The organism is Flagellimonas sediminis, assembly GCF_010500845.1.
In the GTDB taxonomy this organism is placed as follows: Bacteria; Bacteroidota; Bacteroidia; order Flavobacteriales; family Flavobacteriaceae; genus Flagellimonas; species Flagellimonas sediminis.
The window spans coordinates 230,685-461,370 of sequence record NZ_JAAAMI010000002.1 but is presented as its reverse complement, the minus strand read 5'-3'; the positions used below and the strand labels follow the sequence as shown (position 1 = coordinate 461,370).

Genomic DNA, 230,686 nt, shown 5'->3' with positions numbered 1-230,686 from the left:
CCAACATATTTTTGATTTTTTGGAGAAGGAAATCGGCGTGCCTTATCCGTGGCAGAATTACAAACAAGTCCCTGTTCAGGATTTTTTATATGCGGGTATGGAAAACACTACCTGCACCATTTTTTCCAACCAATACGTGATTGATTCAACAGCCTTTGTGGATAAAAATTACGTGAATGTGAATGCCCATGAACTGGCCCATCAATGGTTTGGAGATCTTGTCACCGAAACCAGCAGCGAGCACCATTGGTTGCACGAAGGGTTTGCCACGTTTTATGCCTATTTGGCGGAAAAGGACATTTTTGGGGATGATTATTTTTATTGGCATTTGCTCGAAACGGCCAGTGCCTTGGAAAATTTATCGGAAGATGACCAAGGCGAGGCCCTAAGGAATTCAGGGGCGGGAAGTCTGACCTTTTATGAGAAAGGCGCTTGGGCCTTGGTGATGCTTCAGGATAAATTGGGAGAGGCCAATTTTAAGAAAGGAATCCAGAATTATCTAAATAAATACGCATATGAAAATGTGACCATTCCCGATTTTATGGCGGAGATGGAGGCTGTTTCCGGCATGGGACTTTCCAATTTTGAATCTATTTGGTTACACGATTCTGATTTTCCGTTTGAAAGTGTGCAAACCTTTTTGATGGAGAAAAATGCTTCTATCAAACAGTATTTTGAGATTAAAAACGAAGTAGAAAACAATCCTACCAAAACGGAAACGATATTGGCAAACGCTTGGGACTCCTTCACCTCATCCCAACTGAAACAAAACCTCATTTTGGATTATGGCAAGAGCCTATCGCCCTTATTTTTGGAAAAGGTATTGAAGGAAGATGATTTAAAAGTGCGGCAAGCTGTCATTTTATCCTTGGACAAAGTGCCAGAAGAATTGCAAAGTTCAGCAGAAGAGCTGTTGACGGATGCCAGTTATACCACGGTGGAATCAGCCTTGTACAAACTTTGGTCTGATTTTCCCGAGGGCAGGGGCCGTTATCTTGATAAAACGCAGTCCGTCATCGGGTTTCCCAATAAAAATATTCGATTGTTATGGTTAACGTTGGCTCTTGTAACCCCCGAATATCGTTCCGACTTAAAACCTGCTTATTTGGAGGAATTGAGTAATTATACCGGTGCGGAATATCATTTTGAAACACGGTTAATGGCTTTTGAATATTTGAAAAGTATCGGCGGGTTCAATGATGAGTCACTCAAAAATTTGATAGAGGCCTGTAGCCATCATGTTTGGCATTTTAAAAAATCGGCACGTAATATTTTGAATGAAATTTTAAAGCAAGAAGGCGGTCTGGCAAGGGTTAAGTCCTTATATCCTTTGCTAAATCAAGAAGAAAAGCAATATTTGGACAAAACTTTGAGTGAATGAGGGCATTGGTCATTTCTGGTGGGGGCAGTAAAGGAGCTTTTGCAGGTGGGGTGGCCCAATTCCTGATCCAGGAAGCCCAACATAAGTATGACCTTTTTGTGGGAACGTCCACAGGGAGTCTTTTGATTTCCCATCTGGCGTTGAACAAATTGGATAAGATCAAAGAAATCTATTCCTCGGTGAACCAAGACAGTATTTTTAACAACTGTCCTTTCATCATCAAGAAAAAACATGGGGTAGAGATTATTGCCATCAACCACTGGAATGTGGTGAAAAACTTTATCCGAGGTAAAAAGACCTTTGGCGAAAGCGAGAACCTCAGAAAATTGATTCGGGATTCCATTACTATAGAGGAATTTGAAGAATTGAAGGAGAGTGACACCGATGTGGTGGTCACGGTTTCCAACCTTTCCCTAAACCAAGTGGAATACAAGTCCATCAATGATTGTACCTATGATGAGTTTTGTGATTGGATTTGGATTTCTTCCAACTATACGCCCTTTATGAGTTTGGTTAAAAAGAATGGCTGCGAGTATGCCGATGGGGGTTTGGGCAGTCTGGTACCCATAGAGGAAGCCCTACAGCGTGGGGCAACCGAGGTGGATGTGGTGGTACTCCATACCGAAGTGAACCACTTGAACCGTATGTCGTCCAAAAACCCGTTCGACCTGATTACCACCATTTTCAGTTTTATGTTGGACAGGATCGAAAACCAAAATGTACGTATTGGCAAATTGGTAGCGAACCAAAAGGACGCCATCATCAATTTCTATTACACACCCACGGTTTTAACAACCAACTCGTTGATTTTCAATAAAGAACGAATGACATTATGGTGGAAACGCGGTTACCTCTATGCCAAGAACAAGAATGAGGAAACCAGTCCGATCAGTCCCGAAATGCAGGAATAGGTCAATCCCAAAGTTCGCTCACTTCTTTTTTTACAAACGCCAAAGCGGTCTGTGAAGGGGATTGCTTTTCCATGGTTTGGTTGAGGATGTCTTCCCTCAACTTGTCCGGGGAATCCGTTTGGCTCATACCAGCACTACGAATGATCTGGATTGTGGCATTTTTAGCCGTTTTGATAATGTTCCAGCATTCATCCGTCATGTAGATCTGTTGGGATAGGTTATGCTCAAACTCCGTTTCTATCTGTTGTATGAGTAGGTTCTCGTAATCGCTTTTACTTTTGGTTTTTGGCGCCACCCTTACCACAAGGCTGTTCAACGCGATTCGTTCCAAGAAAAGGGCCATGCGCTCATAGGCTTGCAAACGGACGGGCAGCGTATCCTTTTGGGAATCTTTATGCAATAGAAAACGGCGTCTGCCATCTTCATTTCGGGTATGCAATCTAAAAAAGTAAAAGGCAACCGCCCCGGTTACAACTGCAGGCATTAAATAGGCAAATAGCTGAAGGATTTGATCTCCACTCATAGGATAGTTTGGTTTTTGATTTTACTTTACCAAGAACGAACCAAAATCCTAAAAAGTATGTGTAGCCAATGGGTTATTGACTCGCTTTGGCACTTTCCTTGGCCTTGGCATAAAATCCTTTGTAGTCAGGCTGCAATTTTATGTTGATGCCTTCTTTAAAATTACCGTCTTTGGCAGTAATGGCAATACGTGTTGCTGGGATTTCCAAGGTTTCCACCAATTCTTTGGCTACAGCAGCAGCTTGGTCATAAGTTGGGCCAAATTCGCCTGTCATGTTCAATCCTTCTACTTCTGCCTTGAAGTTGGGGTTCGCCTTGATCACTTTGGAAACATTGGCCAACCATGCTTTGCCTTCCTCTGTTAATTTGGAAGAAGTGTCAGAACCGAAAAGATTGTTCAAACTGTTCGAAATGGAAATTACACCTTCTCCTACGGCTACATTGGCATTTTCACCCAAGGTTTGTTTTATGCGGGTCAAGGATACAATGGCCGTGGAGTCGTTGGCGGAGATCATGTCGTTTACACCGCTAAGTTGCTTTTCTTTGCGGGCAAGTGCGGCCATGGCTTTGTTCACATTCTCCGAGTTTTGTTTGGATAGTTCAGAGAAATTACTCAAGTTGCCCAATAGGGTGGCATTGGCGTCGCGAAGTCCGGCATTTTCAGTATCCAAGGTTTCCGCTTTGGCATTGGCCGATGAAATTTCGCGCTTGGCTTTGGCCAAATCTTGTTCCACCTCGGAAATTTTGGTCTTCAAACTTTCAATTTCCGCAATAAGGTCGCTTTTCTTTTGGGAAAACGCAGTGGTAGCTATGCTTAGGAACAGTATAAGGGGTAAATGTCTTCTCATAAGTAATGACTTGTTCGTTAAAATATTCAGGGCTAAATTATAATGTTTTTTCCAATGATGGGCGTCCGCCTAAGTGAACACAATCATAAAGTTTTTGCATGGAGGTAAAATCCACCTCTTCTTTTTGGTATTTGAACACGGACCTTAAATTACTGCTAAGGTAGTCATCATCTACATTTACTTGAATGTCTTCCATATGAAATTGGCATGGATGCTCATACCCGGCCGCATGCGTAATCTCCAGTAATTCTTTACGATACGTCTTGAAATATTGGGCCAACCTGTCCGATTTCAGAGGCACGTTGATACCTTTTTGCAGCCATTTGTTCTGTGTTGCCACACCGGAAGGACATCTGTTGGTGTGGCAAACCTGCGCTTGGATACAACCAATGCTCATCATGGCCTCCCTGGCCACATTGATGCAATCCGCGCCCATGGCAAAGGCCATGGCCCCTTTGGCGGGAAATCCCAACTTTCCACTTCCAATAAATACAATACGGTTGGTTAATCCACGGTCCAAAAAGAGTTTGTAAACCGATGAGAAACCATAGGTCCATGGCAGTGAAACGTGGTCCGCAAAGCTAGGAGGTGCTGCTCCAGTTCCGCCCTCGCCACCATCAATGGTGATGAAATCAGGTCCTTTTCCCGATTTGATCATCAGGTCGGCGAGTTCTTCCCATTGGTCCAATTTACCAATGGCTCCTTTAATGCCCACGGGCAATCCGGTTTCATTGGCTATGGACTCAATAAGTTGCATGAGCTCTGAGATATTTTTGAAGGCTTTATGGGTAGGAGGGGAGATGACATCTTTTCCAACCTCAACACCTCGAATCTCGGCCAGCTCATGTGTTATCTTGGAGCCAGGCAGCACGCCACCTTTGCCCGGTTTGGCTCCTTGCGATAATTTGATTTCAATGGCTTTGATGCACGGGTTTTCATCCACCAAAATCTTCATTTTTTCCATGGAGAAATTACCATCCTTGCTACGTACCCCGAAATATCCAGTGCCAAAATGAAATATGACATCACCACCTTTTTTGTGGTAGGGTGAAAGTCCACCTTCACCCGTATTATGGTAGGCATGGCATTTTTCCACGCCTTGGTTGAGCGATTCAATGGCCGCGGCGGATAAAGATCCAAAACTCATCGCTGAAACATTGATGATGGATGCAGGGCGATATGGTTTCTTCCGTTTGTTATAGGCGCCCATGACCTTGGCACAGGGCACAAAATAGGGGTCTTTGATGTTTGGGTGCTGTTCGGGAACCTGATACCCGATCATTGCATTCTTTACAAAAATGTGCTGGTGCTTGTAAATGTCGCGATCGGTCCCAAATCCTTCGTAATTGTTTTCTTTTTTGGCAGAAGCGTAGATCCAGCTTCTTTCAATTCGGTTAAAAGGAAGCTCTTCACGGTTGTTGGCCACAAAATATTGGCGCATTTCCGGTCCGATACTTTCCAGCCAGTAACGCAAATGCCCCACAATGGGAAAATTATGGCTGATGGTATGAGCTTTTTGGAAAAAGATATCGCGGATGGCAACGATTAAAAGAAAGATGAGAATCCAGCCCCACCATGTGATGTCGCCTAAAAAATCAAGAATTGGGTCCATGTTTTAAAATTCAGGTACGTTACAAATATCAAGCCCCAATGTCCAAATTCCAAATAAAGGAAGACATTGGGGCCCGATTTAAATTTTGAGTTAGGTTTTATTTGCTTCTATCCAAATAATCCAAAGCAATTTCCGTCATGGACTTAACACCCAGTAACAACCCACTATCATCGATCTTGAAATCAGGTGTATGGTGTGGGTAATATTCCCCTGGCCCGGCATTTGGATCTTTTCCGCCCAAAATGAAAAAGAAACCTGGAATTTTTTCTTGATAGAAAGAGAAGTCCTCGGCTCCAGTCACCGCTTTGATCAAGTGTACATTTTCTGCACCGGCCATTTGTTGTAGGCTGGGTAGGGACTTTTCGGTGAGATCTACATCATTATAGGTGATTGGAACGCCTTTGGCAATTTCCACGGTCGCTTCAGCGCGATAGGCTTTTGCGATATCCTGTGCCATTTCGATCATACGTTGGTTCAACTGTTTTTGCATATCGTAATCCAAAGTTCGAATGGTTCCTACAAGCTCGGCACTTTCAGGAATGATGTTGTTTCTAACCCCACCACTGATCTTGCCCACGGTGATTACGGCCGCTTCCTTGGTCAATTCCATTTCACGGCTGATGATCGATTGATAACCATCTACAATTTTGGAAGCCACATAAATGGGGTCGATTCCAGCCCACGGAGCCGAACCGTGTGTTTGTTTTCCTTTGATGGTCACCACAAAACGTTGTGCAGCGGCCAAAGCCCCTCCTGGTTTATAGGCAATTTGCCCCACAGGAAGGTAAGAGCCAATGTGTAGTCCGTAAATGGCATCCACCTTTGGGTTATCCAGTACGCCTTCTTTTACCATCAATTCGGCACCACCTTCCTCTCCGGGAGGAGCACCCTCTTCCGCGGGTTGGAAGATGAATTTTATGGTGCCTCGGATTTTATCCGTGTTCTTGGAAAGTACTTCGGCAACACCCATCAAAATAGCGATGTGGGTATCGTGTCCACAAGCGTGCATTACACCAACTTCCTGACCCAAATACTCGGATTTCACATTGGATTTGAAAGGAAGATCGTTTCGTTCAATAACGGGCAGGGCATCAATATCGGCACGAAGTGCAACCACTTTACCTGGTTTCTTTCCCTTTAACAACCCGACCACACCGGTATGGGCAACACCTGTTTGCACTTCAATGCCTAGTGATTTTAGGTGTGCTGCAATTTTTTCTGCTGTTTGGAACTCCCTGTTACTCAATTCAGGATGTTCATGAATGTCGCGTCTCCATTCAATTACCTTGGATTCAACGGCGGCAATGTCTTTTTCCAACCCGTGCTGGGCATAGATGGTTAAGCTTGCACAAAAAAGGGCAAGCGGTAAAATGTTCTTCATCATGTTGGTTTATAATTTAATTGGACGGTATCCTTGGTTTTGCAATTGAATGTTGGCGGTCATGGCGGAAAGGGCAATTTTCACCCCTGGAATCAAATCCTCCTTGGGAAAATTCCTTGCCATGGAAGATTGCCCACAATAAATGATTTCGACCCCGGCATCAAGCAAAGCTTGCACCATACCAGAATTTGGGTTGGCAACCCCAAACCGAGCCTTGTAGGCTTCATCATGGGTGATGTCCTTGGAAGCCGCGTTGTGTACGATCACGGCAACCTTTAATTGGGATACAGGTATGCCGGCTTGAGCGTGAAGGTTCAGGAACCGGGCAGCCGTTTCCAATTTCTGGTTCAGCATAGTATGGGATTCCGGGCTGTCCATAACATCGAACACTACCTTGAATTCTTGTGACATGTCGGTTTTAAAATCGGGGTTTTCAATTTTGAAAACCGGGCCATAATCAGCAATGACAGGGCCAGTACTTTTCTCTTGTGAAATTCCTAAAAAACCAAAAAGAAAAAGGAGGAATAGGGGAAAATGGTGAAAATTCATCAGCAATATAAGTTGAGGCCCTAAATATATTTAAAAATGTATTGATTTTCGATGCCAGTGTTTATAAAAATTGAAAGTATGATTTTAGCATCAGTCCATTATTGGCTAATTTCACCCCTACTTTTTAAAGATTTGACCTGTTGAGTACTTTTTTGGATGAATTGAACGATGCGCAACGTGCCCCTGTACTGCACAAGGATGGACCATTGATGGTAATTGCTGGAGCGGGCTCGGGAAAGACCCGTGTATTGACCTACCGTATAGCCCATTTGATGGAGCAGGGAGTAGACTCCTTTAACATCTTGGCCTTGACCTTTACCAACAAAGCGGCACGTGAAATGAAGAAGCGGATTGCCTCCATTGTGGGGAATTCGGAGGCCAAGAATCTTTGGATGGGGACCTTTCACTCCGTATTTGCCAAATTGTTGCGTTTTGATGGCGATAAATTGGGCTTCCCCAGCAATTTTACCATTTATGACACGCAGGATTCCCAACGGTTGATCGCTTCCATCATCAAGGAAATGGGGCTTGACAAGGATATTTATAAATACAAGCAGATCCAAAACCGCATATCATCCTACAAGAACAGTTTGATCACCGTTAAGGCCTATTTTCAAAACCCGGAGTTGGTAGAGGCGGATGCCATGGCCAAGCGTCCACGAATGGGCGAAATCTATCAAAATTATGTAGATCGTTGTTTTAAGGCCGGTGCTATGGATTTTGATGACTTATTGCTTCGGACAAACGAACTTTTAACACGTTTCCCGGAAGTTTTGATGAAGTACCAGGATAGGTTCCGCTATATTTTGGTGGACGAGTACCAAGATACCAACCATTCCCAATACTTGATCGTAAAGGCGTTGAGCGACCGTTATCAGAACATCTGCGTGGTAGGGGACGATGCCCAGAGTATCTATTCCTTCCGAGGGGCGAACATCAGCAATATCCTCAATTTTCAAAGGGATTATGATGATGTGGCCGTGTACCGCTTGGAGCAGAACTATCGCTCTACCAAGAATATCGTGAATGCGGCCAATTCCATCATCGCCAATAATAAAAACCAGCTTGAAAAAAATGTCTGGACTTCCAATGACGATGGCGGGCTGATCAAGATTCACCGCAGCCCCACCGATGCGGAAGAGGGTAGATATGTGGCGGGTTCCATTTTTGAGAACAAGATGCAACACCAGATGCAGAACGGGGATTTTGCCGTACTGTATCGTACCAACTCGCAATCCAGGGCCATTGAGGATGCTTTGCGCAAGCGTGATATTCCCTATCGTATTTATGGTGGACTTTCCTTCTATCAAAGAAAGGAAATCAAGGATGTGCTGGCCTATCTGCGCATGGTCATCAACCCAAAAGATGAGGAGGCCTTAAAGCGAGTCATCAATTTTCCGGCAAGGGGCATTGGGCAGAGTACCATCGACAAGTTAATCGTGGCCGCCAATCAGTATGGCCGTTCCATTTTTGAGGTGATGGAACATTTGGACAAGCTCAACCTGAGTATCAATGCTGGCACCAAGCGAAAATTGGAAGATTTTGTAACGATGATCAAGAGCTTCCAGATCATGAACGAAAGTTCGAATGCTTTCACCCTAGCGGAGCATGTGGCCAAAAAGACCGGGGTCTTGCTAGAATTTAAAAAAGATGGTACTCCCGAAGGCATTGCCCGTATGGAGAACATTGAGGAACTTTTGAACGGCATAAAGGATTTTGTGGAAGGTCAGAAAGAATTGGCCGATGCCACGGGCAGCCTTACTGAGTTTTTGGAAGATGTGGCCTTGGCCACCGATATGGACAAAGAGGTAGGGGATGACGACCGTGTGGCCCTCATGACCATTCACTTGGCCAAGGGATTGGAATTTCCGTTCGTATATGTGGTGGGCATGGAAGAGGATCTGTTTCCTTCTGCCATGAGCATGAACACACGCAGCGAACTGGAAGAAGAGCGCAGGTTGTTCTATGTAGCTTTGACCCGGGCAGAAAAGCAGGCCTATCTTACGTATACCCAAAATAGATATCGATGGGGCAAACTTATTGATGCTGAACCTAGTAGGTTTTTGGAAGAGATCGATGAAAAGTATGTGGACAATCTAGTGCCCGTCAATGACGGGTATCGATACAAGTCCATGATTAATGCCGATATCTTTGGAGAGGTGGACAAGAGCAAGCTACGCCAAATTAAACCGATTAACGGGACCCCTCCAAGTGTTCAAGGTCCCAATGAGAACCAGCTCAGAAAGTTGAGAAAGTTAAAACCGGATCTTGGCTCCCCCGCGGAGAACACCAATACGGTCGACCCAGGCTTGGCAGTAGGTGTCCTAGTAAACCACACCCGATTTGGTAGGGGAAAGGTGCTCAGCATTGAAGGTGCAGGAAACGATAGAAAGGCGGAAATCCATTTTGATAATGGCGGCATCAAAAAACTGCTTCTTCGTTTCGCCAAATTGGAAGTGCTGGATAACGCATAAAATAAATATCAGGGTATTTCTACGTTTTTCTGTTGATCAACGCTCGGTTGTGTTGTCAATGTCCCAAAATGGTGTTCGTTCCATCAGGGGGTGATAAAAATTGTTTAAATTCAAAGCTACTTTGCATTTGAACCAACTGACCGACCTCATGAAAAAACTGTTCTTTCAGCCTTTGTTCCTCTCCGTGGCACTTGTGGTATTGCTTCTTTTCGGGATATCCGGATATTATTTTGAAATTGGTTTCCCCGGGTGGGCCACCATGTTGTTGGGGCTGCTCATCGGAATATTGCTCTTGTTCCTTTTAAGGATCCTTTTCTCTAAGCTGGTACCTTTGCTGGGCAAGATTCCCACATCGGTCTATGCCACCCTATTAACAGGCTTTACGGCCTTGTATCTCATGAGGATGTATGCCTTTGGATGGCCTGCTCCCCTGTTTTATGTCCTTGTGATTTTCGCTTTGATTTGTTGTGGATTGTTCATATGGGGTATTTGGAAAATCCTTGCGAAGACCAATATCAAGGGTGGTGCCATAATGATAGTCGGGGCCCTGGTTTTGGCGGTAGCCGGTGTATATGGGTTTTCATTCTTGGAAGGAGATCCCTTCAGTAAAGAAGTGGATGGACAAAAATCCGAAATGGCCGTGACCACTTTGAAAGAAAAAGGATTGGATGACCCTTCATCTCCAGGGGCTTTTGAGGTGGAAACCTTCACCTATGGTAGCGGAACGGACCAAAGGCGACCTGAATATGCCGAAGGCGTAAAAATAAAGACCCCTTCTGTGGATGCTTCATTGCTGCTTCCGGATTGGAAGGACAAAAAGAAAAAATGGCGTGAAAAGTTTTGGGGATTTGGTGTGAAAGAATTTCCCTTGAACGGTAGGGTTTACATGCCCAAGGGAGAAGGCCCCTTTCCGTTGGTCTTGGTGGTGCATGGCAATCATAGCATGATCGATTTTTCGGATGCTGGATATGCCTATTTGGGGGAATTGTTGGCAAGTAGGGGTACCATTGTGGTTTCTGTGGATGAAAATTTCATCAATGCGCATTGGTCAGGTGATTTTAGGGGCAAGGAAATGCCGGTACGGGGTTGGTTATTGCTCAAGCATTTGGAACTTTGGAATGGATGGAACGCGAGCGGTAATGCAGATTTGAAGGGCAAGGTGGATATGGACAACATTGTTTTGATCGGTCATTCCCGAGGTGGAGAGGCGGTTTCTATTGCAGCGGCCTTTAATAAATTAAGCCGTTTTCCGGACAATGCGAATGAGAAATTCGATTTTGGTTTTGAAATCAAAGGGGTGGTCACCATTGCCCCAACCGATTACAGATATGAGAGGGAAATGGAGTTGGAAGACATTAACTATTTATCGCTGCAAGGGGCGTGGGATTCTGATGAAACAAGTTTTTGGGGCATGCGACCCTACCAAAGATTAAAATTCTCCAAAGATTTTAATGGCTTTAAAGCGGGCCTGTATATGAACCACGCCAATCATGGACAATTCAATTCCACATGGGGCAGGTCTGATTTTGGGGCTCCTACGGAGTGGTTGTTGAATTTGAAACCTTTGGTTTCTGGCGAAGAGCAAAGGCAAGTGGCCAAGGTGTACGTAAGTGCCTTTGTGGAGGCTGTTTTGAAGGACAACCAATCCTACGTTCCGATTTTTAAAAATGCGACCTTGGCCGGGGACTGGCTTCCCAAAGAAGATTATTTCTCTCAATATGAGGACACTTCTAAAAGGATTTTATTGGATTTTGAGGAAGATATGGACGTGGCCTCATCAAAAGGTGGGATTCAGATAAAGGCCCAAAATTTCAAGATTTGGCGAGAAGAGCAATTAAAGGCGAGGGATGGAGGTAGCCAGCAAAACAATGCTTTGGTATTGGGTTGGAGGTATGGAAAAGGTGCCAATGCCGATTCGTTGCCTCGCTATACCATTATGTTGCCGGATACCTTGAAGCATTTTGAAAGGGCTGACACCTTGGCCATCTCTATGGCGCTTGGCAATCTGTCCGAGTTGAAGATCAAAACCGATAAAAAGGAAAAAGAAAAGCTGCCCAATCAGGGGTTTAACTTTACTGTGGTGCTAACGGATAGTTTGGGTAGAATGGCTTTTGCGGATATCGCAGCTACAAATGCTCTTCCAAAAACCATCAAATCTAAATTTACGAAGTTCAAGTTTATGGATAAGAAAATGATGGGGCAGGAGTCCGAAATTCAATTGAAGAGCTGTTATGTGCCCATTTCCCTGTTCAAACAACAGAATGACAGTATCCAGTTGAACAAGCTAAAATATATCCAATTGTTGTTCGATAAAGATTCCTTGGGTGTCATGGTTTTGGACGATCTAGGCTTTTATATCCGGCCTTAAGAAAGTCTTGGGACTTTTTAGTTCAATTCTTTGTCAAAAACGTATTTCTTTCCGTCAAAGGTGAGGGAATTTTGCGCCAAAGAACTGTCCAATACGTTCTGCAACTGTATTTTAAGTCCTTTTATTCCAATTTTGATACTACAGGGAGGCCCCATTTTGGAAGAGATGGAATATCCATTTGTCACAATGGACGTTTCATTGTTGGGGAATGCAGGGGTTTCCTCCAGATAGCCGTTTTTCAAAAGATAGGCATTCACACGGTTCAACATTTTCTGTTGCATACTATCTTGGCCTTGCAGTAAGTACAAAGTTGTACCATCATACATTTTTAATTGATGGATGCCATTGTAGATGATGGGGGTGCCGTACAATGAGGTGGGTACCATTTTATCATTGGAATGGTAAAGTGCAATGTTCTTGATTCGATTTCCGGAATTTTCCAAACGGGTCGGCCAGGAGAACACGGCTATTTTTTTGTCATCGGATAGGATGAATGAAAAATGATGTTTTTTGGTCTTATATCCGGCATCAATCTCAGCCAATAATTTTTGGGAACCAATATGTTCAATGGTCCGTCTGATTTTTTCGTTGATTTCCACCAAGACCTCTGAATTGGGGTTAGGCATAGAACTCAAAGACTCAAGCTTGGTGAACAAGCTGTCCAAAGAGATATTGATTTCCGTACCATTGGCAAATTCTTGTATATGACCCTTTCGTACACAGGAAGAGGAAAGCAAGGCTAGGCTAAAAATAAATACAATGGGGGATTGGGTAAGTCTCATGTGAATGATGTCTAATTATGGCCTGTTGCAAAATTGTGAGTTTTACAAACACCTGTTGTATAGCAATCTACCAATAGGTCATTTGAGTTGACCAATCGGCTTTTTTAGTACATAGATGCCAAGTCATCAACAAGGTTGCAGCATTAAGAAAAAATTGGGAGTCCAAAAGTGTTTTATAACAGTTTATGTGCTTGTCCGATGAATCTTTAGTAACTTGGTCTGTTGGAAAGTAGGTAATCTTTCCATTGAAAAAGAAATGGCGGAATTGATCAAATTGTATGAAGAAAACCCTAATCCCCGACAGGTGGAGAAGGTGGTGAACATATTGAGAAAGGGCGGATTGGTCATTTATCCCACGGATACCGTTTACGGGTTGGGATGCGATATTACCAACACCAAGGCGTTGGAACGTTTGGCAAGGATAAAGGGCATTAAGTTGGAGAAAGCGAACTGGTCCTTCGTTTGTGCAGACCTGAGTAATTTATCGGATTATGTGCGACAAATAGATTCATCCACTTTCAAAATATTGAAACGGGCACTGCCTGGGCCCTATACCTTTATCCTTCCAGGAAACAATAATCTTCCAAAAGATTTCAAGAAAAAGAAAACGGTGGGTATCCGCGTACCGGACAACAATATTGCCAAGGCGTTGGTGGCAGAATTGGGCAATCCCATTGTTTCCACTTCCATTCGTGATGAAGATGATATTTTGGAATACACTACGGACCCAGAACTCATTTATGAAAAGTGGCAGAACCTGGTCGATGTGGTGGTAGATGGCGGTTATGGCGATAATGTGGCCTCCACGGTCATCGATCTTTCCGAAGGTGAACCTGTTGTGGTTCGGGAAGGTAAGGGAAGCCTTGATATTTTATAAAACAAAAAAAGCGGCCTTTTAAAGGCCGCTTCTTATTTTAAACCGATTTCTTATTTACCGGTACCGCCAATGGCAGGATCTTTCATACCTTCTTCGATCATGTTATAGAACTGATCGATTTTTGGAAGAACCACGATACGTGTTCTTCTGTTTTTGGCCCTATTGGCAGATGTGTCATTGCTTACAAGTGGAATATAGTAGCTACGTCCGGCAGCAGTCATTCTGGCAGGATCTACGCCAAAATCATTTTGAAGGATCCTGACAACTGAAGTGGCACGTTTGGCACTCAAATCCCAGTTGTCCAAAAGCACTCCGCTCTTATAAGGTACATTGTCCGTATGACCTTCTACCATAAATTCAAAGTCAGGCTTGTTGTTCACCACTTTGGCTACTTTGCCCAATACTTCTTTGGCAGCGGCAGTTACGTTGTAGCTTCCGCTTCTGAACAACAATTTATCAGAAATGGAAACGAATACCACACCTTTTTCAACACTTACCTCGATATCCTCGTCATCCAAGTTTCCAAGCACACCTTTCAAGCTCTGTACCAATGAAAGGTTTACAGAGTCCCTACGGGTAACGGCATCTTGAAGTTTCCTTATGGTAAGGTCTTTTTCTTTAAGGCTTTCCAATGATTTTTCAAGGTTTTCAGCACCTTTAGTGGTAAGGGTGGTCAAATTGCCCATGTTGTTGATAAGCTCTTGGTTGTTGGCTTTCAAGAAGGCATTTTGATCTTCGAGGGTTTTTAATTTGGCATCTGCAGTGGCTTTGTCTTCCAAACAATCGTTCAGCTTAACGGTTGCAGAGTTCAATAAATCTTGGGTTTCTTTTTGTTTGGCCTCCAGTTCAGCATATTTCTTCTGCGATACACAAGATGTTAATAGAACTGACATTGCCAATGTTCCTAGAAAAACTTTTTTCATAGTTCAGAGTATAATTAAAGGATTGTTAGATTAATCAATGTTAAAAAACTACACCAAAATTATAGAAAAACCAAGGCTTCGCTATTTCGGCTTCGTTAATCTTTTACTAAAATGTTAAAATTCTTTATATGATGTACGAAGTAGGACCAAACTATGGATGTCACAGGGTAGTACTTTAATAAAAAATTAGCTTTTTCCCGCTTTTTGTACATTTTGCTAAAGTTAGCATAAAAACTTAAATGCGCCTTGAGAATGGCAAAACAGTGATCGAATTTGAGTTGGAATATAAAGCGGGCAGCCGCAATGCCGTCCAACAATAATCGTAGTAACACTATGGGCCATGCTTTTTTGCGTGGTAGGTTTTTGGTGATGGAAAAAAGGGAATTCCTGAAATTCAAGAAGGTTTTCTTGGGATTCATATTGGATAGGGTGGAGCCGCCCAAATGGTAGACATGGCTGTGTCCCACGTAAAATACCTTGTGCCCCGCATTTTTGGCCCTCCAACAAAGATCGATTTCTTCTTGATGGGCAAAATAATCCTCATCAAAACCTTTCAATGATTGAAACACCTCACTTTTGATGAACATGCAGGCCCCTGTTGCCCAAAATACTTCTTTGGTGTCGTCGTATTGTCCTTCGTCCTTTTCAATGGATTGGAAAATCCGCCCCCTGCAAAAAGGGTATCCCAACATATCAATAAAACCACCGGCGGCACCGGCATATTCGAAATGATCTTTTTGCTTAAGATCCAATATTTTGGGTTGGATGATGGCCGCTTCGGGAATATCCTGAAATGCTTTGATGATGGGTCCCAACCAATTTTTGGTCACTTCCACATCGGAGTTCAGCAGGCAGAACAGGTCGGCATCAATCTGCTTTAACCCGTCATTGTAGCCTTTGGCAAAACCACCGTTTACATCATTTTGCACCACACCAATGGTAGGATAGTGCTGTTTTAAAAAGTTTACGGAACCATCGGTACTGGCATTGTCAACCACGTAAATATCGGCCCCCTTGGAATGCTCCATGACCGATGGGAGGAACCGCTCCAAAAGGGCTTCCCCGTTCCAATTGAGTATGACGACGGCGATTTTCAAAACGGAGGCAAATTAAAGGCTAAAATCAGGAATATCCTCCAAAAACCTGTATTTTTCATGCTCGAGGTCCATTTCACAACAATAATGTTCCAAACCGTTGGTCACCAAAAGATAGCTGGCCTTTAATTCGTAGTTATAACGGGCAATTTGGTCAAAGGCGTTTTGGTCTATTTTCACCTCGGGTGCCTTGCATTCCACTAACAAGAATATGGATCCGTCAGGATTGAAAACTACTATGTCGTAGCGCTTCTTCAAGGAATTCACGGTCAATTGTTTCTCCACATTGATCAAGCTTTTGGGGAAATTCTTGGTAAAGATCAAAAAATGCACCAAGTGCTGCCGTACCCATTCCTCTGGCTGCAGCACCACAAATTTTTTACGGATGCCGTCAAAAATGTACTGCCTATTTTGGCTATTTTTGATTCGGAACTCATATTTGGGAAAGTTCAATGGCTGCATTGAGCAAAAATGACGATTTTTTTTGGAATGGAAAGAGTTAAGGAAATTGTAGCGGAAATCAATAGGGGCAATCCTAAACCTATTTATTTTTTAATGGGTGAGGAGCCCTATTATATTGACAAAATATCACAATACATTGCGGACAATGTCCTGACCGAAGAGGAAAAGGGTTTCAACCAAATGGTGCTCTATGGAAAAGACACCACAGTGGAAGATGTAGTGGCCAATGCCAAACGTTTTCCCATGATGGCAGAGTATCAAGTCATCATCGTAAAGGAAGCACAGCACCTTTCCAGGACCATTGAAAACTTGATTTCCTATGTGGAAAATCCCCAACCGACCACCATTCTTGTCATCTGTTTTAAATACAAAAAACTAGATAAGAGGAAGAAGCTATACAAGGCTATTCAGAAGAGCGGGGAACTTTTTGAGAGCAACAAACTGTATGAAAACCAGGTGGCCGATTGGATCCGAAGGACCCTGAGTGGAAAGGGTTATAAAATTTCACCTAAATCCTGCGTGCTTTTGGTGGAGTTTTTGGGAACAGACCTCAGTAAAATCAGCAACGAGTTGGACAAACTTTCTTTGGTAGTACCCCAGGATACAGAAATCACGGCGGAAATTATTGAACGGCATATTGGGATCAGCAAGGATTTCAACAATTTTGAATTGAAGAAGGCCATTGGCGAGCGCGATGTGAAAAAGGCATCCCGGATTATCGATTATTTTGCACAAAACCCAAAGGACAATCCTTTTGTGGTCACCATTACCTTGTTGAACACTTTCTTCACCCAGTTGTTACAATATCATGGGTTGCACGATCACTCACCGGGCAATGTGGCCAAAGCATTGGGTATTAACCCTTACTTTGTGAGCGAGTTTACCGTGGCCGCGAAAAATTACCCTATGAAAAGAGTGAGCGGTATCATCTCAAACCTAAGGGACTTGGATCTTAAGAGCAAAGGTGTTGGGGCCAATAATATGGCGCAAGCGGACTTGCTTAAAGAATTATTGGTTCAAATTGTATAGCTTACTTTTTATCCACGCTGTATTTGCCTGGGCCCAATAGCATGATCACAACAAACACAGTTAGGTAAAGAAGTGCCAGTTCCTTGCTTCCGAAGGGATCGGCACCGTGGATCATAAATCCTGCCACAAACATGGTAATGGCGGTTGGTATGGCAGCCCAACGGGTCTTGAACCCAACGATCATCAAAATTGGGCAGATAAATTCGCCCACAACGGCCAAAAACAAAGTAGGTGCCTGACCAATACCAAAGGGGTTGGCGAATTCGGTATTGCCGTTGATCAAGTTCATAAGTTTGGGGTAGCCATGGGTCATCATGAATGCGGAAGGAACAATCCTCAATAATGCCAACCCAAGGTGTATAAGCGTGTTATTTTTCATTCATGGGGGATTTAATCAGCGTGAAATTATTAATAAAGTTTCAAAAAATACAATATTACTTTATGAAAAGCGTGTTTGAGTTGATACATGGGTTGAAAACTATCTCAGTTTTGGGAACGATTTTGGATCTACTTCGTGCATGATGCCGTAAACTTTCTCAAAAATATCCTCTGCGTTCGGTTTGGAAAAATAGTCGCCATCTGTAGCGTAAGCAGGTCGATGTGCTTTAGATGTCAAGGTTTGCGGTGCACTGTCCAAATATTTGTACCCCCTTTGCTTTTCTACAATTTCTTGCAATAAATAGGCAGAGCATCCTCCCGGAACGTCCTCGTCTATGACCAAAAGTCTATTTGTTTTTTGAAGACTTTTGACCACATCATGACCCAAATCGAAAGGTAAAAGGGTTTGCGCGTCGATAACTTCTGCATCAATACCCACTTCAAGAAGTTCCTGTGCCACTTTTTCAACAATCCTCAAAGTGGAACCATAGGAAAGCAGGGTGATGTCCGAACCTTGTTTTAAAACTTCAACTTTTCCTATTGGGGTACAGAATTCGCCCAAATTGGTTGGCAATTTCTCCTTCAATCGGTAACCGTTGAGACTTTCAATGATCAATGCGGGCTCATCACTCTTCATTAGAGTATTGTAGAACCCGGCAGCTTGCGTCATGTTTCTAGGGGCGAGTATGTACATTCCACGTAGCAGATGGATCAAACCTCCCATTGGGGAGCCCGAATGCCAAATGCCTTCTAGGCGATGCCCGCGTGTACGCACGATCAACGGGGCCTTTTGTTTGCCCACTGTTCTGTACATCAAGGTGGCAAGGTCATCACTTAACGTTTGGATCGCATACAGGATATAGTCCAAATATTGGATCTCCGCTATGGGACGTAACCCACGGAGCGCCATCCCGATGCCTTGACCAATGATACTGGTTTCACGGATACCCGTATCGGCAACCCTTAGTTCCCCAAATTTTTTCTGAAGTCCTTCCAGTCCCTGGTTTACATCACCAATGTTTCCGGTATCCTCGCCAAAAACCAATGCTTCAGGGTATTTTTCGAACAAGGCTTCAAAATTATCCCGAAGAATAATCCTCCCGTCCACTTCTTCGGTGTTGTTGGAGTAAGAGGGGTATACGGCCGGTATATTGGTGGCCCTATTACCCAGTTCACTGTATAAATGGGAACTGTATTTGGGTTCATTGTTCTCCAAAAAGTTGGAAATCCAATGTTGTAGTTGTTTTTTTTCCGGAGTGTTTTCACCTAACAAAAAACGAAGCGCATGTCGGGACTTACTTGCCAAATCCTTTTTCAGTGGCTCTTCAATGGCTATCAGGTCGTTCTTTATTTTGGTTATAAATACCCTGTTCGGACTTTTGCTTGCGGCTTGATCCAATAGTTGAACCAACTGTTTTTTGGCTTCCAAATGGGGCTTTAAGAACTCGGACCAAGCTTCTTTCTTGGCAGTCCTGACCTTATGCTTGATGTCTCGTTCCAGTTTTTTTAGATCCTCTTCCGTGCAGATGCCGTTTTCCAGGATCCATTCCCTGAATTGTTTATTACAGTCGTGTTCCCGTTCCCATTCCAACCTTTCGGCGGATTTGTAACGCTCGTGGGAGCCAGAGGTGGAATGTCCTTGGGGTTGAGTCAATTCGGTAACATGAATCATTACAGGTACGTGCTCTTCCCTTGCAATATCAGAGGCATTTTCAAAAGCATGGATCAAGGCGGTATAATCCCATCCTTTCACTCTAAGGATTTCATACCCTTTGTTTTCTTCGTCGCGCTGCAATCCACTTAAAGCTTCGGAAATATCACCCTTGGTTGTATGGAATTCAGAAGGCACCGAAATGCCATACTCATCATCCCAAATACAGATGACCATGGGAACCTGCATTACCCCGGCCGCGTTGATTACTTCAAAAAAGTGGCCTTCACTGGTACTGGCATTGCCAATGGTTCCCCAAGCCACCTCGTTTCCATTGTTGGAAAAGTTGGTTTGGTCTATCTCCTTTATGTTTCGGTATATTTTAGATGCTTGTGCAAGTCCTAACAGGCGGGGCATTTGACCTGCAGTACACGAAATGTCCGCGCTACTGTTCTTTTGTTTGGTGAGATCCTTCCAGGTACCATCCTCGTTCAGGCTATGGGTCACAAAATGGCCGCCCATTTGCCTGCCGGCACTCATGGGATCTTTGTTGATGTCCGTAGTGGCATAAAGTCCATGAAAGAACTCTTTGGGGCTCAAGTAGTCCAAGGCCATCATAAAAGTCTGATCCCTGTAGTAGCCACTTCTAAAATCCCCATCTTGGAACGCCCTGGCCATGGCAAGTTGGGGTAGTTCCTTTCCATCACCAAAAATGCCAAATTTGGCCTTTCCGGAGAGTACCTCACGACGGCCCAACAAGCTACATTCCCTACTGGTCACGGCAATTTCATAATCCTGAAGGATCTGCGATCGAAAATCTTCGAAGGAAATATCGTTGCTGGTACTCGGGTCAGGTTTCATGGGCTAATGTCGATTTCTGCGAAATTACTAAAATACATACAAATCAGCAATATCAGACCATGTTAATAAAATATCGATTCAACAACATTATTCTGATTTTAAAACAAAAAATTCAAACAATAACCAATTTTAAACTTTCAATTTATCAATATGATAAATCAGAACCATTTTCTTGTAAATAGGCCCACTAGGGTTTTGGGGCTAATGGTGACAATAAAACGGATGCGTTGGCCATAATCGTCTTGGCCAATTTCCCATCCTCGGTTGGAGTAAACAGGGAAGTACAATTCAAAATAATCGGTGACCAAGTTCAAACGGACTCCTGAGTCATAGACAAAACGGGAATCACCCCCTTTGCTTTTTAAGAAACCCAGGTCACCATATGCCTCTACCCATCTCCAAATATTGGTGCTGGCGTTGGTAGTGGCGATCCAATCGTTCGCAAACGGATTTTCTAACTTGGATTTAAACCCTCCTTCGGCAATAATGATCTGTTGACTGTACAACCCAGAACTTTCAGACCTTCCCAGATAGGCTAGGTCGAACATATAATCCGTGGGACGGTCCAACGCAAAGCTGAAGAAATCGGATGCTGTATTGTTCCTTAAAAATTTGCCTGCATAGAACCTCAGGTTAAACTGCCTGTTGCTTTGGAATAGTTTTCGGTATTCCATTTCAAAGGCCAGCTTGGAAAAATCATTGGAATGCTGGGCATCCAAAGACCAGGAAACATAGTTCAGGATATTGTTGTCCACATCTGTGAAACGAACGTTCATCACCCCATAATTGGGGTCGGTGTCAATTTGGTCCGCAAGGGCGGCATCCACACTGCGGAAAACATCCCTATAACGAAACATGAGGTATTGTCTGCGGTTGGATAGCAAATCATTGGGCCTCCACCCCAAGGTTATGGCAGGAGTAAGGGTAGAGAAACGTGAATTTTCCTGAAAGTGGGAGGTGGAACCGGCAAACGAAAAATCGGTTACGTACAATCCCGTTTTTTTATGGTATTTCCGATAACGGAAACCAGCTTTTCCTACCAGAGTGCGTTCCAAAAAGGAATAGGTAGGGGATATGTCATATAAAAACTGTCTTTCCAAAAACGTTTTGTTGTATAGCCTCAAACCAGGAGTAATACCATCATAAATGTTGAAGTTGGCCACAGGAACATAGAAAACTTGGTTGTAGTTTGGGTCTTCCGTATCCTTAAAGAACTGGAACTTGAGTTTCTTGTTGCTGGATAAAAACCCGTTCAGGGTTTTCCAGTTGTCCCGTTGGTTGAATTCTGGGATTTTTTGGTCGTAGTTCAATACCATACGGTCTTCCCCATTTCTAGGAAGGGTCACCGTTTTAGTGGAATCAATTCCTGTGAACCAATAATGGGAGATGACCGAATCTTTCTGAAGTCCAAAAAGCGAAATAGGAACATTGGTGCCCCGCTTGTTTTTTATGGTCAGGGAAATGGAATCATCCGTCTTGGTAATTTTCTTGATCTTAAAATCAATCTTTTTATCGGTGGAGACGTATTCGTCAAAAAACCAATTGATGTCCTTATCAGTATGGGCCTTGATGGTATTTTCAAAATCCAGGGCAGAAACATGTTGTCTCAGCTTGAAATTTTTGTAAAAATCCGTTATACTGCTGTCTATTTTATGCTCCCCCAGATAATTGGAGAGGTAAGACATACCCAACCCTGCCTTATATCCATTCGCGATTTTTTGGTTGAATTTGATCAAGGAGTCATTGCTGGTGGTCAAGGCCTGATCAATATTTTTTCTTACAGAAACCATGCTGAACAAGGCATACTGCTCATTAAAGTCCATTTGGGCAAAATGGAAATTTTTTATGCCCCAAATTTTTGAGAGTTTACCGGCCAATTTCTGATCGGGATAATGATCTTCCACATAATGGATCATAAGGTAATACCCAATGGCATCGTTCACCCATCGCTCTTGGCGAGGATCTAAGAATAGGGTTTCCCTTAAATAACTACGAACGGCGGTTTTTAGGAATTTCATCTCAAACTGGAACTGCTCCTCGTAAGGCCTGATAAAGGAAGGAAGCTGGCCAATCCCGTACAATGGTGATTTATTGTAGTCGTATTCGCTTACCAACAAGTTTTCATGTGGGTACTTGCCAAGGTTCTCTTCCAAGAAATCGGCAACCCTGTTGATGGAAATCCCTTGGGATATTTCATCGTATTTGTTGGACTCAATATCAGTAGTGACCGTTAAAGGCCCAGTAACATGTTTTGTAAACGTTTTTTGGGTAGAAAGAATGATCTCGCAGTTTTTTCTCTTGTCCCCAAAAAGTTGTATGTGCTGTCCGCCAGGAAATTGGGAGACAATGGATTGTCTGTAATTGGAAGCAATGTAAAGCCGCTCCGGAAAGGTCAGGTTGATGGAAGTTTCGGTAACGTCTGTGTAAAGATCGTCCAAGTTCTTGTTGTCATAGAGTCGCCAATACCCATCAAAAACAGCAGGGGAGAGGTACCAATCCTTTAGGTTGTACCCACCGTCATCCAAGGCACCGTAACCCGTAAATTTTGCATTCGGCAATTTGATGGTGTAGGTAAGAAAAAGTTCCACAGATGCCCCAGGGCGGAGAATATCGTTCAAGGTAACGGCAATCAAATCCCGATTACCAACCCTTTCCCAATTCAATCCGGTATAGTTCTGATCCACAATGGACATGATGGTCGTCTGTCCCCTTTCACGGTCTTTTGCCAAATGGAGCCCCCTGTTGAACTCTTCCGCAAAGCGTTTTGCCAATGCGGTGTTCTTGTTGGAATAGGCATGGTTCCAATCATTGAAATAAAGGGAGGAAAGCCCACTGGAGGAATGGTTCACATAAGTGAATTTCTGCCGAATCCTGATCTGGTTACTCGGTCCATCAAGGGTTGCCACAATTTCATTCTTGTGCTGCCCCCAAAGTGAGGAACACAGTAAAAAGAAAAGCAAAGCTGCCTGATATGGAACTCGGAGGTACATCAAAATAAACTCGATTAAAAGTTCGGGCTAAGGGTTCTACCTTTGTAAAAAGCGTCTATTATTTCAACTACCTCGTCCTCGGTATCCACTATTTTGATCAGGTCAAGATCCCTTGGGCTAATATTGCCTGCTTCCAACATGGTATTTTTTACCCAATCGATCAGACCTTGCCAAAAATCGGTTCCTACCAAAATGATTGGGAACGTATGGATCTTATGGGTTTGGATAAGGGTAATGGCCTCAAAAAGTTCGTCCAAGGTGCCAAAACCTCCTGGCATGACCACAAATCCTTGTGAATACTTTACGAACATCACCTTCCTCACAAAAAAATAATCAAAGTCAAGGCTTTTGTCTTCGTCAATATAGGGGTTGTCGTGCTGTTCAAACGGAAGGTCAATGTTGAGGCCCACGGAAGTACCGCCTGCTAGACTGGCACCCCGGTTTCCGGCTTCCATGATGCCCGGACCACCACCCGTGATGATTCCATATCCCGCCTCGGAAATACGTTTGGAAATGTTTACTGCCAGGTCATAGTATTTATTGCCAGGTCTTACCCTTGCAGAACCAAATATGGAAACGCATGGGCCAATGGCACTCATTTTTTCAAACCCGTTTACAAATTCTCCCATGATCTTGAAAATGGCCCAAGAGTCATTGGTCTTAATCTCATTCCATTCTTTGGAATGTTGTTCTTTGCGCATTTGCATAGTCGTATCTATTTAAATTGCCCTCGCAATTTTTTGCTTGGTGTTCTCCAATTCTTTCTTTAAAAATTTGGCCGTATAACTTTTTTTGTCCTTCGCTACTTCTTCAGGAGTACCGGTTGCCACCACCATTCCCCCGCCTCGGCCGCCCTCATATCCTATGTCTATGATATAATCCACCATTTTAATGACATCCAAATTGTGTTCGATCACCAATATGGTGTTGCCTTTGTCCACCAGTTGGTTGAGTACTTCCATGAGCACCCTGATATCTTCAAAATGTAGTCCAGTTGTAGGTTCGTCGAGGATGTAAAATGTGTTTCCGGTATCGCGCTTGGATAATTCGGTTGCCAGTTTTACCCGTTGTGCCTCACCCCCGGAAAGAGTGGTGGATTGTTGCCCCAATGATATATAACCCAAACCCACATCTTTTATTGTTTTGAGCTTTCTATGAATCTTGGGAATGTTCTCAAAGAAATCCACCGCTTCGTTGATGGTCATTTCCAGTACATCCGAAATGGATTTTCCCTTGTAGCGGATTTCCAAGGTTTCCCTGTTGAATCGTTTGCCGTTACAGGTCTCACATTCCACGTACACATCGGGCAAAAAGTTCATTTCGATCACTTTAAGACCGCCTCCCTGGCAGGTTTCACATCGGCCTCCTGCCACATTGAAACTGAAACGACCCGGTTTATATCCGCGGATGGTTGCCTCGGTAGTTTTGGCAAAAAGATTTCTAATTTCGCTAAACACCCCTGTATAAGTTGCAGGATTGGATCGAGGCGTTCTTCCAATAGGGGATTGGTTGATGTCGATAACTTTGTCGATATGCTCCAACCCTTTTATTTTTTTATACGGCATGGGTTTTTTGACCCCATTGAAGTAATGCGCATTCATGATAGGGTATAGGGTCTCGTTCACCAAGGTAGATTTGCCACTTCCCGATACACCAGTGACCCCGATAAGTTTTCCCAAAGGGAATTCCACGGTCACATCCTTCAAATTATTGCCCGTACAGCCTGAAAGCACTATTTTTTTTCCGGTTCCTTTTCTTCTTTCACTTGGAACAGGAATCTCCAGTTCTCCTGTAATGTATTGTGCGGTTAGGGTATGATGGTCCTTTAACTCTTGCGGACTCCCTTCGGAAATGATCTCACCCCCATGTTTTCCGGCCCTTGGGCCTATGTCGATTACATGATCTGCACGTTCGATCATATCTCGGTCGTGTTCTACCACAATCACGGAATTGCCAATATCCCGAAGCGATTCTAATGAATGGATCAAGCGTTCATTGTCCCTTTGGTGCAAGCCGATACTCGGTTCGTCCAAAATATAGAGCACCCCCACCAGTTGTGAGCCTATTTGGGTTGCCAGTCGGATACGTTGCGCTTCACCACCGGATAGGGATTTGGAACTTCTATCCAAGGATAGGTAATCGAGGCCCACATCCAGTAAAAAACCGATCCGTGCTTTGATTTCCTTGATGATTTCCTCGGCAATGATCTTTTGATCTCCTTCCAAAGTATCTTCAAGCTGCTGAAAGAACGTAGCCAACTCGGTGATGTCCATATGGGCCAACTCGGCAATGTTCTTTTCACCGATCTTAAAGTAAAGGGATTCTTGTCTCAACCTTGCTCCATGGCAGGAGGGACATTTCACTTTATCCATGAAATCCTTGGCCCACCTTTGGATGGATGTGGAATCCGCTTGTTCAAATTGTGTCTTTATAAAATTGGCAATACCTTCATATTCAATTTTATATTGACGTTTGACCCCGAGGGATTTGGAGTCGACCTCAAAACTTTCCTTACCGCCGTACAGAATGACCTCCATGGCTTCTTCGGGGATTTTTTCAAGGGCATCCGAAAGGTCAAATTGGTATCGTTGTGCAATGGTCTCCAACTGTTTGAAGGCCCAGGATTTCTTGTACTCGCCCAAAGGCGCCAAACCACCGGCTTTTATGGAGATTTTGGTGTTGGGCATGATTTTTTGAACGTTTACTTCGTACACATGTCCCAATCCACTGCACTCAGGGCACATACCCTTTGGCGAGTTGAACGAAAATGTATTGGGTTCTGGGGTAGGATAGGAGATACCCGTGGAAGGACACATGAGATCCCTGCTGAAATAACGAGGTTCCGCCTCACCTTCTTCCAACACCATCAATACATTTTCCCCACTGTACATGGCGGTATTGATCGTTTCGGTCAGGCGTTTGTGGAAATCCTCGGTATCGGAAACCTTCAAACGATCGATGACAATTTCAATATCGTGGGTCTTGTATCGGTCCACCTTCATGCCCTTGGTAATGTCCGTGATCTCACCATCGACCCTGACCTTTACAAAACCTTGTTTCGCAATTTGTTCGAACAGTTCCCGATAATGACCTTTTCTGGATTTGATTACAGGGGCCAATACGTTGATTTTCTTATCGAGGTAGGAGGTAATGATCAGTTTTTTGATCTGTTCATCACTATAACTGACCATCTTTTCTCCCGTATTGTAACTATAGGCATCCCCGGCACGGGCAAACAGCAGTCGCAGAAAATCGTATACTTCTGTAATGGTGCCTACGGTGGATCTAGGAGATTTGGAGGTGGTTTTTTGCTCTATGGCGATAACTGGGGATAGGCCATCTATCTTGTCCACATCGGGTCGTTCCAAGCCACCCAAGAATTGCCGTGCATAGGCCGAAAAGGTTTCAATGTAACGTCGCTGGCCTTCAGCATAGATAGTATCAAACGCCAAAGAGGATTTTCCACTGCCCGAAAGTCCAGTGATCACTACGAGTTTTTCACGTGGAATGGTGACATCGATATTTTTCAGGTTGTGTACCCGGGCACCCTTGACCTCAATATGTTCTTCGTAGTTGACCATAAATCATAGCAAAGCTTCAAAAGTAGCGATTTGACACGTAAAAAAGAAGGAGGTTTGCTTTTCGTTTTTGTTAATAGAAAGCATCTAAATTGAGGCTTCTTATATCAGATGATCAACCGTACGCCCCCCAGTTCCTGCAAGGGGTAGGGAAACTTGTCGCTAGGACTTCCGATGAACATGAAATTGATGGGAATGTTCCACTCCGCCGACAGTTTTTTGATAAGTTGTGGCGTGAATTTTCCATGCAATTGAATGTATTCTATTTTAATTTCAGGGTATTCCCTGTCCAGCACATCAAGGTCGGACACAAAGCTTTTAGTCGCCTGTTCCCCTTCGGGGAAAACGGACACGATCTTGAGCTTTCGGGTGTGCTCATTGTTTCGGATGTACAAAAGTACCTTGTTCAATAAGGCTACGTCGTCCTTTTTGGTGAAGTATACGAACTCTTGGTCGTTGATCCTGTTGATGGTCTGGTTGATGCCTTTGTAGGACCGAACCAAAAAGCGGTTGATGGGATCCAAGAAATAGCGGATCAATCGCAAAAGCAACTTGAGCAAAGCCGTGCGGTTCAACATTACCATGACCAAGGCAATGGTGGGAATGAAATATTCCATGAACACCGCCAAATAATCTGGGTTAAGAATGATGTTCCCTGCTAAGGCCACAATAACCGCAGCAATAGCGATCAATAAGGATAACCAACCTGAACGTTCAGGTCGCGGTAGGTTTTTTCGCCTCACCTTCAGCAAAATGTTGCCGATTCCGAACAAGGCCATCACGGACAAGAATGCAATGGTGTAGACCCCAGCCAAAGCTTCCAGATTCCCTTCGGTAATCAACAATATGGACACGCAGAGTAAGAAGAAAACAATGGCAATGCGATAGGTGCTTCCCTTTTTGTTTCGCTTTAAGAGAAATGGGGGAAGAATTCGGTCCAAGGTAATCCGCTCCACAAGCCCTGAAACACCCACAAAGGAAGTAAGCACCGCACCACTGAGCACCAATACGGCATCTACAGAAACCAATGTGGACAACCATGGGCCGCCAGCTTGGTTCCCCATGATGGAGAGCAACGCCTCGCGGTTGTGTTCTATCTCAGAAATGGGCAACACCGCCAAGGCCAAGAACGCGATCAATGGGTTGAAAATGGTCACCACGATCCACATATTGCGTAGAGTTTTAGGGAAAACACCTTTTTTCTGTTCTTCCACAAAGTTGGCCGAGCTTTCGAACCCGCTGATTCCCAACATGGCGGCCGAAAAGCCAAAGAACAGGGCCATGGGGAGTGCCCCATGTTTTACGGGCAAGGCATTGTTGTCCGTAAATACTTTTAGCCCGTGTTCAAAAAGGTACATGCCGGCAAATGAGGACAATAAAATCAACGACGACAAGTGGAAGATAAAAATAGCGATGGCTACTTTGGACGATTCCCCGATACCGATGATTACCAATCCCATAAAGATGGCCAATAGTCCAATGGTGGCCAAAATAATGGGGAGTTGGGGCACCAGGGTGCCCAGATAGGCCATAGCCTCATTGGCGGAAATCACCGCGGTGGCCATATAGGACAACAGCGTTAAAGAAGCGGCCAAGGAAGCCATTCCCTTGCTCGTGGTGTTCAAGAGGGCGTTGTAGGCCCCACCGTTCATGGGAAGGGCTCCGACCACTTCCCCGTAAATCTTTCTGAACAAAAACAGGACGACCCCTACGATCAACAGGGAAATCCAAGCGTATTGACCGGCATGCAACACCGCCAACGCGGATACGTACAGGCAAGAAGAACTGATGTCGTTACCACTGATGGATGTAGAGGCCAACTCTCCGAGTTTTACCCTTAATTTTTGTGGTTCCATGTAAGATGGCTTATAAAAGCTAGAACGAATGTAGGGTAAAGTTGTAAAAATTCTAAATTTACGGGCGATAAAAACCAGATTTATGAAACTATTGGGTATCGGCTCCCGTATTGACCACCCCGAATATGGCAAAGGCGTGGTAACGAACGTATCATCAAAACATTATTGGGTCACTTTTTTGGAAAACGGATTGGAGACCATTGACCTGGACTCCGAATTTGAAGTCATCGAAGGAGTAGAGGACGAAATGGATTCCGTGAGCTTTTTTGATATCGAACGTTCACTTGTCCAGATTTTGGAAAAATGGAGCGATACCCACGAAAAAGTGGCCATTGCGGATAAATGGAAAGGCGGCAAACTGATTTTGGACCCGGGGGATGCCACCCAGAACAAGGAAATGCCCATCGAGACCTTTTTTCATAAGATCGTGATGGTGCGCGACCGTATCCGTGTGATGGAACAAAAGATCAACAGCAGCAACAATCTGGACGATCAGGAAAAAATTGACCTACAGCAATACATTACCCGTATTTATGGCAGCTTGACCAGTTTTAATGTACTCTTCAAAAGCAAGAGCGATTATTTTGTGGGGGAGAAGGGGAAGTGACAAATCGAATCATTTCTTTTTTACTTTCTTGAGAAACTTTCTTTCAAAATGTCTTGGAAAAATGCAAGAACTTTTATCTCGCTTGTAAAAAAGCTCCATCCACTGGTAATCTCTATTCAGAAGATTTATGGTCATCGCAATACCTCCATATTTGAATTTGAAAAGCAAAGTTTTATCATCTACTTCCAAATATGACAAGGAGCAGTATATTTTTTTAAGCCTGTATTTGTCGTAATATGTTGGAATACTCTTGAACTTGTCAGTTTCGAAATCCGTAGAAATGAAAGGCCAATCTGTATTATCTTTTTTGGTAATAAACTCTTTGAGTTCATTAAATGAGTGTTTGTCATACAGATTCCTTTGTGATTGATAAATAGCTTCCATTCCCATGCTTAGAAAAAGTTTGGAAGCCGCAACTTCACTTTTGTCAAATGCCGAAACAACCAATTTAAATGATTGAGTATGTGCATCAAAATTCTTTACATTTTCATTGTTTAGACCTTTAATGAAAAGATGACCCTTTCTGAATTTTTCATCTGCTTCAATGATTAGTTCGTTTACCTTTCCTTTTGCGCCTTTCCTTTTTTTTGACGGAACACTAAATCTAGCTCTTTCAAACACAAAAACAGAATCGGTTAAAGCCTTGGATTCAAAGGTTGAAAAGCTATTGTTACAGGAATCGCAAACAACACCTTTTGGAAGAATATAGAAGGTGTTGCCAAAAGATTCAGGAACAATATGTTCCGAAGATTTAGCTTCATTCTCGTTATCGCAAAAAATACATTTCATTAAATAAATTACTATACAATGTTAGTTCATTTAAAAATCAAACCGCCTCCTTTTTCTCACTCAAATACTTCCAATAGCGTTTGGGTACATGTTGCGTATGCAATTTGGGATTGATCCGGGATATGATTCCGGTACTTTTGAAATAGTCGTTCCATAGGGTCTGGTACTCGTATTCCCCATTGACAAAAGCATCGCTTTTATGAATTTTGTTATGGTGGATGTCCTTTAGGTTCAAGGACACCATTTCCACATGGTCCAGATTGTAATAGATACCGTACTTGCGCTTTACATCATAAATCAGCCATTGCTGGTCCGCATAGCGGTCCCGAAAATGCTTGGAAATGAGGGGCAGCACATCAAAATCAGGTTCAATGTTGGCAAAATAGATGTTGTCCTTGGTCAACTGGAACCGCACAAAAGCCTCCATGCGGTGTTTTTCACGCCCCACCTTTCTAGCCAATTGACTGATGTGCAAAACGGTACTATCCGAATAATCCAAATACTTGCCGTTTTGGGTCCGCATCAATTTTTGGATGTAATCAAATAATAACATTTCCACACCTTCGGTTTCGCTCAAAAAAGCAAAATACACGTTTGAAATGGCATTATGACTCTTGTTGCGGATTCCGTTCCAAACGCGTTTGGCCTTTTCCACATGGGTAAAAATGGTCTCCGTTTCAGAAAAAAGTCCATTTTGGCAACGACCATTTTTTTGAATATCTGCCACAGAAATCTTTTCATCAAAAGCAACGAATACGGCTGTGAGAAAACCGTTGAAGCTGCCGTCGTACATTAAGGTTGTTGAAGCATTCATAACGCTTGTGTTTTGGTTTTTATGTCATTTCGAAGGAGTTCGCGACTGAGAAATCTAGATTTCTCACATTCGTTCGAAATGACACAGTTGTTCATTGCTAATTGCTTATTGTTAATTGAACAATGATAATTGTGTACTGTATTGGTTCCGAAACTTGCCGGACGAAGTCTGCAAGATCATCCCCTTGATTTTCGCCGCATCCAGGTCGCGTCGCTCCCAATGACGGGAATCGCACACCATAAAATATTGGGCACGGTTGAGGGCCACCCCGATTTTTTTCAGATGGTCCCAGTTCAATCTTCTAAATTTTCGGGCATCCATGATTTTTTGAACGGACTGCATCCCTATCCCCGGAATACGGGCCAAAAGGCGTTTGTCCGCCGTATTCACATCCACTGGAAAATGGTGTAGGTTGCGCAACGCCCACGAAAGTTTGGGATCTACCTCCATATCGAGGTTGGGATAGTCTTTGTTCAAGATCTCGTTCACGGCAAAACCGTAAAAGCGCAACAACCAATCGGTCTGGTACAATCGGTTTTCCCGTAACATGGGCACCTGAGAGCCAATGGCCGGCAAGCGGGCATCATCCGCAACAGGCACATAACCAGAATAATATACCCGTTTCATTTGGTAGGTTTTGTAATAATAGGTGGCGGAGTACATGATATCCTTGTCCGTTTCCCCGGAAGCCCCCACGATCATTTGAGTGCTTTGTCCGGCTGGGGCATATTTGGGTGTGCTTCTGATGATTTTTCGTTCCGCTTGGTACCGCACGATTTCATTTTTCACCTTCAGCATGGGTTTGGTAAAGTCTTCGTGCTTTTTGTCTGGGGCCAATAGTTTCAGTCCGGATATGGTGGGCACCTCAATGTTCACCGAAAGTCGGTCCGCATATAATCCGGCTTCGTACATGAGTTCATCACTGGCCCCAGGAATGGATTTTAAATGAATATACCCGTTGAAATTTTCCTCTTCCCGGAGTTTCTTCGCCACGGCAACCAAGCGTTCCATGGTGTAATCCGCATTTTTAAAGATACCGGAACTCAAAAACAAACCTTCAATATAATTTCTTCTATAAAAGTTGATGGTCAAATCCACCACCTCCTGAATCTTAAAGGCAGCCCTTTTAATGTCGTTGCTCTTGCGGGTCACGCAATACGCACAATCATAGATGCAGTGATTGGTCAATAGGATTTTCAACAGGGAGATACAGCGTCCATCCTCGGTGTAGCTATGGCAAATACCCATTTTGGAAGCATTGCCCAGACCCTTTGTTTTGTTGGTCCGGTTACTGCCGCTACTGGCACAGGAGACGTCGTATTTGGCGGCATCAGCCAGTATGTTCAATTTTTCTCGTACTCTATCGAAGTCCATAACTTGGAAATATTCCAATCAAAAATATGGAAATATTCCAATAAATGGAAATATTCCATAAAAAGTTTTGGAAATAATCCAAATTGTATATATTTGGGTTGTGGAAAATGAACTGACACTAAAACGCTTTACCGATATCCGACGCGAGTTGGGCTACACCCAAACGGAATTTGCCGATTTGTTGGGCGTGAAGAACACCACGGCCGATATTGAACGTGGTAGGACCAAACTTTCTGGAAAAGTGGTCTCAGAACTTTTAAAACAGTTCAAGATCAACCCATTGTGGTTGTTCGGGGAAAGCGACCAAAAACATTTGGATACCTCCAAGACCAGTGTGATCCCCAAAGTGGTTACGGTGGACAATGCCGATAACGACAACATGGTCCTCGTGAATGCCAAGGCTGCCGCGGGCTATCCCCAAAACATTTCCGATACCAGTTGGTACCGACAACTTCCTGCTTTTGATTTGCCTATTCCAGAATTTCGTAACGCAACGTATCGGGGATTTCAAGTGGAGGGGGATAGTATGTTGCCTAATTTAAGGCCCAATGATTGGGTGTTGGCCCGTGCCATTGAGCATATTGATCACGTAAGTCCCAACAAAATGTATGTGGTGGTCCTCCAAGATTCCGTTATGGTGAAAAAGATTGAAAGGAAACCCAATTCCAACAATATCACCTTAGTGTCCTTGAATGAAATTTATCCACCTTACGAGATCAAGCCCTTCCAAATTCAGGAAATCTGGGAAGTAAGCAGCAAACTCACCTTTAATATTGATGCGACCACCGAAACCGGTTTGTTGAAGCAATTGCAACAATCCATGGAGGAACTGAAACGACAGATTGCCAAATAATTTTCCGATTTCTACTCGAAGAACCGATTTTTAATGGCTTTAGCCAGTGTTTGGGCCGCTTCTGGATTGCGTCGAAACCAAAGTTCGGGTTCAAATATTTCCAGTTCCGCCAAGGCCCAGTTCCCGTCATTGTCCTTGAAAAGATCAACTCGCGCGTACACTGGAAGTTCAGGAGCAGCATTCACCACTTTTTGGGCAAACGAAATTTGTTCTTCCGAAGGTTGGTATTCGTGAACACTGCCACCAAAATCATCCTGCACCCTAAAATCGCCTGGTTTGGCAATTTTCAGTACGGCATGGGTAAACTCCCCATTGAACAGCATCATGGAAATTTCTCCTTCCGAAACAATATTCTCCTGAAATTCCTGGATCATCATGGCTTCTTCGAAAATCAATTTTTGAAAGACTGCTTCGTGATTGGAAATATCTTCCCTTTTGATTTTGTAGGTATGTCGGGCCGCTCCAGACACACAAGGTTTCAGCACTAGAATATCCGCTCTGAACCCAAAATGGTCAATAGCTTCCGTAAAAGCCTCTTTTAAAGTTGTTTGGGTACCTTTTTCCACAAAAAACGTTTTGGGGATGGTCACACCTGCATCGGAAAGGTCTTTCAGGTAGTGTTTGTCAATATTCCAGTCAATGAGCTCTTTGGAATTGACAAATTGGGTCTGTTGACTTGCGGATTGGAACCATTTTGAAAATTCATCAAACCGGTCAAAATAATCCCATGTGGTTCGGAACACGGCCAATTTGGTGCTGGACCAATCAAATCCTGCATCGTCCCATGATTTTCGGATGACTCTTAACCCTTGTTCCTGCAAGGCTTCAAGCACCAATCGGTCTTCCAACAGCACGTTTTCCACGTAGGGCGTACGTTTTTCTGGGGCCACATACCTGTGGTCCGTTAGCACAACAACATCAAACTGCATCTAGGAAAAATTAAAATCCGACCGCTTTGTCATCACCGCGTTTATCGGCGCCGCCTTCCAGTTTTCCATCTGGCAATACGCGAATGGCATCCACTTTTCCAATGATGGGGGTGCGCTCTTCGTTGATGATGTATCCTTTTGATTTCAGTTCGTTGATCAATTCCTCTGAAAAACCTTCGGGCTCAAAGATGACCATGTCGGGCAACCATTGGTGGTGGAACCTTGGTGCATTGACCGCTTCTTGCATGCTCAGATTGAACTCGTACACATTCAGTATGGTCTGGGCCACTGCGGTGATGATGGTAGAACCACCAGGGGTGCCCACGACCATATACAGTTTACCATCTTTTTCCACGATGGTTGGGGTCATACTGCTTAACATCCGTTTTTCGGGAGCGATGCTGTTGGCTTCGGCCCCTACCAATCCGAACATGTTGGGCACTCCTGGTTTTGAGCTAAAATCGTCCATTTCATTGTTCAAAAAGAACCCAAGTTCATCACAGTAGAGCTTGGAGCCATAACCGCCGTTAAGTGTAGTAGTGGCCGAAATGGCATTCCCCTCACTATCCACAATGGAGTAGTGGGTGGTTTCGGAACTCTCGATGATTTCCACTTCACCATGGCTTACATCCGAAGATAAAGTGGCTTTATCAAAAGAGAAATTGGCCATCCGTTCCTTTAAATAATCATCGTTTAACAGTATATCGTAAGGAATGTCGACAAAGTCGGGGTCACCCAAAAAGTAATTCCGATCGGCATAGGCGCGACGGGAGGCTTCCGCGAACAATTGGATGGTCTTGGCGGAATTGTGACCAAACTTGGCCACGTTGTACGGCTCCATCATCTTGAAAATCTGGTTGATGGTGACGCCGCCACTACTGGGAGGACTCATGGAAATTACGTGGATATCCTTGTAGTCAAATTCAATGGGGTCTCTCCATTTGGCCTCATATTTGGCCAAGTCTTCTTCGGTGATGAATCCGCCTTTTTCCTGTACGAAAGCGGCCAATTTTTGGGCCACTTCGCCTTTGTAGAAACCATCACGACCTTTTTCCATGATAATTCCCAAGGTTTTGGCCAGTTCTGGATATTTAATGGTATCACCAGCCTTAAAGGGTTGGGCGAATTTGGAGCTGTCCCCATTGGCCTCAATGAAACGCTCCCGGGTGCCTTCCAATCGTTTGGCCTGTTTTTCCGTAACCACAACGCCACGTTTGGCCAATGCAATAATGGGTTCCATGATTTCTGATAGGGGAAGGGAACCAAATTTTTTGTGCACTTCCATAACCCCGGCCACGGTACCGGGGACTCCCGCAGAAGTGGCACCTGTTGTGCTCATTCCAGGGATTACATTGCCCAAGGAGTCCAAATACATGTCCTTATGGGCGGCCAGTGGGGCTTTTTCACGATAATCGATACCACCTACTTCACCATTGTTTTTACGGTAGACCATGAATCCACCTCCGCCCAAGTTCCCCGCAAAGGGATAGGCAACGGCCAAGGCCAATTCCGTGGCCACCATGGCATCAAAAACATTACCGCCTTTTTCCATGATTTCCACGCCAATTTTGGAGGCTTCTTCTCGGGCAGAAACCACCATCGCCTTTTCGGCGACCAGTCCGGTTGGGGTTGCTGGTTGTTGTTTACAGTTGATGAAAAAGATAAGGGGGAGCAGGAGTATCAGTCTTCGCATAGGGAAATAAATTTTTGTCGGGAAAAGGTAATCAATTCTTCAAAAAAAGCGGTGAATTCGTTTTCAAAATCCGTGTAATGTTCTTCAAGGTCCAAAATGGCGAAATTCATCTTGGATTTGTTTTGGGTACGGCGGTTCATCCCATTGAGTACTCGGTCAATACCCGTTAAATTGGCATAGTTGAGGAGCCAGTTGTCCGCGATCATGTAGGGCATCATCCGTTTGGTAGCCAAGGGAAGTACTTCATAGTTTTCCTCCAAAAGGTTATAAAAGTTTTCCACATAGTCATCCAAGGGAACCTCGGAATAGTCCGTCCAATTTTTCGCCAGGAAGTGGTCGTAGAAAATATCCACGATCACTCGACTGTAATGGCTATAGTTTTTATGGAGTCGTTTGCTGCTTTGTTTGGCAATGGGGTGTGCATCGGTAAAGGTGTCAATTTCACGGTGCAGCAAGATACCCTTCTGAATGTTTTCTGGGAAATGTTTGTACTTGTTGCCTCGGATATGGTCCGCAAAAAAGTTACCCAAGGTAATTTCCTTGTCATCAAAAGACAGATAGATGTGGGCCAAGAAATTCATCGGGGCAAAAAACTTTTATGTCGAAATTTACAAATTCAAAACATGGATTAGGGAATGCCCCTTTATATTTGCACAAACTTTTTTAACAATTATGACACTGATCAAATCAATTTCTGGAATACGAGGTACCATAGGAGGCAAGACCAATGACAACCTGACACCATTGGATGCCGTAAAGTTTGCGGCCGCTTATGGCACATGGTTGAAGGACTATTCCAATAAAGAGAAGTTGATTGTGGTGATTGGAAGGGACGCCCGTTTGTCGGGTGAAATGATCCAAAACTTGGTGGTTTCCACTTTGGTAGGATTGGGTATCGATGTCATAGATTTGGGATTGTCCACCACGCCCACCGTTGAAATTGCGGTTCCTTTGGAAAAAGCGGATGGGGGCATCATTTTAACGGCCAGTCATAACCCCAAACAATGGAATGCCCTTAAATTGTTGAATGAGCGAGGCGAGTTCTTGGATGCTAAACAAGGTGCAAAAATTTTGGAATTGGCTGAAAAAGAGGATTTTGAATTTGCCGAAGTGGATGATTTGGGAGAAATTATCAAGAATGACTCCTATATTGATATTCATATTGATGAAGTGTTGGAGTTACCCTTGGTAGATGCTGAAACCATAAAAAAAGCTGGTTTTAAAGTAGTTGTGGACGGAGTGAATTCTACAGGGGGTATTGCCATCCCGAAATTGCTTCAAGAACTGGGGGTGGAAGTGGTGAAATTGTACTGCGAGCCCAATGGGCATTTTCCACACAATCCCGAGCCGTTAAAGGAGCACTTGGGTGACATCTGTAAAAAAGTGGTAGAAGAGCAAGCTGATTTTGGAATCGTCGTCGATCCCGATGTGGACCGATTGGCTTTTATCAGCAATGATGGGGAAATGTTCGGGGAGGAGTATACTTTGGTGGCCTGCGCCGACTATGTTTTGGGCAAGACCAAGGGGAATACCGTTTCCAATTTATCATCATCAAGGGCCTTGAGGGATATTACCCAAAAACATGGCGGAACGTATGAAGCCGCAGCTGTGGGAGAAGTCAATGTGGTGACCAAAATGAAGGCCAACAATGCCATCATCGGTGGCGAGGGCAATGGTGGTATCATCTATCCTGAAAGTCACTATGGCCGGGATGCCTTGGTGGGCACTGCCTTGTTTTTGATGTTGATGGCAGAAAGGGGAGGAACCGTTGCTGAACTACGGGCTAGTTATCCAAGTTATTTCATGAGCAAAAAGAAGATTGAGCTTACCCCCGAATTGGATGTGGATGCCTTGCTCGAAGCCATGCACGACAAATACAAAGATGAAGAGGTTTCAACGATTGATGGGGTAAAAATCGACTTTCCTGAAAACTGGGTACATCTGAGAAAATCCAATACAGAACCCATTATCAGAATCTATACAGAGGCAAAATCCCAAAAGGAGGCCGATGCCCTTGCGGATAGGATCATTTTGGAAATCAAGGAAGTAGCAGGATTGGCTTAGAGCTTATAAATGATTTCACAATTATTGAAATCATCCTCGGAAATGTCGGTGTGTTTATCGGAATCCATCCAGATTTTCCACGTGCCGTTTTCTTTTCGTAAACCGACATTAAAATATCCATAACCCCGAACGATGAGTGAAGGGTCACCCTCATTTTGGGAACTCAACTGGTAATAACCTGTTTGGATGGCAACATCTTCCGTTTCGTTGATGGCTGTGTTAAGAATGGCAAAGGCAATCCCCAGTTTATTGCCGTGGTCTTTTACGGATGCTAAAAAACCACCGAAATTTTCAAGGTAATTTTCCCCTGTTTCAATCTTATTTTGATCTACCATTTGCCGAACAATGTCCTTGGTGTGAATGGATTTGATTTTTTGGGAATCCAGTTGATCGTATGCCTCCATGAAGGGGATCCAAACATCCTTTTTAATGGATTCTAGAATTTCATCGGAAATGGGCTTGGCAGGACCTTGGGCAAAACAAAGGGAGGTGTATATTAACAATGCACATGAAGCAAAAAATTTCATTTTTTGATGATTGATGATTAAGCCTCAATGTTAAAAAACATTTGCCTGATGCTAAAATCTTTTATGAAAACAATAGGATTATTGCTGGTCCACCAATCGTTCGACTACTTCGCTGTTGAACTCTTTGGGAACCTTGTCCTTATGTTTCCAGCGTTTGTGGGTCCAGAAATAGTATTCAGGTGCCTCGCGAATGGATTTTTCTGTTTCCCTTAAAAAGGCATCGGTGATTTTATAGTCCTCGACCTCGGTGGGGTTTTCGGAAAGAATTTTGAAGGTGCCTTCATAATGCCCCCTTTTCTTTTTACGGATCTTAAGATATACCGGGATAATATTGTTTGCTTTGCAGATTTCTTCACCGCCGACGTGCACAGGAACTGTTATTCCCATAAATTCAGTCCAATATTTGGCCCTCCCCACCATAGGGGATTGATCACTTATGATGCCCACCATTAATAGTTCTTTACTTTCTTTAGCGGCCTTCAGGATTTTTCTGGATTCTCTTGTGGAAATCAATTCTGTATTGAATTTGCCCCTTATTTTTCGTATCAATTTATCAAAATACTTGTTCTGTATCTTTTGATAGATGCCATAACCCTTGGACTTTATCTGAAGGTTCAAGGAGAGTACCCATTCCCAACTGGCATAATGGGGTAGCATGAGCATGGTGTTTATGCCCTGGTCTTCGAGGTTGTTCAGTATTTCGATGTTGGCGACGGTAAACCGTTTCTGGATCTCTTCTTTACTGATGCCCATGGTCTTGATCATCTCCAAAAAGATATCGCACATGTGTCTGAAGAATTTTTTCTCTATCAACAAGCGCTCTTCTTCATTTTTTTCGGGAAATACCAGGGCTAAATTATTGCGCACCACTTTTTTACGATAACCTATCACATAGTAAAGGATTACAAAGATTCCGTCCGATAAAAAATAAATAACCTTGAATGGGAGCCGGGAGACCAGCCAGAGCAAAGGGTAGGCAAGGATATAAACTAGCAACTGCATGGGCTTTTCTTGTGTGCAAATATAGCTATATTTGAAACCAAACCTTTACGCAATGACCAATTTGCATGTAGCTACGATTGCCATTATGGCCGCCAATGTACTGGCATCCCTAAAAGGATTCAGTGATTCCACTTTTTTTGACAGGTATAAGTTCCTGATCAATGCCATTAGGGCAGGACAGCGGGAACGCATGGTCACCTCAGGTTTTTTACATGTGGATATTTCCCATTTGTTCTTCAATATGTTCACCCTTTACTTTTTTGCGGATGTGGTGATAGGATGGCTGGGCCCGGGCAAGTTTTTGATCATGTACTTTGTGAGTTTGTTGGGAGGCAGTCTATTGGCCCTCTTTTTTCATAAAGATGAACCCTACTATAGTGCAGTGGGGGCCAGTGGAGCGGTAACCGGCATCCTGTATGCCGCCATTTTGCTGAACCCGGATATGCAACTGGGCATCATGTTCATTCCCATTCCCTTGCCGGCCTATGTTTTGGGAATCGGTTATCTGCTCTATTCCATTTATGGAATGAAGAGTAGGTTGGGGAATATAGGGCATACGGCCCATTTTGGCGGGGCCATTGGAGGGTATGTTACCACGCTTTTGTTCCGTCCGGAACTTTTGGTAACGGACACCTTGATCGTGGTTTTGTTGGCCATACCCATCATCATTCTTTTTGCACTCGAAAAAATGGGCAAGATATAAATGAAAAAGCTCGGGACATGCCCGAGCTTTTTTGTAAAATATGTTTTCTGTGCTTAGTTGAGCATCTGGGCTACTTTTTCTTCAAGCTCAGGGCCCCTTAGGTCGCGAGCCACGATCACACCGTTTTCATCCAACAAAAAAGCGGCCGGTATGGCATTGATGTTGTACATTCTGGCTATGGGATCGTTGAACCGCTGTAGGTTGGAAATATGGTTCCATGCCAAGCCATCTGATGCAATGGCACCTTTCCATGCATCGGCCTGGGTATCCAAAGAAACACCTATTACATTAAAACCCTTGTCGTGGAATTTGTTATAAACGGCCACGATATTTGGGTTTTCTTCACGACATGGTCTACACCAAGCGGCCCAAAAGTCCACCAAGGTCAACTTGGAATTTCCGGTCACGTCACTTAATGCCAATAGATTTCCATTTGGAGTTGGGGCAGAAAAATCAGGCGCAACATCTCCAACTTCGGTAGATTTCATCTTATCCAATTGCTCCTGAATCTTTTTACCAGGTTCGGTTGCTTTTATTTCCGGAGTAAGATTTTCAAAAATCTCCCTTACTTCGTTTACCGGAATGGCCTTGGTGTTCAAAAGATTGCCCACTATCAATACGGCAATCAGTGCACTGGGATTCTCTTTGGCATAGTTCACGTTGAAGTTTTTTGCCTCTTCCTGAAATTCAATGAACTCCTCGCGAAGCGCCGTCACTGTAGCGGTATCCTGTTTTTGGGCAGCCATGCGCATATCGTTTTGCATGGACAAGGCCCTTTCGGATAGTTTTCTCGACTCCGTTAAAAAATCCATGAACATATCGTTTTGTTCGGTTCCCTTTATTTTGGCGAAGGCGATGCTGTCTTTTTGAAATTCCACTTCAATATCCCCATTTTCAAGAACTACCGGCACGTTACCACGAACCTGATCTACAAAAATGTAGTGTAATTTAGGTTCAGATTGTGCACCGGAAAAGGTGAAGATTCCATTTTCGATAGTCGTTGTATCAATGTCGATCAACTGATTAAGGGAATCCGTGGTTTTCAAGAATATTTTAAGTCCGTTCTCCGGTTCACCGGATATGGTTCCATTGACCGTGTATCCGTCAGATTTTGAACTGCATGATGCCAATACTAAAACGCCAAGTACAATGGCAATTATTTTTTTCATTTCACAAAGTTTAAGGTGCTAAGGTATTGATTCCATATGGCATAAAAAAACCCTTGGCCCACTAAGAACCAAGGGTTGTCATCTTTTGGATTTTTATTTAGAATTGATATCTGATGCCCAGGGCGATATCAAAATCAAAGTCATTATCGAATCCATCATAGCCAACAAGGCCAATTTCGGGTCTGAAATCCAATGAAATTAACAAAGGGATGTCGAAGTTGTACTCGATGCCGATATCTCCGGCTGCAAAAACAAAAAGACCATCGTTATCATCATCAAAATTCGGGTTCGGTTCAAAATCAACGCTGCCCAATCCACCACCAACGCCGTAGTACCAGTTGAAATTACCGTCCAAAGGACGCACCCATTGGTACACACCGGTCAGTTTAAAGGCATCAAATTCACGGCTGTCACGCCATCCAAGATCAAACTCCACCCGATTGGAGCTGCCAACGGATTTTTGGTACGAAATCTCTGCTCCAAATCCGTCGCTGTCACCCAATCGAAGACCAAGGGCATGTTCGGAAATTTCCTGTGCGCTAAGGCTGGCTGTTACAAACAAAAAAAGCGCTGCAAATAATGTGGTAAACTTCATGTGTTTCTCTTTTAAGTTAAAAATTAGAGATAGTTTTGTCATAGATTTACGTTACAAAAACCATTTTGGTTCCCAAAAAGTATTCCAAATTGAATAAAAATTTGTTAAACCAGCTTGCGAACAGTCTTGCAGGAGAACTGTTGATGGATGATCTGAACAGGGCTCTTTATGCCACAGATGCCTCTGTTTATCGCAAATTGCCCTTGGGTGTCTGCTATCCCAAGAACAAGGAAGACATTAAAAAACTGATAGGTTTTGCCAATGAACATAAAATTGGGTTGATTCCGAGAACGGCGGGAACATCGTTGGCAGGGCAATGTGTCGGGGATGGCCTAGTGGTAGATGTAAGTCGGGAATTTACCAAGATTCTAGCGCTTGACAAGGATAAAAAGCAGATTACCGTTCAACCAGGAGTGGTTCGGGATGAGCTTAACCTATATTTAAAACCTTTTGGTCTCTTTTTTGGCCCCAATACCTCTACCTCCAACCGATGTATGATAGGAGGCATGGTGGGGAACAATTCCTCTGGAACAACTTCTATTCAGTATGGGGTGACCCGTGACAAGGTGGTTTCCATGAACTGTATTTTGGCAGATGGGAGCGAGGCCTTTTTCACTTCTATTTCAAAAGAGGAATTTGAAGAGAAGAAACAGGGTAATACCTTGGAAGCCAAAATATACAAAACCCTTTTTGAAGAACTTTCCAATCCAAATACTCAGGAAAACATTCGAAAGGAATTCCCCAAGCCAAGCATCCATAGAAGAAATACAGGATATGCCGTGGACGAGCTCCTCAATAATAATTTGTTCGGGGATTATGAGGCCGATTTTAACCTGTGTAAATTATTATCGGGAAGTGAGGGGACCTTGGCTTTCACCACAGAGATTACTTTGCAATTGAACGACTTGCCACCAGCTTATTCCGCTATGGTGGCCACGCATTACAAAACTTTGGAGGATTGTTTGAAGGATGTTGCACCCGTAATGGGGCACAATCTGCACACCTGCGAGATGATGGACAAAGTAATCCTGGATTGCACCAAAAACAACAGGGCGCAGTTGGTCAATCGTTTTTTTGTTGAAGGAGATCCAGCCGGTATTCTGATGTTGGAAGTTCGATCACATTCCGAAGGGGACTTACAAAAACAACTTTACGGGCTTCTAAAAACCATTGAAAAATCAGGGTTGAGTTATGCCAGTCCGGTATTGTACGGAGACGACATCAACAAAGCGGTAGAACTTCGTAAGGCAGGACTAGGATTGCTGGGCAACATGGTCGGCGATAGAAAGGCCGTGGCCTGTATTGAAGATACGGCTGTTGCTTTGGAAGACCTGAAGGATTTCATCGGTGAGTTTTCCAAGATCATGGAAGAATATGGCCAAGACGCCGTGTATTATGCACATGCAGGTGCAGGTGAGTTGCATTTAAGGCCCATTCTCAACTTAAAAAAATCTGGAGATGTGGTATTGTTCCGTTCCATCACCACAGATGTGGCCAAACTGACCAAAAAATACCACGGCAGTTTTAGCGGGGAGCATGGGGATGGCATCGTAAGGGCCGAATTCATCCCATTGATGATCGGGGAACAGAATTACGAACTGTTGAAGCGGGTAAAATCCCTTTTTGACCCGAACCTGATCTTCAATCCGGGTAAAATAGTGGATGCCTATCCTATGGACGAGTCCCTTCGCTATCAAATTGACAGGGAAGAACCCAAGATAAATACCTTGATGGACTTCACGGATAGTGAAGGCATATTGAGGGCTACGGAAAAATGTAACGGGAGCGGCGATTGCAGGAAGAGCCACCATATGAGCGGAGGCATGTGCCCAAGTTACCAGGCGACTAAAAATGAGAAAGACACCACTCGCGGTAGGGCAAATACCTTGCGGGAGTTTTTGACCCATTCCGAAAAAACCAATCGGTTTGACCATAAAGAGGTTAAACAGGCCTTCGATCTGTGCTTGAGCTGCAAGGCATGCGCTAGTGAATGCCCTAGTAATGTGGACATCGCTACGCTGAAAGCAGAGTTTCTATATCATTATCAAGAAGCGAATGGCTATCCGTTACGAAGCAAACTGTTCGCACACAATACACGACTCAATGCCTTGGGAAGTAAAATCCCAGGGCTTACCAATGCTGTTTACAGGTCAAAATCGTTGGGAGGACTGCTGAAAAAAATCTCGGGGGTGGCTCAGGAACGCCATTTGCCCAACGTGCACCGTTTTAATTTTGATAAACATCTTGAAGAATACCGCTCCAAACGGACAGATCTTTCCAAAAAGCGTGTGGTACTCTATTTGGATGAGTTTGTCAAATATTTGGATATAGAGGTGGGCAAAGACGCCATTGAACTACTTTGTACTTTGGGGTATGATGTACAACTTTTCTATGCGGAAAGCGGCAGGACCTACCTGTCTAAAGGTTTTTTGAAACAGGCGAAGGAATTGGTGGCCAAGAACATGGAAAAGCTACGACCCTTTCTTGATGAAAATGTTATGATTGTGGGATTGGAGCCTTCTGCAATCCTTTCTTTTAGGGATGAATACCAACGGTTACATGAGGATAAAGAGGCATTGGACAAATTAGCAGGCAAATCGTTTTTGATCGAAGAATTCTTGGCTTCCGAGATAGCGGCGGGGTATATTACCTCCGATAGCTTTACGGAAGAGGAACGCACCATCAAAATACATAACCATTGCCATCAGAAGGCATTGAGCAACCAAAAGGTGACCTTTGATGTACTCAACTTACCTAAAAACTATAAGGTTTCGATCATTGCTTCAGGTTGTTGCGGAATGGCAGGTTCTTTCGGGTACGAAAAAGAGCATTACGAGACCAGTATGAAGGTGGGAGGGCTGAAATTGTTCCCTGCAATCAATAAAAGTGACCGGGATGTGATCATTGCTGCCAACGGGACCAGTTGCAGGCATCAGATCAAGGATGGTACTGAAAGAGAAGCGGAACATCCTGTCTCAATCTTGAGAAAAGCTTTGGTCGTCTAGACTTTTGGGTTTCATGTTTTCCTCTTCTTCACCGAAAAAATCCTTGGTGATGTCCTCAATATGCACATCCTTATCGGTAATGGAAGCGATAAGTTCGTTCATGTCCATTTCCTTCAAATCCTCGTCCACAAAGAAAGGGGATAGTTTATCGTGGTTGTAATGATAGATTTTCCAACGTTTGAAGGAATATTCCAAAGCGGTAAGATTTTCTACCCAATCCCCTGAATTGAGGTAGATACAACTACCGTTCTTGTTCTCGTACACCTCTTTTTTGGGTTGATGGATGTGTCCACAGATCACGTAGTCATATTCATTTTCTATGGCCAACTCAGCTGCCGTTTTTTCAAAGTTGTTGATGTACTTAATGGCGCTTTTAACACCGTTCTTAATACGTTTGGACAGGGAATATTTTTCGCGTCCCATTTTTACCAAACACCAATTCACAAAGCTATTGATCAAGATAAGAAGGTCATAACCGTACCCACCTAACTTGGCCAACCATTTGGCGTTCTGGATGGAAACATCGAACACATCGCCATGAAAAATCCAGGCTTTTTTGCCATCAAGGTTCAAAACCAATTTATTCATGATCTTGAAATTTCCCATTGAAGTGTCACTGAACTTACGGAGCATTTCATCGTGATTTCCAGTGATATAGTAAACCTCTGTGCCCTTGGAAGCCATGCCAATGATCTTGCGTAAAACCTTTAAATGGGAGGGAGGAAAATATCGTTTGTTAAATTGCCAAATATCGATAATGTCCCCGTTTAAAATCAGCTTTTTGGGCTGTATGCTATTGAGATAGGCGATCAGTTCATCCGCGTGGCAACCATAGGTTCCCAAATGCACATCCGAAATGACGGCCAGTTCTATCTTCCTTTTTTTCAATCGTATAGGGTTTAAATGCAAAATAAACTGGTAGGCATAAATTGAAAATCAATTTGAAATCATTAATACATGACATTATTGTTAAAAAATCATCATCGCCTAATCCATTATGTTACAATAACATTAAGTGGTTCATGTGTTTTATAGTTTGCGTTATAACGTCTACCTTTGAAGACATCAAAATTTTTATACCGAATGGCAGGAAATTCTTTTGGACAGCTTTTTAGGCTCACCACCTTTGGTGAATCTCATGGAAAGGCTTTGGGAGGTGTGATCGATGGTTGTCCGGCTGGGTTGGAAATTGACCTGGATTTCATTCAACAGGAATTGGATCGCAGAAAACCAGGGCAGTCCGCCATTGTAACCCAAAGAAAGGAACCTGATACAGTTGAATTTTATTCCGGACTTTTTGAAGGAAAGACAACGGGAACGCCGATCGGATTTGCCATTCACAATACCAATCAAAAATCCCATGACTATTCCCATATCAAAGATTCTTACCGGCCGTCGCATGCGGATTATGTATACGATCAAAAATATGGGTTTAGGGATTATCGTGGTGGAGGGCGTAGTTCCGCACGTGAAACGGCAAGTAGGGTAGTGGCGGGTGCCGTTGCCAAACAATTCTTGAAGGACATCAAGATCAACGCGTTTGTTTCCCAGGTTGGCGACCTGAAATTGGATAAACCCTACCAAGAGTTGGATTTCTCTAATATCGAATCCAATGCGGTCCGTTGCCCGGATACCGAAATGGCGCAAAAAATGGAAGATTACATCAAGGCCATTAAAAAAGAAGGGGATACCATTGGTGGAGTGGTGACCTGTGTGATTCAAAATGTACCGATTGGTTTAGGAGAGCCTGTTTTTGATAAGCTCCATGCTCGATTGGGTGAGGCTATGTTGTCCATCAATGCCGTAAAGGGTTTTGAATATGGAAGTGGCTTTGCCGGCGTAGCCATGAAAGGCAGCCAACACAATGACGCCTATAATACTGATGGTACTACCCAAACCAACCGAAGTGGTGGTGTGCAGGGCGGGATCAGCAATGGTATGGACATTTATTTCAACGTGGCCTTTAAACCCGTGGCCACCGTTTTACAGGCTTACGAAACCATCAATAATGAAGGGGAAAAAGTAACAGCCCAAGGCAAGGGTAGGCATGATCCCTGTGTGGTACCTAGGGCCGTCCCCATCGTGGAAGCTATGGCAGCACTGGTCTTGGCGGACTTTACCCTTTTGGCGCGCACCAACAAAATCTAAGTTGGCGTTAGGTGGTTTCCTAGCAAAAAAGTATCTTACTGCCATTAAAACCATCTTATGAAGAAATTGGAATTACACTGGCGTATCCTTATTGGTATGGCCATGGGTGTATTGTTCGCGCTTTTAATGGTACAATTTGAATGGGGCCCTAAACTGGTCGCGGATTGGATCAAGCCTTTTGGTAATATTTTTATCAACTCCTTAAAACTTATTGCGGTTCCTTTGATTTTGGCATCCTTGATCAAAGGGGTTTCCGATCTAAAGGATATTTCCAAACTCTCCAAAATGGGTGGTAGGACCATTGGTATCTACATCCTTACCACGGTAATTGCCGTTTCCATTGGATTGATGGTCGTGAACATTGTAAAACCAGGTAATTCCATTACAGAGGATACCAGAAATGAATTGGTGGAAAATTACAAGGGCGATGCGGATTCCATCAAATCCAAAGCAGATAAGCAAAAAGAAGCAGGGCCATTGCAGGCACTCGAGGATTTGGTTCCAAGTAATATTTTTAAAGCGGCAAGTGACAATGGCAACATGCTCCAGGTCATCTTCTTCGCCATTTTTTTCGGTATAGGTCTTATTTTGATCCCCGAGGAACAGGCCACACCAGTCAAGAAGTTTTTTGACGGGTTCAACGAGGTGATTTTAAAGCTTATTGATATCATCATGCTGGCCGCTCCCTATGGTGTTTTTGCCTTGTTGGCGGCCTTGGTGGTCGAATCGCCAAGTATGGACCTTTTCAAGGCGTTGGCCTGGTACGCCTTCTGTGTGGTACTGGGATTGATCTTGATGATCAATGTCTACTTTTTGATAGTTTGGATATTTACCAAGAAAACCCCGTCTTTCTTTTTAAAAGGAATATCTCCTGCACAGTTGTTGGCCTTTTCCACAAGTTCCAGTGCGGCAACCTTGCCCGTGACCATGGAAAGGGTAGAAGAGCATTTGGGGGTTGAAGAGGAAGTAACCAGCTTTGTGTTACCCATTGGCGCTACCATTAATATGGATGGAACCAGTCTGTATCAAGCCGTGGCAGCTGTTTTCATTGCCCAGGCTTTTGGTATGGATTTGAGTCTTTCCGCACAATTGGGAATCATTGTGACGGCTACATTGGCTTCTATCGGTAGTGCTGCGGTACCCGGTGCCGGAATGGTCATGTTGGTGATCGTTTTGGCGCAAGCGGGCATACCTGAAGCAGGATTGGCACTCATTTTTGCGGTGGATAGGCCGTTGGATATGTGCCGTACCGTTGTCAATGTAACCGGTGATGCCACCGTATCCATGGTTGTGGCCAAATCGGTGGGAAAACTGGGAGAACCCAAAGCAAGGCATTGGGACGATAACTACCACAGGGACGAAACCAGCTAAACAGAAACCACGAATAGCTTTTTAAAAAGACATTCCCAATAATTTCAGGAAAATAGTAGTTTTGGCGACGGAAATCTCAAAGATTCGCTGTGAGTAACGTACCACTATCATATTTTCAGCAATGGTACGCTTGGTTCATAAGCAGTTAAAGGTCGGGATTCCCAAAATGGTACATGCCCACGAAATTGAAAATGTATGATCGGGGAAAAGGAAAAGCACGAATTAGTAAAGGAGTATGCAGAATTGTTCGAGATAGATGCCGATTTGGACCGTCTGGTGAGCAAGATCGAGCTGTTGAGCTACATCAACCCGATAAATATTGAAAAAGAGAAGAATCGATTCTTTGCATCCAAATATACGGTTGAGCCAGATTTTAAATATCCCAAGCTAAAATTTGATTCTTACGAATTGCATCGATTGTTCTTTTCACAACGATTGGAGCGTATTCAGGATGACCGAATCCGTAAGTTGTACCAGGAGGTGATCTATTACTATTCCAACATGGTACAGTGCATCGAAACCATCGGTAAGGGCAAGAACTTTTACTATAATTCCCTTCGGGTGTACGGTACACCAACCGAAAAAGATGTTCAGAATGCTCGCTTCATCCTTCATTTTGCGGATGAACCCACTTCAACGGAAATGGAAAAGGTTTTTTCCGCGGAAGAGGCCAAGCATTATTTTGAAGACTTCGTGAAACAATATGATTTTCCGTTGAACATTAAATTTTCAACCCATATTGCAGCGGAGGCCATGGTAAGCAACAGTACACAATCACTGTTGATCAAGAAAAACAACAAGTTCAGTAAAAACCAATTGCTAACGCTGGCCAATCATGAAATTGGGGTGCATTTGGTAACTACCTATAACGGTTTGCTGCAACCATTGAAGATTTTTTCCAACGGATTGCCCAAAAATGTGGAGACCCAAGAAGGCTTGGCCGTCTTTAGCGAGTACATGGGTGGTGCCCTTACCTTAAAACGATTGAAGGAATTGGCATACCGTGTGTTGGCTACCGACAGTTTGATCAAGGGTTATTCCTTTGCCGATACCTTTGATTTGATCTATGGACAATACAAACTCAATAGGGATGAGGCTTTCACCATTACACTCCGGGCCCACCGAGGTGGTGGTTTTACCAAGGATCGTTTGTATTTGAGCGGTCTACGGAAAATTTACAAACGCTACCAAAGGGAAGAGGGCATGGACAATATGCTCATTGGGAAAGTGTCCTTGGATTATGAGGAAACTATCAAATATCTCAAAAGTTTGGGCTTGGCCCAGCCGATTACCCACCAAAGCTATTCGTTCAACGCCAAATTGAACACGAACAAGACCTTGGATTTCATCCTGAATAACCTTAAATAGAATAGGACCGATTCTCGGTACTATTCTATATTTATCAAAGGGAAATATACCTTCCTTTTGGATATTTAACCTGAAAGGAAAAGCTTTCTTTTTGCGATTGCTTGGCAGGTAATTTCAATTCCCAGGCCAACAATCCCTTTTTATCATCATACTCTGCATGGTTTGTGACAATATCCTCCACCTTGATTTCCTTGTTTTGGGAAATTGGGATTCTGTCCATGAGCTTCAAGTTGATGGCTACATTTTTATTGTTTTTGACCTCCAAAGTGTAGGTACGGTCCAAAATCCTGTTGCTTCCCGCAAAAGATTTACTTTTAAAACCGCGCTCTTGCTGCCTGGTAACGGTCACATTGTTATCAATGCCCAAGGATAGGATCATTTCTTTTTGGGTGGTGTAGGGGTCGATGACCGTTTTCCCTGCATAGGTGCCTTCAAAATAGACGTTTGCTTCCCCTGGCAACAATTGATGTTTCTCCCAATCGGTGAAATGGGCTGTCAAAAATACATTTTCGTTGATGATGGGAGCCGAAAAATACTCATAGGTAGCGGCCATTTTAAAGGTATTGATCTCAATGGCGGTGATGTCTCCATCCGAGGCAATGGTATATGGTTTTTTTATGGCAAATTCCGTTTTGGTGGCCCCTTCTTGTAAATGGCTCTTTTTAGTGGTGATCACTACGACCCCATTTACACCCTTACTACCATAAATGGCTGTAGCATTGGCTCCCTTCACTACTTCTATATCCTGAATCTCGTTTTCGTCCAGATCACCTTCTGAAAAGCCGTCCATTGGGATTCCATCCACAATGTATAAAGGTTCTTGTACTTCGATGGGATTGGAAGTTGATCTCATGGAGTTTGTACCTCTAATTTGAACTCCTGCAGCTTTGCCTTGAAGAATATTTTCAGGAGATATTGAAGTTACGGCAGCAGTTGAGTAGCCAGTAACCACCACTTCTTCTAATAACTTTACATTCTCCTCCATCCGAACATTCATTATGGAAGAATAGATGGGCAGTTCCTGTTGATGCATCCCAATATAGGAATACACCAACTCTTGGCCCTGTGCCACATCGATGGCATAGTTCCCATCAAAATCGGATTGGGTTCCCTTATTGGTACCTTTAATGATGATATTGACACCGGGAAGAGGCTGTCCACTTTCGTCGGTAATGGTACCTACCACCTTTTTGACATTCGGGTTAAAGGCATATCCTTTTTTCTTCACGGAGGGGGCATATCGCTTTTGATAGGAGGATACAAAGTTGAGATACTTGGCCTCCAAGTTGGGCTTGGCAATATTATAATTGGGGTTGCCTGTAGAAAGTACCAAATGTACATTGTTCCAGTCCTGACCTGTTTTTTGGTACACGTTGGCCTTATAGGCCAAATTCAATGGAGCGTTCAATCCGGTAGATTTGATATCGTAATTGGGCACCCATCCCGCATCCCTTACCAAATAAGTGAGCGTGGCGTTCAAGTTGGTGGCAATAGGGGCATCAAAAGTGATGGTGATTTCGCCCTGGGGCTCGTCTGGAGCGTTGTTCACTTCAGCTAGTTGGTGTTGTAGGTCGCTTACTTCCAATTTTAGTTTGTTGATGGTAATGTTGGTCTTGAAAATCTCATTTTTGATGGCCGTGGTACGTTCGCGGTAATAGGCCCCGATCTGTTTCATGCGCTCCAGGTCCAATACTTGTCGGTCCCCATTGACCAATCGGTTGGAGGTGATGACTTTTTCTTCTTCCTCGAGACCGGCAATGGTATTTTTCATCATTGCGATTTCATGTTCCAACCGGATGATTTCGTTTTTCCATTCCTTTACCTTGGGATTTCTTTCCGATTTCTCCAAATAGTTGATGTTGTACACTAGGGAAAGGATGGAAACCGGACCCAATCCTGAAATCTGGATACTGCTTTCGTCAATTTTATGGGATAGTCCGGTAAAAACTACCTCATTGGAGCCCTCTTGGAGCGCGCATGTAGCAGTTCGGGTAATTTGCGCGCCACTGAGATATACGGTTACCTCCTTGATCTTTGAAGGTACTTTGGATACGCTGGCCCATAAAACCACTGGGGCCAAGAACAAAAGAAAGACTGCATTTTTCATAGGGTTGGATTTTAATGTTACTCAAACCTATGGATAGTCAGTCATCCAAAAAATCAGGAATGGTGTGAAAGGTTTTGGCGGGTTAGGGAAGTGGAGGTTTCGGTGAGTCAACCCAAAAACTTGGCCTTTAGCTCGGGGGTTGGGATCATGCACGATTCTTGTTTGCCAAACCATTTGTAGCGGTTACGGGCCACAAAGTCGTAGATAACATCGCGGATGGATTTGGGAATCCATTTAAAAATGGAGGTCACTTTCCACAATCCACCCAATTCCCCGGCAATTTCCAGCGCGGCATCGGATTTGGTAAAATAGGCTACCCCGGGTTCAATCAGGATAATGGAATCCACTTGTCTGGTGTCAATATGCCGTTCAGTGATCAATTGTCGACCTATTTCACTTTGAATTGCCGCATAGCGGAAAATGTCTTTTTTGTCCCGCTTGATCACAAACTGTACGCTACCGTTGCAGAGGTTACAGACCCCATCGAACAGGATAATTTTTTTATTTTCTTTCATGCCGTTATTCCTCCAAAAATGGGAATCTTTTATATCATTGGTGTGTCCGTCATTTCGAGCAAACAATTCCACAAGAAATCCAAATGGGATGTCTCAATTGTCGTTGCCCTACTCATTTCGAAATGACATTTGCTTTACAAAGATAAAGCAGATTGGGATGAAAGCCTAGTATTGGATTTATTGGGTTTTTGCTAAAAGCCGGCCATTTTCCATATTTCATCAGGCGTGCCCTTGCTCAATTCGAGAACACTTTTACCTGAAATGGACATGGCCTTTCGGATGATATAATTTCCGGTTCGGTATCCTACGGATTGTCTTCCGTCAGGATGCTCGAACATCCAATGCTGATAGTTGGCATCTTCCGGAAGCGCCAGGATTTCCTTTGTCCATTGCTCCGCAACCGTGGCTTCTGGCGGACTATCCGCTTTCATGGACTGATGGGTATATTCTTCGGAAAACACCACGGCCAAGCCTTCGTTCACCACGGCAATGGGTATTCCTGGACCATAAACGTTGTCCTGAATGGCCCAACCTCGGGATAAATGGTGGAACTCATGAAAAATAGTATGCTTCAATGCGGTTTGGGATGCTGCGGTAACACCTCCTGGGAATTTCTCCGAGATTTGAATGGCCACCAAGGGTGGGGAATTGGTATCTGTACGTCCAGTGACCCCACCGACCACATCAAGTTCCCAATCCACAATTTCGACGGTTACTGTAATACTATCAGGTAGTTGGGGCAAAAGGGTACGCACTTCATCTTCGGAATTTGAGATGATATTTTGTATCAACTCCTTTTGTTCATTTGAAAATGTTTTATTTTCCTCCATAAAAGTAATGGTGACACCTTTTGGCTGCACTTGACTAGCACAACTGTTGATAAATAGAAGTCCAAGACAAAGAATAACGATTTTGATTGATTTCATTTTATGATATGCTTTCTTTGGAGACTTCCCAAGATTGAAAATGTTACAACGTATTTAAAAAATTGCTCAATTCCGTATCCTTGCCCAATCCCAGTTTCTTTTTTAACCTGAATTCAGATTTTTCAATCTTCACTTCGTTTTTCATTTCGAAATAACCCTTTATAAAAGTAAAAAGGGCCGCTTTTAGCGACCCTTAGTTGATTATAGTTATTGCTTGATTACATTTCCCAACCTTCACGATAGGTGCGGGTCACAAATTGGTTAGCATCCTCAAAGTTGGTGATTTTCATGTTATCCCCATCCCAAAGTAGTTTTCTACGACCGTAAAATTCCATTTGGCCTTCAGGATTTTCCCTTCTCAACATAAAGCTGCGGATGGCCAAGTTACCCATCAGCACGGTTTCTGTCATTGGTCCAGCGTAATCGAATGAGGAGGTAAGGCCCAAATGTTCCTCACTTCCAAATCCTGCTTTACAGGCATCGACCCATTTGCGTTGGTGTCCGTATTCCGGTTCTGGCATATCTTCAACCTCCGGACCAAACTCTGTGGTACCATCGTTCAAATATAATTTGGGGGTCAATGGTGAACTATCATTGATGTTGGTAGAGATTACCCCGTTTTCTCCATGGATCAATACACCGTTAAAACTTCCTGGACCGCCTATATCACTATCTGCAGGGATGATTTCTGGGTGGGAAGGACGGATACCACCATCACTCCAAGTCATTATCAGCGGTGATCCTGTTTTTTCCGTAGCTTCATAGGTTAAGGTGATGAATGATGAAGCAGGACAACCTTCTGGATGGTAATCCGGGGTCCACATTTGGGAGAAAACGGTTCCTACGCTACATTCTGCAGAAGTAGGATATCCCAATTTAAGGGTTCTGTATGGAATGTCAACCAAGTGACAACCTACATCACCAAGTGCACCTGTTCCATAATCCCACCATCCTCTCCAGTTAAAAGGGTGAAGGTTTGGCGTGTAGGGTTTCATGGGTGCTGGACCCAGCCAAAGGTTCCAGTCCAGATCAGCTGGCTTGCTTGCCGGGTCTGGAGCAGGCATGGCATATCCTTGTGGCCAAACCGGTCTATTGGTCCAAATTTCCACTTTGGTAATTTTTCCCAACGCCCCAGAATCTATCCATTTTTGAACCATGCCCAACAAGGGGTTTGATCCACCTTGGTTTCCCATTTGGGTCACAACTTTTTTGTCGCGGGCCATTTGGGTCAATATCCGTGCTTCGCGAATGTTGTGGGTCAAAGGTTTTTGTACATACACATGTTTGCCCAGTCCCATGGCATAGGCCGCAGCCGGTCCGTGCACGTGATCCGGGGTGCTGATGGTAACCGCGTCTATACCTTTCATTTTATCCAGCATTTCGCGGTAATCATTGAACAGTTTGGCTTTTGGAAAACGTTCCACTGTTTGCTTTGCAGAACCGGAAAAATCGACATCGCAAAGCGCCACTACGCGTTCACGGCCATCTACCGAGGCATTGGCAATATCGCTTGCGCCCTTACCGCCCGATCCAATGGCTGCCAAATGCAAGCGGTCGCTAGGGGCCAAATAGCCTGGGCCACCGAGTACATGGCGCGGCACAATAAAAATACTGGAGGCCATTGCGGTGTTTTTAATGAAGTTCCTTCTGGTGGTAGAAGATGGTTTTTCTTTCATTTTTTATGTGATTGTCTTAGAAGTTGGACAACAAGGTAAAAAAATAATAGCTAGAATTTCGTCGATTTTTCAAGGATCATGTGAAAATTCATGAATGATACAATCGGTTGATCTTTGCTGAGTAATAATTGGAAGACAATTTGGCCTTACCAAAACTGGAAATGTCTATCATTTTGTACCTAAGGTTAGGAATCGTGACAATCCTTACAGAGAGATTTCTCAATCGTCACGTTGTTCCTCATTTCGAAATGACAACGGGGATTATTTCTTGGCCTCTACCAACTCCAATTGGTCAACACTCACATTGGTGGTGAAAAGCCCGTAGTTGACCACAGCCTTGCCTTTTTCCAGGATATCGATGCTGCCGACAGCCTTTCCGTCCATCATACGGACGCGGTCCCCAATTTTGAACACGGGTCTAGGTTTGTTCTTTTCGGCCTGGATTTCCTTTTTCTTTTTAACGATTTTCTCTACCCGAACCTGTTTGATCTCCTGCTCCAGTTCTTGGGCTACTTGTTTTTGCTGTTCCTGCTTTTCCTTGGCCTTTTTGGCAGAAGTTTTTTTCCGCTTGCTGTTTTCGGTTTCCACAATACGTAGCAACTCCGAAATAAGGGGTCTTTTTTTGTTGTCGATGAAATAACGCTCGGAAATCGTATTGACCTTATTCCCCAATTGGATCATCCGCTGGTTGTGGTCGTACATTTCCTGATAGCTCTCCAGTTTGTTTTTGATCTTGGAATTGAGTTGTTCCAATCGGTCAGCTTCTTCCCGGGCTTTGGTTTCTTCTTCCTGCAAGCGTGTCCCGGTTTCTACCATTTTGCTGCGTTCCTTTTGCAATTTGGCAATGGTCTCATCGAATCGCACCTTACCGCGCTCTATTTTCTTCTTAGCTTTATTTATCAAGGAGTAGGGGATTCCATTTTTTTGTGCAACTTCAAAGGTGAACGAACTTCCTGCTTCACCCAAAACCAATTGAAAAGTGGGTTCCAAGGTTTTGGAGTTGAACAGCATGTTCGCATTGGTTGCGTATGGCAGTTCGTTGGCAAGGGCCTTCAAATTGGCATAATGGGTGGTGATAACGCCATAGGCTTCCCGTTCGTAGAAAACCTCCAAGAAAGCTTCGGCCAAGGCACCTCCCAATTCGGGGTCACTCCCAGTACCGAACTCATCGATCAAGAATAAGGTTTCGTGATTGCACTTCTTTAAAAAGTAGTTCATGTTCTTGAGTCGATAACTGTATGTACTTAAATGATTTTCAATGGATTGATTGTCTCCAATATCCGTCAGTATTTTATCGAAAAGACATACCGAACTACGCTCGTGCACGGGAATAAGCATGCCGCTTTGCAGCATCACCTGCAACAGGCCAATGGTCTTTAAAGTAATACTTTTTCCGCCGGCATTGGGTCCTGAAATCACAATAATGCGGTTTTCAGGATGCAATTTTATGGTCTGTGGCCAGGTTTTTTGGTGCTTTCGTTTGTTGGAAAGAAAGAGCAGAGGATGATATGCATCTCGAAGGTTGAGCTCCCTGTTTTCGTTTAACTCTGGGAGTACACCGTTCATTTCGTTGGCATATTTTGCTTTGGCCGCCGTTATATCGATATCCGTCAAATACCCTTGATATTCTTTCAGCAAACCGGCAAACGGACGAATTTGGTTCGTCAATTGGTTCAGAATTCGCTGGATTTCTTCCTTCTCTTCAAACTCCAGGTTATTGAGTTCCCTGGCATAGCTTAAGGTGGTTTCGGGAACAATGTATACAATACTTCCTGTTTTGGAGGTTCCCATCACAGTGCCTTTCACCTTTTTTCGGTGCATGGCCTTAACGGCCAATACCCTTCGGTTTTCCACCACTGATTCGCGAATCTCATCCAAAAAGTCCAAGGATTGGTAACGACCTAAAGCCGCCCCGAAACTTTGGTTGATCTTGCCCCGCACTTCATTGATCTGCACCCGAATGCTCCGTAATTCATCAGAAGCCGTGTCCTTGATTTCCCCAAACTTGTCAATGACATGGTCAATGGCTTCCGGAACAATGGAATTGGATTTCAACGCTTCCGATTTTCCGAATAAAAGGGGATAGTAATCCTTGAATTTTTTTAGGAATTTTTGATGGATACCAACGGTTTTGCAAATGCTTCCAATTTTTCTAAAGCCAGCGATTTCCAGAGTGCTGTTCTCGATCTTTAAAAGTCCCAGTTCAGGATTGATTTGATCAAATCCGTGATTGGGTATGCGGTTGTCGTTGGAAAAGGAGGCTAAATATTCGGAGGTCTGGCCCAAACTTTCCAATAATGCCTCGCGGTTTGGAATAGGGGCTATTTCCAAAGCAAGCTCTTTGCCCAAATCTGTATTGCATCGGGCAGAAAGTTGTTGCAATACCGTCGGGAACTCGAGGTCTTGAAGTGTTTTTGGGTGAATATTATGCATCTTTTTTCACTAGCAGCGCAAAGATAGGATTTTGTGTGGAGTGGTCATACAAAACGCTACGCAATGCTTAATTTTGGACTTTTTCCACTTCGCCTTAAAGATAAGCATATGAAGAACGACCATACCTTGATCTATATATTTGCTGGGATTATCTTGTTGCATTTTGTGGCGGGAATTGGATACTTAATCTATAAACTGACCAAAAAGAAGTAAGTTTCTGCTATGGACGTGAACATTGAACCCAGTTGGAAGGCATATTTGAATGCTGAATTCGATAAACCCTATTTTCAACAATTGATCCAATTTGTAAAACAGGAATACCAACAAAATACCTGTTACCCAAAGGGTAAGGATATATTTTCCGCTTTTGATCATTGCCCGTTTCAAGAAACCAAGGTGGTCATTATTGGACAAGATCCGTATCATGGTCCCGGACAGGCCAATGGACTTTGCTTTTCGGTAAAGGAGGGGATTCCGCATCCACCTTCCTTGGTCAATATTTTTAAGGAAATTAAAACGGATGTGGCCAAGCCTTATCCAACGAGTGGTAATTTGGAACGTTGGGCGGACCAAGGCGTGTTATTATTGAATGCCACATTAACGGTAAGGGCCCACCAAGCGGGTAGCCACCAGAACAAAGGCTGGGAAACCTTCACGGATGCCGTGATCAAAACGGTTTCCGCTGAGTTGGACGGGGTTGTTTTTCTTCTGTGGGGCGGGTTTGCCAAAAAGAAATCGGCCTTGATCGATAAATCCAAACATCATATCCTAACTTCAGGACATCCCTCTCCCTTAAGCGCTAATAGGGGATTGTGGTTCGGGAACAATCACTTCAGCAAGACCAATGCACTGTTGCACCGCATGGGGAAACCTGCCATTGATTGGTAGGTGGTTCAGATATTTGGATTGTTGGATTTTTGATTGTTGGATGATTGGATTATAGTTGCTGAGCGGAGACGACATTAAAGGTGATTGAGCGGAGTCGAAGCCACATTATTCCCAAAGGAATTCAGAAACATCCTTAACTTCTTCAATAAGTTTTAAATCGAAGAGTCTTTTCTGCACTTCGTTCAAGGTTTCCTTTGGAAGTGGATCCTGCCCCCATCGGGTTTTGGACAACCAGGATTGGATGTCCTCCAATTTTTGGTCGTATCTATTGGCCAAGGTTCTATCAATACTGGGAATCGATTTGAATTCTTCCGTATACAGATTGATGACATCCAGGACATGTTTCATCAAACCTGCATTATTTTTTAGGAAGGCATCGGTGGCGGCAATAACAAAGCAAGGCCATGGAGTTGGGCAATCCCCAACACGTTTAAAAATACCTTTGTCCACCAACGGTTTTGTGGTAAAATGTTCCCACATAAAATACGCATTGGAACCTCCACTGAGATTTTCCACGGCGCCATCCAAATTGTTGATGATTTCAAATTGAAGATTTTCGGTGTCCCAACCTTGGTTTTGAGCATTGATATACGCCATTAAATGGCTGCCACTGCCCATGCGACTGATGGCCACTTTGTCCTTCTCAACATCTTTGATTGAATTTCTTGTACTCCCTGCTGCAACATGTATGCCCCACAAAAGGGGAGAGGCCACAAAAACCTGGACAATTTTGGAAGGATTGCCCTGCGAAATACTTTTCACCATGCCTTCGGTCAAAATAATGGCCAGATCGGTTTCGCCCTGTTGAAGCATCTGCGACATCTTTCCGGTACCTTCAGGAACATCCGTCCATTCCAAATCTATTCCCCGTTCTTCAAAGGCACCATCTTCCATGGCCAAATGCCAAGGCAGGTTAAAATGTTCGGGTACTCCAATGATTCTGACTTTCTTCATTTGTATGGTTCAACTTAAGGTCTAAAATTAGGATTCCAATTGGTATTTTTTCAAAATGGGGTTTAAAAAAATTATACCAGTGAATTTTGGGCAATGGTATCCAAAGTGTATTTGATCAAGCCATCTATGGACAACCTTCCTTTTTTGGAAAATTCCATGGTTGCCCGGTTAGCCAGGATCACATTTAGAGAAATGGCCCTGTGTCCAAGCATTCTGGCAAGTCCGTACATGGCAGCGGTCTCCATTTCAAGATTGGTGACATGTTGGTTTCGATACGAAAACTCAGCCAATTTTTCATTGAAATCAGGAATTTTAGTCTGTAGGCGTAGCGACCTTCCTTGTGGACCATAAAAACCTGAATTCGTTCCTGTTATACCATATCGTATACGATTTGACCTGAAAATTTCAATCAATTCCGGGTCGCCATCAACCACATAAGGGTGGATATTATGCCTGTCCCAGCCCAAATAATCATTGAGTGCTTTTTCAAAAGATTGGTTTCTTACATGTCCCGATTCATAAAAGTGCAGCAGGCCATCAAATCCAATTCCCGAAGTGCTCATCAAAAAAGAATCCACAGGAATGTCGGCCTGGATGGAACCTGATGTACCGACCCGTATAATATTCAGTCGTGTTTTTTTGTCCTTGATGTGCCGTGTTTGGAAATCGATATTGGCCAAAGCATCCAGTTCGTTGAAAACAATGTCGATATTGTCCGTACCGATGCCTGTTGAAAGGACAGTGATTCGTTTACCGGCATAATAACCGGTGTGGGTTACGAATTCCCTTTTGGTATTTTGGATTTCTATGGAATCAAAGTATTGTGACACCTGCGAAACGCGTCCAGGGTCGCCAACCGTAATGATGATAGGGGAAATATCCTCAGGTAGCAGGTTTAGATGGTAAATACTGCCATCAGGGTTCAGAATAAGCTCTGAGCTGCCCAAACTGGCCATTAACTAGAGTTTAAGGATACGGTTGGTCTCGGTATTATACAAGAAGTTATACTTTAAAGAGCCTCCCAAATACATCTGATTGTCACGTATTTGAGAATAGTAATTGGTTTCCTGTTTCAATACTTCCATTCCTTTCTTTGTCAATTTGACAGGACTGAAAGAATTGAAAAGTGGTTTTAAGGTGGTCACGATACGCTCGTACTGTGAATCTCCAAAACCGTAAAATCCTTGGTTCGTGAGCAATTCATGCATCAACTCCGCTTTTGACTTCGGTTTCATTTCGGCGGCCACTTGCAACACATGGTTTTCCAAATCGTTCAATCCGTTTTTGATGGTAGGGAAACGTTTCAAATGTGTCTTAAGGGCGTCGGAAAGGTATTCGAACTGAAAATCATTGTTGGCAATCTGGTTTTCCAATCGGATGGGGTTGTCACTACAATACAATTGCCAAATGTAGTCAGCATATTCAATATCGTCTTGGGATAGAATAGTTCTATTTTCGTAGAGTTGAAGCAATTTTTCATCGCCAAGGTCATTCAGGGCATAAAGTTTGTCGGTTTCATCCTCTTTGCCACTGCAGACCAAGGAGATCTCGGCGTGCCTTCTGTGGGTTTTCAACCAACTTAGTACGGCCAACATATTAATTTGGCAAAAAAGATCATACTCGAACCATAAAACAATATGGTCCTGTTGTTTGTGGTTGCAGAGGGAACGATATTCTTTCAGCGTTTTTTCTACGAACCAGGACTTGCTGATCTTGTAGTTTTTATTGAGAAATTCAAAGCGGGTCTTCCAGAAAGATTCGCTTCCTACGGAGCAGAGTGTCTTGCCTTCGCAAAGCATTTCCCTCCAAGTAATTATGTCTCCTTTTAGCTGTAAAGACTGCAGCCTAGACGTAAAACTGTCCCCGTTGGTAATGTGCAACAGTGATTTCATTTTCAGCTTAGTTTTCGTTGGTTAGGAAGAATAAAAGTAAGACTTAAACGATGAACACAAAAATTTTTTCACAAAACATTGGTAATCAATATATGTTTTTAACATCGGATTGGAATCTGGAATTTCCTTTTGAAGATTCCTCCTAGCCTCCGACCCTTTTTACGGAAAACCCATTTTCCTTTAGGAACTGCATTATTTTATCGCGGTAATCCCCTTGAATGATAATGGTTTCCTTTTTAAAACTGCCTCCAACGCCCAAATAGGACTTTAAATCCTTGGCCAATTTCTTAAAGTCGCTGTCCGCTCCATTGTAACCTTCCAAAATGGTCACTGGTTTCCCTTTTCGCTTTTCGTATTTGCAGATAATGGGTTCGTCCTGAAGCCAATAGGAAGGTTCTTTGCCTGCTTGATCAGGTTCTTCTTGGGGCACATGCTCAGGGAATAGATTTTTGAGTTGATCCTTCAAGTCCATATCCTTATTTTTTTATCAATCCAAGTTCGATCAATCGTTCGTGCAGGTATTCGCCCGCCGTAATATCCTCAAATCCTTTGGGGTGCTCGGCATCTATGCAATTTTCCAGACAGTTCAATGGCATTTCACTTATGGGGTGCATAAAGAACGGTATGGAATAGCGGGACGTGCCCCACAACTCCCTTGGTGGGTTTATCACCTGATGGATGGTCGATTTCAATTTATTGTTGGACAATCGCGAAAGCATATCGCCCACATTGATCATCAACTGGTCCGGTCTTGCAATGGCATCTACCCATTCCCCTTTATGGTTTTGCACCTGCAACCCTTTTCCATGGGCACCCATAAGCAAGGTGATCAGGTTAATGTCTCCATGTGCTGCAGCGCGAACAGCATTTTTGGGTTCCGTAGTGATGGGCGGATAGTGGATGGGCCTTAAAATGGAATTCCCGTTTTTGATGTACTCGTCAAAATAGGTTTCTTCCAGTCCCAAATGAAGGGCAAGGGCCCTTAACACGTATTTTGCGGTCTTTTCCAACATTTTATAGGTTTCCTTTCCAACCTTGTTGAAATCAGGAAGCTCATCTACCATCACATTGGCCGGATATTCCTTTTCCAACCGTGGATTGTCCTCCACATATTGCCCAAAATGCCAAAACTCTTTTAAGTCACCTTCCTTTTTGCCTTTGGCATGTTCCTTTCCAAATGAGGTATAGCCTCGTTGTCCCCCAATACCTTCAATCTCGTATTTGTCCTTCACTTCTTGGGGCAATTGGAAGAACGCTTTGATCTCTTTATAGAGTTCGTCCACCAATTCGTCGGACAAAAAATGACCACTCAGGGCCACAAATCCGATATCCTCAAAAGCGGCACCGATTTCTTTGACAAATTTTTCCTTTCTGGCTGGGTCCCCTGAGACAAAATCCCCAAGGTTTACACTGGGTATGGCACTCATGTTGTCATTTTTGGAATAATGCCAAAAGTAATGAATAATGCCGAACGTTTTGGAAATTTGCAGGAAGATGGATGCCTTTTTACTACTTTTAACGCGTTGAATTTTTATCTATGAGGTATCATATTGGAGACCTGGACGAACAAAGGCTGCTGGACTTGTACACTGGGATGTTGAAGCCCAGAATGATTGAGGAAAAAATGCTGATCCTGTTACGGCAGGGCAAGATTTCCAAGTGGTTCAGTGGCATTGGACAAGAAGCTATTTCGGTTGGAGTTACCCAGGCCCTGAAGGAGAGTGAATATATTTTGCCCATGCACCGGAATCTGGGCGTCTTCACTTCCCGAAACATCCCCTTGCACCGGCTTTTTGCCCAATGGCAAGGCAAGCAAAGCGGGTTTACCCAAGGTAGGGACAGGAGCTTTCACTTTGGGACCCAGGAATACAAAATTGTAGGGATGATTTCCCATTTAGGACCCCAATTGGGTGTTGCCGATGGTATTGCTTTGGCGGATATGCTTCGAAGAAAAAAAAAGGTGACAGCCGTTTTTACCGGCGAAGGAGCCACCAGTGAGGGCGACTTCCACGAAGCCTTGAATGTGGCTTCGGTTTGGAACCTTCCGGTTTTGTTCTGTATCGAAAACAACGGTTACGGACTTTCCACGCCCACCAATGAGCAGTACAATTGTGAGAACTTGGCCGATAGGGCCAAAGGATATGGGATGGAATCCCGAATCATAGACGGGAACAATATTTTAGAAGTGTACGCCAAGGTAGATGAATTGTGTAAGGCCATTAGAAGAAGACCGAGACCAGTTCTGGTAGAATTCAAAACCTTCCGAATGCGCGGACATGAGGAAGCAAGTGGTACCAAATATGTTCCGGAAAAATTGATGAAGGAATGGGCCAAGAAGGATCCCATCGCCAACTACGAAGATTTTCTTTTGGAGGAAGGAGTGCTGACCCCTGAAAAAATAGAGCAGTTGAAGGCCGACATTTCAGAGGAAATCAATGAAAACCTGGACAAGGCTTTCGAGGAGTCACCGGTTTCATTTGATGAAATCAAAGAATTAAATGATGTTTATCAATCGTTTCAATATCAAGAAGTAAAACCAAATTCAGAAACAAAGAACATCCGCTTTGTGGATGCCATATCCGAAGGATTGGAGCAATCCATGTATCGCCATAACGAACTCATCATCATGGGGCAGGACATTGCCGATTATGGGGGTGTCTTCAAGATTACCGAAGGGTTTGTACCCAAGTTTGGCAAAAGCCGTGTCCGTAATACGCCCATTTGCGAATCTGGTATTGTTTCAGCGGCCATGGGCCTTTCAATCAATGGGATGAAAGCCGTAGTGGAAATGCAGTTTGCCGACTTTGTAAGTTCAGGGTTCAATCCCATTGTGAATTATTTGGCCAAGGTGCATTACCGGTGGAGCGAAAAGGCGGACGTTGTGGTACGCATGCCCTGCGGGGGCGGAGTAGGGGCCGGACCCTTCCATTCCCAGACCAATGAGGCGTGGTTTACCAAAACACCTGGGCTCAGAGTAGTGTACCCATCCTCGCCCTATGATGCCAAAGGATTGTTGAACACCGCGATCAACGACCCTAATCCTGTGCTGTTTTTTGAACACAAAGGATTGTACCGTAGCGTTTATGGGGATGTACCGACCGATTATTACACCCTGCCCTTCGGGAAGGCCAATGTGGTCAAGGAAGGGAAATCCATCAGTATTGTTACCTATGGGGCAGGGGTACATTGGGCGTTGGAAACTTTACAAAAACATCCTGAAATTGATGCCGACTTCATAGATTTACGTACCCTTCAACCTTTGGATATCGAAGCTGTGTTCGCTTCGGTGAAAAAAACAGGCAAGCTCATTATTTTACAGGAAGACACTTTATTTGGTGGTATCGCAAGTGATATTTCTGCCATGGTGATGGAGGAATGTTTCCAATATTTGGACGCCCCGGTAAAGCGGGTGGGAAGTTTGGAGACCCCCATACCCTTTGCCAAGGCCTTGGAAGAAAATTATCTCCCAAAAAAGCGTTTTGAACAAGTTTTGTTGGACCTTTACACCTATTGAAATAGGAGGATCAAATGATTTTTACATTTCTATAACAACTATTATTGCACCCCAATTCGTATCTTTTATTGAACATTAACTTTAATCTTATGATCAAAAAATCAATTCTACTTTTAGCTATGATGGGAATTTTCATCTCATCATGTTCCGTGTCCAAGAGTGCAAGGGATCAAAGAAACTTACTTAGCGGTACCTGGAACCTGGACAACGTTCACTACGAAAACAATTCGGGTAATTTCAAATCCGTTATTTTTAACGATGCAGAGGACATCTGCTTCGAGGACAGTGAGTGGTTCTTCCGCGATAACAACAGCACGGGTCGGTACACCATCCGTCAAGGTACTTTGTGCCAAGGGGGCGATCGCTTTTTCAGATGGTCCGTTGTGGAGCCTTCCCAAAACTACAGCAGCCAATTGCAGTTCAAGTTTATCGACGATAAACGTAAGGACATTTCAGGGGGGTATGGCTACCGTTTGAACATTGTGAGCCTTACACCACAGAACATGACCCTAAAATCCAACGTTTCGGTTAACGGACAACCCGTTACCATTGTTTACGAATTCTCAAAAAAATAGTCACATGAAAAAAATATTATTGAAAGGAACCACAGCTGTTTTGGCCCTGAGCCTTATTCTGAGCTGTGATGCGGTCAAAAATGCAAACAATACCCAAAAAGGTGCCGTTATCGGTGCCGGAAGTGGCGCCGTTATCGGTGGTGTTATCGGTAACAACGTTGGAAAAGGAAACACTGCCCTTGGGGCCATCATCGGTGCCGTGGTGGGTGGTGCTGCCGGTGGTTATATCGGTAACCGTATGGACAGACAGGCCGAGCGTATCGAGGAGGAAATTCCAGGCGCGGAAGTACAACGTGTTGGTGAGGGGATCAACGTTACCTTCAACGAAGATGCAGGGGTGTATTTTGACACCAACAAATCCGATGTAAAAGGTACTTCAGCTACTACTTTGGACAAAATGGCCGGCATCTTCAAGGAATATCCTAAGACCAACATTTTGGTTGAAGGGCATACTGACAGCGCAGGTAGCGATGAGTACAACTGGAAGTTGTCCCAACAAAGAGCGGAATCCGTGACCAATTATTTGATTTCGAAAGGGGTTTCGAGTAGCAGGTTTACCACCAAATGGTATGGGGAGACACAACCTCGTGAAAGTAATGAAACCGCAGAGGGTAAAGCCAAGAACAGACGTGTGGAATTGGCCATCATCGCCAGCGAGGAGTTGAAGCAAGAAGCTTACGAAAAAACCGACAACTAAGAATTCGGTTTCTAAATATTCCAAAAAGGCCCGGTGTGCAAAACATCGGGTCTTTTTTGTTGATAATTGTTGATTAAACCATTAAATGAAAGTTAATTAAGGTGCAACTCTGTAAGATATTCCCTAACTTACTGGTCATAAAGCATCCATCCCCAAAAAACGAATCATCATGGCCCAAATTGTAGAAGACAGCATCCATACCCAACAAGAAATCTTGGTTCGCTTGGAAAGGAACAATACCACCATACAACGGCTTTTTAAAAAACTGGGGTCCTATACCAACGAGCCCAAATGTCCTTCCGACTTTGAAAAATTCAACGCGCTCAAAAACAGTTTCAAGATTTTTTCCAGACATCAGAAAGAAATTATGGATCTTATCAAAAAACAAAATGATGGGATCAGTGAAGCTTTGGAGATGGAAGTACGCGAACAATTGGGCCGATTCCGAAAGCTGGAAAGTGATTTTGCCGCATACCTTTTGAAAATGGGCAAGTCCTTTTAACTTTCCACTACTTTTACACATCACTCCATTTTGTGGTAAAAGATGCTCCCCATCTGTTTTATACTCTTTTAAACATCCGTAATATTGTAGGGCAAACAACTTGTCTTGGAATGGGAAGATCCTCGAACTCCGCACTGGTCATTTTAGCCTTTTTTGCCATTTACTTCATCTGGGGGTCCACCTATCTGTTGAACAAGGTAGCTGTAATGGAACTGGAGCCCTTCATGCTGGCCTCCTTTCGTTTTGTTACGGCGGGACTTTTGATCTTTGTGATCACCAAGTTCATGAAGATTCCCCTGACCATCTCCAAAAAACAATTGCTCAATACCATTTTGGCGGGCATTTTCTTTCTCAGTTTCGGTAATGGGGTGGTGGTATGGGCACTCAAATATGTGGATAGTGGTTTTGCCGCCCTCGAGATTTCTGCCCAACCCCTCATCATTTTATTGTTGATGCGGATGCTGCAAGGTAAAAAGATACAGCCCATGTCCTTGATCGGAGTGGTTTTGGGCATTATCGGGATTTATTTATTGGTAAGCCAAAAACAGATCATCACCAGAGAAGAATCCATCACCGGAATGATCATGATTTTCTTTTGTATGCTCAGTTGGGCGTATGGAAGCCTTTTCGTGGCCCGTGCCGATTTACCCACCAACTATTTTGTGAACACGGGCTATCAAATGTTCACTGCCGGGATAACTCTGGCATTGATGAGTTTGGCCTTTGGGGAAGAATGGTCCTCTCCTTTGGATTGGAGTGGCAAGGTACAGTGGTCAATGGCCCTTTTGGTGGTTTTTGGCAGTATAGTGGCCTTCACCTCCTTCAATTTTTTATTGAAGACCGTTTCACCGGAAAAAGTGGCAACGTCCACTTATGTGAACCCTATCGTGGCCATGCTCTTGGGATGGTATTTTTTGAAAGAACAGATTACGGTACAATCCGTATTGGCGGCCACCATTTTGCTGACAGGGGTTTATTTCATCAACACCAAGAAGACTTTGGCCATTTTTGAACGTTTCAAACGTTAATTGGGCGTTATTTATATGGGATATTACCTTGGGATTTCGTAAATTATAGGGTTAATTTCCTTCGCTATGAAAACCCTATTCCATACCATTTTCACGGTTGCCCTGTTGTTCTTTGTAACAGGTTGTTCCTCTGTCTATCAGGCTACCCCGGAAGAGGTGGCCGCGTTGGATAAAATAGCCCGAGACCAACATTTCGAGATCCAGGCCATGTGGGCCCAGCCCATGGCCAGCCAGAGTCTTAACAGCATTGCCAACGCTGGGCTTTTGCCACCGGGCAGCACGGCTAGCCGAATCGATATTGCGGGTTCCCGAGGGTATTTGCGTATGGTGGGCGATAGTGTCATGGCGGACCTGCCTTATTTTGGGGAACGCCGGATGGGCGGCACTTACAATCCTCAACAAACAGGCATAAAATTCGAGGGGGTTCCCAAGGATTTTTCATTGGAACCCGTAACAAAGGGTAAGGGTTACGTGATCAAATTCAATGTGAACCAAGGAGCGGAAGCCTATCAGGTAGTCGCCCAATTGTTTCCCAACCGTACGGCACGCATTGCCATGTCCAGTAGCCATCGCACCAATATTTGGTATCAGGGCAACCTCGCACCCTATGAGAGAAAAGAGTAGAATTTTCACAAAAGTACCCTCACTTGTATTCTACATTTCCATCATTTTGTTTTAGCTTAGGGGATTAGAAACTAAAACACCTAAAAAGCAACATGAAAATTTATGATTTGACCTTTAGGTCCATAACCCTTTGTGCGCTTTCACTGGCAGTACTTTCCTGTAACGGGAAAAAGGAAGCCGCGACCGAGGAGACCGAAGTGGAACAAACTTATCAAGGCAGTTTGCCTTTGGACCGATTGCATTTGCCCGCGGGCTTTAATATTGATGTATACGCCGAAGGTTTGGACGGGGCGCGTTCCATGGCCATGGGCGATGACGGTACCCTGTTCGTGGGCACCCGCAACGAAGGGGTGGTATATGCCGTAAAGGATACCAATGGGGATTTCAGGGGAGACACCACCTATATCATCGCCAAGGACTTGGAGCAACCCAACGGGGTGGCCTTCAAAAATGGGGCCCTATATGTGGCTGCCGTAAGCCGACTCTTCAAATACCAGAATATTGAGCAGCAGTTGGACAATCCTCAGGAACCGGAGTTGATCTATGACGATTATCCAGGAAATTTTCACCACGGTTGGAAATATATCGCCTTTGGACCTGACGATAAATTGTACGTGCCTGTAGGTGCTCCCTGTAATGTGTGTGATAGTACTTCGGTGGACGAACGTTTTGCGTCCATTACCCGTATGGATGCCGATGGAGGCAACCGCGAGATCATAGCCCAAGGGGTACGAAACACGGTAGGTTTTACTTGGCACCCCCAAACGGGCGAACTGTGGTTTACCGATAACAATAGGGACATGATGGGAGATGATACCCCTCCGGGAGAATTGAACCGATTGACCGAGGTGGGCCAACATTTTGGTTTTCCATTTTGCCATGGCGGTACCGTTCCGGATCCTGATTTTGGATCCCAACGTCCCTGTTCCGATTTTGTACCTCCCGTACAGCCTTTAGGAGCGCACGTGGCGGCCCTGGGCGTAAAGTTCGATACGGGCACCATGTTCCCCGAAAGTTATAAGGGACATGCCTTTTTGGCCGAGCATGGCTCTTGGAACCGTTCCTCCAAAGTAGGGTACAGGATTTCCTTGGTAAAATTGGATGGCAACCAAGCCGTGGGTTATGAACCTTTCATCTATGGCTGGTTGGACGAGGAATCGCAAGAAGCCTTTGGTAGGCCCGTGGACCTGCTGTTCCTCAAAGATGGTTCGCTCTTGATTTCCGACGATGTGGGCGACGCCATTTACCGCGTCACCTACAAAGGCTAGGGGACCCTCATAAAAAATTACCTAAGTACTTGGGCAATGGCATTTCTTCCATTTTCCAGGTACTTTTTTTTTGCTCTTGGTCGGTGACTTCCAAAAAGATAAGGGGAGTGGCCATGGAACCTGGGGGTACGATCTTTTCCAAGGAAAAGCACCAGCCCTTGTGCTTAAAATGGTATTCCGTTTTGTCTTTTTTTGGGGAAATGAAGGAGGATCCACCGATGACGATGAGGCTCGATTCTTCCAAAAGGGTTTTCGGTTTGTGCCAGCAGGCATATTGCAGGGCTCCGTTCCAGAGCTCGCTGATGGCAATAATGTAATGTTGGTTCTGGCAAAGTACCAAAATCCGTCTGATAAGGGGGTCTTGTGTAAAGATGGCTCAAGTAGGTTTAGGTTGTTTTAGGACATCATAAAAAACGTCCTGAACGGTGCCGTATTGTGCTATATCCGGTTTCTTTTTCCCCAGTGGGCACCGTGTAACCATCCTGCAAGGTACAGGATAACGCCCGCGGCAACCAAACAAATTTTCTGTAAGAGGTTTATCGTTTCAAGTGTGGTCATTTTCCTTAATTTTTGACCAAACTAAACCATGCGTAATAATGTTGCATATGTAATTGACGGTTGTAGGGTTTGGGTTGAGGGATCATAGGTTTGCATTGATGTCATTTTGGTACGTAAGATCCTTGATATGACCCTATTTTTTTCATTGGGAGATAATCATCCAAATTGAATGTCGTCATTCTGAACCTGCCTGTCGTCATTCTGAATGCAGTTCAGAATTCCAACCAGTTGACGGGCAAATCTTGATGAAAACCTGAAAAAGTTCAGGTTGACGGAAACCAACATTTTATCCATCTAGGGAAAATTGTCCAAGAACAAGTGACATCTGTCCATTTTATCCCAACCACGGCCACCGCACCTTTGTAACGTCAATAATGACAATCCATTTAAAAACAAAAACTATGACACGTTTACTAGCATTGGATCCCAACGAAGCAACCGGAAGATCCAAAGAACTTTTTGATGGCATCCAAGGCAAATTGGGCATGGTGCCGAACATGATGCGCACCATGGGCAACTCTTCTGCCGTATTGGAAGGCTATTTGAACTTGAGCGATGCCTTGGGCAAAGGAACCTTGGGTGGTCGTTTGGGCGAATTGATCGCTTTGGCCGTGGCCGAGTCCAACGCCTGCAACTATTGTTTGTCCGCCCATTCCTTTATAGGGGAAAAATTGGTAAGCATTGATACCGACACCTTGCACATGGCCCGCGAAGGCCGTAACAAAGATCCCAAGATCGCTGCTGCCCTTACGTTCGCCAAAACTTTGGTGGAAAAAAGAGGTAGGGTATCTGCAGACGATGTGGAAACCGTAAAAAATGCCGGTTTTACCGATGGTGCCGTAGGCGAGATCGTGGCACACGTGGCCTTGAACGTTTTCACCAACTACTTTAACAACACCGCCAATACCGATATCGATTTTCCGGTAGTGGAAGCTGAAACCGTATAGTGTTCATTTTTTCTAATTATAAAATCAATAACAGATGAAATCAATTAAATCCATTTTTCTTTTGGGGGTAGCCTTGTTTGCCATGATTGGTGCACAGGCGCAGATAGACCCTGTTGACAAGAACGGACTTGCCATTGGCGGGTACGATGTAGTGGCCTATTTCTCCGGAGCGGCCCAAAAAGGAAGCAAAAGCTATACGGCCAAGCACAATGGGGCCACCTATTACTTTGCCAGCAAGGCCAACCGCGATGCCTTCACCAAGGCACCCAGCAACTACTTACCTCAATTTGATGGCTATTGCGCTTGGGGTGTGGCTGCAAAGGACACCAAGTTTCCAATTAACCCGGAAACTTTCGATATAGTGGATGGTAAACTGTACCTATTCTACAATGGTCCGTTTGACGGGAAGACTTTGGACACTTCCTTGGATTGGGGCCAACGCACCACAGAGCTTAAAAAGGCGGCGCACGCCAAATGGCCCACGGTAAAAAACAGCAAATAGTTTTAATTCCAAAGGGTAGGGCTTGCCATAGGTCCTGCCCTTTTTCATTTTAAAAAAGACACACCATGATCATTGAAAAAAAATATCCGTTGCCCCCCTTTACCGAAGCAACGGCCGAAGAAAAAGTACAATTGGCAGAAGATGCCTGGAACAGCCAAGACCCCGAAAAGGTAAGCAGGGCCTACACTGTGGACACCGAATGGCGCAACCGCTCCCAGTTTGTGAACGGGAGGGAAGAAGTCGTTGCCTTTTTGACGGACAAATGGCAAAAGGAAAAAAACTATAAACTACGTAAGGAACTCTGGGCCTTTTCCGACAATCGTATTGCAGTGCGTTTTGAATACGAGTACCAAAATGCCCAAGGGCAGTGGTTCCGTGCGTACGGGAACGAGAACTGGGAGTTCAACGCGCACGGGTTAATGCAAAAGCGGTATGCCAGTATCAACGACCTGCCGATTGCGGCCAACGAACGCCGATTGTAATTACTGATTTCAGACGTCAGATGTCAGATGTCAGATTTCAGATTACTGATTTCAGACTTCAGATTTCAGATTTCAGAGTTCAGATTTCAGAGTTCAGAGTTCAGACTTCAGACCTCAGACCTCAGATTTCTGATAACTGCCCACTGACAACTGATAACTGCCCACTGATAACTGACAACTAAAAAAATATGGACCTCTACAACACCAACACGCTAATTGACGAACAAACGGGCAACCTGGCCTTTAAGCTTTCCCATTTTGAGGACAGCTGCCAGTTCTGCGATACCAACCGCCACAACTACTACTCCCTGATCTGGATCAAAAAGGGGAGGGGCACCGCCCAGGTGGATTTTCAGGAACACGCCTTTACGCCCGACACCCTGTTCGCCATGACGCCCTACCAACCCTTTACCCTTACCGAGGACGAACCGTTGGAAGGCGTGGTGTTGCATTTCCATCCCGATTTTTTCTGCATCCACCATCACCACGAACAGGTGGCCTGCAACGGAGTGCTCTTCAACAATATTTACAACCCGCCCATGCTCAGCATAACGGACGATATCCGCAACAAGCTGGATAGGGTACTGCATCAGATGCGCCTAGAAGTGCAAAAGGCCGAAATGGCCCAGTACGAGCTGTTGGTCTCCTACCTCAAGATCTTTTTGATCACTACCTCCCGCGCCAAGGCCAAGCAACAGCCCGAAGTGCTGGAAGGGCTATCCGACGAAAAGGAGCCCTTTATCCTCCAAAAGCTGAAAAACCTGATCGAGACCCACTACCGCACTAAGCACTCCGCCGGGGAGTATGCCGACCTGCTGAACATAAGCCCCAAGGCGCTGGCCAAGATCACCAAGAACCATTTTAACAAGACCATGACCAACCTGATCAGCGAGCGGATCATTATAGAGGCCAAGCGCGAGCTGTACCTCACCAACAAAAGCGTAAAGGAGATCGCCTACGACCTCGGGTACGACGACGAGCACTACTTTAGCCGCTTTTTTAAGAACAACGCCGAAATCTCACCCACAACCTACCGCGAAACCGTGGGCTTTGCCCGTTCCACCGCCTAAACATACCGCTTATGAAAGCCCATGTGGAACACCAACTGCTACCGCTGCCCTTTGGGCAGGTGTACGAAACCCTGAAACAACGGATCACCGACCACGGTTTTTTGCTACTGCACGAGATCGATACCCAGGCCATTGTGGCCAAGCACGGGATCACCATACCGCCCTTGCGGCAATTGCTCTTTTTTGAGCCCAAATACATTGCCCAGATCATGGCGGGCGACCCTTTGGCGATCAACGATATTCCCTTAAAACTGGTACTGCAAGAAGTGGATGCCAACACCACCCAACTGAGCTTTAAAAACCCCGTGGGTAGCCTACAGGGATATGGGTTGGACCCGGCCATGGCCGCCGAGTTGTTAGGTAAGGTCAATAATATTATTATAAGTTGGTGATATAAATTATCTACATTTTAGCTTAAAATAGTGTTGTTAAAGAACAACTTGTAAAAAAATATCTACATTTTTTTCTTTTTTTTATGGAACCAAAGTACTTTTAGTTGGTTTTATAACCAACGGTATGAATTTTGTAGATCTATTTTCTGGAGCTGGAGGGTTGTCTGAGGGCTTTATAAAAGCGGGATTCAATCCGATTGCTCATATAGAAGTTGATAATCATGCTTGTAGCACTCTTGAAACTCGACTTACCTATCACAAGCTTAAAAAAGAGAATAAACTAGATCATTATTATGATTATTTGACTGGAAAGGTTTCTAGAGAAAAATTCATCAATGACTATAGTGATAAGTCATTATCTAATTCTGTTTTGAACATAGGAATTGGAGGTTCAAACAATAAGACCATATTTAATAAGGTAGACCAACTTGCTGGGAACAAAGAAATAGACCTTGTTGTTGGTGGACCTCCATGTCAAGCGTATTCCTTGGTTGGTAGGGCAAGAGATGAAAAAGGAATGAAGGATGACCCCAGAAATTACCTTTATAAAGAATACGCTAAGTTCTTAAAGAATTATAGACCCAAAGTTTTTGTTTTTGAGAACGTCTTAGGACTTATTTCAGCCCAAAATGGGTTGTATTTCAAAAATATGAGAGCTTATTTTAAAAGGGTAGGTTATAATCTTGATTTCAGCATTCAACATTCAGAAGATTTTGGGGTTTTACAAAAAAGAAAACGAATCATATTGATAGGATGGCGTAAAGATTTAGACTTTTCATATCCTAAATTCGCCAAGGTTGATCATGATTTTAAGGTTAAAGATTTGCTCTCCGATTTGAAGAGCCTTAAGCCAGGAGAAAAAAACCCAATCAGTAAATACTCATCTGATTCCACCAGTTACCTTGAACAATTTGAAATTAGAAATGGAGTTGATTTTATAACCCAGCATATCGCAAGGCCACATAACCAAAGAGATTTATCTATTTATGAAATTGCAATTAAAAAGTGGCAAAACAAAGAACGGCTTAAGTATCCTGATTTACCAGAAAAATTAAAAACGCATAAAAATCAAAAATCCTTTTTGGATAGATTTAAGGTTGTAGATGCTGAAGGTTTATCTCATACAATGGTGGCGCATATAGCAAAGGATGGTCACCATTATATTTACCCTGATACGAAACAAGTACGATCATTGTCAGTTAGGGAAGCAGCAAGGATTCAATCATTTCCTGATGATTTTTATTTTGAAGGAGGGCGAAGTGCTGCTTTTAAACAAATTGGCAACGCTGTGCCCCCATTAATGGCCAATAAAATTGCAGATAGCATAAAATCTTTATTTAATGGATAGCAAACCTGAATTGTCTTATAAAATAAGGCCCGCTGCCAGAATAATCCATACCATTGGAAGTGATTTAATTGGTGATTCATATGCTGCTTTAGTTGAGTTGGTAAAAAACTCTTATGATGCAGATTCATCCAAGGTGGACATCAATTTTGAATATAAAAGCATTGATAATGAAGACGCTTTAGTCATATTGATATCTGATGATGGTCATGGAATGAACTTCGATACGGTTATCAATAAATGGCTAGTACCTGCAACGGATGATAAACTTAAAAGGAAAGAAAGTCCAAAGGGCAGAAAATTTCAAGGTAGAAAAGGTATTGGTCGATTCGCGGCCTCTATATTGGGGCAAGAGATGACGTTGTCATCGATTGATGAAAATGGCGAAAAAACTACAGTCGTAATTGATTGGCGCAAATTTAAAACCGACGAATTTCTTGAAAAAATAGAATTGTTGGTCGAAAAAGAAATGACCAATGAAGAGTCGGGTACACAAATCGAAATAATTGCAAAAAATGAAGTAAAGGATAGCAAAATATCCGCTTGGGATAAGAATTCAATTGAAAGCTTAGTAAACGAATTAAGAAAATTGATTTCACCATTCAAGGATTTTGAGAATGATAGATTCACTATAAACCTATCATTTACAAACTGCCCTATTGAGGGATACAATGAGCGTGACTTTGAAATTGAAACTTATCCAATTATTGAATTGTATGATTATAGGATCAGTGGAATTGTTGACTCACAGGGAACCGCAAGCTTACTTTACGAGAATAATGTTACAGACGTTAAGCAATCTGAAAATATCAACACTCATTTTGAGTTACAAAATGGTGGTAAATATTGTGGTGAGCTAACCATAGATTTTCGTGTATTTGATCGAGAGCCAGAAGCAATAGATAATCTGATTAACAAGGGCCTTATAGACCCAGTAACAGAAAAGTTTGCTGGAAAAAATGAAGCAAAAAGGATGTTAAATGAGGTTTATGGGGTTAATATTTACAAAAATCAATTTAGAATTCGACCCTATGGCAATGGAGGTATTGACTGGCTTGATTTAGATAAAGATAGAATTCAGAACTTCACTCTTAAAATAAGTAATAATCAAATAGTTGGATTTATTAATATTCAATCAGAAGAACTGTCAAATCTTGAAGAAAAAAGCGCACGTGATGGACTCAAGGAAAATGAATATTATCAAGGTCTAAAAGAAATTTCACAAAAAGTACTTAAAGAATTAGAACTGAGAAGATTGACATTTAGGGAGAGAAGTCTTAAAAGCCGAAAGGGAAGGACTTCTATCCAAAATTCTATGAATAATCTTTTTAGTTTTTCGGAATTATCTAACAATATTGAATCCAAATTAGAAAAGTTCAATGTATCTAAAGTCAATATTAATGAGATCAAGGACATTTTAAAGAAAGAGGAGGAATCAAAAGCAGAGCTGTTAGAAGATATTCAAAAGACAATTGCAATATATCAAGGTCAAGCAACACTGGGTAAAATTGTAAATTTCATTCTGCATGAAGGTAGGAAGCCGATTCAATTTTTGAACACGGAAATAAAAGTAATCGAGAGGTATATAAGACACTACAAAGCTTCAAAGGATGAAGAGATACTGGATGAGGTGAGTGAAAGTGTTGAGGCTTTCAGGAAAAATAGCAAATTAATTTCTGACTTGTTCAAAAGGGTGAATCCTTTAGCTAGTCAGCGACGTGGAAATAAAAAGGAATTTAAGATTAAACCAATTATCGAAGATTCGTATAAAGTATTTAAGCAGTCTTTAAATGAGTCCAATATAAGATTTTCAATAATCTGTGATGATATTGTTTCACTATACGGTTGGGAGGAAGATTTGTATGTCGCAATGACCAATTTGATAGAGAACAGTATTTATTGGTTGACAAATTCAAAAAAGGATTCAAGAGAGATAGAAGTTACAGTTTCGAAGACTTTGGAATCAATAAAAATTGATTATAAGGACAATGGACCGGGTTTAACAGACGATGAAATCGAATCTGATATAATTTTTGAGCCGGGTTATTCAAAAAAACATAATGGGACGGGGTTAGGTTTGGCTATTGCAGGAGAGGCAGTTGAAAGACTAAATGGTAAATTAAAAGCTCGAAAATCTAATGAGGGGGCATACTTTCAAATAGAAATAGAATTATGAAAGAATTAAATTTATTGATTGTCGAGGATGATAAAGATGCACTAAAAAGTTATAAGAGAGATATAGACTCATATAACTTAGAAAGTACGGTTAAAATAAAACCAATTGAGTCAAGCGACAAGGATGAAGCACTGGAACTATTAAAAGGGAGGAATATATTTGATGCGGCAATTGTAGATTTGGATTTATTAGGTAAAGGTGGTGAAGATTCATCTGGAAATGAGGTTATTAGAGAAATAAAATCTAATTTAAGATTCCCAGTTTTTGTAATAACGGGAACTCCTCAGAATGTAGCTGAAGACTTAAAAGAGGAGTCTGCTTTATTCAAAATTAAAACAAGAGGAGAGCAGGAAGAGGAAGGTTATTTAGAACAGTTTGTGAAAATTTATGATACTGGAATTACTAATATTTTAAATAGCAAGGGAACAATTGAAAATTACTTGAATAATATTTTTTGGAATCATATGTCCAATTCATTGGACTTGTGGATAAATGATTCTTCTCGTGACCCTGAAGAAAAGGAAAAGTCACTCTTAAGGTATACATTGCTACATATGCATGAATATCTAGACCAATCCAGTTCAGGAGATTTAGAAAAATATCATCCAGCTGAATTTTACATAAGCAAACCAGTAAAACCAAATATTTTTACTGGTGATGTTATTCTTTTCAAGGAAGATTCGTCATTTTATCTTGTTCTGTCTCCTGCTTGTGATATTGATTTGAAAAATGGAGTGAGAAAATCTAAAAAAATACTCTTTTTAAAAGTAATCATGCCAGAGGAAATTGACGATGAATTCAAAAACCCAGACATGAGCAAAACCAAAAAAGGGGATTTGAAAAGTTATATCAGGAATTCTAGACCTCAATTTCATTTTATTCCTAAAATTGACTCGATTCCGAATGGATTCATTGATTTTCAAAATAAAGTAACAATCAATGAAAAAGAGGTAGAAGAATCATTAAAAAATGGGGATATGGAAAGGATTGCAACAGTATCAAGTCCGTTTTTGAAGGATATAATATCCAGATACTCTAATTATTATTCTAGACAGGGATCTCCCGATTTTAATGAAGAAGAATTATTAAATAATCTTTTTTAAAATTTATAGATTTTAAACAATTTAATCCCTTCATTCATATTAATCAATATCCCCCCAATCACCTTTAAACTCAACCCCGTTAGTTCTTTAATGGTGGCATCGTCGTAGCCTTTGGCTTTCATTTTCCTGGCAATATCCTTTGCCTTTTCTTTTTCGGCCCGTTTCCGTTCCGTTTCCAATTTAAAGGCATCCAATTCCTGCTTTTCACGGCCCATGATCTCAAACAGGCCACTTTTTTTGAGTTGGTCCATTACCCCTTGGTCGGCAAAACTGGTGTAGTGGGTTTCGGTGATCACCAAATGGTCCAGCACTTCCACTTTGATCAGTTTCCCCACTTTTAGCATGTGGTCGGTAAAGGTAATATCGGCATCGGTAACCTCGTGCGAGCCGCTGGGGTGGTTGTGCACCAAGATCAGCTTGCTGGCCAGTTTGTAGATCGCCATGCGGAATACATCGGGCGGGTCGGCATTTACCCGGTTGCTGGCCCCCAGGCCAATGAGCTCCACAAACAAAACCTTGTTGTTGTGGTTGAGCCCCACCACCCAAAAATGCTCTTGGTTGCGTCGTATCTTGTTTTCGCGCAGCAATACCTGCTGCATGATCGCATATATGTCCGTAGAGTTGAGCACTTTGATCTTCTGTTCTTTGGTAAGCCGTATGTTCATGGTAGGTAAGTTGTGTATTGGGATGGGAAATTTAGGGGAAGCATGCCAATAATGCAAATGGTGGGGCAAAAGAACCAGATCACCACCTTTTTTGGCTTCCCCAATAAAAGTAGTGTACCCAACCCCAAAGTTTTGTACATTTAAAAAAACCACAACTAAATCAACACACGTATGGACACTATAGCTGTAAAGGCCTTTGGCACCCAGTCTGCCGAAGCCAATCTGGAACAAATGCAGATCGACCGAAGAACGGTCCTCGAAAAGGACGTCGAAATAGACATTATGTACTGCGGGGTCTGCCATTCGGACCTCCATTTTGCCCGAAACGATTGGGGCATGACCCAATATCCGGTAGTGCCCGGCCACGAGATTGTGGGCAAGGTCACCCAAGTGGGCTCCGGGGTTACCAAGCACCAAGTGGGCGATATTGTCGCCGTGGGCTGTTTGGTGGATTCGTGCCGTAGCTGCAACAGTTGCCAAAACGATGAAGAGCAATACTGCCCGGAGTGGGTGGGCACCTACGGGGGCTTCGACAAGCATTTGAACAGCCCCACCCATGGCGGATATTCCGAAAAAATAGTGGTGGATGAGGGTTTTGTACTCCGCGTGCCCAAAGGTCTGGATCTGGCGGGCATTGCTCCCGTGCTCTGTGCGGGTATTACCACCTGGTCCCCACTGCGCCACTGGAAGGTGAGCAAGGGCAGCAAAGTGGCCGTGGTGGGCTTGGGCGGCTTGGGCCATATGGCGCTAAAATTGGCTTCGGCCTTGGGCGCCGAAGTGACCTTGTTTTCGCGATCCACCAATAAAATGGACGATGCCAAGGCGTTGGGCGCAGATCATGTGGTCATTTCCACGGATGACGCCCAAATGCAAAAGGCCGCAGGCCAGTTCGACCTGATCATCGATACCGTACCCTACGAACACGACCTAAATCCGTATGTGGCCACGTTGGCCACCAACGGCACCTTGGTGGTGGTGGGCTATTTGGGGCCACTGGACCCCATGTTGGTCACGGTGCCCATGATCATGGGCCGAAAAAGTGTGGCAGGTTCCTTGATCGGGGGTATTGCCGAAACCCAAGAACTGTTGGATTTCTGTGGCAAGCACAACATTACCTCCGATGTGGAAGTGATCAACATCCAAGAGATCAACACCGCCTACGAACGCATGCTCAAAAGTGATGTCAAATATCGTTTTGTGATCGATATGAAGTCGTTGAAGGACTAGTTGGTCCTGTGCAACCAAGTCAACTGGCTGGTGTAGGTATTCTTCCAATAAAAACCGCCCTTCGGTACACGTTCTCGAAGGGCGGTCTGCATTTTAAAAAATAGGTACTTACTTTGTAAGGCCGATCAATTTTTGAACTTCGGCATCAAAGTTTTTGAGGGTGGTGGCCAAGACCCCGATCTGTTCTTGTGCTTCTTTCCATTCTTTCTGCTCGATGGCCTCGCGCACGCCTGGAAGTGTTTTTACCCCATAGCCCGTGTAAAATCCAGGGGCGTAGATCTGGTGCTTGAACCAGTCCCTGCGGGGGAGTCCTTTATCCTGTAACAACACCTGCTCCATACCCATCAACGCTTGGTTCAACTGCGCCTTTTTGGCAGCGGGCAAAGCCATAAGGTCGGCCTTGGTATAGGCATCGATACTCTTTTTCAAATCGGCGATTACGTTTTGCAAAGGGGAGAAATCCAAATACGGAATTTCGGCCTCCATTTTGGCAGGGGCAACCGGTTTTTTGGGATCCATCACCAATTGATAGGCATCCTTTTTTACCAGTTTGTTGTGTTTTTCCACATCGGAGCGCATGCTTTCCAAGGTTTTCATTACCTCGCCCAAATAGCCGTCCACAGTGGAATGCCACTGGGTGAGTTCAAACGGCAATACCTCGGCATTCGCCAAACGCAAGGTGATCAGTCCGGCCGTATTGGCCAAGGCCACCCCATATTGGAATCCGGGATCTTTAAAACGGGTATAGTGGGTATAGGTGTCGTAAATGGTGTGGTATTCCCCGCCGGAGCCTTCCCCGCCAAAGCCGAGGTTCAATGAAGCAATGCCGCTGTGCTGGATGAAGGGGGTGTAATCCGACCCCGAACCCAGGGCGGACAGTTTAAAGGAGCCATCGCCACCCCGAACGGTGCTGGCCGCCATGCGACGTTCCGCTACGGAGACCCCTTTTTGTGGGTCCACAACGGTGTTGGCTACTTGGGTGACCATGGCCTGTAGGGAGTGGGAGCCACCGGCACCGAGGTAACCACGGCTGTTCCCGTCCGTATTGATGTAGGCCACCACTTTTTGCTGTAGTTCGGCTCTATGGTCTTCCACCCATTCGGTGGAACCGATAAGTCCGGGCTCTTCGGCATCCCAAGCGCAGTACACTAGGGTACGCTTTGGCTTTTGGCCTTTTTTGGCGAGGTTTCCGATCACACGGGCCTCTTCCATCAGGGCCACCATGCCACTGATCGGGTCACTGGCACCATGTACCCACGCATCGTGGTGGTTGCCGCGCATTACCCATTGATCGGGAAATTCCGAACCTTTTAGGGTGGCGATCAGGTTGTGGGCAGGTTTCAATTGCCAGTCAAACTCCAGTTTCAAATGTACTTTGGCAGGACCGGGACCGATGTGGTAGGTAATGGGCAGTCCGCCTCTCCAATTTTCAGGGGCTACGGGGCCTTCCAAAGCTTCCAACAAGGGCTGCGCATCTTCATACGAAATCGGCAACACTGGAATCTTGGTAATGGTAGGGGCGTCTTTTCTATCCAAACGCTTGGCGTCCTTGGTGGCGGCATAGCCGGGGGTCAATACATCGCCAGGGTACAGGGGCATGTCCATTACGGAACCACGCTGCACGCCCGTTTTGTTCTTGAACGGTCCTTTGGGGTATACATCTCCCTGATAATACCCATCATCCATCGGGTCGGAGTAGATGATACAGCCAATGGCGCCCTTCTCGGCAGCCAATTTGGGCTTGATGCCCCTCCAGGAACCCTGGTATTTGGCAATCACGATCTTTCCTTTTACATCGATGCCCAATTTTTCGAGCTCCTCATAATCACTGGGGATGCCGTAGTTTACAAAAACAAGTTCGGCCTCCACATCGCCATCGGTGGAAAAGGCATTGTAGCTGGGTAACAATTTATCACCCTGCGCCGTGTAGGGGTCGCCCTCCACAGGAATGGCCTCCAACGAAGCGGTGTACTTGTTGGGGGCGGTGAGTTCCAACAAACGCACTTTAGGGTAGGGGAACAGCACATGGTAGGTATCGATACGGGTATCGTACCCCCAGGATTTGAACTGTTTTTCCATCCATTTCACGTTTTCCTCGCCATAAGCCGTGCCCACCCAATGCGGTTCGGCGGCCATGCGCTTCATCCAGTCGTCCAGATTGGAAGCGGTAAGTTCTTTTTCGAATGCGGCCTCGAGTTTGAGTTCTTCATCGGAGGCTTTTTTGCTGAACCCAAGGACAGTTTCCTGGGCGGATACGGTAAGGGTTCCCATTAACAGCAATAGGGAGAGTAATTTATTTTTCATTGTTTTGAATTAGCTCTTAAATTTAAGGGATCATTTCAGCTTAATGAAGAAAAAGCTGGAGAAGTAATGATGAATCTTCAAAGAATTTACATTTTCTTTGAAAAGAAGAGTCAAAATCGAACAATCACAAATATGAATCCAGCGGTAGACGAATATTTTGAAATAGGCTGCGGAAGATGCTCTTTGGTCGGCACTCCGGATTGCAAAGTACACCAATGGCAGGATGAAATGAAATTGCTCCGCACCCTTTTATTGGAATGCGGGGTTACCGAAGAACGGAAATGGGGCGTGCCCTGTTATACCTACAACGGACGCAATTTTATGATGCTGGCCGCTTTTAAGGAGTATTGCTGGATCAGTTTTTTTAAGGGCGCCTTGTTGCAAGATCCCCATCACATTTTAGAAAAACCGGGAGAGAACACACAGGCCGGCAGGGTGGTGAAGTTCACCCAAGTGGATCAAGTGAAGGAGAAGCTGGATATTTTACGCCAATACATCTTTGAGGCCATGGAAGTGGAAAAAGCAGGGTTGACGGTAAAACGTAAGGATGTTTCGGAATATGATGTGCCGGAAGAGTTCCAAAATCGATTGGACATGGATCCCGAACTGAAGGAAGCTTTTGAAAGCCTGACCCCAGGAAGACAAAAAGGATATCTGCTGCATTTTTCGGGTGCGAAACAATCCAAGACCCGTGAAGACCGCATTGAAAAATGTATCCCTAAGATTTTGCAGGGCATCGGGTTTCATGATCGGTAATCAATGATCGATAAACAATAATCAATGTACAGTTTACAATAATTCAGTACTTTCACCCTAAACCCTAAACCCTAAACCCTAAACCAATAACCACCAAAATATGTCACAACGCAGAAAATTCTTGAAACAAGGGGCCGTGGCCATGATTTCCTTGCCCTTGTTGTCCTTCGACCCAAAAAAAGACTGGTCCATTGATTCCCTAAAACAGGTTGCCAACAAGGACGACGACTATTGGAAAATGGTACGCAAACAATTTCCCCTAAAAGAAGGGCAGACGTATTTCAACAATGGTACCATGGGACCTACTTCGGGGTATGTGCTGGACAAAATGTTCGACCACATGATGCACTGGAACGTGGAGGCCGCTACTGTGGATTACAAGGATGGTTCGGGACCGGAATTGTTGACAGGCTATTTTCCCTATGAAGAGTTGCGCACGAAGTTGGCGAAAATAGTCAACTGTGATTTTAAGGAAATCTCCCTCACCCAAAATGCCACTTTCGGCATGAACTACGTAGGTATGGGCCTGGATTTGAAAAAAGGGGACGAACTCCTAAATACCAACCAGGAACACGGTGGTGGATTTGGGGCTTGGCAATTGCTGGCCAAACGCAAAGGCTGTGTTTACAAACAGGCCACTATGCCCGAACCCGCCAATGACCCCCAAGCCATAGTGGATGCTATTTTTAAGGAGGTGACCCCAAAGACCAAAGTCATTGCCGTACCGCACATCATTTCCGGATTTGGAACGGTGATGCCCGTAAAACAAATCTGTGCCGAGGCCAAAAAACGCGGCATTTTCACCATTTTGGACGGTGCCCAGTGTGTGGGACATGTGAAGGTGGATGTGAAGGATATCGGTTGTGATGCCTATTATTCCAGTTTGCACAAATGGTTATTGGCCCCGGCGGGCAGCGGTCTTTTGTATATCAATAAAGATGTGGTGGGCGGCGTCTGGTCCACTATTGCCAGCTACAACTGGGACAATCAGGACGATCATGGGTTCCGGTTGATGCAGAACGGAACGGGTAATGCAGGGCTCATGGCTGGGTATGATGCCGCCGTGGACTTTTTCAACACCATTGGCCATGATGTTTGGATCGGTAGGATCAAGGAATTGGGCATGCACCTTCGGGATGGCCTGAAGCAAATGAAACACGTGACCATCTATTCGTCCACCAATGAAGAACTGGCAGCCGGAATCACCACATACGGGGTGGAAGGCATGTCAGGACCCGACCTTCAAAAATACATGTGGGAGAAGGAAAGGCTACAACCCCGTTCCGTTGGAGAGAAAATGATAAGGCATTCCGTACACATCTATAATTCAAAGGAAGAAATTGATCGTGCTTTGAACCTCATTTCGGGACTTGCCTAAAATCCAGATATTGATTCACGTAAAATAGCACATAGCCATTGGGCGCATTCATGGACCGTTGATAAACTTTACGCCGTTCTGGGAAGCTTCGACCTGCAGGGTCTGGTGACCAAAATTTTCGACAAGATTAGGTGAGGGAAGAGCCCATGTTTTGACTCGTTTTTTGGTACAACTCTGACCTGTAAATTTTTGATAAGGGAATTTTATAGCGTGTCAAAAATAGCGATACCTTCGGTAAAAAATTTTTGACATTAGAGCAGAAGGTCCGTATGGTTGAGAACCTGTTCGGGCAATTGGAAAAAGAGAGTGCCCAATTTCAGAAAGCATCCGGATTGGGCTGTGTTTCAGGCTGTGGAAAATGTTGTAACTATCCCCATATAGAAGCCTCCCCATTGGAATTTTTACCTTGGGCCTTTCATTTATTTTTGGCCGGTGAGGCGGAAACCACTTTGGATACGTTGAACGGCAATCCTTACCCCAATTGCTTTTTGTTCAAGCCGCTTTCCGCTTTGGATCAAGGCCATTGTGGGAGCTATGTGTACCGGGGTCTCATTTGCCGATTGTTCGGTTTTGGGGCTACCCGAGATAAATATGGCAGTTTGCGCCTGGCCACCTGTAAGATCATCCGCGAAGGACAGGCCGAGCAGTACAAAACGGTTTCCGAAGCCATTACCAAAGGGTTGTACGTTCCCGTGTTCACGGAGTATTACATGCAGCTGAACCAGATTGATTATGCTCTGGGCACCAAAATGGTACCTGTGAACAAGGCGTTGAAAATGGCCTTGGAAGAAGTATTGCAGTACTACACTTACAGACCGGCCCCTGATGCAGGTAAATGGTGTGTTTAACAAAAAGATTGGTGAGATCTTAGTTGGTCCGCTTCCGTTTCAGAGCAGTCAAAGCCATAGTAAAAGCAAGAACAACATAAACAGTAGGCAAATTACAGATTGGATTTTTAATGTATTTAGTGGATGTTTAATTAAAACTCGCTCTAAATTCCAAAGGACTCATCTCCGTCTTGTTCTTAAACAATTTGTTGAACGATTGGGGATGCTCAAAGCCCAACCCGTACGCAATTTCGCTAATGGACAGGTTGGTCGTTGAAAGTTTTTCCTTAGCTTTTTCAATCAGCTTTTCGTGAATATGCTGCTGTGTGCCCTGTCCTGTCAATGCCCTGAGTAAATTTCCCAGATAACTTGGTGAAACATTCAGTGTACTTGAAATATCTTGGACAGAAGGCAGGCCCATTGTTGCCAAGTCATCGCTGTCAAAGTAATCCGAAAGTACTTTTTCAAGACGGGCAAGAATTTGATGGTTGCTTTTCTCGCGGGTGATGAACTGTCGTTTATAAAACCTATCCGAATAGTTGAGCAAGGTCTCAATCTGTGAAATGATTATTTTCTGACTGAACTGGTCTATATTCTCGTTTGATTCCTTTTCAATGTTCTGGATTATCCCGTTCAAGGTCTCCTCCTCCTTATCCGATAAAAATAGGGCTTCGTTAAGGGAGTAATCAAAAAAGCCATATTGTTTTATGCTTTTGGCCAATGGTGTGTTCCATAAAAAATCCGGATGGACAAGCAACATCCATCCAGACCGTTTTTCCTTGGATTCCAACGGTTCTATGCCAAACACCTGATTGGGGGCAATAAAGAACATAACGCCCTCATCAAAATCGTAATGCTGTTGCCCGTATTTCAATTTTGCCCCAATACCCCTTTTTATCGAGATATTGTAGAAGTTGAAGATAACATTTATAGAGTGGATTTCTTCATTACACTCCATGGTACTATAATCAATGATACTGATTAGAGGATGCTTGGGTGGTTGCAGTCCCTTAAATTTATGAAACTCGTTTATAGTCTTGATTCTATGTGGTTTGCTTCCTGGCATTTTACAAATTACGGGTTATTGTTGATAAAATGGACCTATGAATTTTTCATTTCTTCGGAAAATTCAATTCTGTTCCCGAATGGGTCAGTGATAAAGGCTACCCGTTTGCCAATGGCGGGGACATCAAAACACCTATCAATGCCAATATTTCGTTTTGTCAGGGCTTTCATTGTTCTATCCAAATCTTGGACATTGAAGCAGAGGTGATCATAGCCCGGTCCTGTTCCCAATCTGTTCTGATCCACCGTTTTTTGTTCCCCAAGAACTTCAATGATGAAATTATCTTCACCAGGCGGAGCCATAAAGGCCAGTTGCAGATTGCCGGCACTCCATTCACGGATCAGCCTAAAATCAAGATTTTCAGTATACCAGTTTATGAACTCATTATACTGATCTGTACGAATGGCTACATGCCACCCTTTTATATCCTGGAACACACTGGCCTTATTTTTATCCATAAGCGTAAGGGGTGAAATTTCTTCTTTCTTCATGTTGAAATTTTATTGTTTGTTGAATTCCTTGGCAAACCCTATGGCGAAATCCGCAAATTTTATTTTTCCCAAAACGGGTTCGTTTTTATAATAATCTTCATACAGAGAGCCATCACCTTGAGCGGATTGCATATCAATGAATCCTTTGGCTATTTGGTGGTTCATTCCCATTTTCAGCATTCCGTCCAACAATTCTTCACTACTGATGGATACCCATTTTAAATTGGGGTTTCCAATGGCTTTACCTAATTGATGCGCAATCTCTTTGGGCGAAATTTCTTCACTGGCCACATAGCGAATGCTTCTGCCAACAAACGGTCTTTCCATTTCTTCAGAAATTGTGGAAGCAATGTCCAATGGTGAAACCCAAGGTTCTTTTTTGTCTCCACCGTAGTTCATCACGATTGCCCCATTCTCTTTTATGCTTTTCATGAACCGGTATATGTTGGTATAAAAACCGACTGGTCGTATAAACTTGATGGACACATCATTTGGCAATTCGTTCAAGATCTGCTCTGCATAATAGTGCATTGAAAGTACACCATTTCCTTCGGTAGTATGCGCACCAACACTGCTCAGGTGCACTACTTTTTTTACTCCTGATCGAATAATGGCTTGCTTGTAGTTTTTGACGATGTTCGAGTAGGCTTTGATAATGTCAAAGTTTGGATCGAACATCATATTTTGCCCGACAGCTTCCATTAGGTAAACCACATCCGCATCCTTGAAAGTTTCAGTAAGAAAATCGATTTCTTCCATTATGCCAATGGCGGTTTGGGCACCGATTTCCTCTATTGGTCCTTTTCTTTCGGGATTACTACTGATCACGGTTACAGAATGTCCGTTCTGTACCAACTTTTGAACCAATGGTTTTCCAATGTTGCCCAATGAGCCTGTTGTTACTATTTTCATCATGATTTTTTTTGTTGCTACAAAATTCGACAACCATATCACGAAGAATGTATCCAAATCGACTCTTGCATTAGTCAAAAAGGATCAGCTAAGTGCCCACGTGGTCGTAGCATTGTAATTGAATTCCCTTAGTGGTATGTCCATGCTCCTTATCCGTGAAACTTAAGTCCGTCCAAAGCTTTGCCCACCTTTCTTTTATCGCCATATACGATAATCCCGACCAAAGTTTGATTTTCATCCGAGAACCTACCCATTGCAATATGATTTTCATCTTCGTTTTTGGTGACGAATAGGGGATGGGTATATATTCCGATATTCAACTCCCTTTGTTTGGCCCTTGCGAATGCCCTATCAATTTGAAGCTGGACATCAGCTTTGTAAATAAGAATGGGTTGTTTGATAAAAGGAAGATATTGAGATCCCGATGCGTTTACAAATGATTTCCCGTGGGTTTCAGGAAATTGTATCGCTATGGAGCTTGCTAAAAATGATGCGACATTGAGCTTTTGCCAATCCATAAGATCATTCTTTATGACCATTGCTATTTTGTTTTCAACTTCCATTTAGGTTAGTGTAGTTTAAGTTCCATTTGAATGTTACACCGCTCATAAGGTGTAAAGTGCCCGGCCACTTTTTGAAAACCCAACTTCTCATAAAGTGATATGGCCGGTTTTAGAATGGTATTGCTCTCCAGGTATATGTTGGAAGCACCCAAGGATCTGGCTTTTTCCACAATGGCTTTTCCCAATAAGTATCCAACGCCCTTTCCTCTTGCCAAAGGGGATACGGCCATTTTGGCCAGCTCATAGTCATAATGGTTGTCCTGCATTTTAATAAGGGCACAAACGCCCAAAACAGTGCCGTTCTGTAAGGCCACCAATATTTTCCCACCAGTGTCCAATATATGTTCCTTGGGATTTTCCAAAGCTTTTCTATCCGCATCTTCAATTTTAAAATAGGAGGTGATCCATTCTTCATTAAGGTGTTTGAACGCGGGGTAATGCTCTGGCCTATAATCAACAAGGGTTATGTTTGAAGACTCCCTTGCTTTCCTTTGTTCCATGACCCGTTTAAGAAGGGATTTTTCACCCAGCAAGTATTCAAACTCTTGGATGGCCAGCCAAATGTTGTGGTTGGTTTGGTCCAGCATATCCTTTATGGCACTCTGCACATCCAGATATTGCTCCTGTATTTTTATGGAAAGGTCTATTCCTTTTTGGGTCAGGGAGATGTTGTTTTTACGTCCATCCAATTTGTCCTTTTGTTCTACGACCAATCCGGCTTTGGACATCTCCTTGACTATTTTGATCACGGAGGGGTGGGAGTGTCCCACTTCGTTGGCAATGGTTGTGATGGGTGTTCCCGTTGCATTATGGGACAGGAAGTGGAAAACGGGAAACCATTTTGGCTTTAGTTCCACATCATAAAGATCATAGATCCGCCCTGCATCTTCAGTAACCGTTTCGCTCAACGCCCTTAATCTACTACCCAGGGCCATTTCACCAATGGTATCAAAATTCATATATGTTTTTATTTACGTAACCAGTTACTAATATATGAAATTATTGCATGATATCATATTTACTCCATTATTTTCCCATTATTCTAAGACATGGGCAGGGGAGTGAAAAATTGCGCCGAATTGTGGTAAAACCCTCGAAACTAATTGGTTTTTACCCAATGGAAATCCAATAGGAATACCTACATTTAAGGGTTGGACGTGTTTTTATTACTTCCCCCAAACAGTCCAGAGAAAACTCCCCGATATATCAAGACCCCCTGGATAGTTCGAAAAACTTTTCTAAAACAATCGATATGGCCACTTACAACATCACATCCGACTTGCAGGAGCAATTGGATGACATTAACCAGAAACTTGAAAAAGCACAATCCGAAGGGCCCTTGACCCTTGCGGCCCAGACATCCGGGAATGCCTTTTGGGATTACCTAAAGTCTTGCGAACAATATGCGCATTCGGGAAACCTACAAAGCCAGGAGTATGACCATGACATGGAAAATGTATTGGCCTTGTATCACTTGAACCATCTTATTGATGAGAGACATCTTACCCCTTTGTTGAGGACCGCATTTCATTTGCCTCCATCTACCATCACTCCCGAGATGTTGGAAGCAAACGCCAATCTGGCGGGCTGGGTGTCGGGCGATGGCACCTTATATGCAGCCTCGCGATATTGTCAGTTGGATTACCGTTGGATGCTGGTCATGGTCTATTACTTTTACTACAAAATATTTCCGCACAAAAAGCACGGCTTTGTTCCGCCACCGCAAACGGCCCAGCATCCGGAGATACCCTCCAAGGCCACTGTGGCCATCATCGGGGATTGGGGTACCGGGGTTTGGCAAGATGGGGGAAAGGGCAAGTGTCCGGCCCAGTTGGTCATCGATGGAGTGCTTTCACAGAACCCCGATTATATCATTCATTTGGGCGATGTGTACTACGCAGGAACTTCCAAAGAGGAAAGAAAACACCTTTTGGACCTGCTTCCCGATAGTTATAAGGGCAGGGTCTATACCATGAACAGCAACCACGAGATGTATGATGGTGCCAACGGATTATTGGGAACAAGCCTGCAAGACCCCATGTTCCATCAACAACAGGGCAGCAGTTGTTTCCAATTGGCCATTGGGGATTGGATATTTGTGGGGCTGGACTCCGCCTATTATGACGATAGCATGCTGTACATGAAGGGGTCCCTGTGCAATTCGGAAGGAGGGGAAGAGCAGTTGGGCTATTTGGGTTCAGCGTATAGGACCGGTAAAAAAATATTTCTGTTGACCCACCACAATGGAATAGAAGTGGCCAAAGACGGTCCAACTCCCAATGAAACCCTGTGGGACCAAGTGGTGGGGGCCATGGACCAACACTTGCCCGAAGCTTGGTACTGGGGCCATGTGCACAACGGTATCGTGTATAGGGACAATCTATCGTTCTATATCGTTGGGAGCCATACGGCCACCCATAAAATGCGATGTTGCGGACATGCATCCATACCTTTTGGTGATGGGTCCTATCTGAAAAAGGCCAGCCACGGAACAGATCGTACGGTTGATTATTATGCATGTACGCATATGCCCGGCCCAACGGATGAAGTACAAAAGCTAAGGGTACTCAACGGTTTTGCCATGGTCACCATAACCGGGGATACGTTGACGGAAGCTTTTTATGAGGTCTCCAATGACTATGCAAAACCTAAACAGGTATGGCCACATGCCTAATTTGTTGTCGGAGCCTGTCCTGAGCGCAGTAGATGGGAAGTAGGGGAGGTAAAAGTGTATGGAATGGGTAAAACCCCCAGAATTTTTAAGGTTTTTGTGCAAAGGTATTTTCCCTACATTTTTTATATTTAACAACTCCAAGTCGTTGATTTCCTACTAGTTAATCTCCCCTTTTTGCAATTGAAATGGACCCAATCATAGTCATTTTCATATTGCTCTATTTCATATTTAAGTTCAACTAACTAACAATCACAATTATGAAAACACACTTGTTAAGCATTGTTTCATTGTTTTGTCTATTATTTACTTTTCAATCGCGAGGTCAAGAAGTTCAACTTAAAGTTGGCTTTGATACGTCTAAAATTAAAGTTCAAGTAGTGAAGAAAAGATTCTTTATACCTCTTAAGCTAATATTTGAGTCTCAAAATTTATCCAAGGAGGAATTGGGTGCTTACACCTTAAATTTGATGATAAATCAGGATGAAACGGACATGAATAATCAGTTTTACAAATTACATACTGAATCATTCTCTCTTTCTGGGTTAAATGAAGAAAAAACCGTTTTCTTGGAAATAGCGAGTGATTCCTTGCCAGAAAGAAAAAGTAAAGTAGTTATAGATATCAATTTGTTAGGTGAGAATAAATCAATTAATCAAATTAATAAAGCTAAACATCAAAAATTGGAAGTCTTTCTCAGCAGAGGTATTCCCACCGATGGGCCAAATCAGTTCCATATTGACTTTGTTGGTACCGCAAACTTGCAACAAAATATAAGTGAAGCAAGTGATGAGGTACAGGGTTCGGCAGGATTGGGTGTTATCTTCGAACGTTATTTTTTGCGGAGAGAAGATAATGGACATATTAAATCAGAGTATCGAAATAAATTGGTTGAAAGCCTAGATATGGAGGCATATATTAATGTAGCTTCCAGTGTTGATTCATTAAGAGCTGATGTGGATGAAATGGGTGTTGTGACAAATCAGCGAAATTTTGGCACCTATATTCTTAACCCTGTAAGTCCTAAACAATCCATATTCATTAATGCAAATATTTTCTTTAATCCAGAATTGAATTGGAGTAAGGGAAGTTGGATTACAAAGTTGATAAGTGGAGCTAATGTTCGAGTAAATGCATCCAATATCTTGTGGAATTATACTGACGAGACTTCTAATCTCAGTAAATATGGAGGAGCGATAAGTTTTAGATTTGGTTTTTTTCATGAGTTTCTTCCCAACAATAAAATTAGGGACGAAGAAAATAAAAGAAAATACAGTATACGCTTAGGTTTAAATTATAGTTCCAGAAATATAACCGGAGACATTTCCTCTGAGAGTAATGACCCTTTTCGAGAGCAATTTTTAGGCACAACTGATAAGGATTTCAGTGGTTGGGAACCTTCATTTAGCTTTAGGTTGAACAATATTATTGCTGAGTTCACCATGCCAATGATTGGAGGGGCTTCTAGAAGCGATATTGAAGGGCTCACGGATACACAATTTCAATTTTCTATTCGATTTGTCGGCGGTTTTAGTTTAAAGGTCAATGGAAAGGATGAAAATGATGAGGAGGAAGAAAACAAGTGAAAGGAATGATGGATTTAGGCACAAGTATTTTGCTCAACATGGATTTTCAAAACAGCTTCCTTGAGTTCCTGTTGAGGGCAAATTGCTTTGACATAAAATCGTTGTCGTTATGACGCTAAAGCATCAGAACTGATTTTATATCAAATAGCACAGCTATTCGCAATTTGTTGTACGATAGTGTTTGTACTATAATCCACATTATGTAAAATAGAATATTTCAAAACCCCTCCCTATAGTAATGATCTAAAACAAATGTTTGATACGTTTGGCCCATCGCAACGGAATTTTGTACGGTGCGTAGCGAATCGGAACATCCAACCAGGTACCCCGCTTTACAATGGATTTTTTGTGTGAGAATAGCTCAAAACTGAATTTCCCATGGTAACCGCCAATCCCAGAACCGCCCACGCCGCCAAACGGCAATTTTTTATTGCTGATATGGATCACTGTATCGTTGATGGTTCCACCACCAAACGGATATTGCGCCATCATCCGTTTCTGGAAATTCTTGTTGTTACTAAAGACGTAAAATGCCAAGGGTTTTCCATATCGTGCAATAATATCATGCATTTCATTCTCTGTTGCATAAGGAATGATCGGTAAAATGGGCCCAAAAATCTCTCCGGCCATCAAAGCGCTGTCCATATCCGGTTTTTCCACCAAAGTGGGTGCTATATATTGGGTGTCATCGTTCCAATGTCCGCCAAAAAGTATGTTTTGCCCTTCAAGCTTTGCTTTAAGTCCCAAATAGTGCTTTTCCGTGGTAATTCGTGCAAAATCAGGCGATTCCTCAATTTTTTCACCATAAAATTCAGTGATTTTATCCTTCAATGCCTGCACCAAGGCTTCTTTCTTGGATTCGTGCACCAAGATATAGTCCGGGGCGATACAGGTCTGCCCCGCGTTCAGGAATTTCCCCCAGGTAATTCGCTTTGCGGACAGTTTTATTGAAGCTGTTTCGTCCACTACACAGGGATTTTTTCCGCTGAGTTCCAAGGTCACGGGCGTCAAATGTTCTGCGGCACTTTTGTACACGATCTTGCCCACCTGCGTGCTTCCCGTAAAGAAGATGTAGTCCCATTTTTCTGCCAAAAGTTCGGTGGATACCTCCACTCCCCCTTCCACAACGGCCACATATTCGGGCGGGAACACCCTTTTTATGATATCAGCAATGATCTTAGAAGTATTAGGACTCAGTTCCGAAGGCTTTATTACGGCCGTATTGCCAGCGGCCAAAGCCCCTATCAATGGGGAAATGACCAACATGAAAGGATAGTTCCAAGGCGCGATGATCAATACCTTACCAAAAGGCTCGGATTGGATCCATTCCCTAGATGGAAAATTGGTCAAGGACGAGGCTACCCGCTTCGGTTGGCTCCAACGTTCCACGTGTTTGATGGTATATTTCAATTCGGCCAAGGCAAATTGGGTCTCGGTGGCCAGACTTTCAAAGCGGGGTTTTTTAAAATCGGCATAAAGGGCATCGCAAATGGCATCCTCCCTATCCGAAATTTCCTGGTACAGAAGCTTCAGGTATTGCTTTCGGAACGCAACTTCGTAGGTTTTATGTGTCGCAAAAAAATCATTCTGGGCCTGTATCAACCGCTTGATCATAATCCAATTGTTTCCCTAAATATAGCCAAACCTTCTCAAGGAGGTAGCATAAAAAAAGCACCGATAAACTCGGTGCTTTTTTCACATCTTTCCAAAAATGATTATAAGGATATTTCTTCGCTCGCTCCGTTAGGATAGATCAATGTGGCTACATCATCGCACTCCCCGTCGCCAAAATCAATGGTTACGGCCAGTCCGTTTTTGGAAACTACCATCACCCCTGTGGTCAAATAGTCACAGGCGGCACTGCCTTGGAGGTCTTCCAAGGTTTCCACCGCATATACATTGCCATCGGCTTCCACGGTCCAGTGACCGGACAAGCTGAACACGGTGCTCGCAAGGTCTTCACCAAAGGTGATACCGAATGTTTTTTCACCCGCTTCGCTGATCACGCTGCCATCTTCCATTTCGATGGACATGTCGCTGGTCACGGTAAAGGAAACGGTGGACTGCTCCACGCTGGTATTCACTACATAGGTTCGGGTACCGTTTATTTTGATGGTGCCCACATAAAAGTCCACATAAGTAGCGGTGAACGATGCGGTTTCCGTTCCGGCTTCGTAGGTTACGGTCACCGTTCCGTTGATATTGTCGGTGCCATTGAGCACACAATTGTTGAAAGTGGCCACAAAACCGGTTTCGGTGAATTCAGCGGTATAGCAATCACTGATCTTGGCTGTGGGTATCTTTGCGGTGCTTCCGGCATAGATTTCCGCCAAGGCGTTATCGGCAACACCGGCCACCTCATCTGTGGTCAAAATGGTCTGTAGTTCTGCTTGGGACAGTTTTTCGTCTTCGCTTGGCATGCCATCTTCACTACAGGATTGAAAACCCAAAACGGCAATCCCAAGAAAGGCAACCGCATAAAATTTTTGTGTAAGTCTCATCATGTTACTTCAGTTAAGTGTTTGTGGTCATTAAACGGCACACAAGGCAGTTTAGTGTACTTGATTGTCCCTGATCGACAAAATGCCCGGGGCCCTTCCCCCAATTTCATCGAAATAATATTATCTTTCCCATTGATAAAAATGATTTCCCCATGAAAAACCTAAAAAGTATTTTCCTTTTTGTTGTGTCCTTGTTGGTGTTCATTGCTTGCAGCGATGATGATGGTGGCTCAACAACTACGGAAGTGGATATTTATGGAACGTATGATTTGCAGGAAGTGAATGTAAGCACGGCTGTGGATGTGGATGGCGATGGCTCTTCCTCTACCAATTTGATGGACGAAGCGGATTGTATTTCAGGAACGTTGATTATCAGGGAAAATATGACCTGGCAGTTTGAACAGACCAATTTTACGGTGACCAGCATCACCAATAACCAAGTTTATGTAGACTGTTCCGGTAGTAGCCTGGGGACGGGAGCCTGGGCCAGTGACGGAGTACAGATTGCATTCCAAGGGAGTTCTTTATTGGGTACCTTGCAAATAAGTACCAACCGAATCATCAAAGTCGAAGGTGAGGATTTACCTGGTGTGCAGTCCTATGTCTATGTAAAAAGACAATGATCCAATTTAATTGGGGCGTTCCAAGTCTTTCAACAATTGTTTAAAGCCGAGAGCTACTCCGTTGGTCCAGCCAAAACCATCCTGTGTGGGGTACTCCCCTCCTCCCGAAAGCAAGGATAGGTCCTCCACATTGTATTTTTCCATCATTTTTCCAGTATTGGCGTACACCTTTTCGTTTAAGGTGAGCCACCTTATCATGATTTCCTTGGCCTCGTCCACGTAGCCATAGTTCAACAGTCCGTTAACAGCCAACCATTGTAACGGTGCCCAGCCATTTGGAGCGTCCCATTGCTGTCCGGAATGATCCAAAGTGGTGACCAATCCCCCATCCTTTAAAAAGGTGGTCATGATCATATCCTTTACTTTTTCTGCCTGTTCTTGGGAGGCAAGGCCAAAAAACAAAGGAGTGACCCCCGCCAATGTTGGTGCGGTGGTCATTGATCCTTTCTCAAAATTGTAATCGTGGAAATAGCCGTCCTCGGCATTCCAGAAATATGTTTCAATGGCCTTTTTTCTTGTTTCCGCCAATGTTTCAAATCGCTGTTGTGCAGAAGTATCCCCTTTGATGCCGTTGGCCTTGGCCAGTGTTTTTTCCATAAAAAACAGTAGGGAATTCAGATCGACGGGTAAAATGGACAGAATCTCGGTGGAGCCGAGGCCTCCCTTCTCCCCGAACCAACGGGAACTAAAATCCCAACCCGAAGCCGCAGCGGACCTTAGGTTTTTGTAAAGCAATCGTTTCAAAGAATCGTTCGGTAAAGAACTGGCCAATAAAAAATCTTCTTTATAGGATTCTGGTCTTGGGGTATTACCGGCATCCCAATACCGGTTAAGTGTTATGCCGTCACTTAGATTGACCACTCTTTTTTCAGGGTCAAGGCTATCCCCTTTTTGGGCCCCTTCCATCCAATACTGGTATTCCTTGGTCATTTGTGGAAGGTATTTTACAAGTAATTGCTGATCTTTTCTGGCGATGGCATCAACCATTAGAGCAAAATAAGGAGGTTGGGAACGGGTTTTATAGTAATCCCTAGTACCGTTTGGTATAAATCCTATGGAATCGATCAAAAAAGCAAAATTATCCACCATGCTTTGGGCCACTTCCTGCTGTTCGTCCACCAACAGTCCTTCCATGGTGAAGTAGCTGTCCCAATAATAGATTTCCTGAAAACGTCCCCCGGGAACAATGTAGTTATAGGGCAAAGCAATTCGGGTGGAATGGGAGATGACACTGTCCGGATTTCTTTTCAGCTTGTCCCACATATGCGAAATGTGGGTGTACATGTTTTGGGTGGTATCGAGCTCAAATTGAAGTCCTTTCATGGATTTGTCCTCAAAGTTGTCCGATACAAAATTTTTTAAGCTAAATGATTGATTGTCTTTTCTTTGAAGGTACTCTTCTTCAAGTATTGCTATATTCTTTTTAGGGACCAGATCCACAAAGGTTTTGGAATCTTCAAAAATACCTGACATCTGTACGTCCTTAAACAGTTGGGTATTATAAAAACTGACGGGCTCCGTCTCAACAGGTACATCCTGTTTGCATCCAATCAGAAAGACGATAATAAAGGCAGTAAATAACCAATTTTTCATTGTGCAGTGTTTAAACTCGTTTAAATATAGGATAATAAGCGCAATTTCAACCCGTTAAATCGTATACGATTTGTAATTTGCGATCATGGGCAACACAAGGGTTTTACGGGACAAAATTAAGGAACATCTATTATTGCAAATTAGGGAAGGACGCTTGGGAATAGGCAAAACCATTAATTTGGCGGCCTTGTCAAGGGCAACCGGAATAAGCGTTACCCCCATTCGGGAAGCGCTGAGCCAATTGGAACATGCCAGGGTCATAAAGGCGGTACCCAATCGCGGATTTGTGGTTTCCCCATTAAGCAAATCAGAGGCAAAGGATATTATCGGCACCATTGCCCAATTGGAGATCATGGCGTTGGAGGCTTCACATTTAAACAAGGCCGAAGTTGGAGACTTAAAAGATATTTTGATGCGTATGGAAACCTTCGATGATCCTTCGGAAGGGATGCAATTGCATCTGGAGTTCCATAGCAAATTGGTTCAAGCGTGCCAGAACAAAATCCTTCTTCAAGTTTTGGACGACTTACGCCTCCGATTGTTCTTTTATGAACATCAGCTCATTGACAAGGTACATTTTCTGGAAAATATTCTTCGCCAGAACACATCCATTGTTGAGGCCATTGAAGAGGACAACGTTCCCACGGCGACCTTGCTCCTCAAAATGAATTGGATGACCATCCTAAATTTAATGGTTGCCCAAATGGACGTTAAAAAAGGTTAATCTTCTGACTATCAAAATAAAATAAGTGTAATTTCGTTCTTGGTTAAAACACGTATCCATGCAATTCTTGAACAAGGAAATCGAAGCCCTTACGAAACGCAGAAAGTCCCAATCGTTGGTCAAAAAACAGGTTTCTTGTGGAATTTTCCAAGATTTGGAACTTGCTGGTCTGCAATCCAAAAAGATCGCCACCAAAAAATAATCCTACTCCCCATTCGACTGAAGTTTTCGTTTGGCCCATTCGTAATCGGTCGGACTATTGGCATTGAACAAAGCGATGTCCTTATCGGGATGAACCAGTTTGAAATCCGAAACCATTAAAAAATCCCGTGGGGAATGTTTTTGGGTTTTATCAACATAGGCTTTTACGGCCTTCAGTCCAGAGACTTCCCAAATGGCGAACAAAGGTTCGGGAACCTGCCCGTTGTGATGTGCATAAGCGGTGGCCAATTTATCAGTATCCCGCTTCCGCACCAACTTTTGAAGGGAATGATTGTCCACAAAGGGGAGGTCACAGGCCAATACCAACCACGCCACGTTCGGATACTTTTCATGCGCACTTAAAATTCCGTTGAGAGGGCCTTTGTATTGGTCCATATCCTCAATTTGCTGAAAATCCCAATAACCAAACGACTGCCCTTTTCGAGTCCCCACAAAAACTGCATCGCATATTTGTCGAAGGAGTTTCATCAGGTATTCGCGATGCGGACTCTCGTGGTAAACGATTTCCCCTTTATCAGTGCCCATACGGGTGCTCTTGCCCCCATCAAGGACCAAACCATATAATGTTTTATCATCCGGCGCACCCATATTTCCTAAAGATACGCAGAGAAAACGGATCAATCCTGAATTTTACTTCCAGTGTAATTCAGGGGGCGGTATCAGAGCAATCTCATCATAGGAATTGATTATTTCGTGGTCTTTGGCGTAGTTGTGGTTCACGGCCACGGCCAACGATGGCAGATTCTTGAGTCCTGGGTACGTATTGCCCAAAAAGATCTTGAGTTCGCCTACGGTTTTGGGCAATTTCTTTCCGGTTATGCTGGATGTGGGAACGGACAACGTGGGGCTGCCCACAATCTCTTTGGCGGTCCCGTATAAAAGTATCGTCATAATATCAACCTAAATAAAATAAAAGTCTGTCTTTGATTTTGGTTAGCTAGGTTGGTATGTAGTTTGGATAGGGAACACCTCCCATTGGCGGATGAAATTATTAAAAATTGCACAGATGGTTGTCAATTTAACAACCCCATTGTTTTTTTAACTTTTCTTTAAATCAATTTCACCGACCCAAAATACTTTTCGGGCAATTTGTGCGTTTTGCATGCAGAACCTTAACTTTTTTTGAAAATGAAAAATGTATTTCGATATTTCTTCCTAGTTTCTTTGACCCTTGTTATTTTCTCGTGTGGTAATTCGGATGATGACGTTCGTTTTGATATTAACAATAGTGAATTGGGCCTAGGCGAAGAACCGGATGATTGTCTTGGTTTTGGTGAGAATGAGTTATTGCTCTCCATTCAGGATGAGTATACTACCTTACCCGGGAAAGTTTCTATTCTCTTCAAGGTTTCCAATCTTTTGGGGAATCCCATTTCGGGCCTTACCGCAGATGAATTCACCATTTATGAACAGGGACGAAATGACGACTGTTTCAATTTAATATCCCCTTCGGAATCCCAAGCTAGGATTTCCCCCAATTCGCAGGTATTCAACAACAACACCATATTGGTGCTTGATTTGAGTAATAGTGTATTGGCAAGTAGCTTGACGGAATTGAAAGCGGCATCCACTAGTTTTATCAATAACGTAATGCCTTCCCCAGAGACCCCATCTTTTAAAATGGCCATTTATTGGTTTGATGGTGAAGATGAATTGCATTTGCTCAATCCCCTATCTTCTTCGGCAACGGAGCTTACTGCTGCTGTGGACGGCATTACGGCAGACATCAGTAACGACCCCAGCACGGATCTATATGGAGCGGTGATCAAATCCACCAAAATTGCCGAAGATTTATTGAGGGCCAATGCCAATGTGATCGGGGCGTCTTCCGTGGTATTGTTTACCGATGGTACCGATCAGGCCAGCCGTTACAAAGAGGCCGATGCCTTAAAAGCGGTCAATGAAGCCAGTAGGAACATTTCGTATTTCACCATTGGCCTGGGTTCGGAAATTGATACCGAAGTACTTTCCGAAATAGGGAAGACGGCCAGTGTCTTTGCGGCCAATAAGGAAGAATTGGAACTTACTTTCAATGAAATTTCGGAGCGTGTGGCCGAGCAGGCCAATAGTTTTTATCTTTTTGAGTATTGCACCCCAAAACGGGATGGTAGTGGAGTGAGCAATCTGGTTATACGATTGAGCCACGGAGGATTGAAAGGTGCCGTTCAGACAAAATTTGACGCCAAAGGTTTTGAAGGAGGATGCCTGTAAGTTTCTAAAGGAATTTACAGGAATCTTTTTTGGATAAATCCGTATCTTGGATGTCAATAAAACTGAACAAACTATGACATTCCGAAAAAAATCTTTACGCATTCTTTTTCTGTGCTTCATTTTTGGAGCCGCATTTAACACCTATGCCCAGCACATCAGCCCTCTGGAAGGAAGATGGGACCTTGAAATGGACTTTATGGGCAAAAAAGCCCCATCTTGGTTGGAAATCCGACATTCCGGTACGGCAACTTTGTTGGGACGTTTTGTGTTTGCCTTTGGTAGCGCAAGACCTATTTCTGAAGTAAAGGCCTACGGTGACAACAAATTCACTTTTAGTATCCCCAATCAATGGGAAGCCAAGGGAAGCGACATGATTTTTCATGGTGAACTGACCGATGGCAAAATGAAAGGCACCATGATCTTCACCGATGGCACCGTAATGCATTGGACCGGTGTAAAGGCTCCTGAACTTGCCTATACTGAAAATGCAAAGTGGGATAAGCCTATCAATGTTTTCAACGGTAAGGATTTGACAGGTTGGCATGTGGATGGAGAAAAGAACCAATGGGTGATCAAAGATGGTGTGTTGACCAGTCCTGAATCAGGTTCCAACTTACTGACCGATCAAAAATTCAAGGATTTTAAATTGCATGTGGAGTTCCGTTATCCTCAAGGGAGCAACAGTGGTATCTACCTTCGGGGTCGTTATGAGGTGCAGATTGTGGACAGTGAAGGATTGGAGCCTTTGGATATTTACCTAGGTGGGGTTTACGGATTTTTGGAGCCCAACGAGAATGCCTCCAAACCAGCTGGTGAGTGGCAGACATATGATATTACCCTGATTGGGAGAAGGGTAACCGTAACCCTTAATGGTAAAACAGTTATTTGCGATGCAACCATTCCGGGTATTACTGGAGGTGCCATAGATAGCAAAGAAGGTGAACCTGGACCATTCATGATTCAGGGAGATCACGGTCCTATTGAATACAGAAGTTTTGTGGTGACCCCTCGTAAAGAATAGTTTCTGAAACAGACAAGCATAAAAAAAGCCCGATTTAATCGGGCTTTTATTTTTACTGTACTTCCACAGGTTTTACTTTGATGTTGCGCCATTTAACCTTGATGCCGCCGCCATCGTGAATCTGAAGCGCAATGGCTCCAACACCTTCCCCTATTTTTTCGTCGGTAAGGTGAACCATTTCAACTCCGTTCAACCAGGTAACAATATCTGAGCCGTGCACCCTAATTTTCATGGTATTCCACTCCCCCATTTTAAGTGCTTTATCCTTTTCAGGTTCGGGCTGGATCAACCAACCACGGCCATAGGACTCATAGATGCCACCTGTATATTTTCCGGGAGGGGCCACTTCAACTTGCCACCCGCTGACCTTGGTGCCTTCAAAAGTGGAACGAATGAACACCCCACTATTACCATCGGCTTCCTGCTTAAATTCGAGGGTAAGTTCAAAATCCTTGTAAAAATCCTTGGTGGACAAATACCCGTATTCTGCTTTGGGGCCGCTTTCACAAATGAGCTCGCCGTTTTCAACGTACCATTTTTCTTCCCCGTGAACTACCCAACCGTCCAGGTCTTTTCCATTGAACAGATCCTTGGCTTCCTGGGCCGAAACCGTTTTAATCACCAAAACGGATAAAATAGCAAATGCAATAAGTTTCTTCATTGTGTAGTCAATTTGATGAAGAAAGATATACAATTCTCTTCCAAAACTGTCAAAAAAATAGGGTTTTTGGCCCAATAGTTGTTTTACCTATACAAACAACTACTGACATCCTACCAATAACTGAAGTTCAACCTCAAAATGATTCGCTATGGATGTTGTAAAGGAAATTATTCAAAGTAGTGCCATTGGACCACTTTCCTTTGGCTATAAAAGTGCCGTGCTCATTCTCTTCGGACTTATCGTGAGTATTTTATTGATTATGCTGGCCCTTTTGTTGAGTCATGGCGCCAACCTGACCTTTCACTATGGTTATTAACGATAAATGAGTCCGTTTCCGGTTTCTTGATTCTCTAAAGGTTTGTTCAGATCGATCAGGAAACCATTGATTACGGCATGGGTCAATCTGCCCTCTTTTTCCAAAAAGAAAGTAGGGTTCATACCAGGTTGAAGATTAAACCCCTTGAGTTCGAAATCCTCGCCTACCCTATTTATGGGCATTTTAACAGAGGAACCTTCTTGCGGTAGTTTTCCCTTCACATAGGCAATGCCCTGTGACAGTACTTTCAAAGGATTGGTAACAGTTTCCATCGTCGCTACCTTTGGTGGAACGATCTTGTATCCAGTGGCATCAAAGGTTTCATAAGCGTAAAAGGTACTCAAATCGCCTTGGTCACCAATGGAGCTCCGGTAATAAAAATCGTTGTGTCCCTTTTTGTCCACTTCATTTTGCATGATACCAAGATCTAGCACGTAATCCTTGCCCAAAAGCTCGTAAGTGGCGTTTGTAATTTTTAGGTCGAACAGCATGCGGTCGTTCTTCGGAATCTTTTCATAATCTTCCGTTGGAATACTCTCATAACTTTTGGTAGCTATCGTATACAGTGCGGATAGAATGGAAACATAATTCAACTTACGAATTTCCTGCTTTTCCCTGTCTTCCGGATAACCACCGGATTCAATCAATATAAGACTCGTTCCCCATTTGGCAATGTTGTCCCCAAAAGCTCTAGGTTCAAAATCATCGCTATACCGACCCACTTGGCCAGGAGCATAATTTTGGATGATTTTGTCCATAAACACAATGACCTTCATGGCCTTGGCCCGTACATCGTTAATGTCTTTCTCATAGTTATATGCCGTTGCCAAATACGAAATGGTGGCCGGTTTCTCGGTACGTTCCGCATTGTAGTACCTACTTTGGTCGTGCAGGTTGAAACCAAAGGAAGCATCCAGACTATCACGTAGCCTTTTTAAAGTCTGTCCTTCAGGGGATTGCAATCGCAATGCATCTCTGTTGATATCCACTCCCAAGGCATTCCTTCGCTGGAACACCTCTGCCCCATCCGGATTCAACATGGGCAAAAAGTGCAATTTTAATTTGGATAAGATTACTGCTTTCTCCTCTTTGAAATCTGGAGAGTTCAAAAAATGAAAAATATCAAAAATAGCCTGTGTGGCCGTTGGTTCATCCCCGTGCATTTGTGACCACAGGAAAATGTTCTCAGTTCCTTTGCCGATGCTGATCAAGTTCAGGTCACGACCTTCAATGGATTCACCAACCTTTTGTACCTCAAACTTAGGATTGGATCTTAATTGATCGATCAAGGGCTTTAAATCGGTATGCTTGATACGTCTTTTGCCCAAAGAAGGCTCCTTGTACTTTTCATAGGTTTCGTACAACTTGGAGGTCAACGAATTTTGAGCCGTCAGGGAAAGGGACAGCAATGAAATTGCCAAGGGTAACAGTTTTTTGAACATCTTGATTATTTTGTTGGAACAGGTTTAAAATTAAACTTTTTAGTGGCCTTTCGCACTTTTTCCACGAAATCCATCCCGGGGTCCGTTTTGGTGGTCCGGTATCCATCGTCCACCTCTAGCCAAAGGGGATGTCCTTCAAACAAAGTGTATTCTTGATGGCCGATGACGTATTCTATATCATATTTAGATGCCAAGTATTTAACGAGAAAAATATTGGCCTTCAATTGTTTTTTGGTCAAAGGAAGCCCTTCGGTTCCCCCAACATTTTCGATGCCGATCGCACAATGGTTCAGTCCGATGGTATGACGTGCCATGGTGGTTTCCGGCATCAGTCTGTAAATGGTTCCATCTTGATCCACCAAGAATTGGGAAGAAACGTTAAGTCCACTCACATTCACCAAATCGGGTCTCCAATTGGGTAAGGTGGACCGGTTGAATGTGGCAAACGATTTTTGTAAGGATGGAATGGCTGTCCAGTGCAACACAACCATTTTAGGAATGATTTGAGTGGAATCCTTGTCTAAACCGTATCGTTGGGCCATGTACTCCTTGGTGAGTTCTATACGCTGATCATCAAAGATGATGGGGATATCCACAATCTTCTTTTGGGTTGTACAGGCCATAGCTAAATATGCCAGTAACGCAGTTAATCCAAACTTTTTCATTCAATCACGGTTAATGAGGTGTCAATGGGCACTGCATAACAAATCATGATTTTTTTTCTGCCCCATTCCCTTGCTTTTTTAACGTCCTTACCCATATAAATGTCTATTCTATTCCGCCATTTGGAGTGCATTTTGTCCAAAACATAAAAAGTATCAGGAAAAGTATCGATTTTTACCATGGTATTGTGTACCAACCCCTTTTTTACCAAGTCCCGGGATACGGCAATACTTTTCATTCCAGGTTTCAGGGTATCTCCCCAAGCGGCGATGGAAGGGCTGATGCTATCCGTCTGCCAATGTACCGAATTGTAGGCCGAGGCCGTGACCTCATGCCCTATCCAATCATATTCCGTGGCAGGTTTGGCTTCCTGCTTTTTGGAGCAAGATGTTATGACAATAAAAATGAATATCAGATTCTTCAATACGGATATCGATTTAACTTGGACAGTACATATGCATTCCTTTAACCTGGCAAGGGTACATAGGTTTGATCGTTTGTCATCATCGGGAAAGATTTATTGGCCCAGACTTTTTTGGCCCATTCCAGTTTTTCTTGGTCAGATGAAACAAAATTCCAATAAATATAGCGTTCCTCCGGAAATGGCTCACCTCCGAACAACAGTAAATGGGTATTGGGCTGTAAGTTGATGTTGCAGGTATCCTCAACCTTGGAGACCAAAATATTTCCTTTTTCCACCGTTTCCCCACAGGCTTCAATACCGCCTTCCACGATACAGATGCCGATTTCGCCCTTAAGCATTCCATTCACGTTGAGGGCATAGGCCTCTTTATTGATCACCTCAACCATGAACAAATCTGAATGTACAGGTACCGGTGATTTTTTACCGTATCCCTCCCCTGCCACCAGTTTGAACTGGGTATTGCCATCTTCCCATTGAGGAAGATCTTTTCCGTCAATATGGTGAAATTCGGGATCCATATCCTCGAGAGCTTTAGGGAGTGCCACCCAAATCTGATACCCATGGGCCGTGAAAACCTTGCCATTGCGCAAGTCCTTCGGGGTGCGCTCGGTATGGGTAACCCCTTTTCCTGCGGTCATCCAATTGACCGAACCGGGACTGATTCTTTGGCGGGTTCCCAAACTATCTTCATGGATGATTTCACCTTCCAACATAAAGGTCAAGGTAGAAAGTCCCATATGGGGGTGTTGGTCTACATCCATATATTTGGAAGGCCCCAATTGGGTTGGCCCCATATGATCGATAAAAATGAAAGGGCCTATCATTCTTTTTTTTCGGAACGGTATAAGTCTACCTACCAAAAAATCACCGATATCCCTGCTTCGTTCCTCTATGATCAATCCGATGTTGGACATGTTCTAATTGTTTATCTTTAAAAGCAGAAAGTTACAAATACATACTCTAACCATGAAACTACTTAAGCGTGTTTTACTGCTGCTGATCCTTGTTATTGGAGTGGTGGTCTACTTGAATTACCCCAAATTGAACATTATTTCCGGTTATGCCGCTAAAAATGTGGCCTCCGGGGTTTATGTGGCCCACAGGTCCGCGGCTTCCATGAACCAAATTGATAACAATGTCCCTTTGGTGGAGTTGGCGGTCACCGAGGTGGATGAAAGTGAACAATCCGCATCTTCCACCGTGTATGGATTGATGAAAAGGACGGCAGTGTACCGTGATGGTTTAGGTACCGTGCTCATCAATGATGATTATGACCCTTCCAAACTTACCATCCGACCTCAACGCAATCAACCTTCGGATACCATTCCTTATCCTTATGGCCAGGCAGCTCCGTCGGATTCTATTTTTCCAGATGTGGACATGGATCAGATAAACAAAGCCCTTGCCGTAGCGTTCGCCCATCCAGAAACCCAAAAGACCCGTACCTTTTTAGTGCTGTACAAGGGACATGTTTTAGCGGAGAAATATGTGGATGGATTTGACCAGAACACCCCTATATTAGGATGGTCGATGACCAAGAGTGTCCTGGCCACCTGTTTTGGGGTTTTACAGCATCAAGGTAAATTAAATATGGATTGGCCCGCACCTATCGCGGAATGGAAGGATGACGAACGGAAGGACATTACGTTGAACCATTTGTTGCGCATGCAAAGCGGTTTGGCTTGGGATGAAGATTATTCCGGTATTTCGGATGTAACCCGAATGTTGTTCCTCGACAGCGACATGACCCAGGCACAACGGGATAAAAAAGCCATTGCAAAACCCACAGAAATTTGGAAATATTCGTCAGGTACCACCAACTTGCTATCCGGAATTTTACGGCAACAGTTTCGCAGCCATCAAGAATATTTGGACTTTCCCTACTCCGCCCTGATCGACAAGATTGGAATGTATTCCATGGTGTTGGAAGCTGATATTGCCGGTAATTACGTTGGATCTTCGTACGCATGGGCCAGTACCCGCGACTGGGCCCGTTTTGGACAATTGTACCTAAACAAGGGAAACTGGAACGGGGAACAACTCTTTGATCCTGAATGGGTGGATTACATTACTACGCCAACAATACATTCTGATGGTACTTATGGGGCCCATTTTTGGCTCAATGCCGAAGGCAAGTATCCCGATGTGCCCAAAGATCTGTTTTCCTGTAATGGTTATCAAGGACAATATGTGTTCATGATTCCATCCAAAGATTTGGTAGTGGTCCGTACCGGATTGGCCGAAGAACCCGATTTTGATGTGAACAGTATATTGTCGAACATCGTAAAAGCGCTACCGTAAATCGAGTAGATGCCTTAAAATTGGAGGCAAACCACAACAAAGGGACACTTCACAACAATAATTTCATTTGCGGGAACACTGGTGCTACATTTACCATGTAATTAATTAGAAAGTAATTTTTTCATTTTCATATAGTGTTCTCGTAAAAGAGTCTTGACCCCAGTGGCAGGACTCTTTTTGGTTTTATACATTTCCAATGGGCACGCACAATTATCAATTAACGATAAACAATATTCAATTGTCAACTGTTAATTGGTCATTGCTAATTGAATTACGGAATCCATTTGTCCTTTCCAAAGTCGGGTTTACGTTTTTCCAAAAAGGCATTTCTTCCTTCTATGGCTTCGTCCGTCATGTAGGCCAAACGGGTCGCTTCTCCAGCAAATACTTGCTGCCCTACCATACCGTCATCGGTAAGGTTCATGGCGAATTTCAGCATTTTAATGGAAGTTGGAGACTTGGCCAAGATTTCCTGTGCCCATTGATAAGCAGTGTTCTCCAGTTCGTCGTGGGGCACCACGGCATTCACCATACCCATTTCAAAAGCTTCCTGCGCGGAGTAGTTTCGTCCCAAAAAGAAAATTTCACGGGCCTTTTTCTGTCCCACCATCTTGGCGAGGTATGCCGAACCGTACCCCCCATCAAAACTGGTGACATCGGCATCGGTCTGTTTAAAAATGGCATGTTCCTTACTGGCCAACGTCATATCACAAACCACATGCAGGCTATGCCCTCCCCCAACGGCCCAACCGGGCACCACGGCAATCACTACTTTGGGCATAAACCGGATAAGGCGTTGCACCTCTAGAATGTTCAATCGGTGATAACCATCCTCTCCCACATAGCCTTTATGGCCACGGGCTTTTTGGTCCCCTCCACTACAGAAGGCCCATTTGCCATCCTTGGAAGAAGGTCCTTCACCGGAGAGTAGCACCACACCAATGGAAGTGTCTTCCTGCGCATCGTAAAAGGCTTTGTATAGCTCGCTGGTGGTCTTTGGTCTAAAGGCATTGCGCACATCGGGGCGGTTAAAGGCAATGCGGGCCACTCCGTTACATTTTTTATAAGTGATATCTTCAAATTCCATGGCGGTCTGCCAGTTGGGTGATTCCATAGGTATAGTTTTGTTGCACTACAAAATAACGGAAAATATAGATTATGATGGTTTTGGGTTACAGGTAAAAGGTAAAGAGTTGATGCTGCCGTTGATATCCTATATTGGAATAAACGACCTCTAACCCTTTCATTTAAATGGGAAAGATGGAATTGGTTTCTTATTTATGTGTTATCAATACTTTCTTTTATCCTTTGTAAAAATTATGTTGGATCGAAAGATTTCAAAATCAGCTTCTTGAATCGATTGGAATTGAAAAAATAAATCGATCTTAGTAACAACCGGGAATCGGATCGTTAAAAATCTAATATGCTCCTTACTAAGGTGCATTTTAGAAGATATTCCTGACTATTTTGAGAACAAACTAAATTACATATATGAAGACAGTATTACTTCAAATGACTTTGGCATTGGTTTCATGTACTTCAGTTTTAGGACAAGTTGGCCTATCGGATGCAAAAATAAAATTACTCGATAGTATTGTTGGCCAAGACGTACCTGATAATGCACCGGGAATAGCAACGGCGATAATTCAAAATGGCCGCGTAATTTATGAAAAGTATGCTGGTTTCGCCGATTTGGAGGTAAAATCACCGATCAATAACGCTACACGGTTTAATATCGCCTCCAATGGAAAACAATTCACCGCATTGGCCATACTGAGTTTGGTCAATGATAAAAAGTTAAAACTTTCAGATGATTTAAGAATTTATTTTCCAGAGTTGTATTCCGCCTTAAAGGATGAAATTACCATACGGAATTTGTTGAACCATACAAGCGGAATAAGGGATTGTTACGATTTATGGTCGTTACAGGGGTATACTTGGTGGGAGAAATCCTTTAATAATGAAGATGTTTTAAGATTGATTCAGGATCAATCCGAATTGAATTTTAGGCCGGGCACCAAATATTTGTACAGTAACACAAACTATATTCTTTTGGCATTGATCGTTGAGAAAATTACCAACAGGTCTTTTACTGATTATACAAATGAGATGTTCAATAAACTAAATATGCCCAACACCTCATTTGAAAATAATCATACTAAAATTAGAGGTCAAATTGCAAGGGCCTATTTCAATTTTGGAACCTGGTCCACCTACGATTGGATTTGGGAGGTATGTGGTGACGGCAATATTTTTTCATCCCTAAAAGACCAAATTAATTGGGAGCAATTGATACAAGGCATGGGGTCTACTAAAATCGACAGGGACATCATCATACAGGGTCAAAAACCTATTGATCTATCCAATTTCCCCAATTATGGATATGGATTGGAATTTGGGTCATACAAAGGTTTGGATTATAGTTTTCACGAGGGAGCTACTGGTGCCTGGAAGGCCACGGTATTGCGGTTTCCGCAGCAGAATATTTCATTTTTGACTTTGACAAATTCAGGAAAAACAATTCCCTCAAGCCAGACTAGGCAAATGGTGGACTTAATTTTAGACCTTGACCAAGATAAATCCAATTACAATACTACGCCTGTTGGGATTGGGAAATATGTAAGTGAGGATGAAATTTTAGGAACATACCTTACTGAGAACGACTTTTCCTTCACATTTGAAAAAAGGGACAAAAGGGTATTTTTAAAAAGAGTTGGCAGAAATGATGTTGAGTTGGTACGGGAAGCTGATAATATTTTCCGACAAAAATTTGATCCAGCATTTAAACAGGAGTTCACCTTTAATCCGGATGGGAGGTTAATGGTAACAGCTTATTATACGGATCATGCCCCATACTCCCTTATCAAAACAAATAGTATCCAGAAAGGATATGACTTTAAAAAGATCAATGGTCAATATTTTAGTCATGAAACTAAAACGCTTATAACCATATCACATCGTGAAGACAATGTCTATGAGGTCATCTTTAGGCCAGATTATAAAACCAGTGGGTTACTGGTGTCCAAAGATAAAATGTTAGTTGATTTTTACAGTTTGGAATTTATGGATAATGACATTTTCCTCAATGGGGATAGGATAAAGAAAGTAAGATATACAAGGATTTAGTAGAGTGTTTGGATTTCGGATTTCCACTGAGAAGATAAAATGTTGAAATTCATGGATATATTGTTGAAAAGTACTTTTGAAACGGAAATATTAAATTAATGAACCAGCACTTTTTTCGGTGAACTTAGAGATGTGCACAAGTCAAACTACCATAGAGTCCTCAATTAATACAATTCTTATTGACCAACCCTTAAACCATGATCAAACTCTTTAGAAAAATCAGACAAAATCTACTTTTTGAAAACAGGACAGGAAAGTATCTAAAATATGCCATTGGCGAAATTGTACTTGTGGTCATTGGTATTTTGATCGCCCTACAGATCAACAATTGGAACGATATCCAAAAAAGCAAAGTGATCGAACATCAATTATTGATGGCTCTTTTGCAAGAATTTGAGGTTAATCTCGGGATTTTGGACAGTACCCGGTTGGCCAACCAGGGAATTTATGAAACTGCCATTAAAATTGGGGATTTTACCGGACCATCATTGCCAACAGTAAATGAAAAGGAGCTGTCCATGCATATGGTCGGGGCATTCAAATTTGAACCTAGATTTGTCCCCAATCTTGGGACCATGAATGAAATCAACAATTCGGGAAAATTGTCCCTGATCACGGATCAAGATTTGAGGAAGTCCATTTCAGAATGGCTGTCTCAATTGGAGCTCGTTCATAACCAAGAAAAATATGTGGTGGAAAGAAGGGACAACAGTCAGGATTTTTTTATTACATATGCAAATTTCAGGAGGCATTTGGATATCATTGATGATGCCCTACTCGATGCCACCCCGAGTAGATTCCCAAACAATGATTTCAACTTTCTCACCAACCCAGAATTTGAAAGTAACCTTTATCTTTTTATTGTGGCGTCCATCAATCTGAACAAATCTTTCTATGAGCCATTGGAAAAGCATACGGAGCGGATTATATTAAAAATAAAACAACAAATCGACTGATCCGTTAAAACTAAATTTGGTTGACACATCTGCGATTCCTCATTTACCGACCATCCACAAGATCATGTTTACCATCCGTCAATCAACGTTAAGTCCAATAATTTTTTAAGAGTAACTTACCCCAATGTTACACGTCAAAAAAATGTGGGTCTTATTAGGATTTGTCATGTTAATGGGTCTGCTTTCATATCTTGTACTGTCCCGTAAAATCAACCCGGATCGTTATTTGTTGCTCAAAACGGAAAAGATTCCCTTTAGGGAAATTAGGATAAACGTGTCCAAATACGCTATGGATTTTGAACCACAATTCAAGAGAGGGAACTACAAACTGGGACTGGGCAGAAGCATCGATATAAACAACCTTTACTGTGTACTGTACCGTTCGGAGTATGGTTTTCAGGTTAATTCTTACAATCAATTCGTTTTAAGGAACTGGGACACCGATAAGGTTTTTGTTGTCGGGAAAGTTTTGGTTGAGGAAATACTTGAGGAATACCAAACCATTCAATATTGTATTGAAATCCCTCAGGATTATCAGGCATATCATCAAGAAAAAGAGGGATTGTTGCCCTACTATCAATTTCGTTGGTCCATGACGAGCCCTTCTGGGGGAGGTTTTGATTACAGCTGGGAAGCAAATACATTGTTATGTTCAACAAATGGTGAATCACTACAGTTTTATAGGAGCCGAGGGGCCATTATAAAAGATGATAGATCAGGAATCTTTCCTTGATGACACCTATTTCAATTTAAATAGAACTTCTTGGCCAACTATCTTGCATTTATTGGGTTGATCTACGAACTTAGATAGGTGTGATTAAATCAGTACAATGGCAGACCATAAAGAAGATTTGAAGGCCTATTTGGCACCTCATTACATTAACAGGAGCAATTGGTTGAGGGCAGCGGTACTTGGTGCCAATGACGGTATTTTATCAACAGCCAGTTTAGCCATCGGGGTAGCGGCCGCCAGCGATGGCAGGCCTCCCATTATTTTGGCCACTGTGGCCGGATTGGTCGCAGGAGCCCTTTCCATGGCTGCAGGCGAATATGTTTCGGTAAGCTCCCAAACCGATATTGAAAATGCCGACATTGAAAGGGAAAAACAGGAATTGGAGGATATGCCGGATGTGGAACTGGAACGACTGACCCAAATTTATGAAAGCCGGGGTCTGAAAAGGGAAACAGCCCTTTTGGTTGCCAAAGAACTCACCGAAAAAGACGCCTTGGGCGCACATGTTCGGGATGAGTTGGGATTAAGTGAAATCAGTTTTGCCAAACCGATTCAGGCTGCCTTGGCTTCTGGCGCCGCATTTAGTCTTGGAGGTTTTTTACCGTTGATGGTCACCATTTTGGCCCCTTTACCTGTTATGGAATATTCACTGTACGGTTTTGCGCTGCTGTTCTTGATACTATTGGGAATAGTTGCCGCAAAAACAGGTGGTTCCAACATTATGAAAGCCGTTCTGCGCATCAGTTTTTGGGGAACGGTGGCCATGGGTCTCACTGCATTTGTGGGGTATTTGTTCCATGTCAATCTAGCCTGACCCATAGGAGATTGTTCCGCATAACATTTTGATTTTCAATATTTATCCTTATTTTTAAATCCTAAACATCATCAATCATGAATACTGCACTTATTTTTATTGTTGGCTTTTTTCTGGGCTTTTTATTACTAAAACTGATTTTTGGGAAGAAGAAGGCAAAATAGTTTATGTCAATAATTTTTCATCTAAATAGATAAGTAGTGCACTTATTTGCTATCCCTGCCCAATCCTGAAAGGATACCATTGGACCCAAAGAGAACTTTTGGAAGAAGCTTTTTTGCGTCAACATTTTTAGGATTTGAATCAAGCTTCCCCGCTCACCTCTTATAATTTCGTCACAGATATAAACCCTAAATTTTTAACGTGATGAAAAAAAGTATTTTAATTATAGCTATTGTTTTTATTGGAGGGACCAGTTTTGCCCAGAATTCCAATAATGTTCAATTGGGTGTTAGAGGGGGTGCCAACTTTGCCACAGTGGCCGGCGATGACTATGACAGCCCTGACTCCAGGACTTCCATGTATTTGGGTTTGTTGGCAGAAGCGCCGTTATCCGACCACGTATCGTTACAGCCCGAAGTGTATTATTCCGGTCAGGGATTTGATGTTGGTGATGCACAATTTAAGGTAGACTATATTCAGGTACCATTGTTGTTGAAGTTTTACATTGCCGATGGACTGAACCTTCAAGCCGGACCACAGTTTGGTTTTAAGGTAAACGAGGAGTTTGATTTTGACCCGAATGATGATTCGGTAAGTTTCGATACCAATTCAGTGAACGACTTTGATTTTCAAGGAGCGGCAGGCGTTGAGTACAAATTTCCATCCGGAGTCTTCATTCAGGGAAGATATTCCTATGGTTTCTCGGGAATGGTCGAGGATGTGGATGCCCATAATTCCGTATTCTCCGCAGGACTTGGTTTTATGTTCTAAAGAAATCAATTGAGCAGAATTATAAGAGCTCCATCAATTTTAATGATGGAGCTTTTTGTTTTTGTAAAATTAAGATGAGGTTTTTCTCCTCAATTTAGGTATTGTGATAATATTGCCCTAGGTTCATGTTAATGTTTGGGTTCTTTTATCGATATTGGCCGAAAACAGTTGATTTTACTGGTGATGACATAAAGGTGACATCTAAATGTCGTGGTCTTGACAAGGTAGCCACAATACATTTGTCCAAGAATCAAAACAAAAATAATCATGAACAATACATCAATTGGAGAGCGACTTAAATACCAAAGGAAAATCAAAGGATATTCCCAAGAAGAACTTTCAGGAAGGACCAATGTCACCGTACGGACCATTCAACGCATTGAGAACGAAGAGGTGTCCCCCCATCTGAATACCATCAAACTTTTGGCCGCCGCCTTGGAAGTGGAGGTAAGCGATTTACTGCCCTTGGACGACCCCAAGGAAGAGACCCTGAAGAAAAAATGGTTGCTGCTCATGCACGCCACTCCCCTATTGGGGATTTTTCTGCCCCTGTTCAATGTTCTGATCCCCTTGTTCCTTTGGATACATAAGAGAGAGGACAATCCTATATATAATGAGCACGGGATAAAGATCATCAACTTTCAGATCACGGCATTGCTTTGGGCGGTCTTGTCTTTCATCAGCTTGATCACTGTGGATATGTTCGGGTTCATTTTCTTCATATCCATTGTGCCTATTTGTGTCGGTATTGTCATTTTCAATATTATTTATGTACTGCAGAGGGACAAGTGCTATTACCCTTTGTCCATTCCCTTTTTAAAGTTGAAGAAGAAGCCTGTGTCCAAGGCATTGTGCTTTCTTATCGGAATCTCACTTTTGGCAAGCTGTACAGGACAAAAGATAGAAACTATTGAACGGTTGGATGGCTCCCTGATCACCAAGGATTCCCTCAGCCATAAGATAGACCAACTGATGGCCGATGCCAAGATCACAGGTATGGCAGTCTCCATTTTCAACGACAACGAACCCGTTTACCAACATGTTTTTGGGTACAAGGATTTTCCCAAAAAATATCCGTTGACGGATTCCACCAATATTTATGGAGCCTCGTTCAGCAAAGCGGTCTTTGGGGTCTTGGTCATGAAATTGGTAGAGGATGATGTCATTGATTTGGATACGCCCCTAGAGTCCTATCTACCCAAAAAATTATATGAATATGAGCCCCAGACCCGGTGGCACGATGATTTTTCCAGTTTGAAGGAAGATTCCCTCTACCATAAGATTACGGCCCGGATGTGCTTGGATAATACCACGGGATTCAAAAATTATAGATGGTTTGAACCCGATCAGAAACTCAGGGTACACGGCATACCAGGAACAAGATTTGCATATAGTGGGGAAGGGTTTATTTACCTGCAGGTAGTTTTGGAAAAGTTGACCGATAAAGAATTGGATCAATTGGCAAAGGAAATTATTTTTGAACCATTAGGGATGAAAAATTCCGCTTATGAGTGGAAGCCAAGATTTGATAAGGACTATGCGGTAGGCCATAATGAGAAAGGCGAATCGTTGAAAAAGGACAAGGACAATGAACCGCGGGGCGGTGGAACCTTGGAAACCACTTCCGAGGATTACACTAAATTTTTAACTGCGGTACTCCACAGAAAAATCATTAGCGAGGCATCCTATAATGAGATTTTCACCCCCCACATCATGATCCGAACCGAAAAGCAATTTGATGAGGGAGACAATGTTGTTACCGATAAATATGATGCCATCAATTTAGGATATGGTCTAGGTTGGGGGTATTTTGAAACACCCTATGGCAAGGCAGTGTTCAAGGAAGGGCATGGTAGTGGATTTGTGCATCACTCCGTATTGTTTCCGGAAGCGGGAAAAGGCATTATGATCATGACCAACTCAGAAAACGGGAACAGCATTTTTAAGGAACTGCTAGAAGTGGCCATTGCCGACATGTATACCCCTTGGGAATGGGAGAATTACATCCCGTACGACAAAAATGACCCTTTTTGAAAACAATACAATTATCTTTGTATTGTTTTTTGAGAATATTTGATCATTACACATGGGAAAAAATAAATACACCGTTTCGGTACTTCAATTAAACTTGAACAACACCCCCGAGAACAATTTGAAAAAATGTGTGGAGTGGGTTAAAAAAGCTGCAGCCAAAGGCGCGGAGGTCATTTCGTTGCCCGAATTGTACAGTAGTCATTATTTCTGTCAGAGTGAGGATACAGAGAATTTTTCTTTGGCGGAACCTTTGTACAGTACATCGTTTCATGCGTTCAGTGCTTTGGCCAAGGAATTGGGAGTGGTGATCATTGTTCCCTTTTTTGAAAAACGAATGGCCGGGGTGTACCATAACAGTGCCTACATTATAGATTCGGATGGTTCCGAAGCAGGTTTGTACCGCAAAATGCACATTCCGGACGACCCTCATTTTTATGAGAAATTCTACTTCACTCCCGGGGATCTTGGCTTTAAGACCATCCCTACCCAAAAAGGAAAGGTGGGAACCTTGATCTGTTGGGACCAATGGTACCCCGAAGCAGCCCGGTTGACTGCCCTTCAAGGTGCCGAGGTACTCTTCTACCCTACTGCCATTGGTTGGCATCCACAGGAAAAAGCCGAATTTGGTGAAAAACAACACGGTGCCTGGATGAACGTGATGAAAGGGCATGCCGTAGCCAATGGAGTGTACGTTGCCGCCGCTAATCGCATTGGATTGGAAAAATATTTGCCGGATACTGCTGGAATCGAATTTTGGGGTTCTTCATTCATCTGTGGCCCACAGGGTGAAATTTTGGCACAAGCCTCCCACGATCAAGAAGAAATATTATTGGCCGAAGTAAATCTGGACCTTCAGGAAAATGTACGCCAAAACTGGCCATTCCTTCGGGATAGGAGAATTGACATGTACGGACAAATAACCAAAAGGGCGATTGACTGATATGGCAAAGGCTGCATGGCGATTTCCCGCGGAATGGGAAAAACAACAGGGCATTTTACTGTGCTTTCCACATAATGGCAACGATTGGCCCGGCAAATATGGGGCCATTCAATGGGCTTTTGTGGAATTCATCAAAAAGGTGACCTCTTTTGAAGAGGTATTTTTGGTGGTGGCTTCCGAGGAACTCAAAAACAAAGTGCTTGACCTTCTTCAAACGGCCCATGTAAATGTGGACAAGGTTTCCTTCATCATCCATAAGACCAATAGAAGTTGGATGCGCGACTCTGGTCCCATCATCGTCAAAAACGGTAAGGAAAGAAAGGCCCTCAATTTCAATTTCAATGGTTGGGCCAAATATTCCAATTATAAATTGGACAGGCATGTTCCCGAAAAAGTATCCCAATGGCTACAAGTTCCTTTGGAACAGGTAAAGTACAAGGGCAAACCCGTGGTGCTGGAAGGCGGTGCCATTGATGTGAACGGAAAAGGCACCCTGATCACTTCGGAAGAATGCCTGCTGGATCAAAAAATTCAAGTGCGTAACCCTGGATTCACCAAAACCGATTACGAAGCCATTTTTAAGGAATACCTTGGGGTGACCCATACCATTTGGTTAGGTGATGGCATCAAAGGGGACGATACCCACGGACATATTGATGATTTGGCGCGATTTGTCAATGAGAATACGATTGTGACGGTGGTGGAATCCGACAAGAAGGATGCTAATTATGGAGCCCTGCAAGAAAATTTGAAACGTTTGGAAAGTGCAATTTTGGAAGACGGAAGCAAACCAAGGATAGTAACGCTTCCCATGCCAAAACGGATTGATTTTGATGGAGTAGTACTACCTGCCAGTTATGCCAACTTCCTGATTTTGAACAAAGCTGTTCTGGTACCTACCTTCAACGATTCAAGAGACCGGGAGGCTTTGAACATTCTAGCGGATGTGTTCCCTGGTCGGGAGGTTATCGGGATCAGTGCCATCGACCTTATTTGGGGATTTGGCACCTTGCACTGCTTGAGTCAGCAAATACCTGAATAATGGTTGAAAAGCGAATGGTTTTGAAAAGTAAAATCATATTACAAGTCCTGTTATTGCATGTTTTCTTTATTTCATGCAAGAATGAAACAAACGTTTCACAGATAGGATTATGGAAAAGCGAAATACGTAAAACCGAAAAAGCCTTTTCCGATATGGCACAAAAAGAAGGGGTAGCAAGAGCTTTTGAAACCTATTGTGCCAATGATGTGGTCATGATGCGGAACAACAAATTGATAAAAGGGAAAGATGCCTTGAAAGCCTATTTTTCCAATCAAAATTCTTCGGTCAATTTTAAGCTTTCATGGGAACCTGATTTTGTAGATGTTTCCTCGTCCGGGGATTTGGGTTATACATATGGTAGCTACACATTGTCTTATAGGGATTCCACGGGGAAGGAAATCCAAAATACGGGAATCTTTCATACCGTTTGGAAAAGACAGCCGGACCAAACTTGGAAATTTGTTTGGGACTGATCCCATCACCACTGATTTAATCCACGGGATTCCAGGTTAAAACGATTTTTAAATTGTAACAGGCCACTGTTTTTTCTTACCTTTCTTGGGAAACATTTTAAATTGATAATGAGGCTATTGGCGATTCTTATTGTATTGTTGATCCAAACAAGTTTGGTTTTAGGGCAAACCTCTTTAAAGGAAATTGATTTGGAAAACGGAGACTTCCACGTAGGATTTAAACACTACTTGACCACTGACAGCACCAGAACATACAAAAGAATTTATGATTGGAACAACAAAAGTATTCCAAGGCCCATCCCAATAAGTATTTGGTATCCATCCGGTAAAACCTCAGATAACACTGAGCCAATGAACGTATTGGATTATATGGAAATCCTTAAAGAAGAAGAGGAATGGGAATATTTGCCAAATGATCAAATATTGAATTGGTTCTATTATCCGAACAACCTGGCGAACCAAAACCATCTAGGGGAACAAACAACTGCGCAATATGGAATAAGGCCAGCAGAAGGTACGTTTCCCGTGGTCGTTTATGCACCAAGTTATCAAGCGTCGTCCATAGAAAATTTCGCTTTGTGCGAATATCTGGCCAGTCACGGCTATGTGGTAATTTCTAGTCCAAGTAGAGGTGCTGAAAACCGTTTTTTTGAGGGAGGCACCCCAAAAGATTTGGAAACACAGGCCAGGGATATTGAGTTTTTGATTAAAGAAGTCCGAAAATTGCCTTATGTGGAAACGGACCATATCGCCACTATGGGTTTTAGCTTTGGAGGACTGTCCAACGTTCTGTCGCAAATGAGAAATGAGAACATCATGGCCATTGTCAGTTTGGATGGAAGTATAAAATATCAATATGACACGTTGAAAAAATCCCCTTTCTTTAATGTTGATAAAGTGGACGTTCCTTTCATCCATATGGCCCAAAAGAACATTCCAGAGCAGGTTATGGCTGAAGATAAGATAGACCCGGAACTCAACACCAAGTTTGAATTTTATGATAGTCTCACCAATAGCAAGGCCTATCAATTGAAGTTCCGCAACATGACGCATTCCTATTTCAGTACCTTGGGGGTCTTGTTTCAATCAAGGGATGAAAGGCAGGATAAAAGCGATTCCGAGATTATGGAATCCTATAGGTTGGTATCCCAGTATGCGTTGAATTTTTTGGATGCATTTTTGAAGAATGACCCGGCAGCCCTCAAATTTTTAAATAACGATCCTTCCCAAAATGGAATAGCAAAGGATGTACTGGATTATCAAACCAAAGAGCCAAAAGAAAAAGGATTTGGTTTCAATGATTTTAATGAATTGGCAGCAAAACAGGGCTATAACGATCTTTATACACTTTATCAATCGCTTGTTAAAAAGCATCCTGCACTGGAATTATCAGAAGGGAAATTGAACAATCTAGGGTTGCAACTTGTTTTCAACCCAAAAACATCGGTCAGCGGAATCAAAATATTATTACTGGCAACAACCCTTTATCCAAATTCCAGCAATCTATTCGACAGTTTGGCAGAGGCCTATTTGTTCTTGGGAGATACGGACAAGGCCATTTTAAGCTTTCAAAAGTCCTTGGATTTAAATCCACAAAACCAAAATGCCATCGACCGCTTAGGGCATTTGAGGAAATAAAAAGGTGATTTGCTTATCAACAAAAAAGGATTAACTTGGTTATCTCTCACTAAATAACCGAGTTATGAAGACTACCCCAATCCTGTCCCTCCTTTTTGTTATACTGCTTGTTGGTAGTTGCAACCAGCCCCAAAACTTTGATGTACTCATAAAGAATGGCAGTATTGTGGACGGTTCCGGTAAACCCTCTTACGTGGGAGATGTAGGGATCAATGCCGATACCATTGCTGCCATTGGCAATCTTAATAAAGCAAGGGGAAATGTGGAAGTAGATGCTTCCGGTTTGGCTGTTGCCCCCGGGTTCATCAATATGTTGAGTTGGGCCACAGAGTCCCTAATAGAAGATGGCAGGTCCATGGGCGACATTAAACAAGGAGTAACATTGGAAGTTTTTGGAGAAGGTTGGTCCATGGGGCCCCTGACCGAAAAAATAAAGAAAGAGGAACAGGAAAGCCAAGGTGATATCAAATTTGACATGGCTTGGAACACCCTTGGGGAATACCTGGAATATTTAACGAAAAAGGGTATTTCAACCAACGTGGCTTCCTTTGTTGGCGCCACTACCCTTAGGGTAAATACCGTTGGCTACGAAGACCGTGCCCCTACTCCACAGGAATTGGACTCCATGAAATTGATGGTAAGGCAGGCCATGGAAGAAGGCGCCTTGGGCGTGGGATCTTCACTGATCTATGCCCCAGCTTTTTACTCCAGCACGGAGGAACTCATAGCGCTGTGTAAAGTAGCTGCCGAGTATGATGGCATGTACATCAGCCATATGCGAAGCGAGGGATCTAGGTTACTGGAAAGTCTGGATGAATTGATCCGTATTGCCCATGAAGCCGGAATACGGGCAGAGATCTATCATTTGAAGGAAAGCGGCAGGGACAATTGGGACAAATTTGATGCTGTGGTGGCCAAAGTGGACTCCTCGCGTGCCGCCGGATTGCATATTACAGCCGATATGTATAACTATGTGGCCGGAGCCACAGGATTGGATGCCTCTATGCCGCCCTGGGTACAGGAAGGCGGATATGATAAATGGGCTGAGCGTTTGCAAGACCCGGCCATCCGCGAAAAAGTCAAAGAAGAAATGATGACCCCAACGGATAAATGGGAAAGTTTGATGCAAGCGGCAGGGGATCCGAGTAAAATCCTTTTGGTAGGCTTTCGAAACGATTCCCTTAAATATTTGACAGGAAAGACCTTGAGAGAAGTGGCAGAAATTAGGGGAACTTCCCCTGAGGAAACCGCTATGGACCTTGTGGTACAAGATGGCAGCCGGGTGGGTACCATTTATTTTCTGATGTCCGAAGAGAATGTAAAAAAGCAGATTGCCTTGCCCTGGATGAGCTTCGGTTCCGACGCAGGTTCCTTAGCTACTGAGGGGGTTTTCCTTAAATCCAACACGCATCCAAGAGCTTATGGCAATGTGGCCCGACTGTTGGGCAAATATGTGCGTGAAGAAAAGGTGATTTCCTTAGAGGAAGCGGTTCACAAATTGTCCCAATTACCCGCAACCAACTTGAAGATCAAAAGAAGGGGAAGTTTGTCCACTGGCAATTATGCTGATGTGGTAGTTTTTAACCCAGAAACCATCATGGACAAGGCAACTTTTGAAAATCCACACCAATATGCCGAAGGCATGGTGCATGTATTTGTCAACGGTACCCGGGTGCTGAAAGACGGAGAGCATACAGGCGAATTTCCTGGCCGTGTGGTGCGAGGTCCAGGATATAAAAAGGATTGATAGGGAAATGAAAAAATGTATTTTAGGGATAATCTTTTTGTATCCAATGTTATTTTGGGCGCAATCGTATCAAAATCAATTTGTACTTTTTGATGTGGAGTTCACCTATACCAAAAATGACGCGGATACTTCCACCCCCAGCAAATCCCACTATTATGTGACCGGGGACAAGTTGAACCCGAACATTCCGGAAGATTGGACTTACCCTGTGGATTTTAGAAATGGAACGGTACATATCCGAATTGAAGTTCAAGAAAAGCCACTTGGAGGGGAACCGACCAAATGGACACTCTGCTATATCCCCAACCATGGACAGGGAAATGGGTATGGCTGCACCTCCACGGATCTATATTCAGAGGAAGGCATTTATGAAAAGGATGTCCCCATGACAGAGTTTTGGGAGAATGAATCCATCATCTGGTCGGAAGGCATCAAACAGATGGATTTGGTGATCAAAGATGATAGTGGCGGACAGGGGCATGCCCATAAGCGAAGCGATTTCGAAAAATTCTTCCCTACCAAAGTACGGATCACTATGGTTCAGGTTGCCAAGGGAACCACGTATGATCCTTCCTTATTTGTGAAATAGACAAGAACAATTGACAATGAACAATAATCAATTTCCAATCATCTTACTTGTCATTCTGAGCGAAGGGAAGAATCTCTTCTTAATGATGGCGTACAACTCTATATTATGAAACTGGAACAATTATATTGCAAAGAAGCCTTTAGTCCATTTTTTGGCAAGGATTGGGTCCTTATTTGTGACTTGGCAAATCTTGTTGATGCGGATATAGAGCAAAAATGGGGGGAAGATTACTTTGAAGTATTGGAAGGCCATGGGGAATCCGTCTATAAACTAAAGGACTATTTCACCGGTATTCTGGCTGGTCAGGGTGAGTCTATATCCAATGGAGCCCTTGCCGTAATCATGAAATTCATTGCTTGCCTTTTTAAAGAGGCCTATTATGATTATAACGCAGGTATTGGTGATGCTACACCAACTTGTGAATGGTTCGCGAATATAAGAGAAAATATCAGGCCTTATGTAACCCAAGTTGAGTCCTATTTAGGCCATGGCGACTTGGCACTTCGCTTGGCTGCCCACCGGTTGATCGAAGAGTGGAAAAAAGCCGAGCACTTTATTGTGAAAGACAGAAAAGGATTCCCCTCGATTGTCTTTAGCAAATAAAAAAGAGAGATTTTAGTATTCGTATAGATTTAAAATCAGCATTTTAGGTCATGACTGAAAAACTTAAAGAACTCCTTAAGGATAGGGAAACAGACAAAATCCTGAGTTTGATTCAAGAAAGCCCTAAAGTTTTGGAGCTTCAGGACGAAAGAGGAACCTCTGGGCTGTTGCTCATCGCTTATTCCGGTATGCCAAAGGTCTTGGAAACGGCCATAACCCTGAAGAATTCCTTTACCTTCCATGAAGCGGTGGTATGTGGACTGATGGAACAGGTCCAGAGCATGCTGGTCCATGATCCCGAGTTAATCAACCAGTACGCCAACGATGGTTTCACACCTGTGTCTTTGGCAGCCTTTTTTGATCAAACGGAAATGGCCAAATGGTTGCTGGACCATGATGCGGACCCGAACCTACCCGCGACCAATCCTTCCAAGGTAAATGCGTTACATGCGGCTGTGGCCAAAGAAAATGTTGGGCTGTGTCAATTGTTGATTGCAAAAGGTGTGGATGTCAATGCTCCCCAAATGCAAAATGTTACGGCCTTGCACTCCGCAGTACATCGGGGGAACTTGGAACTTGTGAAACTGTTGGTGCAACATGGTGCCGACATTGAGCTGAAAATGGAAAATGGCGATACCGCCCTTAGCATTGCAAAAAGGGATGGACATAAGGAAATTGTCGCCTATTTGGAAGAGAGATAGCCAAGAAAGATCTAGCCTTGGCACCTGTTTTTGGCCTCGATCCATTTGGCCATGTATTTGGTGCTGTTCAAGGTTTGGTGCTGTAGTATTCTCCCCATTAAATTTCGCTCTCTATGTTCAACTAGATTTTTTTTTAGGCCATCGATCAGATCCATAAAGCTTTTCTGAAGTTTTTCTTTATCAAAAAATGCATGTAACAATTGAATGCCATGGGTTTTCGCATTTTCCCATTTCAATTCATCCTGATAAAGTGCCACGGCCGCATTGGCAAAGGTTTCCCAATTGTCGGAAATACTTCCGTTCCATGGTAAATCGCCTTGCATCCCTTCTGCTCCAATGGATGTAGTGACACTTGGCGTACCATTTTTCATGGCTATCAACAACTTTCCTTTGATTCCCGCCCCAAACTGTATGGGAGCCAACAATACCTTTGTGTTTTGCATGGTTTGATCCAAGTTTTCTAACCAGCCATCAATGTAGAACCCTTGTTTGGGTTCGTGCATTTCTTGTACCAATTGTGGTAAATACGCACCATAAACATGCAATTCGGCCTGCGGTAATTTTTCCCTGATTTTGGGCCAAACGACCTGTTTCAAGATTTTGATGGAATCTATATTTGGAGTATGCCTACCATTTCCAACCGTGATAAAATGCTGTCTTTCAATAAATTTGGGCCATTCTTTTATACTTTTAGCCGTGGGTACTTCTAGCATCAAGGGCAAATGAAACAGAAGATTTTCGGGAACATGGAGCAGTTCATCCAAAATATCCATCTCATACGTTGAAACCATCAAGGATACATCGCACCTATAGATACTGGCCACTTCACGCAATGTCATATCGTGTTTTACCCAATCGGATATATGAAATTCTTGATGGGGCTTGTGAGCCTCTTCCCTGGCCTTTCTAAGGGAGTGAAGGTCTTCCGTATTCAATATTCGGATAGCGTTGGGGGCAAATTCGGCCACTCTCCAACCAAATTGCTCCTCTACCATAAAACGGTCAAAAACAACTACATCTGGATTCAGTTGCTTAATAAAGGCATCAAAACTGGGATGGTTCAGTTCAATGGATTCTTCTTTAATGCCGATAGCAAAAAGGTCTTTACTATACACTGTTTTTCCCGCTGATGAGGCAAAGGTCACCACATGACCAAAAGCCAAAAAAGTTTCGAGCAATTGTATCATTCGACATCCGGCCGCAGTGGTATCGGGCTCTGGCCAAACATGGCCTATCACTAATATAGTTTTGGTCATATTTTAATCAACTTGGAAGAACAGGCATAGGATAAAAGAATCAAGCGCAAGAGCCATGAGTGAAAATCTAAAAATCCAATGATCAAAGAATAGATTTCCCACATCCATTCGAAATGACAATTGCTGGTGGTTTTTGCAGTTGGGACTCAAGTGTCAAGCTCATACTTTCTGTTGATCCAATAATCCAATCATCTGGCTTTTCAACTATCCAAGAATCCAATAGTCGAGATTCACTACATCTTCATTGCAAACTTTTTGGAAATACTGGATCGGAGTTTACGTTCATAATCTTCCTCTAACCACTCCTTATAGTTTTTGGTGTTGTTCATGATACAGTAGGAATATTGCTTTACCCTAAAGGCAATTTCCTCTTTGAGTTCCTTTGCCAAAATTCGTGCATCGAACACATCCTCACTGTTTTCCACACAAATCTGGGCATGTTGCTCTATACTGCGTTCCAATACCAGTTTGGATTTTTTCCCTTCGGCGAATATCTTTTTATACTCTTCCTTGACATCAAAGGTAATGTTGTCCGATTTGCTGAACTTGGCTTTGAGTTCTTCGGGCATTTCATACACAAAGTCCCGTTCAATTTCCTCATCATTTTTAATGTTCTCCAAATAAAAATCTGGGAAATGGAATATTTCCTGCCAATCCACGGCGGCATCCCAAGGACCGAAACGGGCAAGGTTGTTCCCTAAATCGATGACGTTGAATTCATCTTTTCCTGGAATGATCCTGGAACCCCTACCGATCATTTGAAAATACAGGGTAAGCGATCTCGTCGCTCGGTTCAGGATGATGGATTTCACCGATGGTTCATCAAAACCCGTGGTCAGGATGCTTACGGATGTCAAAATAGCATCTGGTGTCTCTGCGAACCAGTCCAGGATATCTCGCCGCTCGGTAGCCGTGTTCTTATTGTCCAAATGTCGGATGTTGTACCCAGCCTTCTTAAACGTTTCATAAACATAAAGGGACGTATTGATCCCGTTGTTAAAGATCAAGGTTTTGGTTCCCTTCGCTATTTCCTCATAGGCGGACAACAACTTGCCCAACATGCTGTGGTTACCGTAAAACTCATCCGAAGATTTAACAGTATAGTCACCATGGATTCCCAGCTTTAATGTTTTGAGGCTTACATCATAGTTATAGAGGTTGGCCTTGGCCAAAAACTGTTTCTCGATCAGTGATTTGATGGACTCCCCAATGATCAGGTGTTTGTAATGGTCCTTCATCGGTAGTTTGATGTTGGAACTCAATGGCGTGGCCGTTACCCCAAGAATGGTGGCATGTTCAAAATATTTGAACAGTTTCCTAAAGGAATTGTAGTGGGCCTCATCGATGATTACCAACCCGATGTTCTTGATGCTGACCTTCTCTTCCTGCAAGCGGTTGTTCAAGGTTTCTACCATGGCCACAAAGCACATGTAGTCATCTTGATCGTACAATTCCTTTACCTCACTATTGATGACCTTATTGGGCACCCCAAAGCCATGGAGCATATCCGAGGTCTGTTTGCTCAATTCAATGCGGTGGGTCAACACCATCACCTTTTTTCCTGTTTGGTTGATGAACCTACGCGTAATCTCGGAAAAGACCACAGTCTTCCCCCCTCCTGTTGGCAACTGGTACAAAATATTGGTGCCGGATGGGAGGTCGTCCAAATGCTTGAAAATCTTGCGGAGATCTTCTTGCTGGTAATCGTAAAGGGTTTTCTTGTGATTTTTTCTGTTTACCTCCAAAGGAAAAATGGATTATGGGTTTCAAATTAAAAAACCCTACAAAATTAGGAGTTTTTTGGGCTTATGGGAAGAGGTAATTATGGTTTTCTATTAAGATACTATCAACAATCGGTGTTTAACGGAATTTTTTGAAGGTAATGCAATTTCGCTCATAACATTTTGATAAGAATAACATTTAACACTTGGAATTCTACCCGTAAAAACGTATAATGAAAGCTTGTAACACTATGAAACCATAAATCGAATGAGGCAGTTAAAAATCATTAAGCAAGTAACCAATCGCGAATCCAAATCCTTAGACAAATATCTTCAGGATATTAGTAAGATCGACTTGATCACCGCACAAGAGGAAGTGGAGTTGGCGCAACGGATCAGGGAGGGTGACCAAGTTGCTTTGGAAAAACTGACGAATGCCAATTTGAGATTTGTGGTATCCGTGGCCAAACAATACCAAAACCAAGGACTTACCTTACCTGATTTGATCAACGAAGGTAATGTGGGTTTGGTGAAGGCGGCCAAACGGTTTGACGAGACCCGTGGATTTAAATTCATTTCGTATGCGGTCTGGTGGATCAGGCAGTCCATTCTTCAAGCTTTGGCAGAACAATCCAGGGTGGTACGTTTGCCCTTGAACAAAATCGGATCCATCAACAAAATAAAAAAGACCTTTTCCTATCTGGAACAGGCACATGAACGCCCACCTTCTGCGGAAGAGATTGCCAAGGAACTGGACATGAGCGTGACCGAGGTAAAACAATCCCTACGCAATTCGGGCAGGCATGTTTCTATGGATGCCCCGTTAAAGGAAGGCGAAACCTCCAATTTGTATGACGTTATGCGAGCCGGGGATTCTCCCAAGCCCGATAAAGGACTCATGCACCAATCCTTGTTTACCGAGATAAACCGTGCCTTGGACACATTGTCTCCACGCGAAGCGGATGTGGTAAGGCTGTATTACGGAATCGGGAACCAACCTTCCATGACGTTGGAGGAAATTGGCAGTACTTTTGACCTGACCAGGGAACGTGTACGACAGATACGGGAAAAGGCCATCAGAAAATTACGGCATACCTCCAAAAGCAAAATTTTAAAATCGTATTTGGGTTAATGTCCAAATTAAAAATAGAAAAGGGGATGTTTTGTACATCCCCTTTTCGATGATATTCACTTAAACAGTAACTATGGATGACTCAACAGATTGATATCAAAATCGGTGAGCATTGCATTCAAATCTTGAATGAAATTTAAGTAAGCTGTGTTTTCTTGGTTAAAATTTTTCATCGAAACAAAATTTGGGGTTTTGGTCCACTATAGGTAATCAAGTTCGGCAAGTTCGTTCAAGCTCAGGATTTCGTTCAGTTCCTGAAGAAATGCCAAATATTCTTCTCCGTAGGTGTCGTATAACATGCGTTTTCGGGGTTTTGTTGTTTGGGTATTTCTTATAACGTGAATCTATTCGAAAGATTATATCAATACAATTTTTTGTGGTGAAATTCTCACCATTGGTTGTGAAACGATTCTACTGGTCATTATCCAAAATATCAAGTGCCACTTCAAAGTCCAGATCCGGATCGGCTTTGCTCGGTCTTATGTTGAATTCATCATAGATGAAACAAAGGTTCATGGGCAATCTGCTCCTTTCAGCCGGAGTCATTACGCCCAGTTTGGATTGTAATGCGGTCCTGACCTCAAAGGCTTTGCTGCTGATTTTGGGATTATCATGACCTTCCAATTCTGTTAAAAAGGGAATTTCCTTCTTGTCCCCTATCTCCAACATCTGATCGATCAACATCAACTTGCATTCCAGGTCTTTGGCATGCTGGAACAAAGGATAAAAAACACTCTGAAGATATGCTGGGAGTTCGGTGGTCATGGTTTTGGTTTTTACATGGTTCGAAAGAGTTCCATTTCAAAATCTACCTGCTCTTGTACCACGGGGTATTCTGATACAAATTGTTCGTATAAAAAGGCGAGGTGTTTGGGATCGTTGTCCGTTTTGCTCAACAGGGACATTTGCTGTACGATTTCCAAAAGTTCATAGGTCTTCATCATCCTCAGATTAGGCCCCACTTTTTGGCAGCAAAGTGCCAAGGCCTCAAAATCTTCGTTCAAAAGGTGTATTTTGGAGCTGCCGATGAATTCCAGTACGTTGTGCTTGAACATCCTTACCAGTTCTTCCAAGAGCTCCATGCGGCCCATGCAGTCTTCCAAAACCGGTTTTAGGTTGATCTTGTGTTCCGAGTAGCCCGTTACAAGGCTCTTCTCAATATATTGAATGTGATTTGGCATAGATTCGGGGGTATTTTTATCTATTTTGACCAGTTTCTCGGCAGCTTTTTTCAAGGCTTTCGTCAGTTCCAGTTGTGTCTTGTTCAGTGGAGTATTTTCCAATGCATCCAGCAATTGAAAAATAGGATCTTTGGTTATCGGTTTTTCAAAGGTGGTGGATTTCCTTTCGGGTTCCAAAATCCCCATTCTTTTGTAAAGATCTTCCAGTTGTTTCAGTTCGGATACGCCAAAAACTTTGTCTTCCAAGCCATGTTTAAAAATCTCAAAGGATTTTTTCAGTTCACCGGCTTCCACTACGCCAAGTTCTTCGTAGGAGAAAGAGCTTAGTCCAATTTCCAGTTTTTCAAGATAGTTGAGCAATTCCCGTGTTCCCAATTTTAAGAGGTAATAATTGTTGATACACTAAAAATGTCCAATTAAAAGAGGGATAACAATTTAATGTTCCGTAGGATTCGGTTTTTGTTGTCAAATTGCTTTATTTGTATGTATAAAAACCAACCTAATGAAATATTTATACCTCATTTGTAGTGTTCTCCTTTTTGTTTCCTGCGGGGAGAAAAAACCTGAAAAAACCGAAACCATGGAAGAAATGGCCCATAGGATCCATGATTCCGTAATCACCATCGACACACATGATGATATTAACGTTGCCAATTTTACGGATAGCATCAACTATACCCAAAAACTGAACACCCAAGTAAATCTTCCCAAAATGAAGGAAGGCGGATTGGATGTAGCCTGGTTTATTGTATATACCGGACAAGACACCCTTACCTCTGAAGGATATGCCAAGGCCTCTGAAAATGCCATGGCCAAATTCCTTGCGATACACAAGCTTTGTGAGGAGATTGCCCCTGATCAGATCGGGTTGGCACTGACTTCTGATGATGTTAGAAAAATAGCCGCTTCCGGTAAAAAAGTGGCCATGATCGGGGTAGAGAATGCCTACCCAATTGGTGAGGATCTTTCCAAAATTGAAGAATACCAAAAATTGGGAGCCCGGTACATGTCCTTGGCACATAACGGCCATAGCCAGTTCAGTGATTCCAACACAGGAGAAAGCGATAGCATTTGGTTATACCATGGTTTAAGTGACCTTGGCAAGCAGGCCATTGCGGAGATGAACCGTGTGGGAATCATGGTGGATGTCTCCCACCCTTCCAAAGAGGCTATGGTGCAAATGATAGAACTTTCCAAGGCACCTATAATTGCTTCCCATTCTTCGGCAAGGGCATTGTGCAACCACAGCCGTAACTTGGACGATGAACAACTTCTGATGATGAAAAAGAACGGGGGCGTGGTTCAAACTGTCGCCTTCGGGTCGTATCTCAACACAGAAAAAAATGATGCGCACTCAGCATACATGCAGGAAATCAACAAAAAAGTGGCCGATTCTTTGGGTATTGAATGGTACGAAAGATCCCAGTTCAGGACCTTGACATCAGAACAGCGCGAGACCTTTTTTGCAAACTACCAAAAAGTGTTGGGCATTGCAGAAGATCTTGCAAAAAAGGACCCCAACGCACCACCGGCGGTCAATGTTTCCGATTTTGTGGACCACATTGATTACATGGTGAAATTGATCGGTATAGACCATGTAGGTATCAGCTCCGATTTTGATGGAGGTGGTGGTATTGAAGGCTGGTCAGATGCCTCCGAGACCTTCAATGTAACCTTGGAACTGGTAAAACGTGGCTATACCGAAGAAGAGATCGCCAAATTGTGGGGTGGTAACCTTCTTAGGGTATTGGACGAAGTTCAGGCCATAGCCAAAACGTTGAACTAAACGTTTTCCTCTTTTTCCTTTTTGGCCAATCGGTCTTTAACGTACTCGATCTTGGTTTTGCCATGGGCCTTCGGATTGCCTTTGTCGTCCAGGTTCACCAAAATAATATTGTCCACCGTGACGATACTTTCGTGGGTCATCTTGTTTCGTACCTCGCAATTGAGGGAAATGGAGGTGACCCCGAATTTTATCACGTCGATTCCGATCTCAATAATGTCACCTTCTACGGCGGTGCTCATAAAATTGATCTCGGACATATATTTGGTAACTACCTTTTTGTTCTCAAGTTGTATGATGCTGTACATCACAGCCTCTTCATCGATCCATGAAAGGACCTTTCCGCCAAACAGCGTTCCATTGGCGTTCAAATCTTCTGGTTTTACCCATTTTCGTGTATGAAATCGCATTGTGAAACTTTTTAAAATACAGGGCAAAGGTACTTCAATCCCCGATCGCTTGTTTCATTATTACCCTACTAAATTTGTGTAATTATGAATTTCAAACTATTCATTACCAAGCACTACGGACTCTATAATTTTATTGACGAAGGATTTTTAAATCGATGAAAATTTTGGGTTTAGTCAAAAAGACCCTGTTGTGAAGGGTTTACAGTGGCCGGTATAGTTAGATTACAACCCAGGACGGGATTCAATTGCTTGATCAAATGGGCGGACAACAAAGGCGATTCCAGTTCCAGGTTTTGGTGCACAAAAAAATGGATGTTTTCCAATCCCTGCTCTTTCCAAGTAGATAATCGTTTTACCCAATCTTGAAGTCGAGGATAATCGGATGGATGGTTGGCGCCTACATATCGGATAAAGGCTTCATTATTGGTCAACCGCATATGCATCAGGTCCCTCCTGCCTGCAGTATCTACCAGCACATTGGCAATGTTGTTCTCTTCCAGCAAATGATACAGCTCTTGGGCCACGGTTTCATCGGTGAACCAATCCGTGTGGCGGAACTCCATGGCCAATGGAAATTCCTTGGGCCAGTATTCCACAAAGCGCACTACCCTATCCCAATTTTTGGGGTCGAAGTTGTTATGCATCTGCAAAAAGATGGTCCCCAACTTTTCCTTGAGGAGCGAAGTCACTTCCAAATAACGGTCCACCACAGGGTACACTTGGTCGTTCAATCGGCGGAGATGGCTCACCTCATTGGTCATTTTTGGAAAAAACTTAAAACCTTCAGGGGTCTTGTCGTACCATTTTTCATAAGTATCCGAAGGAAAGATGCGGTAGAATGTGGCATTGAGCTCTATGCAATTGAACTGGGACGCGTAGTATTGCAATTCATCTTTGGTGCCCCTTGGGTAAAAATTCTTAAGGTCTTGACGGTTCCATTTGGCACAGCCCACAAATACATTGAATTTTCCTTTGGACCCATATTTGGAAAGCACCACCGGCGTATCTGGATGGTCCTTCGGGATGGTAAAATCAATACGTTCGGGATGGTCTACTTTGCCAAACTTCATGCTACAGGAATGTTAGAGGGTATTTTAAAAATTGTTCTTTTTCCATTTGTCAATTTTCTCCCTATTTGTCTTCAAGTTATCATACTTTGAGGTGGTAGCAGTATTGAAAAACTGAATTTCCGCATCTATTTCTTCCTCTGTTAGTCCCATAAATGTACAACGTCTGATGAACTCTGCCTTAAAATTTTCGTCAATAGTGTTGTCCCACCCCTTTTTTAGCACATGTTCCTGAATGGATCTATAAAAAACCATGCCAGTGAAAACATCTTGGTATAGAAGACTGTCAACATCCCATCCTACAGGTGTAAGGTCAAATTTTTCTTCTCCAAAAGGGGTGTTCTTTAAGGAAAAACCTATGTCGGTTTTGTCATTCGATTCAAAACAATAATCCCAATAATCATCCTTCACTACCGAATATGTTTTCCAATCGTTGGGATGGGCAAGACCTAAAATACAAACGGAAGCCACCTTGTCACCAAAATAGTTCTTTAGATAGGCCCCAAAATTTCTTCTTGGGTCATTTTTTGAATAATGTGTATCCGTTAAATAAGCGTGTCGTGTGTTCATTAATACCAACGCTTTCTTGTCTCCGTTATGTGCTTGTTGAATGGTTTCATATTGGCGGATGAAATTGTTTGCCATAAGCGAGTCCCTGTGATTGAAGTCGTCACTACCGTCAAAACGGTCATATTCTTCCTCTGTTGCACAGGTGTCCCATTCAAAAGCTAGATCACAAGTATATAGGGACACTTTATTGCGTGAAATGCTGTTCAATTTATAGAGTTCTTTGATCAACCATGGAAAACTGTATCCAAACCAGAGATGGTTATAATCTGCCTGGTGGTATAGATCATTGACTTTTTGATTTATTTCCAACGAATCCAATCCTTGCTCCCCAAAGAATGAGTTTACTTTTGGACCTAGGTTTGTGACACCCACTTCAGTATAGACAGCACCTACCTTTTCTATGAAATAGGGGTCTGAGATTACATCCATGAAGAGTTTGTATTGCGTGAACTCGGCATGGTCCCTTTCCATTAGGATTACAATGTCATATTTTTGATATAACCCGATAATATAATCCTTGGCACTTGTTCGCTGTTTTTTAGCAAAGGCCATGATGTCGTTGTCCTTGTTGGTATGGCAAGATGATAGGATTAGGAGCATTGAAAGAGTAAAGAAATTGATCGTTACTTTCATTGATGGTCAATTAAGATGGCATACATGTTGGGCCAGTCCATGTTTTCCTTTTAAAGAGTGCAATAGTTTAACATTGTTACGCCTCAGAAAGCCGCTCTTTCCTTTGCCCATATTGGGAAGGCACCACTGGTGTGTCCGGATGGTCCTTCAGGATGGTCTACTTTGCCGATTTTTATATACTTTGTTGGCAGATGGACTTTTATCTTATACTACTTATTTACCAATCTTGGATTGTAATTGTTTGGGATATCTATCTCCCAAATTTTTTATCTTTTCCAAAGATTCGTTTATTTGATTTAATTCGGAACCGGCTTTTATTTTTTTACCTTTTTGTAGTTTAACCAACCAGATAAAAAAATATTGCTGAATATAAAACACTTAAACTTCCCTAAAAGAGTAGTGCCTTGATCAAACGGATAAATTGCTATTGCTGCTGAAATGATTCCAAACGAAACAATAAATAAAATAGATTTTTCATTTCAACTTTCCTTTTAATTAATCAATCCAAAAATTAGATACAAAAAAATAACCGCACCAATAATCAATGCAATACCAATCGTGATTAAATTTTTTATCCTGTTAGTTTGATATTTTTTAATGCTTGACGCAGCTATTGTATTTTCCTCAATTTCAACCAAACAACTTTCCAATTCCTTAATTTGATATTCATTTTGTTTTATTTGGGCAAAAGCGCTAACACCATAACTTAAAGCAATTCCTATGGTCAAAACAATAAAATCATCTATTTCAAAAGATGGGATTTGCCCGTATTTGAAGTATAGATAAAAAAGAGAGCCGCCAATAAAAAATAAGGTACTCGACAAGGCACTCACAAATATGGATTTAACAAATTGTCCATTATAGAAGTCGATATAAGCTCTTAGTAATCTTTTTAAGTGTTCATGCCCAATGCTTATTGTATCAACTCTTTTGTAAACTTTTATCTGCCAAATTATTCCAAAGGCGGCTATGAAAATAAAAAATGGAATAGTAAGAGTGGTTATTGATTGATTTTTTAGAAGAAAGATCAATACAATGAATATAATGAATAAGAAACTTTTAAAAACTATATCGAAAAGTATAGACCTTTTGTATTGCCCCCCAATATTTGAAGTAGATTTCATAAAATTGTGAATTTCAATTTCAGAAAGTTTTTCTGCTTGAAATGATTCTTCGTTTTTCCAAGCTAATTGATATTTATTTAAATCCAAATTTTCCATCAGCCCATCTTTTTTATGATTTTGGCGAGCTTCTTTTTGCTTCTCACTAATTTTACGCTTACGTTTTTTTCCGATATCCCAACGATTTCAGCAATCTCACCATATGCCTTTTCTTCAAGCCAAAGCAGAATAACGGCCTTTTCTATTTTGCTCAGTTTTGAAATTGCTTTATAAAGAATTTTAATGTCTTCGGAATAGTCAAGAACTTCAGCAACAGCATATTTATTACTTAGTTGTACCTTGTGATTTTCAAATAAGGCCGCCTTCTTGTTTAATGTAATTGCAGTATTTAGAGCAACCCGATACATCCAAGTTGAAAATTTTGCTTCTTTTCGGAATGATGGGTACGATTTCCATAATTGCAAAACAATTTCTTGATATAGGTCTTCCTTATCTGCATTGCTATTTGAATAGACAAAGCAGATCTTATGCAAAATCCCTTGATGTTTTTGGATTTGTTTTACAAATTCTTTTTCTATTTCTCCTTGATTTTGCAAGCGGTCAAAAAGAATTTTTAAAAATGTAGAATAATATAAAATACAACGAAAGTGATAAAACCAAATAATAAAGAACCGATCATCATTTTAGTTTTCTTAGGAACGACTCGCTCATTTTCTCTTTGAAATTTTTGGTCTAAACCAATACCTGCAAAAATACCAATCGGTAAAGCTGCTGAAATAGCCGCAGCAAAACTGTCAGAGAAGATAAACACTACCATAGCCCCTACAATTGAGATCGCAATTCCTAATAACCAGCCCGCCCCCTTGAAAATTTTTGATTGACTGTGACTTGAATTTTCCATTTGAAATCCTATTTTAAATTAACTGTTTATTCGGTTAGTATTTCAAATTTCAAGTTAACTACACTTCTATCAGCTTTTTTAAACTTGCAAGCCACGCAGTGTTGTTTTTGAAAATTTCCGATTATATCACTTTCGGTTTTTATATTGGTGCCTAACTTATTTATCATATACCATTAATACGGTTGGCTATGCCCAAGTTTTATTCATTAGTTAACGTCTGCTAGTTACATTTTCTTAAAAGTAGGAAACTACGCTCTACCAACAACTGAAGAGATTAAAACCATAAACTTTATAGTAACGGGTACAAAACGTAAATATGGCGGTACCCCAACCTGTTCATAACATCGTTAAAAACTATTACCTCCCCAAAAATTGTACGGTTTTTGAATATGTAACTTTATTAAAACTTACAGCCATGGATTCACGATCCAAGAGTCTTTTGGACATCCGTCCAGACATTCCGCAGACACATTTCAACAGCGCAATGGGTTTTGATGAGCGTTTCCAGAACCAAACCTTGCGACCCGTCATCAAGCTCCAAAACTTTTTATTGGTAGAGGCTTTCAAGAACTACATCGCCAAACACAAGGGAGCTTTTCACGAGCTTTCCTTGGAGCGCAAAATGCAGTTTATTGAAGGGGCCATCCAAAAGGATATCAAATTCAGGAATTCCTTAAAGGGAATGGTCATAGGCCAGTTTACCGTGGAAGAATACCAAGATTACATCACCAATTCTTCCTCTTTGAACAAACGTATGATGAACATGGTGATCGAACGACTGAAAGACCAGGTCCAATTGTTGGATTATCAGGCCCAGTTACAGGATTGATTCGCCGTTCAAATTTGTGGTCAATATGTCGCTCATCAGGTCGAAATAGGGCCGAATGGCTCGATAGGATTTGTCCACTTCGTCCAAAAAGGAATCGGATAGCACTTCTTCATCTGTCAAATTTCGAGTGAAAATAAATTGCTTGAATTTGATCAAATCAATGTCGGGATGGTTTTTGTCAAAACCCTTCGGCATCAATTTAACAGCATCCCCCTTTAATTCCCCCCAAATGGATTTTAAGGATTTCTGCCCGATCACTTTGCGGAATTCGGAGGCATCCATTTCCAATTCCTTTCGTATCCGGAAGAGATCTTCTTTGTTTGGATCCCAAAAACCAGTGGCCAAAAAGGATCCGCCCGGCTTAAGATGAAGGTAATATCCTCCCCTTAAATGGCTGCCTAAACGAGAAAAGGACCCTGCAAAATGGGATTTGTACGGCGTTTTGTCCTTGGAAAAACGTACATCCCGATAAATGCGGAACATTTTCATTTTTTCGATCTCGTCATGGTGGTTCAGGTTGTCCTTCACCGCCTCGTAAAATCCTTTCACTGCAGTTTCATGCTTTTTAAAAATCCTCTTGTTCGCTTCGAACCATTCCTTGTTGTTGTTCTTTTCAAGTTGTGTTAAAAAATCAAATGCATCTTTGGAAATCGTAGTGTGGGCCGCCATATATCGATAATATGTTATTTTTAAACTAAAGTTAGCCTTTTCTGATAGGCTGTGGTAAGGATTTGTCTAATTTTAAGACAATAAGAGTAGTATGGACAAGGAAAAAATCATCGCAGAGCTGAACAGGCACAAAAAGTTGCCCCACTTGGATTACAGGCTTAAGCAAGAAACGGAAGATTTCACGGATACACTTTTTTATACCCTTTTTGATGCTAATACCCCGGTGGCCGTGAACCTGGAACTGTTGGAAAATAAGTTCAACGGGTTGATGGATATGGCATGTTGGGAACTGGAACGACCTAGTAACCAACTTTGGAACAATTACGTATCCGAGTTGCCGGGAATTTTGGAAAAACTGAACCTGGATGCCGAAGCAATCCTAAACTGCGATCCGGCTTCACTTTCTATCCGTGAGATTTATATGGCCTATCCTGGCTTTTATGCCATTGCCATTTACCGATTGGCGCATGAACTTTATGTTCAAGATGTTCCCTTGATCCCTAGGCTGATGACCGAGTATGCGCATAGACAGACCGGTGTGGACATCAACCCTGGAGCCAAAATTGGAAAATCCTTCTTTATCGACCACGCCACTGGTGTGGTCATTGGTGAAACCGCCATCATACACGACAATGTGAAAATTTATCAGGGTGTAACACTTGGAGCGTTATATGTGGCCAAAAACCTGGAAAAGACCAAACGGCATCCCACCATCATGAGTAATGTTACCATTTATGCGAACGCCACCATTTTGGGAGGTAATACCGTTGTTGGTGAAAATTCCATTATCGGTGGTAACGCCTGGGTAACGGCTTCCGTACCGCCAAATTCCACGGTTTTTCATACTCCTGAAATCAAAATAAAGACAGCTCCAAATGTCTAAAAGCATCCTAGACCTTATAGGCAACACCCCTTTGGTGGAGTCGAAAGTATTGAATCCCAATCCGAACGTCAAAGTTCTTTTTAAACTTGAGGGCAATAATCCAGGAGGAAGTGTAAAAGATCGCCCGGCCTATAACATGTTAAAGAGCGGACTTGAAAGAGGCGATTTTTCCAAAGCATCCAAATTGATAGAGGCCACCAGTGGAAATACCGGCATTGGTTTGGCCATGATCGCAAGTCTTTTTGGGTTGGATATAGAATTGGTGATGCCCGAAAACTCTACAAAGGAACGGGTTCAGACCATGCGTGCCTATGGCGCAAAAGTAACCTTGACCCCTGCCGATGTAGGCATTGAGGGCGCACGGGATTATGCGGAATCCAAAGTGAAAAATGAAGGATTCATCATGATTAACCAATTCTCCAATGATGATAATTGGAAGGCCCATTACAAAACCACAGGTCCTGAGATTTGGAGGGATACCGAAGGGCAGATTACCCATTTTGTATCGAGTATGGGAACCACGGGGACCATTATGGGCACCTCTACATTTTTAAAGGAAAAGAACCCCGATATCCAGATAGTAGGGGTGCAACCCACTGATGAGTCCAAAATACCGGGTATACGCAAATGGCCCCAAGAATATTTGCCAAAGATTTTTGATTCAAGAAAGGTGGATACCGTTATGGAAGTCAGTGAAGCGGATGCTACCTTAATGGCCAAGAAACTGGCCAAGGAAGAGGGGATTTTTGCCGGTATGAGCAGTGGTGGTGCAGCAACAGTAGCTTTTAGGTTGGCAGAAATGTTGGATCATGGAACCATCGTATCCATTGTGTGTGATAGAGGTGATCGGTACTTGTCTTCCGACCTGTTTGAATAACTGAAAATCAGCTTTTTACTAGATAAATAAATGGCATTTGTTATCAGATTTTTCTGATTATCTGACATTGCCCGCTGTTTATCGATTAGATTGAATCCTTTCATTTTTATCCCTTTATTTTATATCAAATTAGAATCCCAAATCAAGTTTTGATATGAATACAATTTCGAAAATCATCACCTGGAAAAGAAACATACTGGCATCCTTAGCTGTATTATTGGTCTTGATTATTCTAGACTTTTACGGGGTGTATACCAATAAATTCTACTTCCTTAAGGCTGAAAATTACCTTTTCCCGGTTCTTACCATAGTACATTTGTTGTACTTATATGTGGTTTGGTTCAAAATATCGGAAGGAGAGCTTCCTGACCCAAAAATGCGCAATATCGAATATGCCCTTTATATCATAATGGGTGTGTACGTGTTTAAAATTTATGAAAGTATCACGGTGCTCAATTCCATTAAGGAATATGGGGAGCATGTGATTCCCTCCACCTTTAAACCTGTTGCCACAATTTCCCTGGTGCTCTATAGTATATTGCCCATCTTGACCATCTATACCTTTTGGCTAAGAAAACGATATGTGGGCATCTACAATTTTGAAAACTATAACGACAACCTTAACATTTGGCAATAGACATCAAGATTATAACCCCCGAATATAGCTACCGTACAGGTCTTTGAACTGAAGCCCTTGCTCATAACGGTGTTTGCTCAATTTTTTATGGACTACCAGCCCCCAAAGCAATAGTTCCTTCATAAAATAGGAATCCTCTTTGGAAATTTCAGGTTGGTATTGTTTGATGAGATTGTTGAGCGGGCCAACGGAATCCAGTTTTGATTTATAGGAAGCTTCTCCCTCATCATCCAACAGATCAAATCCTTCGCTATCAAAAAACCAATTGACGAGTTCATCGTATTCGGTTTCTTGTTCCTTGCGCTGTAGTTTATCAATTTTCGGGAAAAAGTTGGGGAACAATGTTTTGATGGCATCCTCAATCAAGGTTTCGGCCACAAAGCCTGCCCCCTCCTGTTCTCCTTCATAGACCAATTCAATTTTTCCGGTGATGGATGGGATTACCCCCATAAAATCACTTAAACGTACAGAAGTTTTGGTTTCTCCGGCCAATATGGCCCTGCGCTCTGCCGTGCTCAACAAATTTTCGAAAGCAGTGATGCTCATACGCGCGCTCACGCCACTCTTGGCATCCACATATTCACTTTTCCGTGCTTCAAAACTGATTTGTTCCAATAGGTCCATTGCAATTTCTGGGACGTAAATGGTGTCTGACTGTCTGCTGTCCAGTTGGGCCTCTTGTTTGGTAATTTTCTTGGCAATTTCCACTGTCTCCGGATAATGCGTCAAAATTTGGGAACCGATTCGGTCCTTTAAAGGGGTCACGATGCTTCCCCTGTTCGTATAATCTTCAGGGTTGGCCGTAAATACAAATTGAATGTCCAAATGAAGCCTCAACTTAAAGCCGCGGATTTGGATATCGCCTTCCTGTAAAATGTTAAACAAAGCCACTTGGATCCTTGCTTGCAGATCAGGCAATTCATTAATCACAAAAATGCAGCGATTGGCCCTGGGGATCATCCCGAAATGGATCACACGGTCATCGGCATATGAAAGCCGAAGATTGGCGGCTTTTATGGGGTCCACATCCCCAATCAGATCGGCGACGGTAACATCGGGGGTTGCCAATTTTTCAAAAAAGCGTTCGTCCCTGTGGACCCACACTAAGGGAGTGTTGTCCCCCTTTTCCTTGATGAGTTCTACGGCATATCGCGAAATGGGGTTCAACGGATCATCATGGATTTCGGAACCTTCCACAACGGGCATCCATTCATCCAACAACTGCACCATCAAACGCGCCAAACGGGTCTTGGCTTGTCCACGAAGTCCAAGCAGGTTGATATTATGTCGGGACAGAATGGCGCGTTCCAACTCTGGGATTACAGAGTTTTCATAGCCCCAAACCCCTTCAAAAACTTCTTCTTTCTTAGAGATTTTGGACAACAGGTTTTCACGCAATTCATCCTTGATGCTTTTGCTCTTGTACCCGGCCGATTTTAATTCTCCTAATGTCTTTATTTTGGTATGATCCAATTTCATATGGTCTTTATCCTTTAATTCTTCGTTTTCTGTTCTGTTCGTAATCTTCAAAAATCATTTCGCCCAAACCTTTCAATCCGGTATAGAAGGCCTTGCCTTTGTTCGCTTTGGTAAATTCTCGGACAAACTGCATCAGGTAGGGGTCTTCAGCAATCATGAAAGTGGTAATGGGGATATGTAGTTTTCGGGCCTGTTGTGCCATGGTATAACATTTCTCTACGATGTACTCGTCCAGCCCCACACTGTTCTTGTAATAGTTTCCATCGGGAAGCCGAATACAGGAAGGTTTCCCATCCGTAATCATAAAAACCTGCTTATTGGTGTTCCTTTTTCTGCGGAGCATGTCCATGGCCAATTGCAATCCTGCCACGGTATTGGTATGGTAGGGCCCCACCCGCAAATAGGGTAGATCTTTTATGGGAATGGGCCAGGCATCGTTTCCAAAAACCAGAATATCCAAAGTGTCCTTTGGATACCGGGTAGTGATCAATTCAGCGAGAGCCATGGCCACTTTTTTGGCGGGAGTGATGCGATCCTCTCCATATAATATCATGCTGTGGCTTATATCGATCATGAGCACGGTACTCATTTGAGCCTTGTGTTGGGTATCCTCCACCACTAAATCCTCCTCACTCATGGAAAAGGTGTCCAATCCGTGGTTCACCTGGGCATTCTTCAAACTTTCGGTCATAGAAATATGTTCCAAGGAATCCCCGAAGCGATATTCCCTAAACTCTCCCGTATGCTCGTCTCCCCTGCCCGATTTCTCCGTGCGATGGTTGCCGGAGCCGCTGCGTTTGATTTTCCCGAAAATTTGGTCCAAGGCCCGTTGGCGCAACATGCGTTCCAATTTGGCCGTCATGGATAAGCCTCCGCCTGCCGGACTTTCATCGCCCTCTTCCCCATCTTCACCGCCCTTTTCACCATCCAAATCAAATTCTTCACGAATGTATCCCTTGGCCTTCAGGTCTTCTATAAAATCGTCGATGGTGTAATCGTCATCGGTAAGCTCATATTCCTTGTCCAACTCACGGAGCCAATCCAGAGCTTCCTCCACATCACCTGAAGTGTGGGTAATCAATTCCTGAAAAATCTCGAAGAGTTTTTCGAACGGGGTTTGGTCCGGAGCTTCGTAAGTGGTAAAACGAAATCCTTTTCTTGTGTTCATAGCCATCACATAAAATTAAGACATTTCTATGTAAAGGCCGTTCCTTTAGAAAAAACTTAACGTAAGGCCAAAAAAAAGCGTCGGGCCCTAGAAACCCGACGCTCTGGCATCAAACCAACCTAAATTATTCTTCCACAAAGGTGTAACTGGCCTTTACCACTTGGGTCAACCTGAAGTATCCATAGGCGTAGTTTTCAGGATGGGTCTCATTGATACAGTTGCCCCTTACGGTTACAGGGGTAGATTCAAAAAGACCTGTGCCGCCCAATTGTTCGACCAAAATTTTGATGTAGTCATAATAGGGGCGTGAAATCCCATACATTTCAATGTGCAATATATCGCCAGGCTGAAAAGGATCGATATGCTCATCTTCATCCTCCTCAATCTCGTACCACCAATCAATTTCATTTCCGTTCAAGAATCTATCTTCGCCCACTTCCAGACCGGGCAGCAGATCGCCTTCCCGCTGAAATCTGAAGAGATAGTTGTTACCTTCCTCTTCGGGATCGGTGAAAACGATGTGGACTTCAAGTTCCTCGTCATTGAATCCTTCCTCCCGGTTTTGAAAAATGTCGGTAATATCGGTCACTGGCGTCATGGTTTCTGTGGCGGTATAGACCTCTCCGTTGTGCTCGATGCGTAAGGTATAGGATTGTGCCAATACAGGTTCAAAGGTCGTGGAAAGATATTCTCCATTGCCTTGGTCTGCAAAGACAAAAACATCACCGCTCGTATCATTGGTCACCACCACGGATGCACCAGTAACTTCTGTGATGGTACCCGTGTTAAAAAAAGGAGTGGATTCGCTCAAACGGATGGTCTGTTGGTTGCCCGCGGTCCCTTTTTCCCAATCCAAGGATGCCTCCACCACCAATCGTGTGGGACCATTTTGGACCTCTACATCCACCACGTCAACGCACGAAGCAAAAGCAATGACGATAATAACCAGTATGATTTTTTTAAATGTTTTCATTGTTTAGAATTTAAAGTTGTAGGTCAATGAGGGTACAATGCCAAAAATAGCTGTCCGGGTAGCTTGGTTGGCGCCCGTCTCCAGATTTTGACCAAAAGAAATCGAGGCTGCATTTTTTCTGTTGTAGAGGTTATAGATGCTAAGCACCCATTCTCCTTTAAAACGCTTGTTCTGATATTTCCTAGGTTTGTAATTCAAGGAAACGTCCATCCGATGATAGGCGGGCAAACGGTCTGAATTTCTTGGTGCATAGGTGGCAATGGACAGGTCTTCGTATACATATTGCCCATTCGGATAGGTTACCGGCCTTCCTGTTTGAAAAACCAAATTGGTCCCAAAACTCCATTGATCATTCAGTTGATAAGCACCAGAAATGGAAATATCGTGGGTCCTGTCAAAAGCAGAATTGTACCAGTCGCCATCATTGATGCCCGGACCACCGGCGGTTCCTCCCAAGGTCCTTTGTTCAGACTTGGAAAGGGTGTAGGCGATCCATCCGGTGAAGTTGCCCTCATTCTTTCGCAACAACAGTTCCAATCCGTAGGCCCTCATTTCGCCGTTCAAAATCTCAGTTTCTATGGTATTCTGGCCAATGAGGTCCGACCCGTCTATATAATCGATTCGGTTGTCCACGGTCTTATAATAGGTCTCAACTTCCAAGGAGTATACCTTATCCAAAAAATTGCGGAAATAGCCCAAAGCATATTGGTTGGACAATTGTGGTTTGATAAAAGGGCCACTGGGCGTCCAAACGTCCAATGGGGTCACCGATGAAGTGTTCGATAACAAGTGGATGTACTGTGCCGTTCGGGAATAACCGGCCTTGATGGACGAATTCTCATTGAGAAGATAGGCCAAGGAAACCCGGGGCTCAAGATTGCCGAAAGTCTCGATGGTCTCACTTTTGGCATAGTCCTCTTCCCCAATGGCCTCACCCCTTTCATAAATGCCCAACAGGGAATTGTATACCACAGGTTGGCCGTTCGCGTATTTGGAAATGGGTTGTCCGCCCAAGCGAGAAAAGGCACTGTACCGCATACCGTACTGTAGGGTCAGGCTGGGGGTCAGTTTATGCTCTGCATTGATATAGATGCCACTTTCCAATGCCCTTTTCTGGTCCAGTTTCAACGGATTTACGGGAGATGTATCCGCTGTTGGGTTCACTTCCCCTGGATCAAAATCGTAATAGATGCCATTCGCCCCAAAATCCAGGTTGAAGGCATCGCTCAAATAATGTTTGAAATCATATTTAAGGTTGTAATTGGTGATGGAAGAGATCCATTCAAATTCATCCTGGGCAAATTCCAGATCGTAGTCATATCGGCTCCAAATTGCAGAAAGGTTGGAGAACAAACGGTCATTGAAGATGTGGTTCCAACGTAGGTTGCCCGAAGCATTACCATAACTACTGTCAAAACTGCTCCCCAATTTAAAGGCATCCCGGCCAAAATAACCGCTCAGAAATAATTTGTTGTTAGGATTGATTGCATAATTGGTCTTGAGATTCAAATCGTAAAAACTGACACTGTTGTCTTCCCCTGCGGCTTTGAGCAATAGGTCTACATAGGAACGGCGACCGGCAATCAAAAAGGAGCCTTTTTCGCGAAAAAGGGGTCCCTCGGCCGTCAGCCTGCTGGAGATGACCCCGATACCACCTGTGAGGGCAAAGTTTTTATTGTTGCCGTCCTTTTGACGGATGTCCAATACTGAGGAGACCCTGCCCCCAAAGCGTGCAGGAATACCTCCTTTGTAAAGTTTAACATCTTTGATGGCATCGGCATTGAACACCGAAAAGAATCCGAACATGTGCGAAGTATTGTAAATGATGGCCTCATCGAGCAATACCAAGTTTTGGTCCTGGGCGCCTCCCCTAACATGAAAACCTCCTGTTCCTTCCCCGTTGTTGGTGACGCCGGGCAACATCTGCAAGGATTTCAGCACATCCACTTCCCCGAGCACTACGGGCATCTGCTTAACCGTGCCCATGTTCATCTTCACCACACTCATTTCGGGTTTGCCCAAAAGGGCACGTTCCGGCTCATCCGCGGTGACGACCACCTCATCCAGTTCGGTGGAGAACTCTGAGACTTCCACATCGTTTTTCAAGTCCCTATCCAGATTGATCTTCATGTTGACCTCATTATAGCCCATGTAAGAAATCCTTAGGATATATTCCCCTGCCGGAGCCGTGATGGAATAAAAACCATATTCATTGGTTATTCCACCGATCGTGGTCCCTCCCAAGAGCACCGAAGCCCCAAAAAGGGTTTCCCCATTGTTTTTGTCGGTAATGGTCCCACTTATGGTGTAACTTTCCTGTGCCATGGCCTGTGCACAGCCCAAAAGGAAAAGCAACAACCAAACGGTGCTTTTGGCCGTCTGGCCCAATTGCGTTCTTCTGTTCATTTTTTGAAGTTTTGATGATTGTATTGTTTTATGTTCACCACCATAGACAGTTCAAGAAATGAAGGGTTGCACACATTTCTTTTTTTTGATCATTTTTAAAGTATTTGATAATTTTTTGCACGCAGGTGCAACCTTTTACTTTTGCATTTGTCTTTAGCTCAAACAAGGCATCAACCTAAGCCATTGGAAACAGACATCCGTTTTACGCATAGATCCATAGTGGAACAGTGCAAAGCAGGAAATTCCAGCTCGCAATATGAGCTGTATTCCCGCTATGTGGATGCCATGTACAATGTGGGGCTTCGGTTTTTGGGAAATACTGAAGATGCCGAGGATATAGTGCAAGATAGTTTTGTAGAAGCCTTTAAGAACCTTGACCACTTTAAGTATGAAAGTAGTTTTGGCGCTTGGCTTAAGCGGATTGTCATCAATAAAAGCATCAACCATCTGAAAACCAAACGTATCTCTGTAGTACCCATGGAAGCGCATGAGTTTCATTTGGCAGATGAGGAACCTGTAGAGGCCGAGGCAGTGGATATTTTGAAAGTGAAAAAGGGCATTGCCCAACTCCCGGATGGTTACCGGGAGATCATCAATCTGTATTTGATTGAAGGATATGACCATGTGGAGATTGGGGAGATCTTGGGTATTTCTACCAGTACTTCCAAATCCCAATACCACAGGGCCAAGAAAAAATTATTGGAAATCATCAATGAACTGTAATGGACAATTTTGAAAGACATATCAGGCACAATGCAGGTCAATTTGACGGGCATAAAGCGGACAAGGACAAAATGTGGGCAAAGATTTCAGAAGGACTACGTCAGGAGAAACCCAAAGTAATCCCTTTATGGAAAAGGCCCCTGTTTCGTGTGGCTGCCTCTGTGCTATTATTGTTGGGTATTGCTTCGTTTTTTGGACTGGCAGTATTTAACAACAGTGCCGACAAAACACAGTATGCTTCCAAAGAATTGATGGAGATAGATATGTATTATAAAGACCTGGTTTCCTACCAAGTGCAATTGGTAAAAAACAACCAGGCCCTTTCCGAAGAAAACAAAGCGGAGTTCCTGTCCTTTATGGATGAACTCGATACGGAATATGAAGTCCTAAAAAAGGAAATGCAAAAAAACCTTGACAATGAGCAAGTGCTGGAAGCCATAGTGGGCAATTATAAAAAGCGCATTGAACTCATTGAAAATTTGTTGCACCAGTTAAACGAATCTAAAAAACCGAACGGAGATGATTATGGATACACGTTATAGAATGATCCTATGGATTGCCTTGCTACTGGTTTCGGTACATTTCGGAATGGCCCAGGAAAAGGTATTCAAAACCATTGAGAAAAGCTTCCCCTTGACAAACTCGGACGAGTTTAGATTAGAGAATAAATATGGTAATGTTACGCTCAAGGGATGGGACCAGAACAAAGTTCTGGTGAACATTTCCATTACTGTTAACCATCGTAAAAAGGAAAGTGCAGAGGACTTGTTGGAGCGTATCAACCCAAATATAAAAACGAGTAACGGTTATATTTCCATTGTTTCGGAAATCACCAATAAAAATACGGGATGGTTTGCCGATCTTCTAAACAGTGCAAATCCCATTGATTTTGACCGGAGCCATGTACAAATAAACTATGAGGTATACCTTCCCCAAAAAGCCGGACTCAAGATTACCAATCGTTTTGGGGATGTGGTCATTGAAAACTGCTCAGGTACCCTAAATACCTTGATCGAGCATGGTGATTTGTGGATCGGGGAAAGTTTAAACAAGGCCGATATTGTTTTGAGATATGGGAAAGTCCGCGCCAAGGATTTGAACTATGCGGATCTGGATTTAAAAATAGGTGAATTGGATATGGAAAATTCAAAAAATCTACGTTTGCGAAGTGATGGTACGGAAATCCATATGAATTCGGTCAATTCGTTGGAGGTATACTCCAACAAGGACAATATCTCCATAAACGAAGTGGGTTCCCTATTTGGAAATTTGGAATTCACAACATTCAAATTGGAACGGTTGGCAGGCGATGCGGACATGAAAATGAAGATTGCGGATTTTCAGGTGTACAACATTATAAACCCATCTGCTGAAATATCCATACAGCAAGAATCTGCTGATATCACACTAACAGTAAGTCATTTCTCTCACCGCTTCACGGCAACCTTGGAGCAAGGTGTGGTGCGCCTGCCCAAATCTTTTGAGAACGTCAGCTCCGAAATGTTGGACAAGGGCCGTAGGCTTCGAAAAATAGATGCCACCTATGGAAAGGAAAGAAAAGGAAGCATTTCCATACAAGGTGAAAAGGGAATAGTGACCATTAACGATTAAAAAAACACTAAAAAATGCAACCCTTTGCCCAATGCATTGTCTTTAGAAAAAAATCAATCAGAAATCCAATAAAAATGAACAATCAAAAAGCGACAATTTTCTTACTTTTCTTACTAATGGGTACCCTGGGGTTCGCTCAGGATGATGATGGCCAATACATTACCTTCAATGACCGAAAGAATGTAGTGCATGGGGTCTACCTAGGGTTATCCACCTACTTTGGTGAAATTGAGGGTGAGGACACTTACATTGGAGGACTAAAAGTGGCCTACGTGGCCAACAGACAGTTTGAAGTAGGTTTCATGGCCAACATACTGTATTCCGAACAGAACATCTTTAATCCGAGAACAAACAACAATGATGATATAGTTGCCGTATATGGGGGACTACATTTAGAACCCATCTTGTTTGGCAAAAATAGGGTAAGCTTATCCTTTCCCATATTGATTGGCGGTGGTGGTATGGGCTATGTTGACCATGACGCTGTGCGAAGGGATGAGAATGTGGACCTTGACGAAGACGACATCGATGCCATATTTGTTCTGGAGCCGGGCATGAACGTTCTGTTCAATGTGTCCAGATATGTCCAATTGGAAGCAGGGGTGCGGTACAGAATGTCCAATAAAATTGACCTCGCACAAAGTCCGGTGGACAGGCTCAATGGTTTTTCTGGGGGTATCGGGGTCAAGTTGGGTGTGTTCAACATGGGCCGTAACCGATATCGAAAACAACTGGACTGATGGGAAATTTAAATCGCTCCCACCATCCGATCAACACATTACGGGTCTATTCAAAAAACGAACAAGTATTCGCACAAAACGGAAACAAGGGCTGGTCGGCCATTCCATTTCAATGGGTCTCCGTCCCATCTATCAATCGATAGTATTTTCAAACATTCATCACATCAATCAAAAAACAATCAAAAATGAAAACACGAATCAGTGCCACACTGCTCATTGTGCTATTGACCCTTTTTTCTTCTTGCGACCATGAAACCATTCATGCGCATGGAGAGGTGACCTCTGTATACCATAATATAGAAGGTTATACTAGGTTGAGGGTTTCCGATGCATTTCAAGTGTATATCAATTTTTCCGAGGTTGAGGAAGAAATCCGCATTGCGGCCAATGACAATCTACATGAAAAAATTGTGGTCGAAAAAGACGGGGACGAATTGGTCATCCGGTTGATAAGCCATACTTCAATAAAAGGCAAGGCCGTTATGAACGCGTATATCACCACCACAGATCTTTCTGCATTCCGTCTTGATGGGGCGTCCCGATTGGTCTTGGAAAATGTATGGGATGTGCAGGACGGTAAAATTGGGGTTTCCGGCGCCTCTGATTTCAAAGGAGAGGTGGTTGCTGACCGATTGGAGGTGGACCTTGATGGCGCTTCGTCCATCGATGTGACCGGAAGCGTTTCATTTTTGGATGCGGAGCTTTCCGGAAGTAGCGATCTATTGGATTTTGGGTTGGACATTTCCAATTTGGACATTGACCTTTCGGGTGCCAGTACCGCATTTCTCTCCGTGGAAGAAACTATTAGAGTGAAAGCTTCCGGTGCCAGTACCCTTAATTACAAGGGAGACGCCACCATATTGAAAAGTGAGCTGTCCGGGTCTTCCCGTGTTATCAAAAAAGATTGAATTGCTGGCGTGGTCAGTGTCGCTGCTCCAGAATATTGACCACGTCACTGAGCTTAAAGTTCTTGGCCTTCAACAAGATCAGATAGTGGAACAATAGATCTGCACTTTCGTTCAGGAAAAGGTCGTCGTTTGTATCTTTGGCCTCAATGACTGTCTCCACAGCTTCCTCACCTACTTTTTGGGCTATTTTGTTGATGCCTTTTCGGAACAATGATGCCACGTAGCTATCTGGATTGTCCTGATCATTTTTTCGGGATTCGATGATGTTTTCCAAGGTAGACAAAAAGCCGTATGCCTGAACATTTTCCTCGGCCCAACAGGTATCGGTTCCTTTGTGACAGGTTGGTCCGACTGGGCTTACACTGACCAAAAGTGTATCGTTGTCGCAATCCACTTTTATATCGACGAGGTTCAGGAAATTTCCACTTTCCTCACCCTTGGTCCAAAGCCGTTGTTTGGAACGACTGAAAAAGGTCACTTTTCCTGTTTTCAGGGTAGTATCGAATGCTTCTTGGTTCATATAGCCCAACATGAGCACATTCTTGGTCTTCGCATCTTGGATGATGGTAGGTACAAGACCTTCAGGGTTTTTGGTAAAGTCAATTTTCATACTATGTTGTTTTTGAATCTATCATATCTCGACAACTCCTTCAACTGCGCTCAGGATGACAGTTTGATATGGCAATCAATTATATTCTAACAGGAATCCCTTCCCTCTTCAATTCGTTCTTCAGATTTTGTATTTCAATCTCCTTGAAATGGAACACACTGGCAGCCAAGGCAGCATCCGCTTTTCCTTCCACAAAGGTATCGGTAAAATGGGAAATGGTTCCGGCACCTCCTGATGCAATGATGGGAATGTTCACCGATTCGGACAATTGCGCCAATGCCTCGTTGGCAAAACCATTTTTGGTGCCATCGTGGTCCATGGAGGTGAACAATATCTCTCCCGCTCCCCGCTCTTCCACTTCTTTGGCCCAATCGAATAGATTGATTTCGGTTGGAACTTTACCGCCCACCAAGTGCACTTTCCAAGTGCCGTCAATCTGTTTGGCATCGATGGCGACCACAATGCATTGGGAGCCGAATTTGGCAACCAATTCGTTGATGAGTTCTGGTCTTTTTACTGCTGAAGAGTTGATGGAAACCTTATCGGCGCCATTCTTCAATAAAATGTCCACGTCTTCCACGGAAGAGATGCCACCACCTACCGTGAACGGAATGTTGATGGTTTCCGCCACATGATAGACCAGTTCTGCCAAGGTCTTACGCTTTTCCTCTGTGGCCGAAATATCCAAAAAGACGAGTTCGTCTGCCCCTTCTTGGGCATAAATGGCAGCTAGTTCCACAGGGTCTCCGGCATCACGAAGGTCCACAAAATTGACGCCTTTCACGGTGCGTCCGTTTTTGATGTCCAAACAAGGAATGATTCGTTTTGTAAGCATGTTTTTTGGAATGGCGTTATTCGTTCTTCACATTCAAATCCACCCCATCATAAAAGCCCAAATCGGTGTTTTCCAACAGTTTGGTCCAAAGGGCAATCTGCCCTGTATGGTAGGACAAGTGTTCTGTGACGTGGATGATGTTCCCAACCCCGGAAAAATTAAATCCCTGTACGGAACGTTTCCGGAGCAATTCCTGTAATGGAGCCTCGTAAAAAGTCCTTTTCGCCTCTTCCACGGTCTCACTGAGTTTTTTGAACAATTCCTCTTTGGTATATCCGGAGGTGGTGAAAAATTCTTCATCCCGCTTGCGGTTGTCCTCTTCATTTTTGATGGAAGCTATCCCGTATTGGGTAATATTGCCACATAAATGCAGTATCAAATTTCCAATGCTGTTGCTGGACTCATTCGGTTTTTGCCAAACTTTGTCCTCGGGCAATTTATCGAGACAGATTTTGATCATGCGAAGGCTTTCGTTCATACGGTATCCCGCATTCCAAGCCAATTCTTCCCGAAGTTGTTGTTCTTTATCCATGTCCAAGAATGTATTGTTCCAATTGTTTCAAGCTGATTCTGTTTTCATAAATGGCCTTACCAATAATGGTGCCCTCACAGCCGATTTCGGCAAGCTTGGGAATTTCATCGTAGGTAGAAATGCCTCCACTGGCTACTAATTTCAATCCCGTTGCGGTTTGGGCCAGAATTTTTCGGTATAGATCGAAAGAAGGTCCTTGCAACATCCCATCTTTGCTGATATCGGTACAAATGACATACTGAATGCCTTCCTTTTGATAAGATTGTATAAAAGGTACTAGATCTTGCTTGGATTCTTCCTGCCAACCTGAAACCGCCACTTTTTCATTGTTGGCATCGGCTCCCAAAATGATTTTATCATGACCATAGGTCTCCAGCCAACCCAAGAAAGTTTCTTTTTCCTTCACTGCAATACTGCCCCCAGTGATTTGGGAAGCCCCACTTTCAAAGGCGATTTTTAAGTCTTCGTCTGATTTTAGACCTCCGCCAAAATCAATTTTGAGGCTGGTTTGGGAGGCAATGCTTTCCAAAACCTTGTGGTTAACGATGTGCTTGGATTTAGCACCATCCAAATCTACCAAATGGAGGTGTTGAATGCCGTGCGCTTCAAATTGTTTGGCAACTTCCACTGGATTTTCATTATAGACTTTTTTAGTGCCGTAATCCCCTTTGGAAAGACGGACACATTTCCCTTCAATAATATCTATGGCAGGAATCAATCTCATTGCTTAATCATATTTGGCGCGGTCAATAGCTAACCACATTTCTGAACTACCCACTCTTTTAAAACCAAAAGCCTCATAAAAACTATGGGCATCCTTCGTTTTCAAGGCTACCGTTTTAACCTGTTGGATATCTGGTCTTTCCAAAATGTGTTTGACCAACATTTTACCCAATCCTTTGCCTTTATAGGGGTCGAAAATTATAACATCCATGATATAAGCGAATATCAAGGAATCTGTCAATAGTCTAGCAAAACCTACTTGTTCATCCTTATCGGAATAAACACCGAAACAGATACATTTGTCAATGGTCATCAAGGTTTGGTCCATGGTCCTGCCACCACCCCAGTAGGTGGATGTAACAGCTTGGTGAATCTTAGGAACATCCAATTTTCCCTTGTCATCAGAAATGTAGAATTCCATTTAAATGAGGGTTAAAAAATTATTCAAAATGGCACTGCCTACATCGCTGCTCTTTTCAGGATGAAACTGTACTCCGTAAAAGTTTTCTTTTTGAAGGGCTGCACTGTATTCCAGTCCGTATTCGGAAGTTGCAATAGTTTCCTTTCCTAGTGGAGCATAAAAACTGTGCACCAAATAGATATAGGACTTATCAGGAATCCCTTTGAACAAGTCCGTTTTTAAATCTGTTATTTGGTTCCAACCGATTTGCGGCACCTTCACTTGGTTGGAAAATTTCATTACGTCTAAGTCAAAAATACCAAGTCCACGTGTATTTCCTTCCTCTGAGGAATGACACATGAGCTGCATGCCCAAGCAAATCCCCAAAACGGGTTGTTCCAATTCTGGAATGAGGGTGTCCAATCCGCTGGATCTCAATTTGGTCATGGCCGAACTGGCCTCTCCCACCCCAGGGAAAATGATCTTGTCCGCCTCTTGGATTTCTTTGACATTATGGGACAATACTGCATCATGGCCCAATCGCTTTATGGCAAAGATGATGCTTTGGATGTTTCCCGCACCATAGTCGATGATTACAATTTTCACTGTACTTCTTTTTTTGTCATTTTGAACGAAGTGAAAAATCTAGATTTCTCAGTTTCGGGTTCCCTTGAAATGACCATTTTTATAACATTCCTTTCGTTGAGGGCAGTACCATTTTCTCCACATCCCGTTTTACTGCCATTTTGATGGATTTGGCAAAAGCTTTGAATATGGCCTCGATCTTATGGTGCTCATTGATGCCTTCTGCCTTGATATTCAAATTAGCCTTGGCCCCATCAGAGAACGATTTGAAGAAATGTAAAAACATCTCAGTGGGCATTTCACCAATCTTTTCCCTTTTGAACTCCGCATCCCAAACCAGCCAATTCCTTCCTCCAAAATCTAAGGCAACTTGGGCCAGACAATCGTCCATGGGCAGACAAAACCCATAGCGTTCAATGCCCAATTTGTTGCCCAGGGCTTTGGAAAACACTTCACCCAAGGCAATAGCGGTATCCTCAATGGTGTGGTGTTCATCTACCTCTAAGTCACCATCAACTTTAATGGTTAGGTCCATTTGTCCGTGTCGGGCCAACTGATCCAACATATGGTCAAAAAAGGCCAATCCGGTATGGATATCGCTTTTTCCGGTTCCATCCAGATTCAATTTGATCTGAATATCCGTTTCGTTGGTTTTTCTATGGATTTCAGCAACGCGATTCTCCAACTTCAAAAACTCATAAATCTTTTCCCAATCGTTGCTTTCCAAGGCGATATATGGGTCCAATTCTTCCCGTTTTACGGTAATCTCCCCGGTTCCCAAATGGGTTTCATCATTGATATAGATGCCTTTCGCGCCAAGGTTTTTGGCGAGTTCCACATCGGTCAAACGATCCCCGATAACGAAGGAATTGGCAAGATCATACTCCTCCGAAAAATAGGCTGTGAGCATTCCCGTCCCGGGTTTTCGGGTCGGGGCATTATCTTTTGCAAAGGTCTTGTCGATAAAAACATTATCGAAAACAACTCCTTCAGCTTCAAATGTGTTGACAATGAAATTATGTACGGGCCAAAACGTGTTCTCGGGAAAAATATCTGTTCCCAATCCATCTTGGTTGGTAATCATGACCAATTCATAATCCAGTTCCTTTGCGATTTTTCCTAAAAACGTGAACGCTTTGGGATAAAAGACCAATTTTTCAAAGGAATCAATTTGTTCATCAATGGTTTCCTTGATAATGGTTCCATCGCGATCAATGAATAATACTTTTTTGCCCATGTTCATAGTTGCTTTAAAATGGCTATCAATGCTTTATTTTCGGCTGGTGTACCAACGGTAAACCGCAGTGTGTTTTCGCACAAAGGCTGGGTACTTCGGTTCCGTACCACGACCTGTTTTTCCAGTAATTGATGATAACGCTTATCGGCATTATCAACCTTGGTTAGTACAAAATTGGCATCGGAGGGATATATTTTCTCCACAAAGTCCAAGTTTTGCAGTGCCTGCTCTAGATTGTAACGTTCTTCCAAAATTTGAACGACTTCCTGCTGCACGGCATCTTCATTCAGGATCCGCTGCAATGCTTTTTGCTGGGTCAATTGGTTGACGTTATAAGGTGGTTTGATCTTATTTAAAATGGAGATGATCTCTTCGGAAGCGTAACATATTCCCAAACGAATCCCAGCTAAGCCGTAGGCTTTTGACAACGTTTGGGTAACGACCAAATTTGGATATTTTTTCAAACTTGACAAAAAACTCTCCTGCTTTGAAAAATCGATATAGGCCTCATCAATGACTACCAATCCATGAAAGGATTCCAAGAGTTTCTCCATACTTTCCCTTTTAAAGGAATTTCCGGTGGGATTATTGGGCGAGCAGATGAAAATGAGCTTGGTTTGTTTGTCCACCTTGTCCAGAATAGCGGGAACATCGGGTTCAAAGTCCGTGGTCAACAAAACTTCCCTGTTTTCCACTGCATTAATACCTGCCAGTACCTTGTACATGCCATACGTAGGTGGCAAAGTGATTACATTGTCCTGATTGGGTTCACAGAAAGCTCTATAAATCAAATCTAATACCTCGTCGCTGCCATTGCCCAAAAGCATGTTTTCTTCAGAAGCACCCTTCTGCTTTGCTAAAAGTGCCTTTAGGCTTCTTTGGTAAGGATCAGGATACCGGTTGACCCCATTATCGAAGGGATTTTCATTGGCATCCAAAAAAATCATGGTGGACCCATCGGAAACATATTCATCCCTTGCCGAAGAGTAGGGTTTTAATGCCGCAACAGATTTTCTGACGATGTTGTTTATGTTGAAGGTTTTAGTCATATCATTGAGGTCTCGACTGCGCTCGACCCGACATTTAGTTTGTTTTTGTACTATTTAAGCGAAGGGTCACTGCATTTTTATGTGCCTGCAAACCTTCTGCTTCCGCCATCAATTCTATGGAAGGGCCAATGACTTCCATTCCCTTCTTGGATATTTTTTGAAAGGTCATGCTCTTCATAAAACTGTCCAAGTTTACACCACTATACTGCTTAGCGTAGCCGTTTGTGGGTAAGGTGTGATTGGTCCCAGATGCATAATCACCCGCACTTTCAGGAGTGTAATTACCTACAAATACTGATCCAGCGTTTTGGATCTTTCGAAGGTAAAAATCCTCATTCCCAACACAAACGATAAAATGTTCAGGGCCATATTCATTGATCAAATTAATAGCCGATTCATCGTCTTTCACTAAGATGAGCTTGCTATTCCCGATTGATTTTTCTGCAATAGCTGCTCTTGGCAGTTGTTTTATTTGAGATTCGATTTCCTTTTCAACAGCATCAATCAATTTTTCGGAAGTGGAAACCAGAATCACTTGGCTATCGGTGCCATGTTCTGCTTGACTCAACAAATCTGAGGCAACAAAAGCGGCATTGGCTGAATCATCCGCGACGACGAGAAGTTCGCTTGGTCCGGCTGGCATGTCGATAGCAACCCCATATTTAGTGGCCAATTGTTTGGCAACGGTAACATATTGGTTACCAGGTCCGAATATTTTGTACACATTGGGAATGGTTTCTGTTCCGAATGTCATTGCCGCAACGGCTTGAATGCCACCCACCTTAAAGATTTTGGTTACCCCACAAAGTTGAGCGGCAAACAAAATGGTTGGGTTTACGTTCCCATTTTTATCCGGAGGCGTACAAAATACAATCTCTGAACAACCAGCCAACTTAGCAGGTATGGCCAACATTAAAATAGTGGAAAACAGCGGTGCCGTACCTCCGGGAATATAAAGCCCCACTTTTTGGATGGGTCTTTTTTCTTGCCAGCACAATACCCCTGGCATGGTTTCCATTTCCATTTTGACCGTTTTTTGGGCAGCATGGAATTTTTCAATATTATTTTTTGCCAAGGAAATGGCCTTTTTCAAATCGTTCGAAACCGAATTGGATGCTATTTGGATTTCATCATCGGTCACCAAAATAGAATCCAATTGCACATGGTCAAACTGGTCTGTATATTTTTTGATGGCCCCATCTCCATTTGTTTGTACCTCCTCAAAAATGGACTCCACGATTTTTTCAATATCAGCCACCGTTTGGGTAGGTCGTTTAAGAATCTTGGACCAATCTTCTTTTTTTGGATGATAAATTTTGTTCATTTCAATATATTTTGATCAAGTGTATGCCCAAGGCCTCGTACCCTTGATTTTCCCAGAATTTTTTGCCTCTTACATTTTTGGCGTAGCAGTTCACTTCGGCGCGTTCACAGCCAATTTCTTTGGCATAATCATTCAGGAAATCTAACATCAGTTCTCCGATACCCTTCCCTTGATATTGGGGAGAAACGATTACATTATCCGACTCCACGTGTTTGCCCGCATAGAGTTTGTTCAATACCCATACCCCGCAAATGCCGATCAGTTCCTCTTGATCGTACACCCCGATACATTTGTATCCCATCGGGATCATTTCATTCAATCTCGCTTGCAACACGTTCATGGGAATGGTTTCCCTGTTCAGGATATAAGCCAGCGGAAGGATGCTGTTGAGCTTTTCCGTTGGAATCCATTTGATGGTGAATTGAGGTTCCATTACTGATTACATCACCATTTTTTCGATCGGACAAACCAAGATTCCCTCTGCCCCGGCTTGTTTCAGGGCATCGATGACTTCCCAAAAGGTATCGCGTTTGATTACGGAGTGCACCGAACTCCAGCCTTCTTCTGCTAAAGGCAAAACTGTGGGGCTACGCATCCCCGGCAAAAGGGAAATGATATGGTCCAGTTTGTCATTGGGGGCATTCAACAAAATATATTTGTTCTGACGTGCCTGCAGTACTGACTGAATCCTAAATTGGATTTTCTTCAAGATTTCCCTTCGTTCTTCCGATATTCTAGGGGAAACGGCCAATACTGCTTCGCTTTGCAGGATGATTTCTACTTCCTTCAAATTGTTTTTGAACAACGTGCTCCCACTGGAAACAATATCACAGATTCCATAGGCCAAACCAATATTTGGGGCGATCTCCACCGATCCATTGATCAAATGTAGATCTGCGGTGACCCCTTTCGATTTGAGATATTCACTGACCGTATTGGGATAAGAAGTGGCAATTTTCTTGCCTTCAAAATCCTTTACCGAATTGTACTTGACCCCTTTGGGTACTGCAAGGGACACCCTGCATTTGGAGAAGTTCAATTTTTCGGCCACGGTGATGTCCTTGCCCTTTTCTACCAGTACATTTTCACCTATAATGGCAATATCCACTACACCATCCCGCAGATATTGGGGAATATCCCCGTTACGCAGGTAAAAGACTTCCAAGGGGAAATTTCTGGCGGTGGCCTTTAACTGGTCCTTTCCATTGTCTATGGAAATACCACAATCCTTGAGGATTTGAAGGGAATCCTCGTTTAAACGACCGCTCTTTTGTACAGCAATCCGAATTTTTGTCATTAGTTCAACGATTATGTTCAAAAAACCAAATGGGCATAAAAACAAAACCCGCTTGATTTCTCAAACGGGTTAGAATATATTTTATATACAACAATACACTTCTATCTCGCTTGAGGGCAAGTATAAAAATGATGGTGATGTACGTTCTTATTTCTCATTATGCTCCAAATTTAGAACATATTTTTTTATCAAAAAAGGGTTATTTAGTTATTTCCCAAAATAAGGGGCAACCCATCATTCCCGGATCCCACTACGACCACCTTGGTATTTGGGGACTGGGCCAACATAAGAGTAGCTTCAATTCCCTTGTCCTGAAGGATTTTATCGGTCAAGGAGGCACTCAAAATCCTGTTGGCATCTGCCTTACCTTGGGCTTCAATCCGAACTTTCTCCGCTTCTTTTTGCGCGGTAACCAGTCTAAATTCGTATTCCAAGGATTCCTGTTCTTGCTTCAGTTTTCTCTCAATGGCCTCTTTTATAGTGTTCGGCAATGTAACATCGCGTACCAAAATCTCGTTTAATTGGATGTACTGCCCATCAACAATGTTTTTTGTTTCTTCAAAAATTTCATTCTGAATGGCATCCCTTTTGCTGGAGTACAGCTGTTCCGGGGTATACCTACCAACCACACTTCTCGCTGCGGAACGGATGGCTGGAAGCAATATCCTATCTTTGTATTGCTCACTTTTTTCCTGATGTAATTTCCCCAAGAACTCATATTTGGGTTGAAACCATGCAGAGGCATCCAATTGAATATCCAATCCGTTGGAAGACAGTACCTTCATTTTTTCAAAAACTTCTTGTTGACGCACCTCATATATGAAAACTTTGTTCCATGGAGCTACCAAATGAAACCCTTCCCCTAAGGGAGGTTCATTGGTAACCACACCATCCCCAAAGGTCCTGTAGAGTACCCCCGCCTCTCCAGAACCTATGGTAATTGCTGATTTAGAAATGATAATGATCAAAAAAATGATGCCTGCAATGGCAGGTAATGCAATCTTGGGTAACTTATCCATGTATATGTTGTTTAGTTTAATCCGTTGTATTTTCTGATGAACCACTCCAAAGCCAAGGTAAAGGCCATCAGTCCAAGTAAAATACGGAAATCTATTAAAGATACAACATTCTGTCTGCTCTTTTGGACGGGCAAGAATTGTTGTGAATTGGCTAAGTCAAGAATTAGGGAGTCGACTTGGTTCAAATAGTATAATGTGCCTTGGTTCTTTTGGGCCAAGCGCCGCAACTTTTCATGGTTTGCCGAGGATAGTTGTTTCTCTGGATTGAAATCTAAAATCTTGAAACTACCGGTACGACTATAATTTTCACCGGAAACGATTACGGTAAAATTATATTCTCCAGCTTCCAAATCGCTTAGATCCACTTCAAAATAAGATCCTTTCAGTAGCAAAGGTGCATCTCTAACCATCTGATTTTCTTTTCCTTCTACCTTGATAGTAATCCGTGCATTGGAATCGAACTGGTAGCTTTCATCAAAAAAGGACGCCCTAATTTTGGCCAGACCTGCATTTTCGAAAACTAGGGAATAATCCAGTTCCAGCCTACTCCTTTGATTGTTGGAACCCAAATAGACCATAAGATTCCCCATAAACGTATCAAACTTATGGAAACTTTGATCATTGCGATAAGCCTGGGCCCGCCACCTCCATATATTTTCCCCAAACAGGGCCGCTTCCCTTTGTTTGCCCTCCGTGATGATGGTGAACAAAGGTTTATCTAGGTCAACCCCTCTAATCTGCTGGAACATGATCGGAGATGATTCCTTTAAAATGGTTATGTCCCCCAGACTTCCGATTAGCGGCGGAAATCCTTCCACCGCAAAATCGCCCAAATTGAAAATGCCAAAGGCATTGTTCAAAACCGGCAGGATATCTTCCGTTTGATTGTTGTTATCCTTGGTAAAACTGCCCTGTGCCAGGTTTAGAAAATTCCAATCCGTTTTGCTTCCTGTTATGGTCAAATAATTGATTCCGGTTTTTTGAAGATGTGTGTATACTTCCCTGAAACTCCTAGAGGGTTGGTACAGGATCAAAATGTCCGCATCTTCCAAATCCCTTTTATCTCCACTTGGTTTTATAACAGAAACGGACCGTTGCTCATTGGCTTCTATGGATTTTTTGAGCGCCCCAATGTCCGGATGCAGGATATCGGAAACAATCACCACATTGGTCTGTTCGTCAATGATCTCAATGGCCGATTCCTTGCTATTGTTTGTGGTGTTTCTTTCATTTTCTATAGGGCCCACCTCAATTTTAATCGTCTTGACGCCCACACTTTCAGCTTCAATAAGGGTACTTATGGTCTGGCTGTTTTTTATTGCATTTAAGTTGATTTGCTCCTGATGAACTCTTTTTCCATTTATGGAAATGGATACCGTGCTGGAAACTGGCCTAGTTCCTCGATAAAGAATGGTGGTTTCTACAGGGAACTTATTTTTTAAGAAGGCATATTTGTTCACATTGATCAAACCAACCGCCAAATCTTCATACTGGGTAGTGTCTCCAACCACAACAGGGTTTATGGTCAGATGGTTCAGATTGAGGTATTCGTAATCACGACCTAATGTCTGATTCCCGTCCGAAAAAAGAACCACGGCATTTGTACCGTTCAGGAAGATTTGATCTACAGTGGAAAGGGCATTCGCAATATCGGTGTTGTTTTGATCAAATCGAATGGAATCCGTTGCCCCCAAATTGGAACCAAAAGCATATTGATGCATGATAAACCGATCGTTCAGTTGTGAATTTGAACGAATCTGGTCCACTACTGCGGCAAGTTTGTCTTTTGAGGCGCCTTCATCCATAGAGGAAGAATCGTCCAGCAACAAAACCAAATTGGTCTTTTCCAAATAATAGTCGTTGTTGGTAAACTCTGGATTGAGCAAAAGCAAAAGGCCACAAAATAAGGTCAGGAACCTCATTGCGGCCAATATGAATTTTAAATTATCCTTGCGGGGATTTTTATAGAAGTATTGATAAAAAACTAGAATGAGCGCGGCAACCGCTGCAAGAACAATAAGGAGTACCATGCTCAATTCCATCCATTCTATGTTAGCATGCCACCATCCACGTTCAACACCTGGCCGGTAACATAATCAGAAAGGTCAGAAGCCAAGAACAAACAGGCGTTTGCCACATCTTCTGGAGATCCACCACGCTTCAACGGAATGGCATCCCTCCAACCTTGTACGGTTTTCTCATCCAATTTATCGGTCATTTCGGTTTCAATGAAACCTGGGGCTATGGCATTACAACGGATGTTCCTTGATCCCAATTCCAGGGCCACTGATTTGGTAAAACCGATCATACCGGCCTTTGAAGCGGCATAGTTGGTCTGTCCGGCATTTCCTTTTACACCAACTACACTACTCATATTGATGATGGAACCTTTGCGCTGCTTCAGCATGGTACGCTGCACTGCTTTGGTCATGTTAAAAACGGATTTCAGGTTGATTTCGATCACTGAATCAAAATCCTCTTCACCCATACGCATTAAAAGATTGTCCTTGGTAATGCCTGCATTGTTGATCAACACATCGATACGACCGTCAAAATCTTCCAGAACCTGGGCCACAAGTGTTTCTGAATCTGCATAACTGGCTGCATTGCTCTTGTAGGCTTTGGCTTTCACACCCATTCCGGTCAGTTCTTTTTCCAGTTCCAAAGCTGGTGCTTCGCTGGAACTATAGGTAAAGGCCACATTGGCCCCGTGTTTTCCAAATACTTCGGCAATCCCTTTTCCGATTCCACGACTTGCTCCTGTAATGATTACATTTTTCCCTTCCAAAAGTTTCATAAGATGATTGTGTTTGAATGGTTATCCACCAAATATAGTTGTTGTTTTAGGTTTAGACGAAAAAAAATCCCGCTAAAAAACGGGATTTAGAATAGATTTAACGGTCGGTTAGCCAACCACTTCTTTTACTTTGGCGCCAATTTCAGCTGGGGAATCCACTACGTGGATACCACATTCGCGCATGATTCTTTTCTTGGCTTGGGCGGTATCGTCGCTACCACCTACAATAGCTCCGGCGTGACCCATGGTACGACCTGCAGGTGCAGTTTCTCCAGCGATGAACCCTACAATCGGCTTTTTACTTCCGCTTGCTTTGTACCATCTGGCTGCTTCGGCTTCCAATTGTCCACCGATTTCCCCGATCATCACCACACATTCTGTTTCTGGATCATTGATCAACAGTTCCACCGCTTTTTTGGTTGTGGTTCCGATGATAGGATCCCCACCGATTCCAATGGCAGTAGTAATTCCCAATCCTTGACGCACAACTTGATCAGCAGCTTCGTAAGTTAGTGTTCCCGATTTGGAAACAATACCTACTTTTCCTTTTTTGAAAACGAAACCTGGCATGATACCAACTTTAGCTTCTCCCGGGGTAATGACACCTGGGCAGTTGGGGCCGATCAAAGTACAGTCCTTATCTTGAATGTAATCGTAAGCTTTTACCATATCCGCCACTGGGATACCTTCAGTGATGGTAATAATCACCTTGATACCTGCACTGGCAGCTTCCATAATGGCATCTGCGGCAAACGCAGGCGGAACAAAAATAATCGTGGTGTCGGCACCAACGGCTTTCACGGCATCCTCCACAGTGTCGAAAACTGGTTTGCCCAAGTGCTTTTGACCACCTTTTCCGGGAGTTACGCCACCCACCACATTGGTTCCGTATTCAATCATTTGCTCGGCGTGGAAGGTTCCTTCACTACCGGTAAATCCTTGTACAATTATTTTTGAATCTTTGTTTACTAAGACGCTCATAGGTTTAACTTAATATAGGTGCAAAAATATGGTTTACTAAAGTTTTTATCTATTGATTTTTTAATTCTTTTTCAGTTTTTGCAGGATTACAGGAATCTGCTTGACCGATGCCATTTGTTTGAGCTTTTCACGGGATTCTTCAGCGGGACTTCCAAAATAGGTTTTTCCACCTTCAAGGGATTTTGAAATTCCTGATTGGGCCAAAACAATAGCTTTTTTACCAATTGTTATGCCACTGGTTATCCCTACCTGTCCCCAAAGGGTGACTTCATCCTCAATTATCACACAACCGGCAATACCGGTATGGGAAGCAATCAAACATTTTTTGCCAATAATTGTATCGTGTCCCACTTGGATTTGGTTGTCCAGTTTGGAACCTTCCTTGATGGTGGTAGCTGCCGTTACACCTCGGTCAATTGTACAAGAAGCTCCAATATCCACATTGTTTTCAATGATCACCGTTCCTCCTGATACCAATTTATCAAAACCTGTAGGCCTATTTTTATAGTAAAAGGCATCGGCTCCCAATACGGTGTTGGCGTGAATGGTTACATTATCGCCGATGATACAACCGTCATAAATAGTGACATTGGGATGTATGACGCAATTCTTGCCAATCCTCACGTGGTTACCCACAAAGGTACCTGGCTGAATAATGGTCCCCTCTCCTATTTCAGCTGTACTGGAAATTGCACTCTTGGCACTAACGAAAGGATTGAAATGACGGGTCAATTTATTGAAATCCCGAAACGGATCGTCAGAAATAAGCAATGCCTTGCCCTCGGGACATTCCACTTCTTTGTTGATCAAGACAATGGTAGCCTTGGACTGCAAAGCTTTATCGTAATATTTGGGGTGATCCACAAACACGATATCACCTGCTTCCACCACATGGATCTCATTCAAGCCATACACGGGAAACGTTTCCTCTCCAACAAAGGTGGAACCGATTAGTTCCGCAATTTCCTTTAAAGTGTGGACTTTCGGAAATTTCATCCCCTACTCTTTAGCTCTTTCCAGATAAGCGCCTTTTTCGGTGTCTATCTTGATCTTGTCCCCTTCATTGATGAAAAGTGGTACGTTGATACGCGCTCCTGTTTCAACAGTAGCAGGCTTAGTGGCGTTGGTAGCGGTGTTCCCCTTAACCCCTGGTTCAGTATGGGTCACTTCCAAAATAACACTGGCAGGCATCTCTACTGACAAAGGACTATTGTCCTCTGCGTTGAAGATGATGGTCACAACCTCTCCTTCTTTCAACAACTCTGGTGCATCTAGGGAATCCTTTGGTAAAGAGATTTGGTTGTAGTCCTCCGTGTTCATAAAATGGAAGGTTTCGCCTTCCGGATATAAGTATTGATAGGTGCGTGTTTCCACACGTACGTCCTCTATTTTGTGTCCCGCGGAAAAAGTGTTGTCCAGTACCTTGCCGGTTGTTACACTTTTCAATTTGGTGCGGACAAAGGCCGGGCCTTTACCAGGTTTTACATGAAGAAATTCTACAATTTTGTAGATATCATGGTTGTAACGGATGCACAACCCCTTTCTAATATCAGAAGTATTTGCCATAAAATTAATTTGAACTAAAATAGCCTTTCATGATGCCCCTTTGCGAATCCCTGATGAATTGAAGAATCTCATCGCGCTCGGGGGTAGCCTCCATTTCTGCTTCAATAATGGACGCCGCTTGTGTATTGTTATAGTTTTTTTGATACAGGATGCGGTAAATGTTTTGTATTTCACGAATCTTCTCCGCGTCAAATCCTCTTCGTCTTAATCCGATGGAGTTGATGCCCACATAGGAAAGTGGCTCCCTTGCTGCCTTTACAAAAGGAGGGACATCTTTCCTTACCAAGGAACCACCTGTTACAAAGGCATGGTTGCCAATGGATACAAATTGATGTACTGCAACCATTCCTGCCAACACCACATTGGAACCAATGGTAACATGACCTGCCAAAGTGGAATTATTGCTAAAGATACAACCGTCTCCCACCACACAATCGTGGGCCACATGGCAATAAGCCATGATCAAACAGTTATTGCCTATGACGGTTTTCATTCGGTCCGAGGTGCCCTTGTTTATGGTGGCACATTCTCTAATGGTTGTATTATCACCAATTTGAACAGTTGTTTCCTCTCCTTGATATTTTAGATCCTGGGGCATTGCTGAAATTACCGCTCCCGGGAAAATATTACAGTTTTTGCCAATCCTAGCACCTTCCATGATGGTGACATTGGAGCCGATCCATGTTCCCTCACCAATGGTGACGTTGTTATGGATGGTTGCGAAAGGCTCTATGACCACATTTTTGGCAATTTTGGCCCCGGGGTGAACATATGCTAAGGGTTGGTTCATCTAAGAATCTGTGTTTTTTGTTTTAACGATCTGTGCCATCAGTTCCGCTTCGGATACCAATCTTCCATTCGCGTAGGCATAGGCTTGCATGTGGCAGATTCCCCTTCGGATCGGAGAGATCAAATCACATTTAAAAATCAGGGTGTCCCCAGGAACTACCTGTTGCTTGAACTTTACATTGTCGATCTTCATAAAGAAGGTCAGATAATTTTCAGGATCAGGCACTGTGCTCAGCACTAAGATACCCCCGGTTTGTGCCATGGCTTCCACCTGAAGTACCCCTGGCATTACGGGAGCCCCAGGAAAGTGCCCAACAAAAAAAGGCTCGTTCATGGTCACGTTCTTTACCCCAACTACGTGGGAATCCGAAAGCTCCAATATTTTATCCACTAACAAAAAAGGCGGCCTGTGAGGCAACATTTTCATGATTTGGGTCACATCCATCAAGGGTGTTTGGTTCAAATCATAGGTTGGGACTTTGTTCCTTTTATCTATTTTGACAATTTTGGACAGTTTTTTGGCAAATTGGGTGTTAACGAAATGACCCGGTTTGTTGGCAATCACTTTCCCTCTGATTCGGGTTCCTGCAAGGGCCAAATCCCCCACCACATCCAATAATTTGTGACGTGCGGCCTCATTGGGATAATGTAGGGTAAGGTTATCCAGGATGCCGTTTGGTTTTACGGAGAGTTTTTTCTTGTTGAAGGCCTTTTCCAATTTTTTCATGGTAGAATCGGAAATTTCCTTGTCCACATATACAATGGCATTGTTCAGGTCACCTCCTTTAATCAGTCCATGCTCCAATAACATTTCCAGTTCATGAAGAAAACTGAAGGTACGCGCATCTGCAATTTCTTCCTTAAAGTCTGACATTTTTTCCAAAGTGGCGTTTTGGGTCCCCAATACTTTGGTGCCAAAATCTACCATCGTGGTCACTTGGTAGTGATCGGCCGGAATTACTGTAATTTCACTGCCGGTGGTTTCATCTTTATAGGAAATAACATCTTTCACAACGTATTCTTCACGCTCTTGTTCCTGTTCCACGATACCAGCTTCTTCCAAAGCTTTTACAAAATACTTGGAGGAACCATCCATGATCGGGGGTTCGGGAGCATCCAATTCAATCAAAACGTTGTCAATCTCAAGTCCTACCAAGGCAGCCAAGACATGCTCGGAGGTATGGATCTTAACACCGTTTTTTTCAAGATTGGTGCCTCGTTGGGTGTTCACCACATAATTGGCATCGGCCTCAATGATGGGTTCACCTTCCAAATCTATCCTTTTAAACGCAAACCCGTGATTTTCCTTCGCTGGCAAAAAGCTCATGGTTACGTTTTCGCCTGTGTGCAACCCTACTCCTTGTAGTGTCACTTTCTTTTCAATGGTGCGTTGCTTATTGCTCATTTTGTTCACCTTCAACCTTTTTTTGTATGGTGGAGATTTGATTTACCAGTTTGGGTAAATTTTTAAAATGTACGTACGATTTGTTGAAGTCCCCATAATTTAGGGCCGGAGAACCCTGGAGTACTTCATCACTTTTAATGTTTCTACCGATACCGGATTGCGCCTGGATCCTGACCCTATCCCCAATGGTGATATGGCCTACGATTCCTACTTGACCTCCGATAAGGCAATTTTTTCCAATCTTGGTGGAACCCGCAATTCCTGTTTGCGCCGCAATGGCCGTATGTTCTCCGATTTCCACATTGTGGGCTATCTGGATCTGGTTGTCCAACTTAACTCCTTTTCTTAATATGGTAGAGCCTAAAGTGGCGCGGTCAATGGTAGTACCCGCCCCAACATCCACATTATCTTCCAATATCACGTTTCCAGTTTGGGGTACTTTGCTGTATTCTCCATTGGCATTGGGAGTGAATCCAAACCCGTCAGCACCAATAATGGCCCCGCCATGGATCACGCAATTGTTCCCGATAACCGTTTCCGAATAAATTTTGGCCCCGGCAAAAACAATGACATCATTTCCAATCCTGACATTGTCACCAATGAAAACATTGGGATATATCTTCACATTGTCACCAATCTTCACATTTTCTCCCAAATAAGAAAAAGCCCCCAAATAAAACCCTTCGCCGTAACTGGCACTTCCAGATATATAGGAGGGATTCTCAATACCTATCTTATTGTTTTTCACTTGGTTGTAATAGGCCAATAATTTGGAAAATGACTTGTAGGCATCTTCTACTTTGATCAAAGTGGTACTCAAGGTCTGTTCGGGAACAAAGTCCTTGTTTACAATGGTAATGGAAGCTTTGGTGGAGTAAATGTATGCGGTGTATTTTGGGTTGGCCAAAAAGGTCAAAGAACCTTTTTCGCCTTCTTCAATTTTAGACAATTTATGGACAGCAATTTGAGGATTTCCCTCAATTTCCCCCTCTAATATTCCGGCAATTTGGGTAGCTGTGAATTTCATTTGTGCAAAAGTAACAAAATTTGTTAAACAGCTTCCTTTGGATAGCAGCTGTAATATTTGGTAACCGTTTTGGAAAGTGCCTTCAGGCTAAGTTGATCTGATTCCTTGAGCACATCCGTTATTCTACCATTCTTTTTAAGAATGTAAATGGCCTGCTGTTTTTGGTTATAGGCCTTGTTAGAGATCTCCCCCTCAAACACAAAGTTAGCGGCTTCTTCTTCTGAAAGATCGTACTTTTGGACGATCTCAAATAATTTTTGATTCAATTTTTGAGGCATTGTGGGTTGGTCCTTTATCTTCACATGCAATAGCCTCCGGTCCAAAAGCATTCCGCACATTTTGGATAACACAAAATCTTCATGGTTGCGCCAGCTTTTCAATGCGCTCAAGATATCTACATCGTCCAACTCAGAAAAAGCTTTGAGAATTTGTTGATCAAAGGTCAAAGCGCCATTTTGGTTCAAGAAAAACAGCAACGGTTTGCTTGCCGATAATTCAACGCCTTGATCCAATAACAATCGGGCACGCTGCATGATCCTTACCAACAATTGCTCTGCCACCAATCCTGTTTTGTGCAGGTATACTTGCCAATACATAAACCTTCGGGCCATTAGGAATTTTTCTACGGCATAGATTCCTTTCTCTTCTACCACCAAATTGCCACCCACTACATTCAGCATGGAAATTAACCGTTCGGAGTTGATATTGCCTTCCGTAACGCCAGAATAAAAACTGTCCCGTTTCAGGTAATCCAATCGGTCCATGTCCAATTGACTTGACACCAACTGGTTCAAAAAAGGTTTGGGATAATCTCCCTTAAATATGGAAATGGCAGTTTCCAACTGTCCACCGAACTCCTCGTTCAACTCCTTCATAAATAGAAGGGAGATTTTTTCATGGCTCAAATCCTTCACCACAAAACCTTCCAAAGCGTGTGAAAAAGGGCCGTGACCAATATCATGAAGTAAAATGGCGCAAAGCAGCCCGTTTTCTTCTTCTGGCGTAATTTCCACTTCCTTTACCCTTAAAACCTGAATGGCCTTGGTCATCAAATGCATGCTTCCCAATGCGTGGTGGAACCTGGTATGGTGAGCCCCTGGGTACACCATGTAAGACATACCCATTTGTGATATCCTCCGCAATCTTTGGAAATATGGATGGGATATCAGCCTAAAAATTAGTTCGTTTGGAGTTCCAATAAAACCGTAAATTGGATCGTTAAAAACGTTAAGCTTATTGGTTATTACCAAGGATTTTTGTTTTAATGCCACAAAGATAACTACTATATGAACAAGATTACAATTCTTTGGGTCGATGATGAAATAGACCTATTAAAACCTCACATTATTTTTCTTGAAAACAAAAATTACAAAGTAGTTACCAGTCAAAGTGGACAAGATGCACTAGAGGAAATTAGGGAAAATTTTTTCGACATTGTTTTTTTGGATGAAAACATGCCGGGACTTTCCGGTCTGGAAACCCTGAACGAGATAAAAAAATACGAGCCCTCCATTCCCGTAGTGATGATTACCAAAAGTGAAGAGGAATATATTATGGATGAGGCCATCGGTTCCAAGATTGCCGATTACCTTATAAAACCGGTGAACCCAAACCAGATATTGTTATCGCTCAAAAAGAGCTTGGACAATTCTCGGTTAATATCCGAAAAAACCACCGCCAACTATCAGCAAGAATTCAGGAAAATTGCCATGGACCTTTCCATGGTCAACAGCCATGAAGAATGGGCTGAACTGTATAAAAAGTTGATTTATTGGGAGCTACAATTGGAACAGATTGAAGATTCGGGCATGTTCGAGATCTTGGAATCCCAAAAAGTAGAAGCCAATAACCAGTTCAGCAAGTTTGTGGACAAGAACTACAAAAGCTGGTTCAAAGATGGGGATGCCCCGATCATGTCACACACCCTTTTCCGGAACAAAGTGCAACCTGAATTGGAGGGCAGCAAGACTCTGATGGTGGTCATTGACAACCTAAGGTATGATCAATGGTTGGCTTTTGAAGAAACTCTTTCCGTACATTATAAAAAAAAACAGGAGTCTTCCTATTACAGCATTTTGCCCACGGCCACCCAGTACGCCCGGAATGCCCTTTTTGCAGGCCTAATGCCGTTGGAAATGGAAAAACGCTATCCCAATTGGTGGAAAAACGATACCGATGAAGGCGGTAAGAACCTTTATGAGGCCGAGTTTTTAGGCGAGCAATTAAAGCGATTGGGACTCAACCTTAAGTGGGAGTACCATAAAATCAACAACTTAAAACAAGGCAAACAACTGGCCCAGAATTTCAGATCGCAAAAGGAAAACGATTTAACTGTGGTCGTGTACAATTTTGTGGATATGTTATCGCATTCCAAAACTGAAATGGACGTAGTAAAGGAGCTGGCTTCCAATGACAAAGCCTATCGGTCGTTGACCTTGAGTTGGTTCAAGAATTCCCCTTTATTGGAGATCATTCAACAAGCCCAAAGTTTGGGGATGAAACTGATCTTGACCACGGACCATGGTACAATCAACGTAAAGCAACCATCCAAGGTAATCGGGGATAGGGAAACCAGTCTCAATCTTCGGTACAAAACTGGAAGGAGCCTAACGTATGAGGACAAGGAAGTGTTGGCCACCAAAAATCCGCAAGAGATCCATTTGCCCAACATCAATTTGAGCAGCAGTTTCATCTTTGCGAAAAATGACCTGTTCTTTGCCTACCCTAACAATTACAACCATTATGTAAGTTATTATAGGAATACGTACCAACATGGTGGGGTTTCTTTGGAAGAAATGATCGTTCCTTTTGTAGTTTTGGAACCAAAATAAATTCTCTTGAAAACAACCTTTCAATTATCGGGCATCGGTGCAGTGGCCAAAACCTTGTTGGCTGCCGCTCCCAACAAGAACATTTGTTTGTATGGCGAAATGGGTGCAGGTAAAACTACCCTCGTAAAACAGCTGATCAGGGAACTGGGTGCAGTAGATGTAGCCAATAGCCCTACCTTTGGATTGGTGAACGAATACGATGATGCCTCTGGCCGTCCCTTGGCCTATCATTTCGATTTTTACAGGTTGAACGATGAAATGGAAGCTTTGGATATCGGGTTTGAAGATTACCTGAACTCGGGCAAATGGTTGTTCATTGAATGGCCCGAAAAAATTCAGTCATTGTTACCTGACGATGCTGTAAGTGTTTTTCTGCATTTTATCGATGAAAATACGCGTTCAATCGAGTTAAATGTTTGTTAAAGCAAGATCCCTTTATCTTCAACACATTCTTTTGCGGAACAAGTCCAATTCGATAAACCGTTCGGTTTTTACGTTAAAAAACCAAATTTATCGATGAAGTGTAGGTGGAGTTGAGATATTTTCCTACATTTGTTCAGTGAATGAATTCATTTATTAACCAAAAACTCTTTTACGATGAACACTAAAAAAGTTTTTTTTGGACTACTAGCTGTTGCTTTTTTGGCAATGACCGCTGTTTCTACTGCAACGATTGACAAAAACCAAAAAGTTAGTATTGATAAGGATAAGATTATCAAAATCTAAGCTTATCATCCAGTAAATTTTAAATCCCTTTTTTCGAAAAGGGATTTTTTTTTACAATAATTCTAGACTTTTTCAGTTAACAATATAATGAGCAAAAAGTCTACAATAAAGAAACGTTTTATTATAGAAGGGGCCATAGCATTATTTATTGCTATATCCCCATTGGTGTTCTATAGCTACAAGTACCTCCCTCCTGATGCTACCTCATGGACCTTTTTGGGCATTGAGTTTAAGGAGAACGACTTTGGACTGATTAGTACCGCATTTTATTACTATTTCAGTAAGTTGGTGCCCTTCCTTTTATTGGTTATTTGGTTTGTCACCTCCAAGAACTGGTGGTACCATGCTATCCTTATTCCAATAGCCATGTATAGCTTTCAGCTTTATAGTGTTTTGAATTATTCTTCCAAAAAGGTTGATGAAAACGAAATCCTATATGTTATTGCAGTTACCATGGTGGTGGTACCCATTGTATATTTCATCAGGTTGAAACTGGTGGATAAACACGTACACGGAATTGACCTGGATGCCATGGATACCGAACTTCAGATTTTAAAGGAAAAAGAGGAACTGAGAAAGGAAAGGGAGAAATTGGAAGAACGCCAAAAAACCCTTTTGAAAAAAATGTAAATTTGTTCCTTACCAGTTTGGTAAGTTGAACACTTTTACCGCATATGAACCAACCGTCCTCCCCATTTAGCAAACAACAATTGTTGCCCCAGGAAGAAACCTTGGAGGTCATCAAACAAAAAGGGGAACTCTTTATCGGTATTCCCAAGGAAAACCAATACCAAGAGAAACGAATCTGTTTAACCCCGGATGCTGTCAATGCCATAACCGCCCATGGTCATCGGGTATTGATCGAGTCAGGTGCTGGGGATGCCGCCAATTTTTCGGACATTGACTATACCAATGCAGGGGCCGAGATTACTAGGGATACCAAAAAGGTATTTTCCTGCCCCATCATTTTAAAGGTGGAACCCCCTACCCTCACCGAAATAGATTTCATCAACCCCCAAACCATTGTGATTTCTGCCTTGCAGATCAAAACACAGCGGAAGGAATATATTGAGGCCTTGGCCAAAAAACGATTAACGGCCATTGCTTTTGAATTCATAAAGGATGAGGACGGGAATTATCCTGCCGTTCGTTCCTTGAGCGAGATTGCCGGGATTTCTTCCATTTTGATCGCTTCGGAACTGATGGCGAACACCAACAAGGGAAATGGTCTAATGTTCGGTAATATTAGTGGTGTGCCGCCTGTGGAAGTAGTCATCATTGGGGCAGGAACCGTAGGCGAGTTTGCAGCACGTTCCGCGTTGGGACTAGGTGCCAATGTAAAGGTTTTTGACAATTCCATCAGTAAATTGCGAAGTTTACAGACCAATTTGAACCGGACGCTGTATACTTCTACCATTCAGCCTAAGAACCTTATCAAGTCCCTGAAACGTTGTGATGTTGCCATTGGGGCCACACGCGGTAAGGACCGTTCGCCCGTGGTGGTCTCCAGCACTATGGTGGAACATATGAAAAAAGGGGCCGTGATCATTGACGTAAGTATAGATATGGGTGGGTGTTTTGAAACCTCTGAAGTCACCACGCATACAAAGCCTACCTATGAAAAATATGGGGTCACCCATTACTGTGTCCCCAATATTCCGTCCCGATACCCTAGAACATCCTCGGTGTCCATCAGTAACATTTTTACACCATACTTGTTAAAAATAGGTGAAGAAGGCGGACTGGAACATTCCCTTCGATTTGATAAAGGACTCCGCAACGGTCTCTACATGTACCATGGTATTTTGACAAATAAATCGGTGGGCGATTGGTTTGGTATGAGCTATAACGATATTAATTTTCTTATTTTTTAAGATAGATGGGGTTTTTAAAGCGGTTGGGATGGTACTTGGTAGGACTTTCCATTGGATTGGTATTCTTGGTTTTCTTTTTAAAGAAAAAGTCCGGCGAAGAAGGTCTGGATTTTTGTTATCTGCCCAATTGTCGGGTACTCAAAGATATGAGGTCCAAACCTTTGACGTTTGGGGAATCCTTACCCGAACAGTATAGGGACACTACACTTATCCTACAATTCTTGACCGATGGCGATGTAGATTTCGGCAAAAGCGATACCAAAGCGGAGCCTTGTAAACTGTATTACATTGAAAAAGAATCGGTTTATTTAAAAATAAAGAATTGCCCCGATAAAATTCTTGTTGAGGATATTAGAAAAGACTAAGGTCAATTTTCTTCCATTTATCAATTCATTTTGGCATTATATCCATTTGCATGTAATACAAATATTCTTTTGCTTTATATTTCTTACTTTTTGAACAGATAAATTCTAAGTATTAGCATCAAAAAGCATGGTTTATAAAATCCAAAGACTCCTTTTTCTTTTGGCTGTATTGCCTAGCTTAGCCCAAACCAACAGTTTAAATAATGAAGATCTTTCAAGGCTATCCTATGATGAACTTTACCAAATCATGGTTTCGGAATCAGATTCAGTTTTGTTAAATAGCACCTTTAAGATATATGTCAAAAAGGCCATAAATAAAAACGATACACTGCAATTGGCTCAAGCATATCGCCTTAGATCATATAATCTGGCTTATCCTGAGGGCATCAAAAGTGTTGATTCTTCCATGACCATAGCAAAAACAATCAATCATATCGATAAAAAGGATTTCGATGAATTCATGGCATTGGCACACTATACAAAGGGTGCCTTGTTTTATACAAATGACATGAACTATCCTGCTGTGGAAGAGTGTATTAAAAGCTATCAATATGCAAGAAAAACAGATAACAAAAAATTAGTGGTTAATATTTTGATTTTTATCGCTGATATCAAAGCTGTTTATGGCCAAGAAGATGAAGCTATCTTACTTCAACGACAGACCCTAAACTTTCTTGAAGCGAATAAGACTACTATTGAAGAGTATGAAAACTACTATTATTATTGGACAGAACAGATGTCAAGATGTTTTCTCTTTTCAAAAGAACTTGATTCAGCAGCAAAATATATTGATATTGGAATCTTGTTGGCTAAAAAAACAAACGATGAAAAGCAACTACGGTCTTTCAAAATACAACAATCAAAGTTGAACTTCTATTTGGGAAATTTTGAAGCCTCCAAGGATAGTTTGAATAAATATATTGAGGAGCAAAATGGACAATCAATGTATTTGGAAGAACGGAATGAACTATCCATCGCTGATGATCTTTTCTATTTGGGCATGATAGAAGGAGAGTACGGAAATACATCTAAAAAAAAGCAATACTTTTTGAAAATAGATAGTATAATAAAATCTAAAAACTATCCGTTACGTGATAATTTTAATGAGGTGTATCAATTTCTGTTGAAAGAAGCCATCAGTGAAAATGATAATTTAAAGACCAACGAATACTTACATCGTCTCGTATATTATGACAGTCTTTTGCTCACAACTCAAAAACAACTAAGGGAAATTACATTGAAGAAATTTGACCTTCCCATGCAGGAAGAGGAAAAACAGATGCTGGGAGATATCATTTCCACAAAATCCAAATGGTTGACATGGTTCTATGTCTTAAGCGGAATCATGTTGATTGGGTTATCTGCTTATTACACCAAATATTCCCGGATCAAAAAAAGACTCGCCTATGCACTGTCCCATAGGATAGACTTGGATATTCCTACTCTCTTGCCAGAAAGGCAAGAAGCAGATGACAATAAGCTGGATGAAGAAATAGTTGCAAAGGTTTTAAGAAACCTGAAAGACTGGGAAGAACAAAAAGGATTTTTGGACAGCAACCTTACCCAACAAACTTTGGCCAAAGAACTCAACACCAACAGTGCCTACCTTTCGCAAGTAATCAATGTACACAAAAAGCAAAATTTTGCGAGTTACCTCAAAGATCTTAGGATTACATATGCTATAAACGATTTAAAGAGTAATCCGGGAATTGTACAGACTAAATCCATGGTCCAAATAGCGGAAATGTATGGCTTTAACACTGTAGGGGTATTTTCAAAGGCATTTAAGGACAAGATTGGAGTGACGCCAGGGGTGTTTTTTAAGCGGATTATAGAGCATAGTCAAAGAAAAATATCATGACATTCTTTTGCTCCTATAGTTGAAGAATTATACTAAATATAGACTTTTGAATCTTTTCTGCTTCGATAATTGAAAAATATATAACAGAGAAAGATTAACAGTATTTGGAAAATTATAGCTAGTAAAGACCCTTCAAACCCAAAGTCCCCTCCATTAAAAATGGTTTTTTTGGGAGTTTCGAAGACAATCAACGAATACGAATCCACCCCACTAACGTTAAAGCCAAAAAGGGATTGAAAGAAATTCCAACTAAAATGTAGCGCAATGGGGAACATTAGGTTTTTGGTGTAGATATAAGGCAGTCCCAATAAAATGCCTGCAAGAAAAAGATTGATGTTCCCGACAAGGGATAAATTTGGGTTTGCCGCATGCAGCAAAGCAAATAATATGGCCGATACCAATAATGCCGCAAACTTATTCATGGACTCCATTAGACAACGTAGTACATATCCCCTAAATAGAATCTCTTCTGTTAAAGAAACAATAAGGAACAAAAGCATGGTTAAAAAGATCTCGTTTCCATTATATTGGAATTGTAAAAATTGTAATTGTCCAGCCGAATCAAGAACCAAATACCCTAGTGTCATTACAATCAACCCTGCTAAAAGTCCAATTACAAACCCTTTTACGTGATTTTTTGGGTAAAGTCCTATGCTGATAAAAGGCATCTTATCCACCCATTTCATAAATAGTATCACCACCATTAAAGTACCTAAAAAACCAGAGAATGAAATGATGAGGTGTTCGTGGGTGGTTTCGTTTTCCAGACCGTAAATAATGTCGTGTCCCGTAAAATAGGCTCCGGTAATTTGGAACAGGCCAACAATAAAAAAATAGGGTATTATGATCAGGAGAACTCGTGCCCAGCCTTTTGTTATAGTATTTTCATTCATCTAGCGCCATCTATGAAAAAAAAATGGTCGTTTTTTAAAAACGACCATTTAAACTTCTTTTATCATTACGATTTCTAGAAAAGATAAAATGAGTCTTTACCAAGTTCATAAAAGAAATAAACCAACCAAACAATTATTGACAACGTCCAGAAAGTAATTTCCAGCATGTTAAATTTTGAGGAAGAAAACGTTTTTTTATTTTCCATAATTTTTAGATTAAACTTTCAGGGTGGATTTGATAAGAATCTTTCCCTAAATTATATGCCATATAAGTTGCTCCTGCTACTAAATTCAAGAGTCCTAAAATCCATCCGCCATCAAGGTTCCGGGCTTCCTTTAACTTAATTTCACATACCCCTAATTTACTTAAATTTTCCATATTTCCCTGTTTTTAAAGATAAAAATCGAAAAAGTCACCTCCATTTTTCATGTATTCAACCCTTCTTCCTAAAAGGAATCCACCGATTAGAAAGTTGATTACACCGCCTTCGGTTTGTTTTGAATTTGATAAATCCAATTCTTCAACATGATAGTTTTTTAAATTTTTCATGAGATAAAATTTTAATTAAATAATTTATTTCGCAACCAAAGCCAGGAATTCTTTTGCGCGCAGCTTTATGTTTACCTTCCAAATATGGGGATTGGCACTCTCAAATTTTGAGAGTGGACTACAGAAAACTGTTAAAATGCTAATACTTTTAACGCATTTTTATAACAGTAACCCCCAGAGAGATTCCTTTCTGTTGTTGTATCCAGTTCTTCCACATAAAATCCGCACTTAAAACGGGTTGTTTCCGTGTATATATAACTTTGCCGTGTCAAGTCATAGCAAATGGGGGCATTCATATCTTTCATGGTCTCTATCATCCTGAATACAGTAGCCTCTGATATTTCCAAACGTTTTGCCAATTGTTTTGGCCTGCCAGTGGCCTTTAAACGTATCAATTGGTCTATTCGCTCCAATATTTCAATTTGTTTCGTCAGTTTTGCCATGATAGGTTAGGTTTAATTAACAGGTTTAAGTATTGATAAAAATGAAGGCACTTGTTGCTGCCACAGTTTAAAGTAAGCTCCTTTGCTGTCATACAATTGAAAGTGGGACCCTTGCTCCAATACTTGTCCTTTATCCAAAACAACAATCTTATCCGCATTGACCACCGTACTCAATCTATGCGCGATGATAATCACAGTTTTACCTTCTGAACGTAAATTTTCAATGGTCCTTTGCACATAGTTTTCAGAGCTACTGTCCAAGGAGGAAGTGGCCTCATCCAGTACCAAAATTTCCGGGTCTTTGTACAACGCCCTCGCGATTGCTATACGCTGTTTTTGTCCTCCGGACAATGTGGCGCCATTTTCACCCAAATAGGTATTAAAGTCGTTGGGCAGACTTTCAATAAATTCTAAAATTCCTATGCTCTTGCATATCCTGTAAATTTTGTCAAAATCGGGTTGAAATTCACCAACAGCTATATTTTCAATGACATTACCTGCAAAAAGGTCGATTTTTTGGGGAACCACACTCACCAAATTCCTGAGACTTTGGTTTTCAATATGCTTCAGGTCTATTTCCCCAATCCTGATTTTTCCCTTATTTAAAGGATAAATGTTCTGTAGAAGGGATACAAGGGTCGACTTTCCTGAGCCACTTTCCCCCACAAAAGCAGTTATGCTGCCTTTTTGAATGGTCAGGTTCAAATCATTGAATACCTCGACCCTAGTCCCATACTGAAAGGTTACATTGGAAAAGGTAATGTCTTCAATTTTATTCCTGGTTAAGACGATATTTTTATCTTTTTCTTCCCTTTCCAGATCCATGATCTCAAAAAGACGATCGGCAGCTATAAGGGCATTTTGGATTTCTTTGTTGGCTCCTATCAAACTAGCCAAAGGGCCTGTGAAATAGCCAATAATGGAATAGAACGAAAGAAGCTCACCTGGACTGATTTGCCTTTCAATTACAAAACCTGAACCAGCCCATAAGAGGACAATTGTAAATACTTGCGAAACCGTTTTGGATGAGGTGAGCGAAAAAATGGAATTTAGGGCAGATATGTAGCCAGTCCTAAGCAGGGTAATGAAACGCGTTTCTGTTTTAACATTTGCAAAATCCTCTAGCCCGAATCTCTTTATTGTGCCAACAGCATTCAAGGATTCCACCAACTGGCTTTCAAGGTCCGCTGCATTTTCCATCACCTTCCGTTCTACTTTTTTGTTGAGCCTGTTCACAACCCAATAAATGGTGATATAGATCGGTACTATTATGAGCATGATCAATGCCAATTTCCAATAGTATGTGAACATTAATGCAAACGAAAAAATAATAATGAGAATGTTCACGGTAAGGTTCAATGACACCCCATTAATGAAGTTCCTTATTTTGACTGCATCATTGATACGGGAAATAATTTCTCCTACCCGCATAGTGTCAAAAAACTGTTGGGGCAATTTCAATAAATGTTTGTAGTAGCCTAGTATCAATCTGGCATCTATCTGTTGCCCTGTTTTTAAGAGAAAGGTATCTTTAAAGTAGCCTATTGTTAGTTGTAACAACAAAAGAATGATCATAACCACACTCAAAAGGTTCAATAGTTTTGAGTTACCATCCACCAAAACATGATCGGTAATCTTTTGAATATAGATAGATGTAGAAAAGCCTAGTAAGGTATAAAACAAGGCCCCTATGAATGCTTGGACCAGGACCGCTTTATGGGGTTTCAACAAGAACCAAAAACGTTTAAAAACGGATACCTTTTCGTTTCCTTTCTCAAAACTTTCATTTGGCAGCAAGAGCACTAAAACACCTGTCCATTCTTTTTTGAAATCTTCATGACACCGTTTTTCTATTTTACCTGACCCTGGGTCCATGACCCTTATATGAGTTTTGTTTACCTCATAGATTACTACATAATGGTGCAATTGTTCCTTTACTATAACATGGGCTATTGCTGGTTTGGGGATTTTGAATAAACTTTCAAAATCTCCCCTTACCCCTTTTGCTTCAAAGCCCATTTTTTCGGCTGCTTTTATAAGGCCGTAAACATTGGTTCCTTTTTTATCGGTCCCCGCATATTGTCGAATCCTTGAAATAGGTATTTGAAAATCAAAATGTGCGGCTATCGATGCCAAACATGCCGCTCCGCAATCGGTAATATCATGCTGTTTTATATTGATTTTCGCCATTTTAATTTGTTGAAGAAATTTGGGTGTTCTGTGCCGGGTTCATCCAATCATCAAGCTTGTCGTATAATAATTGGTATAAAGACCTTTCTGCCAATTCAAACCTGGCATTGAACGTCATTCCTTTTCCAATTGCACCCTTTGCGCCATTCTTTAATTGGAGAAAATGCTCGTTTATCTTACAACGCAATTTGAAAACGGGTTGATTTTCGATAATTAACACATCCTGGGAGACATCCAAGATTCTTCCAGTGGCAAGTCCCCATTGGTTGTAATTAAAAGCGTCTATTTGAAAATTTATGGGTTTTGACTTGTCGATAAGGCCAATGTCCATAGGTTTGATAAAACATTCAGCGATTATTTCGGCGTCCGGTGAAATTTCAGCTAAGGAAACTCCAGAAGTAATAATGCTGCCACGTTCAACTCCAGAAAGATTCATCAAATACCCATTGATTGGAGCTGTGACTACATATTCCTTTTTACTTTCAGTAAATTGGTCATTTTTGTTTTGCGTAATCGTAAGGTTACTTTCCAATTCCGTCAAGGTTGCCTGCCATGTACTTGTTTGTTGCTTTTTAAATTGGTTGTAGGCATTAAGTGCTAGTTCGTAGTCAAATTTTATATTTTCAAAATCCACTTTAGCGATTACACCTTTCAAAAGAAGCTTGTAATTTCTATCGTAATCTATTTTTATTTTATTGATTCTTGTCACATATTCGTTGGAGCTTTGCAAGTATTCGATGTATTCTTTTTGATACTTGGCTGAATGAATACTGTCAACGATAATATTTTTGAAATTTATCAGATACCCTAAATCCTTAATCTCTTCCTGATATCTTCTTGTATCATATTCAGTAAGTGCTATTTGTTCATCAAGAACATTATTCTCTAGAACCAGCAGAATATCTCCTTTTTGCACATACAGGTTATTTTCCATTCTGGTGAATAAAACCTTTCCAGAATTAAGGCTTGTAATTAAAATGCGTTCTTTGGATGGTTTTATAATACCTCTGGCAGTTGTGTATACTTTGATGTTTATGAAGGGCAATAAGATTATTGCCAACACTAAAGCCAATAGAATAATACCATAAATGACCTTGCTTTTTACCCCATTCTTGGGCAAATGGGACTGTATAGTGTTCTCTATGATTTCTTTTGGAAAAATTTGCATGGACTAAATGTCCTCGCAAAATGAATAAAACACAAATGAAGTTTGTTAGGATTTATAAATATGAAAGCTTATTTATAAATCCGTATGGATTTCAGGTAAAAATACTGGAATGTGGAGAGAGAATGCTTTCAAGGCAACATTAACCTCTAGTCCTCCAACTTCCTACGCTTCCTTTCTTTTTGTAACAAAGAAAGTTCCCTTGATGTTTGCCCCGCCACGGAAGTATTCTCCTCTGCCCTTCTGATCAAATAGGGCATCACATCTTTCACCGGACCATAGGGCACATATTTTACCGCATTGTAGTTGGCGGCCGTTAAGTTGTAGGTAATATGATCGCTCATCCCGAACAATTGCCCGAACCAAACCCTTGGATCATTGGGTTCCAATTCCTTTTCTTCCATCAAATCAATCAATTTATGGCAGCTTTGCTCATTATGCGTTCCCGCAAATACATTGAAGCAATCCAAATGATCCATCAGATAGTTGATGGCCGCATCAAAATTTTGGTCCGTTTCCTGTTTGTTGCTGCAGATCGGAGTTTTATAGCCTTTTTCTTGGGCACGTTCGTTCTCCTTTTCCATATAGGCACCGCGGACCACCTTGGCCCCAACCTTAAAGCCTTCTTCGTTGGCAAGGGCGTGTAGTTTTTTAATATAATCCAATCTGTCCCAACGGTACATTTGGAAAGTATTGAAAACAATGGCTTTTTCTTTGTTGTACTTGCGCATCATCTCCAAGGCAAGGTCATCGGCAGCTTGCTGCATCCAACTTTCCTCGGCGTCAATCAACAAGGCCACATCCAAATCATGGGCCTTTTTACAGACCTTTTCATATCGGTTTACGATCCTGTTCCAAACTTCCGTTTCATCGCTGGTCAAATCCAGTCCTAGACTCATTTTTTCGAACAATTTCATGCGTCCGAACCCAGTTGGCTTGAATACGGCAAAAGGAATGGCATCTTTTTCCTTGACGAAATCAAGGATTTCAAGGGTTTTCTGCAACGCAAAATCAAATTGATTATCCACTTCCTTGCCTTCGGCGGAGTAATCCAAAATGGAACAGACTCCCTTTTCGTACATCTTATCAATGATCGGAAGACAATCCTCTTCATTCACTCCCCCGCAAAAATGATCAAATACGGTAGCCCTTATCAAACCATCTACGGGCAAGTGAGCCTTGATGGCAAAATTGGTCACGGCGGTACCGATCCGTACCAAAGGTTCGTTGGCTATCATCTTGAACAAAAAGTAAGCACGTTCCAACTGGGAGTCGGATTTGAGCTCAAAAGCTATTGCGGTATTCTCAAAATTAGGTTGCATTATTTGTATTCCGATTAAAGATTCAAATATAAGTACGGAATGCGTAACCTTATCCATAAAATAATCTTTATTTAGCGGTGAAATTTGAATTATGGAATCGGTAAAAGCACAATCTTACGAGGTTCATATTGATGAGCTTGCACAAGCGGCACTGAACCAGCATGTTGCCAAATATGATTATTCAAAAATCTTTTTGTTGGTAGATAAGAACACCAAAAAATATTGCTTACCGACCTTTGAAAAAATGTTCACCGGTACTATTGATTCCATTTTTGAAATTGAACCTGGAGAGGAAAATAAACACATTCATACCTGTATGCAAGTTTGGGAACATCTTTCCCAATTTGATGGTGACCGCAAAAGTCTATTGGTCAACCTGGGCGGCGGTGTACTCACGGATCTTGGCGGATTTGTAGCTTCTACCTTTAAACGTGGTATAGACTTTATAAACATCCCAACCACCCTTCTTTCCATGGTGGATGCTTCCATTGGCGGAAAAACCGGAGTAGACTTGGGATCTTTGAAAAACCAGATCGGGGTGATCAACCAACCTCAAATGGTGTTGATTTTTCCAGAATTCCTAAAAACGTTGGATGCCAGACAAACCCGAAGCGGTTATGCCGAAATGTTGAAGCACGGTTTAATAAAAGACAAGGAGTATTGGGATTTGTTGAAAACCCAAAATGCTTTCGAGGCCGCAGCCAACATTCAAAAATCCATCGCCATAAAAAATGAGGTGGTCATACAAGATCCGACCGAAAAAGGCATTCGCAAGATTTTGAATTTTGGCCACACCTTAGGGCATGCCATAGAGTCCTATTGTTTGGAAAACTATGACAAAAAGACCTTGTTGCATGGGGAGGCTATTGCGGTTGGAATGATTCTGGAAGGATATTTATCGCACAAGTTGACCGGATTGCCCAAACTTTCGCTCAACGAAATTAAGGAAGTCTTTTTGCAACATTTTGATAAGGAGGAATTTGATGGCCATGACATCGATGCCATTTTAAAATTGCTCAAATACGACAAGAAAAATTCCCACGGTAACATCAATTTTGTACTGTTACAATCTATCGGTGTGGCGGTAACCGATATTAAAGTTCCCGATGATCTTTTCGAGGAAGCTTTTGCTTACTACAGGGAATAAACGTTACATATACTATTTTTTTACGTTGGCAACTCTTTAAGTGGGTCAAATCCGAATTTTCATAGCTTAGGAATATGTAATAACCAACCATTATGAAACGGATTTTGATTGACTACAAAAAGTTGGACCACAAAGTGGCGGCCATTTTAATCGACTCTTACCCAGATGGATATGGAGACGATGACATCATTACCATTAAAAAACCGGACGGTGAAATCCTTGAAGCAGTGGAGGTACGTACCGAGGATACCATTTACTTGGTGAAGATCAGCAAAAGCCTTAGCCATTTTATCTCCAACTTTGAGGAAACCATTGAAAGGGAATTGAACAAAGACTTGGAACCTGAAGAAACGGCCGAAGTGGATAACGAACTCTTTCCTACACCAGAATTCGATGTGGAAGAAGCTGATAATGAAGGCCTTTTTTGATCAGACCAAATATCGCTCCTTGATGATTTTCATATGGTGCGCCTGATGGCCATTGATGATGAATCCCATGGCGCGCACACTCATCGGAAAACCGTTTGCCTTCCCCATCCTTTTGAGCATGTCTTCGTCAAAAGACTTAAAAAGAGTGATGGTGGCATCCCTAACAACGGAATATTCTTCCATTAAATCCTTTAAGGCCCTGTTCTTGGCATTTGAATTGGGTACATATTCATCCTGCTCAAACCCGGCCAAGTCGGTTTTGTCGTTTCTGGCGAAACGCAATGATCGATATTGGAAAATACGTTCCGTATCTATCATATGAACCAAAGCTTCTGCCAAGGTCCATTTTCCTTCAGCATAGGAAAAGGGTAATTTGGAATCTGGAATCTGTTCCAACAATAACAAGAAATCCTTTTTACCTTGAACCATCTCTTCCATCAGGCCAACATTGCCCAATGCGTTGATATAGGTTTGGTAAAAAGGATTGTATTCCGAAATCGATAAATCCGAAACAAACATCTATCGAAAATAAATTACATCTCGTTGAAAATGGTATGCATCAGACGTTTTTTGTCGTTGATGCTCTCTTCCAATGAAATCATGGTTTCCGTCCTGCTGATACCATCAATATCATCTATCTTAAAGATGATGTTTTTGGCATGGGTAGTATCCTTTGCCCTGATCTTACAGAAAATATTGAATTTACCTGTGGTGATGTGGGCAACGGTTACATATGGTATCTGGTTCAAACGCTCCAATACAAACTTGGTCTGATGGGTTTTCTCAAGAAAAATACCCACATAAGCTATAAAGGAATAGCCTAGTTTCACATAATCCAAGGTAAGGGATGAACCTTTGATGATCCCAGATTCCTCCATTTTCTTAACACGAACATGCACCGTACCAGCTGAAATCAACAGCTTTTTGGCGATATCCGTAAAGGGAGTACGGGTGTTGTCAATCAACATATCCAGTATCTGGTGATCAATCTCGTCAAGCTTAACTTTATTCATTACATTGAAATTTTCAGCTAAATTAGTTAAAAAAGGAAATTTACGTAATAAAAATGGTTCTTTTTTAAATAAAACGCAAGCTGACGATATAAATGCTTCATTATTCGTTGATTGACAAGAGAATTGACCTGATGGCCCTCTTGGAAGGATTGTTGTCAAAATCCAGTAAATCAGCACCTTCAATAACTTGGTGTGCGTAAAACCCTTCAAGAGTTCCCATTTCAGCCACCTCAGGCACAAATTGGATCCTTCCCTCGTTCAATACCTCTTTATATCTTAGCCCAACCCTTTCTCCTGCCTTTATGTTAGGATTGATAACTTCTGGATTATTGATAACGATATCAAAAAACAATTTATCATTCTCTGGAATGCTAAAATAATCGTCTATGGAGTAATCGGAGATTTTGTCCGCAGCAATGGTATTCAAGGCCTCGACCAACGCATAAAAAATGAATTCCCTGGTCTTTTCCCTTTCATAATCATTTTGATAATGTCCTGCTTCGAACAATATAGTGGGGATCTTTTCCATTTGAAAGGAATCGCCAACGCAATTATCATTGAAACCATCATCGAACCTTCCCACTTGACCTGGGATGATTTTTTGCAATCTTTTGTTCATCGAGACAATCAACTTCATGGCCGCTTCCCTTGAAGGTGTAATATTCCTTTCCACATTGCTTGCCGGCGATAAGAAGGAAACAGTGGCGGGTTTGTCTGCTTTTCCGGCACTGAAGAGGGTCCGTTGGTCGTGCAGGTTGAAGCAGAAATCCGGGTCAAATTGTTGAAATAAGGATCTTAAGGCCACACTTTCGGGTTGGGACAAATTTTTGGCGTCCCGGTTCAAATCCACTTCATTATGATTGACCCTTGTATAGGCTTTGGCGCCATCGGGATTCAAAATTGGAACAATCATAAGGGTACAGGATTCCAAAATTGTTTTAGACGCTTTGTGTGATGAACCTAAAAAATTGACCATATCCCAAACCGCTTTCGTTGTGGTCGATTCATTGCCATGCATTTGGGACCACATCAAAATCTTCTTTTTCCCTTGGCCCATGGCAAAGGCAGGAATGGGAATTCCTTTAACGGAGTTACCTATAATAGTGGTATCATTTTTCAATTTGGGAAAGCAATGCTGTTGCAACATGTCCATGGTTATGTAACGTCCATGGATGGCTTCTTCTTTATAATCGGTATGCTGGATCATATGTGAATTCAACTAAAGGTAACAAAAGTAAACAAGCTCTTGTTTACAATTGTATACTTTAGAAATTAACATTTGTGTATTGGGAATAACAAACGTGTGATCGTTCTGTCAAATGAAATCACAAATGTTACGCCTTGCCCATACCGCTATTATAAACAATTAAATATCAGTATTAAATGTCATATTTAGTAAACATTCAGTTTAAATCTTATCGGCATAAAGTATATCCTATTCCGTGGTTCTACTATATTTGTGGTACTTTAAAATAATAATTATTTACAATTGTGAACGAAGATTTGATTTCAAGGGTCCAGAGGATAATTGCCTTTTACGGTTTGACTGTCTCAGCATTTGCGGACAAGGTCGGTGTACAACGTTCGAGCATCTCGCACCTCTTAAGTGGTAGGAACAAACCAAGCCTTGATTTTGTGTTGAAATTGGTGCAGGCTTTTCCCGATGTAAATCTGTATTGGTTTTTGAAAGGGGAAGGAAATTTTCCTGATGACAGTATCACTGATGGATCAGATGCGGCAGAACAAGTAGACATGGTAACCGAATCCACACATACCATCCGAACGGAATTGCCCCTGCCTACAAATACAAAGAACAAATCGGAACCTGTCAAAATCGTGCTATTCTATCAGGATGGAACTTTTGAATCATTCCATTCAAAAAATGATTGACCCTTTCAAGTTCTTTCCGTTATTTTGTGGTCATGGGAAAATATCTTCTAATTGTGTGCCTTTTCGCCCTAATTTGGGCCTGCAAACAACCTCCCCAACGTAATTGCAGCGATTTTAGAACGGGAAAATTTTCATTTACAGCCATTATTGATGGTGAGGAAAAACAAACCGTTTTTTATCGTACGGAAAACATGGAAGTAGATGAATTTGATGGAAAAAAGGATTCTTCCAGTATCCGATGGATCAATGATTGTGAATATGTACTCAAGAATTTGAATCCGAAAAACATGTCCGAGGAGAAATCTATCCACATTAAAATTTTGACCACAACGGACTCTTCTTATACATTTGAATACAACGCCATTGGCGATACACGTAAATTTAAAGGAACCGCATTCAAAATACACTGACCATGTTCGATATCTTTTCAAGCCCCGATGCCTGGATGGCACTGTTGACCCTTACTTTTCTCGAAATAGTATTGGGTATAGATAACATCATTTTTATTTCCATTGCCGCTGGTAAGTTGGAAAGAAAAAATAGAAAAAAGGCCACCAATATTGGTCTGGTATTGGCCATGGTCATGCGGATTGTACTGTTGTTCGGGATTACATGGCTTACCAAAATGAAGAAACCTTTTTGGGTTTTGAATGAATCATGGGTCACTGGCGGAATCAGTTGGCAAGCCGTTATTTTATTTGGGGGCGGATTGTTTTTACTTTATAAGAGCACCAAGGAAATCCACGAAAAGATAGAAGATCGCGGCCATGATGAACGAGAAGTGGAAAAATCCAGGTCTTCATCCTTGATGAATGCCATTGTTCAAATTACCGTGATCAACATTGTGTTCTCCTTTGATTCCATCTTAACGGCGATCGGTATGACCAACGGAATCTCACCGAACCCGTCGGATGCCTTGATCTTGATGATCACAGCTGTGGTGGTTTCCGTGGTAATTATGATGCTGTTTGCCAATCCGGTTGGGGAATTTGTAAACAGACATCCATCCATTCAAGTTTTGGGACTATCGTTCTTGATCCTGATCGGATTTATGTTGATAGCCGAATCGGCCCACCTATCCCATTTGATTGTTTTTGGAAACGAAGTTGGGTCCATACCCAAAGGGTATCTCTATTTCGCCATTGCCTTCTCTCTGATGGTCGAATTCTTAAACCTAAGGATTAGAAAAAACGTTCAACCCGAAGAAGGACAGGAGGTTATCGAAAATAAGTAGAGGATTAATTCGGCCGTTGATAAGCTAATCCCGGGTTGGTCTGTTTGTGTTTTTTGAACAAACGTTGCTGCTCTTTTACAGTAAGGGTGCTACCATCGGGGCTCCATCCTGGTGGACCGAAGATGTACATAAACTTATGTGAGAATTTTTTCGCTTTTTTTACATCATTCCAAATATCCTTGAATTCGTGGGTCAAAATAACCACTGGGTTAAAGGAGTCTGGTGAATGGATAACACCGTATTTTACGTCGATATCGTCATCCAGTTCTTTCCATGTTCCGAACACTTTGTCAAATATGTTAAGGAATCCCCCGTGGTTTTTGTCCAAATATTCCACATTTTGGGCATGGTGTACTTGGTGCATCGTGTGGGTATTAAGAAATTTCTCCAAAAAGCCCAGTTTTGGGATATAGACGGAATGCAATTGAAATTGCCAAAGCGCCTCGATGCCTAAACATACCACCACCATTTCCGGTGGAAAACCTATCGCAGGCATCCATGCATAAAAGAAAGGTTTATACAAAATGGTGAACCATCCGTTACGCACGGCGGTTCCTAAATTAAAATTATCCGAAGAATGATGCACAATGTGTGCTGCCCAAAGAATGCGGATTTCATGATTGGCCCTGTGGAACCAATAGTAGGTAAAATCGTCAGCCAATTGACAAAGGATCCAAATGTACCATGCATAACTGAAAGATGTGTATCCCAATACATTCTCACGAACCCCATCTACCAAAGGATTACAAAGTTCATAAACCCCTTCAAACAAGACTATTGCAAAGGCTACTTTGAACAAGGGGCCCAAAATGGCAGAACCAATCCCCATGAATCCACTGGCTGCAAGGTCCTTCCAATTATACAGGTGGTCATCTCCGTGGGTTTTGCTATAAGTCAATTCTACTAAAATAAAGGCAATAAAAACTGGTACGCCGTAGACCAGCGGGTTGGTGAAATCCATATAGATGTATTAAGCGTCGGTTTAGATATGTCTCTGTGCGAAAATATAGGTAGAAAAAGATTTAAAACAAAGAAGTTTGATCGGAACCTTCATTTTTTGTGCCCATATCGGAATCGTCATCTTCTATACTTTCCTCATCTACAACTTCAATGTCCTCAGCCTTAACTTCTTCCGGTTCTTCATAAGGCAAGGGGTCCAACACATTGATACTCTTGATTTTTTCCGCGGTTAATTGGTTTCCCAGGGCTTTGATGCCCTTAACGGCAATAAACTCCTCCACATTGACCTGTAGGTTGGGTTTGGCGTCTTTGCCGCGTGGTTTTACAAATTCCAGTTCAATCATGGGTCGCCAATCCGTTGTCACCAATTCCATATGGGATTTGGGACTTTCGGAAATGACCAGTTCTTCTTTGTTGGGGTTTTCTACCAAGAACCGTTTCAAGAAATACCGATCTTTCTCACCATCGTAATGGACTACGGAAATCGGTTTGTTCGGGTTCCATTTTTCAAGAACTATCATGTCGTCATTGAATCGGGTAAGCAAATCGGGTGGAATGGTCTTCACAACACCTTTCTGGTCGATGACCAACAATAGATCATCTCCTTTAAATTCGCCCAACAGTTCTCCCCTGCCATCCACATTCAACCGGCTTACCACATCATCGAACCAAATTTTACGAGGTTTTAAGGTAGAAACCCCTTTTTCTTTTAGTTCTATTCGTTTTACGGCATATTTGGTGACCAAGTTGCCTTTGGATGCCCGTCCTTTGATGAGAACATCGGCAAAATCCAAATCCCATTTCAACTTCTTCACGCTGCCGGATTGTCTCAATAAAATGGTGACCACTTCTGCTTCTCCGTTGGGATTGGCAGAAAAATAAAGCACTTCGGCAGAGGGTTTGTCTCCTGCCATTGGGTATATCTTGTCCCTGGTGATCCCGGTAACGTTGAAACGCTTCACATAGCTTGGACCTCCCTTACCATCCTTGTAGATCATGTTATAGATCGTTCGCTTGTCCTTTTTCTTGAATACGGCAACATGAATAATGTTCTTGCCTACAAATACCTTGGAATCTACCTTGGTAATCATCATCTCCCCTTTTTCGGTGAAGACGATGATGTCATCAATGTCACTACAATCCGTCACATACTCGTCCCGCTTGAGTGAAGTTCCTATGAATCCCTCTTCCCTGTTGACGTATAGTTTTGTGTTTCGGATGACCACTTTTGTGGCCTCGATATCATCAAAGATCTTGATTTCGGACTTACGTTCCCTGCCAGCGGCGTATTTCTTTTTGAGTTCTTTGAAGTAGTCAATCGCATATTCCACCAAATGCTCCAAATGGTGCTTGGTCTGTGCAATCCTTTCTTCCAGTCCCTCGATCAGTTGCTGTGCCTTTTCTAAATCGAATTTTGAAATACGTTTGATTCGGATTTCCGTCAACCGAACAATATCCTCTTCCGTTACGGCACGTTTCAGATGTTGTATGTGCGGTTGCAATCCCTTGTCGATGGCGGCAATGACCCCTTCCCAGGTTTCCTCTTCTTCAATGTCACGGTAAATTCGGTTTTCAATAAAAATTCGTTCCAGGGAAGCAAAGTGCCATTGCTCTTCCAGTTCTCCCAATTGAATTTCCAATTCAGCCTTCAGAAGATCAACGGTATTGTCCGTTGAACGTTCAAGCATTTCTTTAACCCCTATAAAATTGGGTTTGTTGTCTTCAATGATACATCCCAATGGGGAAATGGACGATTCGCAAGCCGTAAAGGCGTAAAGGGCATCAATGGTTTTATCTGGTGAAATACCCGGGGGCAAATGCACCAAAATTTCAACCTCGGCAGCGGTATTGTCCTCTATTTTTTTGATTTTGATCTTTCCTTTCTCGTTGGCCTTAAGAATGGAATCAATCAATGTTGATGTATTGGTGCCATACGGTATTTCAGTGATTACCAAAGTATATTTATCCAAAGTGGATATTTTGGCGCGTACCCGAACCTTTCCTCCTCGGAGGCCATCATTATAATTGGTGACATCAATGATCCCGGCGGTTGGAAAATCGGGATTTAAAGTAAAACGCTGGCCTTTCAAATGTTTGATGGAAGCGTCAATGAGCTCCACAAAATTGTGCGGCAAGATCTTGGTTGAAAGTCCAACAGCAATCCCTTCGGCTCCTTGCGCCAACAATAAAGGGAACTTTACAGGAAGATTGATAGGCTCCTTTTTACGACCATCGTATGAAAGTTGCCATTCGGTAATCTTTGGGCTGTACACTACTTCCAGGGCAAACTTGGAAAGCCTGGCCTCAATATAGCGGGGTGCTGCGGCACCATCCCCTGTTAAAATGTTCCCCCAGTTCCCTTGGGTATCGATGAGAAGATCTTTTTGGCCTATTTGGACCATGGCATCGGCAATACTGGCATCCCCATGAGGGTGGTATTGCATGGTGTGGCCCACTACATTGGCAACCTTATTGTAACGACCGTCGTCCAACTCCTTGAGAGCGTGCATGATCCTGCGCTGAACAGGTTTGAACCCGTCTTCAATGGCTGGCACGGCCCGCTCCAAAATTACGTAGGAGGCATAATCCAAAAACCAGTCCTTGTACATCCCCGTAACCTTTACAAGGCTATCCTGAGGTTCCTCATGGTTTTCTAAACCTTCATCATTCAGTTCTTCGTTCTCTTCCATTTAGAAGGGCGGCATTTAGTTGGTTTACAGTTGATTTTCTTCAACTAGATCTAGTTCGACTTTAAGGTTATTTATGATAAATTCTTGCCGGTCCGGCGTGTTTTTACCCATGTAAAACTGCAACAGGTTTTCAATGCTCATAGCCTTATCCAGCATTACAGGTTCCAATCGGATGTCATCACCAATGAAGTGTTTAAATTCGTCCGGGGAAATTTCACCCAATCCCTTGAACCTTGTAATTTCCGGTTTCCCCGTCAACTTCGTTATGGCATTGCGTTTTTCTTCCTCGCTATAGCAATAGATAGTTTCTTTTTTATTGCGCACTCTAAACAATGGGGTCTGTAAAATGTAGAGGTGGTTTTCCTTGATTAATTCAGGGAAGAATTGTAAAAAGAACGTGATCAACAACAAGCGAATGTGCATACCATCCACATCGGCATCGGTAGCGATCACAATGTTGTTGTACCTAAGGTCTTCCATGGATTCCTCAATGTTCAATGCAGCTTGCAGCAGGTTGAACTCCTCATTCTCATATACAATCTTTTTGGACATTCCGTAGGAATTCAACGGTTTACCACGCAGACTGAAAACCGCTTGGGTGTTCACGTCCCTGGACTTGGTAATGGACCCAGAAGCGGAATCTCCCTCGGTGATAAAAAGAGTGCTTTCCAGCCTTCGGTCGTTCTTCATGTCCTGCAGATGGATGCGACAATCTCGTAACTTTTTATTGTGTAAACTGGCTTTTTTGGCGCGTTCCCTAGCCAGTTTCCGTATCCCGGACAGTTCCTTGCGCTCTCGCTCCGCTTGGACTATTTTGCGTTGCAATGCCTCTGCGGTCTGGGGATTTTTGTGTAGGTAATTATCCAAATAGGTCCCCAAAAAGTCGTTGATGTAGGTACGCACCGATGGCAGGTCACCCCCCATATCGGTAGAACCTAGTTTTGTTTTGGTCTGACTTTCGAACACAGGCTCCATCACCTTAATGGAAATAGCGGATATGATTGACTTCCGTACATCCGACGCGTCATAATTCTTGCCATAAAAATCACGAATGGTCTTGACTATGGCTTCCCGAAAGGCTGCCTGGTGCGTTCCTCCTTGGGTAGTATGTTGCCCATTAACAAAGGAGTGATATTCCTCGCTGTACTGGGTCTTGCTATGGGTCATGGCCACTTCGATGTCCTCTCCTTTCAAGTGAATGATCGGATAGAGGAAATCGTCCTGATTGTTATTGTCTTCCAAAAGGTCCTTTAACCCATTTTCGGACTGATATTTTTCCCCATTGAACATAATGGTGAGTCCGGGGTTGAGGTATACGTAATTCTTGAGCATGCGTTCCACATACTCGTTTCTATATTTGTAATTTTTGAAAATGGTGTCGTCCGGCGTAAAGCTGATTTTGGTACCCCTTCTTCTGGAAGTTTCTTCCACAAGCTCTTCGTTGACCAGGTTACCAATGTTGAATTCAGCGGATTTGGATTGACCGTCCCTGTTCGATTCTACCTTGAAATAAGTGGAAAGAGCGTTTACAGCTTTGGTTCCCACGCCATTCAATCCCACAGATTTTTTGAAAGCCCTGGTATCGTACTTACCACCCGTGTTCATTTTGGAAACCACATCCACTACCTTGCCCAACGGAATTCCACGACCATAGTCGCGCACGTTGACAATGTTGTCCTTTATGGTGATTTCGATGGTCTTCCCTGCGCCCATGACAAACTCATCTATACAGTTGTCTATCACTTCCTTGAGCAATATATAGATGCCATCGTCCGCGGACGATCCATCACCCAATTTACCAATGTACATACCGGGTCGCATACGAATATGCTCCTTCCAATCAAGGGAACGGATGTTATCCTCTGTATACTGGGTTTCTGCCATGAATCTATAAGGGTTAATCCTTGCTAATATAAAATTTAGGGGCAAAAATTAAGGCGAAGATCCAAGAAAGTAATCAACAATGAAAAATGCAATTGTTAATATACATCATGCCTGAGCCCTCTTTTTTTGCTGTATGGAAAGATAGGTTACACCAAAAATCACTACCATCATTCCAAGTAATTGCCAATAGGTCAATTGTTCATTCAAAAATACAAAAGCTAACAGAATTGTAGAAACTGGACCCAGACTCCCTAATATCGAAAAATTGGAAGCCCCCAATCGTTCAATGGAAGCCGATACCAAAAAAGAAGGGATCAGTGTGGCCAAAATGGCCATGGCAACTCCATAGAGGTATACTGGCAGAGGATAGTTGAACATTCCCCATTCCCCGGCAATAAGATAGTGAACTACGATACAAGATGTTGAAACGACCATGGCGTAGCAGGTAAACCGCAACATACCAAATTTGGGAATCAGCCAGCCGCTTCCTACCAAATATGAGGCATAGGTGATGGCACTTAACAACACCAAAAATCCACCCCATAGAACCCCTTTACCTGCAATTTCCAATTCATTCCAAAAGGTGATGACCACACCAATGTAAGTGATGATGATGGCCACCGATTGCACTTTGGTAATTTTTTGTTTGAAGAACAACCAAGACAAAAAAACCACGATGGTGGGATATACAAAAAGGATGATCCGTTCCAATCCGGCCTTGATATAATTCAATCCCAGAAAATCAAAATAACTGGCCAAATAATAACCCACAAATCCAAACAGGAGCAGCCAAGCATAATCTTTGAGTCCAATCTTTACTGAAGGTCTTTTATTTCGAATCAAAAAAAGGATGAAAAGATAAAATGGCAACGAAAAGAGCATGCGGAACAAGAGCAGGTCCAGAGTATCCACATGATATTCATAGGCTAATTTGACCATGACCGCCTTGGAGGAAAACAAGATAACCCCCACGATACCATAAAAGATTCCCAAGCTTTTGACTGACATACATCAAAACTAAGCTTGAGTAAAAAATTCAATAGGAAAAATTAAATGGAATTACAACGGTCAGTGTTTACACATTGAACCTAAAGTGCATGATATCACCATCTTTCACGATATATTCCTTGCCTTCTACACGCATACGGCCTGCTTCCTTCACCTTGGATTCGCTGCCATATTTAATGTAATCGTCATAAGAAATAACTTCAGCTCGGATAAATCCTTTTTCAAAATCGGTATGGATAACCCCTGCCGCTTGAGGAGCGGTTGCCCCAACTGGAATGGTCCAAGCACGAACCTCTTTTACGCCAGCGGTGAAATAGGTTTCAAGATCCAATAATTTATAGGCACCACGAATCAATTTGGCAGAACCTGGCTCAGTAAGTCCCAAATCCTCCAAGAACATCTGACGCTCTTCATAGGTTTCCAATTCGGTGATATCAGCTTCTGTACCCACAGCCAAAAAGATGACCTCTGCATTTTCATTGGCTACGGCTTCCTTTACTTTTTCCACGTAGGCATTTCCATTGACAGCAGATCCTTCATCTACATTACATACATACATAACGGGTTTGTCGGTAATCAACTGCATAGGTCGCACAAATTCTGCGCGGTCTTCCTCGCTGATCTGAATGGCTCGAACCGAAGTTCCGGACTCCAAACCTTGCTTAACGGCATTGAGCACGGCTTCTTCCTTTTGGGCTTCCTTATTTCCAGTTTTGGCTGCTCTTTTTACTTTTTCCAGTTTTTTGTCCACACTTTCCAAATCCTTCAACTGGAGTTCCATATCAATGGTTTCCTTATCACGGATAGGATTTACGGAACCATCCACGTGCACAATATTGTCATTGTCAAAACACCTCAAAACGTGCAGAATGGCATCGGTTTCGCGGATATTTCCCAAAAACTGGTTGCCCAATCCTTCGCCCTTGCTTGCCCCTTTTACCAAACCGGCAATGTCCACAATTTCCACCGTTGCAGGAACCACGCGCTCTGGATTTACCAACTTTTCCAATTTTTCCAATCGCTGGTCGGGCACGTTCACCACACCAATGTTGGGTTCTATGGTACAAAAAGGGAAGTTGGCACTTTGTGCTTTTGCATTGGAAAGGCAATTGAACAAAGTTGATTTTCCTACGTTGGGCAATCCTACAATACCGGCTTTCATTGACTAGATAATAGATGTTATATTTTAGAACACGGATCAAATCTCAGAACAGAAATACCATTGTATTCATTGATTATTGATGACTGTTCATTGATTTAAGGCTGCAAATATAAGTTGAAGTTTTGGTTGGGGAATCAATATTTCCCAATCAAAAGGTAGATGCCCATGATAAACAGGGCAATGATTCCTAAAATGGCCACCAAAGAGAGGATGCATCCCACCTGCATCCAAATGCCTTTGTACTCTTTTTCCTTTTCTTCCATAAAAAAACCCGAACCAATTAAAGTACGGGCTAAATTACAAGATATTTTATTGATTAATTGTTCGGGTGCATAAAACGCTGCTTGCCCAACAATACCTCTTCGCTTTCCACGTGGTCTTCATCGGGTACACAACAATCCACTGGACAAACCGCGGCACATTGAGGTTCTTCATGAAAACCTTTGCACTCGGTACATTTATCTGGAACGATATAATAGATTTCATCACTTACGGGATCCTGTACATCATCGGCATTTACGGCCTTACCGCTTGGCAAAACCACATCTCCGGTCAACGATGTTCCATCGCTGTATCTCCACTCATCTGCACCTTCATAAATTGCGGTATTGGGGCATTCTGGCTCGCAAGCACCACAGTTTATGCATTCATCTGTTATAATTATGGCCATAATTTTCTTTTCCTTTTGAGCTGATTCTTTTCAGCATGCTTACTTTTGACAAAAATAAACCCTAGTAAATTAGTGTACAAATTTAATGACACCGTATAACCAAAGAATTGGAGCTTTTGTCGAACTTGGAAAATACCTAACGGATTTTTGCGAAAAATGTTATGCGAACGATGATTCCATTGACCTTGAATTCAAGGAAGTAGTGGCTCGGGCAGAACACGAAAACGGCTGGTTTACACAAGAAAACATTTTATATGCCTTGAGGGAATGGGGCCATTTGCTTACCCAAGAAAACCTTGAGGATTGGTTGTTGGGATATAACCTTAAATCTGTTGAATCGCCCAAAACCATTGGCATTGTCATGGCTGGGAACATTCCTTTGGTAGGTTTCCATGATTTTCTTTGCGTTATCTTGTCCGGACATAAGGTTTTGGCCAAACTTTCCTCCAACGACAAACGACTGTTACCGCATTTGGTGAAGTTTTTGATTGATAAAGACTCGACGCTAGAGGAACGCATCACTTTTGTGGATGGTAAAATGGAAGGTTTCGATGCTGTTATTGCTACAGGAAGCAACAATACAGGACGTTATTTTGAATATTATTTCGGACAAAAACCACACATTATCCGTAAAAACCGAAATTCAGTAGCCATCTTGACAGGAAAGGAGACCCATGAGGAACTGGTGGCTTTGGGAGAGGATATTTTCAGGTATTATGGTTTGGGATGTCGGAATGTTTCCAAAATCTATATTCCTGCAGGGTATAATTTTGAACCCTTCTTTAAGGCCATGTACACTTATGGGGACATCATACATCAACATAAGTACGCCAATAATTATGACTATAACAAAGCGGTGTATTTAATGAGCGATTTTAAGATTTTGGACAATGAATTTTTGATCTTGAAGGAAGAGGAAGCCCTCTCCTCCCCCATCTCGGTATTGTTCTATTCCTATTATGGTTCAGAAGAAAACCTTCATAAAGAATTGGATGCGTTGAAAGACCAAATCCAATGTGTGGTTTCCAATCAATATAAGGACGGCCATGTCGGTTTTGGCCAAACCCAAAAACCCCGATTGAACGATTACGCGGACGGTATCGATACCATGGAATTTTTACTGCGCCTTTAAGAAAATCCTAACCTTATCAACCGTTTTTAGATCCAAGATTTTTTTAGACCTTTATCCCGTAAACCAAGGAAATGAAAAAACACAATTTTAGTGCAGGACCCAGCATTTTGCCCAAAGAAGTAATGTTAAAGGCATCCGAAGCCGTAATGGACCTGGATGGCATAGGACTTTCACTTATCGAAATTTCCCACCGTAGCAAGGAATTCGTTGCCATTATGGAAAAGGCCCGTTCCTTGGCATTGGAATTGATGGGATTGGAAGGAAAAGGATATCAGGCCATTTTTTTACAAGGAGGGGCCAGCATGCAATTTATGATGACAGCCTTTAATCTGTTGGAAAAAAAGGCCGGCTATGTGAACACTGGTACCTGGAGTCAAAAAGCCATAAAAGAGGCCCGGTTGTTCGGGGAAGTTGTAGAAGTAGCTTCTTCACAGGAAGATAATTTTGACCATATCCCAAAGAGATATAAGGTGCCCGGTGACTTGGACTACCTTCACCTGACCTCTAACAACACCATTTATGGTACCCAGATGAAGGAATTCCCCGAGACGGACGTTCCGTTGGTGTGCGATATGAGTTCAGACATCTTTTCCCGACAACTAGATTTTTCAAAATTTGACCTCATCTACGCAGGTGCCCAAAAGAACATGGGTCCCGCTGGAACTACTTTGGTGGTAGTCAAGGAAGATATTTTGGGCAAGGTATCCCGAAAAATACCGTCCATGTTGGATTACGGTGTTCATATTAAGCAGGATAGCATGTTCAATACCCCACCTGTTTTTGCAATCTATGTTTCCATGCTCACCATGCAATGGTTGAAGGATTTGGGCGGTATTCCGGCCATTGAAGAAATCAACGAGCGCAAAGCCAATCTGATCTATTCGGAAATTGAGTTGAATCCTGTATTCGCAGGATTTGCGGCCAAAGAGGATCGTTCGTTGATGAACGCCACTTTTAATATCACCGATGACGGACTCAAGGATATGTTCGATGAGATGTGCAAGGAAGCAGGTGTCAGTGGAATCAAAGGGCACCGATCTGTGGGTGGATATAGGGCCTCCATGTACAATGCACTTCCTATTGAAAGTGTTGGGGTATTGGTGGACATTATGAGTGAATTGGAAAAGAAAGGATAAGTTTTTAAATGTTCAATTCTAAGTTTTAAGTGTTGATTGAGGACAAGACCTTTAAATTTTCTCTTAGTATCATCAAATTGGTCAAAGATTTGAAGGAAAATAAAGAGTTTGTCTTTGCTGATCAATTGCTTCGTTCATCAACCAGTATTGGAGCCAATGTTGTGGAAGCTGGTGCAGGTCAATCCAAAAGGGATTTTATCGCAAAAATGGCGATTGCTTCCAAAGAGGCAAGGGAAACGCGTTATTGGCTCAGATTGATCAAAGAAAGTAAATTGACAAAGATTGGGACAGAATCTTATTTGGATGAAATCGACCAGATCATTAAAATATTGACCAAAATAGTAAAGACCAGTCAAGAAACCATTTAGCATTCAAAATTTAAAACTTATAAATTAATGAAGGTCATATTAGCCAACGACGGGTTGGCAAAAGAAGGAATCACTTTGCTTGAAAAAGCAGGATTTGAGGTTAACCTCACGCATGTTGCCCAAGAGCAATTGGCCAACTTTATCAATAAAAATAACATTACCGGACTATTGGTGCGCAGTGCCACCAAGGTCAACAAAGAAATTATCAATGCATGCCCGGGACTCAAATTGATCGGTCGTGGTGGTGTGGGAATGGATAACATCGATGTGGAATATGCCAAATCAAAGGGTATCCATGTCATCAATACCCCAGAAGCTTCTTCCGAATCCGTTGCGGAACTGGTCTTTGCCCATTTGTTGGGAGCTGTTCGATTTCTTCCCGACTCCAATAGAAATATGCCGTTGGAAGGCGAAAGTCACTTCAAATCACTTAAGAAAAGTTATGCCGGGGGCACCGAACTCCGCGGAAAGACCTTGGGAATTGTAGGCTTTGGAAGAATTGGTCAGGCCACCGCAAAAATGGCCTTGGCTTTGGGGATGAAAGTGGTATACACGGATCATCATGTCGCCGAAGCTAGCCTAGAGGTTTCTTTTTTTGATGGACAATCGGTAAGTTTTACTTTGGAGTCCCAGGATTTGAAAAGCGTGTTGAAGCAGTCCGATTTTGTGAGTCTTCATGTTCCCGCGCAGGAGGATTATGTCATCGGCAAGGAAGAATTGGAAATAATGAAGTCGGGTTCTGGTATCATCAATACATCCCGTGGTGGCATTTTGGACGAGGTTGCTTTGGTGGAGGCCTTGGACAATGACCACCTTGCCTTTGCAGGATTGGACGTGTACGAATCCGAGCCCCATCCGGAAATCCAGATTTTGATGAATTCCAAAATATCCTTGACTCCCCACATTGGCGCTTCAACCTTGGAAGCCCAACAACGAATTGCGGTAGAGCTTGCGGAACAAGTTATCAAATTGCTAAATTAATTCAGGTTTGGAGCACTAATCAGGATTTCAAACCCTACTTTTTTGTACCTTGTTTCTCTAACCTTAACACTAAACACATGTCAGGATTATTGGATTTACTCAATAGCCCAATGGGCAAACAATTGGTCAGCGGTGTGGCTGGCCAAACGGGACAATCGGAAAGTAAAACGGCCGACGTTTTGAGTATGGCCATGCCCCTTTTGATGGGCGCCATGAAAAAGAACACTTCTACCCCGGGTGGGGCCCAAGGGTTGATGAACGCGTTAAGTTCCAAGCATGACGGAAGTATTTTGGACAATCTAGGAGGATTCTTCGGAGGTGGCGTGGATCAAAGCGCCATGGATGATGGTGCCGGGATCTTGGGACACATTTTGGGTTCCAAACAACCTCAGGTGGAAAACGCACTTAGCAGTAAATCGGGACTTGATGCAGGTACCGTTGCCCAAATTTTGAAAATTGCAGCTCCCCTGTTGCTGGGATACCTCGGCAAACAAACACGCCAGCAGAACATCAGTAGTCCCGATGGATTGAATGGATTATTGGGAGGTTTGATGGGTGGCACCAAAACCGCTGCAAAGCAACAATCGCTTATTGAAACTTTTTTGGATTCGGATGGTGATGGCAGCATAATGGACGATCTTGCCGGCATGGTATTGAATGGAGGCAACCAAAAGAAAAGTGGTTTGGGAGGAATACTGGGTGGGTTGTTTGGCAAATAGACGTACCTACTTAATGTTATTTAACAAAGCCGTTTGAAATTTCAAATGGCTTTTTTTGTACCTTAAGGTGATGAAAAAGAAAAAGATACACTATATAATAATGACGTCGGTTTTACTGCTGGTTTCCTGTGGCACCCAAAAAGAGGTTTTGGATATTTCCAATGAGGAACAAGCCGTTTTTGATTCCAAGGAGGACCAACCTGTAGAAATAAAGGACGACGAAACGGAGTACGAGATCATCATCATTGAACCGGGGTTCAATGCATGGTTGTTGAGTATTGCAAGGCCCGAAGGTTATTATTCCCAAAATTTTTTGGAAAACCGAAACGCCATTTTGGTCATGAATTGGAACCAAAGGGTGATGCAACCCAACTTGTATAACCCAAACCTCTATGAAATGCAGATCAACTACGATCCCAACATCGATTATGGGTATGAGGTCAATTACAAACTCTATAATTACTTCATTTACTTTCAAAGAAAGTACAATCAACGGCTGGGCCCCTTCCTACCAAGGATATAATGTAGTATTTTTGCGATACAACCATTTTGGCAATGCAAAGAATACGACAGCGTTGGGAAATACAAAAGAATTGGCAATTCCTTTTCCCTATATTGGGTGTGCTCTTTACTATGTTGGCATCTTACCTGATAGTTAGAAGATTTCTGCATCTTTTTGGTCTGAACAATACAACCTTTGAATGGGTTTTCACCATTGGTGTGACTGCGGTTATATATTATATGTTGGTCAGGTTCTTTTTGTGGTGTTTTAAAAAGTTGGAAAACAAATGGAAGGTGACCTACAAATGGGAAATGATTGCCATTTTCATAGTGTTTGCCATTACGGGTAGTTTGGCCGGCAAACTTGCAGGGCCATTGGTGGAGTGGATCGGTTTAGGAAAAGGGACCGTGCACCACATTGTGTATTGGACATTCAGGATTCTCATTATTTTCCCTATTTACCAAGTTTTGCTTCTTTTTATTGGGTGGGTTTTTGGCCAATTCATTTTTTTCTGGAATTTTGAAAAAAAGATGCTCAAACGCATGGGATTGGGCTTTCTTGTACCATAGTTTAAGTTTTTGTTAACACATAAAGAGTGTGGGTCTTCTTTACATTTGCTGTAAATGGCCTTTAAACTCCACAAACGCGCAATTTCTTGGCTATCCCTGATTCTTATTTTAGGGATTCTTACGCCGTCTGCGGTAAAATTGTCGCATGCCATCTCAGGGCATTCCAAGGAGCAAAAGTGCCTCTCACATGGTACCAATCATATCCACAGCGCCAATTTTCATTGTGATTTCCATGATTTCACCTTGGCCAATAAGGTATTCTTTACTTCTTCCTTTGTGTACTTACCGGTGGAAGTTCCAGAAATTGGACATTTTGAGATCGGTTACCATTTTATCTTCAAACCCTTTAAAACGGAATTTCATGCGTTGCGAGGCCCCCCAGAGGTTTTAATGTCTACAGCGATTTAGATATTACAAACCTTTTTAATCTTTACAATGAAACAATTTTATCTGGCAATGCTTTGGGCATTGTCCCCTCTATACATATTTTCACAAAATACCCTCACAGGGACCATTACGGATGCGGAAAATGGATCGCCATTGGAGCAGGTTTCCATTTACTTCCCACAACTGCAAAACGGCACTATTACGGACGAAAACGGAAATTTTACCCTAAAGAACCTTCCTGAAGGGAATTACAAACTGGTGGTATCTTACTTAGGGTATGAAACCTATTCCATTTCTTACCAAATCAATTCAGGAAGTAACAAATTCGATTATCAAATGGAGGCTTCCGCCATAGAAATGGATGAAGTGGTACTCTCAACCCCTTTTCATAAACTGGAGCGCGAGAACGTGATGAAAGTGGAACAAAAGTCCATAGCGGAACTCAAAAGTGAAGGTGCTATGACCTTGGCTGACGGTATTACGCGGATCCCGGGGGTTTCATCCGTTTCCACAGGTGTCGGAATCGGCAAACCCGTTATTCGGGGATTGAGTTTTAACCGGGTTTTGGTCTACACACAAGGTGTTCGGTTGGAAAACCAACAATTTGGCGGTGAACACGGACTTGGGTTGAATGATGCCGGGATTTCCAGTGTTGAAGTCATCAAAGGTCCGGCTTCTTTATTATACGGATCCGATGCTTTGGGTGGAGTACTCTATTTAAATCCAGAAGATTTTGAAATGACAGGTAAAACCTCTGGGGATGTGAACCTGAACTATTTCACCAATACTTTGGGTTATGGAACCAATGCCGGATTTAAAACTTCTGGCGAAAAATTCAAGTTTTTGGTGCGGGGCACCATTGCATCCAATGCGGACTATGAAACCGGTGATGGCACCAGTGTGACCAACTCCCGTTTTAAGGAATCGGATATCAAGACAGGTTTTGCCTATCAAGCTGCCAAATTCAAAACCGAGTTGCGCTACAACTACAATAAATCAGAGTTGGGTATTCCTGAAGAGATCGGGGTACAAAACAATGATCGTGATCCTTTGTTACCGTATCAGGAAATTTTCACGCATATCCTAAGTTCCAAGAACAACCTGTTTTTCAAAAATTCGAGCCTAGAGGCTACTTTCGGTTATATTTTCAATGATCGAAAGGAATTTGAGGAACACCATCATGAAGAAGAAGGCGAAATCCCAGGTGAAGAAGAGGAACATGAAGAGGAAGAGGGTCCTTCCCTGCACATGGAGCTGAGCACTTTTAACTATAACATCCACTACAACCCGCAATGGGGCAAAACAACCACCATTTTTGGTATCCAAGGGATGAGCCAAAAGAATGAGAATTTTGGGGAAGAAGTTTTGATACCCAATGCCACCACCAATGATTTTGGAGTATTGGCCACATCCCACATACATTTTAACAAAAGTGATTTTCAATGGGGATTGCGGTACGATGTACGCGCCATTAAAGGTGATGAAAGTGGTGTACAGGGTGAAGAAACCTATATTGCGCCAATTGACAGGAATTTCAACAGCTTTAATGCTGCTGTGGGATATCGCGCGGATGTTACAGACAACATTTTGGCTCGTTTGAACCTGGCATCAGGGTTTAGGGCGCCCAACTTGGCAGAATTGACTTCCAACGGACTACATAGTGGTGCCAACCGTGTGGAAATCGGTAATCCTGACCTGAAGAGCGAACGGAATTTTCAAATTGACCTGTCCCTAGAATACGGAAACAAACACGTAGAAGCCTACATCAATGGGTTCTACAATGGTGTGAGCGATTATATCTACCTGCAGCCAACCGGTGAGTTCAGGGACACGGACCCTATATATATTTTTCAGCAACAAAATGCTACACTATATGGTGGTGAATTTGGCTTTCACATCCATCCACACCCCATAGATTGGTTACATTTGCAAAGTAGTTATGACATTGTCTACGGTCAATTGGAAGATGACACCGACCTACCCTTGATGCCCGCCAACAAATGGACCAATACCTTTAGGGTGGAATGGAACAAGAAGGATACCCAATACAAATGCTATGCCTTTGCAACACTTCAAACCTTTTTTGACCAGAACAAAGTGGCTGCATTTGAAACCAAAACACCGCGTTACAATCTTTTCAATGTCGGTTTTGGAGGGGACATCAAAATCTTCAACCAAAAAATTGGATATAAGATTAGCGGGAACAACCTTTTTGACAAAAATTACATTTCTCACCTTTCCAGATTGAAAACGGATGGAATTGCCAACATTGGGCGTAACGTAGCTTTCAATTTGAGCATTCCGCTTTAAAAAAGAATAAAAGTTCAGACAAAGGGCAACGATTGATACAATATCAATCGTTGTTCTTTTTTTTGGCCAAAAGGTAAGTATAAATCCACGTTAAGGTAAAGGTAGGAATCACGTCAAGGCCAGGTATCAACTCTTCAGCAAAGGTAATTAAACCAGCGGCCTGCCCTACCCTGCCCTTGTACATACGGGTCATGAGCCAACCCGCAATGGGAGCCCAGATCACATCGGAAAACTCGCCCACTCCGGGAATGATGAAGGATAGCATCCCTATACCATCGAATACCAATCCCAAAATAAGATTGCGATATTTCTTGTCTTTTTCTTCTCCCATAAAGGAAAAATAGGAATTCCCACCGAATTGTGGAAATCGGTCAGGACAAATCTGTACTGATAAGTTTAAGGAACTCGTTACGGGTCTCTATTTTTTCAAATTGCCCCCTAAAACCAGATGTGGTGGTCACGGAATTCTGTTTCTGCACCCCACGCATCATCATGCACATATGGGACGCTTCGATGACCACGGCAACTCCTTTCGGTTTTAAAGTGTTGTTGATGCATTCCAAGATATCGTGCGTCAACCGTTCCTGTACCTGTAACCTGCGGGCAAAAACATCCACCACACGTGGAATCTTGCTCAATCCCACAATATGTCCGTTGGGAATGTAAGCGATGTGCGCCTTGCCAAAAAAAGGAAGCATGTGGTGTTCGCAAAGCGAATACATTTCAATGTCCTTGATGATGACCATATCGTCATAACTTTCGGCAAACATGGCGCTTCTCAGAATTTCCTCGGCATCCTGTTGATAGCCTTGGGTAAGGAACAACATGGCTTTGGCGGCACGCTCTGGCGTCTTAACCAATCCTTCACGGGTTATATCTTCCCCAATATCACCCACGATCTTGGCAAAATGGTCCTTGACCTCATTGGTGATTTCTATGTTGTATTCCTCCAGGTTTCTATAAGGTGCCATGCTGTAGTTTTTTTGAAAAATAGGTGTTCAGTTTTTTGATTTTTGGGTCTATGATGACCTGGCAATAGGGTTGTTGTTGATGGTCGTTGTAATAATTGTGGTGCTCCTCCTCCGCCAAATAAAAAGGTTTTTCTCCGGAAATAGCCGTAACAATGGGAGATACAAAGATGCCTTCTTTTTCCAACAGGGCAATGAATTGCTGCGCTAATTCCTTTTGCTCAGGATTGGTGTAGAAAATCTCGCTGCGGTATTGGGTGCCTACATCGTTCCCCTGTCGGTTAAGGGTTGTGGGGTCATGCGTGGCAAAAAATACTTCCAGCAATTCGGTATACGATACTTGGGAAGGATCAAACGTAATCTTGATGGCTTCCGCATGCCCGGTCCTGCCGGTACAGATTTCACGATAGGCTGGATTTTTAATGGTACCGCCCGTATACCCAGGTACCACGGACTCTACCCCTTTCAAACGTTGAAAAACCGCTTCGGTACACCAAAAACAACCGCCAGCAAAGATGGCGGTCTCTTTTGTAGTATTATTTTGTTTATCCATTATTGTTCAAAGTTAAACAAAGTTTCGGATTTCATATACAATATCCCAAACTAATTCCATTCCTCATTAGTCGTACAAATGATCAAAACTTTAATTAAAAACCTGCATCTTTGTGCCTTCGACAGTAATCATTACTTTCATTCCACGAAGCCATTTTTATGATAAAGGCCACGAACATTCAAAAAAGTTACGGAGACCTTAAGGTCTTGAAAGGGGTCGATCTCGAAATACAAAAAGGGGAGGTTGTTTCCATTGTTGGTGCTTCCGGTGCGGGAAAAACCACTTTGTTACAGATTTTAGGGACCCTGGATACTCCATCCAATAAAGGCGAAAGTACTTTGTTCATCAATGATACGGATATTAACCAATTGAATGATAAAAGCTTGGCCCGATTCCGAAATGAACATATCGGCTTCATCTTCCAATTCCATCAATTGCTGCCTGAGTTTACGGCGCTGGAAAATGTCTGTATCCCTGCATTCATCAAGGGAACGGGCAAATCCGAGGCCGAAAAAAGGGCGAAGGAACTCTTGGATTTTTTGGGACTTGCCGATAGGTATGACCATAAGCCCAATGCGCTTTCCGGTGGGGAACAGCAACGGGTGGCCGTGGCACGATCCCTCATGAACAGTCCGTCCGTTGTTTTTGCGGACGAACCCAGTGGCAACCTCGATTCCGAAAGTGCGGATAACCTACACAAACTATTTTTCAAGCTTCGGGATGAATTCGGCCAGACCTTTGTATTGGTGACCCACAACCTGGAACTGGCCAATATGGCGGACCGTAAATTGACCATGGTAGATGGTTTGATCGTAGCCAAGAACTAGCATGACCAAAGCGGAGTTAAAGGATTTTTTGGATGCCAAGGTGGAGGAATACAACCACCCCCGTTTTTTAGAGGATGACCCCTTGCAGATTCCCCATCGCTTTACCAAAAAAGAGGATATCGAAATAAGTGCCTTTTTGGCTTCTACCATTGCATGGGGCAACCGAAAAAGCATCATCAACAACGCCTCTAAATTGATGGACCTCATGGACCATGCTCCCCATGATTTTGTCATCGGCCACCAAACTGAAGATCTTGAAAAATTGTCACTCTTTGTACACCGTACTTTCAATGGTATCGACTTGGGTTACTTTGTAACCAGCCTGAAAAATGTGTATACCAATCATGGTGGTCTGGAAGGCATTTTTACTACTTATCAGACCCGAGATTCCATGCAACCTGCCATTTCCCGATTCAAGGAAGTTTTCTTTGAACTGCCCCATGAGACCCGTACTACCAAGCATGTCTCCGATCCGTTAAAAGGTTCAGCGGCCAAGCGCATCAATATGTTTTTGCGGTGGATGGTACGTGACAATTCCACTGGAGTGGATTTTGGTCTTTGGAAAGACATTTCTCCCAGTAAACTTTCTTGCCCCTTGGATGTGCACACGGGCAATGTAGGACGGAAATTGAAACTGTTGAAACGAAAACAAAACGATGCCAAGGCCTTGGCCGAGTTAGATATAAATCTACGAAAACTGGCCCCCTCTGACCCGGTAAAATACGACTTTGCCCTTTTTGGATTGGGCGTGTTTGAAAAATTCTAATCAATTTCTTAAAGTTCTTCAAGTAAATATTATTGATGTTTTTTGCGCAACCAAAAAGTTGCATATATATTTGCAACCAAACAGTTTCATAAATCATATTGAAAAGATGAGAAGAGATGTTTTTCAAGCCATTGCCGATCCCACAAGAAGGGCCATCATTGCGCTAATTGCCTTGCAATCCATGACGCCCAATGCCATTGCGGAAAACTTCGATGCTTCCCGTCAATCCATTTCAAAACACCTGCGCATTCTCACCGAATGTGAATTGGTAGGCCAAGAACAACAAGGCCGTGAAATTTTCTATTCCCTTAAGATCGAAAAGATGAAAGAGATTGATGCGTGGCTTGAGCAATACCGGAAAATTTGGGAGACACGATTTGACCAACTCGAAAACGTATTATCCACCATTAAAAAACAAACAAAATGAAAGACCACCTGTTATTCAACTTTACTGTAGACAAATCAATTCAAACGGTATTTATTGACAAGGAATTTGAAGCGGAACTCCCCTTGGTTTGGGATGCCTTTACCAAGCCAGAAATTCTGGATCAATGGTGGGCACCCCAACCATGGAAGTCGGTAACCAAACATATGGATTTCAAGGTGGGCGGAAGGCGATTCTATGCTATGGTAAGCCCGGAGGGCCAAGAACATTGGTCGCTACAAAAATACACTTCCATCAGCCCGAAAACCAATTTTAAAATGTTCAATGCGTTTGCTGATGCGGATGAAAACCCTCAATTACCAGGTTCCAACTGGGATTTGAGTTTCAGTGAAGAAAACGGGGTCACCAAAGTCAGTATTTCCATTCACAATGAATCCCTCACCCGAATGGAACAGATGATTGAAATGGGCTTCAAGGAAGGATTCACCGCAACATTGACTTATTTGGCAAATATGTTGAAATCGTTCTCTTAATCAGAGTTTCAATCACCACCAAAACCAAATCCGGGGGCAAAATTCAAACTGATTTTTTGCCCTCCTTTGGCGATGGATTCATAAATGGCCTCTACAATCATCATATCGCGCTTGCCCATTTCTCCCGGAGCCTTGTTTGGTTCCCCTAAGAGTACGTGCTTGGCAAAATCGTCCATTTGTAATTTTTGTTGACTTTCGTGCGGAAATTCAAGAATATCCCCATTGGATGTTTTTCCACTCAACGGGCCATAATTGTTGGCCGGTTGCAACTGGAACCACCCATTGGTGCCTGAAACATACATACTGTTTGCGTTGAAATTGTGCGAAGTGGAGATATTGGCCACTGCCCCACTTGGAAATTCGAATTGGGCTAAGACGGTCTCGTCCGTATCCTTAAAATATTCTGGTCGGGTGCTGAATTCTTGTGCAGAAACCGAAATGGGGTTCTCCCCTGTTCCATAAATAGTACTCTGCACGGCATAAACGCCCATATTCATAAGAGCTCCGCCGCCTGAAAGCTTCCGGTTCAATCGCCATTGATCGGGATTCCCTGTGGACCTATAAGCAGCTTCGGCCGACACAAATTTGATGTCGCCAAAGGTTTTCTCCTTTACAAATCGTTTTACTTGTTGGGTGTAGGGTTCAGAATGTAGTCGATACCCCATTCCCAATTTTACCCCAGCAGCTTTACAGGCATTGATGATGGCATCACACTCTTCCACACTAACGGCCATGGGTTTTTCACAAATCACATGTTTGCCTGCTTTGGCAGCTCGGATACAAAATTCGGCATGCATACTATTGGGCAGTACCACATATACCACATCGATGGCGTCGTTCTTGGCGATATCATCAAAATTCTGATAGTTGTAGATATTCGCTTTAGGAATCCCATATTTGTCGGCCCAGATTCTTTCTTTGTCAGGGGTACCTGTTACAATCCCAGCCAAATAACAATATTGAGTATCCTGAAGGGCAGGAGCAAGTTGGTAGGTACTGTAACTCCCCAAACCGACCAAGGCAACGCCCAACTTCTTTTTATCCTGATCGGCCCCCATGGCACAGGCTATAGAGGTTACGGACATTAGGGCAGCGCTTCCAGCTCCCTTGATCATTAAGCCATTGAAATCCCGTCGGGTCAAACTTTTCATCGATGTCATGTTTAGTGTGCTGTACTAAAAATACGCATAATGCTTGAACCTTTATAACTTTATGTTTTTACAATTACTTTAACAGATTCAAAAGTTGTAAAATCCTTACATTTAGTCACTAGACTAATTCAACCAAATAATATGAAATCTCTTTACCTTTTTAGCATAGCGTTATGCTCTGCCATTACCTTGACATTTGCCCAAGAAAGAAAATTGCCGATTGATACGACGGTAACTACCCAACATTCTGTGACCATCAATGGCACTCGTATGGATTACACTGCCGTAACCGGTACCCAGCCTGTTTGGGACGAACTTGGAAAACCCATTGCTTCCCTTCATTACACGTACTACACTAGAAATGATGTAAAGGACCGGGCATCCCGTCCTTTATTAATTTCTTTTAATGGTGGACCCGGTTCCGGTTCCGTTTGGATGCACTTGGCCTATACTGGTCCTCGTGTGCTTAAAATTGATGATGAAGGCTATCCCGTTCAGCCGTATGGAGTAAAAGAAAACCCCTATTCGGTTTTGGATGTGACCGATATTGTATATGTAAACCCCGCAAATACAGGTTACTCCCGCACCATTCCTGAATCTGGAAAGGAAGTGGATCATAAAAAATTCTTCGGGATTAATGCGGATACCAAATATTTGGCCGAATGGCTGAACACTTTTGTGACACGGAACAACCGTTGGAGATCTCCAAAATACATTGTTGGGGAAAGCTATGGCGGTACCCGTGTGATGGGACTTTCCTTGGCGTTGCAGAACCAACAGTGGATGTACTTGAACGGTGTGATTATGGTATCGCCTGCCGATTACAAGGTGTTCCGTGACAATGACCCTGTTTCCAGTGCTTTGAACCTCCCCTATTTTGCCGCTGCTGCTTGGCACCATAAAGCGCTGCCTGCTGCTTTACAAAGCCAAGATCTTTTGGAAGTTTTGCCAGAAGTGGAGGATTTTACCATCAATAAGTTATTGCCCGCCATTGCCAAAGGTGGATTCATCCAAGATTCAGAACGTAAGGCCATAGCTGATAAAATGGCCTATTATTCAGGGTTGGATGCGCAGGACATCATAGACCAAAATTTGGTAGTGCCTACGCAGTTCTTCTGGAAAGCGTTGATGAGGGAAAAAGGTGGTTATACCATAGGACGTTTGGATAGCCGTTATTTGGGGATTGACAAAACATTAACCGGTACCAGACCCGACTATTCAGCCGAGTTGACTTCTTGGTTGCACAGCTTTACCCCTGCCATTAACTATTATTTGCAGGAAGAATTGAATTTTAAGACCGACATTAAATACAACATGTTCGGCCCGGTACATCCATGGGATGATAGCAACGATAATGTACGTGATGACCTTCGTCAAGCCATGGCGCAGAATCCTTATTTGAACGTTTTGGTGCAATCTGGTTATTATGATGGTGCCTGTACTTATTTTGCTGCCAAATATACCATGTCCCAAGTGGATCCAAGTGGACGCATGAAAGATCGCTTCGAGTTTAAGGGATACCGTTCTGGGCACATGATGTATTTACGTCATGAAGATTTGAAAACGGCGAATGAAGACATCCGCAATTTCATTCTAAAGACTCAAGCTAACGGTAAGAGTGCTAAATATTAGGAGCAGTTGAAACTATAGAAAAGGGCAGGCCTAATTTGGCCTGCTTTTTTTTTGAAATTGTTTTTGAACTTGATTCTGCCTAGTAACTGAAAACTTTTTACGTAAATTAGAACTTCGTACAGTAACTAAAACAAACGTTGTGAAAACACAAACCACCATTTGGACCATGGCATTATTCTTAGGATTGTTGAACCCGTTCAAAAGTACCGCACAAGATTGGCCCAACCTTGAAAAGTATAAGAAAGCCAATACCGAATTGCCTGCTCCAGCCGCAGATGAGAACCGAGTGGTTTTTATGGGCAACTCCATTACCGAAGGATGGATCGGTGCGCATCCTGAATTTTTTAAGGACCATCCTTTTATTGATCGTGGTATCGGGGGACAGACCACACCTCAAATGTTGCTGCGTTTCAGACAGGACGTCATCAATCTAAAACCAAAAGTGGTGGTGATTTTAGCCGGAACCAATGATATTGCAGGGAATACTGGACCCATGACGCTTGAAGAAATTAGGGATAATATCTTGGGAATGGTAGAACTGGCCAAAGCTAATGGCATCCATCCTATCGTCTGTTCCGTATTGCCAGCCTATGATTATCCTTGGAGACCCGGATTACAGCCCAATATCAAGATTCCAAAGTTGAATGGTATGTTGAAGACCATGGCAAAGGAGCAAGGGGTCATGTATCTGGATTATTTTGCTGCCATGGCCGATAAAAGAAACGGTCTGCCCAAAGCTTTGACTACAGATGAAGTACACCTGACCAAGGCCGGTTATTCCGTAATGGAAAAATTGGTACTGAAAGCGATTGATGAAGTGCTAAAATAAGAGATGTCTTATCTGCAGCGGGTTACAACATAAATAATTTTATGCCCTTAATTATTTGAAGTCCATAAATTTAGAGAGAGACCAGGTGATTAATGGTCATCCGAAGCTAACTTTTGTATCTTAGCGATATCAATCAATCTCGTTGTGGAACTAATTGGCAATAAGGAAACTACCATTGCGGTATTACCTTTTCAGATTATTGGGGATTCTGAGTCCATCTCTCCGATCATCAAGGGGTTTACCGAGGATCTTATCGTCAATTTTTCCAAGTACGTAGGGCTATCCGTCATTTCCCAATACTCCACACAGCATATTACGAACAGTTCCGATGCTGAATCCATAGGGCGATTGGGTGCAGACTATATAATTACAGGAAGCTTTCGCCCCACTAATCAAGGTTTCCGGATTGGGGTGCAGCTCATCAGGACCAGGGACCATAAGATCGTATTTGCAGGCAACCACGATGAAACCCTGGAAAGCGTATTGAAAATGCAGGACACCATTACGCAACAAATAGTGAATGTACTGCAACAACAAATAGATCATGACCTACTCTCCTACTCTTATAAAAAGGAATTAGTGGATCTTGCCGCTTACGAAAATTGGCTTTTAGGGATGAACGAGGTCAAGAAAGGAACATTGGAAAGTGACCTTAAAGCAAGAGAACATTTTAAAGCCGCTTTAAATATCGACCCAATGTTTGCCCGTGCTTATACAGGGCTCTCCTTGTCGTATTTCAATGAATGGAGCTGCCAATTGTGGGATCGTTGGGATGTGAGCCAAAAAGGAGCCCATGATTATGCACTCAAAGCGATAGAATTGGATGAAAACGATTATGTTTCATTGGCGGTACTGGGCCGTACTTTTCTTTATTTAGGAGATTATGATAAATCGGAGCATTTGTTACGGAAATCTCTTAAGATGAATCCGAACGATGCCGATAACCTTGTATTGATATCCAATTGTATGGTTTGGCTTGGTTATATACAAGAAGCTGAACAATTGTATGATAAAGCTAGGAACCTAAACCCGTTGAATCCCGAAGCCTATCTACCGACAGGCATGTTGGTTTATTTTGAAAAAGGTGAGTTTGAAAAAGCCATCGAGGTTGGTGAAAAGGTTTCCAATCTTTCTATTTGGACTGATTTCACAGCTTTTTTATCTGCTGCATATTATCATATTTCCCGTCACGACCAAATGAAGAGTTATTGGGAACAATATCTAAAGATATTTAGAAGAAACATCAAGCAGAATAAAGATGCCACAAACCAAGAAGCAATTGCATGGCAAAAGGAAGTCAACCCCTACAAAGATAAAAGCAATCTAGAGCCATTTTGGGAATTTATGATTGGGAAAGATTCAAAACCAAATGCTCCCATCATTCCTGCCGAAACAAGTAAAGTTATAAAAGGAAGTTTTGTCCATCATGGCGAACTGTGGGAGCTCAGCTATGGAGGTTTGTCAATAAACATCAGAGATTCCAAAGGACTACGTGATATCACTCAATTATTGGAACATCCCGAAGAGGAATTTCATTGCCTACAACTAATGGGAAGTTCTGTGAAACAAGAAGGTACAGCACTTATTGATGAAAAAGCATTGAAGGATTATAAGTCCAAAATAAAATCCTTAAAAATGCAAATCAGCGATGCAGAAGAGATGGGGCTTATTGAAAAAGCAGAAAGACTGGAAGAGGAATATGAGCAATTGATGGGGTATATCGGTAAGGTGATGGGGTTGTCCAACAAAGTGCGCAGAACGGGCTCCTCTTTGGAAAAAGCTCGAGCGGCAGTTACCTGGCGCATCAGGAATTCCATTACTAAAATAGAACAAGTCCATCCTTTGTTGGCCAAGCATCTCGCAAACTCCATCAAAACAGGAACCTGTTGTAGCTATAAGCCGGAAATACCCCACGAATGGACATTTTAACAAAACTTACCTGCTGCCTTACATTGTAAGGTCAAAACTTATGCCTATGGGGTAAACAACCTAAAAAATCGTAAAGTATGTTAGAGATTTTAAAAAGTTTACCCAATCCTTGGGAAGTGTTGATAGACCCAGTCTCCCTAATTTTATTGGGCATGTATGGCGTATTGATGATCTGGGAAGGACTTTTTCCTGCCAGGGAACTTCCCAAGATCAAGAATTGGAAACTCAAGGGGCTTACCTCTTTTGCCGTGTTTTTTTACCTATCCACTTACTTCCCCTTGATATGGGACAATTATCTGGTGGATTATCAAATCTTTGACTTGACTGCACTTGGGACGGGATGGGGTGCCTTCATCGCGGTCATGATCTATGAATTTGCCCTTTACATTTGGCATTATGCCATGCACAAGAATGATACCCTATGGAAAATATTCCATCAAATGCACCATAGTGCCGAACGTATGGACAGTTATGGGGCCTTTTACTTTAGCCCAATGGACATGATCGGCTTCACCTTGTTGGGAAGTCTATGTTTGGTGGTCATTGCCGGGTTTACCGCTCAGGCAGCGACCGTGTTCATTCTGATTACTACGTTTTTAAGCATATTTCAACATGCCAATATCAAAACTCCGGTTTGGGTGGGGTATTTCATCCAAAGACCGGAGGCCCATACCGTACATCATGCCAAAGGCATTCATGCCTATAATTATTCCGATATATCCTTGTTTGATATCCTGTTTGGCACCTTCAATAACCCCAAAGGGTATGAACATGAAGCCGGTTTTTATCTTGGGGCATCCAATAGGGTTTGGGATATGTTACGGTTTAGGGATATCAATAAAGAATAAGCCATGTCCTGCACAAGACCTAACATGGGCATGAACCCACCTAAACACCATTGGGATTTGGACGATTCCCGTTTCATTACAGCCTTTGAAACGGGAAGCCTGTCCCCTTCCCTGTTCAGCCACGAAGCCCATTTACGTTTAGCCTATATCTATTTGAAGAATTTTAGAGAAGAATTGGCCATAGAGAAATGTTGTAATGGTATCCAGAGGTTTGACCGATTGCATGGGGATGGCACAAAGTTCCATAAAACCTTGACCGTGGCCTCGGTTAAAGCAGTCCAACACTTTATGAGAAAATCAAAATCTGGCACTTTTGATGATTTTATTGTGGAGTTCCCAAGACTCAAAACATCCTTTAAACAATTGTTGGACCAGCATTATGCGTTTGACTTGCTAAAAAGTGTCAAAGCCAAATCAGAATATGTGGCCCCGGACCTCATACCCTTTGATTGAAGAATTAGTTACTTTGCAATATGCAACAGGGCAAAGTAAGCATCGTCATCCCATTTAAGAATACCGCTCATTATTTACTGGAATGTTTGGATTCTATTCTAGGCCAAACCTATTCCAATTGGGAGGTTTTGGCCGTAGATGATCATTCCAACGACCAGAGTTTTGAGGTCTTGAGTCAATATGCTAACAAAGACCCTCGCATAAAAGTCTTTATAAATGAAGGGGAAGGAATCATTCCTGCCTTGCGGACAGCATATGTCAAAAGTAGCGGAGCCTTTATCACCCGGATGGATTCTGATGACATAATGAAACCGCAGAGATTGGAACGAATGGTCCATAACTTGATAATAACCGGCCAAGGACACATTGCCGTAGGACAGGTTAAATACTTTTCTGACCGGGGCATCAGCAATGGTTATTCACGCTATGAAAAATGGTTGAACGGGTTGACATCCAAGGGAACCAATTTTGATGAAATCTACAAAGAGTGCGTAATTCCATCACCTTGTTGGATGGTATATAGGGAGGATTTTGATCGTTGTGGTGGATTTGAACCCTTGCGCTATCCCGAAGATTACGATCTCACCTTTCGTTTTTATGAGGGAGTATTAAAAATCATTCCATGTGATGAAATACTGCATCTTTGGCGGGATTACGATACTCGGACTTCACGAACCCATGAGCATTATGCCCAAAACTATTTTTTGGATATCAAACTCCATTACTTTTTGCAATTGAATCATGACATAAACCGCCCCCTGGTGGTTTGGGGAGCTGGATTCAAAGGAAAAGCCATTGCCAAGGGACTACAACATCATGGTATCGATTTTACTTGGCTTTGTGATAATCCCAATAAAATTGGTAAAAAGATCTACAATAAAGAACTGATGCATTTTGATGATTTAAAAACATTGGAAAACCCGCAAAGCATCATCACTGTTGCAAATGGCAAAGAGCAAACAGAAATAAAGAAGTACTTGAAGGGTCTCGGTCAAAAACCGATGGAGGATTATTTTTTCTTTTGTTGACAAACCTTACAACCTTTACCTTACCCATTAATCCTTCACCCATTTTAATTTATAACCCCCTTAACAGCATTATTTGAAATGATCAAATACTTTAATGCCTATATTTGTTCAATCTAAGTCGGGAATGCAGTTTAAACATCCAGAAATTCTTTGGGCCCTTTTTCTTCTGATCATTCCGCTATTCATCCATCTTTTTCAGTTACGAAGATTCCAAAACACTCCTTTTACCAATGTGGCCATGCTACAAAAAGTAGTTTCGGAGTCTCGCAAAAGCAATTCTTTTAAGAAATGGTTGTTGCTTTTTACAAGATTGTTGCTGCTGGTTGCTCTGATCGTGGCCTTTGCCCAACCGTTTGCTTCCTCGGGAACGGCCTTGCAACAAAAAGAAACCGTAATCTATTTGGATGATTCCTTCAGCATGCAGGCCAAGGACAATGGACTGGCGCTATTTGAAAAAGCCATTCAGGATCTTATTAAGAATATTGACCCTGAATCGGTTTTCAGTCTTTTTACCAATACACAAACGTTTACAGATATTCAAATAAAGGATATCCAAAACAACCTACTGTCATTACCCTATACTTACAAGCAGTTGAACCTTGAGGAAATAACACTCAAGGCAAATAGTTTATTTTCCAAATCAGACAATTCCGTTAAAAACTTGATGGTCATTTCCGATTTTCAGGATAGAATGGTTACTAGGACCCAACCATTGGATAGTGCACTGCGCCCCTATTTTGTTTCCTTAAGACCTAGGGAAGTGCGCAATGTTGCTATGGATTCCGTTTTACTCAGTGACCGATTTGCGGACCAAGCCAAGCTTACGGTGCTTTTGTCGGGAGGTAACCCAGAGGAAGCCTTGCCGCTATCGTTGTACAATGATGAAAATCTGATTGCCAAAACCGCTGCTAAATTTGGTGAAAATGCCAAGGCCAGAGTAGAATTTTCCATACCGGGAAATGAAAAAATCAATGGTCGTTTAACACTTGTCGACAACGGTTTGGCCTATGACAATACCTTTTATTTCAACATCAACCAAACAGAAAAAATCAAGGTGTTGGCCATCAGTGAATCGGACAACGATTATTTGGGTCGACTTTTCACGGAGGACGAATTTCACCTTCAAAGTTTCAAGCTTAATCAATTGGATTACAGTAAATTTGATGATCAAAATGTCGTAATACTGGATAATTTAAAGGCCATCCCCAATAGTCTTCAAAATGTTTTGCGCACCTTTAAAAATAATGGCGGTACTTTAATCGTAATTCCTTCCATCAGTAGTGATTTGGCTTCCTATAATTCTTTTCTATCCAGCCTTTCCAACATTCGTTTTACTGAAAAAGTATCATTAAATACCAAACTGACTACCATTGCTTTTGATCATCCGCTTTACAGGAATGTTTTCGAAAAGCAAGTAACTAATTTTCAATATCCTTCGGTAAAGGAATATTTTAAAGTTCAGAGCACTTTGCCCAACATACTAGCTTTGGAAGGTGGTGATGCATTTTTATCGGGGACGGATGGACTTTACATTTTTTCGACGCCCTTGGAACTGGAAAATTCCAATTTTAAGAATTCCCCATTGATCGTGCCCACCTTTTACAATATGGCAATTTCGAGCTTGAAGGCCCCTGAACTCTATCACACCTTAGGAGTTCCGAGTGCCATAGATGTGGCGACCCGTTTGGGAAGTGATGATATTTTATCTGTTGCTAAGGAAGGGTATGAATTTATTCCGCTTCAGCAAACGTTTCCCAACCGGGTAAGGCTTTCTTTTGACCAAAACCCGACAGAGGACGGCATTTATACCATTTCTCAAAATGGGAATGCCTTGCAAAATATTAGTTTTAATTACCCTAGATCTGAGAGCCGACTCAATTATCTTGATTTGGAAAATTTTTCCCAAGCCAATATGCAAGACTCCGTAACATCAGTGTTTGAGCAATTTGAACAGGACAATAACATTACGGCATATTGGAAATGGTTTGTTATTTTAGCGTTGCTTCTGGCGCTCATTGAGGTTATCATTCAAAAATTCGTTACATGAACATTCTGCTGAAGTCTGCAAAAATTGTATGCCCAGATAACAAGGAACTTCACCTAAAAAAAAGGGACATCCTGATTAAAAATGGAATCATTGAAAAGATTGGAACCTCTGTGGAAGGCCCTGTCAATGCCAAGGTTGTGGGCCATAAAAACCTCCATGTTTCCTTGGGTTGGTTCGATTCCGGAGTGAGTTTTGGGGAGCCTGGTTATGAAGAGCGGGAAACAATTTCAAACGGTCTCATGGTCGCGGGAAAAAGTGGTTTTACGGATATCCTTCTGTATCCCAGCACCCATCCGGTACCTGATACCAGTTCCGATGTGGTATTCTTAAAGGAAAGAGGGATTAACAAGGCAACGGTGATCCATCCCATGGGAACTTTGACCAAAAATTCGGACGGGAAGGACCTTGCAGAGCTTTTCGATATGAAAAATGCAGGAGCCGTGGCTTTTTACGACTTTAAGAAACAAGTGGCCAATCCCAATCTTTTGAAAATAGCCCTGTTGTACGCCCAAAATTTTGGAGGATTGATTTTTTCCTTCCCACAGGATGGCAACATTAAAGGGACCGGAGTGGCCCACGAAGGAAAAATTTCAACCATTCTGGGGATGAAAGGGATTCCCGCTTTGGCAGAAGAACTGCAAGTGGCCAGAGATCTTTTTGTTCTGGAATACACTGGGGGAAAGCTGCATATCCCTACCATTTCCACGGCGGGGTCTGTAAAACTGATTGCCAATGCCAAAAAGAAAGGGTTGGATGTAAGCTGTAGTGTGGCCATTCACAATCTTTTTCTTTCCGATGAAACACTTCAGGGATTTGATACCCACTACAAAGTGTCACCTCCCCTTCGTGAAAAATCGGATTGCAAAGCCTTGATCAAAGGAGTAAGTGACGGCACCATCGATTTTGTGACTTCGGACCATATTCCTGTGGACATTGAGCATAAAAGGGTGGAGTTCGACAATGCCATGGATGGCTCCATTGGCTTGGAATCTGCCTTTGGTTGTCTGAATACCATTTTCGGTCTTGACGAAACCATAAGTATGTTAACCAAAGGTCGCTCCCGTTTTGGACTGGAAGAACCGATCTTTAAAGAAGGAGCCAAAGCCTGTCTTACTCTTTTTAATCCTGATGAAGACTATACCTTTGGATTGGAGGACATACTCTCTACCTCCAAGAACAGTATGTTTTTGGGTTCTTCCCTAAAGGGAAAAACCATCGGTGTCATCCACAACAACCAAAGCATCTTGAAATGAGTAAAACAAATCCCGGAAAGACGACGTCCATAGTGGCGTACATTACCATTGTAGGCTGTTTAATAGCCATTACCATGAATATGGAACCCAAGAATGCCTTTGCACGGTTTCATACCAGACAGGCTTTTGGCATACACGTACTTTTTCATGCCTTGGCGATTTTGCTTACCTATTCAGGAATGGTCTACCTGGCTATACCCATTTATATTTTCTATTTTGTACTGTGGATTTTTGGGTTTTTGCAGGTGCTGAACGATCAGATGAAGCCCTTGCCAGTTTTGGGTGAATATTTTCAAAAATGGTTTACCTTCATTCCTTAAAATTATAGCATGTCCCCCATCCCACTATCTTTGGACTATCTACTGCGTCCCTCATCATTAATATCAGATAAGAAACCGGCTATTTTCCTGTTCCATGGCTATGGCAGCAATGAGGAAGACCTATTTTCTTTTGCTCCCGAGCTGCCCAGTGAATTAATGGTCTTGTCCGTAAAGGCTCCCTATAATCTAGAACCTTTTGGCCATGCTTGGTATGCCATTAATTTTGATGCGGAATACGGAAAATGGAGTGATGACGAACAAGCCAAAGCATCCCGTGAAAAGATTGTGACTTTCATCGATGGGGCCATTAAAGCCTATAATCTTGATGAAAAGAACATCACGCTTTTGGGCTTTAGCCAAGGGACCATTTTAAGTTACGCCGTGGCCCTTTCCTATCCGGAAAAGATTAAAAATGTGGTGGCCCTGAGCGGTTATATCAATGAAAGAATTTTGACGACTGATTATACTGAAAAGGACCATAGCAACCTCCACATCTATGCCTCGCACGGGCAAGTGGATCAGGTCATACCCTTGGAGTGGGCGCAACAGGCCCGCGAATTATTGAAGAAATTGGGAATAGACCACACTTTTGAGGAGTTTCCCATTGGCCATGGGGTTTCCCAACAAAACTTTTATTCCTTCAAAAAGTGGCTGGAAAACCACATTTGATTTTGATTACAGCAAGCTGTCATTCTGAAAAGGGCCAAAGGTCCTTGAAGAATCTCAACTAGCCTTAACACTGACTAGATTCTTCGTTTCACTCAGAATGATGTTCGGAGATGTTTCTGATTCTCCGTTTTACATCCTTGTAATAACCTGGTTCCAATTGTCATTCTGAAAGGCCAACGGTCCTTGAAGAATCTCAACTAGCCTTAAAACTGAATAGATTCTTCACTTTGTTCAGAATGACATAAGAGTATGGTTCGGGATTATTCGCCATGCTCAGAATGACAAGTACGGGATTAGTTACTCCTAGTATAAAGTAGATGGTCCAACATGGTGAAATCCACGCTCAAGTCATCTTTCAGTTCATATTTGATGAGCAGTTCACCCCAGTATTTTCCATCAGAAAAGTCGGCCAAGATCCATTTATGATTTAAGACTTTGATCTTGTTGATTTTGAAATCACTTTCCATACCCTCATACGGAATCAAGGGATTATCGCCTTTCCTTTCATTGGTTTCCAGTAATTTATCCTCAATGTAGCGGGAAGGATTTTCCAAATTGAGGTGGTCATAGTACGCCAAGGCATCATCGTTGTTCTCCAATGTAAAGTATTGCATGTCCAACACTTTTAGGTTGAGTGTTTTAATGGAATCCTCCATTTTTTCCGTTTGTTCCTGCAATCTGGAAACATCGGAATTGAGTGCTTTTTGCATATTTCTGGCAGTCACATATTGGAACAATACCAAAAGGGCCGTAAATAAAAATAGATATAGAAAAATTCTGCTTTTCATGTAATTAAATTTTCAATTGTAGGTTATCGTATGCTAAATGAACATTGGAGGGCAACCGTTTTTCCACTTCTTCATGGAATCCCAATAAATGACTGATATGGGTAAAGTAGGTCTTATCTGCACCTGCTATTGCGGCAAACTCAAGTGCTTCTTCCAAATTAAAGTGGGAATGATGGGGTTCTTCACGCAATGCGTTCACCACTAACACCTTAGCACCTTTTATTTTTTTGATTTCTTCTTCCTCCACCCTTTTGATATCGGTGAGGTAGACAAATTCCCCAAAGCGATATCCAAATACCTGTAACCGGTTGTGATAGGCTTCAATAGGGATAACATTCAATCCTCCCAGCGAAATCGGTTTATCCTTGGTCACTTCAAACACCTGTACGGCCGGGGCTCCAGGATATCGATTTTCATCGGCAAAAATATAATCGAAACGCCTTTTTAGGGAATTGATGACCCGTTGGTGTGCATAAATCGGAATATCGCCTTGCCGAAAGAAAAAAGGTCTGATGTCATCGATACCGGCCGTATGATCGGCATGTTCATGGGTGAAGAGGATACCATCCAATTTTTCAATGGGATGCAACAACATCTGCTGTCTGAAATCAGGACCGCAGTCCACCACAAAATTATAATCGTCCCAAGAGACCAAAACAGAGACCCGAAGCCTTTTATCCTTGGGGTCCTTACTGAGGCATACCGGATGATCGCTTCCAATTACAGGTATTCCCTGCGAGGTTCCCGTCCCTAAAAAAGTAATGGTCATCCTGTCATCCATTAAATCCAAAATTATAACTTATTTATTTAATAGATTGAATGAAGAGTGTAACTTTGTTCTTCAATAAAAATCCGGATATGCCTTCTGTACCTAGCAAAGAAAATGCCTTTGAAAATATCCCGTCCATAAAGGCAAAAACCTTAAGAATCAACCTGAACCCTGATATCTATGGAACCTTTGCCGAAATTGGTGCGGGACAGGAAACAGCCAGGCATTTTTTTAGGGCCGGTGGTGCATCAGGGACCATTGCGAAGGCCATGAGTGCCTATGATAAATCCTTTAGTGATGCCATTTATGGCGTTGAGGAGGATGGCAGGTACGTGACCCAGTCCCGATTGAAGAAAATGTTGGACCATGAAATGCGTTTGGTAGAAGAACGCATCGGCAGGGAAAGTAATCCGAACTATTTGTTCTTTACCTATGCCAACACGGTTGCTACCATAGACTTTTCAAAACGTTACAAAGGACATGGATGGGTCGGAATCCGTTTTCAATTGGATCCGGACCAAAAGGAGTATGACGAAATCGTGCTCCATATCCGATTTAAACAGAACGAGGCCCGCTTGCAACAGGAAACCTTGGGTATTTTGGGGGTAAACCTTATCTATGGTGCCTTCTTCAAATTCGATAGGCCCAAAAAACTGTTGAAATATCTATATGATCATATTGACAAGGACACCTTGGAAATTGATATGGTGAATTTCACCGGACCCAATTTTGCCGAAGTGGACAACCGATTGATGAGCCTTCAGTTGATCAAGAACGACATGACTGATGCCGTAATGTTCGGTCCTGATGGGAACAACCTACTTCCTGCTGCGGTGTTGTACAAAAAGAGCATCTTGGCGCTACGCGGTAGTTTTAGGCCTGTTACCAAGGTGAACATGGATATGTTCAAAAAATCCTATGACATTTTTATTAGGGAACAAACGGTGGAGTTTGAGAATACCATTGTGGTTTTTGAAATCACACTGTCCAACCTTAAAGCATCTGGGGAGATTGATGAGCAGGACTTTATGGACCGGGCGGAACTGTTATGCTCACTTGGCCATACCGTATTGATCTCCAAGTTCCAGGAATATTACAAATTGGTGGAATACTTCAACAACTACACCAAGGCCAAAATCGGGCTTACCATGGGCGTGAACAACTTGGTGGACGTATTCGATGAAAAATACTATCGCCATTTAAGCGGTGGGATCTTGGAAGCCTTCGGGAAGTTGTTCTTCAAGGATTTGAAGGTATACCTCTACCCTATGAAAGATCCTGATACCGGGCAGATCCTTACCAGCAACAATGTTAAGGTTCATCCAAGGATGAAAGAGTTGTACAAATTCTTCAAGTATAACGGAAAAGTGATGGATATTATAGATTACGATCCCGATGTTCTCCATATCTTCTCGCGTGATGTACTCAAGAAAATCATCAACAATGAAGAAGGGTGGGAAGATGAACTACCGGAGGGTATCGCAGAAATTATCAAACAGAAACACCTCTTTACCCGAAAAGTTTTAGAAGAAAAGGAATAAAAAAAGCGCCGTAATGGCGCTTTTAATTTTTTAATCTTCCAACAATTGGGCTGCGTGGTCCTTGGTTTTCACCTTATCAATGACCTTTTCCACGATACCTTCACCGTTGATGACAAAAGTGGTCCGGTGGATGCCGTCATATTCTCGACCCATGAATTTTTTAGGCCCCCACACCCCAAAAGTGTTGATTACAGTATGGTCTTCATCAGCCAACAATGGAAATGGAAAGTTGTATTTATTCTTAAAATTGGTCTGCTTTTTTTCGGAATCGGCACTTACACCAAGTAGTTCAAATCCTTTGTTTTTTAATTCTTTATAGTTGTCCCGAAGGTTGCATGCCTCTGCTGTACAACCAGGGGTATCTGCCTTGGGGTAAAAGAAAACCACTAGGGCTTTACCTTTGTAATCCTTCAGATTTATTGTGTTGCCATCTTGGTCGTTTGCTGAAAAATCAGGTACTTTATCCCCTACTTTTAACATGTTCATAGCTTTTGTATTGAAATTATTGTTCAATGTTATAAGTGTAAAGTTAAACAAATATGACCAAACAAGAAAAGGTTGACTTCACAATCCACACTTTGGAGAAGATTTATCCGACCATTCCCATACCATTAGACCACAAAGACCCTTATACCCTACTGATAGCTGTGTTGATGTCTGCTCAAAGTACCGATGTTCGAGTAAACCAGATAACTCCTCTTTTGTTTGAAAGAGCCGATAATCCATATGATATGGTCAAGCTCACGGTAGATGAGATTCGGGAAATCATCAAACCAGTAGGGTTGTCCCCAATGAAGTCCAAGGGGATTCATGGACTCTCCCAAATTTTGATTGACAAATATAACGGTGAAGTCCCCCAAGAAATTGAATTGTTGGAAGAATTGCCCGGAGTTGGCCACAAAACGGCAAGTGTTGTGGTATCGCAGGCATTTGGAATCCCGGCCTTTCCTGTGGATACACATATTCACCGACTGATGTACCGTTGGGGTTTCAGCAATGGCAAAAATGTGGTGCAGACGGAACGCGATGCCAAACGATTGTTCCCTGAAGAACTTTGGAACAAACTTCATTTACAGATTATTTGGTACGGACGGGAATACTCTCCGGCTAGGGGTTGGAACTTGGAAAAGGACATCATCACGAAGACCATCGGCCGAAAAACGGTGTTGGACGAATACTATAAAAACAAAAAGAGCCGCTAATTGCGGCTCTTTTCGTCAGTTTGAACATTGATTAATTTAACGTTACTTCAAACTGGTGTTTTTTGTAGTCAACTACATGAATCGATTTTGAATAGCTAAGCAAGAAATCGATAGTCTTCTGGCTAGCTCTTACCGTTTTCACGGATTTTTGTTCTTCAGAGTAAATGTTTTCCATATTCTAGCATAAATGTTTCAATTAGATAACGCAGCTAGATTGGAAATATTGCAGTCTTCGACGTACGGTATTATTAATTCGTTAAAACGATGTTCTTACGGTCAACGATTTTTCTGAGGTTGATAAGGGCATAACGCATCCTTCCCAAGGCGGTATTGATGCTTACTCCAGTGTTTTCGGAGATTTCCTTGAAACTCATATCCTTGTAGATTCGCATAATCAAGACCTCTCTTTGGTCTTCGGGCAATTCATCTATCAAAAGGGTAAGATCGCTTTCAATCTGATCTTTAATGATCTGTTTTTCAATATTCAACTTTTCATCCTTGATCACGGAGAAAATATTGAAGTCATCGCTTCCCTCAAACTTGGGCATCCTTTTGTTTTTTCTAAAGTGGTCAATGATCAGGTTGTGTGCGATGCGCATGACCCATGGCAAAAATTTGCCTTCTTCACTATAGTTACCCCTTTTTAAGGTTTTGATCACTTTGATAAAGGTATCCTGGAAGATGTCCTCTGCAACATCCCTGTCCAAAACTTTGGAATAAATAAAACTGGAAATCCTTTGGTTGTGTCGGTTGATGAGTATCTCAAGAGCTTTCTCGTCTCCTGCGATGTAGTTTTTTACTAAAATCGAGTCATTAATCTGTAGTTCCATACAAATTACTTTTTTGGTTAAAATCATGGTCCTTCCTTTCCAAGAAAGACTTCAGGTATTTAGTTTTTAATCTTAAAAAGTAATTATTTCTGTATAGGCCTATCAGTATTTTAATTACACTTCAAATATAGATAAATAGGTAGGCGACCTAAAAAACTATGTTGTGAGATGCTAAATTTTAGATGTTAACTGGTACAATATACGTATTAAGAGTGGGGTGTCGTATCTTTGAGACCCTAATTTTAACAAATGACGGCCATTACAAACGTTGATCCCAAGCACAACATCATTATAAAAGGTGCCAAGCTGCACAATCTCAAAAACATAGATGTGGTGATCCCTAGGAACAAGCTGGTGGTCATTACAGGTTTATCGGGCTCCGGAAAATCAAGTTTGGCCTTTGATACCTTATATGCAGAAGGCCAAAGACGCTATGTGGAAAGCCTTTCTTCGTATGCCCGTCAGTTTTTGGGAAAACTGGATAAACCCAAGGTGGACTATATTAAAGGTATAGCCCCTGCCATTGCCATTGAACAAAAGGTGAACTCCACCAACCCCAGATCTACTGTAGGGACCACCACCGAGATTTATGATTACCTTAAATTGTTATATGCCCGTATTGGAAAGACCATTTCCCCCATTTCCGGAAACGAGGTGAAAAAACATTCCGTAAGTGATGTTATGGATCATATTAAAGGGATACAGGTAGATACCAAACTCCTTTTATTGGCTCCCATCACCATTAAGGAAGAACGGGATCCCATTAAGTCATTGGAGTTGTTCTCAAAGCAAGGATACGCCCGTATCAAATACAACGGGGAAGTAATCCGAATTGACCAGGCACCAAAAGATATCGGAAGAGAATTCGACCTTGTGGTAGATCGGATCATTGTTAAGGATGATGAAGATTTTCTGAACCGATTGGCCAATGCCGTGGACAATGCCTTCTTTGAAGGAAAGGGCCAGTGTGCCATTGAGAATCTGGAAACCATGGAAATCCGCTCCTTCAGCAACCAATTTGAATTGGACGGAATCAAATTCTTGGAACCCAATGTACACCTGTTCAGTTTCAACAATCCCTACGGTGCCTGCCCCAAGTGTGAAGGCTATGGAGATGTGATTGGAATCGACGAGGATTTGGTGATTCCGAACACTGCACTTTCCGTTTACGAAAATGCCGTATTTCCTTGGAGGGGAGAAAGTATGGGTTGGTACCGCGATCAATTGGTCAACTCTGCCTATAAATTCGATTTTCCCATACACAAGCCCTGGTTTGAACTTTCTGAAGAACAAAAACAACTGGTTTGGGAGGGCAATGAACACTTTATCGGTATCCATAAGTTCTTTGAACAGTTGGAGGAAAAGAGCTATAAAATTCAGAACCGGGTCATGCTCTCCCGTTACCGTGGAAAAACCAAATGCTCCGTGTGCAAGGGCAAAAGACTACGGGTAGAGGCCAATTATGTAAAAGTTGGGGGTAAATCCATTTCCGAACTGATAGAACTGCCCATTCGAAGATTGATGCCTTTCTTTGAGGAATTACAGCTTTCCGAACACGATACGGCCATTGCCAATAGGTTGTTGAAGGAAATCAATGCCCGTTTGGACTTCTTGGACAAAGTAGGGCTTAGTTATCTCTCCCTGAATAGAAAATCCAACACCCTTTCCGGTGGGGAAAGCCAGCGCATCAATTTGGCCACAAGCTTGGGAAGTAGCTTGGTAGGTTCCATGTATATTCTGGATGAACCCAGTATTGGTCTGCATCCCAAGGATACCGAAAATTTGATTGAAGTGCTGAAATCCCTTCGCAATTTGGGCAATACCGTAATTGTAGTGGAACACGACGAGGACATCATGAAAGCCGCTGATGAAATCATCGATATTGGACCAGAGGCGGGTACCTTGGGCGGACGTGTGGTGGCAACAGGAAATATGGAGGCCATCCTAAAGTCTGATTCCCTTACCGCTTCCTATCTCAACGGCACCATGGAAATAAGCGTTCCCAAAGAACGGAGGAATTCCAAACACTACATTCAAATAAAGGGAGCAAGGGAGAACAATCTTAAGAATATTGATGTCACTTTTCCGCTGAACATGTTGACCGTCATTACTGGCGTTTCAGGAAGTGGCAAGAGCACCTTGGTCAAAAAAATACTGTACCCCTCTATTTTAAAGGAAGTTGGCGGATATGGGGAAAAAGCAGGTCAATTTACCAGTATGGAGGGCAAATATGCCCACATCAAACATGTGGAATTTGTGGACCAGAACCCTATCGGTCGATCATCCCGTTCCAATCCGGTTACCTATATAAAAGCCTATGACGATATACGAAGCTTGTTTGCTTCCCAAAAATTGAGCAAACTGCGTGGGTATCAGGCCAAACATTTCTCCTTTAATGTGGATGGCGGCCGATGTGAGAAATGTAAGGGTGAAGGTGAAATTACGGTGGAAATGCAGTTCATGGCCGATGTGCATTTGGAATGTGATGTCTGCAACGGAAAACGGTTTAAAAAAGATATTCTTGAAGTACAGTTTGAAGGCAAAAACATCGATGACATCCTGAACCTCACCATTGATGATGCCATCGAGCACTTCAAAATACACAAACAGGATAAGATTGTGGCCAAACTACAGCCCTTGCAAGATGTGGGGCTTGGATATGTCACCTTGGGACAGTCCTCCTCTACCCTTTCCGGCGGTGAAGCTCAGCGAATAAAGCTCGCTTCGTTCCTGGTGAAGGGCCATACCAAAGAAAAGGCTTTGTTCATCTTTGATGAACCTACCACGGGATTGCATTTTCACGACATTAAAAAATTGCTTAAATCGTTCGATGAATTGATTGATAAAGGACACTCCATCATTGTGATCGAACATAATATTGAGCTCATCAAATGTGCGGATTATATCATCGATTTAGGTCCTGAAGGAGGTGAGTTGGGCGGTCAATTGATGGCGGAGGGAACTCCTGAAGAACTGGTTCAAAACAAGGAATCGTTTACCGCAAAATACCTTAAAGGTAAAATTTAAAGAATTTTAAATTACTGACAATCAAATATTTGAGATTTTTGGCACGCTGATTGATATTACAAGGATGGATGCAAATAGTTGTATCTAGAACATAAAACCTTGTAGTATGAAAAAGTTAGTACTCTTAATAGCAGCAGTTGCTCTTGGGTTACCGAACATCCAGGCCGCAACTTTGGAAAATACAGTTAGCACCAGTACCATCCGTGGATATGGAAACTCGTTCATCTTTGTGGAAGATGGAGTTACTTTTTCAGTGTATCCTGATGGTGAGTTCGACTTCTACATGGATAGTCGAGTGAATGTAGGCATAGGTGCCCAAATCGGAAATGTTGGGATCACCTTCAACTCCGGATACGATTATAACCCTTATGTGCAGTATGACGATTACGGTGCCGTGATCCAAGTGGAGAACATTCCTGTATTCTACGATTATTACGGACGTGTTTCTCAAATCGGTAATGTGGATATCTGGTATAACAACGGTAGGGTCCGTAGAATCGGTGGTCTACATGTGTATTACAATGGAGGTGTTATTAGCCATTATACGGGATTCATCAATGTATACAACAGATACTATGTGTACAGACCTTACCATAGGTATTTTGCAAGACCTGCCATCGGGTTCTGTAACGTATACACCTCTCCTTATAGAAGGTACTATAGCCCAGTAAGATATACGTACTATGCACCTTACAGGTATAACACCCGTAGAGCTTATGCTTCCGTAGGTAAAGTATATCGTAATGACAATCACTATAGAAGGGACAACATCTATAGAAATGACAAAAGGGTTACTGTACGTGATAATAGTGTTCGAAGAAGTGGGGATAATGGAAGAAGCAACAAGTATGTAGAGCAGAATTCCTATAGAAAAGGCGATGCCGTTACCCGTTCCAACAATACGGTGAAAAGACAGGCCACTACTTCTAGAACCGTTAAAAAAAGTGATTACAGAAGAGCTGACAATGGATCTAGGAGCAGTAGGGAAATTTCACAAAAAAGCGTTTCACGTACCCCAAACAGCAGAAGTGTGACCGAAAGAACGGTTAGGACCACTCCTGATAGTAGAACCGTGACCCGTACCACTAAGAGCACCTACAAAAAGCCTGAAACAAGGGGAAATTCAAGTAGGGCCACAGTGAGCAGGGGTAACGAAACCCAGAGAACGGTTGCAAGGAGTTCCAATGGAAATGGAAACCGTAGCTCCAATGCCGTAACAAAGAAAAGCAGCTCTAGGGCTTCTACCTCAAGAAGCTCCAGAAACAATTGATAAAAGAAAGTTTTTAGGTTGGTTAGTTGTTTACCCCGTAATTGGATTTATCCGCTACGGGGTATTTTTTTTCAGCCATTTGGATAGAATACCAGTTACATCCTCCGAAATTTCAAAACGATAAAGAATACCTACGTACATCAACATGATCAATGCGGATTTAAGCATGATATTAATGACTGGGTGAAACGGAAACTGCACGAGGTGGAACAATACTGCCAGCAACACCAAAGTTGCCAATACCTTAAAAGTAGCCTGTGTGAAAGGTAAAATGTCAAATTTCATTTTCACAAAAACCAATTTCACCACGTTGAAGATCAAAATGGAAACAAAACTGGCCAATGCCGCACCCTCCATTCCCATTTTGGGAATAAGCCAATAGTTGAGCACAATGGTAAGGATGGCCAAACCAACCCCAAAAACCAGCACCGTTTTATAATACTGGGAATTGAACAGAATGGAATTGTTATTTCCCAAAATAGAGTCCAATACCTTGGCCAACCCGATCAAGAACACAATGGTAAATCCACTTCGGTAGTTTTCAGGAATTAATGAATACAGATCGTTCAAGTTCAGTATGATCAACACGAACAAAATCCCTGAGGCAATAAATAGGGTCAGCGAGCTTCTTTGATACAATTTCTTCAATCCTTCCATATCTCCCAAATTCAACAGCTCCGCGGTCAATGGATAGGTAATCTGGTGCATGGCCCTTGATGGCACGATGATCACTGTCGCGATATATACTGCCACGCTATAGTAGGCCACATTTTCTATACTCACAAACTGGTTCAACATCACCTTATCTATTTCCAGCAAGACCAGAGCGGCCGAGCCTCCCAAGATAATCAAGAGGGAATAGTATAATATTTCTTTAGTATGGCCAGGAAAATGAAAATTCAACTTGGGGTATCGGAGTGTAAAGGCATATATCATGATGATGATGGTCCGTAGAAGGTGTAAACCCACCAACAGTTTAAGAAAAGCATCCAAAGAAATCACATCAAAATAAAAGAGGCCCAATAATATGGAGACCCCCACTCTTGCAAAAACCTCCTTCATGAAATTGCCGAAAACCGATTTCATATGCACCTTGCACCAAGCATTGAACACTTCAAAATAAGCCATGGACAATCCCACTAAAAAAATGTACCACAGAAAATCCTTGACTATGGGGTTCACTTTAGAAATCAGGTTTCCCACAGGATTGTAACCGAACAAAACCAGTAATGCCAGTGGCATAATACCTAATAATGGTGTAAAAATCATAAGGGTCAGAAAACCATCCTTCTCCTCTTCTCGACAAAAGCTAAAAAATTTTACCAGCGTATTGTGCACCCCAAAGGCCATTAAAGGCATAAGAATAGCACCTGATGCCATAATAAAGGTGACCAATCCATAATATTCATCGGGCAGTATTTTCGTGTAAAGAAAAAGCGTGTTGATGGCTGCCACAAAAAAGCCGACATACGTATAGATCAGGTTCTGAATTGATTGTTTGAGAACAACGCCCATTAGATGAATTTTGCTAAGGATTCCGTAAGTGCTTTTCTGTGGAATGTATCGATTCCTTGCGACGAACACAGTAGTTTCCCTTTTTGGTACTGGTTGAACC

The 230,686-nt window shown here is 42.6% G+C and carries 226 protein-coding genes (2 of these 226 only partly in view); 108 read left to right on the top strand and 118 right to left on the bottom strand.

The annotated features are described in order from the left end of the window. A protein-coding gene (locus tag GTK07_RS06695; RefSeq protein WP_163634298.1) for a M1 family metallopeptidase crosses the window boundary here: on the top strand, positions 1-1,381 show its 3' portion. The gene continues 707 nt to the left of window position 1, outside the view; 1,381 of the gene's 2,088 nt are visible here — the last part of the coding sequence; its start codon lies off the left edge, out of view; the stop codon is at positions 1,379-1,381. Further along, the gene (locus GTK07_RS06690) at positions 1,378-2,292 is read left to right on the top strand and encodes a patatin-like phospholipase family protein (protein ID WP_163634296.1); all 915 of its coding nucleotides are present in this window, start codon (positions 1,378-1,380) and stop codon (positions 2,290-2,292) included. Before GTK07_RS06695 ends, GTK07_RS06690 begins: the two co-directional genes overlap by 4 nt. A gap of 1 nt (position 2,293) precedes the next feature. Here the strand turns inward: GTK07_RS06690 and GTK07_RS06685 are convergent, their stop codons facing one another. From GTK07_RS06685 to GTK07_RS06665, 5 genes are all read right to left on the bottom strand, one after another. Further along, the gene (locus GTK07_RS06685; protein WP_163634294.1) at positions 2,294-2,815 is read right to left on the bottom strand and encodes a DUF7935 family protein; all 522 of its coding nucleotides are present in this window, start codon (positions 2,813-2,815) and stop codon (positions 2,294-2,296) included. A gap of 73 nt (positions 2,816-2,888) precedes the next feature. Continuing rightward, positions 2,889-3,662, bottom strand: a complete 774-nt coding sequence (locus tag GTK07_RS06680) for a hypothetical protein (protein WP_163634292.1) — start codon at positions 3,660-3,662, stop codon at positions 2,889-2,891. Positions 3,663-3,699: 37 nt separating this feature from the next. Then, on the bottom strand, positions 3,700-5,274 hold the full coding sequence (locus GTK07_RS06675; RefSeq protein ID WP_163634290.1) for an FMN-binding glutamate synthase family protein: 1,575 nt from the start codon (positions 5,272-5,274) through the stop codon (positions 3,700-3,702). A 97-nt stretch (positions 5,275-5,371) separates the two neighbouring features. Then, the gene (locus GTK07_RS06670) at positions 5,372-6,655 is read right to left on the bottom strand and encodes an amidohydrolase (protein ID WP_163634438.1); all 1,284 of its coding nucleotides are present in this window, start codon (positions 6,653-6,655) and stop codon (positions 5,372-5,374) included. Positions 6,656-6,664: 9 nt separating this feature from the next. Then, positions 6,665-7,204 carry a DsrE family protein gene (locus tag GTK07_RS06665; protein ID WP_163634288.1) on the bottom strand — a complete coding sequence of 180 codons (540 nt, stop codon included), beginning with the start codon at positions 7,202-7,204 and terminating at the stop codon, positions 6,665-6,667. Between the two features lie 140 nt (positions 7,205-7,344). Here GTK07_RS06665 and GTK07_RS06660 point away from each other — a divergent pair, with 140 nt between their 5' ends. After that, positions 7,345-9,678 carry an ATP-dependent helicase gene (locus tag GTK07_RS06660; RefSeq protein ID WP_163634286.1) on the top strand — a complete coding sequence of 778 codons (2,334 nt, stop codon included), beginning with the start codon at positions 7,345-7,347 and terminating at the stop codon, positions 9,676-9,678. 148 nt (positions 9,679-9,826) lie between these two features. Then, the gene (locus GTK07_RS06655; protein ID WP_163634284.1) at positions 9,827-12,046 is read left to right on the top strand and encodes an alpha/beta hydrolase; all 2,220 of its coding nucleotides are present in this window, start codon (positions 9,827-9,829) and stop codon (positions 12,044-12,046) included. A 17-nt stretch (positions 12,047-12,063) separates the two neighbouring features. Here GTK07_RS06655 and GTK07_RS06650 read toward each other — a convergent pair whose 3' ends face one another. Continuing rightward, positions 12,064-12,828, bottom strand: coding sequence for a hypothetical protein (locus GTK07_RS06650; protein WP_163634282.1), 765 nt, complete (start codon positions 12,826-12,828; stop codon positions 12,064-12,066). 256 nt (positions 12,829-13,084) lie between these two features. On the opposite strand from GTK07_RS06650, the gene GTK07_RS06645 reads away from it, so the two are divergent. Continuing rightward, complete coding sequence (locus tag GTK07_RS06645; protein WP_163634436.1) at positions 13,085-13,705, top strand: L-threonylcarbamoyladenylate synthase; 621 nt, start codon at positions 13,085-13,087, stop codon at positions 13,703-13,705. A gap of 50 nt (positions 13,706-13,755) precedes the next feature. Here GTK07_RS06645 and GTK07_RS06640 read toward each other — a convergent pair whose 3' ends face one another. The 3 genes from GTK07_RS06640 to GTK07_RS06630 all read right to left on the bottom strand — a co-directional run bounded on the left by GTK07_RS06640 (position 13,756) and on the right by GTK07_RS06630 (position 16,184). Next, on the bottom strand, positions 13,756-14,628 hold the full coding sequence (locus GTK07_RS06640; RefSeq protein ID WP_163634280.1) for an OmpA family protein: 873 nt from the start codon (positions 14,626-14,628) through the stop codon (positions 13,756-13,758). Positions 14,629-14,723: 95 nt separating this feature from the next. Next, entirely contained in the window at positions 14,724-15,725 is a 1,002-nt protein-coding gene (locus GTK07_RS06635; protein ID WP_163634279.1) for a glycosyltransferase family 2 protein, read from the bottom strand. Between the two features lie 12 nt (positions 15,726-15,737). Beyond that, entirely contained in the window at positions 15,738-16,184 is a 447-nt protein-coding gene (locus GTK07_RS06630; protein ID WP_163634277.1) for a type I restriction enzyme HsdR N-terminal domain-containing protein, read from the bottom strand. A 27-nt stretch (positions 16,185-16,211) separates the two neighbouring features. Here GTK07_RS06630 and holA point away from each other — a divergent pair, with 27 nt between their 5' ends. Beyond that, the gene (gene holA / locus GTK07_RS06625) at positions 16,212-17,213 is read left to right on the top strand and encodes a DNA polymerase III subunit delta (protein ID WP_163634275.1); all 1,002 of its coding nucleotides are present in this window, start codon (positions 16,212-16,214) and stop codon (positions 17,211-17,213) included. 1 nt (position 17,214) lies between these two features. Here holA and GTK07_RS06620 read toward each other — a convergent pair whose 3' ends face one another. From GTK07_RS06620 to GTK07_RS06595, 6 genes are all read right to left on the bottom strand, one after another. Continuing rightward, positions 17,215-17,592: a DoxX family protein gene (locus GTK07_RS06620; protein ID WP_163634273.1), complete on the bottom strand. Its 378-nt coding sequence runs from the start codon at positions 17,590-17,592 to the stop codon at positions 17,215-17,217. A 99-nt stretch (positions 17,593-17,691) separates the two neighbouring features. After that, positions 17,692-20,103: an alpha-ketoacid dehydrogenase subunit alpha/beta gene (locus GTK07_RS06615; protein WP_163634271.1), complete on the bottom strand. Its 2,412-nt coding sequence runs from the start codon at positions 20,101-20,103 to the stop codon at positions 17,692-17,694. A 158-nt stretch (positions 20,104-20,261) separates the two neighbouring features. Beyond that, the gene (locus tag GTK07_RS06610) at positions 20,262-23,093 is read right to left on the bottom strand and encodes a gluzincin family metallopeptidase (RefSeq protein ID WP_163634434.1); all 2,832 of its coding nucleotides are present in this window, start codon (positions 23,091-23,093) and stop codon (positions 20,262-20,264) included. A gap of 14 nt (positions 23,094-23,107) precedes the next feature. Beyond that, the gene (locus tag GTK07_RS06605; RefSeq protein ID WP_163634432.1) at positions 23,108-23,794 is read right to left on the bottom strand and encodes an LOG family protein; all 687 of its coding nucleotides are present in this window, start codon (positions 23,792-23,794) and stop codon (positions 23,108-23,110) included. 18 nt (positions 23,795-23,812) lie between these two features. Next, on the bottom strand, positions 23,813-26,674 hold the full coding sequence (gene uvrA, locus GTK07_RS06600; RefSeq protein WP_163634269.1) for an excinuclease ABC subunit UvrA: 2,862 nt from the start codon (positions 26,672-26,674) through the stop codon (positions 23,813-23,815). Between the two features lie 104 nt (positions 26,675-26,778). Continuing rightward, entirely contained in the window at positions 26,779-28,527 is a 1,749-nt protein-coding gene (locus GTK07_RS06595; protein WP_163634267.1) for an APC family permease, read from the bottom strand. 82 nt (positions 28,528-28,609) lie between these two features. Between GTK07_RS06595 and GTK07_RS06590 the strand changes: the two genes are divergently transcribed. Next, positions 28,610-29,134, top strand: a complete 525-nt coding sequence (locus tag GTK07_RS06590) for a hypothetical protein (protein WP_163634265.1) — start codon at positions 28,610-28,612, stop codon at positions 29,132-29,134. Positions 29,135-29,143: 9 nt separating this feature from the next. On the opposite strand, the gene GTK07_RS06585 is transcribed toward GTK07_RS06590, so the two are convergent. The 3 genes from GTK07_RS06585 to GTK07_RS06575 all read right to left on the bottom strand — a co-directional run bounded on the left by GTK07_RS06585 (position 29,144) and on the right by GTK07_RS06575 (position 32,111). Next, positions 29,144-29,923, bottom strand: a complete 780-nt coding sequence (locus GTK07_RS06585) for an HNH endonuclease (protein WP_163634264.1) — start codon at positions 29,921-29,923, stop codon at positions 29,144-29,146. A gap of 37 nt (positions 29,924-29,960) precedes the next feature. Then, on the bottom strand, positions 29,961-30,737 hold the full coding sequence (locus GTK07_RS06580; RefSeq protein WP_163634262.1) for a TIGR03915 family putative DNA repair protein: 777 nt from the start codon (positions 30,735-30,737) through the stop codon (positions 29,961-29,963). Positions 30,738-30,848: 111 nt separating this feature from the next. Then, entirely contained in the window at positions 30,849-32,111 is a 1,263-nt protein-coding gene (locus GTK07_RS06575) for a putative DNA modification/repair radical SAM protein (RefSeq protein ID WP_163634259.1), read from the bottom strand. 100 nt (positions 32,112-32,211) lie between these two features. Here GTK07_RS06575 and GTK07_RS06570 point away from each other — a divergent pair, with 100 nt between their 5' ends. Further along, positions 32,212-32,964: an XRE family transcriptional regulator gene (locus tag GTK07_RS06570; RefSeq protein WP_163634430.1), complete on the top strand. Its 753-nt coding sequence runs from the start codon at positions 32,212-32,214 to the stop codon at positions 32,962-32,964. An 11-nt stretch (positions 32,965-32,975) separates the two neighbouring features. Here the strand turns inward: GTK07_RS06570 and GTK07_RS06565 are convergent, their stop codons facing one another. Genes GTK07_RS06565 through GTK07_RS06555 form a run of 3 tightly spaced genes read right to left on the bottom strand, consistent with a single transcriptional unit; the run spans position 32,976 to position 36,167 of the window. Next, positions 32,976-33,893: an ATP-grasp domain-containing protein gene (locus GTK07_RS06565; protein ID WP_163634257.1), complete on the bottom strand. Its 918-nt coding sequence runs from the start codon at positions 33,891-33,893 to the stop codon at positions 32,976-32,978. A 10-nt stretch (positions 33,894-33,903) separates the two neighbouring features. Continuing rightward, the gene (gene ggt / locus GTK07_RS06560) at positions 33,904-35,586 is read right to left on the bottom strand and encodes a gamma-glutamyltransferase (RefSeq protein WP_163634255.1); all 1,683 of its coding nucleotides are present in this window, start codon (positions 35,584-35,586) and stop codon (positions 33,904-33,906) included. Then, on the bottom strand, positions 35,574-36,167 hold the full coding sequence (locus tag GTK07_RS06555; protein ID WP_163634253.1) for an acyl carrier protein phosphodiesterase: 594 nt from the start codon (positions 36,165-36,167) through the stop codon (positions 35,574-35,576). The genes ggt and GTK07_RS06555 overlap by 13 nt, the downstream gene beginning before the upstream one ends. A gap of 91 nt (positions 36,168-36,258) precedes the next feature. On the opposite strand from GTK07_RS06555, the gene glmM reads away from it, so the two are divergent. Further along, the gene (glmM, locus tag GTK07_RS06550; protein WP_163634251.1) at positions 36,259-37,650 is read left to right on the top strand and encodes a phosphoglucosamine mutase; all 1,392 of its coding nucleotides are present in this window, start codon (positions 36,259-36,261) and stop codon (positions 37,648-37,650) included. Here the strand turns inward: glmM and GTK07_RS06545 are convergent. Next, positions 37,647-38,177 (bottom strand): YybH family protein, encoded by a 531-nt coding sequence (locus tag GTK07_RS06545; RefSeq protein ID WP_163634249.1) that lies wholly within the window; start codon positions 38,175-38,177, stop codon positions 37,647-37,649. The genes glmM and GTK07_RS06545 overlap by 4 nt on opposite strands. Before the next feature lie 78 nt (positions 38,178-38,255). Continuing rightward, the gene (locus tag GTK07_RS06540) at positions 38,256-39,179 is read right to left on the bottom strand and encodes a lysophospholipid acyltransferase family protein (protein WP_163634247.1); all 924 of its coding nucleotides are present in this window, start codon (positions 39,177-39,179) and stop codon (positions 38,256-38,258) included. 52 nt (positions 39,180-39,231) lie between these two features. Between GTK07_RS06540 and GTK07_RS06535 the strand changes: the two genes are divergently transcribed. Then, positions 39,232-39,882 (top strand): rhomboid family intramembrane serine protease, encoded by a 651-nt coding sequence (locus GTK07_RS06535; RefSeq protein WP_163634245.1) that lies wholly within the window; start codon positions 39,232-39,234, stop codon positions 39,880-39,882. Between the two features lie 53 nt (positions 39,883-39,935). Here GTK07_RS06535 and GTK07_RS06530 read toward each other — a convergent pair whose 3' ends face one another. Then, the gene (locus GTK07_RS06530) at positions 39,936-41,051 is read right to left on the bottom strand and encodes a TlpA disulfide reductase family protein (RefSeq protein ID WP_163634243.1); all 1,116 of its coding nucleotides are present in this window, start codon (positions 41,049-41,051) and stop codon (positions 39,936-39,938) included. 97 nt (positions 41,052-41,148) lie between these two features. Then, positions 41,149-41,646: a hypothetical protein gene (locus tag GTK07_RS06525; protein ID WP_163634241.1), complete on the bottom strand. Its 498-nt coding sequence runs from the start codon at positions 41,644-41,646 to the stop codon at positions 41,149-41,151. Between the two features lie 89 nt (positions 41,647-41,735). Between GTK07_RS06525 and GTK07_RS06520 the strand changes: the two genes are divergently transcribed. Beyond that, positions 41,736-44,651 (top strand): FAD-binding and (Fe-S)-binding domain-containing protein, encoded by a 2,916-nt coding sequence (locus GTK07_RS06520; RefSeq protein ID WP_163634239.1) that lies wholly within the window; start codon positions 41,736-41,738, stop codon positions 44,649-44,651. Here GTK07_RS06520 and GTK07_RS06515 read toward each other — a convergent pair. Continuing rightward, positions 44,622-45,539 carry a UDP-2,3-diacylglucosamine diphosphatase gene (locus GTK07_RS06515; protein WP_163634238.1) on the bottom strand — a complete coding sequence of 306 codons (918 nt, stop codon included), beginning with the start codon at positions 45,537-45,539 and terminating at the stop codon, positions 44,622-44,624. The two genes, GTK07_RS06520 and GTK07_RS06515, sit on opposite strands and share 30 nt — an antisense overlap. 195 nt (positions 45,540-45,734) lie before the next feature. Here GTK07_RS06515 and aroC point away from each other — a divergent pair, with 195 nt between their 5' ends. From aroC to GTK07_RS06500, 3 genes are all read left to right on the top strand, one after another. Next, on the top strand, positions 45,735-46,799 hold the full coding sequence (aroC, locus tag GTK07_RS06510) for a chorismate synthase (RefSeq protein ID WP_163634236.1): 1,065 nt from the start codon (positions 45,735-45,737) through the stop codon (positions 46,797-46,799). A 57-nt stretch (positions 46,800-46,856) separates the two neighbouring features. Next, a complete protein-coding gene (locus GTK07_RS06505; RefSeq protein WP_163634234.1) occupies positions 46,857-48,170 on the top strand; it encodes a dicarboxylate/amino acid:cation symporter in 1,314 nt (437 codons plus the stop codon). Positions 48,171-48,365: 195 nt separating this feature from the next. Next, positions 48,366-49,538, top strand: coding sequence for a flavohemoglobin expression-modulating QEGLA motif protein (locus GTK07_RS06500; protein ID WP_163634231.1), 1,173 nt, complete (start codon positions 48,366-48,368; stop codon positions 49,536-49,538). 34 nt (positions 49,539-49,572) lie between these two features. Here the strand turns inward: GTK07_RS06500 and GTK07_RS06495 are convergent, their stop codons facing one another. The 5 genes from GTK07_RS06495 to GTK07_RS06475 form a co-directional block, all read right to left on the bottom strand. Beyond that, positions 49,573-51,645 carry a mucoidy inhibitor MuiA family protein gene (locus tag GTK07_RS06495; RefSeq protein ID WP_163634229.1) on the bottom strand — a complete coding sequence of 691 codons (2,073 nt, stop codon included), beginning with the start codon at positions 51,643-51,645 and terminating at the stop codon, positions 49,573-49,575. Positions 51,646-51,752: 107 nt separating this feature from the next. Further along, a complete protein-coding gene (locus tag GTK07_RS06490; protein ID WP_163634227.1) occupies positions 51,753-52,160 on the bottom strand; it encodes a thiol-disulfide oxidoreductase DCC family protein in 408 nt (135 codons plus the stop codon). A 191-nt stretch (positions 52,161-52,351) separates the two neighbouring features. Next, positions 52,352-53,086 carry a DUF2268 domain-containing putative Zn-dependent protease gene (locus GTK07_RS06485; RefSeq protein ID WP_163634225.1) on the bottom strand — a complete coding sequence of 245 codons (735 nt, stop codon included), beginning with the start codon at positions 53,084-53,086 and terminating at the stop codon, positions 52,352-52,354. Between the two features lie 218 nt (positions 53,087-53,304). Then, entirely contained in the window at positions 53,305-54,762 is a 1,458-nt protein-coding gene (locus GTK07_RS06480; protein WP_163634223.1) for a Gfo/Idh/MocA family protein, read from the bottom strand. 261 nt (positions 54,763-55,023) lie between these two features. Then, positions 55,024-57,195 (bottom strand): endonuclease MutS2, encoded by a 2,172-nt coding sequence (locus GTK07_RS06475; protein ID WP_163634221.1) that lies wholly within the window; start codon positions 57,193-57,195, stop codon positions 55,024-55,026. 63 nt (positions 57,196-57,258) lie between these two features. Here GTK07_RS06475 and GTK07_RS06470 point away from each other — a divergent pair, with 63 nt between their 5' ends. After that, positions 57,259-57,408, top strand: coding sequence for a hypothetical protein (locus GTK07_RS06470; protein ID WP_163633513.1), 150 nt, complete (start codon positions 57,259-57,261; stop codon positions 57,406-57,408). 9 nt (positions 57,409-57,417) lie between these two features. Next, positions 57,418-58,083 carry a uracil-DNA glycosylase gene (locus GTK07_RS06465; protein ID WP_163634219.1) on the top strand — a complete coding sequence of 222 codons (666 nt, stop codon included), beginning with the start codon at positions 57,418-57,420 and terminating at the stop codon, positions 58,081-58,083. A 105-nt stretch (positions 58,084-58,188) separates the two neighbouring features. On the opposite strand, the gene GTK07_RS06460 is transcribed toward GTK07_RS06465, so the two are convergent. The 5 genes from GTK07_RS06460 to GTK07_RS06440 form a co-directional block, all read right to left on the bottom strand. Further along, positions 58,189-59,037, bottom strand: coding sequence for a substrate-binding domain-containing protein (locus tag GTK07_RS06460; RefSeq protein ID WP_163634217.1), 849 nt, complete (start codon positions 59,035-59,037; stop codon positions 58,189-58,191). A gap of 71 nt (positions 59,038-59,108) precedes the next feature. After that, on the bottom strand, positions 59,109-59,993 hold the full coding sequence (locus tag GTK07_RS06455) for a nucleoside phosphorylase (RefSeq protein ID WP_163634215.1): 885 nt from the start codon (positions 59,991-59,993) through the stop codon (positions 59,109-59,111). A gap of 3 nt (positions 59,994-59,996) precedes the next feature. Then, the gene (locus GTK07_RS06450; protein WP_163634213.1) at positions 59,997-60,929 is read right to left on the bottom strand and encodes a DUF1835 domain-containing protein; all 933 of its coding nucleotides are present in this window, start codon (positions 60,927-60,929) and stop codon (positions 59,997-59,999) included. Positions 60,930-61,071: 142 nt separating this feature from the next. Next, a complete protein-coding gene (locus GTK07_RS06445) occupies positions 61,072-61,401 on the bottom strand; it encodes a translation initiation factor (protein ID WP_163634211.1) in 330 nt (109 codons plus the stop codon). Between the two features lie 4 nt (positions 61,402-61,405). After that, entirely contained in the window at positions 61,406-62,356 is a 951-nt protein-coding gene (locus GTK07_RS06440; protein WP_163634209.1) for an isopenicillin N synthase family dioxygenase, read from the bottom strand. 110 nt (positions 62,357-62,466) lie between these two features. On the opposite strand from GTK07_RS06440, the gene GTK07_RS06435 reads away from it, so the two are divergent. From GTK07_RS06435 to GTK07_RS06405, 7 genes are all read left to right on the top strand, one after another. Next, complete coding sequence (locus GTK07_RS06435) at positions 62,467-64,443, top strand: alpha-ketoacid dehydrogenase subunit alpha/beta (RefSeq protein ID WP_163634207.1); 1,977 nt, start codon at positions 62,467-62,469, stop codon at positions 64,441-64,443. An 89-nt stretch (positions 64,444-64,532) separates the two neighbouring features. Continuing rightward, positions 64,533-65,018: a lipocalin-like domain-containing protein gene (locus tag GTK07_RS06430; RefSeq protein WP_163634205.1), complete on the top strand. Its 486-nt coding sequence runs from the start codon at positions 64,533-64,535 to the stop codon at positions 65,016-65,018. A 4-nt stretch (positions 65,019-65,022) separates the two neighbouring features. Beyond that, positions 65,023-65,715: a YiaD family glycine zipper/OmpA-like lipoprotein gene (locus tag GTK07_RS06425; RefSeq protein WP_163634203.1), complete on the top strand. Its 693-nt coding sequence runs from the start codon at positions 65,023-65,025 to the stop codon at positions 65,713-65,715. Positions 65,716-65,884: 169 nt separating this feature from the next. Beyond that, entirely contained in the window at positions 65,885-66,217 is a 333-nt protein-coding gene (locus GTK07_RS06420; RefSeq protein WP_163634201.1) for a hypothetical protein, read from the top strand. Positions 66,218-66,327: 110 nt separating this feature from the next. Then, positions 66,328-67,245 (top strand): EamA family transporter, encoded by a 918-nt coding sequence (locus tag GTK07_RS06415; protein WP_163634199.1) that lies wholly within the window; start codon positions 66,328-66,330, stop codon positions 67,243-67,245. Positions 67,246-67,311: 66 nt separating this feature from the next. Continuing rightward, complete coding sequence (locus GTK07_RS06410) at positions 67,312-67,869, top strand: DUF4251 domain-containing protein (protein WP_163634197.1); 558 nt, start codon at positions 67,312-67,314, stop codon at positions 67,867-67,869. A 92-nt stretch (positions 67,870-67,961) separates the two neighbouring features. After that, on the top strand, positions 67,962-69,137 hold the full coding sequence (locus GTK07_RS06405; protein WP_163634195.1) for a PQQ-dependent sugar dehydrogenase: 1,176 nt from the start codon (positions 67,962-67,964) through the stop codon (positions 69,135-69,137). A 7-nt stretch (positions 69,138-69,144) separates the two neighbouring features. On the opposite strand, the gene GTK07_RS06400 is transcribed toward GTK07_RS06405, so the two are convergent. Further along, entirely contained in the window at positions 69,145-69,477 is a 333-nt protein-coding gene (locus GTK07_RS06400) for a hypothetical protein (RefSeq protein ID WP_163634193.1), read from the bottom strand. 619 nt (positions 69,478-70,096) lie between these two features. Between GTK07_RS06400 and GTK07_RS06395 the strand changes: the two genes are divergently transcribed. The 8 genes from GTK07_RS06395 (at position 70,097) to GTK07_RS06360 (ending at position 77,712) form a co-directional block, all read left to right on the top strand. Further along, complete coding sequence (locus tag GTK07_RS06395; protein WP_163634192.1) at positions 70,097-70,642, top strand: carboxymuconolactone decarboxylase family protein; 546 nt, start codon at positions 70,097-70,099, stop codon at positions 70,640-70,642. 34 nt (positions 70,643-70,676) lie between these two features. Next, positions 70,677-71,144, top strand: coding sequence for a YHS domain-containing (seleno)protein (locus GTK07_RS06390; protein WP_163634190.1), 468 nt, complete (start codon positions 70,677-70,679; stop codon positions 71,142-71,144). Positions 71,145-71,209: 65 nt separating this feature from the next. Next, positions 71,210-71,626: a nuclear transport factor 2 family protein gene (locus GTK07_RS06385; RefSeq protein ID WP_203583746.1), complete on the top strand. Its 417-nt coding sequence runs from the start codon at positions 71,210-71,212 to the stop codon at positions 71,624-71,626. A gap of 188 nt (positions 71,627-71,814) precedes the next feature. Continuing rightward, on the top strand, positions 71,815-72,696 hold the full coding sequence (locus GTK07_RS06380) for a helix-turn-helix domain-containing protein (RefSeq protein ID WP_163634188.1): 882 nt from the start codon (positions 71,815-71,817) through the stop codon (positions 72,694-72,696). A gap of 11 nt (positions 72,697-72,707) precedes the next feature. Further along, positions 72,708-73,088 (top strand): DUF302 domain-containing protein, encoded by a 381-nt coding sequence (locus tag GTK07_RS06375; RefSeq protein WP_163634186.1) that lies wholly within the window; start codon positions 72,708-72,710, stop codon positions 73,086-73,088. A 124-nt stretch (positions 73,089-73,212) separates the two neighbouring features. Beyond that, entirely contained in the window at positions 73,213-74,436 is a 1,224-nt protein-coding gene (locus GTK07_RS06370; RefSeq protein ID WP_163634184.1) for a DNA cytosine methyltransferase, read from the top strand. Continuing rightward, the gene (locus GTK07_RS06365) at positions 74,429-76,609 is read left to right on the top strand and encodes a sensor histidine kinase (RefSeq protein WP_163634182.1); all 2,181 of its coding nucleotides are present in this window, start codon (positions 74,429-74,431) and stop codon (positions 76,607-76,609) included. Before GTK07_RS06370 ends, GTK07_RS06365 begins: the two co-directional genes overlap by 8 nt. Then, positions 76,606-77,712 carry a PleD family two-component system response regulator gene (locus GTK07_RS06360; RefSeq protein WP_163634180.1) on the top strand — a complete coding sequence of 369 codons (1,107 nt, stop codon included), beginning with the start codon at positions 76,606-76,608 and terminating at the stop codon, positions 77,710-77,712. The genes GTK07_RS06365 and GTK07_RS06360 overlap by 4 nt, the downstream gene beginning before the upstream one ends. Here the strand turns inward: GTK07_RS06360 and GTK07_RS06355 are convergent. After that, positions 77,709-78,377 carry a JAB domain-containing protein gene (locus GTK07_RS06355; RefSeq protein WP_163634178.1) on the bottom strand — a complete coding sequence of 223 codons (669 nt, stop codon included), beginning with the start codon at positions 78,375-78,377 and terminating at the stop codon, positions 77,709-77,711. The genes GTK07_RS06360 and GTK07_RS06355 overlap by 4 nt on opposite strands. Positions 78,378-78,548: 171 nt before the next feature. Between GTK07_RS06355 and GTK07_RS06350 the strand changes: the two genes are divergently transcribed. Continuing rightward, positions 78,549-79,604, top strand: a complete 1,056-nt coding sequence (locus GTK07_RS06350) for an NAD(P)-dependent alcohol dehydrogenase (RefSeq protein WP_163634176.1) — start codon at positions 78,549-78,551, stop codon at positions 79,602-79,604. 108 nt (positions 79,605-79,712) lie between these two features. Here the strand turns inward: GTK07_RS06350 and GTK07_RS06345 are convergent, their stop codons facing one another. Further along, on the bottom strand, positions 79,713-81,908 hold the full coding sequence (locus GTK07_RS06345; protein ID WP_163634174.1) for a transferrin receptor-like dimerization domain-containing protein: 2,196 nt from the start codon (positions 81,906-81,908) through the stop codon (positions 79,713-79,715). A 132-nt stretch (positions 81,909-82,040) separates the two neighbouring features. On the opposite strand from GTK07_RS06345, the gene GTK07_RS06340 reads away from it, so the two are divergent. The 3 genes from GTK07_RS06340 to GTK07_RS06330 all read left to right on the top strand — a co-directional run bounded on the left by GTK07_RS06340 (position 82,041) and on the right by GTK07_RS06330 (position 84,890). Further along, the gene (locus GTK07_RS06340; RefSeq protein WP_163634172.1) at positions 82,041-82,664 is read left to right on the top strand and encodes a YdeI/OmpD-associated family protein; all 624 of its coding nucleotides are present in this window, start codon (positions 82,041-82,043) and stop codon (positions 82,662-82,664) included. Between the two features lie 100 nt (positions 82,665-82,764). Further along, positions 82,765-84,042, top strand: a complete 1,278-nt coding sequence (locus tag GTK07_RS06335) for an aminotransferase class V-fold PLP-dependent enzyme (protein WP_163634170.1) — start codon at positions 82,765-82,767, stop codon at positions 84,040-84,042. 245 nt (positions 84,043-84,287) lie between these two features. Further along, complete coding sequence (locus GTK07_RS06330) at positions 84,288-84,890, top strand: YkgJ family cysteine cluster protein (protein WP_163634168.1); 603 nt, start codon at positions 84,288-84,290, stop codon at positions 84,888-84,890. A 127-nt stretch (positions 84,891-85,017) separates the two neighbouring features. On the opposite strand, the gene GTK07_RS06325 is transcribed toward GTK07_RS06330, so the two are convergent. From GTK07_RS06325 to GTK07_RS06305, 5 genes are all read right to left on the bottom strand, one after another. Then, positions 85,018-85,935, bottom strand: coding sequence for a helix-turn-helix domain-containing protein (locus GTK07_RS06325; protein ID WP_163634166.1), 918 nt, complete (start codon positions 85,933-85,935; stop codon positions 85,018-85,020). Between the two features lie 35 nt (positions 85,936-85,970). Next, complete coding sequence (locus tag GTK07_RS06320; RefSeq protein ID WP_163634164.1) at positions 85,971-86,426, bottom strand: VOC family protein; 456 nt, start codon at positions 86,424-86,426, stop codon at positions 85,971-85,973. A gap of 9 nt (positions 86,427-86,435) precedes the next feature. Further along, a complete protein-coding gene (locus GTK07_RS06315) occupies positions 86,436-87,341 on the bottom strand; it encodes an NAD(P)H-binding protein (protein ID WP_235932448.1) in 906 nt (301 codons plus the stop codon). A gap of 146 nt (positions 87,342-87,487) precedes the next feature. Then, positions 87,488-87,877: a DUF2000 domain-containing protein gene (locus GTK07_RS06310; RefSeq protein WP_163634162.1), complete on the bottom strand. Its 390-nt coding sequence runs from the start codon at positions 87,875-87,877 to the stop codon at positions 87,488-87,490. Between the two features lie 29 nt (positions 87,878-87,906). Further along, the gene (locus GTK07_RS06305) at positions 87,907-88,860 is read right to left on the bottom strand and encodes a bifunctional helix-turn-helix transcriptional regulator/GNAT family N-acetyltransferase (RefSeq protein ID WP_163634160.1); all 954 of its coding nucleotides are present in this window, start codon (positions 88,858-88,860) and stop codon (positions 87,907-87,909) included. A 293-nt stretch (positions 88,861-89,153) separates the two neighbouring features. Here GTK07_RS06305 and GTK07_RS06300 point away from each other — a divergent pair, with 293 nt between their 5' ends. Then, a complete protein-coding gene (locus GTK07_RS06300) occupies positions 89,154-90,575 on the top strand; it encodes a metallophosphoesterase family protein (protein WP_163634158.1) in 1,422 nt (473 codons plus the stop codon). Positions 90,576-90,832: 257 nt separating this feature from the next. Then, a complete protein-coding gene (locus GTK07_RS06295) occupies positions 90,833-92,158 on the top strand; it encodes a hypothetical protein (protein WP_163634156.1) in 1,326 nt (441 codons plus the stop codon). A 243-nt stretch (positions 92,159-92,401) separates the two neighbouring features. Here the strand turns inward: GTK07_RS06295 and GTK07_RS06290 are convergent, their stop codons facing one another. Both GTK07_RS06290 and GTK07_RS06285 read right to left on the bottom strand, forming a co-directional pair. Further along, positions 92,402-93,772 (bottom strand): aldehyde dehydrogenase, encoded by a 1,371-nt coding sequence (locus GTK07_RS06290; protein ID WP_163634154.1) that lies wholly within the window; start codon positions 93,770-93,772, stop codon positions 92,402-92,404. 101 nt (positions 93,773-93,873) lie between these two features. Further along, positions 93,874-94,662, bottom strand: a complete 789-nt coding sequence (locus tag GTK07_RS06285) for a hypothetical protein (protein ID WP_163634152.1) — start codon at positions 94,660-94,662, stop codon at positions 93,874-93,876. A gap of 149 nt (positions 94,663-94,811) precedes the next feature. Here GTK07_RS06285 and GTK07_RS06280 point away from each other — a divergent pair, with 149 nt between their 5' ends. Then, positions 94,812-95,282 carry a hypothetical protein gene (locus GTK07_RS06280; protein ID WP_163634150.1) on the top strand — a complete coding sequence of 157 codons (471 nt, stop codon included), beginning with the start codon at positions 94,812-94,814 and terminating at the stop codon, positions 95,280-95,282. Between the two features lie 6 nt (positions 95,283-95,288). Here the strand turns inward: GTK07_RS06280 and GTK07_RS06275 are convergent, their stop codons facing one another. Next, on the bottom strand, positions 95,289-96,875 hold the full coding sequence (locus tag GTK07_RS06275) for a trehalase family glycosidase (protein WP_203583745.1): 1,587 nt from the start codon (positions 96,873-96,875) through the stop codon (positions 95,289-95,291). 85 nt (positions 96,876-96,960) lie between these two features. Here GTK07_RS06275 and GTK07_RS06270 point away from each other — a divergent pair, with 85 nt between their 5' ends. After that, a complete protein-coding gene (locus GTK07_RS06270) occupies positions 96,961-97,599 on the top strand; it encodes a GntR family transcriptional regulator (RefSeq protein ID WP_163634148.1) in 639 nt (212 codons plus the stop codon). A 58-nt stretch (positions 97,600-97,657) separates the two neighbouring features. Next, on the top strand, positions 97,658-97,801 hold the full coding sequence (locus GTK07_RS19175; RefSeq protein ID WP_203583744.1) for a hypothetical protein: 144 nt from the start codon (positions 97,658-97,660) through the stop codon (positions 97,799-97,801). 2 nt (positions 97,802-97,803) lie between these two features. On the opposite strand, the gene mobA is transcribed toward GTK07_RS19175, so the two are convergent. Both mobA and GTK07_RS06260 read right to left on the bottom strand, forming a co-directional pair. Beyond that, complete coding sequence (gene mobA / locus GTK07_RS06265) at positions 97,804-98,409, bottom strand: molybdenum cofactor guanylyltransferase (protein WP_163634146.1); 606 nt, start codon at positions 98,407-98,409, stop codon at positions 97,804-97,806. A gap of 42 nt (positions 98,410-98,451) precedes the next feature. Beyond that, complete coding sequence (locus GTK07_RS06260; RefSeq protein ID WP_163634144.1) at positions 98,452-98,712, bottom strand: MoaD/ThiS family protein; 261 nt, start codon at positions 98,710-98,712, stop codon at positions 98,452-98,454. A 237-nt stretch (positions 98,713-98,949) separates the two neighbouring features. Here GTK07_RS06260 and GTK07_RS06255 point away from each other — a divergent pair, with 237 nt between their 5' ends. Both GTK07_RS06255 and GTK07_RS06250 read left to right on the top strand, forming a co-directional pair. Next, positions 98,950-100,032, top strand: coding sequence for a vWA domain-containing protein (locus tag GTK07_RS06255; protein ID WP_163634142.1), 1,083 nt, complete (start codon positions 98,950-98,952; stop codon positions 100,030-100,032). 73 nt (positions 100,033-100,105) lie between these two features. Next, positions 100,106-101,053: a 3-keto-disaccharide hydrolase gene (locus tag GTK07_RS06250; protein ID WP_163634141.1), complete on the top strand. Its 948-nt coding sequence runs from the start codon at positions 100,106-100,108 to the stop codon at positions 101,051-101,053. 52 nt (positions 101,054-101,105) lie between these two features. Here GTK07_RS06250 and GTK07_RS06245 read toward each other — a convergent pair whose 3' ends face one another. After that, positions 101,106-101,714 (bottom strand): 3-keto-disaccharide hydrolase, encoded by a 609-nt coding sequence (locus GTK07_RS06245; RefSeq protein WP_163634139.1) that lies wholly within the window; start codon positions 101,712-101,714, stop codon positions 101,106-101,108. Between the two features lie 148 nt (positions 101,715-101,862). Between GTK07_RS06245 and GTK07_RS06240 the strand changes: the two genes are divergently transcribed. Beyond that, the gene (locus tag GTK07_RS06240; protein ID WP_163634137.1) at positions 101,863-102,030 is read left to right on the top strand and encodes a hypothetical protein; all 168 of its coding nucleotides are present in this window, start codon (positions 101,863-101,865) and stop codon (positions 102,028-102,030) included. Here GTK07_RS06240 and GTK07_RS06235 read toward each other — a convergent pair. From GTK07_RS06235 to GTK07_RS06220, 4 genes are read right to left on the bottom strand one after another with little or no spacing between them, the layout of a single operon-like run. Next, positions 102,027-103,472 (bottom strand): M14 family zinc carboxypeptidase, encoded by a 1,446-nt coding sequence (locus GTK07_RS06235; protein ID WP_163634135.1) that lies wholly within the window; start codon positions 103,470-103,472, stop codon positions 102,027-102,029. The two genes, GTK07_RS06240 and GTK07_RS06235, sit on opposite strands and share 4 nt — an antisense overlap. A 5-nt stretch (positions 103,473-103,477) precedes the next feature. Continuing rightward, entirely contained in the window at positions 103,478-104,137 is a 660-nt protein-coding gene (locus GTK07_RS06230; protein WP_163634133.1) for a peptidoglycan recognition protein family protein, read from the bottom strand. Further along, the gene (locus GTK07_RS06225; RefSeq protein WP_203583743.1) at positions 104,134-104,559 is read right to left on the bottom strand and encodes a 3D domain-containing protein; all 426 of its coding nucleotides are present in this window, start codon (positions 104,557-104,559) and stop codon (positions 104,134-104,136) included. The genes GTK07_RS06230 and GTK07_RS06225 overlap by 4 nt, the downstream gene beginning before the upstream one ends. 41 nt (positions 104,560-104,600) lie before the next feature. Beyond that, entirely contained in the window at positions 104,601-105,473 is an 873-nt protein-coding gene (locus GTK07_RS06220) for a pirin family protein (RefSeq protein WP_163634131.1), read from the bottom strand. 52 nt (positions 105,474-105,525) lie between these two features. On the opposite strand from GTK07_RS06220, the gene GTK07_RS06215 reads away from it, so the two are divergent. After that, positions 105,526-106,860, top strand: coding sequence for a serine hydrolase domain-containing protein (locus tag GTK07_RS06215; protein ID WP_163634129.1), 1,335 nt, complete (start codon positions 105,526-105,528; stop codon positions 106,858-106,860). Between the two features lie 271 nt (positions 106,861-107,131). Here the strand turns inward: GTK07_RS06215 and GTK07_RS06210 are convergent, their stop codons facing one another. After that, positions 107,132-107,974 (bottom strand): 1,4-dihydroxy-2-naphthoyl-CoA synthase, encoded by an 843-nt coding sequence (locus GTK07_RS06210; RefSeq protein WP_163634127.1) that lies wholly within the window; start codon positions 107,972-107,974, stop codon positions 107,132-107,134. A gap of 377 nt (positions 107,975-108,351) precedes the next feature. Between GTK07_RS06210 and GTK07_RS06205 the strand changes: the two genes are divergently transcribed. The 14 genes from GTK07_RS06205 to GTK07_RS06140 all read left to right on the top strand — a co-directional run bounded on the left by GTK07_RS06205 (position 108,352) and on the right by GTK07_RS06140 (position 123,189). Beyond that, complete coding sequence (locus GTK07_RS06205) at positions 108,352-109,986, top strand: serine hydrolase domain-containing protein (protein ID WP_163634125.1); 1,635 nt, start codon at positions 108,352-108,354, stop codon at positions 109,984-109,986. Positions 109,987-110,183: 197 nt separating this feature from the next. After that, positions 110,184-110,942 (top strand): DUF6090 family protein, encoded by a 759-nt coding sequence (locus GTK07_RS06200; RefSeq protein ID WP_163634122.1) that lies wholly within the window; start codon positions 110,184-110,186, stop codon positions 110,940-110,942. A gap of 142 nt (positions 110,943-111,084) precedes the next feature. Next, complete coding sequence (locus tag GTK07_RS06195; RefSeq protein ID WP_163634120.1) at positions 111,085-111,675, top strand: hypothetical protein; 591 nt, start codon at positions 111,085-111,087, stop codon at positions 111,673-111,675. 97 nt (positions 111,676-111,772) lie between these two features. After that, on the top strand, positions 111,773-112,489 hold the full coding sequence (locus tag GTK07_RS06190; RefSeq protein ID WP_163634118.1) for a VIT1/CCC1 transporter family protein: 717 nt from the start codon (positions 111,773-111,775) through the stop codon (positions 112,487-112,489). Positions 112,490-112,855: 366 nt separating this feature from the next. Beyond that, a complete protein-coding gene (locus GTK07_RS06185; protein ID WP_163634116.1) occupies positions 112,856-113,422 on the top strand; it encodes a porin family protein in 567 nt (188 codons plus the stop codon). A gap of 267 nt (positions 113,423-113,689) precedes the next feature. Next, positions 113,690-115,456, top strand: a complete 1,767-nt coding sequence (locus GTK07_RS06180; RefSeq protein WP_163634114.1) for a serine hydrolase — start codon at positions 113,690-113,692, stop codon at positions 115,454-115,456. Between the two features lie 52 nt (positions 115,457-115,508). Further along, positions 115,509-116,396, top strand: coding sequence for a carbon-nitrogen hydrolase (locus tag GTK07_RS06175; RefSeq protein ID WP_163634112.1), 888 nt, complete (start codon positions 115,509-115,511; stop codon positions 116,394-116,396). A 1-nt stretch (position 116,397) separates the two neighbouring features. Then, positions 116,398-117,438, top strand: coding sequence for an agmatine deiminase family protein (locus GTK07_RS06170; RefSeq protein ID WP_163634110.1), 1,041 nt, complete (start codon positions 116,398-116,400; stop codon positions 117,436-117,438). Next, a complete protein-coding gene (locus GTK07_RS06165; protein WP_313790741.1) occupies positions 117,438-117,911 on the top strand; it encodes a YybH family protein in 474 nt (157 codons plus the stop codon). Before GTK07_RS06170 ends, GTK07_RS06165 begins: the two co-directional genes overlap by 1 nt. Before the next feature lie 108 nt (positions 117,912-118,019). After that, positions 118,020-119,549: a CocE/NonD family hydrolase gene (locus tag GTK07_RS06160; RefSeq protein ID WP_163634106.1), complete on the top strand. Its 1,530-nt coding sequence runs from the start codon at positions 118,020-118,022 to the stop codon at positions 119,547-119,549. A gap of 64 nt (positions 119,550-119,613) precedes the next feature. Then, positions 119,614-121,296, top strand: a complete 1,683-nt coding sequence (locus GTK07_RS06155) for an N-acyl-D-amino-acid deacylase family protein (RefSeq protein WP_163634104.1) — start codon at positions 119,614-119,616, stop codon at positions 121,294-121,296. A 7-nt stretch (positions 121,297-121,303) separates the two neighbouring features. Next, positions 121,304-121,885, top strand: coding sequence for a hypothetical protein (locus tag GTK07_RS06150; protein ID WP_163634102.1), 582 nt, complete (start codon positions 121,304-121,306; stop codon positions 121,883-121,885). A gap of 105 nt (positions 121,886-121,990) precedes the next feature. Further along, entirely contained in the window at positions 121,991-122,488 is a 498-nt protein-coding gene (locus tag GTK07_RS06145; protein WP_163634101.1) for a hypothetical protein, read from the top strand. A 50-nt stretch (positions 122,489-122,538) separates the two neighbouring features. After that, positions 122,539-123,189: an ankyrin repeat domain-containing protein gene (locus tag GTK07_RS06140; RefSeq protein WP_163634099.1), complete on the top strand. Its 651-nt coding sequence runs from the start codon at positions 122,539-122,541 to the stop codon at positions 123,187-123,189. An 11-nt stretch (positions 123,190-123,200) separates the two neighbouring features. Here GTK07_RS06140 and GTK07_RS06135 read toward each other — a convergent pair whose 3' ends face one another. Next, positions 123,201-124,445, bottom strand: a complete 1,245-nt coding sequence (locus tag GTK07_RS06135) for a glycosyltransferase (protein ID WP_163634097.1) — start codon at positions 124,443-124,445, stop codon at positions 123,201-123,203. A gap of 233 nt (positions 124,446-124,678) precedes the next feature. Then, positions 124,679-126,190, bottom strand: coding sequence for a DEAD/DEAH box helicase (locus GTK07_RS06130; protein ID WP_163634095.1), 1,512 nt, complete (start codon positions 126,188-126,190; stop codon positions 124,679-124,681). A 244-nt stretch (positions 126,191-126,434) separates the two neighbouring features. Here GTK07_RS06130 and GTK07_RS06125 point away from each other — a divergent pair, with 244 nt between their 5' ends. Next, positions 126,435-127,298, top strand: coding sequence for a sigma-70 family RNA polymerase sigma factor (locus GTK07_RS06125; protein WP_163634093.1), 864 nt, complete (start codon positions 126,435-126,437; stop codon positions 127,296-127,298). 411 nt (positions 127,299-127,709) lie between these two features. Here GTK07_RS06125 and GTK07_RS06120 read toward each other — a convergent pair whose 3' ends face one another. Continuing rightward, the gene (locus GTK07_RS06120; RefSeq protein WP_163634091.1) at positions 127,710-128,063 is read right to left on the bottom strand and encodes a hypothetical protein; all 354 of its coding nucleotides are present in this window, start codon (positions 128,061-128,063) and stop codon (positions 127,710-127,712) included. Between the two features lie 11 nt (positions 128,064-128,074). After that, entirely contained in the window at positions 128,075-128,854 is a 780-nt protein-coding gene (locus tag GTK07_RS06115) for a hypothetical protein (protein WP_163634089.1), read from the bottom strand. A gap of 127 nt (positions 128,855-128,981) precedes the next feature. Between GTK07_RS06115 and GTK07_RS06110 the strand changes: the two genes are divergently transcribed. Next, a complete protein-coding gene (locus GTK07_RS06110) occupies positions 128,982-130,265 on the top strand; it encodes a dipeptidase (protein ID WP_163634087.1) in 1,284 nt (427 codons plus the stop codon). Here GTK07_RS06110 and GTK07_RS06105 read toward each other — a convergent pair. The 6 genes from GTK07_RS06105 to GTK07_RS06080 all read right to left on the bottom strand — a co-directional run bounded on the left by GTK07_RS06105 (position 130,262) and on the right by GTK07_RS06080 (position 134,964). Further along, positions 130,262-130,672 (bottom strand): acyl-CoA thioesterase, encoded by a 411-nt coding sequence (locus GTK07_RS06105; RefSeq protein WP_163634085.1) that lies wholly within the window; start codon positions 130,670-130,672, stop codon positions 130,262-130,264. The genes GTK07_RS06110 and GTK07_RS06105 overlap by 4 nt on opposite strands. A gap of 170 nt (positions 130,673-130,842) precedes the next feature. Next, entirely contained in the window at positions 130,843-131,742 is a 900-nt protein-coding gene (locus tag GTK07_RS06100; protein ID WP_163634083.1) for a DUF72 domain-containing protein, read from the bottom strand. 24 nt (positions 131,743-131,766) lie between these two features. After that, positions 131,767-132,942, bottom strand: a complete 1,176-nt coding sequence (locus GTK07_RS06095) for an erythromycin esterase family protein (RefSeq protein ID WP_163634081.1) — start codon at positions 132,940-132,942, stop codon at positions 131,767-131,769. 491 nt (positions 132,943-133,433) lie between these two features. After that, a complete protein-coding gene (locus GTK07_RS06090; protein ID WP_163634078.1) occupies positions 133,434-134,162 on the bottom strand; it encodes a hypothetical protein in 729 nt (242 codons plus the stop codon). Next, positions 134,162-134,659 carry an RNA polymerase sigma factor gene (locus GTK07_RS06085; RefSeq protein ID WP_203583742.1) on the bottom strand — a complete coding sequence of 166 codons (498 nt, stop codon included), beginning with the start codon at positions 134,657-134,659 and terminating at the stop codon, positions 134,162-134,164. The genes GTK07_RS06090 and GTK07_RS06085 overlap by 1 nt, the downstream gene beginning before the upstream one ends. Before the next feature lie 17 nt (positions 134,660-134,676). Continuing rightward, positions 134,677-134,964, bottom strand: coding sequence for a hypothetical protein (locus GTK07_RS06080; protein ID WP_163634076.1), 288 nt, complete (start codon positions 134,962-134,964; stop codon positions 134,677-134,679). 415 nt (positions 134,965-135,379) lie between these two features. Here GTK07_RS06080 and GTK07_RS06075 point away from each other — a divergent pair, with 415 nt between their 5' ends. Then, positions 135,380-135,793: a glyoxalase gene (locus tag GTK07_RS06075; protein ID WP_163634075.1), complete on the top strand. Its 414-nt coding sequence runs from the start codon at positions 135,380-135,382 to the stop codon at positions 135,791-135,793. Here GTK07_RS06075 and GTK07_RS06070 read toward each other — a convergent pair. Continuing rightward, complete coding sequence (locus GTK07_RS06070; RefSeq protein WP_163634073.1) at positions 135,782-136,462, bottom strand: DUF2461 domain-containing protein; 681 nt, start codon at positions 136,460-136,462, stop codon at positions 135,782-135,784. The genes GTK07_RS06075 and GTK07_RS06070 overlap by 12 nt on opposite strands. A gap of 91 nt (positions 136,463-136,553) precedes the next feature. Between GTK07_RS06070 and epsC the strand changes: the two genes are divergently transcribed. From epsC to GTK07_RS06055, 3 genes are all read left to right on the top strand, one after another. After that, positions 136,554-137,345 carry a serine O-acetyltransferase EpsC gene (gene epsC / locus GTK07_RS06065; RefSeq protein WP_163634071.1) on the top strand — a complete coding sequence of 264 codons (792 nt, stop codon included), beginning with the start codon at positions 136,554-136,556 and terminating at the stop codon, positions 137,343-137,345. Continuing rightward, entirely contained in the window at positions 137,338-138,222 is an 885-nt protein-coding gene (gene cysM, locus GTK07_RS06060; RefSeq protein WP_163634069.1) for a cysteine synthase CysM, read from the top strand. Before epsC ends, cysM begins: the two co-directional genes overlap by 8 nt. 154 nt (positions 138,223-138,376) lie before the next feature. After that, positions 138,377-138,859 carry a hypothetical protein gene (locus GTK07_RS06055; RefSeq protein ID WP_163634067.1) on the top strand — a complete coding sequence of 161 codons (483 nt, stop codon included), beginning with the start codon at positions 138,377-138,379 and terminating at the stop codon, positions 138,857-138,859. Between the two features lie 9 nt (positions 138,860-138,868). Here GTK07_RS06055 and GTK07_RS06050 read toward each other — a convergent pair whose 3' ends face one another. The 4 genes from GTK07_RS06050 to GTK07_RS06035 form a co-directional block, all read right to left on the bottom strand. After that, a complete protein-coding gene (locus GTK07_RS06050) occupies positions 138,869-140,338 on the bottom strand; it encodes a magnesium chelatase (protein WP_163634418.1) in 1,470 nt (489 codons plus the stop codon). A 7-nt stretch (positions 140,339-140,345) separates the two neighbouring features. Then, positions 140,346-141,512 carry a vWA domain-containing protein gene (locus GTK07_RS06045; RefSeq protein WP_163634065.1) on the bottom strand — a complete coding sequence of 389 codons (1,167 nt, stop codon included), beginning with the start codon at positions 141,510-141,512 and terminating at the stop codon, positions 140,346-140,348. Positions 141,513-141,630: 118 nt separating this feature from the next. Continuing rightward, positions 141,631-142,479 carry a DUF4249 family protein gene (locus GTK07_RS06040; RefSeq protein ID WP_163634063.1) on the bottom strand — a complete coding sequence of 283 codons (849 nt, stop codon included), beginning with the start codon at positions 142,477-142,479 and terminating at the stop codon, positions 141,631-141,633. A 3-nt stretch (positions 142,480-142,482) separates the two neighbouring features. After that, a complete protein-coding gene (locus GTK07_RS06035; RefSeq protein WP_163634061.1) occupies positions 142,483-144,885 on the bottom strand; it encodes a TonB-dependent receptor in 2,403 nt (800 codons plus the stop codon). 183 nt (positions 144,886-145,068) lie between these two features. Between GTK07_RS06035 and GTK07_RS06030 the strand changes: the two genes are divergently transcribed. The 5 genes from GTK07_RS06030 to GTK07_RS06010 all read left to right on the top strand — a co-directional run bounded on the left by GTK07_RS06030 (position 145,069) and on the right by GTK07_RS06010 (position 148,867). Next, positions 145,069-145,608, top strand: a complete 540-nt coding sequence (locus tag GTK07_RS06030; protein ID WP_203583741.1) for an RNA polymerase sigma factor — start codon at positions 145,069-145,071, stop codon at positions 145,606-145,608. Then, the gene (locus GTK07_RS06025; RefSeq protein WP_163634059.1) at positions 145,608-146,150 is read left to right on the top strand and encodes a hypothetical protein; all 543 of its coding nucleotides are present in this window, start codon (positions 145,608-145,610) and stop codon (positions 146,148-146,150) included. Before GTK07_RS06030 ends, GTK07_RS06025 begins: the two co-directional genes overlap by 1 nt. After that, on the top strand, positions 146,128-147,219 hold the full coding sequence (locus GTK07_RS06020) for a hypothetical protein (protein WP_203583740.1): 1,092 nt from the start codon (positions 146,128-146,130) through the stop codon (positions 147,217-147,219). Before GTK07_RS06025 ends, GTK07_RS06020 begins: the two co-directional genes overlap by 23 nt. A 74-nt stretch (positions 147,220-147,293) precedes the next feature. Beyond that, positions 147,294-147,959 carry a hypothetical protein gene (locus tag GTK07_RS06015; RefSeq protein WP_163634055.1) on the top strand — a complete coding sequence of 222 codons (666 nt, stop codon included), beginning with the start codon at positions 147,294-147,296 and terminating at the stop codon, positions 147,957-147,959. A gap of 185 nt (positions 147,960-148,144) precedes the next feature. Then, a complete protein-coding gene (locus tag GTK07_RS06010) occupies positions 148,145-148,867 on the top strand; it encodes a head GIN domain-containing protein (protein WP_163634053.1) in 723 nt (240 codons plus the stop codon). A gap of 13 nt (positions 148,868-148,880) precedes the next feature. On the opposite strand, the gene hisIE is transcribed toward GTK07_RS06010, so the two are convergent. The 21 genes from hisIE to GTK07_RS05905 all read right to left on the bottom strand — a co-directional run bounded on the left by hisIE (position 148,881) and on the right by GTK07_RS05905 (position 168,293). Then, entirely contained in the window at positions 148,881-149,477 is a 597-nt protein-coding gene (gene hisIE / locus GTK07_RS06005; RefSeq protein WP_163634051.1) for a bifunctional phosphoribosyl-AMP cyclohydrolase/phosphoribosyl-ATP diphosphatase HisIE, read from the bottom strand. A 79-nt stretch (positions 149,478-149,556) separates the two neighbouring features. Further along, complete coding sequence (gene hisF / locus GTK07_RS06000) at positions 149,557-150,312, bottom strand: imidazole glycerol phosphate synthase subunit HisF (RefSeq protein ID WP_163634049.1); 756 nt, start codon at positions 150,310-150,312, stop codon at positions 149,557-149,559. A 16-nt stretch (positions 150,313-150,328) separates the two neighbouring features. Next, positions 150,329-150,844, bottom strand: a complete 516-nt coding sequence (locus GTK07_RS05995) for a DinB family protein (protein WP_163634047.1) — start codon at positions 150,842-150,844, stop codon at positions 150,329-150,331. Beyond that, positions 150,837-151,568, bottom strand: coding sequence for a 1-(5-phosphoribosyl)-5-[(5-phosphoribosylamino)methylideneamino]imidazole-4-carboxamide isomerase (gene hisA, locus GTK07_RS05990; protein WP_163634045.1), 732 nt, complete (start codon positions 151,566-151,568; stop codon positions 150,837-150,839). The genes GTK07_RS05995 and hisA overlap by 8 nt, the downstream gene beginning before the upstream one ends. Before the next feature lie 3 nt (positions 151,569-151,571). After that, positions 151,572-151,988 carry a GNAT family N-acetyltransferase gene (locus tag GTK07_RS05985; protein WP_163634043.1) on the bottom strand — a complete coding sequence of 139 codons (417 nt, stop codon included), beginning with the start codon at positions 151,986-151,988 and terminating at the stop codon, positions 151,572-151,574. After that, on the bottom strand, positions 151,989-152,573 hold the full coding sequence (gene hisH / locus GTK07_RS05980) for an imidazole glycerol phosphate synthase subunit HisH (protein ID WP_163634041.1): 585 nt from the start codon (positions 152,571-152,573) through the stop codon (positions 151,989-151,991). A 79-nt stretch (positions 152,574-152,652) separates the two neighbouring features. Next, on the bottom strand, positions 152,653-153,789 hold the full coding sequence (hisB, locus tag GTK07_RS05975; protein WP_163634039.1) for a bifunctional histidinol-phosphatase/imidazoleglycerol-phosphate dehydratase HisB: 1,137 nt from the start codon (positions 153,787-153,789) through the stop codon (positions 152,653-152,655). A gap of 2 nt (positions 153,790-153,791) precedes the next feature. Then, positions 153,792-154,838 (bottom strand): histidinol-phosphate transaminase, encoded by a 1,047-nt coding sequence (hisC, locus tag GTK07_RS05970; protein ID WP_163634037.1) that lies wholly within the window; start codon positions 154,836-154,838, stop codon positions 153,792-153,794. A 34-nt stretch (positions 154,839-154,872) separates the two neighbouring features. After that, the gene (gene hisD, locus GTK07_RS05965; protein ID WP_163634035.1) at positions 154,873-156,162 is read right to left on the bottom strand and encodes a histidinol dehydrogenase; all 1,290 of its coding nucleotides are present in this window, start codon (positions 156,160-156,162) and stop codon (positions 154,873-154,875) included. A 1-nt stretch (position 156,163) separates the two neighbouring features. Further along, positions 156,164-156,595, bottom strand: coding sequence for a GNAT family N-acetyltransferase (locus GTK07_RS05960; RefSeq protein WP_163634033.1), 432 nt, complete (start codon positions 156,593-156,595; stop codon positions 156,164-156,166). A 6-nt stretch (positions 156,596-156,601) separates the two neighbouring features. Then, positions 156,602-157,459, bottom strand: coding sequence for an ATP phosphoribosyltransferase (hisG, locus tag GTK07_RS05955; RefSeq protein ID WP_163634032.1), 858 nt, complete (start codon positions 157,457-157,459; stop codon positions 156,602-156,604). A 203-nt stretch (positions 157,460-157,662) separates the two neighbouring features. Then, the gene (locus GTK07_RS05950) at positions 157,663-158,478 is read right to left on the bottom strand and encodes a prohibitin family protein (protein WP_163634030.1); all 816 of its coding nucleotides are present in this window, start codon (positions 158,476-158,478) and stop codon (positions 157,663-157,665) included. An 11-nt stretch (positions 158,479-158,489) separates the two neighbouring features. Beyond that, positions 158,490-160,520 carry a vWA domain-containing protein gene (locus GTK07_RS05945; protein WP_163634028.1) on the bottom strand — a complete coding sequence of 677 codons (2,031 nt, stop codon included), beginning with the start codon at positions 160,518-160,520 and terminating at the stop codon, positions 158,490-158,492. A gap of 5 nt (positions 160,521-160,525) precedes the next feature. After that, positions 160,526-161,275, bottom strand: coding sequence for a 3-oxoacyl-[acyl-carrier-protein] reductase (gene fabG / locus GTK07_RS05940; protein WP_163634026.1), 750 nt, complete (start codon positions 161,273-161,275; stop codon positions 160,526-160,528). Positions 161,276-161,383: 108 nt separating this feature from the next. After that, on the bottom strand, positions 161,384-162,256 hold the full coding sequence (gene sucD / locus GTK07_RS05935; protein ID WP_163634024.1) for a succinate--CoA ligase subunit alpha: 873 nt from the start codon (positions 162,254-162,256) through the stop codon (positions 161,384-161,386). 60 nt (positions 162,257-162,316) lie between these two features. Beyond that, a complete protein-coding gene (locus tag GTK07_RS05930) occupies positions 162,317-163,252 on the bottom strand; it encodes a UDP-3-O-(3-hydroxymyristoyl)glucosamine N-acyltransferase (RefSeq protein WP_163634022.1) in 936 nt (311 codons plus the stop codon). Positions 163,253-163,255: 3 nt separating this feature from the next. After that, on the bottom strand, positions 163,256-163,822 hold the full coding sequence (gene efp / locus GTK07_RS05925; protein WP_163634019.1) for an elongation factor P: 567 nt from the start codon (positions 163,820-163,822) through the stop codon (positions 163,256-163,258). A gap of 4 nt (positions 163,823-163,826) precedes the next feature. After that, positions 163,827-164,612: an acyl-ACP--UDP-N-acetylglucosamine O-acyltransferase gene (gene lpxA, locus GTK07_RS05920; RefSeq protein WP_163634017.1), complete on the bottom strand. Its 786-nt coding sequence runs from the start codon at positions 164,610-164,612 to the stop codon at positions 163,827-163,829. After that, positions 164,613-166,016 carry a bifunctional UDP-3-O-[3-hydroxymyristoyl] N-acetylglucosamine deacetylase/3-hydroxyacyl-ACP dehydratase gene (locus tag GTK07_RS05915; RefSeq protein WP_163634015.1) on the bottom strand — a complete coding sequence of 468 codons (1,404 nt, stop codon included), beginning with the start codon at positions 166,014-166,016 and terminating at the stop codon, positions 164,613-164,615. It abuts the gene before it with no gap. Further along, positions 166,006-167,043, bottom strand: coding sequence for a UDP-3-O-(3-hydroxymyristoyl)glucosamine N-acyltransferase (gene lpxD, locus GTK07_RS05910; RefSeq protein WP_163634013.1), 1,038 nt, complete (start codon positions 167,041-167,043; stop codon positions 166,006-166,008). Before lpxD ends, GTK07_RS05915 begins: the two co-directional genes overlap by 11 nt. Before the next feature lie 23 nt (positions 167,044-167,066). Then, positions 167,067-168,293: an HD domain-containing protein gene (locus GTK07_RS05905; protein ID WP_163634011.1), complete on the bottom strand. Its 1,227-nt coding sequence runs from the start codon at positions 168,291-168,293 to the stop codon at positions 167,067-167,069. A gap of 36 nt (positions 168,294-168,329) precedes the next feature. Here GTK07_RS05905 and porX point away from each other — a divergent pair, with 36 nt between their 5' ends. From porX to GTK07_RS05875, 7 genes are all read left to right on the top strand, one after another. Continuing rightward, positions 168,330-169,874 (top strand): T9SS response regulator signal transducer PorX, encoded by a 1,545-nt coding sequence (gene porX, locus GTK07_RS05900; protein WP_163634009.1) that lies wholly within the window; start codon positions 168,330-168,332, stop codon positions 169,872-169,874. Positions 169,875-169,880: 6 nt separating this feature from the next. After that, positions 169,881-170,297, top strand: a complete 417-nt coding sequence (gene tsaE, locus GTK07_RS05895; protein WP_163634007.1) for a tRNA (adenosine(37)-N6)-threonylcarbamoyltransferase complex ATPase subunit type 1 TsaE — start codon at positions 169,881-169,883, stop codon at positions 170,295-170,297. A 174-nt stretch (positions 170,298-170,471) separates the two neighbouring features. Then, positions 170,472-170,600: a hypothetical protein gene (locus tag GTK07_RS19335; protein WP_262887567.1), complete on the top strand. Its 129-nt coding sequence runs from the start codon at positions 170,472-170,474 to the stop codon at positions 170,598-170,600. Between the two features lie 87 nt (positions 170,601-170,687). Next, positions 170,688-171,230 carry a hypothetical protein gene (locus GTK07_RS05890; RefSeq protein ID WP_163634004.1) on the top strand — a complete coding sequence of 181 codons (543 nt, stop codon included), beginning with the start codon at positions 170,688-170,690 and terminating at the stop codon, positions 171,228-171,230. A 44-nt stretch (positions 171,231-171,274) separates the two neighbouring features. Then, positions 171,275-172,474, top strand: coding sequence for an alanine dehydrogenase (locus GTK07_RS05885; protein ID WP_163634002.1), 1,200 nt, complete (start codon positions 171,275-171,277; stop codon positions 172,472-172,474). 5 nt (positions 172,475-172,479) lie between these two features. Beyond that, positions 172,480-172,839: a DUF4258 domain-containing protein gene (locus GTK07_RS05880; protein WP_163634000.1), complete on the top strand. Its 360-nt coding sequence runs from the start codon at positions 172,480-172,482 to the stop codon at positions 172,837-172,839. A gap of 127 nt (positions 172,840-172,966) precedes the next feature. Continuing rightward, positions 172,967-174,700, top strand: a complete 1,734-nt coding sequence (locus GTK07_RS05875; RefSeq protein ID WP_163633998.1) for a helix-turn-helix domain-containing protein — start codon at positions 172,967-172,969, stop codon at positions 174,698-174,700. A gap of 32 nt (positions 174,701-174,732) precedes the next feature. Here the strand turns inward: GTK07_RS05875 and GTK07_RS05870 are convergent, their stop codons facing one another. From GTK07_RS05870 to GTK07_RS05840, 7 genes are all read right to left on the bottom strand, one after another. Then, positions 174,733-175,593, bottom strand: a complete 861-nt coding sequence (locus tag GTK07_RS05870) for a CPBP family intramembrane glutamic endopeptidase (RefSeq protein WP_163633996.1) — start codon at positions 175,591-175,593, stop codon at positions 174,733-174,735. Between the two features lie 211 nt (positions 175,594-175,804). Continuing rightward, a complete protein-coding gene (locus tag GTK07_RS05865) occupies positions 175,805-175,972 on the bottom strand; it encodes a hypothetical protein (RefSeq protein WP_163633994.1) in 168 nt (55 codons plus the stop codon). 12 nt (positions 175,973-175,984) lie between these two features. After that, positions 175,985-176,143, bottom strand: coding sequence for a hypothetical protein (locus tag GTK07_RS05860; RefSeq protein ID WP_163633992.1), 159 nt, complete (start codon positions 176,141-176,143; stop codon positions 175,985-175,987). Positions 176,144-176,274: 131 nt separating this feature from the next. Then, positions 176,275-176,586 carry an HTH domain-containing protein gene (locus GTK07_RS05855; protein WP_163633990.1) on the bottom strand — a complete coding sequence of 104 codons (312 nt, stop codon included), beginning with the start codon at positions 176,584-176,586 and terminating at the stop codon, positions 176,275-176,277. A 12-nt stretch (positions 176,587-176,598) separates the two neighbouring features. Next, positions 176,599-178,776 carry a peptidase domain-containing ABC transporter gene (locus GTK07_RS05850; RefSeq protein ID WP_163633988.1) on the bottom strand — a complete coding sequence of 726 codons (2,178 nt, stop codon included), beginning with the start codon at positions 178,774-178,776 and terminating at the stop codon, positions 176,599-176,601. A 1-nt stretch (position 178,777) separates the two neighbouring features. Then, positions 178,778-179,944 (bottom strand): HlyD family secretion protein, encoded by a 1,167-nt coding sequence (locus tag GTK07_RS05845; RefSeq protein ID WP_163633986.1) that lies wholly within the window; start codon positions 179,942-179,944, stop codon positions 178,778-178,780. A 146-nt stretch (positions 179,945-180,090) separates the two neighbouring features. Then, positions 180,091-181,263: a proline dehydrogenase family protein gene (locus GTK07_RS05840; RefSeq protein ID WP_163633984.1), complete on the bottom strand. Its 1,173-nt coding sequence runs from the start codon at positions 181,261-181,263 to the stop codon at positions 180,091-180,093. 91 nt (positions 181,264-181,354) lie between these two features. Between GTK07_RS05840 and aroB the strand changes: the two genes are divergently transcribed. Further along, on the top strand, positions 181,355-182,410 hold the full coding sequence (gene aroB / locus GTK07_RS05835; RefSeq protein ID WP_163633982.1) for a 3-dehydroquinate synthase: 1,056 nt from the start codon (positions 181,355-181,357) through the stop codon (positions 182,408-182,410). Between the two features lie 92 nt (positions 182,411-182,502). After that, positions 182,503-182,838 carry a hypothetical protein gene (locus tag GTK07_RS05830; RefSeq protein WP_163633980.1) on the top strand — a complete coding sequence of 112 codons (336 nt, stop codon included), beginning with the start codon at positions 182,503-182,505 and terminating at the stop codon, positions 182,836-182,838. Here the strand turns inward: GTK07_RS05830 and GTK07_RS05825 are convergent, their stop codons facing one another. The 3 genes from GTK07_RS05825 to GTK07_RS05815 all read right to left on the bottom strand — a co-directional run bounded on the left by GTK07_RS05825 (position 182,839) and on the right by GTK07_RS05815 (position 185,058). After that, positions 182,839-183,357: a DinB family protein gene (locus GTK07_RS05825; protein ID WP_163633978.1), complete on the bottom strand. Its 519-nt coding sequence runs from the start codon at positions 183,355-183,357 to the stop codon at positions 182,839-182,841. A 14-nt stretch (positions 183,358-183,371) separates the two neighbouring features. After that, positions 183,372-183,851 (bottom strand): Lrp/AsnC family transcriptional regulator, encoded by a 480-nt coding sequence (locus GTK07_RS05820; RefSeq protein ID WP_163633976.1) that lies wholly within the window; start codon positions 183,849-183,851, stop codon positions 183,372-183,374. A 100-nt stretch (positions 183,852-183,951) separates the two neighbouring features. Continuing rightward, positions 183,952-185,058: a M14 family metallopeptidase gene (locus tag GTK07_RS05815; protein WP_163633974.1), complete on the bottom strand. Its 1,107-nt coding sequence runs from the start codon at positions 185,056-185,058 to the stop codon at positions 183,952-183,954. A 284-nt stretch (positions 185,059-185,342) separates the two neighbouring features. On the opposite strand from GTK07_RS05815, the gene GTK07_RS05810 reads away from it, so the two are divergent. The 3 genes from GTK07_RS05810 to GTK07_RS05800 are packed head-to-tail and all read left to right on the top strand — an operon-like array spanning position 185,343 to position 186,975. Next, the gene (locus tag GTK07_RS05810) at positions 185,343-185,741 is read left to right on the top strand and encodes a helix-turn-helix transcriptional regulator (RefSeq protein WP_313790725.1); all 399 of its coding nucleotides are present in this window, start codon (positions 185,343-185,345) and stop codon (positions 185,739-185,741) included. Between the two features lie 32 nt (positions 185,742-185,773). Beyond that, on the top strand, positions 185,774-186,151 hold the full coding sequence (locus GTK07_RS05805) for a DNA topoisomerase IV (protein ID WP_163633972.1): 378 nt from the start codon (positions 185,774-185,776) through the stop codon (positions 186,149-186,151). 2 nt (positions 186,152-186,153) lie between these two features. Beyond that, positions 186,154-186,975: a TerC family protein gene (locus GTK07_RS05800; protein WP_163633970.1), complete on the top strand. Its 822-nt coding sequence runs from the start codon at positions 186,154-186,156 to the stop codon at positions 186,973-186,975. Between the two features lie 4 nt (positions 186,976-186,979). Here the strand turns inward: GTK07_RS05800 and GTK07_RS05795 are convergent, their stop codons facing one another. From GTK07_RS05795 to GTK07_RS05770, 7 genes are all read right to left on the bottom strand, one after another. After that, the gene (locus GTK07_RS05795; RefSeq protein ID WP_163633968.1) at positions 186,980-187,936 is read right to left on the bottom strand and encodes a sterol desaturase family protein; all 957 of its coding nucleotides are present in this window, start codon (positions 187,934-187,936) and stop codon (positions 186,980-186,982) included. Between the two features lie 61 nt (positions 187,937-187,997). Then, positions 187,998-190,625: a DNA gyrase/topoisomerase IV subunit A gene (locus tag GTK07_RS05790; RefSeq protein ID WP_163633966.1), complete on the bottom strand. Its 2,628-nt coding sequence runs from the start codon at positions 190,623-190,625 to the stop codon at positions 187,998-188,000. A gap of 24 nt (positions 190,626-190,649) precedes the next feature. Continuing rightward, complete coding sequence (locus GTK07_RS05785; RefSeq protein ID WP_163633964.1) at positions 190,650-192,509, bottom strand: DNA topoisomerase IV subunit B; 1,860 nt, start codon at positions 192,507-192,509, stop codon at positions 190,650-190,652. 105 nt (positions 192,510-192,614) lie between these two features. Continuing rightward, on the bottom strand, positions 192,615-193,517 hold the full coding sequence (locus GTK07_RS05780) for a DMT family transporter (RefSeq protein WP_163633962.1): 903 nt from the start codon (positions 193,515-193,517) through the stop codon (positions 192,615-192,617). Positions 193,518-193,584: 67 nt separating this feature from the next. After that, entirely contained in the window at positions 193,585-194,679 is a 1,095-nt protein-coding gene (ychF, locus tag GTK07_RS05775; protein ID WP_163633960.1) for a redox-regulated ATPase YchF, read from the bottom strand. A gap of 134 nt (positions 194,680-194,813) precedes the next feature. Beyond that, entirely contained in the window at positions 194,814-194,942 is a 129-nt protein-coding gene (locus GTK07_RS19330; RefSeq protein WP_262696608.1) for a hypothetical protein, read from the bottom strand. Between the two features lie 53 nt (positions 194,943-194,995). Continuing rightward, positions 194,996-195,349: a 4Fe-4S dicluster domain-containing protein gene (locus tag GTK07_RS05770; protein WP_163633958.1), complete on the bottom strand. Its 354-nt coding sequence runs from the start codon at positions 195,347-195,349 to the stop codon at positions 194,996-194,998. Positions 195,350-195,434: 85 nt separating this feature from the next. On the opposite strand from GTK07_RS05770, the gene GTK07_RS05765 reads away from it, so the two are divergent. From GTK07_RS05765 to GTK07_RS05725, 9 genes are all read left to right on the top strand, one after another. Beyond that, positions 195,435-196,481 carry an acyl-CoA reductase gene (locus tag GTK07_RS05765; RefSeq protein ID WP_163633956.1) on the top strand — a complete coding sequence of 349 codons (1,047 nt, stop codon included), beginning with the start codon at positions 195,435-195,437 and terminating at the stop codon, positions 196,479-196,481. A gap of 71 nt (positions 196,482-196,552) precedes the next feature. Next, positions 196,553-197,617, top strand: coding sequence for a 3-phosphoserine/phosphohydroxythreonine transaminase (gene serC, locus GTK07_RS05760; RefSeq protein ID WP_163633954.1), 1,065 nt, complete (start codon positions 196,553-196,555; stop codon positions 197,615-197,617). Positions 197,618-197,646: 29 nt separating this feature from the next. Further along, complete coding sequence (locus tag GTK07_RS05755) at positions 197,647-197,985, top strand: four helix bundle protein (RefSeq protein ID WP_163633952.1); 339 nt, start codon at positions 197,647-197,649, stop codon at positions 197,983-197,985. A gap of 27 nt (positions 197,986-198,012) precedes the next feature. Continuing rightward, positions 198,013-198,966, top strand: a complete 954-nt coding sequence (locus GTK07_RS05750) for a D-2-hydroxyacid dehydrogenase (protein WP_163633950.1) — start codon at positions 198,013-198,015, stop codon at positions 198,964-198,966. Positions 198,967-199,043: 77 nt separating this feature from the next. Beyond that, positions 199,044-199,685 carry a DUF937 domain-containing protein gene (locus GTK07_RS05745; protein ID WP_163633948.1) on the top strand — a complete coding sequence of 214 codons (642 nt, stop codon included), beginning with the start codon at positions 199,044-199,046 and terminating at the stop codon, positions 199,683-199,685. A 100-nt stretch (positions 199,686-199,785) separates the two neighbouring features. Further along, positions 199,786-200,208, top strand: a complete 423-nt coding sequence (locus tag GTK07_RS05740; RefSeq protein ID WP_235932447.1) for a DUF6146 family protein — start codon at positions 199,786-199,788, stop codon at positions 200,206-200,208. Between the two features lie 32 nt (positions 200,209-200,240). Continuing rightward, positions 200,241-200,756, top strand: a complete 516-nt coding sequence (locus GTK07_RS05735; RefSeq protein WP_163633944.1) for a DUF6787 family protein — start codon at positions 200,241-200,243, stop codon at positions 200,754-200,756. Positions 200,757-200,810: 54 nt separating this feature from the next. After that, entirely contained in the window at positions 200,811-201,164 is a 354-nt protein-coding gene (locus GTK07_RS05730; protein ID WP_163633942.1) for a hypothetical protein, read from the top strand. Positions 201,165-201,191: 27 nt separating this feature from the next. Further along, positions 201,192-203,453 carry a TonB-dependent receptor gene (locus GTK07_RS05725; RefSeq protein WP_235932446.1) on the top strand — a complete coding sequence of 754 codons (2,262 nt, stop codon included), beginning with the start codon at positions 201,192-201,194 and terminating at the stop codon, positions 203,451-203,453. 43 nt (positions 203,454-203,496) lie between these two features. Here GTK07_RS05725 and GTK07_RS05720 read toward each other — a convergent pair whose 3' ends face one another. Genes GTK07_RS05720 through msrA form a run of 3 tightly spaced genes read right to left on the bottom strand, consistent with a single transcriptional unit; the run spans position 203,497 to position 204,974 of the window. Beyond that, positions 203,497-203,784 carry a hypothetical protein gene (locus GTK07_RS05720; protein WP_163633940.1) on the bottom strand — a complete coding sequence of 96 codons (288 nt, stop codon included), beginning with the start codon at positions 203,782-203,784 and terminating at the stop codon, positions 203,497-203,499. Between the two features lie 40 nt (positions 203,785-203,824). After that, positions 203,825-204,424, bottom strand: coding sequence for a GTP cyclohydrolase I FolE (gene folE / locus GTK07_RS05715; protein ID WP_163633938.1), 600 nt, complete (start codon positions 204,422-204,424; stop codon positions 203,825-203,827). After that, positions 204,411-204,974 carry a peptide-methionine (S)-S-oxide reductase MsrA gene (gene msrA, locus GTK07_RS05710; protein ID WP_163633936.1) on the bottom strand — a complete coding sequence of 188 codons (564 nt, stop codon included), beginning with the start codon at positions 204,972-204,974 and terminating at the stop codon, positions 204,411-204,413. Before msrA ends, folE begins: the two co-directional genes overlap by 14 nt. Before the next feature lie 158 nt (positions 204,975-205,132). Between msrA and GTK07_RS05705 the strand changes: the two genes are divergently transcribed. The 4 genes from GTK07_RS05705 (at position 205,133) to GTK07_RS05690 (ending at position 207,485) form a co-directional block, all read left to right on the top strand. Next, complete coding sequence (locus GTK07_RS05705) at positions 205,133-205,801, top strand: ABC transporter ATP-binding protein (protein ID WP_163633934.1); 669 nt, start codon at positions 205,133-205,135, stop codon at positions 205,799-205,801. A 1-nt stretch (position 205,802) separates the two neighbouring features. Further along, entirely contained in the window at positions 205,803-206,567 is a 765-nt protein-coding gene (locus tag GTK07_RS05700; protein WP_163633932.1) for a TIGR02757 family protein, read from the top strand. 106 nt (positions 206,568-206,673) lie between these two features. Then, complete coding sequence (locus GTK07_RS05695; protein ID WP_163633930.1) at positions 206,674-206,994, top strand: ArsR/SmtB family transcription factor; 321 nt, start codon at positions 206,674-206,676, stop codon at positions 206,992-206,994. Beyond that, positions 206,991-207,485, top strand: a complete 495-nt coding sequence (locus GTK07_RS05690) for an SRPBCC family protein (protein WP_163633928.1) — start codon at positions 206,991-206,993, stop codon at positions 207,483-207,485. Before GTK07_RS05695 ends, GTK07_RS05690 begins: the two co-directional genes overlap by 4 nt. A gap of 8 nt (positions 207,486-207,493) precedes the next feature. Here the strand turns inward: GTK07_RS05690 and GTK07_RS05685 are convergent, their stop codons facing one another. Next, positions 207,494-208,636 (bottom strand): Gfo/Idh/MocA family protein, encoded by a 1,143-nt coding sequence (locus GTK07_RS05685; RefSeq protein ID WP_163633926.1) that lies wholly within the window; start codon positions 208,634-208,636, stop codon positions 207,494-207,496. Positions 208,637-208,777: 141 nt separating this feature from the next. Here GTK07_RS05685 and GTK07_RS05680 point away from each other — a divergent pair, with 141 nt between their 5' ends. The 10 genes from GTK07_RS05680 to GTK07_RS05635 all read left to right on the top strand — a co-directional run bounded on the left by GTK07_RS05680 (position 208,778) and on the right by GTK07_RS05635 (position 219,644). Then, positions 208,778-210,268, top strand: a complete 1,491-nt coding sequence (locus GTK07_RS05680; RefSeq protein WP_163633924.1) for a S10 family peptidase — start codon at positions 208,778-208,780, stop codon at positions 210,266-210,268. Between the two features lie 139 nt (positions 210,269-210,407). Beyond that, entirely contained in the window at positions 210,408-211,097 is a 690-nt protein-coding gene (locus GTK07_RS05675; protein ID WP_313790723.1) for an SGNH/GDSL hydrolase family protein, read from the top strand. Positions 211,098-211,241: 144 nt separating this feature from the next. Then, positions 211,242-213,026, top strand: coding sequence for a tetratricopeptide repeat protein (locus GTK07_RS19240; protein WP_163633922.1), 1,785 nt, complete (start codon positions 211,242-211,244; stop codon positions 213,024-213,026). A gap of 77 nt (positions 213,027-213,103) precedes the next feature. Continuing rightward, on the top strand, positions 213,104-213,874 hold the full coding sequence (locus GTK07_RS05665; RefSeq protein WP_203583738.1) for a sterol desaturase family protein: 771 nt from the start codon (positions 213,104-213,106) through the stop codon (positions 213,872-213,874). A 30-nt stretch (positions 213,875-213,904) separates the two neighbouring features. Next, positions 213,905-214,327 (top strand): hypothetical protein, encoded by a 423-nt coding sequence (locus GTK07_RS05660; RefSeq protein ID WP_163633920.1) that lies wholly within the window; start codon positions 213,905-213,907, stop codon positions 214,325-214,327. A 20-nt stretch (positions 214,328-214,347) separates the two neighbouring features. Beyond that, entirely contained in the window at positions 214,348-215,355 is a 1,008-nt protein-coding gene (locus GTK07_RS05655; RefSeq protein ID WP_163633918.1) for a glycosyltransferase, read from the top strand. Between the two features lie 124 nt (positions 215,356-215,479). After that, positions 215,480-217,402, top strand: coding sequence for a BatA domain-containing protein (locus GTK07_RS05650; protein ID WP_235932445.1), 1,923 nt, complete (start codon positions 215,480-215,482; stop codon positions 217,400-217,402). Further along, positions 217,399-218,655, top strand: a complete 1,257-nt coding sequence (locus GTK07_RS05645; protein ID WP_163633914.1) for a dihydroorotase — start codon at positions 217,399-217,401, stop codon at positions 218,653-218,655. Before GTK07_RS05650 ends, GTK07_RS05645 begins: the two co-directional genes overlap by 4 nt. After that, positions 218,652-218,975, top strand: a complete 324-nt coding sequence (locus GTK07_RS05640) for a hypothetical protein (RefSeq protein ID WP_163633912.1) — start codon at positions 218,652-218,654, stop codon at positions 218,973-218,975. The genes GTK07_RS05645 and GTK07_RS05640 overlap by 4 nt, the downstream gene beginning before the upstream one ends. A 9-nt stretch (positions 218,976-218,984) precedes the next feature. Beyond that, positions 218,985-219,644 carry an alpha/beta hydrolase gene (locus GTK07_RS05635; RefSeq protein WP_163633910.1) on the top strand — a complete coding sequence of 220 codons (660 nt, stop codon included), beginning with the start codon at positions 218,985-218,987 and terminating at the stop codon, positions 219,642-219,644. Between the two features lie 293 nt (positions 219,645-219,937). Here the strand turns inward: GTK07_RS05635 and GTK07_RS05630 are convergent, their stop codons facing one another. Beyond that, complete coding sequence (locus GTK07_RS05630) at positions 219,938-220,432, bottom strand: hydrolase (protein ID WP_163633908.1); 495 nt, start codon at positions 220,430-220,432, stop codon at positions 219,938-219,940. Positions 220,433-220,436: 4 nt separating this feature from the next. Beyond that, positions 220,437-221,213, bottom strand: a complete 777-nt coding sequence (locus tag GTK07_RS05625; RefSeq protein WP_417938942.1) for an MBL fold metallo-hydrolase — start codon at positions 221,211-221,213, stop codon at positions 220,437-220,439. Between the two features lie 77 nt (positions 221,214-221,290). On the opposite strand from GTK07_RS05625, the gene GTK07_RS05620 reads away from it, so the two are divergent. Next, complete coding sequence (locus GTK07_RS05620; RefSeq protein WP_163634405.1) at positions 221,291-222,742, top strand: TonB-dependent receptor; 1,452 nt, start codon at positions 221,291-221,293, stop codon at positions 222,740-222,742. Positions 222,743-222,772: 30 nt separating this feature from the next. Here GTK07_RS05620 and bcp read toward each other — a convergent pair whose 3' ends face one another. Further along, positions 222,773-223,228 (bottom strand): thioredoxin-dependent thiol peroxidase, encoded by a 456-nt coding sequence (gene bcp, locus GTK07_RS05615; RefSeq protein WP_163633906.1) that lies wholly within the window; start codon positions 223,226-223,228, stop codon positions 222,773-222,775. Between the two features lie 53 nt (positions 223,229-223,281). Here bcp and GTK07_RS05610 point away from each other — a divergent pair, with 53 nt between their 5' ends. Continuing rightward, positions 223,282-223,944, top strand: coding sequence for an endonuclease III domain-containing protein (locus GTK07_RS05610; protein WP_163633904.1), 663 nt, complete (start codon positions 223,282-223,284; stop codon positions 223,942-223,944). A gap of 248 nt (positions 223,945-224,192) precedes the next feature. Here GTK07_RS05610 and GTK07_RS05605 read toward each other — a convergent pair whose 3' ends face one another. After that, entirely contained in the window at positions 224,193-224,774 is a 582-nt protein-coding gene (locus tag GTK07_RS05605; protein ID WP_163633902.1) for an RNA polymerase sigma factor, read from the bottom strand. Positions 224,775-225,023: 249 nt separating this feature from the next. Here GTK07_RS05605 and uvrA (GTK07_RS05600) point away from each other — a divergent pair, with 249 nt between their 5' ends. Continuing rightward, positions 225,024-227,801 carry an excinuclease ABC subunit UvrA gene (gene uvrA, locus GTK07_RS05600; RefSeq protein WP_163633900.1) on the top strand — a complete coding sequence of 926 codons (2,778 nt, stop codon included), beginning with the start codon at positions 225,024-225,026 and terminating at the stop codon, positions 227,799-227,801. Positions 227,802-227,907: 106 nt separating this feature from the next. After that, complete coding sequence (locus GTK07_RS05595; protein WP_163633898.1) at positions 227,908-229,071, top strand: hypothetical protein; 1,164 nt, start codon at positions 227,908-227,910, stop codon at positions 229,069-229,071. Positions 229,072-229,125: 54 nt separating this feature from the next. Here GTK07_RS05595 and GTK07_RS05590 read toward each other — a convergent pair whose 3' ends face one another. Continuing rightward, positions 229,126-230,586, bottom strand: coding sequence for a lipopolysaccharide biosynthesis protein (locus tag GTK07_RS05590; protein ID WP_163633896.1), 1,461 nt, complete (start codon positions 230,584-230,586; stop codon positions 229,126-229,128). Continuing rightward, positions 230,586-230,686, bottom strand: the final stretch of a protein-coding gene (locus GTK07_RS05585) for a glycosyltransferase family 4 protein (protein WP_163633894.1). The gene runs 1,168 nt beyond the window's last position; the window shows 101 of its 1,269 coding nt (coding positions 1,169-1,269); its start codon lies off the right edge, out of view; its stop codon occupies positions 230,586-230,588. Before GTK07_RS05585 ends, GTK07_RS05590 begins: the two co-directional genes overlap by 1 nt.

Bases quoted from the DNA above. Each gene is read 5' to 3' on its own strand.
- GTK07_RS06240 (WP_163634137.1), top strand. From the start codon at position 101,863: ATGGATGTTGTAAAGGAAATTATTCAAAGTAGTGCCATTGGACCACTT.
- hisIE (WP_163634051.1), bottom strand. From the start codon at position 149,477: ATGAAAATTGACTTTACCAAAAACCCTGAAGGTCTTGTACCTACCATC.
- GTK07_RS06080 (WP_163634076.1), bottom strand. From the start codon at position 134,964: ATGGAAAATTCAAGTCACAGTCAATCAAAAATTTTCAAGGGGGCGGGC.
- GTK07_RS05685 (WP_163633926.1), bottom strand. From the start codon at position 208,636: ATGAAAAGTTTGACCCGACGGGATTTCAATGGCTTAATGATCAAGGGA.
- GTK07_RS06485 (WP_163634225.1), bottom strand. From the start codon at position 53,086: ATGAAATCAATCAAAATCGTTATTCTTTGTCTTGGACTTCTATTTATC.
- GTK07_RS05745 (WP_163633948.1), top strand. From the start codon at position 199,044: ATGTCAGGATTATTGGATTTACTCAATAGCCCAATGGGCAAACAATTG.
- GTK07_RS06500 (WP_163634231.1), top strand. From the start codon at position 48,366: ATGATCGGGGAAAAGGAAAAGCACGAATTAGTAAAGGAGTATGCAGAA.
- GTK07_RS05850 (WP_163633988.1), bottom strand. From the start codon at position 178,776: ATGGCGAAAATCAATATAAAACAGCATGATATTACCGATTGCGGAGCG.
- GTK07_RS06035 (WP_163634061.1), bottom strand. From the start codon at position 144,885: ATGAACAGAAGAACGCAATTGGGCCAGACGGCCAAAAGCACCGTTTGG.
- hisB (WP_163634039.1), bottom strand. From the start codon at position 153,789: ATGGGCAAAAAAGTATTATTCATTGATCGCGATGGAACCATTATCAAG.
- GTK07_RS06325 (WP_163634166.1), bottom strand. From the start codon at position 85,935: ATGCCAGGAAGCAAACCACATAGAATCAAGACTATAAACGAGTTTCAT.
- GTK07_RS06620 (WP_163634273.1), bottom strand. From the start codon at position 17,592: ATGAAAAATAACACGCTTATACACCTTGGGTTGGCATTATTGAGGATT.
- GTK07_RS05730 (WP_163633942.1), top strand. From the start codon at position 200,811: ATGGCCTTTAAACTCCACAAACGCGCAATTTCTTGGCTATCCCTGATT.
- GTK07_RS06010 (WP_163634053.1), top strand. From the start codon at position 148,145: ATGAAAACACGAATCAGTGCCACACTGCTCATTGTGCTATTGACCCTT.
- uvrA (WP_163633900.1), top strand. From the start codon at position 225,024: ATGACGGCCATTACAAACGTTGATCCCAAGCACAACATCATTATAAAA.
- GTK07_RS05725 (WP_235932446.1), top strand. From the start codon at position 201,192: ATGAAACAATTTTATCTGGCAATGCTTTGGGCATTGTCCCCTCTATAC.
- GTK07_RS05620 (WP_163634405.1), top strand. From the start codon at position 221,291: ATGCCTTCTGTACCTAGCAAAGAAAATGCCTTTGAAAATATCCCGTCC.
- GTK07_RS06405 (WP_163634195.1), top strand. From the start codon at position 67,962: ATGAAAATTTATGATTTGACCTTTAGGTCCATAACCCTTTGTGCGCTT.
- GTK07_RS06535 (WP_163634245.1), top strand. From the start codon at position 39,232: ATGACCAATTTGCATGTAGCTACGATTGCCATTATGGCCGCCAATGTA.
- aroC (WP_163634236.1), top strand. From the start codon at position 45,735: ATGGCAGGAAATTCTTTTGGACAGCTTTTTAGGCTCACCACCTTTGGT.
- GTK07_RS06040 (WP_163634063.1), bottom strand. From the start codon at position 142,479: ATGAAAACATTTAAAAAAATCATACTGGTTATTATCGTCATTGCTTTT.
- fabG (WP_163634026.1), bottom strand. From the start codon at position 161,275: ATGAAACTTTTGGAAGGGAAAAATGTAATCATTACAGGAGCAAGTCGT.
- GTK07_RS05885 (WP_163634002.1), top strand. From the start codon at position 171,275: ATGAACCAACCGTCCTCCCCATTTAGCAAACAACAATTGTTGCCCCAG.
- GTK07_RS06375 (WP_163634186.1), top strand. From the start codon at position 72,708: ATGAAAGCCCATGTGGAACACCAACTGCTACCGCTGCCCTTTGGGCAG.
- GTK07_RS06650 (WP_163634282.1), bottom strand. From the start codon at position 12,828: ATGAGACTTACCCAATCCCCCATTGTATTTATTTTTAGCCTAGCCTTG.
- GTK07_RS06590 (WP_163634265.1), top strand. From the start codon at position 28,610: ATGAAACTATTGGGTATCGGCTCCCGTATTGACCACCCCGAATATGGC.
- efp (WP_163634019.1), bottom strand. From the start codon at position 163,822: ATGGCAAATACTTCTGATATTAGAAAGGGGTTGTGCATCCGTTACAAC.
- GTK07_RS06205 (WP_163634125.1), top strand. From the start codon at position 108,352: ATGAAGACAGTATTACTTCAAATGACTTTGGCATTGGTTTCATGTACT.
- glmM (WP_163634251.1), top strand. From the start codon at position 36,259: ATGACACTGATCAAATCAATTTCTGGAATACGAGGTACCATAGGAGGC.
- GTK07_RS06365 (WP_163634182.1), top strand. From the start codon at position 74,429: ATGGATAGCAAACCTGAATTGTCTTATAAAATAAGGCCCGCTGCCAGA.
- GTK07_RS06210 (WP_163634127.1), bottom strand. From the start codon at position 107,974: ATGGAATCACCCAACTGGCAGACCGCCATGGAATTTGAAGATATCACT.
- GTK07_RS06155 (WP_163634104.1), top strand. From the start codon at position 119,614: ATGAAGACTACCCCAATCCTGTCCCTCCTTTTTGTTATACTGCTTGTT.
- GTK07_RS06460 (WP_163634217.1), bottom strand. From the start codon at position 59,037: ATGAAGAAAGTCAGAATCATTGGAGTACCCGAACATTTTAACCTGCCT.
- hisD (WP_163634035.1), bottom strand. From the start codon at position 156,162: ATGAACAAAATTTATCATCCAAAAAAAGAAGATTGGTCCAAGATTCTT.
- GTK07_RS05820 (WP_163633976.1), bottom strand. From the start codon at position 183,851: ATGAATAAAGTTAAGCTTGACGAGATTGATCACCAGATACTGGATATG.
- ggt (WP_163634255.1), bottom strand. From the start codon at position 35,586: ATGCGAAGACTGATACTCCTGCTCCCCCTTATCTTTTTCATCAACTGT.
- GTK07_RS06025 (WP_163634059.1), top strand. From the start codon at position 145,608: ATGGACAATTTTGAAAGACATATCAGGCACAATGCAGGTCAATTTGAC.
- GTK07_RS06680 (WP_163634292.1), bottom strand. From the start codon at position 3,662: ATGAGAAGACATTTACCCCTTATACTGTTCCTAAGCATAGCTACCACT.
- GTK07_RS06305 (WP_163634160.1), bottom strand. From the start codon at position 88,860: ATGAATTTTGATACCATTGGTGAAATGGCCCTGGGTAGTAGATTAAGG.
- GTK07_RS06250 (WP_163634141.1), top strand. From the start codon at position 100,106: ATGACATTCCGAAAAAAATCTTTACGCATTCTTTTTCTGTGCTTCATT.
- GTK07_RS06070 (WP_163634073.1), bottom strand. From the start codon at position 136,462: ATGGCGGCCCACACTACGATTTCCAAAGATGCATTTGATTTTTTAACA.
- GTK07_RS06235 (WP_163634135.1), bottom strand. From the start codon at position 103,472: ATGTTCAAAAAACTGTTACCCTTGGCAATTTCATTGCTGTCCCTTTCC.
- GTK07_RS06495 (WP_163634229.1), bottom strand. From the start codon at position 51,645: ATGAAAAATGCAGTCTTTCTTTTGTTCTTGGCCCCAGTGGTTTTATGG.
- uvrA (WP_163634269.1), bottom strand. From the start codon at position 26,674: ATGGTCAACTACGAAGAACATATTGAGGTCAAGGGTGCCCGGGTACAC.
- GTK07_RS06640 (WP_163634280.1), bottom strand. From the start codon at position 14,628: ATGAAAAAAGTTTTTCTAGGAACATTGGCAATGTCAGTTCTATTAACA.
- mobA (WP_163634146.1), bottom strand. From the start codon at position 98,409: ATGGGTGCGCCGGATGATAAAACATTATATGGTTTGGTCCTTGATGGG.
- GTK07_RS06425 (WP_163634203.1), top strand. From the start codon at position 65,023: ATGAAAAAAATATTATTGAAAGGAACCACAGCTGTTTTGGCCCTGAGC.
- GTK07_RS05855 (WP_163633990.1), bottom strand. From the start codon at position 176,586: ATGGCAAAACTGACGAAACAAATTGAAATATTGGAGCGAATAGACCAA.
- GTK07_RS05915 (WP_163634015.1), bottom strand. From the start codon at position 166,016: ATGAGCAATAAGCAACGCACCATTGAAAAGAAAGTGACACTACAAGGA.
- GTK07_RS05825 (WP_163633978.1), bottom strand. From the start codon at position 183,357: ATGTTTGTTTCGGATTTATCGATTTCGGAATACAATCCTTTTTACCAA.
- msrA (WP_163633936.1), bottom strand. From the start codon at position 204,974: ATGGATAAACAAAATAATACTACAAAAGAGACCGCCATCTTTGCTGGC.
- GTK07_RS06420 (WP_163634201.1), top strand. From the start codon at position 65,885: ATGGCCCAAATTGTAGAAGACAGCATCCATACCCAACAAGAAATCTTG.
- GTK07_RS06110 (WP_163634087.1), top strand. From the start codon at position 128,982: ATGAAATATTTATACCTCATTTGTAGTGTTCTCCTTTTTGTTTCCTGC.
- GTK07_RS06165 (WP_313790741.1), top strand. From the start codon at position 117,438: ATGGTTGAAAAGCGAATGGTTTTGAAAAGTAAAATCATATTACAAGTC.
- GTK07_RS05700 (WP_163633932.1), top strand. From the start codon at position 205,803: ATGACCAAAGCGGAGTTAAAGGATTTTTTGGATGCCAAGGTGGAGGAA.
- GTK07_RS06370 (WP_163634184.1), top strand. From the start codon at position 73,213: ATGAATTTTGTAGATCTATTTTCTGGAGCTGGAGGGTTGTCTGAGGGC.
- GTK07_RS05860 (WP_163633992.1), bottom strand. From the start codon at position 176,143: ATGAAAAATTTAAAAAACTATCATGTTGAAGAATTGGATTTATCAAAT.
- GTK07_RS06430 (WP_163634205.1), top strand. From the start codon at position 64,533: ATGATCAAAAAATCAATTCTACTTTTAGCTATGATGGGAATTTTCATC.
- GTK07_RS05605 (WP_163633902.1), bottom strand. From the start codon at position 224,774: ATGGAACTACAGATTAATGACTCGATTTTAGTAAAAAACTACATCGCA.
- GTK07_RS19335 (WP_262887567.1), top strand. From the start codon at position 170,472: ATGAACACTAAAAAAGTTTTTTTTGGACTACTAGCTGTTGCTTTTTTG.
- GTK07_RS05770 (WP_163633958.1), bottom strand. From the start codon at position 195,349: ATGGCCATAATTATAACAGATGAATGCATAAACTGTGGTGCTTGCGAG.
- GTK07_RS06455 (WP_163634215.1), bottom strand. From the start codon at position 59,993: ATGGCCAGTTTGGGCAGCTCAGAGCTTATTCTGAACCCTGATGGCAGT.
- GTK07_RS06355 (WP_163634178.1), bottom strand. From the start codon at position 78,377: ATGAACATACGGCTTACCAAAGAACAGAAGATCAAAGTGCTCAACTCT.
- GTK07_RS05865 (WP_163633994.1), bottom strand. From the start codon at position 175,972: ATGGAAAATTTAAGTAAATTAGGGGTATGTGAAATTAAGTTAAAGGAA.
- GTK07_RS06605 (WP_163634432.1), bottom strand. From the start codon at position 23,794: ATGCGCAAAGAACAACATTCCAAAGAATGGAATGAGATTAAGACCAAT.
- GTK07_RS05985 (WP_163634043.1), bottom strand. From the start codon at position 151,988: ATGGAATTCTACATTTCTGATGACAAGGGAAAATTGGATGTTCCTAAG.
- GTK07_RS06275 (WP_203583745.1), bottom strand. From the start codon at position 96,875: ATGAAAAATTGGTTATTTACTGCCTTTATTATCGTCTTTCTGATTGGA.
- GTK07_RS06270 (WP_163634148.1), top strand. From the start codon at position 96,961: ATGGGCAACACAAGGGTTTTACGGGACAAAATTAAGGAACATCTATTA.
- GTK07_RS06525 (WP_163634241.1), bottom strand. From the start codon at position 41,646: ATGAAGTTTACCACATTATTTGCAGCGCTTTTTTTGTTTGTAACAGCC.
- GTK07_RS06555 (WP_163634253.1), bottom strand. From the start codon at position 36,167: ATGAATTTCTTGGCCCACATCTATCTGTCTTTTGATGACAAGGAAATT.
- GTK07_RS06655 (WP_163634284.1), top strand. From the start codon at position 9,827: ATGAAAAAACTGTTCTTTCAGCCTTTGTTCCTCTCCGTGGCACTTGTG.
- GTK07_RS06090 (WP_163634078.1), bottom strand. From the start codon at position 134,162: ATGGAAAATTTGGATTTAAATAAATATCAATTAGCTTGGAAAAACGAA.
- epsC (WP_163634071.1), top strand. From the start codon at position 136,554: ATGGACAAGGAAAAAATCATCGCAGAGCTGAACAGGCACAAAAAGTTG.
- GTK07_RS06125 (WP_163634093.1), top strand. From the start codon at position 126,435: ATGAGGCAGTTAAAAATCATTAAGCAAGTAACCAATCGCGAATCCAAA.
- GTK07_RS05890 (WP_163634004.1), top strand. From the start codon at position 170,688: ATGAGCAAAAAGTCTACAATAAAGAAACGTTTTATTATAGAAGGGGCC.
- GTK07_RS06490 (WP_163634227.1), bottom strand. From the start codon at position 52,160: ATGAAAGAAAATAAAAAAATTATCCTGTTCGATGGGGTCTGTAACCTC.
- GTK07_RS06435 (WP_163634207.1), top strand. From the start codon at position 62,467: ATGAGGTATCATATTGGAGACCTGGACGAACAAAGGCTGCTGGACTTG.
- GTK07_RS05845 (WP_163633986.1), bottom strand. From the start codon at position 179,944: ATGCAAATTTTTCCAAAAGAAATCATAGAGAACACTATACAGTCCCAT.
- lpxA (WP_163634017.1), bottom strand. From the start codon at position 164,612: ATGAACCAACCCTTAGCATATGTTCACCCCGGGGCCAAAATTGCCAAA.
- GTK07_RS06415 (WP_163634199.1), top strand. From the start codon at position 66,328: ATGGGAAGATCCTCGAACTCCGCACTGGTCATTTTAGCCTTTTTTGCC.
- GTK07_RS05960 (WP_163634033.1), bottom strand. From the start codon at position 156,595: ATGGAACCTCAATTCACCATCAAATGGATTCCAACGGAAAAGCTCAAC.
- GTK07_RS06445 (WP_163634211.1), bottom strand. From the start codon at position 61,401: ATGGACTTGAAGGATCAACTCAAAAATCTATTCCCTGAGCATGTGCCC.
- GTK07_RS06285 (WP_163634152.1), bottom strand. From the start codon at position 94,662: ATGATGAGACTTACACAAAAATTTTATGCGGTTGCCTTTCTTGGGATT.
- GTK07_RS06180 (WP_163634114.1), top strand. From the start codon at position 113,690: ATGAACAATACATCAATTGGAGAGCGACTTAAATACCAAAGGAAAATC.
- lpxD (WP_163634013.1), bottom strand. From the start codon at position 167,043: ATGAAATTCACAGCTACCCAAATTGCCGGAATATTAGAGGGGGAAATT.
- GTK07_RS06675 (WP_163634290.1), bottom strand. From the start codon at position 5,274: ATGGACCCAATTCTTGATTTTTTAGGCGACATCACATGGTGGGGCTGG.
- GTK07_RS06315 (WP_235932448.1), bottom strand. From the start codon at position 87,341: ATGATGAAAATAGTAACAACAGGCTCATTGGGCAACATTGGAAAACCA.
- GTK07_RS05650 (WP_235932445.1), top strand. From the start codon at position 215,480: ATGCAGTTTAAACATCCAGAAATTCTTTGGGCCCTTTTTCTTCTGATC.
- GTK07_RS06690 (WP_163634296.1), top strand. From the start codon at position 1,378: ATGAGGGCATTGGTCATTTCTGGTGGGGGCAGTAAAGGAGCTTTTGCA.
- GTK07_RS06260 (WP_163634144.1), bottom strand. From the start codon at position 98,712: ATGACGATACTTTTATACGGGACCGCCAAAGAGATTGTGGGCAGCCCC.
- GTK07_RS05645 (WP_163633914.1), top strand. From the start codon at position 217,399: ATGAACATTCTGCTGAAGTCTGCAAAAATTGTATGCCCAGATAACAAG.
- GTK07_RS05625 (WP_417938942.1), bottom strand. From the start codon at position 221,213: ATGGATGACAGGATGACCATTACTTTTTTAGGGACGGGAACCTCGCAG.
- GTK07_RS06045 (WP_163634065.1), bottom strand. From the start codon at position 141,512: ATGGCTATGAACACAAGAAAAGGATTTCGTTTTACCACTTACGAAGCT.
- GTK07_RS05840 (WP_163633984.1), bottom strand. From the start codon at position 181,263: ATGCAACCTAATTTTGAGAATACCGCAATAGCTTTTGAGCTCAAATCC.
- GTK07_RS06685 (WP_163634294.1), bottom strand. From the start codon at position 2,815: ATGAGTGGAGATCAAATCCTTCAGCTATTTGCCTATTTAATGCCTGCA.
- GTK07_RS06290 (WP_163634154.1), bottom strand. From the start codon at position 93,772: ATGATCAAGCGGTTGATACAGGCCCAGAATGATTTTTTTGCGACACAT.
- GTK07_RS05630 (WP_163633908.1), bottom strand. From the start codon at position 220,432: ATGAAAAGCAGAATTTTTCTATATCTATTTTTATTTACGGCCCTTTTG.
- GTK07_RS06280 (WP_163634150.1), top strand. From the start codon at position 94,812: ATGAAAAACCTAAAAAGTATTTTCCTTTTTGTTGTGTCCTTGTTGGTG.
- GTK07_RS05660 (WP_163633920.1), top strand. From the start codon at position 213,905: ATGAACCCACCTAAACACCATTGGGATTTGGACGATTCCCGTTTCATT.
- cysM (WP_163634069.1), top strand. From the start codon at position 137,338: ATGTCTAAAAGCATCCTAGACCTTATAGGCAACACCCCTTTGGTGGAG.
- GTK07_RS06545 (WP_163634249.1), bottom strand. From the start codon at position 38,177: ATGAAATTTTTTGCTTCATGTGCATTGTTAATATACACCTCCCTTTGT.
- GTK07_RS06100 (WP_163634083.1), bottom strand. From the start codon at position 131,742: ATGAAGTTTGGCAAAGTAGACCATCCCGAACGTATTGATTTTACCATC.
- GTK07_RS19330 (WP_262696608.1), bottom strand. From the start codon at position 194,942: ATGGAAGAAAAGGAAAAAGAGTACAAAGGCATTTGGATGCAGGTGGGA.
- GTK07_RS06145 (WP_163634101.1), top strand. From the start codon at position 121,991: ATGAAACTGGAACAATTATATTGCAAAGAAGCCTTTAGTCCATTTTTT.
- GTK07_RS06575 (WP_163634259.1), bottom strand. From the start codon at position 32,111: ATGGACTTCGATAGAGTACGAGAAAAATTGAACATACTGGCTGATGCC.
- GTK07_RS06670 (WP_163634438.1), bottom strand. From the start codon at position 6,655: ATGAAGAACATTTTACCGCTTGCCCTTTTTTGTGCAAGCTTAACCATC.
- GTK07_RS06320 (WP_163634164.1), bottom strand. From the start codon at position 86,426: ATGAAGAAAGAAGAAATTTCACCCCTTACGCTTATGGATAAAAATAAG.
- GTK07_RS05610 (WP_163633904.1), top strand. From the start codon at position 223,282: ATGACCAAACAAGAAAAGGTTGACTTCACAATCCACACTTTGGAGAAG.
- hisC (WP_163634037.1), bottom strand. From the start codon at position 154,838: ATGACTAAAACCTTCAACATAAACAACATCGTCAGAAAATCTGTTGCG.
- GTK07_RS05790 (WP_163633966.1), bottom strand. From the start codon at position 190,625: ATGGAAGAGAACGAAGAACTGAATGATGAAGGTTTAGAAAACCATGAG.
- GTK07_RS06390 (WP_163634190.1), top strand. From the start codon at position 70,677: ATGAAATCAATTAAATCCATTTTTCTTTTGGGGGTAGCCTTGTTTGCC.
- GTK07_RS06340 (WP_163634172.1), top strand. From the start codon at position 82,041: ATGAATCCAGCGGTAGACGAATATTTTGAAATAGGCTGCGGAAGATGC.
- GTK07_RS06190 (WP_163634118.1), top strand. From the start codon at position 111,773: ATGGCAGACCATAAAGAAGATTTGAAGGCCTATTTGGCACCTCATTAC.
- GTK07_RS06095 (WP_163634081.1), bottom strand. From the start codon at position 132,942: ATGAAAGTAACGATCAATTTCTTTACTCTTTCAATGCTCCTAATCCTA.
- GTK07_RS05640 (WP_163633912.1), top strand. From the start codon at position 218,652: ATGAGTAAAACAAATCCCGGAAAGACGACGTCCATAGTGGCGTACATT.
- GTK07_RS06450 (WP_163634213.1), bottom strand. From the start codon at position 60,929: ATGAAATCACTGTTGCACATTACCAACGGGGACAGTTTTACGTCTAGG.
- GTK07_RS06350 (WP_163634176.1), top strand. From the start codon at position 78,549: ATGGACACTATAGCTGTAAAGGCCTTTGGCACCCAGTCTGCCGAAGCC.
- GTK07_RS06540 (WP_163634247.1), bottom strand. From the start codon at position 39,179: ATGCAGTTGCTAGTTTATATCCTTGCCTACCCTTTGCTCTGGCTGGTC.
- GTK07_RS06385 (WP_203583746.1), top strand. From the start codon at position 71,210: ATGATCATTGAAAAAAAATATCCGTTGCCCCCCTTTACCGAAGCAACG.
- GTK07_RS06195 (WP_163634120.1), top strand. From the start codon at position 111,085: ATGTGGGTCTTATTAGGATTTGTCATGTTAATGGGTCTGCTTTCATAT.
- GTK07_RS05870 (WP_163633996.1), bottom strand. From the start codon at position 175,593: ATGAATGAAAATACTATAACAAAAGGCTGGGCACGAGTTCTCCTGATC.
- GTK07_RS06665 (WP_163634288.1), bottom strand. From the start codon at position 7,204: ATGAATTTTCACCATTTTCCCCTATTCCTCCTTTTTCTTTTTGGTTTT.
- GTK07_RS05655 (WP_163633918.1), top strand. From the start codon at position 214,348: ATGCAACAGGGCAAAGTAAGCATCGTCATCCCATTTAAGAATACCGCT.
- GTK07_RS06470 (WP_163633513.1), top strand. From the start codon at position 57,259: ATGCTTAATTTTGGACTTTTTCCACTTCGCCTTAAAGATAAGCATATG.
- GTK07_RS05740 (WP_235932447.1), top strand. From the start codon at position 199,786: ATGACGTCGGTTTTACTGCTGGTTTCCTGTGGCACCCAAAAAGAGGTT.
- GTK07_RS05590 (WP_163633896.1), bottom strand. From the start codon at position 230,586: ATGGGCGTTGTTCTCAAACAATCAATTCAGAACCTGATCTATACGTAT.
- GTK07_RS06105 (WP_163634085.1), bottom strand. From the start codon at position 130,672: ATGCGATTTCATACACGAAAATGGGTAAAACCAGAAGATTTGAACGCC.
- GTK07_RS06345 (WP_163634174.1), bottom strand. From the start codon at position 81,908: ATGAAAAATAAATTACTCTCCCTATTGCTGTTAATGGGAACCCTTACC.
- GTK07_RS06595 (WP_163634267.1), bottom strand. From the start codon at position 28,527: ATGGAACCACAAAAATTAAGGGTAAAACTCGGAGAGTTGGCCTCTACA.
- GTK07_RS06505 (WP_163634234.1), top strand. From the start codon at position 46,857: ATGAAGAAATTGGAATTACACTGGCGTATCCTTATTGGTATGGCCATG.
- GTK07_RS05875 (WP_163633998.1), top strand. From the start codon at position 172,967: ATGGTTTATAAAATCCAAAGACTCCTTTTTCTTTTGGCTGTATTGCCT.
- GTK07_RS05735 (WP_163633944.1), top strand. From the start codon at position 200,241: ATGCAAAGAATACGACAGCGTTGGGAAATACAAAAGAATTGGCAATTC.
- GTK07_RS06335 (WP_163634170.1), top strand. From the start codon at position 82,765: ATGTCACAACGCAGAAAATTCTTGAAACAAGGGGCCGTGGCCATGATT.
- holA (WP_163634275.1), top strand. From the start codon at position 16,212: ATGGAAAGAGTTAAGGAAATTGTAGCGGAAATCAATAGGGGCAATCCT.
- GTK07_RS06440 (WP_163634209.1), bottom strand. From the start codon at position 62,356: ATGAGTGCCATACCCAGTGTAAACCTTGGGGATTTTGTCTCAGGGGAC.
- GTK07_RS05815 (WP_163633974.1), bottom strand. From the start codon at position 185,058: ATGATCCAGCATACCGATTATAAAGAAGAAGCCATCCATGGACGTTAC.
- GTK07_RS06200 (WP_163634122.1), top strand. From the start codon at position 110,184: ATGATCAAACTCTTTAGAAAAATCAGACAAAATCTACTTTTTGAAAAC.
- GTK07_RS05795 (WP_163633968.1), bottom strand. From the start codon at position 187,936: ATGGATTTCACCAACCCGCTGGTCTACGGCGTACCAGTTTTTATTGCC.
- GTK07_RS06360 (WP_163634180.1), top strand. From the start codon at position 76,606: ATGAAAGAATTAAATTTATTGATTGTCGAGGATGATAAAGATGCACTA.
- GTK07_RS05695 (WP_163633930.1), top strand. From the start codon at position 206,674: ATGAGAAGAGATGTTTTTCAAGCCATTGCCGATCCCACAAGAAGGGCC.
- sucD (WP_163634024.1), bottom strand. From the start codon at position 162,256: ATGAGCGTCTTAGTAAACAAAGATTCAAAAATAATTGTACAAGGATTT.
- folE (WP_163633938.1), bottom strand. From the start codon at position 204,424: ATGGCACCTTATAGAAACCTGGAGGAATACAACATAGAAATCACCAAT.
- GTK07_RS05950 (WP_163634030.1), bottom strand. From the start codon at position 158,478: ATGGATAAGTTACCCAAGATTGCATTACCTGCCATTGCAGGCATCATT.
- GTK07_RS06055 (WP_163634067.1), top strand. From the start codon at position 138,377: ATGAATACAATTTCGAAAATCATCACCTGGAAAAGAAACATACTGGCA.
- GTK07_RS05680 (WP_163633924.1), top strand. From the start codon at position 208,778: ATGAAATCTCTTTACCTTTTTAGCATAGCGTTATGCTCTGCCATTACC.
- aroB (WP_163633982.1), top strand. From the start codon at position 181,355: ATGGAATCGGTAAAAGCACAATCTTACGAGGTTCATATTGATGAGCTT.
- GTK07_RS05995 (WP_163634047.1), bottom strand. From the start codon at position 150,844: ATGGATAAAGAACAACAACTTCGGGAAGAATTGGCTTGGAATGCGGGA.
- GTK07_RS06395 (WP_163634192.1), top strand. From the start codon at position 70,097: ATGACACGTTTACTAGCATTGGATCCCAACGAAGCAACCGGAAGATCC.
- GTK07_RS05785 (WP_163633964.1), bottom strand. From the start codon at position 192,509: ATGGCAGAAACCCAGTATACAGAGGATAACATCCGTTCCCTTGATTGG.
- GTK07_RS06015 (WP_163634055.1), top strand. From the start codon at position 147,294: ATGAACAATCAAAAAGCGACAATTTTCTTACTTTTCTTACTAATGGGT.
- GTK07_RS05765 (WP_163633956.1), top strand. From the start codon at position 195,435: ATGACACCGTATAACCAAAGAATTGGAGCTTTTGTCGAACTTGGAAAA.
- GTK07_RS05595 (WP_163633898.1), top strand. From the start codon at position 227,908: ATGAAAAAGTTAGTACTCTTAATAGCAGCAGTTGCTCTTGGGTTACCG.
- serC (WP_163633954.1), top strand. From the start codon at position 196,553: ATGAAAAAACACAATTTTAGTGCAGGACCCAGCATTTTGCCCAAAGAA.
- GTK07_RS06220 (WP_163634131.1), bottom strand. From the start codon at position 105,473: ATGTCCAACATCGGATTGATCATAGAGGAACGAAGCAGGGATATCGGT.
- GTK07_RS05635 (WP_163633910.1), top strand. From the start codon at position 218,985: ATGTCCCCCATCCCACTATCTTTGGACTATCTACTGCGTCCCTCATCA.
- GTK07_RS06175 (WP_163634112.1), top strand. From the start codon at position 115,509: ATGGGAAAAAATAAATACACCGTTTCGGTACTTCAATTAAACTTGAAC.
- hisA (WP_163634045.1), bottom strand. From the start codon at position 151,568: ATGAGATTGATTCCTGCCATAGATATTATTGAAGGGAAATGTGTCCGT.
- GTK07_RS06170 (WP_163634110.1), top strand. From the start codon at position 116,398: ATGGCAAAGGCTGCATGGCGATTTCCCGCGGAATGGGAAAAACAACAG.
- GTK07_RS06295 (WP_163634156.1), top strand. From the start codon at position 90,833: ATGAAAACACACTTGTTAAGCATTGTTTCATTGTTTTGTCTATTATTT.
- GTK07_RS06230 (WP_163634133.1), bottom strand. From the start codon at position 104,137: ATGAAAAAGTTTGGATTAACTGCGTTACTGGCATATTTAGCTATGGCC.
- GTK07_RS06255 (WP_163634142.1), top strand. From the start codon at position 98,950: ATGAAAAATGTATTTCGATATTTCTTCCTAGTTTCTTTGACCCTTGTT.
- hisG (WP_163634032.1), bottom strand. From the start codon at position 157,459: ATGACAAAAATTCGGATTGCTGTACAAAAGAGCGGTCGTTTAAACGAG.
- hisF (WP_163634049.1), bottom strand. From the start codon at position 150,312: ATGCTTACAAAACGAATCATTCCTTGTTTGGACATCAAAAACGGACGC.
- GTK07_RS05780 (WP_163633962.1), bottom strand. From the start codon at position 193,517: ATGTCAGTCAAAAGCTTGGGAATCTTTTATGGTATCGTGGGGGTTATC.
- GTK07_RS05665 (WP_203583738.1), top strand. From the start codon at position 213,104: ATGTTAGAGATTTTAAAAAGTTTACCCAATCCTTGGGAAGTGTTGATA.
- bcp (WP_163633906.1), bottom strand. From the start codon at position 223,228: ATGAACATGTTAAAAGTAGGGGATAAAGTACCTGATTTTTCAGCAAAC.
- GTK07_RS06610 (WP_163634434.1), bottom strand. From the start codon at position 23,093: ATGTACCTCCGAGTTCCATATCAGGCAGCTTTGCTTTTCTTTTTACTG.
- GTK07_RS06410 (WP_163634197.1), top strand. From the start codon at position 67,312: ATGAAAACCCTATTCCATACCATTTTCACGGTTGCCCTGTTGTTCTTT.
- GTK07_RS06565 (WP_163634257.1), bottom strand. From the start codon at position 33,893: ATGCAGTTTGATGTTGTTGTGCTAACGGACCACAGGTATGTGGCCCCA.
- GTK07_RS06150 (WP_163634102.1), top strand. From the start codon at position 121,304: ATGAAAAAATGTATTTTAGGGATAATCTTTTTGTATCCAATGTTATTT.
- GTK07_RS06020 (WP_203583740.1), top strand. From the start codon at position 146,128: ATGATTATGGATACACGTTATAGAATGATCCTATGGATTGCCTTGCTA.
- GTK07_RS06300 (WP_163634158.1), top strand. From the start codon at position 89,154: ATGGCCACTTACAACATCACATCCGACTTGCAGGAGCAATTGGATGAC.
- GTK07_RS05880 (WP_163634000.1), top strand. From the start codon at position 172,480: ATGGGGTTTTTAAAGCGGTTGGGATGGTACTTGGTAGGACTTTCCATT.
- GTK07_RS06630 (WP_163634277.1), bottom strand. From the start codon at position 16,184: ATGCAGCCATTGAACTTTCCCAAATATGAGTTCCGAATCAAAAATAGC.
- GTK07_RS06615 (WP_163634271.1), bottom strand. From the start codon at position 20,103: ATGAAACCTGACCCGAGTACCAGCAACGATATTTCCTTCGAAGATTTT.
- GTK07_RS06185 (WP_163634116.1), top strand. From the start codon at position 112,856: ATGAAAAAAAGTATTTTAATTATAGCTATTGTTTTTATTGGAGGGACC.
- GTK07_RS06050 (WP_163634418.1), bottom strand. From the start codon at position 140,338: ATGAAATTGGATCATACCAAAATAAAGACATTAGGAGAATTAAAATCG.
- GTK07_RS06585 (WP_163634264.1), bottom strand. From the start codon at position 29,923: ATGAAATGTATTTTTTGCGATAACGAGAATGAAGCTAAATCTTCGGAA.
- GTK07_RS06245 (WP_163634139.1), bottom strand. From the start codon at position 101,714: ATGAAGAAACTTATTGCATTTGCTATTTTATCCGTTTTGGTGATTAAA.
- GTK07_RS05800 (WP_163633970.1), top strand. From the start codon at position 186,154: ATGTTCGATATCTTTTCAAGCCCCGATGCCTGGATGGCACTGTTGACC.
- GTK07_RS05750 (WP_163633950.1), top strand. From the start codon at position 198,013: ATGAAGGTCATATTAGCCAACGACGGGTTGGCAAAAGAAGGAATCACT.
- GTK07_RS06580 (WP_163634262.1), bottom strand. From the start codon at position 30,737: ATGAATGCTTCAACAACCTTAATGTACGACGGCAGCTTCAACGGTTTT.
- GTK07_RS06140 (WP_163634099.1), top strand. From the start codon at position 122,539: ATGACTGAAAAACTTAAAGAACTCCTTAAGGATAGGGAAACAGACAAA.
- GTK07_RS06480 (WP_163634223.1), bottom strand. From the start codon at position 54,762: ATGAAAGAAAAACCATCTTCTACCACCAGAAGGAACTTCATTAAAAAC.
- GTK07_RS05830 (WP_163633980.1), top strand. From the start codon at position 182,503: ATGAAACGGATTTTGATTGACTACAAAAAGTTGGACCACAAAGTGGCG.
- GTK07_RS05805 (WP_163633972.1), top strand. From the start codon at position 185,774: ATGGGAAAATATCTTCTAATTGTGTGCCTTTTCGCCCTAATTTGGGCC.
- GTK07_RS06380 (WP_163634188.1), top strand. From the start codon at position 71,815: ATGGACCTCTACAACACCAACACGCTAATTGACGAACAAACGGGCAAC.
- GTK07_RS06135 (WP_163634097.1), bottom strand. From the start codon at position 124,445: ATGACCAAAACTATATTAGTGATAGGCCATGTTTGGCCAGAGCCCGAT.
- GTK07_RS05945 (WP_163634028.1), bottom strand. From the start codon at position 160,520: ATGGAATTGAGCATGGTACTCCTTATTGTTCTTGCAGCGGTTGCCGCG.
- GTK07_RS19175 (WP_203583744.1), top strand. From the start codon at position 97,658: ATGCAATTCTTGAACAAGGAAATCGAAGCCCTTACGAAACGCAGAAAG.
- GTK07_RS05705 (WP_163633934.1), top strand. From the start codon at position 205,133: ATGATAAAGGCCACGAACATTCAAAAAAGTTACGGAGACCTTAAGGTC.
- GTK07_RS05720 (WP_163633940.1), bottom strand. From the start codon at position 203,784: ATGGGAGAAGAAAAAGACAAGAAATATCGCAATCTTATTTTGGGATTG.
- GTK07_RS06645 (WP_163634436.1), top strand. From the start codon at position 13,085: ATGGCGGAATTGATCAAATTGTATGAAGAAAACCCTAATCCCCGACAG.
- GTK07_RS05690 (WP_163633928.1), top strand. From the start codon at position 206,991: ATGAAAGACCACCTGTTATTCAACTTTACTGTAGACAAATCAATTCAA.
- GTK07_RS06530 (WP_163634243.1), bottom strand. From the start codon at position 41,051: ATGAAAAAAATAATTGCCATTGTACTTGGCGTTTTAGTATTGGCATCA.
- GTK07_RS06465 (WP_163634219.1), top strand. From the start codon at position 57,418: ATGGACGTGAACATTGAACCCAGTTGGAAGGCATATTTGAATGCTGAA.
- GTK07_RS06475 (WP_163634221.1), bottom strand. From the start codon at position 57,195: ATGCATAATATTCACCCAAAAACACTTCAAGACCTCGAGTTCCCGACG.
- GTK07_RS05930 (WP_163634022.1), bottom strand. From the start codon at position 163,252: ATGAAATTTCCGAAAGTCCACACTTTAAAGGAAATTGCGGAACTAATC.
- GTK07_RS06160 (WP_163634106.1), top strand. From the start codon at position 118,020: ATGAGGCTATTGGCGATTCTTATTGTATTGTTGATCCAAACAAGTTTG.
- GTK07_RS06075 (WP_163634075.1), top strand. From the start codon at position 135,380: ATGGATTCACGATCCAAGAGTCTTTTGGACATCCGTCCAGACATTCCG.
- ychF (WP_163633960.1), bottom strand. From the start codon at position 194,679: ATGAAAGCCGGTATTGTAGGATTGCCCAACGTAGGAAAATCAACTTTG.
- GTK07_RS06120 (WP_163634091.1), bottom strand. From the start codon at position 128,063: ATGACCACCGAACTCCCAGCATATCTTCAGAGTGTTTTTTATCCTTTG.
- GTK07_RS06310 (WP_163634162.1), bottom strand. From the start codon at position 87,877: ATGGTCATAAAGAATGATCTTATGGATTGGCAAAAGCTCAATGTCGCA.
- porX (WP_163634009.1), top strand. From the start codon at position 168,330: ATGAACAAGATTACAATTCTTTGGGTCGATGATGAAATAGACCTATTA.
- GTK07_RS06215 (WP_163634129.1), top strand. From the start codon at position 105,526: ATGAAACTACTTAAGCGTGTTTTACTGCTGCTGATCCTTGTTATTGGA.